Source organism: Marimonas lutisalis (assembly GCF_005434965.1).
In the GTDB taxonomy this organism is placed as follows: domain Bacteria; phylum Pseudomonadota; class Alphaproteobacteria; order Rhodobacterales; family Rhodobacteraceae; genus Marimonas_A; species Marimonas_A lutisalis.
Map to the genome: position 1 here is coordinate 112,589 of NZ_SKCI01000002.1, position 222,126 is coordinate 334,714.

The following is a 222,126-nucleotide window of genomic DNA, read 5'->3' on the forward strand; positions in this document are numbered from 1 at the left end:
CGGACGGCAAGGAATCCGTTTTACAAAAGCGGCGCCGCGGCGGAGCAGTGACACCATGTTCGAACAATCACGATCGCAATCATCCCTGCAATCGGCCTTCATCATGGCCGAACTTGTCTATCATTCGATCGTGCGTTCGATCCGCCGCTCGCACGGCAATGCGCTTATGTCGCTGCTGATCAATCTTTTGCAGGTCGCGATCATGGTTGCGGCGCTTTATGTCATGTTTTCGCTGCTCGGCCTGCGCAGCGCCGCGTTGCGCGGCGATTTCCTGCTCTACGTGATGTCGGGCATCTTCCTCTATATCACGCATGTGAAAACCCTCGGTGCGGTGGTGGGCTCCGAAGGGCCGGCCTCGGCGATGATGAAACACGCGCCGATGAACACGGTCATCGCCATCATCTCGGCCGCGCTGGGCGCGCTCTACATCCAGGTTCTGTCGCTCTTCGTGATCCTCTTCGGCTACCACGTTGCCGTTACCCCGTTCGACGTGGCCGAACCCGTCGCCGCCTTCGGTACCATCCTCGTGGCGTGGTTCACCGGCCTTGCGCTGGGCGTCGTGCTGCTTGCGCTCAAACCCTGGTTTCCCACCGCGGTCCAGATCACCAGCGTCATCTACATGCGGGCCAACATGATCGCCTCGGGCAAGATGTTCCTCGCCAATACTCTGCCGGCCTACATGCTGGCGATGTTCGACTGGAACCCGCTGTTTCATTGCATCGACCAGGCTCGCGGCTACACCTTCATCAATTACAACCCGCGCTACTCGAATATCGAATACCCGATCATCGTCGGCATCGTGCTGCTGATGATCGGTCTGATGGGCGAGTTCTACACGCGCCGCCACGCCTCGGTCAGCTGGAGTGCAAGACGATGATCCGCACGCTGTTTTGTCTTCTTTTTCTGTTGCCGGTTTCGGCGCTGGCCCAAACCTACCCGGCGCTTCATGACGTCACCGGCGTGGCCGCGAACGATGTACTCAACATCCGGGCCGAACCCTCGGGCAGCGCCGGCAAGATCGGCGCGCTGGCCCACAATGCAACTAATGTCGAGGTGATCCGCACCAGCGGCAGCTGGGGCCTTGTCACAGCGGGCGAACGCTCGGGCTGGGTGTCGATGCGCTACCTCGCCCGGCAGCCGGATGGCGATTACGCGCTCACCCGTACCCTTGCCTGTTACGGGACCGAGCCGTTCTGGAACCTCTCCATCACCCAGGGCACGCGGGCGACATTCACCGCGATGGGCGGCGACCCGGTGCAAATCCCGGTCGGCCTCCTGCAACGCTCGGCCAACCGCACCGATCGCTTCGTTCTGCGCGGCGGCGCCATGACCGCGATCATCGCCAGGGCCGCCTGCAGCGATGGCATGTCCGACCGCGAATTCGGCCTGACCATCGACTTGCTCAGTGATGCCCGGGGCACGCTCTATTCGGGCTGCTGTTCGCTCACCGGAAACTGACGGGGCCGGTTTGGTAGGGTGGGTTTTCAACCCACCTGCGCCCAAACCTTATGTCACCACCCGCAGTGTCAGGTTGATCCGCCCGCCGCCCTTCAACAACGCGGATGATCCAAACCGGATGCGGTCCACCCCGTGATGCACCAGCCTTGCCGCCCCGCCGATCACCACAACATCGCCCGAGTGCAGCCAGATCGATTCCGTCTTGCCGCCCCGCTCGATATTGCCCACCCGAAAGAGCCCGTCATCACCCAGGCTGACCGATACCACCGGTTGTGAAAAATCCGCCTCGTCGCGGTCCTGGTGCAGCCCCATCCGCGCGCCCTCGCCATAATAGTTCACCAAGCAGCATTCGGGCGCACGCATCCCCGGCGCGAACTTTTCCCAGATCGCCAGGATTTCCGCCGGGATCGGCGGCCAGTCCACGCCCGAGGGATGCGCGCGCTCGTACCGGTATCCGCGCCGGTCGCTGACCCAGCCGAACCTGCCGGCGCTGGTCATCTTCACGCTCATCTGCTTGCCCCATCGGGTTTCGGGGTGAAACATCGGCGCGGCGCGGGCGATCTCGCGCACCCGCTCGACCAGAACCGCCTGTTCGTCCGGTCCCAGCGCGCCGGGGTATACGCTGACCCCGCGCAGGTCGATCTGTTCGCCCTTCGTCATGCTTAACCCCTCATTTACGCGGCTTCGCGCGCATCAGACGCAAAAAACTCCAAAAATTTGCATTTTGCCATGTCTCCCGGTGCTTGCAGCGTCAAATCCGTCTCCTTATATACGCCCGGAAGCGTCGTGCACGGGCCGTTCCCGTCGCGGCAAACCCAACCCCGGGGGCGGATGCCGTAACGGGTCCGGCTCTCGTAAATCGCCTTGAACAAGAAGGGATCGAAAACATGGCCAAAGTCATTGGGATTGACCTCGGTACAACCAACTCCTGCGTTGCCATCATGGACGGCGCACAGCCCCGCGTCATCGAAAACAGCGAAGGTGCCCGCACCACGCCGTCGATTGTCGCCTTCACCGAAGACGAACGCCTCGTCGGCCAGTCGGCCAAGCGTCAGGCCGTCACCAACCCCGAAAACACCATCTTCGGCGTCAAGCGCCTGATCGGTCGCCGGTTCGACGATGCCGATCTTGCCAAGGACAAGAAGAACATGCCGTTCAACGTAGTTGACGGCGGCAATGGCGACGCCTGGGTCGAAGCCCGCGGCGAGAAATATTCGCCCTCCCAGATTTCCGCCTTCATCCTCGGCAAGATGAAGGAAACCGCCGAATCCTATCTCGGCGAAGAGGTGACGCAGGCCGTCATCACCGTGCCCGCCTATTTCAATGACGCGCAGCGTCAGGCCACCAAGGACGCCGGCAAGATCGCCGGCCTCGAAGTTCTGCGCATCATCAACGAACCGACGGCCGCCGCGCTTGCCTATGGCCTCGACAAGGAAGACACCCATACCATTGCGGTCTATGACCTCGGTGGCGGCACCTTCGACGTGACCATCCTGGAAATCGACGACGGCCTCTTCGAAGTGAAGGCCACCAACGGCGACACCTTCCTAGGTGGTGAAGACTTCGACATGCGGATCGTCAACTACCTCGCCGACGAGTTCAAGAAAGAGCACGGCGTTGACCTGACCAAGGACAAGATGGCGCTGCAACGGCTCAAGGAAGCCGCCGAGAAAGCCAAGATCGAACTGTCCAGCAGCTCGCAGACCGAAATCAACCAGCCCTTCATCTCGATGGGTTCGGACGGCCAGCCGCTGCACATGGTGATGAAGCTGACCCGCGCCAAGCTGGAAAGCCTCGTGGGTGACCTGATCAAGGCCTCGCTGAAGCCCTGCCAGGCCGCTCTGAAAGATGCCGGTCTCTCCAAGGATGACATCGACGAGGTCGTTCTCGTCGGCGGTCAGACCCGGATGCCCAAGGTGTTCGAGGAAGTGACCAAGTTCTTCGGCAAAGAGCCGCACAAGGGCGTGAACCCCGACGAGGTGGTCGCCATGGGCGCGGCCATCCAGGCCGGCGTTCTCCAGGGCGACGTGAAAGACGTGGTCCTCCTGGACGTGACCCCGCTCAGCCTGGGTATCGAAACCCTGGGCGGCGTCTTCACCCGCCTGATCGACCGCAACACCACGATCCCGACGAAGAAAAGCCAGATCTTCTCGACCGCCGAGGACAACCAGAGCGCCGTGACGATCCGCGTCTTCCAGGGTGAACGTGAAATGGCCGCGGACAACAAGATGCTGGGTCAGTTCAACCTCGAAGACATCCCACCCGCACCGCGCGGCATGCCCCAGATCGAAGTGACTTTCGACATCGACGCCAACGGCATCGTGTCGGTCCAGGCCAAGGACAAGGGCACCGGCAAGGAGCAGAAGATCACGATCCAGGCTTCGGGCGGTCTGTCGGACGAAGACATCGACAAGATGGTCAAGGACGCCGAGGATAACGCCGAAGCCGACAAGGCCCGCAAGGAGCTGGTCGAGGCCCGCAACCAGGCCGAAAGCCTGATCCACTCGACCGAGAAATCGATCGAGGATCACGGCGACAAGGTCGATCCCTCGACCGTCGAAGCGATCGAACTGGCGATTGCCGCACTCAAGGACGACCTCGAGAAAGAGGATGCCACCGGCGACAAGATCAAGGCCGGCATCCAGAACGTGACCGAGGCCGCCATGAAACTGGGCGAGGCGATCTACAAGGCCAGCCAGGAAGAGGCCGGTGAAGAGCCCAAGGCCGCCGATGCAGGCCCGGACGAAGATGACATCGTCGATGCCGATTTCGAAGACCTCGACGATGACAAGCGCTCGTAATCGCGCCTGAGGAACCTCTCGGGGCCGGCTTGGTCACTGGCCGGGCCGGCCCCGCACGTTCCTGAAAGGGGGATAACCCAATGTCGAAACGCGACTATTACGAAGTGCTCGGAATCTCCAAGGGGGCGACGCCGGAAGAGATCAAGAAGGCCTACCGCACGAAGGCCAAGGAACTTCACCCCGACCGCAACGCCGACAATCCCGACGCCGAGGCCCAGTTCAAGGAAGCGAACGAAGCCTACGAGGTGTTGAAGGACGCCGACAAGAAAGCTGCCTATGATCGTTACGGCCACGCGGCCTTCGAAGGCGGTATGGGCGGCGGCCCGCGCCCCGGCGGCGGGTTCCACGGTCAGGGCGATTTTGCCAGCGCGTTCTCGGACGTGTTCGATGACCTCTTCGGCGATTTCATGGGCGGCCGCGGCGGTGGCGGTGCGCGCCAGCGCGCCGTGCGCGGCGCCGACCTGCGCTATAACCTGCGCGTTACGCTGGAAGACGCCTATTCGGGCCTGCAGAAAACCATCAATGTGCCTACCTCGGTGCAATGCGAGGCCTGCGATGGCTCGGGTGCCGAAGGCGGATCCGAGCCCACCACCTGCCCGACCTGCTCGGGCATGGGCAAGGTGCGTGCGCAACAGGGTTTCTTCACGGTCGAACGCACCTGCCCCACCTGTTCGGGTCTGGGCCAGATCATCCAGAACCCCTGCAAGGTCTGTCATGGGCAGGGCCGCGTCCACAAGGATCGCGCGCTTTCGGTCAACATCCCCGCCGGGGTGGAAACCGGCACCCGCATCCGTCTTGCCGGCGAAGGCGAGGCCGGCATGCGCGGCGGCCCCTCGGGCGATCTCTTCATCTTCATCGAGGTCGAGCGCCACGACCTGTTCGAGCGCGAAGGCAAGGATCTCTTCTGCCGCGTGCCGGTCAGCATGACCACCGCCGCGCTGGGGGGCGATATCGAGGTGCCCACCATCGACGGTGGCCGCTCGCGCGTGAAAATTCCCGCCGGCTCCCAGTCCGGCCGCCAGATGCGCCTGCGCTCCAAGGGCATGCCCGCGCTGCGCGGCGGCCCGGCCGGTGACATGTTCATCGAACTGGCGGTCGAAACCCCGGTCAACCTGACCGCGCGGCAGAAAGAGCTGCTGAAGGAATTCGAGGAGCTGAGCGAGGAGAACAACCCGCAAAGTTCGTCCTTCTTCTCCTCGGTCAAGAGCTTCTGGGATTCGATGAAAGGGTGATCCGCTGAAAGGCGGCGCCGAGCAGTCGACTCACTGAAAGGGTGCGTGGTTTCACGCACCCTTTCTATTTGGTGAAGAAACACCGTGCGCCCGGGTAACTCTTGCCTTTTCCGGATACTCCGTTTTCCCGGCAGCCGGATGTCAGCCGGGGGGTGCACGCATGTCACCCCCTCGTTTTCGGCAAAAAGAATCCTTAACCGCGCTCGGAATTAACCCTTTCTTCACCACGCCTGCGGCAAGTTTGGCCCATGGCCCAGACCCCCCAGTTTTCCGAGGCGCCCCTGCCTCTCTTCGACGAGGACGAGGTACAGATCATCCCGGTCCTGCCCCCAGGCAAGCGGCCCTCCTACATCGCCGATCACCGCAAGCGTCTGCGCGCCCGGTTCATGTCCGGTGGGGCGCAGGCGGTGCCGGATTACGAGATGCTGGAACTGGTCCTGTTCCGCGCCATCCCGCGTCAGGACGTCAAGCCGCTGACGCACAAGCTCTTGGAAACGTTCGGAGATTTCAACCGCGTGCTGGCCGCCCCGTCCGAGCGCTTGAAGCAGGTCAAGGGCGTGGGCGAAGCCGTGATCTGCGAGTTGAAGGTGGTCGAGGCCGCCGCCCAGCGCCTGGCCCGGTCGCGCGTCATGCAGCGCCATGTCGTGTCGTCCTGGGACGCGCTGCTCGACTATTGCCATACCACCATGGCCCATCGCGAGACCGAGCAGTTCCGCATCCTCTACCTCGATCGCAAGAACGTGCTGATTGCCGACGAAGAGCAGGCCCGCGGCACCGTCGATCACGTCCCGGTCTATCCCCGCGAAGTCGTCAAACGCGCCCTTGAACTCAATGCCAGTGCGTTGATTCTAGTGCATAATCACCCGTCGGGCGATCCCACGCCCAGCCCCGAAGACATCGCCATGACCGGCCAGATCGAAGCGGCGGCGCAGGCGCTGGGCCTCACGCTGCACGATCACCTGATCATCGGCAAATCGACCGAGCTCAGCTTCCGCTCCGAGGGCCTGCTTTAGCGCAGCCAGACCTCGACCCGCCGGTTCACCTGTCGCCCCCAGGCGCTGTCGTCGCAGGCCATCGGCATCGCCTCTCCAAAACCCGCAGTCTCGATCCCGATCCGCTCCAGGTTCGCCGTTTCGGCGGCTGCCACAACCGCATCCCGCACCGTCCGCGCCCGCCGTTCCGAAATCGCCCGGTTGCCCTCCGCCGGGCCTTCTCCGTCGCTGAATCCAACGAACATCAACTGCCGTCCATCATACCGCCCCGCCTCTAGCGACCGCGCCAGTTGTTCCACGTTCGAGCGTGACTGCGCATCCAGCTGGATCGAGCCCGCTTCGAACCGGAACGAGGTCGACAGGCGTTTCATCTCCCACAGCCGCGTGATCATCTGCCGCAATTGTTCCAGTGATATCTCCGCGCCCGCCCCGGCAATCGCATTTGCCAGGCGATCGCCCTGCGCATTGATCGGGATTTCTTCGGGCGCCTGGTCGATGAAGCCGGCCCGCCGGATCACAAGCTGCGCCGGCGCGCTGCGGGTGTATGACAGGAATTCGCGCGCCAGCTTGGGCAGCCTGCGCGCCGGCAGATACAGGAACATCGGCGCCGTCAGCGGATAGTCCTCGGTCTTGATCGTGCGCCGCGTGGCCGCCAGCGAAAAGCCGCAGGCCCCTGTCAGAACCAGCATCTGCGCGTTTCCCATGGCGGAATGGCTGGCAATGCCGATGGCAAACGGATCGCTTGAAACGGCCTGGGCCAGCGCGCGGTCGCTGCCGTGACGCGTGGCCGTGCCGGCCAGGCTCAGTTGCGCCGGGCGCAGAACCCGGTCCGCCACCGCCTGCCCCGTGCCCGACCGGGCGTCGCGCAGATGCAGGCTGATCGGCGCATCGGGCCCACCCAGCGCGCTCCAGTTGTCGATCCGCCCGGCAAAAACCTGCGCCAGATCCGTGATCGAAATGCGATGCACCGGGTTGCCCGGGGCCGTGATCGCCACCAGCGCATCCAGCGCCAGCACCCGGCTACGTCCGCGCGCCTTCAGATCGCCCAGGCCGGCCTCGCGGCCGTGGCGGGCCTCTTCGGGGCGGATCTCGCGCAGGGCCATGGCAATATCGGCCTCGTCGGCCAGAAGGTCGGCAAAACCTTCATCCGTATTTGTCAGGCGAAACCTGAACCGCCCCTTCTCACTGCCAGTGTTGCGGTCGGTCAGAACATAGGCAAAGCTGCCGGGCTCGCCCTCGTCCTCGCGTTTCGCGTCCAGCCCGCTGCGCAGGGCAAAGGCCTCGATCAGCGCGGGAATCAGCAAATCGCCCATCGTCGCCGCGCCGGAAATATCCAGTTCGGCCACATAGTCCGTCAGGCTGGGACAGCCGGGGCCCTCACAGATCACGCCCGAGCCGTCGACGGTCAACTCGCCATAGATGGTTTCGACCCGGTAGAATTCGCCGTCAAACCCCAAAAGAGTCCCGTTCAGCTGAACGGCGCCATCACGCGACTTCAGCGTCACATCCTGCGCCGCAACAGGGGCGCCGGGAACAAAAAGGAAAAGTGCGGCGAAGACCGCCGCACATACCAGGGTTTTCAAGGTGACCTCGGTCGTGGCGAAATCAGTTACGCGCCACTTTCAGGTCATTGACGAGGTTTTTCAACACCAGAAAATCGCCAACGGCATCGCAATCCGGCATTGTCAGTTCCAAGGCCTGCCGGGTCATGTCGGCGCTGGCGCCGGTCTGAAGCGAGGTCGCCTCGATCGGCCGACCACAATTCATCTCCGTCACCTCGATCTCGACGCTCAGCTCGACATCGCCATCTTGCTGCGCGATGCCAGTGGGGAAGGTATACACCTCGGCGACCAGGCTCTTGTCCATCTTCGGATCACCCAGCGAGATGATGAAACCGCCCTTGCCCGTTGCAGCGCTTTCGATTCCGCCAGAAGCGCCCGACCACACGTGGCCATTGTCATCATAATCGGCGCCATATTCAAGCGCGTGCAGCGAGACCGAGCTTTCTCCCTCGGACTGCACGACCGCGCGATCATAGAAGGACAGTGACGACACGGTCGTCGTGGTCGTTGTGCTCTCGCCATTGCCGAAGTTGGCGGTGAATGAAGCCTGTTCTTCCAGGGCCGGCACCACAATTTCCAGCATGCCACTGGCATCGGTGGCCTCGGTGAATTTCATGCCGGCATGTTCCATCGTCACCCGTTCGTTCGGCAGGCACGGCGCCGACAGCGATACCTTGACAAGGGCCGCCGCCATTGTTTCCGCGGTCATCTCGGCCGTGCAACCGGCATTGGCCGTAGATTGCGGTTGGCTCACGGCGGGTGCGGTTTGCGGCTCGACACTGATCACGGGCTCATCGGATACCAAGGCCGTCTGCCGGGGTTGCGATGCGGGGATTGCCGATGTCATGTCCGGCTCCGGCGTGATCGACAGGGCCGGTTCCTTCAGGGTCGGTGTGTCGGCCATCGGCGCATCGGCCAGGGCCGCTGTTTCCGTCGGGGCGGAGACCGGTTCGGACGGCGCGGGAATGTCCGGCGCCAGATCGGTCACGCCCTGTGCCTGCATTGCCGAGGACGTCAGTTCGGCATCCGATACGTCGACCTGCTTCGTGGGAAGCTGCATGCCCGCCTGCACTGCGGCATGGCTGCCAGCCGACTGGCTGTTCTGCATGAAAAAGCCGATCCCGGCGATGGCCGCGACTGTGCCGCCAATGGTGATGAATCGTTTACGGTCCGGCATGACTGCCTCCACTACCCATGTGTTCAAGGGCAGTATCGGCAGTAAAAACGGCGCTCTTATGACGCGAACAAGGAGTCATCTTGACCCCTTCCGGGCGCATTTTTCTTAGGCCATGCGCCCGTGGCAATGCTTGAATTTCTTACCGGACCCGCAGGGGCAGGGCTGATTGCGGCCCGGATCTCCCCAGGTTGACGGGTCGTTCTCGTCAAACCCTTCGGCGGCCGCCTCGGGGTTGGGTGCGGGGGCGGCTTCGGCCTCATCGGCGGCTTGCTGCAGCTCCTGCTGCTGCATCTGCAACTGCGCCATCATCTGCGACTGTTCTTCCTCGGTCAGCGGACGCACCTGGCCCAATTTCTGCGTCACGTCCAGGCGCAGGCTTTCCAGCATGCTTTCGAACAGCTGGAACGCTTCGGACTTGTATTCATTCAGCGGATCGCGCTGCGCATATCCGCGGAAGCCCACAACGCTGCGCAGGTGCTCCAGCGTCAACAGGTGTTCGCGCCATTTTGCGTCGATCGTCTGCAACAGGATCTGCTTTTCGATCATGCGCATGTTCTCGGGGCCAAAGGCAGTGGCCTTCTGCGCCAGGAACTCGTCCGAGGCCTTCTCCAGGCGCTCGGTGATTTCGTCGTCGTCGACACCCTCTTCGGCCACCCACTCGATGACCGGCACGTCGATGCCCAGATGCTCGATCACCGCGGCATACAAACCTTCGCCATCCCATTGGTCGGCATAGCTGCGCGGCGGGATATACTGTTCGACCAGGTCGTCGATAACCTCGTTGCGCATGTCCTTGACGATGTCCGACAGGTCATCGGCCTTCATGATGTCGAGCCGCTGCTTGAAGATCACCTTCCGCTGCTCGTTCATCACGTCGTCGTATTTCAGCAATTGCTTGCGGATGTCGAAGTTGCGTCCCTCGACCTTGGCTTGCGCGCGTTCAAGGCTCTTGTTCACCCAGGGGTGCACGATGGCCTCGCCTTCCTTCATGCCAAGCGTTGACAGCACCTTGTCCAGGCGCTCGCTGCCGAAGATGCGCATCAGGTCGTCTTCGAGGCTCAGGAAGAACGAGCTGCGCCCAGGGTCGCCCTGCCGGCCCGAACGGCCGCGCAGCTGGTTGTCGATGCGGCGGCTTTCATGCCGCTCGGTCGCCAGAACGAACAGGCCGCCGGCATCCTTCACCTTCTGCTCGTCAGCCTCATGCTCGGCCTCAATCCGGGCGCGGATCTCCTCGGGATCGCCCTCGGGATCGGCCTCGATGGCTTCCATGATCTTGAACTCGACATTGCCGCCCAACTTGATGTCGGTGCCGCGGCCGGCCATGTTTGTGGCAATCGTCACCGCGCCCAGCTTGCCGGCATCGGCGACGATCTGCGCTTCTTTCTCGTGCTGGCGTGCGTTCAGAACGTTATGCGGCACGCCCGCTTGGGTCAGCATGTCCGACAGGAACTCGGATTTCTCAATGCTCGTCGTGCCCACCAGGGTCGGCTGGCCCTTTGCGTGGGCCTCCTTGATCGTCTCGACGATGGCCTCGTATTTCTCGCGTCCCGTGCGATAGACGGCGTCGTCGTCATCCACCCGGGCAATCGGCCGGTTGGTCGGCACTTCGACCACACCCAGGCCATAGATTTCGCGGAATTCCTCGGCTTCGGTCGCCGCGGTGCCGGTCATGCCGGCCAGCTTGTCGTAAAGCCGGAAATAGTTCTGGAACGTCACCTGCGCCAGCGTCACGTTCTCAGGCTGGATCTTGCAGCCCTCCTTGGCCTCGATCGCCTGGTGCAGGCCCTCGCTCAGACGGCGACCCGGCATCATCCGGCCTGTGAACTCGTCGATCAGCACCACCTCGCCATCGCGAACGATGTAATCCTTGTCCTTGGTAAACAGCTTGTGCGCGCGCAGGCCCTGGTTGACGTGGTGCACGATGGTCGTGCTTTCCGGGTCGTACAGGCTCTGGTCCTCGGGCAGCAGGTCCCGCGCTTGAAGCTGCTCTTCCAGCCACTCGTTGCCTTCGTCGGTGAAGGTCACGTTGCGGGTTTTCTCGTCGATGGTGAAATGCTCGTCGGTCAGCTCCGGGATCAGCCGGTCGATCGCGACGTAAAGCTCGGAACGGTCCTGGGCCGGCCCCGAGATGATCAGCGGCGTCCGCGCCTCGTCGATCAGGATACTGTCCACCTCGTCGACGATGGCATAGTTGTGCCCGCGCTGGGCCATCTCGGACAGGTCCGATTTCATGTTGTCGCGCAGGTAGTCGAAACCCAGCTCGTTGTTGGTGGCATAGGTCACGTCACAGGTATAGGCCGCGCGTTTCTCGTCTTCCGGTTGCTGCGGATAGATCACCCCGGTGGTCAGGCCCAGGGCACCGTAGACCTTGCTCATCCATTCGGCGTCACGCTTGGCCAGGTAGTCGTTGACCGTGACGATATGCACGCCCTTGCCGGTCAGCGCGTTCAGATAGGCCGGGAAGGTCGCAACCAGCGTCTTGCCTTCACCCGTCTTCATCTCGGAAATGTTGCCCTGGTGAAGGAAGATGCCTCCCATCAGCTGCACATCGAAGGCCCGCAGTCCCAGTGCCCGCTTGGCCGCCTCGCGGCAGTTGGCAAAGGCCTCGGGCAGCAGGTCGTCCAGGCTCTCACCGCCCATCGCCCGTTTTGCCAGTTCCTCGGTCTTTTCCTTCAGGCCCTCGTCGGAAAGCGTTTCGAACTCTTCCTCAAGGGCGTTGATCTTCTCGACCAGCGGACGGGTCGCCTTGATCTTGCGGTCGTTCGGCGTGCCGAAGACCTTTCGGGCGACTGTTCCAAATCCAAGCATTTTCCCGTCCGTGCGGCTGTTGACATCATCGTGCGTGGCAACTGCTTGCTCCTTGTTCCAACGGCCCCTACAACGGGCCGGAACGAGCGGCTTTTGCCTTTGCTTTAAGGCGATGTAAGGGGCGGCTCTGGCAGTGTCAACGTCGCTTCCCTGAGCGACAGCAGCAAAGGACGAACCGATGTCGAAACGACTCAACCTTCTGGCAGCCCCCATTCTTGCGCTGGCCGTGCTCAGCGGCGGCAGCCTCGCGGCCGAAGATGCGCCCACCGCCGATACCGTGGTGGCAACCGTGAACGGAACGGAAATCACCCTCGGCCACATGATCCTGATCCGCCAGAACCTCCCGGCCCAGTATGCGCAGCTGCCCGACGAAGTGCTGTTCAAGGGCATTCTCGATCAGCTGGTGCACCAGACGGTGCTGATGCAATCGCTCGGGGGCGACATGCCGGGCCGCGTGAAAACCGCGCTGGAAAACGAAGAACGCACACTGCTCGCTGCCGAGGCGATCGAGGATGCGCTCGATGCCGGCCTGACCGACGAAGCGGTCAAAAAGGCCTATGAGGAAAAATACGCCCAGGCCGAGCCCGAAAAGGAATACCACGCCGCCCACATCCTGGTTGAGACCGAGGACGAGGCCAAGGCCCTGATCGAAGAACTGGAAGGCGGCGCCGATTTCGCCGCGCTGGCCAAGGAGAAATCGACTGGCCCGTCGGGTCCCAACGGGGGTGATCTCGGCTGGTTCGGCAAAGGCATGATGGTCGCCCCCTTCGAAGAGGCGGTGATAGCGCTCGAAGACGGTGCGATCTCGGCACCCGTACAGACCCAGTTCGGCTGGCACGTAATCAAGCTCAACGAATCCCGGCTGGCCGAGGCGCCCGCGCTCGACGATGTCCGCGCCGAGATCGAGCAGGAACTGCAATCACAGCTGGTCGAGGCGCGCATTGACGCGCTGAAACAGACGGCCACCATTGACCGGTCCGGCGAAAGCGGTATTGATCCGGCTATTCTGAAAGACATCTCGCTTCTGGAGTAGCCCATCTTGGCCAAGATCACCCACCGCTCGCCGCTGGCGCCCGACCATTTTCCCGACCTGCCGGTGATCGACGGCGTGCGCTTTGCCGCGGCCGAGGCGGGCGTGCGCTATTCCGGGCGGCTGGATGTCATGCTGGCCCTGCTGGATCGCGGCAGCACGGTGGCCGGGGTTTTCACCCGGTCGGCCACGCGGTCGGCCAACGTGCTCGATTGCCAAGCCAAGATCGGGTCGGCCTCCGACGCGGGCGCGGCGATCATTGTCAACTCGGGCAATTCCAACGCCTTCACGGGCCGCGCGGGCGACGAATCCGTCGCTGCGGTCTGTGCCGCCGTCGCCGATTCCACCGGCCTGCCCGCCGAGCGTGTGTTCACCAGTTCCACCGGCGTGATCGGCGAACGCCTGCCGCATGACCGCATCACCGGCAAGATCGCACAGCTGGTGGACGATCTCGATGCCGGCGGTATCGAAAAGGCCGCAAAGGCCATCATGACGACCGACACCTTTCCCAAGGGCGCGACGACGACGGTGGATATCAACGGCGGCACGGTGCGCATCGCCGGCATCGCCAAGGGCTCGGGCATGATCGCGCCCGACATGGCAACGATGCTGGTCTACATCTTCACCGATGCGGCCATCGAACAGCCTGTGCTGCAGTCCATGGTCTCGGCCCTGACCGAAACCACCTTCAACTGCATCACCGTCGACAGCGATACCTCCACGTCGGACACGCTCCTGATCGGGGCGACCGGCGCATCTGGTGTCCGCGTGGACGTCAACAACCTCGGCTTCACCGAGGCGCTGCACGATGTCATGCTGGACCTCGCCCACCAGGTCGTGCGCGATGGCGAAGGCGCCACGAAATTCGTCGAGGTGTCCGTCACGGGTGCTTCGTCCGACCAGGATGCGCGCACCCATGCGATGGCAATTGCCAACTCGCCCCTGGTCAAAACCGCCATCGCCGGCGAAGATCCGAACTGGGGTCGCGTGGTGATGGCCATCGGCAAATCCGGCGCCCCGGCCGATCGTGACAGGCTGGCGATCTGGTTCGGCGATATCCTTGTTGCGCGGGACGGCTGGGTAAACCCCGACTACCGCGAGGAAGACGCCGCCGCCTACATGAAGAAGCCCGAGATCACGATCCATGTCGATCTGGGCCTTGGTGGTGGCACGGCGAATGTTTGGACCTGCGACCTGACGCATGGCTACATCGAGATCAACGCGGATTACCGCTCGTGAAGATCGTCCTCGTCTCTGCTGTTGCCCTGATCGACATTGACGGCCGCGTGCTTTTGGCACAACGCCCCGAAGGCAAGTCGATGGCCGGGCTGTGGGAGTTTCCGGGCGGCAAGGTCGAAGAGGGGGAAATCCCCGAGCACGCGCTCATTCGCGAACTGCACGAGGAGCTTGGGATCGACACCTGGGACTCCTGTCTCGCGCCGCTGGCCTTCGCCTCGCACAGCTATGATGACTTCCATCTGCTCATGCCGCTTTTCGCCTGTCGCAAATGGGATGGCATCCCGCAGGCCCGCGAAGGCCAGGTTCTGAAATGGGTGCATCCGCGCGACATGCGCGACTATCCCATGCCGCCCGCCGATATCCCGCTGATTCCCATCCTGCGCGACTGGCTGTGATCTGACATAAAAAAGGGGAACCGCGGTGGCGGTTCCCCTTTGTCTTTCCATTCGGTCTGGATCAGTCCAGCTGGCGTTCGACCTCTTCGCGCTCGAAGATCTCGATCACGTCGTTCGGGCGGATGTCGTCGTAGTTCTCGAACGCCATGCCGCATTCCTGACCGGACTGAACCTCGGGCACTTCGTCCTTGAAGCGCTTTAGGGTCTTCAGCGTGCCTTCGTGGATCACCACGTCGTCGCGCAGCAGGCGCACACCGGCGCTGCGCCGCGCCACGCCCTCGGTCACCAGACAGCCGGCCACCTTGCCGACGCCCGACACCTTGAAGACTTCCTTGATCTGGGCGTAGCCGATGAAGTTCTCGCGGATCTCGGCCGACAGCAGGCCGCTCGCGGCCGCCTTCACGTCATCCACAAGGTCGTAGATCACGCTGTAGTAACGGATTTCCACGCCCTTCTGGTTCGCCGCGGTCCGTGCCGGCGCGTTGGCCCGCACGTTGAAACCAAAGACCGGCGCACCGCTTGCCTCGGCCAGGCCGATATCGCTTTCGGTGATGGCGCCAACGCCCGAATGCAGCACGCGCACGCGCACTTCTTCGTTGCCGATCTTTTCCATCGCCTGAACGATGGCCTCGGCGCTGCCCTGCACGTCGGCTTTCACCACGATGGGCAGCTCGGTGACGTTCTCGTCTTCCTTGGCCTTCGCCATCAGCTGTTCCAGCGTCGTGGCGGCCCCGGCGGCGGCACGTTTTTCCTTCGCCGCGCTCTCGCGGTATTCGGCGATCTCGCGCGCCTGCGCCTCGGTGTCGACCACGTTCAGAACGTCGCCGGCTTCCGGCGTACCGTTCAGGCCCAGAACCTCGACCGGAACCGACGGACCGGCTTCCTTGACGCGTTCGCCCTTGTCGTTGATCAGGGCGCGTACCTTGCCCCACTGTTCGCCGACAACGAAAATGTCACCCTGGTGCAATGTGCCGCGCTGCACCAGGACCGTGGCCACGGGCCCGCGGCCAACGTCCAGCTGCGCCTCGATCACGGCGCCTTCTGCGGCGCGGTTCGGGTTGGCCTTCAGTTCCAGGATCTCGGCCTGAAGTGCAATCGCTTCCAGAAGTTCGTCCAGGCCCTGGCCGGTATGTGCCGAAACTTCCACATCCTGCACTTCGCCCGACATCTGCTCGACGATCACTTCGTGCTGCAGCAGGTCGGTGCGCACCTTGTTCGGGTCCGCGGCGGGCAGATCGCATTTGTTGATCGCCACGATCATCGGCACACCTGCCGCCTTGGCGTGGTTGATGGCTTCGACGGTCTGCGGCATCACCGCGTCGTCGGCGGCGACAACCAGAACCACGATATCCGTCACCTGCGCCCCGCGGGAACGCATGCTGGTGAACGCGGCGTGGCCCGGCGTATCCAGGAAGGTCAGAACCGCACCCTGGTCAGTCGTCACCTGGTAGGCGCCAATATGCTGGGTGATGCCCCCGGCTTCGCCCGATACCACCTTGGCATTGCGGATCGCGTCCAGGATCGAGGTCTTGCCGTGGTCAACGTGGCCCATGACGGTGATCACCGGCGGACGCGGCTGAAGATCTTCTTCATTGTCGTCCTCGGTCTTGATCACGTCCTCCACGTCGGCATCCGACACGCGCACCGCCTTGTGGCCGAACTCTTCCACGATCAGTTCCGCCGTATCGGCGTCGATCGTCTGGTTCTGCGTGACCATCATGCCCATCTGCATCAGCGATTTGACAACATCGGCCACGCGCTCGGCCATGCGGTTCGCCAGCTCGCTGACCACGATGGTTTCCGGGATCTGAACGTCGCGCACGATCTTCTCGCGCTCGACGGAGCCGCCCATCGCCTTCTGACGCGCGCGTTCCTGCTTGCGCTTCATCGCCGCCATCGAGAGCTGCCTGCCACCCTCGCCACCGGACAGCGCCTGATTCAGGGTCAGCTTGCCGGCCCTGCGCGCGCCATCTCCGCCACGGCCCTTGGCGCCACGGCCACGATCGTCGCGTTCGCGTTCTGCCTTGCGTTCGGGTGCCGCCGGCTTTGCCGGTTGCTTGGCCGCACGCTGCGCGGCGGGTTCCTCGGCCGGGGCGGCCGCCGCGGCGGCTGCGCGCTTGGCGGCCTCTTCGGTTTCGCGCTTTTGGCGCTCTTCTTCCTCGGCCTTGGCTTTCAGCGCCTCTTCGCGTTCGCGCTCCTCGCGCTCCTTGCGCTCGGCATCCTCGCGGCGACGCTGGCGTTCTTCCTCGCGGGCCTTCTCTTCTTCGGCGCGCTGCTGGGCCTCTTCTTCCTCGCGGGCTTTCGCAGCCGCAAGCGCCTTCATGCGGCGTTCCATCTCCGCATCGGAAATCCCCGCGGGGCGTTTCGACGGGTCGCCTTTGGCAGGTTTCGATGCCTGACCGGCCGCACCGCCCTTGGCGGCGCCGGGCTTGGGCACCACGACACGCTTGCGCTTGGTTTCGACCACGACATTCTTCGTGCGCCCATGGCTGAAGCTCTGCTTCACGTTGCCCGGACGCGCGCCTTTCAGGCCCAATGTCTTTTTGCCGTCACTATCGCTCATATGGCTCTCTTCATCCTTTCGGGCGGGTCGTTCCGCCTTTGGAAACGCGCAGGCCCTTCAACCTTGCCGCTTCCTCTACAACACGTGGCGCCAAACCTCCAGCGCCTATGGCCGCATGGACAACAGTTTGTCGCCCAAATGCCCGGCCCAGTTCCTCTGTCGTCAGCCAGCCGATGAAGGATCCCCCCATCGGCGTGCTCAGTTTCGATTTTCCCCGTTCCGATCCGTCGCTCGATTGCAGCAGGATCTCGGCCACGTCCTTCGACAGCCAGTCCTTGACCTTTTCGTAACCGGCAACGGCCTCTCCCGATTTGCGCGCCATCGCGATCAGGTCGACGACCCGCCGCACCAACTGCGCCTCGACCTGGTCGACCAGCTCTTCGGACACGGTGACCGCCTGTTTCGCCGCGCGGGCGAACAGGCCTTTCTTCACAGCCTTTTCAAGCGCCGCGCGGTCCGCGCTGACCCAGATGCCGCGCCCGGGCAACTTGCCCATCACGTCGGCGACAATCGCGCTATCGGGCCCGACCACAAACCGCAGAAGCTCGTTTTTCGGGCGCAACTCGCCCGTGGCGATGCATTTGCGCGTCTGGCCGTCTTCACGGCTTTGGGTTCGCTTGCCGCGCCCCATGTTCGGACCCCCGAGGCCTGAGATCAGGCCTCGGCCTCCTCGACGGTCGCGTCCTCAGCCTCTTCCTCAGCCTCCAGATCCGCCGGATCGACCCAGCCCAGCTGGATACGCGCGGTCATGATCATGTTCTGCGCTTCCTCGAGTCCCACGTCGAACTTTTCAAGCAAGCCGTCATCTTTCACGCGCTCGCCGTCCACCGTGGTCCAGCCGCCGGCCAACTCCCAGTCGGCACAGGTGGCGAAATCTTCCAGCGTTTTCACGCCATCTTCCGCCAGTGCCTCAATCATCTGGGGCGTCAGACCCTCGAATTCAACCAAGCTGTCCTCGACGCCCAGCTCACGGGCGTGTTCCAGCGCCGCCTTGGCCTGGGCTTCCAGGTAGTCGCGCGCCCGGGCCTGCAGCTCGTTCGCAGTGTCTTCGTCGACACCGTCGATGACCAGCAGTTCATCCAGCTCGACATAACCCACCTCTTCGAGATTGGTGAATCCTTCGGCGACCAGAAGCTGGGCAAAGAACTCGTCCAGGTCCAGCGTGTCCATGAACAGCTTGGTGCGTTCCTCGAACTCTTTCTGGCGGCGGGCCGATTCCTCTTCCTCGGTCATGATGTCGATATCCAGGCCGGTCAGCTGCGAGGCCAGCCGCACGTTCTGGCCGCGGCGGCCGATCGCCAGGCTCAGCTGATCGTCGGGCACGACCACCTCGATGCGCTCGGCATCCTCGTCCAGAACCACCTTCGATACCTCGGCCGGCTGCAGCGCGTTCACCAGGAAAGTCGGCACATCCTCGTTCCACGGGATGATGTCGATCTTTTCGCCCTGCAACTCGTTCACGACGGCCTGCACACGGCTGCCGCGCATACCCACGCAGGCGCCAACCGGGTCGATGCCCCCATCATAGGACACAACGGCGATCTTGGCGCGGCTGCCCGGATCGCGGGCCACGGCCTTGATCTCGATGATGCCGTCATAGATCTCCGGCACTTCCATCTTGAACAGTTCGGCCATGAATTCCGGCGCCGTGCGGCTCAGGAAAATCTGCGGGCCTCGCGCCTCGCGCCGCACATCCTTGATGTAGCAGCGGATACGATCGTTCGGGCGGTACGATTCGCGGCCGATCTTCTCGTTGCGGCGCAGGATCGCCTCGCCCCGGCCCACATCGACGATGACGTTGCCATATTCCTCGCGCTTGACGACACCGTTGATGATCGTGCCGGCGCGGTCCTTGAATTCCTCGTACTGACGGTCGCGCTCGGCTTCGCGCACCTTCTGCAGGATCACCTGCTTGGCGCTCTGCGCCGCGATCCGGCCCATCTCGACCGGCGGAACCTCTTCCTGGAAGATGTCGCCCACCTGCGGGCCGGCGGCGAAATCCTCAACCGGCTGGCCCTCGCGCAGCCACATCGCGTTGGCGCTGCCCTGCGGCTCGAAATAAGGCTTGGCCTGGTCCACGGTAAATTCCGCCTGGAAGTTTTCCAGCTCTTCGTCATCCACCACCGTGCGCACGCGGGTGAACGTGGCCTTGCCGGTCTTGCGGTCGATCGACACGCGGATGTCCATCTCGCTGCCGTAGCGGCTCTTGGCTGCCCGGGCCAGGCTCTCTTCCATCGCTTCCACCACAAGGCCCGGGTCGATCATCTTCTCCCGCGCCACCGCCTCGGCGGTTTGCAACAGCTCAAGCTGGTTTGCAGAGGTAATTGCCATTTTCAGTCCTCCTCGGAACCGGTGTCGGTTTCAGTGTCGCCCCGCAGGGGCACGTCTTCTTCGATTACGTCGTATTTGCTCTCGTCCATCTGTCCGGCACTCTTGCGCGCCTTCAGCATGGCCTTGATCAGGTCGTCGGTCATCATCAGCTTGGCATCGACCAGCCAGTCGAATTCCAGGCCCACGGTCACGGTCTCTCCGTCCTGCTCGATATTGATCAGAACGTCCGATCCCTCGACCCCGGCCAGAACGCCACGGAACCGCTTGCGTCCATCGATCAGTTCGGCGGTCTCCAGCTTCGCCTCGAAGCCTTCGTAATTCTCGAAATCCTTCAGCCGGGTCAGCGGCCGGTCGATCCCCGGGCTCGACACTTCCAGCGTATAGGCATCGGTGATCGGGTCCTCGACATCCAGAACCGCGCTCACCGCGTTCGAAATATCGGCGCAGTCATCCACCTCGATCGTGCCATCGGGCCGCTCGGCCATGATCTGCAGCGTCTTGGTCTGCCCACCCATCAGCCGCACGCGCACCAGCTCGAACCCCATGTCCTCGACAATGGGGCTGATGATCCCGGCCAGTCGCCGGTCGATCGCGGTTTTGGCGATAAGGTCGCTCATGTTTCTCCAGGCACAAAAAAACGGGCCCGCGGCCCGTTAGCATCTTCCGGTGGGCACCGGGTTTGGACCCCAGCGCGCCGCTGTTGAGGGGCATATACGCCCGCCGGGCCGAGTCTGCAAGGTCTTTCGCGAAACACCGCTCATGCTTCATCTTGCCAGAAATATCCCGGGGGTTTGGGGGCAGCGCCCCCAAGACATGGCGGTCAAGCTGGACGCGGGGGTTTTTCACGCTAAGCTTTGCTCATTCACAACCCAAGTTTTTCGATGACCCAGGATACCCGCGAAGACTACGTGCTTTCCTTCTACCGCGTCCGCCAGGCGCTGGGCGTGCTGGGTCTCGCCTTTCCCTTCATGCTGATCGTCGGCGGGCTTCTCGCTGATGCGCGCATTCACCCCTCGATCTCGGACTACTACCACACCACCCTGCGCGATCTCTACGTCGGCACCCTCTTCGCCATCGGCATCTTTCTGGTCAGTTACAAGGGCCACGCCCGCACGCCGGGCGAGCCTTTGTCGGACAATCTCGCCGCCACGCTCGCCGGCATCGGTGCCTTCGGGCTCGCGCTCTTTCCCAACCACGAAAGCGAGTTCGTGACCTTCTCGCAGCAGGCGCTGGGCGCACAATGGGCCACGGTGATGCATTTCAGCTCGGCAATCCTGTTTCTTGGCGCCATGGCCTATTTCGCGCTGGGCAAATTCGCCCGTACCGAAAATCCGCACCGGCGCAGGATCTATCGCGCCTGCGGCTGGATGATCCTCACTTTCGGCGTGCTGGCGACAATCGCCTCGGTTTTCCGAGCCATCGGGTCCGAACCGGTTCAGCGGATGATCGTCGAATCCGGCATGATCCTCTGGTTCGAAGCCTGTGGCATCTGGGCGTTCGGCGTGTCCTGGCTGGTCAAGGGCAAGGCCGATATCGCGGTCTTGCGGCGCCTGCGGGGCGCGGCGGGCGGTTAACTTTCCGTTCAGGATTGACCGTGCGTTGCGTGATCCGTCGGAATTTCGTTAACGACCGTCCGGTTTTTCCCGGCAGCCGGATGTCAGCCGGGCGGTGCACGCATGTCACCCCCAGGTTTTCGCGATTTCGGCCAAAGGTTAAAGCGGCGTGCTCAGTTGCGGGCGATGGTGTTCATCACCTTGACCAGCTCGGCGCTGATGCCCGGTTCTGACAGCGCGTGCCCGGCCACGGGAATCATCCGCAGGTCGGCCTTTTTCCATTTGCGCGCAAGGGCATAGGCAGTGGCCGGCGGGCAGATCATGTCATATCGCCCCTGCACGATCACACCGGGGACATGGGCGATCTTTTCCACTTGGTCCAACAACTGCCCGTCATAGTCCAGAAAGGCCCCGTTCATGAAATAGTGGTTTTCCAGCCGCGCGAACGCATGCGCATATTCGCCTCCGCTCTCCCCCACCGATCCGTTGGAACGCACTGATGCCAAAGCATTTTCCCACCCCGACCAGGCGCGGGCAAATCGCAGTTCCTCAGACTTGTCGCCGGAAAAGAGCCGCTTGTGATAGGCGGTGATCAGGTCGTTATGTTCGCGCTCGGGGATCATCCCCTTGAAACCGTCCCACACGTCCGGCCAAAACTGTCCCGCGCCCCCGCCATAGAACCACTCCAGCTCGTGGCGCGTCGCCATGAAGACGCCGCGCAAGACCAGCTGCGACACCTGCCCGGGATGCGTCTGCGCATAAATCAGGGCAAGCGTCGCACCCCAGGACCCGCCGAAAACGATCCATTGATCTATCGTTAAGGTCTCGCGGATAAGCTCGATATCGCGGATCAGATGCCAGGTCGTATTCGCGTCGACACTCGCAAAAGGGCGCGACCGGCCACAGCCACGCTGATCGAACAGGATCACGCGGTAGTGTTTCGGGTCGAAATAGCGCCGCATCGCCGGGCTGCACCCGCCGCCCGGCCCACCGTGGAACACCACAACCGGCTGGCCTTCGGGGTTGCCGGATTGCTCCATGTACACCGTATGCCCATCGCCCACGTCCAGCATCCGCCGGTCGAAGGGTTCGATCGGCGGGTAAAGATATTGTGTTGCGTTCTTTTGGGCTCCGAATTTGTCCATGCCGATCCTATATGGTAGGGCGCACACAGTTGAGCACATGGAGAGCAGAATGCAAGCCGCTCAGACCACCGTCGATTCCGCCGAAGTTGCCAAATTCGAAGCCATGGCCGCCGAATGGTGGGACCCGACCGGCAAATTCAAGCCGCTCCACATGATGAATCCCGTGCGACTCGACTATATCACCCGCCAGATTGCAGGCGAATTCGATCGCGATCTTGACGCGCCCCTGCCCTTCAAGGGCCTGCGCCTGCTCGACATTGGCTGCGGCGGCGGCCTGCTCAGCGAACCGATGGCCCGTCTCGGCGCCACGGTCATCGGCGCCGACGCGGCCGAGCGCAATATCCCCGTCGCGCAAATTCATGCCGAGCAGTCCGGTCTCGACATCGATTATCGCCACACCACAGCCGAGGCCCTCGCCCAGGCAGGTGAGCAATTCGATGTGGTGCTGAACATGGAAGTGGTCGAGCACGTCGCAGATCCGCTGGCCTATCTGACCGCGTGCCGGCACCTTCTCAAACCCGGCGGTCTGCACATCTGTTCGACGATCAACCGCAATCCCAAAAGCTTTGCCGTCGCCATCGTGGGCGCGGAATACGTGATGCGCTGGCTGCCCAAGGGTACGCATGAATGGCGCAAGTTCATCACCCCCGATGAGCTTTACGGCCTGCTTGAACAGGCCGGTCTACGCCCGGTCGACAAGAAGGGGTTCGTGTTCAATCCGGTTAGCTGGCGCTGGTCGATCTCCGATCGCGATCTCAGCGTGAACTACGTCACGGCCAGTGTGAAGCCAGCCTAGGTTTCGGTCTCAAGCTTCAGGCGCAGTTCGCGCAGGATCGGCAGGATTGCGCGCACTTTCTCGTCGCCAAGCTCTCCCACCATCTCGTTGATCATCGGCCCGATCGCTGCCAGTGCCGCATCGCGCGCCTGCCTTCCCGCCGGACTGATGCCCACCCATTTCCGTCGCGCATCATCCCAATCGGGCCGGATATGCACATAGCCCGCCCATTCCAGCTTGCCCAAGGTATTGGTCATCGCGCCGCGGGTGACGTGAAAGCTTTTCGCCAGTTGCGCGGGCGTGCGTTCCTCGGCGCTGTGCGCCAGGTGATTCAGAACAGAGAAATGCGAAATTTCCATGCCCTTCGGCAACACCTTCGACAGCCGGTTACGAACCAGCTGATCGGCCGTCAGGATCTCGCTGAACAGGGCGACGGCAAGGGCGTTGCTCGTGGAATCACTCATCAGGGTCCGTCAAAGCTCCTGTCATGGGTCAGAGCGGCAATGCGCTGGCGTGCCGCGGTTACCTCGTCCAGATCAAGATCGACAAAGCTCACGCCGCGGTCGGTTCCGGCATCTACCAGAACCTCGCCCCAGGGTGAGACAGCCATGGAATGCCCGTAGGTACGCCGCTCCTGGCCGTCTTTCACGTAGTGCACACCGGTCTGCGCCGGGGCCAGAACATAGCACCCGGTCTCGATCGCGCGGGCACGCAGAAGCGGCTCCCAATGCGCGGCGCCGGTCACGGCGGAAAACGCCGCCGGCACCGTCAGGATTGCGGCCCCTTTCTGCGCCAATGCGCGGTAAAGATAGGCAAAGCGCACATCATAACACACGCTCATCCCGATCTTCGCAAAACCGGCATCGGCGACAACGGCCTGGCTGCCCGGCCGGTAATGAGCAGATTCGCGGTATGTCTCGGTTTCCGAAACGTCCACGTCGAACATGTGGATTTTGTCGTACTGAGCGGCAATCTCGCCCCGCGGCGAAATCAGGACAGACCGGTTGGCAAAGCGCCCATCGGCCTCTCCGGTCTTGATCCCGAGCGACCCGATCAGCATCCAGAGACCTAGGTCTTTCGCATCGGCTCGAAGGGCGGCAAGCGTCGAATCATCCTCCTGCGCGCGCAGCACGTTGTTCTGATGGTCGCGACTGCCCGAGATGCAGTTCGTGACCTCCGGTGTAAGCACGAAGGTCGCGCCACCCGATTTGGCCTCTTGCAGATAGGCGCGCACGGCATCCAGGTTGTCCGCCGGATCCTCGCCCGAAGTCATCTGGACAAGCGCGGCCCGCATGCCCGTTAGTCCGCCAGAAGCGCGTCGAGCTTGCCCGCGCGTTCGAGATCATAAAGGTCGTCGCAACCACCGACATGCGTTTCGCCGACGAAAATCTGTGGAACGGTATGGCGTCCATGCGCGCGCTGCATCATCTCGGATTTGCGCGACGGATCGGCCCAGATATCGATTTCCGAAAATTCGACGCCCTTTTGGTTCAGGAGCCGTTTAGCCGCGTGGCAGAAGCCGCAAAGCGGCGAGGTATAGATTTCGACAGGTTTCATTCCGGGTTCCTCGACAAGTGCCGTATTTGTCGTGGATTTAGTCCCCCTTTGCAACGCGTGCCAGTACCAGCGCGAAAACGTCGCTTGCTCCTGCGGCTAAACAGGCCTCGGCCGTCGCAGCCATGGTGGCACCCGATGTCATCACGTCATCAACGATCAGCACCGGCCTGCCGACCAATCTTTGCCGGCGTTTCGGATGCACCCGGATGGCACCCTGCAGCGTGGCAAAGCGTGCATCACGCCCCTGCCCTTCAAGCGACTGGGTGCGGATCGTGCGTTGAAGCAGGTCCGGGCAATATGCCAGCCCCAGCTGGGCCGCGGTTTCCTGCGCCAAGAGCGCCGATTGATTGAAGCGGCGTCGCACCATGCGGGTCCAGTGCAATGGAACAGGGGTCACTAGCATGTTGTTGCGCAACATCGGCCGCGCCGCGTTCGCCAGCCAGATGCCACCGGGCTTGGCGATTTCGTGATGGTCCCCATGTTTGAGCGCAAGCACCAGTTTCCGGCCATTGTCCTGGTAACGGAAAACCGCACGGCCCTGGCGCCAAGGTCGTGCGATCGTCAGGCAATCGTCGCAAAATTCCTTCTGATCCGATTGGCCCGGCAATGGTACGCCGCATAAATCGCAGCACAAACCTTCGATAAACGGCGTTTCGCGCCAGCACGGGCCGCACAGGGCGAAATCCTGCGCGACCATGCCGCCACAGCAGATGCATTGTGGCGGGTAAAGCACCTGCAACAGCGTTTGAAACTTCATTCTCGCGCTCCTATGGTCCGCGCATGAACGCTCCGCCGACCCTGACCGATCGCCGCGCCTTGGCCCGCAACCGCCGCCGCGCAGATCCCTTGACCGTCGATTTTCTCCACGAGATCGCGTCGGACGAGGTCAAGGATCGCCTGTCCATGGTTAACAAAACGTTTAACGCGCCAGTCGTTGTTACAGGCCATCCCGCGTTCTGGGCGCCCGCGTTCCCCGACGTGAGTTGTGTGGCAGATGACGACGTGCTTGCGCTTGAACAGGGTGCGCATGATCTGATCGTGCACGCGATGTCCCTGCATTGGGCGAATGATCCGGTTGGTCAGTTGATTCAGTGCCTGCGCGCGTTGCGACCGGATGGGCTGTTCCTGGCGGTTCTTTTCGGCGGGCAGACATTGGCCGAGCTTCGCGCTGCCCTGGCCCAGGCCGAGACCGAGGTGACCGGCGGGCTATCGCCGCGAATCGCACCCATGGTCGAGATCCGCGATCTGGGCGGGCTGTTGCAGCGCGCGGGCTTCACTCTGCCGGTCGCTGACAGCCTGCCGGTGCGAACGAGCTATGAAAATAGCGGCACTCTGATGCGCGAACTGCGAAGAATGGGCGAGGGCAACGCGCTCGATGCGAGGCTTCGGCACCCGACCCGCCGCGCCGTTTTCGCGCGGATGGACGAACTCTATCGCCAGTCCTTTGCAGGTTCGGACGGCCGCATCATGGCGACGTTCGAACTGATTTTCCTGCTGGGTTGGGCGCCAGACCCCAGTCAGCCGAAACCGCTGAGGCCCGGATCGGCGCAGGCAAGGCTTGCCGAGATACTCAATTCCGAAGAAATCCCGCTGAAAGATTGACCTGCGGGACCAAACCTATATCTCACATCGAAATCCATTCACCAGGGGCGACCAATGACCGATCAATCAGTGATGACCTATGTTCCGGAACATGCCGCCAAGGACCACCCGCGTGTTCCAAGAGAGAAGATAGGCGTCCTGATCGCGAATCTGGGCACGCCTGATGGCTATGACTACTGGTCAATGCGGCGCTATTTGAACGAGTTCCTATCGGACCGGCGCGTTATCGATTATGCGCCGTGGAAATGGCAACCCTTGCTGCAGTTGATCATTCTCACCAAGCGGCCCTTCACCAGCGGCGCAGCCTACAAATCGATCTGGAACGAAGACAAGGGCGAAAGCCCCCTGATGACCATCACCAAGGATCAGACCGCCGCCATCACAGACCGCATGAACGACATGTTCGGTGATCGGGTGATGGTCGATTTCTGCATGCGCTACGGCAACCCCTCGACCTTTTCAAAAGTTCACGAAATGGTGGCCAAGGGTTGCACCAAACTGCTGTTCTTTCCATTATACCCGCAATACGCGGGCGCAACGACGGCTACGGCGAACGATCAGTTTTTCCGCGCGCTGATGAAGGAGAAATGGCAACCGGCGGCGCGCACCGTTCCGGCCTATTTCGACAACCCGCAATACATCGAAGCTTTGGCCAAATCCGTTGAAGCTGCTTATGCGAAAGCCGAAAAAACGCCCGACCTTCTGGTCGTTTCGTACCATGGCATGCCCAAGCGCTACCTGATGGAGGGCGACCCCTATCATTGCCAGTGTCAGAAAACCACGCGGCTTCTGAAAGAACGCTTGGGATGGACCGATGACAAGATCGCGACAACCTTCCAGTCGGTCTTCGGTCCCGAGGAGTGGCTGCGCCCCTATACAGTGGAAGAGGTGGCGCGTCTGGCGCAGGAAGACGGTAAGAAGAACATCGCCGTCATCGCGCCGGCGTTTTCCGCCGACTGCATCGAGACGCTTGAAGAAATCAACGAGGAGATCCAGGAAAGCTTTGTGGAAGCCGGCGGTGAAAGCTTTACCTACATCCCTTGTCTGAACGACGAGCCGGCGCATATCGACGTTCTGTCACAGGTGATCGCCGATAACCTGAAAGGATGGATCGGGTAACGACTGGTCGACCGGGCAAAAGAAAAAGGCGGTGGAAACCACCGCCTTTTCCTTTTTGGCTGTTGCTTGGATTAATCCATAGCAACTGCTGCAACGGCTGCCAGAACCAGCAGCGGGATCAGGATGCCGGCCGACGAGCCTGCAGTTTCCTCAACCACAACCGGTGCTTCGATCACGGGATCGGCCATCGAGCCAGCATAGGCGGTCGAAGCGGCAGCGGTCATAGCAGCAGCGAGAACGAGTTTCTTCATGTTATCCTCCAGATAGTTCGCCGGCCGTCCAAAACATATCAGACGACAGGCACCCAAGACTTACCTCGTGCCTATCTCTAAGCAGCAAACCGGGCGAATTGCAAACGCAAGTTACTGCGAACAGCCAATACTTCGGCAAAATGTCGTCAAATAAGCAACACTTGCGTGCCGACGTTGGTCAGCGCGAACAGTTCGGCGATATGTTCGTTGTAAAGCCCAATACAGCCGTTGGACGAACGTCGGCCGATTTTTCGCGTGTCGTGCGTTCCGTGTATCCGATAATAGGTCCAGCTAAGGTAAAGAGCATGGGTTCCGAGTGGATTGTCCGGGCCCGGGCCAACGAAATCCGGCCACTCGGGATTGCGCTCTTTCATGGCGGGTGTCGGGCGCCAGGTCGGGCCAACGATCTTGCGTACCACCGAAGTACGGCCACGCCGCGTCAGGTCTTCGGTCAAGGGAACGCTGGTGGGAAACAGTTTGTAAACCGATTCGTCTTCTGACCAGAAATGCAGTGCACGTGACGTGATATCGACGAGAATGGCACCATTCCTCAGATCGCTGAAATAAGGGCGCCACTCCAGCGAACGGAAACTGGAAATGTTGCGCCGAACCACTTCGTTCAGATCGCGCTCAACCTCGACAGTGCCTGAACCATCAACATTCTGCGCAACAGCAGGTGCGGCAAGCATTGCTGCCGTGCCGGCCAGAAAGCCACGACGGCTCGGGTTGCTCATTGCATTGCGGGTCATGGTGTCCTCGTCGCATTTCTTGAAATAAGTTCGCATAATATTGCGCGAAAGACGCAGTCGCAATTCAAAGAACCGTCAACCGGCCAACTCACGCCGATGTGGGTTTGAATGGCAACGCTGGTCGCGTTATGGCATTGGAAACGAAATTTGGGTGGTTTCCATGGCACGACTCTTCGGTTTCCTTTTTGCGGCGCTTCTGGTTCTGCAATCCTGCACCAGTACCACGACCCCGCAGATGGGGGCAGATGGCAAACCCTTGCCGCGCCTTTACCGGATTCCTGTGGGTTCTACCGCGAAACTTCAATTCCGTGTCCTCGACTCTGTCAATTCGCTTCGACAGGCGGCAGGGGCATCTCCCGTGCAATTGAACGCGCAATTGAACGCAGCAGCGGCAACCCATGCACGGGATATGTCGGTCCAGAACCGTCCCTGGCATTTCGGATCTGACGGTTCATCGCCGCTCGATCGTGTGCGGCGTGTCGGATATACCGGCGGAATGCTGGGCGAAAACATCTCGGAAACCTACGAAACCGAGTTGGAAACCCTTGGCGCCTGGATGGAACAAGAAGACACGCGCCGCGTGATCCTCGACAAGCGCGCAATCAATATGGGTTTTGCCTGGTATCAGGAACGCAGCGGCAAGATCTGGTGGACACTGATCATGGGCTCGTAAGCCCTGCCGTTTAAGGATTAATGGTGATCGGCGTTCCGTCGCGTACCATCGCGTATATTTCCTCGATTTCACGGTTGGTCACCGCGATGCACCCGGCTGTCCAGTCCTGCCCGCCCTTGCGGTATTTCCACGGACGACCGTGAATGAAGATATCGCCGCCAGGGCTCTTGCCCATCGAGCTGGCGCGCGCCTGATCTTCCCGGTTGGGATAATTGATTCCGACCGAAAGGTGAAATTCGCTGTTCGGATTGCGGCGGTCGATCAGGTAGGTGCCTTCGGGTGTCCGGCCGTCCCCTTCGATCTGCTTGTGCCCGCGTGGCGCGAAACCCAACCCGATGTTGTAGGATTTCAGCACTGCGTCGTGGTGCATCAGCTGCATCACGCGCGCATCCTTGTAGACAAGAACCTGCGTTACCTCGGGTCCGTTGTAAGTTTGGAATTTTGAACAGCCTGCAACGATGGCAAGCAAAATCGCGAGAAAACTGAACTTGATAATCCGCATGTCACTGTCCGCTCATCAGTTTCCCGCGTTTTACAGTTTTTCGGGGTGTCGCGTTAGAGGTTTTTTGCCTGTCACGCCGATGTGAGTGTGAGCTTGCCGACGAGTTCAACATGCGACGACCAGCGAAACTGGTCCACAACCTGGACCCAATCGAGCGTGTACCCGGCCCGAACCATATATGCCGCATCACGGGCAAATGTCGTGGGATTGCAGGACACGAAAGCAATGACGCCTACCCCAGATTCGGCAAGGTTTGCCACTTGCGCCTCGGCTCCTGCCCGTGGCGGGTCGATGACGCAGGCATCGAAGCCATTGAACTCGTCGCCTACCAGCGGGTTGCGATAAAGATCACGCGTCTCGGCCGTCACCCGTTTCAGACCGGTTGAATTGCGCCATCCCTTTTCCAATGCCCGTATCATTTCCGCGTCGCCCTCGATGGCGTGAACCCGGGCCGTTCCGGCCAGAGGAAGCGCAAAGGTCCCGCATCCCGAGAAGAGATCGACTATGGCTGATGCTTCGGAAACGATTTCGGATACTGTCGCCTGCAATGCTGCTTCGCCTTCTAACGTCGCCTGAAGAAACGCGCCTGGCGGAGGCGCGACTTCAGCCTTGCCGAAAACCTGCACAGGCGGCCTGCGAAGCGCCATGGTTTCACCATTCCACGCCAGTCGCGCAAGGTCCGCAGCTTCGGCAAGTTGGGCGAGGCCCAGAAGCAGCGGCCCATCCGGTTCGGCACCCCCGAGAACCGCGATGTCGAGACCGTTCCGGGAAAGCGTTGCGGTCACGCTCAACTCACCGCGGCGGCTTGCGCCCAGCTGCGCCAGCTTTTCCGCAACGCCAAGCGCGGGCAGAAGGAGCGGATCAAGCAGCCTACACTCAGGCACCTGCACGATCGTGTCTGAAGCGCGGGCGTGAAACCCGGCCAAAGCACCCTTCTTGGTGCGCCTGGCCGACAGAGCCGCCCGGCGGCGCGAAGCCGCCGGAGACGTCAAAATCGGCCGGAATTCCGTGGATATGCCCCGCGCTGCCAGGGCGGTTTCGACGATGGATTGCTTCCAATTTGCGATGAATGGGTCCGAAGCGTGCTGCAGCTGGCAACCACCGCAGGATTTGTAGTGGCGGCAAGGCGCGCTGACCCTATCGGGTGAGGGCGTGACCAGTTTGATATCGGTCAGCCGGTTTCCTTCTGCACAACCGGTCACGATTTCCCCGGGCAGGGTGCGTGGCGCAAAGAGACCATCCCCGGTCACGCCATCACCCTGGTGTCCTAGGCGGGCAATCGTGAACTGGTGCTGTTGCTCAACCGTCATTCCGCCTGGTCGCCCATCATGTCCAGAAGCGCTTTGCGATCCAGCGAGAAGCCGGACTCGACCCAAGACAATTCAAGCTCCCTGAGCTTCCGGCCAAGCGCCGGACCGGAAAAGCGCGGCATCAGGTCCTTTGCCTTCAGGGGGAAAACCTGACCGGCGGCGCGCTTCGCTTTCTCCAGATCGCCCTGGCTGAAAGGTGTGTTCAGGACGGCCTGGCGCAATAGCGCCACATCCAGCGCAGCATCAAACCCGTTCCGGTAGGCCAACATGGTCAGGGATCGCGTGGTGCCTGTCTCCTCGCGAAAGAAGTCGAGTGCGGCGCTTTCCTTGCGCGACAGGCGCAATCTGTCCGCGAGGTTTTCCCCCCCTAGACAGGCGAGGCGGCGCATGGCGCAAGGTAGAGCTTGGTGTTGCTGCTCAGCATGCACCAGAGGTGCGAGTGCGGTGTCGTCCGCACCGGGAAGAACGGCTGCAAGAACCCCGGATACCCGCATCGCCGCCACGGCCGGGGCCGGATCGGGCGCACGCAGCAGTTTCTTTATTTCGGCGCCCACGCGCTCTCGCGAGAGCTTGGCAAGACCATCCAGATGGGCCGCCACGGCGGCCAGGCCTTCTTTGTCGATCCCCGCCTGCGGATCGCCATACCAGGCATGGAAGCGGAAGAACCGTAGCGTGCGCAAGTAGTCTTCCCTGATCCGCTCGACCGGGTCTTCGATAAATCGCACACGCCGCGCCTTGAGATCATCAAGACCACTCAGCGGATCGATGATCTGTCCGGAAGCGTCGGCATAAAGAGCATTCATCGTGAAGTCGCGCCGCCTTGCGTCGTCAGTCACGTTGTCGGCAAAGGCTATGACGGCCCGCCTGCCATCGGTTTCGACATCGTGGCGAAACGTCGTGATCTCATGTGGGACATGCCCGGCAACCACCGTGACGGTTCCGTGCTCGATACCCGTTGGCACAACCTTGAACCCGGCCTTTTCGCATAGCTGCGTCACGGTTTGAGGCGTCGCGTCGGTGGCAATGTCGATATCGCTCACCTTGGCACCGATCAGAGCGTTTCGCACGCAGCCGCCAACAAACAGCGCCTGGTATCCGGCATCCGAAAGAACGCGGCAGACGGCCTGTGTATCTTCGTTTTCGAACCAGTCACCGGAAATTCGCATCAGGGCCTCATGCGTTCGGCGAGTCCGCGCAGAATGCGCGCCGTCGCACCCCAAACATAGTAGGGACCGAACGGAACGGTGAAATAGTATCTGCGCTGGCCCAACCACCTGCGCGACTGAACCGAGAAGTTGGCGACATCGGTGAGATGGTCAAGCGGAACCGAAAACACTTCATCGACCTCGCCGGGCTCGGGGCGCGGCTGAAAGGCCGAGACAACGCGGCCGACGATGGGCGTCACGGTGAAGCCTGTGACGGTTTCGTGCGTTGGCAACTGCCCCAGGATCTCGACATTGTCAGGGGGCAGGCCAATCTCCTCATGTGCCTCGCGCAGGGCGGCGGCGGTGGTGTCGGCGTCGGTGTCATCCACCTTGCCGCCGGGAAACGCGATTTGCCCCGGGTGGTGTTTCAGGGCCGAGGACCGTTTCGTCAGGATCACGTTGGCGCCGCTTGGTGTGACCAGAAGTGGAACCAGAACACCGGCCGGCCTTAGCTTCCGATCCGGGGGCAGAACCGTATCGGGGTTCAGGTCGAAATCCGATGATCCGCCGCCCGGTTTGGAGAGCGCCGCCACCACCGGCGAAAGTGGGTCAGGAGGCGCCATTGCCGGTATCTTCCGCCTCAAACCCAAGGGTCCTGGGATCCAGATCATAGTGGCTGCCGCAGAATTGGCAGTCGGCCGTCACGCGTCCGTCTTCTGTCGTCATCTTCTCGATATCCTTGGCCGAGTAGATCGACAGGCTTTGGCGGACGCGCTCTTCGGAGCAGGTACAGCCAAATCGCACCGGTTGCCCGTCGAAGACACGCGGCGCTTCTTCGTGGAATAGCCGGACGAGAAGGTCGGTCGGTGTGACGGACGGGCCGATCAGTTCAAGATCCTCGACCGTGTCTAGAAGCATGTTTGCCCGGTTCCAGTCTTCGCCCTCTTCCCCATCGACAAGATCGGACGCGGCAAGAAGACCACTCTCGCCAGAGCCATCCTTGGCCGTGAATTCGGCTGATGCCTTGGGCATTTTCTGAAGCATCACGCCGCCTGCGCGCCAGTGTTCCGTGCCGCCGGGTTGTGACGACTTGCCAAAGCTCAGCGAGAAGCGGGTCGGGAGTTGCTCGGACTGGGCGAAATAGGATTCAGCGCAGGCCGCCAGCGAACCGCCGGCAATAGGCGTAATTCCCTGATAGGGTGTCGTGCCCTTGCCTTGGTCGATCAGGATCGCGAAATAGCCCTCACCGATCTGGTCGAAGGGCGCCCTTTTGGTAAGGCGCGATTCATCATAGCTGGCATACGCGCGGATCTTGGCGATCTCGCCTTCTTCGGTTGGGCTGTAGTAATCGGTCGCAATCATGCGCACCGGACCCTTCGACTGAACCTGGAGCGATAGTTTCCAGCGCAACTTGATCGTCTGTCCGATAAGCGCGGTCAGAAGTGCCATTTCGGCCACCAGAGCTTCGACCGCTGGAGGATAGTCGTGCTGGGCCAGGATGGTTTCGAGCGCACGGTCGAGCCGGGCCACGCGACCGCGAATATCCGAGTTGTCGAGCTGGAAAGGTAAAATGACATCGTCCCAGGCGATTTGTGTTCCGAAAGACATGGGGTTTCCTTGTTCGCCGGTGCTTGGCATACCGCGTGAATATAGGAGCGGCAACGGAAGGTCCAAGGGAAAGCCAATGATCCGCTGGATGGGGGACCCGCCCGAACGGGGCCAGAGGCACGTGTTGCGCCGCGGGGTTTATGCGATTTTGCCACGAGGGCGGGATCTGCTCCTGACCTTCCAGTCGTCGCCGTTTGATGAGCTCCAGTTGCCCGGTGGAGGGGTCGACCCGGGCGAGTCGCCCATTCATGCCCTACATCGTGAAGTGTTCGAGGAAACGGGCTGGAAGATTTCCGGCCCAAAAAGGCTGGGCGCGTTTCGACGGTTCACCTACATGCCGGAATACGACATCTGGGCAGAAAAACTGTGTGAGATCTATGTCGCCCGGCCGGTCTTTCCCCTAGGGCCGCCGACAGAGCCTGATCACGCGCCGGTCTGGATGTCTGCGGGGTTGGCGCGCCGGGAGTTGGGCAACCCGGGCGACCGCCATTTTGTCGCGCACTACTTGCACCTGCCCTGATATTCGAACAGCACGGCGGACACGTCGTCAGGAAAATCGCCCTCGTCCGAGAACTCGGCAAGTTTCCAGATCAGCGCTTCGAGCAGTTCGGTTCCGCGCGATTCTCGGAGTTGCTTCATGATGCCGGCCAGCCCGTCTTCGTTCAAAAGTGCGCCGTCCGGGGCCGGGCATTCGGTGATTCCGTCAGAGAAAATCATCAGCCGATCGCCTGGGTTCAGGCGTGTTTCGAATGTCTGATAACTTGCCCCGGGGATCAGCCCGACAGGAAGGCCGCCAGGGCCATCCTGCTCGATTTTTCCGTTCGCGCGCTGAACCAGAGGATGCGGGTGCCCTGCCTGCGCCATACGCACTTTACCGCTTTCCAGATCGACATCGGCCAGGAGCAGGGTGAAATAGTGTTCGGTCTCCATTTCGTTCAGAACAAGCGTATTCAGATGTTCGATGACTTTCGCCGGGCAGACCGGTCTGTACCCTCCTGCGTCGTCATGTTCGATCGCGACATTCTGTTCCGGGGAGGAGGACGAAAGGTAACCCGCCAGTCGCGCCGTCATGAGAGCCGAACTGATTCCGTGTCCCGAGACATCGATGGAGAACAGGCCGACATGGGTTTCGTTCATGGGAAAGACGCCAACCAGATCGCCGCCGACATGCCCGCTTGAATGCAGCATGAGTGAGACCTGCGCCGACCCGAAATCATGGTAGCGTTCCCGGACAAGCGATTGTTGCAGCTTCTTTGCTTCGATCAGATCGCTGTCGATCGAGTAGTAGAGCGACTGCAGTTCATCCAATGTTGCGCGGATCAACCGGTTCTTGTCGGTCAACTCGCGCTCCATCCGCAAGATGCGTTCGCCGGCATTCAGGCGCGCACGCAATTCGGCTGCATTCACCGGCTTGGTCAGGAAATCGTCTGCACCGTTGTCGAGACCCTGGGCCACCTCGTCTTTCTCGCTTTTCGAGGTTAGGAGTATGAAATAGCCATAGGTTTCACGCGCCATTGCGCGGAAGGCCTTGCAGAACTCAAGGCCGTTCATGCCGGGCATCATCCAGTCGCTGATTACCATGTCCGGCTCGCTTTGCCGGCAGATATCCAGCGCTTCCTGACCTGATCCGGCCTCGAAAACCTCGTACCCCCATCGTTTGAGAGACGCCTGCAGGATACGGCGTTGCAGGCGGCTATCATCAACGATGAGCACACGGGGCGTGTCAGCACCGTCGTCTTGGTTTTGGAGGAGGATTCTTGGTCGTGGCTCCATGGGGCACAGCTGTGATTAGAGGCAAGTATCGTTCTTCACTGAGATGCCTAGCGACGGAGCATTAAGAGCGGATGAACTCTAAAATTCTCTCCAGTTTCACGAATGGCAATGGGAGTGGCAAAGCTCTCTTAATACCTTTTCCATAGGCTGCTTTCCGAAAGACGTGAAAGGCCGAGACATGATCGATTGGAACAAGGTCAGCGAATTGAGAGATGAGATCGGGGACGAGGACTTTGCGGAAGTCGTCGACCTTTTCCTCGAAGAAGTCGACGGTGCCATGGAAAAGCTGCGCAATGGTCTGCCCGAGGAAAAGTTGGAATGCTGTCTGCATTTCCTGAAGGGCAGTGCGCTCAATCTGGGCTTCCGAGCATTTTCCGAGCTTTGTGCCCGGGGAGAGAGCGATGCAGCAGCCGGCGATGTCGCAAAGATCGATCTGGGGCAGGTCGTCGCGACCTACGACGCTTCCAAAGAAGTTTTCCTGAGCGAACTGGCACAGCGCATGGTGGCCTGATCAGATCAGGAACTCGGCCAGAATCTCGTCATTGGTGATGTCGCGATACGTGAAGCCAGCTTCGTCCAATCGGGAAAAGAGCGCATCGAAATTACCGCGCGAGGATGTCTCGATCCCGATCAGGACCGATCCGAAGTTACGCGCGGATTTCTTCAGGTATTCGAACCGGGCGATATCGTCTTCAGGACCGAGGGTATTCAGGAATTCCTTCAACGCGCCAGGGCGCTGCGGCAGCCGCAGGATGAAATATTTCTTCACACCGGAAAACCGCTGGGCGCGCTCTTTGACCTCTGGCAGGCGCTCGAAATCGAAATTGCCGCCCGAGGTGATGCAGACCACCCGCTTGCCCTTGATCTGATCGGCGACATCGACCAGCGCATCGACCGCCAGCGCGCCGGCGGGCTCCAGCACGATGCCCTCGACATTCAGCATTTCCAGCATTGTGACGCAGATTCGGTCTTCGGGTGCGGCGTAAACATCAGAGATATCGATGTTTTTCAAAACCTCGAACGGGTGCGCGCCGATCCGCGCCACCGCCGCGCCATCGACGAAACTGTTCACGCGATCAAGAGTGACCGGCGCGCCAGCCTTCACCGCCGCGGCGAGGCTTGTGCCTCCCGCGGGTTCGACGAAACTGTAATGAACGGCCTCGCCGAAATACTGGACGACACCCGCCGCCAGACCGCCGCCGCCCACGGGCAGGATAACGTGATCGGGGGCGCCGCCCATCTGGTCGGCGATTTCGACAGCAACCGAAGCCTGGCCTTCGATCACGTCCTCATCGTCGAAGGGAGCCAGGAAATGGCCGCCTTCCGCGGCGCAGAAACGCTGTGCCTCGGTCAGCGTGTCGTCGAAATAGTCGCCGACCAGGCGAATCTCGACCGCGTCGCCGCCGAAGATGCGGGTCTTCTGAATCTTCTGCTGTGGCGTCGTCACCGGCATGAAGATCACGCCATGCACGCCGAAGTGCTGGCACATGTAGGCCACGCCCTGCGCGTGATTGCCTGCGCTGGCACATACGAACAGTTTCGACGCTGGCCCATCCTCGAGCACTTTTCGCATCGCGTTGAATGCACCGCGCAACTTATAGGATCGAACCGGCGAGAGATCCTCGCGCTTGAGGTAAAGATCGCAGCCAAACCTTTCGGAAAGGTGAACGTTGCGTTGCAGCGGTGTTTCAGGGAACACCTGACGCATGGCGCGTTCGGCGGCACGGGCGCGGGTATGGAAGTCTTGCACGAAGCTCATTGAGACTGAGTGCCTTAAACGCCCTGCCCCGCGCAAGCCCTGCACCTTGCCCTGCGACACAAAACCTTATATCGCGCGGTCAAACCGAAACGAGGGAAAGCTTATGTCCGCGCCGAAGAAAGTAGTGCTGGCCTATTCCGGTGGCCTTGATACGTCGATCATTCTGAAATGGCTGCAAACCGAATATGGTTGCGAGGTGGTGACCTTTACCGCCGACCTGGGCCAGGGCGAAGAACTTGATCCGGCGCGCAAGAAGGCGGAACTCCTTGGGATAAAACCGGAAAACATCTACATCGAAGATATCCGCGAAGAGTTCGTGCGCGATTTCGTCTTCCCGATGTTCCGGGCGAACGCGCAGTACGAGGGACTCTACCTGCTGGGCACGTCGATCGCGCGGCCGTTGATTTCCAAGCGATTGATCGAGATCGCCGCCGAAACCGGCGCCGATGCCGTGTCGCACGGGGCCACCGGCAAGGGGAATGACCAGGTGCGATTTGAACTGGCGGCCTATGCGTTGAACCCCGATATCAAGGTGATCGCGCCCTGGCGGGAATGGGACCTGACCAGCCGCACGAAGCTCCTCGACTTCGCCGAGCAGCACCAGATTCCGATTGCCAAGGACAAGCGCGGCGAGGCGCCGTTCAGCGTGGATGCGAACCTGCTGCACACCTCGTCCGAGGGCAAGGTTCTGGAGGATCCGGCCGTGGATGCGCCGGACTACGTTTATCAGCGCACGGTGAACCCCGAGGATGCGCCGGACACGCCGGAATACATCGAGATCGGCTTTGAAAAGGGCGATGCGGTGAGCATCAACGGTGAGGCGATGAGCCCCGCCAACCTGTTGACAGCATTGAATGAATACGGCCGCAAGCATGGTGTCGGGCGGCTCGACCTGGTCGAGGGGCGGTTTGTCGGGATGAAGAGCCGCGGGATCTATGAAACGCCGGGCGGGACCATCCTGCTCGAGGCGCATCGGGGTATTGAGAGCATCACGATGGACCGTGGTGCAATGCACCTGAAAGACGAGATCATGCCGCGCTATGCAGAGCTGATCTATAACGGGTTCTGGTACAGCCCCGAACGCGAAATGCTGCAGGCGCTGATCGACAAGAGCCAGGAATACGTGACAGGCACCGTAAGGTTGAAGCTTTACAAGGGCTTGGCCCGGACGGTCGGGCGCTGGTCGGACTATTCGCTTTACAGCGAAGAGCACGTGACCTTCGAGGATGATGCGGGCGCCTATGACCAGAAGGATGCGCAGGGCTTCATCAAGCTGAATGCGCTGCGGCTGCGGCTGCTGGCGATGCGGAAGAACCGGATCGGCGGCAAGTAATCGCCCGTGGTTAATGCCCCCGAATCAGGGGGGTGATTCCTGTGCACCGCCCGGCTGCCATCCGGCTGCCGGGCGTTTTCAATTCGGCCCGGTAAACGGCGCGCGCGGATATTTCCTGCTCAAAGCTTAACCGCGGCCAGTTTTTCATAGGCCGGCATCGCGGCCCGGGCCAGAGCGGCGCGGTCGGGCGGCAGATCGGGTAAAGGGCCTTCGGCCGGGGCGAAGCCGGTGGAGGCATGCACGGCGCCATACCAATGCGGGGCCCAGACGCCATCATCCGGATGGCCGCCGGCGGGCCAGGAAAGCATGGCCGGATCGAAAGGCAGCCCGATCGAATCGCACAGCCTGCGCAACATGGTTTCGGGGGCGCGTCGGATGTCTGCGCTGTCGACCACCACTGGGGCCTGGCCCAGAGCGCGGACGTGATCAAACAGCTCGGCTTGCTGGGTGAAGCCGATATCCGCCAGCGTGGGATTGTCGTATTTCGCGCCGAAGCTGGCCACGACCCTGGCAGGGTGCCGGATAAGGAACACGTTGGTGACCCTGGCCATCCAGTCGCGTGGAATGCCGGGGATCATGTGCTGGGTCATGTGCTTTTGGTAGAAATGCGGCTTTCCGGCTGGAATAGAGCCTAACAAGGCGTCGATCACGCGGGCCGGATCCTGGGGCTGGGCGGCAAGTATGTCGTCGCGCATCGGGTGGTCGAGACCGGTTTGCGCGAGATAGGCGGCATAGAAGGGCTCGTCCACGACGGCGCAATCGGTGCGTGCGCCGAACGCATACATCATGGCGGTAGACAGGTTGCGGGGGCCGGACCACATGGCAATGCGCATGGTTTTTCTCCTCCTGGGCAAGCCGGGCTGAAGCCCGGCCTACGCGCAGTGCGTGTCGATGAGCTGTTTATAGAGGTCGCGAATGCGCTGCGTCACCGGACCCATTTCGCCGGTGCCGATCTGGCGGCCGTCGATTTCGCCAACGGGCGTCTGGGCGCCGAAAGTGCCGGTGAGAAACGCTTCGTCTGCGCCATAGGTGTCGACGAGGGAATAGTTGCGCTCGAATACCGGGAGGCCGTTTTCGCGGCATAGATCGATCACCTTTTGCCGGGTGATACCGTTCATGCAGTAATCGCCGGTGCTGGTCCACACAGCGCCCTTGCGCACGATGAAGAAGTTGCAGGCGTTGGTGGTGTTCACGAAGCCATGTACATCGAGCATCAGCGCTTCGTCGGCACCGGCCTTTTCGGCGGCGATGCAGGCAAGGATGCAGTTGAGCTTGGAATGCGAGTTGAGTTTCGGGTCCTGCGTCATCGGCAAGCCGCGGATATGGGGCACCGTGGCCAGCCGGATCGGGCGCGGGATCGAGGGGCGGGAATGCTCCATGATGATGGTGACGGTGGGGCCTTGCTGGCTGAGCGCGGGGTGCTGGAACGGGCGGGTCTTTACCCCGCGCGTGACCATCAGGCGGGCATGGGCATCGCTATGCATGCCATTGGCCTTTTGCGTCTCTAACAAGGCCGAAATGACCTGATCCCGGGTCATGCCGATATCCAGATCGATGGCCTTGGCGGCCTCGAACAGGCGGTCCATATGCTCATCGAGAAAGGCCCAGGTGCCGTTGTAGAGGCGCAACCCCTCCCACACGCCGTCACCCAGCATGAAGCCGCTGTCATAGACGCTGACCACCGCCTGCACCTTTGGCACGAGTCGCCCGTTTAGCCAGATCAGGATTTCCTCGTTTCGCGCGTCTTCCGCAGCTTGGTGGGTTGTGACGTGATCTTGCATAGGCGCCTCCCTTTGTGGGGAACGCTAACGTGTTTGGGGCCGATGCCAAGGGGTCACGCGAACTCACCAGTGCGTGACATCGGGTTACACGGGATTGGCAGCGGTGCGGGGAAGGCGCAGGCTGACAGCCAGGAGGACGAGCCGATGCTGACGATGAAAGATCTCAAACCCATGGCGCTGAGCGTGCTGATCGTGGTGGCGCTGCTGATGCAATGCAGCCGGGCGATGGCGGGGCCGCGTGAGACACTGGTGGTGGCCGGCGGCTGTTTCTGGTGCGTCGAGGCCGATTTCGAAAAGGTGCCCGGCGTGATCGAGGTGGTGTCGGGGTATACCGGCGGGACGGTGAAGAACCCGACCTACAAGCAGGTGACGCGGGGCGGCACGGGGCATTACGAGGCGGTCGAGATCACCTTTGACACGGGTCGGGTGAGCCGCGAGGCGCTGCTGGAAATGTTCTTCCGGTCGGTCGATCCGACGGATGCCGGCGGGCAGTTCTGTGACCGGGGCAAGAGTTACCGGACGGCAATATTCGTTTCTAACAATGCGGAAAAGGCACTGGCGCAAAAGGTGAAGACCGAAGCGCAGGCTGCGCTGGGGCAGACGATCGTGACGCCGATCCTGGGCGCGGGGCCGTTCTGGGAAGCAGAAGATTATCACCAGGATTACTACAAGGGCACGAAACTGGTGATCACGCGGGCCGGGCCGAAAAAGCAATCGACGGCCTACAAGTTTTATCGCAAGGCCTGTGGGCGCGATGCGCGGGTGCGCCAGTTGTGGGGCAGTGCTGCGCCTTTTGCCGGGTGAAACGTGGGGGCGCTGCCCCCACAACCCCGAGGTATTTCCAGTCAGATGAAGCAGGGGATCAGGCGTGATCCGCGAGGAAGTTCTCCACCTCGGCGCGGGTGGGGATGGCATCGGCGGTGCCGGGGCGGGTGACGTGGATTGCCGAGGCGGCGGCGGCAAGCCGCAGGGCGTCGGGCGGGACGAGGCCCTGTTCGAGCGCGGCCGCGACGTATCCGATGAAGCAATCGCCGGCGCCCGTTGTGTCGACCGGGGTGACGGGAAAGGCGGGGACGGAGATTTGCTGCCCGGTTTCCTGATCGTTCCAGGTGGACCCCTGGGCGCCCCGGGTGATGAGAATGTGCGGCACGGGCAGGTCGGCGAGCTTGGTGCCAAGCGCTTTGGTGAGCTGGTCTGCCTCGACCGCGTTCATCACCAGAAGATCGATATGAGGCAATATCGCCTGCACCGCGCCGGCCGAGAAGGGGGCGGCGGAATAGATGGTGAAAAGGCCTTGTGCGCGGGCCATTTCGGCGGCTTCGACCTGCAGGTTGGTTTCGTTCTGCAGCAGAAGGATATCGCCGCGGCTCGCGGCGGAAATCGCCGATTCAAGGTGTGATAGAGACTGTTCCAGGTTTGCGCCCGAGAAAATCACGATCACGTTTTCGCCGTCGGGCGCGACATTGATGATGGCGTGGGCGGTGGGCGTGGCGACATTGACCACATGGGCGCAATCGACACCGGCGCTGCGCAGTTGATCGACGGTCCAGGCGCCATCGGGGCCGATTGCGCCGATATGCACCACGTTCGAGCCGGCGTGGGCTGCGGCCACTGACTGATTGGCACCCTTGCCGCCGAGGCCGGTGGTATAGGCGGTCGCTGGCAGGGTTTCGCCGGGGCGCGGCAGGTGCGGCACCGAATAGAAATGATCGACGTTGATCGAGCCGAGATTGAAGATGGTCATGGGCGCCCTCCGACAGGGCGGCCCGTCAGCCCACCTTGCAGGCCGCCAGCACCGCCATGTTCAGGATATCGTTCACGGTGGAGTTAGAGGAACAAATCTGGATCGACTTGTCCACGCCGGCGAGAATCGGCCCGATCACGGTGGCGCCGGCCATTTCCTGCATCAGCTTGACCGAGATCGACGCCGAGTGGCGCGCCGGCACCACGAGGATATTGGCGGGGCCGGTAAGGCGCGAGAAGGGATAGGCGGCCTGGGCGGTAGCGTTCAGCGCCACGTCGACCGTCATTTCGCCATCGTACTCGAAATCGACGCCGCGGCGGTCGAGCACCTCGGGGGCGATATGCATTTTCTCGGCCCGTTCCGAGCGGGGATAGCCGAAAGTCGAGAAGCTGGCGAAGGCGACGCGGGGTTCGAGGCCGAGGGAGCGGGCGACATCGGCCGAGCGTTCGGCGATGGTGGCCAGGTCCTCTTCGTCGGGCCATTCATGCACCAGCGTATCGGCGATGAGAACGACACGGCCCTTGTGAAGAACGGCGGTGACGCCGACGGCGCCGTGCTGTGCATCGGCGTCGAAGACGTGGTTGATGAGATCCATCACATGCGCCGATTTGCGGGTGGCACCGGTGACCAGGGCATCGCCGTGGCCATGGCCCAGCATCAGGGCCGAGAACACGTGCCGATCGCGCGCGGCGAGGCGGTGGATGTCGTGCCGGTCGAAGCCCTTGCGCTGAAGCCGCTGGTAGAGGAACTCCTTGTACTCGGCCAGGTGCGCGGTGTTGGCGGCGTTCACCACTTCGAGCTCGTCCACCGCGTCGGCCAGACCCTCGGCGGAGAGTTTCTGTTTCACGTCCGGTTCGCGGCCGACAACGATGGCCTTGCCCATGCCGGACCGCTGGTACTGCACGGCGGCGCGCAGCACGCGGGGATCGTCGCCCTCGGCAAAGATCATGGTGGCCTGTGCGGCGCGGGCGCGGGCGTTGAGGCTGCGCAGGATGCTGGCCGTCGGGTCCATCCGCGATTTCAGCGAAAGCTCGTAGGCCTCCATGTCGATGATCGGGCGACGGGCGGCGCCTGTTTCCATGCCGGCCTGTGCAACGGCGGGCGGGATGGTGTGGATGAGGCGCGGATCGAAAGGCGTGGGAATGATGTAGTCACGCCCGAAGCTGAGCTTCTTGCCATAGGCCATGCCGACCTCATCGGGCACGTCTTCGCGGGCGAGGCGCGCGAGGGCCTCGGCGCAGGCGATCTTCATCTCGTCATTGATGGCGCGGGCGTGGATATCGAGCGCGCCGCGGAAGAGATAGGGAAAGCCCAGAACGTTGTTGACCTGGTTCGGGTAGTCCGAGCGGCCGGTGGCGACGATGGCGTCTTCGCGCACTTCATGCGCTTCTTCCGGGGTGATCTCGGGGTCGGGGTTGGCCATGGCGAAGATGACCGGGTTGTCGTTCATCGAGGCGACCATTTCGGGCGTGACAGCGCCCTTGGCCGAAACACCCAGGAACACGTCGGCCCCGTCCATCGCCTGTTCCAGCGTGCGAAGATAGGTTTTGATCGCGTGGGCCGATTTCCACTGGTTCATGCCATCGGTGCGGCCCTGGTAGATCACGCCCTTGGTATCGCAGACGATGCAGTTTTCGTGCCGTGCGCCCATGCGTTTGAGAAGTTCGATACAGGCGATGCCTGCAGCCCCTGCCCCGTTGAGCACGATCTTGCAGTCTTCGATTTTCTTGCCCGAGATGTGCAGCGCGTTGATCAGGCCTGCGGCGCAGATCACGGCGGTGCCGTGCTGGTCGTCGTGGAACACGGGGATATCGAGCGCTTCTTTCAGGGTCTGCTCGATGATGAAGCATTCGGGCGCCTTGATGTCTTCGAGATTGATGCCGCCGAAGGTGGGCGCCATCAGCTTGACCGCCTGGATGAAGGCCTCGGGATCTTCGGTATCAAGCTCGATATCGATCGAGTTCACGTCAGCGAAGCGTTTGAAGAGCACGGATTTGCCCTCCATCACCGGCTTTGAGCCGAGCGCGCCGAGATTGCCCAGGCCCAGAACCGCGGTGCCGTTCGAGATCACCGCGACGAGATTGCCCTTGTTCGTGTAATCATAGGCCAGTTCGGGATTTGCCGCGATATCCTCGCATGGGACGGCCACGCCGGGGGAATAGGCGAGGGAAAGGTCGCGCTGGGTGGTCATCGGCACGGTGGCCTGAACCTCCCACTTGCCCGGGGTGGGCTCGAGGTGGAATTGCAGCGCGTCTTCGCGGGTGAACTTGGTCTTCGACATGGGGCTACCTTGCGTGGAGTCAGGGCCTCTTACATGGGCGGGGCGCGCCGCTCAACAGAAAGAAGGCCTTTCATGCCGCTTGCCGGGTTTGTAAGGTCGCCCGGAGATGAAAACCGGGGGGCTTTCGTGACATCCGCCAAATCCGCCGTGACGCCGATGATGGCGCAGTACCTGGAGATCAAGGGGCAGTATCCGAATGCCCTGCTGTTCTACCGGATGGGCGATTTCTATGAGCTGTTTTTCGACGATGCCGTCGCCGCGGCCGAGGCGCTGGATATCGCCCTGACCAAGCGCGGCAAGCACCTGGGCGATGACATCCCGATGTGCGGGGTGCCGGTGCATGCGGCCGAGGGGTATCTGCTGACGCTCATCCGCAAGGGGTTCCGCGTGGCCGTCTGCGAGCAGATGGAAAACCCGTCCGAGGCGAAGAAGCGCGGATCGAAGGCGGTGGTGCGGCGCGACGTGGTGCGCCTTGTCACGCCGGGCACACTGACCGAGGAAAGCCTGCTTGAGGCACGGCGGCACAATTTTTTGGCTGCCTATGCCGAGGTGCGTGACGAGGCGGCGTTGGCCTGGGTGGATATTTCGACCGGCGCGTTTCACGTTCTTGCGCTGGCGCCGGTGCGCCTGGGTCCCGAGCTGGCGCGGCTGGCGCCGTCCGAGGTGGTGGTGAGCGAGGCAAAAGAGGCCGATCTGGCAGAATTAGTGACGCAATCGGGGGCATCGGTAACGGCGCTGACCCGGTCTGCGTTCGATTCAACCTCGGCCGAAAAACGGCTGAAGGCGCTGTTCGAGGTGGGGGCGCTGGATGCGTTCGGGCAGTTCGGCCGGGCCGAGATGTCGGCGATGGGCGCCATCGTGGAATGGCTGGAGATCACCCAGAAGGGCAAGTTGCCCATCCTGCGCCCGCCGGTGCGCGAGGCAGAGGCGCGGGTGATGCAGATCGACGCCGCGACGCGGGCGAACCTGGAACTTACCCGGTCGCTTTCGGGAAAGCGGCAGGGATCGCTGCTCGCGGCGATTGACCGGACGGTGACGGCGGGCGGCGCGCGCCTTTTGGAGCGGCGGTTGTCGAGCCCCAGCCGGGTGCTGGACGTGGTGCGCGGGCGGCTGGATGCGTTGCAGTTTGCGCTGGAACAGTCTCGTATATCCGCCGATCTGCGCGAGGCGTTGCGGGGCGTGCCCGACCTGGATCGCGCGATGTCGCGGCTGGGGTTGGAGCGGGGCGGGCCGCGCGACCTGGCCGCCGTGCGCAACGCGCTGGAACAGGCCGAGGCGATCGCGCAGTCGCTGGGCGAGGTGGAGTTGCCCGAGGTGCTGGCCGATGCGGTGGCGGCGTTGCAGGGGCATGGCGAGCTCTTGGACCTGTTGGATCAGGCGCTGGTGGCCGAGCCGCCGCTTTTGGCGCGCGATGGCGGGTTCATCGCCGAAGGTTTTGACGAGGAACTGGACGAATGCCGACGCCTGCGGGATGAAGGGCGCGGGGTGATTGCCGGGATGCAGGCGGATTACCAGCGCGAAACCGGTATTCAGAGCCTGAAGATCAAGCACAACAACGTGCTGGGCTATTTCGTCGAGGTGACGGCGACCCATGCCGAAAAGATGCTGTCTGAGCCGCTGAGCGAGACGTTCAAGCACCGCCAGACCACCGCGAACCAGGTGCGGTTCACAACCGTGCCGCTGAGCGAGATGGAGACGAAGATCCTGAATGCCGGGGGGCGGGCAATCGAGATCGAGAAGCGGCTCTATTCCAGCTTGAGTGGCAGCATTCTGGAGCAATCCGACCGGCTTTTTGCCGCGGCGCGGGCGCTGGCCGAACTGGACCTTGCAACGGCGTTGGCCGACCTGGCAAAGTCCGAGAACTGGTGCCGGCCGCACGTGGATGAAAGCCGCAAGCTGATTATCGAGGGCGGCCGCCATCCGGTGGTGGAACAGGCGCTGAAAGCCAGCGGCGAGCCCTTCATCGCCAACGATTGCGCGCTGGGCGAGGCCGACGATATCTGGCTGCTGACCGGGCCGAACATGGCGGGTAAATCGACGTTCCTGCGGCAGAACGCGCTGATCGCGGCGCTGGCGCAGATGGGCAGTTACGTGCCGGCCGCGCGTGCCGAAATCGGTATGGTGAGCCAGCTGTTTTCCCGCGTGGGTGCCAGTGACGACCTGGCCCGGGGACGGTCGACCTTCATGGTCGAGATGGTCGAAACCGCCGCGATCCTGAATCAGGCGGACGATCATGCGCTGGTGATCCTCGATGAGATCGGACGCGGAACGGCGACCTATGACGGGTTGTCGATTGCCTGGGCCACGCTGGAGCATCTGCATGATGTGAACGGCTGCCGGGCGCTTTTTGCCACGCATTACCACGAGATGACGTCGCTCTCGGCAAAGCTGGAGCGGGTGGAGAACGCCACGGTGGCGGTGAAGGAGTGGGAAGGCGAGGTGATCTTCCTGCACGAGGTGCGCAAGGGGGCGGCGGACCGGTCCTATGGTGTGCAGGTGGCGAAACTTGCCGGGCTGCCCGAGGCGGTGGTTGCGCGGGCCAAGGTGGTTCTGGAAGCGCTGGAAAAGGGCGAGCGCGAAGGCGGTGCGACGCAGAAGGCGCTGATCGATGATCTTCCACTGTTCTCGGCAGCGCCGCCACCCCCGCCGCCGGTGGCCCAGCCGCAGGAAACTGCGATCGAGGCCATGTTAGAGACGATTCACCCCGATGAAATGACCCCGCGCGAGGCGCTGCAGGCGCTTTACGATCTGAAAGAGGCGATGAAGAAATGACGACCGCTCTCTATATGCATGACGATTGTCTGAACCACATCACCCCGCCAGGGCACCCCGAGCAGGTGGCGCGGCTGAAATCTATCACCGCCGCGCTGGCCGGGTTCGACCGGCTGGACCGGCGCGAGGCGCCGCTGGGCACGGACGCGCATATCCTGCGCTGCCACCCGCGGCGGTACCTGGAGGCGATTGAAAACCACGGGCCCGGGCAGCTGGACGCGGATACGCATATGTCGGCGGGAAGCATGCAGGCCGCGCGGCGCGCGGTGGGCGGCGCGGTGGACGCGGTGGATGCGGTTTTGACGGGGCAGGTCAAGAACGCCTTTGTCGCAACGCGCCCGCCGGGCCACCATGCCGAGACGGCAAGGCCGATGGGGTTCTGCCTGTTCGGAAACGTCTCTATCGCGGCCAAACACGCGCTGGAGTTTCACGAACTGCACCGCGTGGCAGTCGTGGATTTCGACGTGCATCACGGCAACGGCACACAGGACCTGCTGTGGGACGAGGCGCGCGCCTTCCTGGCCACGTCGCAGCAGATGCCGCTGTGGCCGGGCACGGGCGATCCGAGCGAACGCGGCGCACATGACAACATCCTGAACGTGCCGTTGGACCCGGGCACGGATGGCGCGATCATGCGGGCGGAATATGAAGAAAAGGTTTTCCCGAGGCTCGATGCCTTCAAGCCCGAACTGATCCTGATCTCGGCGGGGTTCGACGCGCATGCCGACGATCCGCTGGCGAACCTGAACTGGGTGGAAGAGGATTTCGTCTGGCTGACCGAGAAGCTGTGCGCAATGGCCGATCTGCATTGCGGCGGGCGCGTGGTTTCGGTGCTGGAGGGGGGCTATGACCTGAATGCGCTGGGCCGTAGCGTGGCGGCGCATGTGCAGGCGCTGACCGAGGCGTGACACTGGCCTTTACGAAATCTGGCGAAGATCCTGGAACAGGGCTTGTGACATCTCGACCGCGTGCTGGACACGGTCTGCGGACATATCGGGGTGTTCGACCTTTATCAGCGCCTCGAAGGTGATCATGTACGGCAAGAAGGCGTTCTGCTCGCGCTCGGTCAGCTCGAAGGCGGCGGCAAAGGTGGCCAGCGCGCCTTCGTCGACGCCAAAGCGGCGGCGGCCAGAAGGCAGCATGCCGCGCCGCGCTATGTGGGTGAGGGCGCGGGCCATGTCCTTGTAGATGGGCGCGTGGTTCGAGCCGCCGGTGTCGATGCCAGTCAGGCGGTCGCCATCAAGGATCAGGTTGTTGAGGTGGAAATCGCCGTGTGGGATGGCGACGCGCCATTCGGGATCGCCCAGCTTGCGCGACAGCTGATGCATCTTCTGCAGGATGCGCCTTTCGATCTCGATCAGCTCGGGGTGGGTCTGTTTTTCGGCCGCCGCCGCGGCCCAGTTGCGCCATGGGCGGCGGTTGATGCCGCGCCATTCCAGCGTCGGTTCCATGTAGGCGTGCAGCCAGTCTGCGGCGCGGGAGAGGAGCGGCAGGCGGTCGGCTGCTTCGAGTGTCCACAGATGGGTAAGAAGCGGCGTGCCGGGTATGTGCGCGATCACGCTCAGCCCGGTATCACGGTCGAAATGCAGCGGTTCGGCCACCCGGTTTCGGCCTGTGTTCATATGACCCCGGGCGCGGGAAAGTTCGGCCCATTCAGTGACGAAATCGGCGCGGTTGGCATCATCGAGCGGCAGGCGGAAAACCACCTCGGCCCCGGATAGCCGGCCCTGAAACACCGCGCGCTTGCCCGGTACGAGGCGTAGCGCCTGATCGACTTGCGCGTCGAGCCCGGCGCGCGCGATAGCCGCTTCGAGCTGGTTGAGCGCGGCCAGGGCCTGATCGGGGTAAAGGTGCAGGTTGTCCTGGTCGAGGATGTTCATGCACGCAGCATCCGGCGCGCGGGCCAAGCCGTCAACCGAATTGAACCCGGCGACCCGCACGGATATGGTGACGCGGTAGAAAGCCCCGGAGGACCAAGATGAGCGACCGCCCCGTTTCCGAGATGACGTTTGAAGAGGCCATGAAAGAGCTGGAAGACGTCGTGGGCCAGCTGGAGCGCGGCGATGTCGCGCTGGACGATTCGATCAAGCTTTATGAACGTGGTGCGGAGCTGAAGAAGCGCTGCGAGACCAAGCTGAAGGAAGCCGAGGAAAAGGTTGCCGCGATCACGCTGGACGGCGAGGGCAACCCGGCGGGGCTGCAGCCGGTCGAAGGACAGTAAACCCGTGTTCCAGGACCGGTTGGCCGAGGTCGCGGCACGGGTCGAGACCCATTTCCAGGATGTCATGCGCCCGTTCGGTGACGAGCCTGTGGCCAAAGGCATGCGTTATGCCAGTGCGGGGGGTAAACGCCTGCGTGCGTTCCTGGTGATGGAGAGCGCGCGGCTGCATGGAATACCGGACGATCAGGCGATCTGGCCGGCCTGCGCGGTCGAGGCGCTGCATGCCTATTCACTGGTGCATGACGATCTGCCCTGCATGGATGACGACGATCTGCGCCGTGGCCTGCCCACGGTGCACAAGCAGTGGGACGAGGCGACGGCGGTTCTGGTGGGCGATGCGCTGCAGAGCCTGTGTTTCGAACTGCTGGCCCGCGAAGAGTGCAGCCCCGAGGCGGGCGTGCGCGCCGAGATGGTGCTGAGCATGGCGCGGGCCGCGGGCGCGCAGGGCATGGTGCTGGGCCAGGCGCTGGATATTGCCGCCGAGAGCGCGGATGCGCCCCTGACGCTGAATGAAATCACGCGGTTGCAGGCCGGCAAGACCGGGGCCCTAATCACCTGGTCGGCCTGTGCGGGGGCGCGGTTGGCGCAAGCGGATATGGGCGCGCTTGGCGCCTATGGCGACAGAATCGGGCTGGCGTTTCAGATTGCCGACGACCTGCTGGACGTGGAAGGCGACGCGCAGGCCCTGGGCAAGGCGGTGGGCAAGGATGAAGAGGCCGGCAAGGCGACATTTGTTTCGCTTCTGGGTCTGGACGGCGCGAAAAAGCGGGCGGCAGAGCTTGTCGATCAGGCATGCGAGGCCCTATCTGGGTATGGTGAAGCTGCGGAAACCTTGCGGGAGGCCGCCCGCTTCGTTATTGCGCGCGAGAAATAGTCAGTCCCAGGCGGCACCATGGCCGAGAAACCCCAGACCCCATTGCTTGATACCGTGCATGTGCCGGCCGATCTGAAACGGCTGAGCGATGCGCAGTTGAAGCAGGTGGCGGGCGAACTGCGCGCCGAGACGATTTCGGCGGTGAGTGAAACCGGCGGGCACCTGGGTGCCGGGCTGGGCGTGGTGGAATTGACCGTGGCGCTGCATAGCGTTTTCGATGCGCCCAAGGACAAGATCATCTGGGATGTGTCGCACCAGTCCTATCCGCACAAGATCCTGACCGGGCGGCGCGAGCGGATCCGCACGCTGCGGCAGAAGGGGGGCTTGAGCGGGTTCACCAAGCGCAGCGAAAGCCCCTATGACCCGTTCGGGACCGCGCACAGTTCGACCTCGATCAGCGCCGCGCTGGGCTTTGCCGTGGCGCGCGACCTGGGCGGGTCCTGCCCCGAGGGGCTGGGCGATGCGATCGCGGTAATTGGTGATGGTGCGATGAGCGCGGGCATGGCCTTTGAGGCGATGAACAATGCCGGGCACCTGAAAAAGCGCCTGATCGTCATCCTGAACGACAACGACATGAGCATCGCGCCGCCGGTGGGGGCGTTTTCAAGCTATCTTTCGCGTCTCTATGCCGAGGCGCCATTCCAGGAGTTGAAAGCCGCGGCCAAGGGCGCGGTAAGCCTGATGCCGCCGTTCTTCCAGGAAGGGGCGAAGCGCGCCAAGGAGATGCTGAAAGGCATGGCCGTGGGGGGCACTTTGTTCGAGGAACTGGGGTTCTCTTACGTCGGCCCGATCGACGGGCATGACCTGGACCAGCTGCTGCCGGTGCTGCGCACGGTCAAGGCGCGGGCGACGGGGCCGATCCTGATCCACGTGTTGACGAAGAAGGGCAAGGGTTATGCCCCGGCCGAGCGCGCCGATGACAAGGGCCACGCAACCGCCAAGTTCGACGTCGTCACCGGAGAGCAGAAGAAAGCGCCCAGCAATGCGCCGAGCTATACATCGGTGTTCGGCAATACGCTGGTCGAGCTGGCCGCGAAGGATGACAAGATTTGTGCCGTGACGGCGGCGATGCCGGATGGCACGGGCCTGAGCCTGATGGCCGAGCGCTATCCCAGCCGCTGTTTTGACGTGAGCATCGCCGAGCAGCATGGCGTGACCTTCTGTGCCGGTCTGGCCGCGGGTGGAATGAAACCGTTCTGCGCGATGTATTCCACGTTCCTGCAGCGCGGATATGACCAGGTCGTGCATGACGTGGCGATCCAGAACCTACCTGTGCGCTTTGCCATCGATCGCGCGGGCCTGGTGGGCGCGGATGGGGCGACCCATGCCGGCAGTTTCGATATCGCCTACATGGCCAACCTGCCCAACTTGGTGGTGATGGCCGCCGCCGACGAGGCCGAGTTGAAGCACATGGTGGCCACCGCCGCCGCGCATGACAGCGGGCCCATTGCCTTCCGTTACCCGCGGGGCGAAGGCGTGGGTGTGGAAATGCCCGAGGAGGCCGTGCCGCTGGAGATCGGCAAGGGCCGGATGATCCGCGAGGGTAGCCGCGTGGCGATCCTGAGTTTCGGCACGCGCCTCGCCGAGGTTCTGAAAGCCGCCGAGGCGCTGGAGGCCAAGGGGATTTCCCCCACCGTGGCGGATGCGCGGTTCGCCAAGCCGCTGGACCGCGAGTTGATCCTGGGGCTGGCGTCGGGGCACGAGGCGCTGATCACCATCGAAGAGGGCGCCGTGGGCGGCTTTGGCAGCCACGTGGCGCAGCTTCTTTCCGATGCGGGCGTGTTCGATATGGGGCTGAAGTTCCGCTCGATGGTGTTGCCTGATGCGTTCATCGACCAGGGCGCGCCGGCCGAGATGTATGACCGCGCCGGCCTGAACGCCGCCGATATCGAGGCGAAGGTCCTGGACGTGCTGGGCGTGGCGCAGATCGCGGGCAAGCGGGCACAATCGTAAAGTCGCGGAAAGCCTAGACCGCTCGCGTAAATGCCGTCTTAACGGGGCGGACCATTCTGGGTGCGGGCCAACGCTTCGATCTTGGCATCAAGCGATTCGAGCCGCGCGAGGACGTCATCGCGGTAGGCATCGGTATTGGCGACATCTTCTTCGTGGTGCGCATCCTGCATCGAGTTGACGATCAGGCCGACCAGCAGGTTCACCACGGCGAAGGTGGTGATCACGATGAAAGGCACGAAGAAAGCCCATGCCCAGGGATAGACCTCCATCACCGGGCGGACGATGCCCATGGACCAGCTTTCCAGCGTCATGATCTGGAACAGGGTATAGGCCGAGAGGCCCAGCGTGCCGAACCAGTCGGGGAAGCTCTCGGCGAAAAGCTTGGTCGCGATGACGGCGCCGATATAGAAGATCAGCCCCATCAGCAGAAAGACCGACCCCATGCCGGGTACGGCGCGGATGAAGCCCTCGACCACGCGGCGCAGCGACGGCGCGACCGAGATCACGCGCAGCACCCGCAGGATGCGCAGGGCACGCAGCGCGGTAAAACCCTGGCCTGCGGGAACCAGCGAGATACCGACGATCACGAAATCGAAGATGTTCCAGCCACTGCGGAAAAACCGCGGCCCCATCGCGATGAGTTTCAGCGACAGCTCGATCACGAAAATCGCGAGGCAGGCGTAATCGAGCGCCAGGATCAGCGGCCCGGCCGCCGCCATCGCGGTATCCGAAGTTTCCAGCCCGAGAACGACTGCGTTCAGGGCAATCACGGCGGTAATGAAATTGATGAAACGGGGGCTGTCGACCAGGGTCAGAAGCGTCTGGCGCATCGGCGGTTATCCTTCGGCGGCAAGCAGCGCGGGCAGGCCGTCGCGGTAGCTGGGATAAAGGAGGCGCACGCCCAGTTCGTTCTTCATCCGGTCGTTCCGGACACGTTTCGATTCGGCATAGAAACTGCGCGCCATCGGGGTCATCTCGGCCGTGGCGTAGTCTTCCTCGGGGGGCAGGTCCATGCCCAGAAGCTCGGCCGCGTATGAAAGCACATCTTGGGGTGGCGCGGGATCATCATCGCAGACATTGTAGATGGCGCCGGGGTTTGGCTGGTCGATCGAAGCAGCGACCACCCGGGCGATATCATCGACATGGACGCGCGAGAACACCTGGCCGGGTTTGATGATGCGCCGGGCGGTGCCGCGGCGGACCTTGGAAAACGGGCCACGGCCCGGGCCGTAGATTCCGGCAAGGCGGAAGATATGCAGCGGCAGGCCTTGCGCCTGCCATTGCCCTTCGGCGATCACGCGGTGATGGCCGCGTTTGGTGGCGGGTGTCAGGGCAGTCGACTCATCCACCCAGCCGCCCTGGTGATCGCCATAGACGCCAGTGGTGGACAGGTAGCCGACCCATTCGAGATTTGGGGCAAGTTGCGCAATATCAGAGCCGAATTCGGCAATCACCGGGTCGCCGTTTTCATCGGGCGCGGCGGAAAGCAGAAGATGCGTGACCTCGGCCAGAAAGGGGCGTGGATCGGAGCCGGGCCAGAGCACGGGGGTAACGCCCTGCGCGCGGATCCCGTCGAATTTTTCCGGGTTGCGGGTGGTGCCATAAAGGCGCCAGCCGCGCGGGGCAAGCAGGCGGGCCAGCGCGCTGGCCGAGTAGCCGTGGCCGAAGGTGAAAAGCGTTTTCGTCATGGCATGGAAGCTGTGGCCGGAGGGCCGGAATTGCAAGAGGGTGAACACACCGCACCGCAGGGTTAACGGCACAAGCCGGTGGAAAAACGCGGGGGGTGATTTCCGGCTGACATCCGGCTGACATGCGTGCACCGCCGCAGCGCGGCAAATGGTAAGGGAAAATTAGTTACCGCAACGCGCGGGCGGCGCGAATCTGCTTCAACATCGAGGTGGTATAGAGGATGAGCGCCGCCCAGATCATCGGAAAGGCGATCATGCGGGCACGGCCGAAGGGTTCCTCGAAAACGAAGACGCCAATCATCATGATCATCGTCGGTGCGATGTATTGCAGGATGCCAATCGTCGACAGCCGCAGGAGCTTCGCCCCGTTGGCATAAAACAGTAGTGGAACAGCGGTGACGACGCCGCAGCCGAGAAGCAGCCAGGTATTGGCCGCGCCGGTGCCGGTGAAATGCGTGCCGCCCTGCACCGTGAGCCAGACGATGTATGCCAGCGCCGGGGGCGTGAGGATCAGCACCTCGAGCAGGAAACCCTGGTTGGGGCCGATGGGCAGCCACTTCTTGAAGAAGGCATAGAAACCCCAGGTGACGGTAAGCCCCAACGCGGCCCAGGGAACCCTGCCATTATCGAGCGTCAGTACCAGCACCGCCGCCGCGGCCAGCGCGATGGCAGCGACCTGCATGCGTGAGAGACGTTCGCCCAGAAGCGCGGCGCCGAGGAAGACCGAAAAGAGCGGGTTGATGTAATAGCCCAGTGCCGCATCAAGCGCGTGGTTGGTATTGATCGCCCAGACATAGATGCCCCAGTTGACCGAGATCAGCGCCGCGGTGACCACGCCCATGGCCAGCATTTTCGGGCTGCGCAGAGCGATGGCGATGCTGTCGGTGCGGCCCAGCGCGATCAGCAGCGCGCCGGCGATCGGCACCGACCACAGGATGCGATGCGCCACGATCTCGGCCGGGGGCATATGCGCCAGCAGTTTCATGTAAAGCGGCATAAAGCCCCACAGCCCATAGGCGGTGAGGGCAAAGACAAGGCCCTGCGGGGTGTCGCGGTTTTCTGGCGCTTGGGTCATGGCGTGTGCCTTAGCCCGGACGGACGGCGGGTTCCAGTGCCAAGCGACTAGGCCGGACTCGAGTATTGGTGACCGGGAAAGAGCACCTCATTCGGCTCTTTCTTGGCAAAAATAGTCAATTCCAACCGGAATGCCCGCGCACCCGTTGGTCAGGCGCGGACGCGTTCGGATTTCGGATCGTAAAGCGGTTTGAGTGACGCGGTGGCGGGAACGCGGGTGCCCATCACGTCGATCTCGTAGGAGGACGCGAGGACATCGGCGGCACTTTCGCCGGCGCAGGGCACATAGCCCATGCCCACGGCGGCGCCGAGGTGATGGCCATAGGCGCCCGAGGAGAGGTAACCCACGATCTCGCCATCGCGCAGGATCGGCTCGTTGTGATAGAGCAGCGGTTCGGGGTCCTGCAGCAGGAACTGCAGCATGCGGGATTTTGGCCCGCCTTCCTTGCGCGCGGCGACGGCGGATTTGCCGATGAAATCGGGCTTCGAGAGGTCCACGGCAAAGCCGAGGCCTGCGTCGATCACGTTGTCTTCGGGGGTGATATCGTGGCCGAAATGGCGGAACGCCTTTTCGATGCGGCAGCTGTCCATCATGTGCATGCCGCAGAGTTTCAGCCCCATGTCCTGGCCGGCCTGCCAGAGGGATTCAAAGGCATGGGCGGCCATGTCGGCGGAGACGTAAAGCTCCCATCCCAGCTCACCCACGTAAGAGACGCGATGCGCGCGGGCGAGACCCATGCCAAGTTCGATCTCCTGCGCGGTGCCGAAGGGATTCGCCGCATTCGAAAAGTCGCCCGGCGAGACAGCCTGCAAAAGCTGGCGCGCGTTCGGGCCCATCACCGTAAGTACGCCTTCGGCGGCGGTCATATCGGTAATTGTGACCCTATCATTGCCCAAATGGCGCCTGAGGCGGGTTTCGTCATTGAGCCGTGTGGCGGCGGGCGTGACCATGAGGTAAGCGGTCTCGGACAGCCGGGTGACGGTGACATCGGCCTCGATTCCGCCATTCACGTTCAGCATCTGGGTATAGACGATCTTGCCCGAGGCGACGGACATGTTGGCGCCGCAGAGCCGGTTGAGGAAGCGTTCGGCATCCGGGCCTTCGATACGAAGCTTGCCGAAGCTTGACATGTCGTACATGCCGACGTTTTCACGGATCGCCTTGTGTTCGCGGGCGGCGTTGTCGAACCAGTTCTGGCGTTTCCAGCTGTAGTCATAGGCGCGGTCCTGGCCCGCATCGGCGAACCAGTTGGCGCGCTCCCAGCCGGCAAGTTCGCCAAATACGGCGCCCTGCGCCCTCAGATGTTCGTGGAAGGGCGTGCGGCGGATACCGCGGGCGGTGGCCTTTTGCCGGTAAGGGAAATGATCGGCGTAAAGCAGGCCGAGCGTTTCCTTCGAGCGTTCGAAGAGATAGGTCTTGTTGCCCTGGAACGGCTCCATGCGGGCGATATCGACATCGCCGAGGTCGAAGGGTTTTTCGCCCGTGTCCATCCAGTGGGACAGAGCCATACCGGCGCCGCCGGCCGACTGGATGCCGATGGAATTGAACCCGGCGGCGACCCAGACGTTGTCCATCCCGGGCGCGAGGCCGAGGTGATAGGCATCGTCGGGGGTGAAGCTCTCGGGGCCGTTGAAGAAAGTGTGAATGCCCGCCTCGGCCAGCATGGGCATGCGGTTTACCGCGGCCTCGAGGATCGGCTCGAAATGGTCGAAATCCTCGGGCAGCTGGTCGAATTCGAAATCTTCGGGAATCCCGTTCATACCCCAGGGTTTCGAGACGGGTTCGAACGCGCCGAGCATCATCTTGCCGGCGTCTTCCTTGTAATAGGCGCATTCGTCGGGGACGCGGAGCACGGGCAGCTGGGTGAGGCCCGCGATCGGTTCGGAGACGATGTAGAAATGCTCGCACGCGTGCAGCGGCACGTTGATACCGGCCATGCGGCCCACCTGATGACCCCACATACCCGCGCAGTTGACGATCATGTCACAGGTGATGTGACCGCTTGTTCCGTCTTCGCCCTGCCAGTCGACGCCGGTGACGCGAGGGCCGTTTTTGGCAATGTTAGAGACGGATACGCGCTCCTGCACCACGGCGCCGCGCTGGCGCGCGCCCTTGGCAAGGGCCAGCGCGATATTGGCCGGATCGCCCTGGCCGTCCTTGGGCAGGTAGACGCCGGCGGTAACGCCATCGATGTTGAGATGCGGGTAGCGTTGTTTCACCTCATCGGGGGTGATCTCCTCGATCTCGACGCCGAAGGCGCGGGCCATGGCGGCGGAGCGGAAGATCTCTTCCTTCCGTTCCTCGGTAAGCGCCACAGTGATCGAGCCCACGCGCTTGAAGCCGGTGGCGACGCCGGTTTCCGCTTCGAGGCTGCCGTAAAGCTCCTGGCTGTATTTGGCGAGCTTGGTCATGTTGGCGGTGGCGCGCAGCTGGGCGATGAGGCCGGCGGCGTGCCAGGTGGTGCCGGAGGTGAGCTGCTTGCGTTCGAGCAGCACCACGTCGGACCAGCCGAGTTTCGTGAGGTGGTAGGCAACGGAACAACCGACGACGCCGCCGCCGATAATGACGACACGGGCCTGGGTGGGAAGTGTGGGCATGGAGCGGATCCTTTTGGCGTGGGGCCTGTGGCGATATCCGGGGGCGCTGCCCCCGGACCCCCGAGGTATTTCCGGTCAGATGAAGACCGGATCAGGTGATGGTGTGACCGGCGGCACGGAGTTGGCGGGCAAGCTCGGCGATGTGAGCGGGGCCGACCTCGCAGCAGCCGCCGACGATGGTGGCGCCCTGGTCGATCCAGCCCATGGCAAAGGCCGCGTATTCCTTTGGCCCGAGATCTGTGCGCTGTTCGAGCGCATCGACGGTGGGGGCCTCTTTCAGGAAGTCTTCGGATATGCGGGTGAAGCCGTTGGCGTAGGCACCGAAGGGTTTGCCGAATGTCTTGACGATCTCGAGCCCGGCCGCCATCGCCTCGGGCGGGGAGCAGTTGATGAGGACGGCGGCGGGATCAAATTCAGAGACTATTCCAGCCAGATCGGCGATGCTTTCGCCCGAGCGCAGCTGCGTGCCGTCATCGTCCTTGACCGTAACGGAAAGCCAGACCGGTTTGTCGGTGGCGCGGGCACAACCCATCAGCGCGGTGCGGGCCTGGTGCAGCGAGGAAGCGGTTTCGATCAGGAAGAGATCGACATGGGGATCGAGGTGGCGGACGTTGATGGCGAAGGTCTCGGCGGCCTTTTCCTGTTCGATGGCGATGTCGGGCCGGTAGGTGGCGCCGAGGGGCCCGAGCGCGCCGGCGATGCGGCCCGAACCGTGGGCCGTGCGGGCGCGTTGGGCCTGTTCCACCGCGACATCCAGAAGGTGCAGATGTTCGCCCTCCAGTCCAACACGATCAAGCCGGTCGACATAGACGGCATAGGTGTTCGTGGTGGCGATGGTCGCGCCCGCGCGGAAATAGTCGAGATGCACGTCGCCGACGACATCCGGTTTCTCCATCATCACGGAAGTGGACCAGAGCGGCGTGGCGCGATCGCCCGAGCGTTTGACGATTTCCTGGCCGATGGAGCCATCGAGAAGGGTGATGTCGGTCATGCGCGGAGCCTTTCATTTTGCGGATCCCACAGGGGCGCGTCGGGTTGAACGGTCGCCTTGCGGCGCTCGCCGTAGATTTCCACCTCGATCTCGGTGCCGGGTTGGGCGAGATCGGCGCGCAGCATGCCGAGCGCGATGGATTTGCCCACGCGGTAGCCCCAGCCGCCGGAGGTGGTTTCGCCGACGATCTGGCCGTCGTGCCAGAGGGTCGACATGTAGGGTGCGTCGCTTTCGCCGGCATCGACGGTGAGGGTGACGAAGCGTTTTGAAACGCCCTGCTGTTTCTGGGCCAGAAGCGCGGCTTTGCCAGGGAAATCCTGGGGCTTGTCGAGCTTGACGAAGCGGTCGAGGCCTCCCTCAAGCAAGGTGTAATCGGTCGACAGATCGCCCTTCCAGGCGCGATAGCCTTTCTCGATGCGCAAGCTGTTCAGGGCGAACATGCCGAAGGGCTTGGCGCCTGCGTCGAGGAGGGCGTCGTAGATCGCCGGGATGTCTGCGTTCGCCGCGTGGATTTCCCAGCCCAGTTCGCCCGCGAAGCTGACGCGCGCAAGGCCGCAAACGGCGCCGCCTATGCGTGCCTGCTGGACCGAGAGCCAGGGCAGGTCGAGATCGGCTTCGACCCCGATGGCCTTGAGGATGGAGCGCGTCTCGGGACCCGTGACGATGAGCGTCGAGAAGTCCCGCGTACGGTCGGTCAGTGTGACGCTGTCGGGCTTGCCGTTCAGAAGGACATCGCGGTCGTGCCACTGGGCCGCCGCTGCGGTGATCAGCATGTAGTGGTCTTCACCGTGCCACATGACGCTCATCTCGGTCAGAATGCGGCCGCGGTCGTCGGGGAAATAGGCCAGGTTCATGCGGCCCGGGCGCGGCAGAACACCGGCGATCCGGCTTTCGAGCCAGGCGGCGGTTTCGGGGCCCTGAAGGTCGAACCGGGAAAAGCCCGGCAGGTCGAGCACACCGCAGTGGTCCCTGACCGCCTCGCATTCTTCGCGGATACGCGGCTCCCACGCGCCCGCCCGGTTCCAGGTCTGCGTCGCCTCTTCCGAGGTGTCGTCGCCAGGCTTGGCGAACCAGTTGGCGCGTTCCCAGCCGTTATAGGCGCCCATCTGGCCGCCCAGCCCTTTGATCCGGTCATGCACCGGCGAGAGCTTCTGGTCGGCGCCGGCAGGCCAGCGGTGCCAGGGGAAGTGCATGGCGTATTCGTGGCCATAGACCTCCATCCCCTTGGCGATGCAGTAGTCATGATTCGTGTAGTCGGTGAAGCGGCGCGGATCGCAGGACCACATGTCCCATTCGGGGGCGCCTTCGGTGATCCATTCGGCCAGCACCTTGCCCGCGCCGCCGCCCTGGGCGATGCCGAAGGTGAACACGCAGGCCTCGAACGCGTTGGGGACACCGGGCATCGGGCCAAGGAGCGGATTGCCATCGGGCGCATAGGGGATGGGCCCGTTGATAATGCGCGAGATACCGGCAGTGCCCGCGGCGGGCACGCGGGCCATGGCGTCGGCGACGATAGCCTCAATCCGGTCGAGATCGTCGGGATAGAGCTGGAAGCTGAAATCCTGTGGCACGGGATCGGCCGGGTCGGCCCAGTGGGCGCGGCAGTTGGGCTCGTACGGGCCGATATTGATGCCGTTCTTTTCCTGGCGGAGGTAATAGGAAACGTCGACGTCGCGCAGGAGGGGCAGTTTGCGCCCGTTCTCTTTCGACCAGGCTTCAAGCTCGGGGATTTCCTCGGTCAGGAGGTACTGGTGCTCCATCACCATCATCGGCACGGTGCGGCCGCCATAGGGTTTGAACCATTCCCCGACCTGCTGGGCATAGTAACCGGCGGCGTTGACCACGTATTCGCAGCGGATATCGCCCTTTTCAGTGTGCACGATCCATTCGCCGTTTTCGCGGCTGACTCCGGTTGCGGGGGTGAAGCGCAGGATCTTCGCGCCCATATCGCGCGCGCCCTTGGCCAGCGCCTGGGTCAGCTGGGCGGGATCGATATCGCCATCGTTGGGGTCGTAGAGCGCGCCGGCGAGATCGTGGGTTTCGAGGAAGGGGTAACGCGCCTTGGCCTCGTCGGGCGAGAGAATTTCCAGGTCCATGCCCTGGTAGAGGCCCATGCCCTTGGCGCGTTGGAATTCCTGCATCCGTTCCTGTGAATGGGCGAGGCGGATCGAGCCGGTCTGGTGATAGTTCATCGGGTAGTCGACCTCATCACCCAGGCGCGCATAAAGTTCGGTCGAGTAGCGCTGCATGTTCATGATCGACCAGGAGGTGGAGAAGGTGGGCACGTTGCCGGCGGCATGCCAGGTGGAGCCGGCGGTGAGTTCGTTCTTTTCCAGAAGCACGCAATCGGTCCAGCCCGCCTTGGCCAGGTGATAGAGCGAGGAGGTGCCGACGGCGCCGCCGCCGATGATGACGACGCGGGCACTGGTGGGGAAATCTGACATGGTTCGTTACTCCCAGATGAGACGGGCGGCGAGGCCGGTGAAGACAAGGGCGGTGATCTTGTTCAGCGCGCCGGAGAGGCGCGACATGGTGCGGCGCAGGAGGCCGGCTGTGGCGCCATAGGCGCCGTTGATGACAAGACCGGTGAGAGAGAAGATGAGGCCCAGTAGGATGATCTGGTGCCAGATGGGGCCGACGGATGGATCGGTGAACTGTGGCAGCAGGGCGAGGATGAAGAGCGCGACCTTGGGGTTGAGGATGTTGGTCAGGAAACCGCGTTTGAGGGCAGAATAGAGACTAAATGAGCCTTGCGTCGCGCCGATCCCCGGCGGCGCGCGCCAGGTTCTGACGGCAAGGTAGAGAAGATAGGCCGCGCCGCAATAGCGGATCACGTCGAACGCGACAGGGCTGGCCGCGATCAGGGCGGCGAGGCCGAGGGCGGCAAGCATGGTATGCACGATGCCCCCCAACGTGACGCCCGCCGCCGCGGCGATGCCCGCGCGAGGCCCGCCCGACAGGCCCGAGGCGGAAACGAAGAGCACATCGGCCCCGGGCGTGAGGTTGAGCAGAATCCCGGCGCCGGTGAAGGCGGCGATCAGGGCCGGATCCATTGCCAGAAGCGTCTCTAACATGGCCTGTTTCACCATTTGTCCAGCTGCGGAAGGCCGTCACCGATGGCGTAGTAATCGCCCTTGCCCGCGACAAAGATATGCCGCTTCAGCGTGGTGTGCGTGGGGCTGTCGAGGGTGCCCATGGCAACTGAGACATGATCGGAGTCGATGGGACGATAGAAGAGCGAGGAGCCACAGCGCGTGCAGAAGCCGCGTTCGGCGTGATCGGATGAGCGATACCAGGCGAGCGTGTCGTCGGCGTGAAGCGAGAAGTCTTCGTTCATCACCGTCGTCCCGGCCCAGACATGACCCGAGGTGCGGCGGCATTGCGAGCAGTGGCAGGCCGAGGGTTGGCGCAGGGTGTCGGTGGTGATGGTGAAGGCGACCGACCCGCATTCGCAATGTCCGTGAAACATGTCCGGGCTCCTCAGTAAACCGGCGGGGCGATGACCCAGATCGCCACGGCGGGGGTGTCATAGGGGTTGGCCCAGCGGTAGGGCTCGCCCCGGAAGCGGAAACTGTCGCCGGGGTGAAGGGTAAACTGGCGGCTGCCGATGGTCAGGTCGAGACGGCCGGAAATGATGTAGCCAACTTCCTGGGTGGGGCGTTCGGCCGGGGTCTGCATGGCCGAGCGGGGCTGAAAGGTGGAGTGCACCATCTCGAAATCATCGGTGAGATCGGGGGAAAGCAGTTCTTCGATCAGGCCCTCCTCGGACGATCCCATTGGCCGGCGGGCATCGGCGCGCACGACATAGCCCTGTTCCTCGGCCGGGGCGGCGGCATGGGCGAAAAGCATCGACATCGGCACACCGAGGGCAGCAGCGATCTGGCGCAGGTCGGAGATGGACGGCTCGGACAGGTCACGCTCGACCTGGGAGAGCCAGCCGACCGAGCGGCCGAGCGTTTCGGCCAGGTCAGTCAGGGTGTGGCCGCGCGATTTCCGCAATGCGCGCAGATCGGCGCCGAGCGTGGAAGGGTGGGGCGGTACGTGCTGCATCGGCTGGCCCGTGAAAATTCGGTCGTGAATTTCACGGTGCCTGAGTCGCGTGAAAATTCAAAGCATTTTTTCACGAGCGGCCGAAGCGCAGTTGATCGAGCGGGGTGTGGGGGTTTCACACCCCCACACCCCCGTGGGATATTTGCGGCAAGATGAAAGACCGGACCGGACTCAGGCCCGCTCGATCGCTATGGCGGTGCCTTCGCCGCCGCCGATGCAGATGGCGGCGATACCGCGCTTGAGATCATGCTTTTCCATCGCGTTCAGCAGCGTGACCATGATGCGGGCGCCGCTTGCGCCGATCGGGTGGCCGAGCGCGCAGGCGCCACCGTTTATGTTGACGATGTCACGCGGCAGGCCCATTTCGCGCATGAACGCCATGGGCACGACGGCGAAGGCCTCGTTCACTTCCCAGAGATCGACATCGTTCTTGTCCCATCCGAGCCGGTCGAGCAGTTTCTGTGCGGCCGGGATGGGCGCGGTTGGAAACTGCGAAGGCGCCTGCGCATGGCTGGCATGGCCCAGGATACGGGCGCGGATATTAAGGCCCTGCGCCTCGGCATGGTCGTGCGCGGCGAGCACCAGCGCGGCCGCGCCATCGGAGATGGACGAGGAGTTGGCCGCGGTCACCGTGCCATCCTTGCGGAAGGCGGGCTTGAGCATCGGGATCTTTTCGGGCCGCGCCTTGCCGGGTTGTTCGTCGCGGGTGATCACCTCTTCGCCATGGCGGGCGTGGATGGTGACCGCTGTGATCTCGTTATCAAACGCGTTCGTACGTTCCGCTTCGAGCGCGTTTTCCAGCGAGGCGATGGCATACTGGTCCTGGTCCTCGCGGGTGAACTGGAACGCCTCGGCGCAGTCCTCGGCGAAGGTGCCCATGAGGCGACCCTTGTCATAGGCGTCTTCCAGCCCGTCGAGGAACATGTGGTCGATCACCTGGCCGTGGCCGATGCGGGCGCCGCCGCGCATCTTGGGCAGAAGGTAAGGCGCGTTCGACATCGATTCCATGCCACCAGCCAGCATCGTGGCGTTGTGGCCCAGCGCGATCTGGTCATAGGCCATCATCGCCGTGCGCATGCCCGAGCCGCACATCTTGTTCAGCGTGGTGGCCGGCACCTCTTCGCCGAGGCCGCCGGCAAAGGCGGCCTGGCGCGCGGGGGCCTGGCCCTGGCCCGCGGGCAGAACGCAGCCCATCAGGACCTCGTCTACGGTTTTGACGCCGGCGTCGGCCAGCGCGGTGCGAATCGCCGCGCCGCCCAGTGTGGCGGCGGGAACGCCGTCGAAAACGCCTTGGAATCCGCCCATTGGCGTGCGGGATGCGCCCGCGATTACAACCTCTTTCATGTCAGCCTCCGTAACTGGTTGGCCCATGCATACCGAATGGTAAGGAATGAGGTCTAGCCTGCGCGCAACGCAACCGTATTTCTACGCAAGAAAAGGAGGCGAGATGGACCTTCAGAGCAGCGAGACCGCCGACATGCAGATCGTCACGGTGAACGAGGCGCGGATCGACGCGGCGGTGGCGATCCGGTTCAAGGACCGCATGCGGGAGGTAACCGGGACCGGTGCGCCGCATGTGATCCTGGACCTGGCGCAGGTGGATTTCATCGATTCCAGCGGCCTGGGCGCGATCGTGGCGGCGATGAAACAGCTGGGCGCCACGCGGCGGCTGGACCTGGCGGGGCTGAGCGCGAACGTGGACCGGGTGTTTCGCCTGACCCGTATGGACAGCGTCTTCACCATTCACGATGACGTGGCGCAGGCGCAGGCGGTTTATGCCGGTTGACTGCGCAGGGTAGCGCGGCACCGATGCCGAGGGACATGAACATGCCCGAAAGCTTTCGCCTCGAATTTCCCAGCGAAGAGCTGGCGGTTCGCCGGGCACTGGAAAGGTTGCGGCACTGGTTGCTTGCCGCGGGCTGGGACGGGGCTGTGCCAGGCAAGGTCGAGCTGGTGCTGGGCGAGGTTCTGAACAACGTGGTCGAGCATGCCTATGACGGCAAAATGGATGGCCTGATCGTATTGAGCTGTCGGGCCAGGGGCGCCGGGCTGGCCTTTGACGTGAAGGATGCCGGACGCGAGATGCCGGGGCTGGCCCTGCCCAAGCGCAGGCCGGCGAAACTGGATTGTGCGCTGGATGACCTGCCCGAGGGCGGATTTGGCTGGTTTATGGTGCACGAGTTGACCGAGGATCTTGCCTATCACCGCGTGGCAGGCCGGAACGCTCTGACCTTTTCGGTGATTCCGGACGATCAACGCTGACACCGGGACGTGTGTTTACCCTGCCGCGACAATTCCCTGATCCATCTTTGAATCGTCACAAAGGCTTCCTATTGGCGCCCGATTCAGACCGGATAAGGGAAGGGTAGCTGCATATAGCTTCCCTCGGCGCCGGGCGTTAACAGCCCCCACCCAGTGTCCGGCGTCGAGGTTTCCCTTTCCCCTGACATCGAAACCCCCGGCCGGAACGCAACGGCGCAATTGGCATTCCCCGATCTGCCGCCTAGTGTGGCGCGCAGATGCGAAAGGGAGAGCTGAGCATGCGCGATTTCCATTTTCCCGGGCGGTCCCCGGTTCTGGCCCAGAACGGGGTTTGCGCCACGTCGCACCCGCTTGCCGCGAAGGTGGCGGTGGAGATGCTGGAGCGCGGCGGCAACGCAATGGACGCGGCGATTGCCGGGGCGGTTCTGCTGGGCATCTGCGAACCGCAGATGACGGGAATCGGCGGTGATTGCTTTGTCCTGTTCAACTCGGGCGGCGGTGACGAGATTCGCGCATTGAACGGATCCGGCCGGGCGCCGGCGGCGGCCAGCGCCGCGGCCCTGCGCGAAAAGGGTCACAGCACGGTGCCGCTTTATGCGCCCGAGGCGGTGACGATTCCCACGGCGATCGACGCGTTCTGCCGGCTGAGCGCCGATTGGGGCAAGCTGGGGCTGGATGCGATCCTGGAACCGGCGATCCGCTATGCCGAAGATGGCGTGCCGGTGGCACCGCGCGTGGCGTTCGACTGGCCCGAGGCGGCCAAGGCGCTGCAGGGGCACGGCAAGGCGCATTACCTGATCAACGGCGCGGTGCCGACGGTGGGGCAGATGTTTGCCGCACCGGGGCAGGCCGAGGTGTTGCGGCGGATCGCCAAGGATGGGCGCGATGCGTTCTATACCGGCGAGGTGGCCGAGGACATGGTGGCCGCGCTGCAGGAACTGGGTGGCGTGCACACGCTTGAGGATTTCGCGGCGGCCGAGAGTTTCTATTCCGAGCCGGTGAGCGGGAATTACAAGGGCACCGACCTGGTCGAGCATCCGCCGAACGGGCAGGGGGCGACCGCCATCCTGATGCTGAACATCCTGGCGCAGTTCGACCTGGCCGGCATGGACCCCTTTGGCGCCGAGCGCGCGCATATCGAGGCGGAGGCCGCGAAGCTGGCCTATGATGCGCGCAACCGGTTCATCGCCGATCCCGACCACATGGCGCGGCTGGAGCATATGCTGAGCATGGAGACGGCGAAGAAGCTGGCCGCGCTGATCGATCCGAAACGCGCAATGGCGGCGGCCAGGCCGGTGAGCGAGGCGGTGCACAAGGACACGATCTATATCACCGTGGTCGACCGGGACCGCATGGCGGTGAGCCTGATCTACTCGATCTTCCACGGCTTCGGCAGCGGCATCGCGAGCGAGAAATTCGGCGTGCTGCTGCAGAACCGCGGCGCGGGGTTCAGCCTGGAAGAGGGCCACCCGAACGAGATGGCGGGCGGCAAGCGGCCGATGCACACGATCATTCCGGGCATGCTGCGGCGCGCGGGCAAGGTTGTGATGCCGTTTGGCGTGATGGGCGGGGCGTATCAGCCCAACGGGCACGCGCGGGTTGTCACCAACATGATCGACTATGGCATGGAGCCGCAGGACGCGATCGACGCGCCGCGCAGTTTCTCGGACGCGGGCAAGATGAAGGTTGAGAAGGGATATACGGACGCGGTGCGCGCGGAGCTGGCCGAGATGGGCCACGATGTCGAGGTGCCGGACGGGCCGCTGGGCGGCGGGCAGGCGATCGTGATCCGCGAGGATGGGGTGCTGGAAGGGGCCTCGGACCCGCGCAAGGACGGCATAGCATTGGGGTATTGAGCGATGGCAATCACACCGGTCAAGGAGATGGTCGCGAAGGCCAAGGAACAGATCACGCAGCTGTCGACCGAGGAAGCGGCCGAGAAGGCCGCGGCGGGTGAGATCCTGCTGGTTGATATCCGCGACCCGCGCGAACTGTCACGGGACGGGCGTATTCCGGGAGCGTTTCACGCGCCGCGCGGGATGCTGGAATTCTGGATCGACCCGGCCAGCCCCTATCACAAGGAGGCGCTGGCCACCGACAAGACGCTGGTGCTGTTCTGCGCCAGCGCCTGGCGATCGGCGCTGTCGGTGAAGGCGCTGCAGGAGATGGGGGTGGAGAACATCGCCGAGATGGAAGGCGGGTTCGGCGCCTGGAAGAAGGAAGGCCGCGAAATCGAAATGTAGGGTGGGGTTTCACCCCACCAGCGGCCTAGTTCAGTTGGAAATGCAGCGGGTAATGGCCGTCTTCGAACGGGCCGAACAGGTCGGGGATGTCGGGATGGTCGACAGGTTCGCCCGAGTAGTCCGCCACGAGATTCTGTTCGCTCACATAGGCGACATAGTAGCTTTGATCGTTTTCGGCGAGCAGGTGGTAGAAGGGTTGTTCCTTCGCGGGGCGGCTGTCTTCGGGGATGGCGTCGTACCATTCCTCGGTGTTATTGAACTCGGGATCAACGTCAAAGACCACACCGCGAAACGGGTGTTTCTTATGCCGGACAACCTGGCCCAAATGATATTTTGCGCGCGATTTCAGCATCGTGATCAGCCCCTGCCGAATGACAATAATGCCTATGGGCCGCGATGTCCATTTCAGCAGGGCAAAAAGACAGGAAACAGTCTGTGAACCTAGTTTTGACAGTGCTCGAGATTGTCACGCCGGTATTCGCGCTGGCGGCCATCGGGTTCATCTGGGCGCGCATGGGGATCGAGTACCGGGTGCAGTTCGTCACCCGCCTGGCGATGAACCTGGCCACGCCCTGCCTGATCTTTACCGCGCTGATGAAGGCCGAGGTGAGCCAGCAGGCGCTGAGCAGTTTCCTGCTGGCCGCGGTCATGGGGCATGTGGTGATGCTGGCGGTGGCCTGGGCGGGGCTGAAGGCGGCGGGGGCTGATATCCGCACCTACCTGGGGCCGTTCGTGTTCGGCAATACCGGCAACCTGGGCCTGCCGCTGGCGCTTTTTGCCTTTGGCGGTGAGGGGTTGAGCCTGGCGATCGTGTTCTTTGCGGTGTCTGCGATTTTCGTGTTCACGGTGGGCCTGGCCGTGGTGGCGGGCAAGGGCGGCTGGGGCCGTGCGGCGCGCGAGCCGATCGTCTGGTCGGCGGTACTGGGCGGCGTGTTCCTGTGGAACGGGTGGGAAACGCCCGCGGTGGTGACCAATACGCTGGACCTGATCGGGCAGATGGCGATTCCGCTGATCCTGCTGACGCTGGGGGTGGCGCTGGCGCGGCTGGAGGTGCGCAACATGAGCCGCGCGGTGCTTCTGTCCCTGATGAAGCTGGCGCTGGGCCTTGGGCTGGGTTGGGGCGTTGCACTGGTGCTGGGGTTGGAAGGCGTGGCGCTGGCGGTGCTGGTCTTGCAGCTGAGCATGCCGGTGCCGGTGACGACCTACCTTCTGGCCGAGACGTTCGGCGAAGAGGGCGGTGCGGATGCGCAGGCGGTGGCGGGGCTTGTCGTCGTGTCGACGGCGATTTCGGTGCTGGCGATCCCGGTGATCCTTGCAATTCTTCTTTAGCTGCGGCGGCAAAAGCGCTAGAATAGCAAAAAACATAAAAGACCAAGGCGAGAGGCAGGATGAGCAGAACCCTTCGCGCGGTGTTGATATTTCTGTTGCTGGGCAGCTGTGCCGGGCGTGATACGAGCGCGCCCAAATCGCTGGACAATGCCTGCAGCATTCTGAGCCAGAAACCGCATTTCGTGCGCGCCTTTCGCGCGACCGAACGCAAATGGGGCGTGCCGGCGCATGTGCAGATGGCGACGCTTTACCAGGAAAGCAAATTCATCTCGGATGCGCGCACGCCGTTCCGTTATGCGCTGGGCGTGATCCCGATGGGCCGTCAATCCAGCGCCTATGGCTATGCCCAGGCGCTGGACGGCACCTGGGAAGAATACCAGCGCAAGACCGGAAGCCGTGGCGCGCGGCGCAATGACATTCGCGATGCCGCCGATTTCATGGGCTGGTACATGAACCTGTCGAAAGAGCGTAACGGCATCGCATTGTCGGACGCGCGCAACCAGTATCTAGCCTATCACGAAGGGCATACCGGTTACAGCCGGGGAACCTATCGCAACAAGGCGTGGCTGATGCGGATCTCGGGCGAGGTGGCGGCGCGGGCCGATACCTATCGCGCGCAGCTGCGGACATGCCGCAGCTGGCGCTGATCAGCGCTGGAACGACCTGGTATTGGCGTCGATGTCGAACAGGCGATAGGGCAGGTTGCCGCCCTTTTTCAATTCGCCCAGAACCACGGTGGTGGATGAGCCGGAATCGTCGTTGACGATCCACTGGCGCAGCTCGACCGGGTTCGAGGTGAACTTGAGCTGGATATTACCGTATTCGGGATGCTCGGGGTCCTGGGCCGTGACGGTGGTGGCGGTGCCGTCATAGGAGTGACCGACAACCATGTTGGTGCGGCCCAGATCGACATTCTTGGCCAGGATGATCTTCAAGGGCGTCTTGTTCAGCGGATAGGTTTCCGGGCCCTGGTTGGTTTTCGGATCGAAGATGGCCACGGCCCCGGACGACGCCAGGACCAGCGTCTTTTCCGGGGGGTTGTATTCGAACCGGATCTTGCCCGGGCGCGCGATGTAGATCGTGCCGGTGGAAATCGTCCCGTCATCGTTGATCTGGGTGAAGGCACCCTGCGCGGTTTGCAGGCCGTTCAGATATTGCGAGATCGCGTTGAGCGATAGCTTCTCGGCCCAGGCCGGGGCGGCGAGACCCATGGCAAGGGCGGCGGTCAGGGCAAGGCGGGCCAGTTTCATCTACTCGAACCTCATGGTTTTGCGCCGGTCTATCCCGACAGATAAGCAATGTCTGCCGCAAACCCAATTGTTAAGCGATAACATGCCCGGGTTTATGCCGGGGTTGGCCGGGGGTGGGCGGGGTGGATGCCCCGCCCGGCGCCCTTATTGCTCGGGCACGAGGATCTCGCGCTTGCCGACGTGGTTGGCCGAAGACACAACGCCCTCTTCCTCCATCTGCTCGACCAGGCGCGCGGCCTTGTTATAGCCGATCGCCAGCTTGCGCTGGATGTAGGAGGTGGAGCATTTGCGGTCGCGGATAACGATCGCCACCGCCTGGTCATAGAGCGCGTCTTCGCCTTCGGTGTTGCCGCCGAGGCCCAGAACCGCGTCGATATCGCCGGCCTTCTCGTCCTCGGGGCCTTCGACAACGCCGCCGACATACTCGGGCGGGCCATAGGCCTTGAGGTGGTTGACGATTTCCTCGACCTCTTCATCCGAGACGAAGGGGCCGTGGCAGCGGGTGATCTTGGCGCCGCCGGCCATGTAAAGCATGTCGCCCATGCCGAGGAGCTGTTCGGCGCCCATTTCGCCCAGGATGGTGCGGCTGTCGATCTTCGAGGTCACCTGGAAGGAAATCCGGGTGGGGAAGTTGGCCTTGATCGTGCCGGTGATCACGTCGACCGAGGGGCGCTGCGTGGCCATGATGATGTGGATGCCCGACGCCCGGGCCATCTGGGCCAGGCGCTGGATGCAGGCCTCGATCTCTTTACCGGCGACCATCATCAGGTCGGCCATCTCGTCGACGATGACGACGATATAGGGCATTTTCTCGGGCATGATCTCTTCGGTCTCGAAGACGGGTTCGCCGGTGTCATCGTCAAATCCGGTCTGCACCGTGCGCGAGAAGGTTTCGCCCTTGCGCAGGGCGTCGGCCACGCGGGAATTGTAGCCGTCGATGTTGCGCACGCCCATCTTGGACATCTTGCGATAGCGCTCTTCCATCTCGCCCACGACCCATTTCAGGGCCACAACCGCCTTTTTAGGGTCTGTAACGACCGGCGAAAGCAGGTGCGGGATGCCGTCATAGACGGAAAGCTCCAGCATCTTTGGGTCGATCATGATCAGGCGGCATTCCTCGGGTGTCAGTTTGTAGAGGAGCGACAGGATCATGGTGTTGATGGCCACCGATTTGCCCGAGCCGGTGGTGCCGGCGATCAGCAGGTGGGGCATCTTGGCGAGGTTGGCGACGATGGGATCGCCGCCGATATCCTTGCCCAGCGCCAGCGGCAGTTTGTGCGTGCCGTCGCCATATTCGCGGCTGGAGAGGATTTCGCGGAAATTCACCATCTCGCGGTTGTCGTTGGGCAGTTCGATGCCGATGACCGAGCGGCCCGGCACGGTCGAAACCCGGGCCGAAAGCGCCGACATCGAGCGCGCGATATCGTCGGCCAGGCCGATCACGCGGCTGGCCTTGAGGCCCGGGGCCGGTTCCAGCTCGTACATGGTGACGACGGGGCCGGGGCGGACCGAAACGATTTCGCCTTTCACGCCGTAATCATCCAGCACGGTTTCCAGCATGCGCGCGTTTTCCTCCAGTGCCTCGTCCGAGAGGTGATGGCGCTGCACGTTCTCGGGGCTGGCTAGCAGCGAAAGCGGCGGCAGTTCGTATTCAGGGCGGCTGTCGTCGAATTGCAGGGTCGGCTGGGCTTCGGCCCGGGCGCGGGTCGACGGCTGGATCGGTTTGCGTGCGGGTTGCTGCACGACCTTGCGGGGTTGCATGGCCGGGATGGCCTGCGGCTGTGCCGGGGCCGGCTCGGCCTGGAACGGCAGCGCGTTCTCGATCACCTCGTCCTCGGCATATTCGAAGCCGGTGGGTTCGGGCGCGGCCGACAGCGGCGGTTCGGGCGGCAGGGCGCTGGCCGTCAGCGGAGGTTCCGGCGGCAGATCGGTAGCCGCCGGCCCGGTGTTGAGGATCAGCGGATCGGGCCCACGGCCACGGCCCTTGGTCAGCGGGGCATGGGCCTCGGACTGCACGGCGGGGTTCTGACGCACGCGCGATTTGATGACGTCGGCGATCTTGGCCTTGATCCGGTCATCGCCCGGTGCCTCGGGCGCGGCCGAGTAATCGGGCTCGGGCTCGACCAGTTCGGGCTCGGGCATCGGTTCGGGGCGGCGGATTAGGTTGGTGGCGCGGGAAAGAATGCTTTCCTTTTCAATGGCTTGTGCCGTCTCGACCGGCGGCTCTTCGCGATAGATGGCAGGGGCGGCGGGCGCTACGGCATAGGCCGGCTCGGCCGCTTGGGCCTCGTGCATGGCGGCCCATTCGGCGGCCTCGGCCGCCTCTTGCGCGCGGCGTTCGCGGCGGGCCGCGTTCTTTTCCTGAAGGGTCTGGGCGGTGGCCACGGCCCCGCGCGCGGTTTTGCCCATCAGCGACATCAGCGTGGCATAGAGCATGATCAGGCCGATCAGCAGGAAACGCCCGATATAGCGCAGCTCGGGCCGGGTAAAGCCCAGCACGAAGGCGGCCATGGCCGTCATTGCGATACCCAGCAGGATCGACAGCAGCTTCAGCCCGAAGGTGGCTGAAATCGGCAGGATGTTCAGGAGGCTGCCCAGCACGGTCTTGCCAAAGAGCCCGCCCAAGCCAAAGGAATGGGTCCATTCCGGACCGGGCACTAGCGTTGCGGCATAGACCGACAGAAGGGCGATCCAGATCGGGGCGAAGATCAGGCGGCCAACGGCGCGTTCATTGCCGCGATGCAGGGCAAAGCGGACGCCCCAGGCGACAAGCACGATCGCGAGGCCCCAGCTGCCCAGGCCCACGATCATGAACATCGGCGCGGCGACAGAGGCCCCGAGCCGGCCCATCCAGTTCTGCACGGGGGCGTCAGTGGCCGACATCCACCACGGATCGGAGGGCGCATAGGACCAGAACATCGCTGCGGCGGCGCATCCCATCAGGACCAGGGCAATGCCCAGGAGTTCCTTGCCGCGTTTCTCGATCGCGTCGGCCATGTTGCTGTCCAGAAGCGGATCGCGTCCTCGTGCCTGATATGCCATGTCGTCCCTCGTCCTCAGCTGTAGATGCAGTCACGCAGCCGGATCAGCCCGTGCTCCATTTCGTCTTTTGGGGCCACCATCGCGACCCGGACATAACCCTTGCCCGGATTGATGCCGTTGACATCGCGGGCCAGGTAGGCGCCGGGCAGGACCCGCACGCCGGTTTCCTTCCACGCTTTCAGCGCGGTCTCTTCGCCGTCATCCACCGGCAGCCACAGGAAAAAGCCCGCCTGCGGGCCCTGGTAGCCCTGAATGCCGGCCATGACCTGATCGGCGACAGCGTATTTTTCCTGGTAGAGGCGGCGGTTCTCGATCACGTGTTCTTCGTCGTCCCAGACCTTTTCCGACGCGATCTGAAGCGGCAGCGGAATAGGCGCGCCGGCATAGGCGCGCAGCTGCTTCAGGCGGCGGATCGACTCGGGCCCGCCGGCGACAAAGCCCGAGCGCAGGCCGGGCAGGTTGGAGCGTTTCGACAGCGAATGAAACACGACCACACGTTCGGGATGCGCGCCCATCTCGGCGGCGACTTCGAGCGCGCCGGGCGGCGGATCATCGCGGTAGATCTCCGAGTAGCACTCATCGGCGAAGATCTGGAAATCGAAATGTTCGGCCAGGCCGATGAGCTCGCGCAGATAGGCGCGATCGGCGACAGCGCCCTGCGGGTTCGACGGCGAACAGATATAGGCGGCGGCGACGCGGTTCAGCATGTCCGTGGGCAGGCCCGAGAAATCGGGCAGGAAGCCGTTTTCGCGGGTGGCGGCCACCATCACGGGCCGGGCGTTCACCGAAATCGCGCCGATCATGTAGACCTGGTAGAACGGGTTGGGCAGCAGGATCAGCGGCTGCTCGCCGCGCACCTTTTCGGGCACCAGTGCCATACAGACATTATAGAGCCCTTCGCGCGTGCCGTTCAGCGGCATCACCTGCGTATCGGGATCGCTGGCCACACCATAGCGGCGTTCGATCCAGCGCGAAATCGCGCCGCGCAGGCCGGGCGTGCCGTCATTGGGGGGATAGTCGTTGAACCCGGAGGCATTGTCGGCGATCAGGCCCGGCACCCAGGCCGGGAAGGCGTGCTTGGGTTCGCCGATCGTCATATGCACCACGTCGCCCCCCGGCTGGTGATGATCCAGCAGGGCGCGCAGGCGCGGAAATGCATAAGCCGGTAGGTTCGAAAACCGCTCGGGAAACATGATTATACTGCCTCAAGACCGGGGTCATTGGCGCCCCGTTTGAGATCAAACTACCCAAGCCGCGTTGCCCCGTCCAGAAAAACAGGCGCGATTCCGGCAGGTTGTGGCATTTAGGACAACGCCTGTTCGGCGCCCTTGGCAACGCGCAAAAGGGCTTCTTCGCCAAAGGGTTTGCCCATCAGGATCACGCCGCAGGACGGCACGCCGGTGGGCAGGGTGATGGCCGACAACCCCAGCATGTTGCCGATGCGCGTGTTCTGCAGCGCCAGCAGGTTTTCGGCCACGTAATAGTCGTGATCGCTGGCCAGGCGTTCCACATCAGGCGGCAGGATGGGCGAGGACGGGATGATGACCGCATCGTAATGCGCCACGCGCGCGTTCCATTCGGCGCGGCACTGGTCGATGATCTGCCAGGCGCGCACGAAATCGGGGCCCGAATGATCGCGACCGGCACGGAAACGTTCAAGGATTTCGTGGAACATCTTGTCCGGCGCGGTTTCGATCAGCTCGCCCCAGGTGCCCCAGGCCTCGGAGGTGAAGGTGACGGCCGATTGCGCCATGGCGCGGGTCACTTCCGGCGCTTCGAATTTTTCAAGCTTCGCGCCCGCGTTCTGCAGCCGTTCAAGCGCTGAATGATAGGCCGCCATCGGCTGGTCGCGCACATTTTCGAGCGCCTGGGTCTGTAGCACGCCAATGCGCGCCCCCCGGGTGCTGGCACCGCGCAGGTCGGCGGCCTGGCCGCCCTCCATCGCTGCCAGCATCAGCGCGCAATCCTCGACATTGCGCGACAGCGGGCCGATCGTGTCGAACCGCGCGCACAGCGGCACCACGCCGGTAATCGGCAGGCGTTCGGCGGTGGTTTTCAGGCCGGTCAGGTCGTTCCAGGCACTGGGGATGCGGACCGAGCCGCCGGTATCCGAACCGATACCGCAAGGCGCCAGGCCAAAGGCAACCGAGGCCGCCGCCCCCGAGGACGAGCCCCCCGGCACGGCATGCGGGTAGTTCACGTTGGGCGGCGTGGCGGTCACGGGGTTATAGCCCAGCCCGGAAAAAGCCAGCTCCGACATATGTGTCTTGCCCAGGCAGACGGTGCCGGCCAGCGTGGCGTTTTTCAGCACCCAGGCGTCTTCGTCCGGGGTGCGCCCCTCCAGCAGGGCGCAGCCTGCCTCGGTCTTTACGCCGGCCGTGTCAAAAAGGTCCTTCCAGCTGACCGGCACGCCATCCAGAAGGCCGCGGCGATGGCCGGCCCGGGCGCGCTTCGCGGCCGCCTCGGCCTCGGCCAGGGCACGCTCTTCGGTCAGGCGGGCATAGATGCTGTCGCGGTGCTTGTGCGCCTTGATCGCATCCAGATAGGTCTCGGTCAGCGTGACGGGGTCGATTTCGCCCGTGTCGATTCCACGGCCCAGATCGCCCATGCTCATCCACAGCCAGTCTTTCATCGCGCCATCCCTTCATCTTGCCAGAAATACTCCCGCCGGAGGCATCCGACGGACCTGTCACGCGCCACGCTAGCGGCGAAGTGCGGCATGGACAATCCCGCGATCTTCTACATATGTGAAGGCATGACAGAGATGAGCGATATCCTGATCGTCGGCGGCGGCCTGAATGGCCCGGCGCTGGCCCTGGCCCTGGCCCGGCGCGGCATGCGCGTGACCGTTGTTGACGCATTGCCGGAGACGGTTCGCAAGAATGCCGCCTTCGACGGGCGGGCCTATGCGCTGGCGCTGGCCTCGAAGCGCCTGCTTGAGCGGATCGGCATCTGGAGCCGGGTGGCCGGCCACAGCCAGCCGATGCTGGAAATCAAGGCCAGCGACGGGCGAGCGGGCGAAGGCCCGGCACCGTTCTTCCTGCATTTCGACGCGGGCGAACTGGAAGAAGGGCCGATGGGCTTCATGCTCGAAGACCGGTTCCTGCGGCGCGCGTTCCTGGAGGCGATGGATGACGAGCCGCTGATCACCCAGGTCGAGGACCGGGTCGAGGCGCAGGAGGTTGACGCCACCGGCGTTACCCTGCAGCTGGCCAGTGGCAAGGCGTTGCGCGGGCGGCTTCTGGTCGGGTGCGACGGGCGCGACTCGGGCACCGCGTCGCGTGCCGGCATCCGGCGAACGGGCTGGGACTATGGCCAGACCGCGCTGGTCTGCGCCATCGGGCACGAAAAGCCGCATCATGGCATCGCGCATCAGTTCTTCATGCCGCCGGGGCCGCTGGCGATCCTGCCGCTGCCGGGCAATGTCAGTTCGATCGTCTGGTCGGAGACCCATGAAAACGCGGCGGCGATCAACGCGCTTCCGGATGCCGAATACCTTGAGGTGCTGCGCCCGCGCTTTGGCGATTTCCTGGGTGAGATCAGCCTGAAGGGCAAGCGGTTCGCCTATCCGCTGAAACTGACCATCGCCAACCGTTTCGTGGGCGAGAGGCTGGTACTGATCGGGGATGCGGCGCACGGGATGCACCCGATTGCGGGGCAGGGCCTGAATGCCGGGCTGCGCGACGTGGGCGCGCTGGTCGATGTTCTGAGCCACGCCGCACGGCGCGGAGAAGACTTTGCCTCGTCCCTGGTCCTGAACCGATACCAGGAGTGGCGCCGGTTCGACGTGGCAACGCTGGCCGCCGCGACGGACCTGACCAACAAGCTGTTTTCAAATGATAATCCGCTGCTGCGTGCAGTGCGCGACGTAGGCATGGGCGTGGTCGGCGCAATGCCCGGTCTGCGCCGGGGCTTCATGCGCGAGGCGGCCGGGCTGACCGGGGAATTGCCGGAATTGATGCGGGCGTGACGGTGGGTTGAAAACCCACCCTACGGATCGAGCCGGCGGGCCTCGTCGACCAGCATGACCGGGATGCCGTCGCGGATCGGGTAGGCAAGGCCGGCCGATTTCGAGATCAGTTCCTGCCGGTCGGCATCGTATTCCAGCGGGCCCTGGGTGCGAGGGCAGACCAGCGCTTCGAGCATGTGGCGATCGAAGGCGGGTTTGGCGGTGTCATCGTCGGTCATTGCATCAAATCCTCTCCGTCGCCGCCATGCAGCGCGTATTCGATCAGCGTGATCAGGGTTTCGCGCCGGGTGGATAGCGATGGCGCCTCAAGCAGGGCTTGCTTGTCCTCGGGCTCAAACTCCAGAAGCATCGAGAGCGAGTTGATCAGGAGCTCGTCTTCGGCCTCTTTCAACGTGTCCCAATCGGTGTTGAGGCCGCGCGCGGTGAAATAGCGATCGAGCAGCCGCAGGAACCCCGCGCGGTCAAAGCCCGGATCGCGATCGGCGCCGCCGCGATCGCGCTCGAACCCCTCCCAGCTGACACGGGTACGGCGGTAGGGGGTGAAACCATCGACCTCTTCCAGGATGCGGAAGCGCGAGATACCCAGAAGCGTGATCATGTAGCGCCCGTCCTCGGTTTCCGAGAACTGGGTGATCCGTCCGGCGCAGCCGATGGTCATCAGGCCCGGCCCATCGCGGCCCGGTACCTCATTGGGTTGCACCATGCCGATCAGGCGCTCGGGCGTTTTCAGCGCATCGTCGAACATGGCAAGGTAACGCGGCTCGAAGATATGCAGCGGGAGCCGGGAGCGCGGCAGAAGCAGCGCCCCCGTCAGCGGGAAAACCGGGATGACCTCGGGCAGGTCCATTTGGGTGCTCATGCCCGGATGATAGCGCGAGCGGGACGATCAGACAAAGATCATCGAGCTCAGCTTGCGCCGGCCGTTGAGCGCGATGGGATCCTGCGGTTGCAGCGCATCGAAAATAGTGAAGAGCTGCGTCTTTGCGGCGGCATCGTTCCACTCGCGATCGCGGCGGAACAGTTCAAGCAGCTGATCGACGGCTTCCTGCACATCGCCCTTGGCGTGCAGCGCCTGGGCCAGGTCGAAACGGGCCTGGTGGTCGTCTGGGTTGGCCTCGACCGCAGCGCGCAGATCGTCGACCGGGCCGGCATTCGAGGCCTGCCGCGCGAGATCGAGCTGGGCGTGGGCGGCTTCAAGCTCGGGCTTGCCCGAGATTTCGGCAGGCGCACCGTTCAGGATCGCCTCGGCCTGGTCCAGTTCACCCAGGGCGATATGGGCGCGCACCAGCCCGCCATAGGCGCCGGCATGGGTGCCGTCCTCCTGCAGGATGGCGGCAAAGGTCTGGGCGGCATCGGCGGCCGCGCCTTCGGCCAGCATTTCCTCGGCGGCTTCGACGGCTTCGTCCAGCCCGCCCGAAGCGTCGCCGCCCGCGGTTTTGACCAGGCGGTCGATGAAGTTCTGGATTTCCGACGGCGGCACCGCGCCCTGGAAGCCATCCACGGGCTGACCCTGCCAGAAAGCATAGACCGTCGGGATCGACTGCACCCGCATCTGGCCCGCGATCATCTGGTTTTCGTCGACATTGACCTTGGCCATCTTCACCGCGCCACGGGCCTTTTGCACCGCGTCTTCCAGTGCCGGGCCCAAGGTTTTGCACGGGCCACACCAGGGCGCCCAGAAGTCAACGATCACCGGCACCTCTTTCGAGGCTTCGACGACCTTTTCCATGAAATCCGCTTCGCCCACGTCAAAGACGAGCGTTGCGGTGTCCGGGTTGGCTTGGCTGAGATCGATTTCCATATCCGTATCCTCCGATCTTCGGGGTTGACCGTTAGATGATGTATGACGCCGCGCGTTGCAAGGCCCGCGTCAGAGATCGAATGTCGCAAAGACCGGCGCGTGATCGGAGGGTTTTTCCCATCCGCGCGCCGCGCGCAGGATGCGGCTGGCATGCGCGGCGTTGGAAATGTCGGGCGTGGCCCAGATGTGATCGAGCCTGCGGCCCTTGTCGGCGGCGTCCCAATCGCGGGCGCGGTAGGACCACCAGGAATAGAGCTGACCATCCGGGATGTCGGCCCGCGTGACATCGACCCACTTGCCGGCATCCTGCGTTTCGCCCAGGTGTTCGACCTCGATCGGCGTGTGCGAGACGACTTTCAGCAGCTGCTTGTGGCTCCAGACATCGTCTTCGCGCGGGGCGATGTTAAGATCGCCGACAAGGATGGATTTTTCCGGCCGGTCCGAATGGAACCAGTCGCGCATCCCGGTCAGGTAGTCGAGTTTCTGGCCGAATTTCTCGTTCCTGTCGCGGTCGGGAATGTCGCCGCCGGCGGGGACATAGAAATTGTGGATGATGACCCCGTTTTCCAGCCGCCCGGCCACGTGGCGCGCGTGGCCCAGGTCCGCGAAATCCATGTCGCCCACATCCTCGATCGGCAGGCGCGACAGGATGGCAACGCCGTTATAGCCCTTCTGACCGCGCGCAACCATGTAGCCATAGCCCAGTTCGCGGAAGCGTTCAGTGGGGATTTTGTCGACCGGGCTTTTGCATTCCTGCAGGCACAGGATGTCGGGGGCTTCTTCCTCGAGAAGTTTGCACACGATCGGTTCGCGCAGCCGGACCGAATTGATGTTCCATGTGGCAAGGGTAAAGGCCATCGGGCGCGTCTCCTGTCAGTCGCGATTTCCGCGCCAAGCTATCGCGGGAGGACGGAAGAGGCCAGACAAGAGACGGTGGAAAAAGAATGGCCTGAACAGGCGGGAATCGCCTGTCAGGCCATTGCCGAGACCCTCTGGAGATCTGTTTCCCACTCGCGATAGAATGCTGACGTTGTTTCGCGTCACATTCCGGGGTAGACAGGTACTGATTAACTGCTCGGCCAAGATATTTTTCGGATGAACGGCATCGAAAGAAAAACGGATTGTCACGAATTGCGGGTTCTTGCCACGAATGGGCGGGTTTTTCAGCTTAAAGTTGCAGAAATTGACCGAATTGTCTCGGATAAGCGGTTTGTTCTTTCGCTGCTTCTTTTCTGCTGCACCATGGCACTGGTCGACCCCAATGTTTTCGGATTCCAGGTGCAGGTCTTGTGGCGGTTTCCGTTCTGGTGCTTCAACGGCATCTTCGTTGTGGCCGTATGGTACTTGCAGTTCCGGCTCTTCGAACGCGCTCTGCGACACCGGAACATCGCGGTTCCTTCCGCCCTGATGGTTGGCGTTGCGGTCGCGCTACTGCTGCACATGAACTATGCCATCGCATCGATTCTGACCGGTGATCCGGATTTCTGGCGCGGGCGGCTTTATCCCGACGTCCTGCGCTATTTCCTTGTCGGGGTGTTTTTCGAAGCGGCCTCTGCCGCGCTGTTGATGCCGCGGCTTCTGATCACGCTTCGACGTCGCGCGCAGTCGGCCGAAAAGCCGGGCGGCTCCTCCGCCCCGGCGGAGCCTGAGATCAGCCCCGCGCTGACGCGTTCGATCGAGGCGAACGGCCGGCATTTCGATCTTGGGAATGTGCTCTATCTCAAGTCCGCCGAGCATTATGTCGAGATCGTTTTGCATGACGCGACCGAACTGGTTCGGGCAAGCCTGCGCGAGCTGACCGCAATGCTGGATCCCTGCCAGGGTGTTCAACCGCATCGATCGTACTGGGTGAGCCGCGATGCGATCGTCGGTTTGAACAGGTGCGACGGTGCGCAGTTCCTGGTGCTGCGCGATGGAAGCGAGATTCCGGTTTCACGCAGCCGCAGAGGTGAAGTGCGCAACTGGCTGAGCACGCATGTCCAGTAAAAAAAGACCCGGGCAAAGACCCGGGCCAGTCCAACAGGGAGGTGCATGCGATAACCCGCACATGCAACGGGATGAAAAAACCGTATTTACAGATTCAAGATACTACTTTGATCTGTCTCAAATAAGTCGGGTATTCCATACGCACGCTCAACCTGTGGCATTTACGCCACCAGTCGATATCCCCCGGATTCAGTCACCAGGAGCCGCGCGTTGGAAGGATCGGGCTCGATCTTCTGGCGCAGGCGGTAGATGTGGGTTTCAAGAGTGTGGGTCGTAACGCCGGCATTATAGCCCCAGACCTCGTGCAACAGCACGTCGCGCGGAACCACGCCTTCGGTGGAACGATAGAGGAATTTCAGGATGTTGGTTTCCTTCTCTGTCAGGCGAATCTTGCGCTCGTCCTCGGTGATCAGCATCTTCATCGCTGGTTTGAACGTGTACGGGCCAAGCTGGAACACCGCGTCCTCGGATTGTTCATGCTGGCGCAACTGAGCGCGGATGCGGGCGAGAAGCACCGGAAACTTGAAGGGCTTGGTCACGTAGTCGTTTGCGCCGGCATCGAGGCCGAGAATGGTATCGGCGTCGCTGTCATGGCCCGTCAGCATGATGATCGGGGATTTGACACCCTGCTTGCGCATCAGCCGGCAGAGTTCACGCCCGTCCGTATCGGGCAGGCCGACATCGAGAATGACCAGATCGTAAAGGCCTTCCTTGGCCTTGCGCATGGCATCGCTGCCATCTCCGGCTTCGAACACGTCGAAATCTTCGGTCATGACCAGTTGTTCGCTCAGCGCCTCGCGCAGGTCGTCGTCATCGTCGACAAGCAGGATTTTCTTCAGCTGTGCCATCGTTCCGCCCTCCTTGATTGGTAGATCAACAGATGTGACAGGGAAACGCCGCGAACAAGATATGCTGCAATTCTCTCACGCCGTCGTGTAATCGGGCGGGCAAATGTTTCATATTGTGGCATATTCCCCTAGATCAGGGGGTGAAAAGGACCGCGAATGAGTTTTGCACCCGACATCACTGAAACATTGGCCCGCGCCCGCGCCGACCTGCGCATGGGCGTGCCGGTGGTTCTTGCCGGCAAAGGCGGCGCGGTTCTGGTGCTGGCGGCGGAAACGCTTGACGCGCAGCGGCTGGCCGATCTGCGCGCGCTGGGCGGCGCGCCAGTTCTGGCGATCACGGCGCGGCGGGCTGAAACGCTCAAGGCGCGGGCCTATGATGACGATCTGGCGCGGATCTGCCTGCCGCCGGATGCGCGGCTCGATTGGGTGCTGGCCGTGGCCGACCCGGCGGATGATTTGAAAACCCCGATGAAGGGGCCGCTGATGTCGGCGCGCGACGGCGATGCGGCGCTGCACCGGATGGCGATCCGCCTGGTAAAGACGGCGCAGCTCTTGCCGGCGGCGCTGGTGCTGGACCTGCCGGATGCGGGTGGATTTGCCCGCGAGAATAACCTGACCCTGGTGCAGGCTGCGCTGGCCGCGCCGGTACTGGAAGCGGTCAGCGAACTGCATCCGGTAATCGCTGCGCGCCTGCCGATGGAGGCCGCGGGCGCCGGGCGCCTGCACGTCTTCCGCCCCGAGGATGGCGGCGAGGAGCATTACGCGATCGAGATCGGCCGCCCGTCGCGCGAGGCGCCGGTGCTGGCGCGGTTGCACTCGGCCTGTTTCACCGGAGATGTGCTGGGCAGCCTCAAATGCGATTGCGGGCCGCAGCTGCGCGGGGCGCTGCGCCAGATGGGCGAAGAGGGGGCAGGCGTGCTGCTATACCTCAACCAGGAGGGCCGGGGCATCGGGCTGGCGAATAAGATGCGCGCCTATTCGCTGCAGGACCAGGGGTTCGACACGGTCGAGGCCAATCACCGGCTGGGATTCGAGGATGACGAGCGCGATTTCCGGATCGGAGCGCAGATCCTGAAGGCAATGGGATTCTCCGCGGTGCGGCTGCTGACGAACAATCCGCGCAAGATCGACATGATGCAGGCCAACGGGATTGAAGTTGTCGAACGCGTGCCGCTGAAGGTGGGCGAGACCGAGCATAACCGCGGATATCTTGCCACCAAGGCCAGCAAGTCCGGGCACCTGCTGTGAGCGTTGCCGACATGATTCTGACGCCGCGGGGCCTGCGCTTTGCCGGCCGGGTGTTTCCCTGCAGCGTGGGCCGCGGCGGAATCCGCGCGGACAAGCGCGAGGGCGACGGCGCCACGCCGGTGGGCGTGCACCGGATCGTCGGCATGCTTTACCGGCCCGACCGCGTGGCGCCGCCGGTGCCCTGGGCGCGGGCGATCCGTCCGGGCGATCTGTGGTCTGATGCCAGTGGCACGGTCGAGTATAACCAGCTGGTTCGTGCACCATACCGGCACAGCCACGAGATGCTGCGCCGCGCCGATCCGCTTTATGACATCGTCATGCTGACCGACTGGAACTATCCTGTCGCACAGCCCGGCAGGGGATCGGCGATCTTCCTGCATCAATGGCGGCGCAAGGGATATCCCACCGAAGGCTGCATCGCCTTTTCCCGCGCGCACCTGATGTGGATCGCGGCACGCGTCGTGCCGGGCACGCGGGTCATCGTGCCCGCGTCAGATGGTTAGGGATACTGCCGGCGGGCCTTGGCCGTTGCCAACGTCTTGCCGCCCTGTTTCGCGGTTGCCGTCCATTCATAGGTATGACGCCCCGAGGGCGGGCACGGGCTCTTGTACTTGAAAACGCCCGATGGAATCGTACCGGAGCCGGACATCTTCACCTTCACCGTGCCGCCGCCATGGTCATAGCCCGGAACGTCGAGGTCCTTGAGCTTGAATACGATGCGGTCGGTGCCCTCGGGCACGCCTGTCAGGGCGAAGGCAGGGTTGCCGACGATATTCGGGCGCCCGGTGGTGCAAAGAGGGATATCGCCCCAGGAAAAGCTGAGCGACATTTCGGCGGCGGCTGATGTTGCGGTCATGGCAAGTGCGGCAATCAGGAGGGCAACAGGTTTCATCGGAACGTTCCATTCACTCGGAATACGCACCGATGATGCGCCAGATGATCCGAAAAAGAAAGATCAGCCGGGAACACGTTCGCCGAAAATGGCCGATCCCACGCGCACATGGGTGGCGCCAAGCGCGATGGCGCGTTCGAAATCGCTGCTCATGCCCATGGACAGGCCCTTCAAGCCGTTGCGTTTGGCGATCTTGGCCAGAAGGGCGAAATGCAGGCTGGGCTCTTCATCCACGGGCGGGATGCACATCAGGCCATGCACCGGCAGATCCATGTCGAGGCACTCGCGGATAAAACCATCCGCGTCAGTGGGCAGGATGCCGGCCTTTTGCGATTCTTCGCCGGTGTTGACCTGGATAAAGAGATCGGGGCAATGGCCCTCTTCCTGGGCGATGCGAGCGATGGTCTTGGCAAGCTTGGGACGGTCGACCGAATGGATGGCCTCGAACAGGCCAAAGGCCTGGCGCGTCTTGTTGGTTTGCAGCGGGCCGATCAGGTGAACCCGGACATCGGGAAATTCTTCGCGGAAGGTGGGCCATTTACCGGCGGCTTCCTGCACGCGGTTTTCACCGAACAGGCGGTGGCCTTCGCTCAGAACGGCATGGACGCGTTCGTTGGGCTGCACCTTGGAGACGGCGATCAGATGCACCGAGCCGGGCGCGCGACCGGCATCGGCTTCGGCTTTGGCGATACGGGCTTTGATGTCGGACAGTGGCATGTGGTTTTGCCCCTATAGTGATGGTCAGGCCGAATGAACATCATCGCGGGAAAAAAGAAAAGGGCAGGTCAAATGACCTGCCCTTCCCTTTTCGGATGCTCCGAACTTCTGGATTAGAAGTTGAAGCGGATACCGAGGTCGACTGCGGTGTCGTCGTTGGTGGTTTGGGTCACACCAGCTTCGAGCGAAGCACCGCCGCCCAGGTTGTGCGAAACGCCCAGACCGTAGGCTTCGCCACCGGCTGCGCCGTCTTCCGACGTCACGAACGCGTCAACGCGGGTGTTGGCGCCCACTTCGAAGTTGGCTGCCAGGCCCATTTTGCTGACGCCGTCGTTGTCAGCCCAACCCAGGGTCAGGTTTGCCGGGCCGATTTTGCCGCCAACGGTGATGACGGTTTTGTCTTCGGTGTTGACGGTCGAGTCTTGGTAACCCAGAGCTGCGGTCCAGTCGCCGAAGGTGTAGGCAACGTGAGCTGCAATGCGCTCGGCGCCCGAGTTCGAGTACGACAGGTGACCCGAGAAGTCGCCAGCCGAGTACATCACTTCGACGCCGTCAGCACCGGCACCACCCGACGAGTAGGCATCCCAGTTGAAGAAGCCTTTGGCGTTGGTGTTGGTCACCAGGTTGTCGAAGCGGTGGCCCGAGAGGCCGATGCCTGACGACTGGGTGCTCATGTAAACGCCCGGCATGAATTCGATGGCGCCGAAGATGTTGCCAACGCCGACTTCCAGGCCACCGGCGCGTGCGAAGAAGCGTGCACCGTTGAAGCCACCGCCGTAGCCATCACCGTCAACGGTGGTTGCCTGGTGACGCAGACGTGCGCCGAAGGTCAGGCCGTTGTCGGCTTCGGTGGTCATGTCGATTTGCAGGCGAATACGAGTGTAGATGCCTTCAACACGGTTTGCCGCGGTGCCGTCAATGGCATCCAGGGCAGCGGCCGATGCGGCTGCTTGAGCGGCTGCGGCTGCTTGAGCCGTCAGGTCGGCGGCGGTCAGCGTGCCGGCTGCAGTGTTTGCTGCAACGGTTGCGTCGGCTGCGGCCAGAGCGGCTGCGTCTGCGGCTGCTGCGGCTTGTGCTGCTGCGATCTGAGCTGCGGTACCGGTTGCGGCAACTGCGGAGTTCTCGATCGAGATTGCACCAAAACGGCCGTAGCCGCTGAACGACACTTCAGCAGCTGCGACGCTTGCAGTAGCGACGAGTGCGGTCGTTGCGAAGAGAATCTTTTTCATTTTGTTTCCCTCGGTTTTCCAGTCATGCGCCCAAAACGGGGAATCCGTATTGGGTATGGCGCTTGTCTCGCTCCAAACGGGGGGTCAATGCAAGCATGCGGTCGGCGGTGTGGCCATTGGGGGTGAAATTGGTGCAGCTTTGCCACAGTTAATCCCGGCACCTTATAGTGCTGGCGGCTTGACCGGCCAAATCGGCACGGTTTGCGGGGAATCGAAGCCCATAAGAAGACAAAAGCTATAAATCCTTGCTCCTGCCGCAGGGCTTGGGTAGGACGGTAACGAAGAGCAGGATCTGGGCGGTAATATGCAGCACTCAAGCGCTTTCAAATTCCTTTTGGCTGGTCTGGTGGCCTTTTCACTGTCTTCTTGCGGTGGCGGATCCGGGTCGCTGGGCCCGATCGGTTTCGGTGGCGCCCGCGATGCGGTGGACACCGAGGAGGACGAGACGGGGCCGATCCTGGAAGGCCGCGACGGCATGAGCCAGGTTGGCCAGACCTCGATCTGGGACCTGTTCAAGCGCAAGGATACCGGCACCACGGTTAAGGTGAACCGCTATCTCTGGAATGCCTCGCTCGAAGTGCTGAACTTCCTGCCGATCCAGTCGATCGATCCGTTCACCGGCGTGATCGTCACCGGTTATGGCACCCCGCCGGGTGGCGGACGCGCCTATCGCGCGACGGTGCACATCAAGGATCCGGCGCTGGATGCGCGTTCGCTCAACGTGGCGCTGGCCACGCGTGGCGGTCCGGTGGCCGCGGGCACCCAGCGCGCCGTTGAAGACGCGATCCTGGCCCGTGCCCGCCAGCTGCGCATCCAGGACAAAAAATTCTGAACACCCGGCGCCGCCGAAGTTCAGATGCAGGGTGAGACCGTTTCAAGCGGGTCCATCGCTGCCAGGTCCCTGACCCACTGCAATTGCCGCGGCAGGCAGATCGTCTGGAGATCGTAGTTTCGCACCACGTGGCTGCGCGCGGCCTTGCCCAGGCGTTCGCGCAGTTTCGCGTCATCCAGCAATGTGCAGACTTCCTCGACGATCGCGTCGCCATCGAAGAAATCGACCAGCCGGCCGGTTTCGTCATGGGTGATCAGCTCCTGCACCGGGGCGGTGTTGCTGGCCACGATCGCGCCTTCGACGCTCATCGTTTCAAAGAGTGACCAGCTGAGCACGAAGGGATAGGTCAGGTAGACATGCACCCGGCTGGCCTGCAACAGGGCAAAGAAGCGGTCATAGGGGATGCGGCCCAGGAAACGCACGCGCGCCCAGTCGTCATCGGGGATCTGGCTGCGCACCTCGTCGATGAATATCTGTTTCCAGGTCTGGCCCTTGGGCGGGCGTGCGCCATAGCTGACATCGTCGCCCCCGACGATCAGAACATGCGCGTTGGGCCTTTCACGCAGAAGCCGCGGCAGGGCCCGCATGAAGACATGATAGCCGCGATAAGGTTCGAGGTTGCGATTGACGAAGGTGATCACCTCGTCCTCGCGGCCCAGCGCCAGGCCGCTTTGAAATTCCAGCCTGGCCTTGGGATTGGGCACCAGGGCGCGGGTATCGATCCCGTCGAAACAGGTGGTAATGCGATCGCGGAAGCTGGCCGGGAAGCTATCGGCCTGGAAATTCGTCGGGCTAAGACCGGCATTGGCCACGGCGAAATGCAGGTGGTTGTTGAGGTTCTTCATCCGCAGGCGCAGCGTTTCGGTCGGTGGCGTCTTCGGCTGGAACTCGGGGTCGAAGCCGGTGTGCGGGTATTCATCGAGGTGGTAGAGCTCGCAATAAAGGCCCAGGCGGGCCTCGGGCCAGACATCGCGCAGGAACATCGATTCACCCCAGCCCGGGTGCGCGATGATGACATCGGGGGCAAACCCGCTGTCGCGCAGCTCGCACGCGGCATGATAACAGCATTCGCCGCGGGTCAGCTTGGTATCGAAGTCCACCAGCCACGGATGCAGTGCCTGCCCGCCCTTGCGTTCGACCGTGTAGGGCAGGATGCGGACACCGTTCCATGGCGTCTCTTTTTTCACCCGCAGCGTCAGCGCCACGACTTCGTGCCCCTGGGCGGCCAGCGCCGGGGCCAGGTGTTTGAATTGGCCGGGAAAATTCTGGTGAATGAAAAGGATTTTCATCTTTGACCTGCCGTTCTGACCAACACGCCCCGTTATACAAGCCTGACCTTTCATGGCTAGGCCCCGCGGCCGCATGGGACAGGGTTGCGCGCATGGCGTTGCGAAAAAGCTGATATTGGCGTTTCAAACCCTGCCAAAACCCAGTATCACGCACCCCGCAAAGACATGCCAACAAGAGCCCGAAAAAGATGACCCGCTATTCCGCCGCCGAGATCGAAGCCAAATGGCAAGAGGCCTGGGACAAGGCCGACGTGTTCAAGGCCACCCGCGAGGGCGACAAGCCGAAATACTATGTGCTCGAGATGTTTCCCTATCCGTCGGGGCGCATCCACATGGGGCATGTGCGCAACTACACGATGGGCGACGTGATCGCGCGCTACAAGATCGCCACCGGGCATAACGTGCTGCACCCGATGGGATGGGACGCGTTCGGCATGCCGGCGGAGAACGCGGCGATGGCCAGCGGCGGCCACCCCAAGGACTGGACCTATGGCAACATCGCCGACATGCGCGGCCAGATGAAGCCGCTGGGCCTTTCCATTGACTGGAGCCGCGAATTCGCCACCTGCGATCCCGAGTATTACGGCCAGCAGCAGGCGCTGTTCATCGACTTCCTGGACAAGGGCCTGGTCTATCGCAAGAACGCGGTGGTGAACTGGGATCCGGTCGACATGACCGTGCTGGCCAACGAACAGGTGATCGACGGCAAGGGCTGGCGCTCGGGCGCGGATGTGGAGCGGCGCGAGCTGACGCAGTGGTTCTTCAAGATCAGCGATTTCTCTGAAGAGCTGCTGGATGCGCTGGACACGCTGGAGAACTGGCCCGCCAAGGTGCGGCTGATGCAGGAGAACTGGATCGGCAAATCGCGCGGTCTGCAGTTTTCCTTCGACCGCACCGATGGTGGCCAGATCGAGGTGTATACGACGCGGCCCGACACGCTGATGGGGGCTTCGTTCATTGGCATTTCGCCAGACCACCCGTTGGCCAAGGAGCTGGAGGCGAAAGACGCCGACGTGGCAAAGGCCGTGGCCGCGATGCGCAAGGGTGGCACCACCGAGGAAGCCATCGAGAAGGCCGAGAAGCTGGGCTATGACACCGGGCTGAAGGTCAAGCACCCGCTGGATGACAGCTGGGAACTGCCGGTCTGGATCGCCAACTTCATCCTGATGGATTACGGCACCGGCGCGATCTTCGGCTGCCCGGCACATGACCAGCGCGACCTGGATTTCTGCCGCAAGTATGACCTTCCGGTGATCGACACCTTCTTTGCGCTGGACAATGAAACGCCGGTTGAGAACGAGGCCTTCGTGCCGCCGAAGACGGAAAAGGTGAAGTGGGTGAACCATTTTGCCGGTCTGGACGTTGCCACCGGGCAGGAGGCGATCGACGCCACCATCGATTATGCCGAGACACACGGCTGGGGCACCGGCGTAACCAAGTTCCGCCTGCGCGACTGGGGGCTGAGCCGCCAGCGCTACTGGGGCTGCCCGATCCCGGTGGTGCATTGCGAAGCTTGCGGCGTGGTGCCCGAGAAGAAGGAAAACCTGCCGGTTCAACTGCCCGATGACGTGAGTTTCGACCAGCCGGGCAACCCGCTGGACCGCCACCCGACATGGCGCGATTGCGCCTGCCCGTCCTGCGGCAAACCGGCGAAGCGTGAAACCGACACGATGGATACCTTTGTCGATTCGTCGTGGTATTTCGCGCGCTTCACCGCGCCGCGGGCCGAGACGCCGACGGTGATGGAGGATGCCGAGTACTGGATGAACGTGGACCAGTATATCGGCGGGATCGAACATGCGATCCTGCACCTGCTTTATTCGCGCTTCTTTGCCCGGGCGATGCATATCTGCGGCCACCTGCCAGCCAAGTCGAAAGAGCCGTTCGATGCTTTGTTCACGCAAGGCATGGTGACGCACGCGATTTACCAGACCCGCAATACCGACGGGCGGCCGGTCTATCACTATCCCGAAGAGGTCGAGCTGCGCGACGGCAAGGCGTTTCTGAAGGATGGCACCGAGGCCGAGATCATCCCTTCGGCCAAGATGTCGAAATCGAAGAACAACGTGGTCGATCCGCTGAACATCATCTCGAATTTCGGCGCCGATACCGCCCGCTGGTTCGTGCTGTCCGACAGCCCGCCCGAGCGTGACGTGGAATGGACCGCCGCCGGGGCCGAGGCCGCCTTCAAGCACCTGAGCCGGGTGTACCGCATCGCCGCCGAGGCCGCGGAGTCAGACGCGCCCGCGCAGCCGGGCGACGAGGATCTGCTGCGCGAGATGCACAAGTGCATCCACGACGTGACGATGGGTATCGAAAGCTTCGGCTTCAACGCCGCCATCGCGCGGCTTTATGCCTTTACCAACGTGATCCAGAAGGCGCAGGCTGGCGGCGAGGCCAAACGCACGGCCGTCAGGACGCTGGCACAGCTGATGAGCCCGATGACCCCACACCTGAGCGAGGCGATCTGGGAGATGCTGGGCGGCGACGGCATGGTGGTGAACGCGCCGTGGCCCAAGGCCGACCCGTCGATGCTGGTCGACGATACCGTGACGCTGCCCATCCAGATCAACGGCAAGCGCCGCGCTGAGATCAGCGTGCCCAAGGACATGGACAAGGCCGAGGTTGAAAAACTGGCGCTGGCGACCGATGCTGTGAAAAAGGCGCTTGGTGACGGGCAGCCGAAAAAGGTGATCGTCGTTCCGGGGCGGATCGTGAATGTGGTGGTCTGATCGAAGATCGGTTCTTCTTGGCGCGCTGGCGCTGTCGGCCTGCGGGTTCACCCCCGTCTACGGCCCGAACGGCACCGCCGGGCGCTTGCAGAACACGGTCCTGGTAGACGAGCCCGCGAACCGCGACAGCTATTTCCTGGTGCGCCAGCTGGAAAACCGCCTGGGCCGCGCAACGGCGCCGCGATACGGCCTGTCGCTTGCGCTGGATGTCGAGACGGAGCGGATGGCGATTACGACCGCCAGCGTCACCACGCGGTTCAACCTGATCGGGCGCGTGGTCTATGCGCTACGCGATCTGAACGACGGCAAGGTGCTGATCAGCGGCACCGTCGATACCTTTGTGGGATATTCAGCAGGCGGCACCACGGCGGCGACGCGCACGGCGCTGGCAGATGCGCATGAACGGCTGATGACTATCCTGGCCGACCAGACCGTGACCCGGCTGATCGCGGCCTCGGGCGAGTTGCCGGCATGAAACTAAGCCCGCGCGAGGCAGTGGGCTATTTCGCCCGGCCCGAGCCGGACCGTACTGGCCTGCTGATCTATGGATCCGACGCGATGCGCGTGGCGCTGCGCCGGCAGGAGGTGATCGCGGCGCTGATCGGACCCAATGGCGACGATGAAATGCGGCTGGCGCGCATTCCGGCGGCCGATCTGCGCAAGGACCCGGCGATGCTGTTGGATGCGATCAAGGCGCAGGGGTTCTTTCCCGGGCCGCGCGTGGCCTTTGTCGAGGATGCGACGGACGGCATAGCCGTCACGATCGAGGCCGCGCTGGCCGATTGGGCGCCGGGCGATGCGCAGGTGATCGTGACCGCCGGGCAGCTCAACGCGCGCTCGAAGCTGCGCAAGTTGTTCGAGGGGCACAAGAACGCCTATGCCACCGGCATCTACGATGACCCGCCGGGCCGTGCCGAGATCGAGGCGGAACTGGCCAAGGCCGGACTTGCGAGCGTGTCGAGCGACGCGATGACCGACCTGACCGCGCTGGCGCGCGAGCTGGGGCCGGGAGATTTCCGCCAGACGATCGAAAAGCTGTCGCTTTACAAGCTGGAGGATGACAGCGCGGTAAGCTCGGATGACGTGGCTGCCTGCGCACCCAGTTCGACCGAGGCGGCGTTGGATGACGTTCTGAACATCGTGGCCGAGGGCCGGGTGGGCGAGATCGGACCGGTGATGCAGAAGCTGGAAGCGCAGGGCGTTCAGCCGGTGGGGCTGTGCGTGGGTGCGATGCGGCATTTCCGGGCGCTGTATACCGCGGCCAGCGATCCGGGTGGGGCGGTTCAGGGGATTGCCCGCATGCGCCCGCCGATTTTCGGCCCGCGCCGTGACCGGATGTTGCGGCAGGCGCAGGGCTGGGGCGCGCCGCGGCTGGAAACCGCGCTGAGCCTGCTGACCGATACCGACCTGCAATTGCGCAGCGCCGGCCAGCGTGCCCCGGCGATGGCGCTGGTTGAACGGGCGCTGATCCGGCTGGCGATGCTGGGGCAGGCGCGGCGGTGACGCACCGTTCCTATGGCCAGCCCGGCGCAGTTACGTAAATCATGACCCAAACAGGATGGGAGGACACCGCCATGTATGAAGTGATCGGAAGCACGCAAAGCCGCGCGTTCCGCGTGATGTGGATGCTGGAAGAACTGGGGCAGGACTACAAGCACAGCCCCGAGAAGCCGCGCTCGGAGATGGTTTCGGCGCTCAACCCCTCGGGCAAGGTGCCGGTGTTCAAGGATGGCGACGCCGTGCTGACCGATTCGACCGCGATCATCAGCTACCTGGGCGACAAGCACCAGGCGCTGACCTATCCCTGCGGCACGATCGAGCGCGCCAAGCAGGACGCGCTGACCCACCAGGTGCTGGACGAGATCGACTCGGTCCTCTGGGTGGCGGCGCGGCATACGTTCATCCTGCCCGAGGACAAGCGCGTGCCCGAGGTAAAAGACAGCCTGCGCTGGGAGTTCGACCGCAACGTCGCCCGCATCGCCGAGCGGCTGGAAGGGCCCTTCCTGATGGGTGACACGATGACGGTGCCCGACATCATCCTGACCCATTGCCTGAACTGGGCCTACGCGTCGAAATTCACTTACGATCAGGACAACCTTCTGGCCTATGCCAAGGCGATGCGCGGACGCGATGCGTTCAAGCGCGCCGTGGGGAAATGAGGCTCTATTACACGGCGAATTCACCTTATGCCCGGATCACCCGCGTGGCGTTGCGCGAAAGCGGTCTGCGCCCGCGGGTCGAGGAGATCGAGGTTCGCACGCGCGATGCCGAGAGCGACTATTTCCGAATAACGCCGCTGGCCCGGGTGCCGGTGCTTGAGGACGGGGGCGCCATTATCGCCGACACACGCGATATCTGCGCGCATTTCGATACGCTCGAGGGCCGCACGCGCTGGTTCCCGCCCGAGGACGACGACGCGCGGTTGATGCGCCACGTGACCACCGGCTTTCTGGATGGCGTGGCGGTCTGGCTGCGCGAAAACATGCGGCCCGATGGCCAGCGCTCGGACCCGGTGATGCGCTATGAAGAGCATCGCGCCAGCCAGGTGCTGCGCTGGCTGGCGCCGCGCTGGCAGGGTGTGGGGCGGTGGGATTTCACCGCCGTGACGCTGGCCTGCGCCATCGACATCGCCCGCGACAGGGGCATGGCCCAAGGCTGGGCCGACATCGCACCGGACGTGATGGATTGGGCCGGGACGCGGGCGGGATGCCCGTTCATGGCCGAAACCGCACCCGGCCCGGCGTGAAGCAATTGCATTTGCCGCGCTTGCGGTGATAGCCCCATACCAGACAAGCAAGGGGCAGACGCCGATGGGCACCCAGTATTTCGTTGTCGGGTCCGGCTCGATCGGGCGGCGGCATCATGACAACCTGACGGCCCTGGGCGCCGAAAGCCACCTGATGGGCTGGCGCGGGCTGAACCTGGCCACGTTCGAGGCGCTGGTCGGCGGCGCCGGGCAGGCGGGCGTGGTGATCGCCACGGCGACGCAGGTGCGGCTTGAGTTGATCGAGATCTGCGGGCGGCTGGGCGTGCCCTTCTATGTCGAGAAGCCGCTGGCCTTCCGGCTGGATGAGTTGGACCGCATCTATGCCGCGGCGGAACCCGTGGCCGAACGGTCGGTGGTGGGCTTCATGATGCGCTATCACCCGGCGCTGCGGGCGCTGCACGCGGGTCCCGTCGCCGCCTATGGTTTCAACATGGAAATCGGTCACGACGTGCGGCAATGGCGGCAGAACTGGCGCTTTGGCGACAGCTACGCGGCCCGGGCCGAGGGCGGCGGCGTGCTGCTCGATCTCTGTCACGAGCTGGACATGGCGCATTGCCTGTTTCCGCGGGCCGATCTGCAGGCCGTCGACTGCATCGGCCACGCCGATTTTCCCGGCGTCGATTTCGCCACACGCGTGACGCTGGCGGAAGATGGCGGGCCGGTGGGCACGGTTTCGATGGACTACCTGTCGCCCAAAAGCCTGCGCCGCACCAGCCTGCGCGGGCGTGACGAGGTGCTCGACCTCGACCTGCTGGGCCCGCACTGGGTGCGGTCTTCGGGGGGTGAGGACGTGACCCGCGAATGGGCGTTCGAACGCAACGACATGTTTCTTGGCCTCATGCGCGACTTCATGGCGCTGGCCGAGGGGCGCGCGCCTTCGGACAATCCGCTTTTGCCGCGCTTCGACCGGGTTTATGACAGCTGCGCGCTGCTCGCGCGGGCGTGGGAGGCACGCCGGTTTCACGGCGCGCTGACAGGAGGGTTCGAATGATCATTGGCCATATCGGGGTGCGCAAGGGCTCGAAAGGCGTGCCCGGCAAGAACTTCCGCGATCTTCTGGGCAAGCCGCTTATTGACTGGTCGCTGGAACAGCTTCTGGCGCATGATCGTGTCGACACCGTTGTTGTCAGCACCGATGACGAACGGATCTATGAGCATGCCATCGCCAAGGGCTGCCTGGAAATGGGGCTGCGGCCCGATCACCTGGCCACCGATGCGGCGGGCAAATGGGGCGTGTGGCAGCACGCGCTGGAACGCGCCGAGGAACTGGCGGGACCGTGCGAGGCGTTTCTCGACCTCGACGCAACATCGCCCCTGCGCGACATGAGCGATATCGACGGGGCGCTGGATGCGTTCTTCAAGGACCGGCCCGACATGATCATGTCCTGCACCGAGGCGCGCAAGAACCCGTATTTCAACCTGGTTGAGCCGGATGAAACCGGGGCGCTGCATGTCTCGAAACCGCTGCCGGGCGGAGTGGTGGCACGCCAGCAGGCGCCGACCGTCTGGGAACACGCGGCCAGCACCTATGTCGTTGATCCCGATTATCTGCGCCGGGCGCAAAGCCTGTTCGAGGGTCGGGTGCTGCCCTACCTGATGCCGCCCGAGCGTTGTATCGACATCGACAGCGAGCTGGATTTCAAGATCGTCGAATGCCTGATGAAGGAGCGAGTGCAATGACCGATCAACTGAAGGGCCGGACGGTCTTTATCACCGGGTCCGGCGGGGTTCTGGGCTCGACCTATGTGCGCCGCATGCTGGCCGAAGGCGCCCGCGTGGTGGCAAGCGACCTGCCCGGCCACCGCGCCGACGCGTTGATCGAGACGCATGGCGGGAACGAGCATTTCCGCTTCTACGATCTGGACGTCGGCGACGAACCGGCGGTCGAAGAGATCTTCAAGCGGATCCTGGCCGATGGGTGGCAGCCCAACGTGGTGCTGAACAACGCCGCGATCACCGGTGAGCTGCTGATGGGCAAGGGAAAATCCTTCCCGGATTTCGCCGACACCACGGTCGAGGATTTCGAGAAGACCCTGCGCACCAACCTGACCGGTGCCTTCATGGTCGCCCGCCAGATGGACCGCGATATCGTGGGCAAGTATCCCAGCACGCTGATCAACGTGGCGTCGATGTATGCGCTCAACGGCGCGCATCACCCGATCTACGACGGCATGCCGTTCAAGAACTTTTCGGCCTATGGCGTGACGAAGGCGGGCATTCACGGGCTGACGGTGTGGCTGGCCGGCTACTGGGCGAAACGGCAGGCGACGGTGAACACCATCGCGCCGGGGGCGGTGTTCAACAACCACTCGGAAGAATTCCAGCGCCGGGTGGGTGAGCTGATCATGGCCGGCCGGATGTGCCGGCCCGACGAGATCGCCGACGTGATGCTGTTCCTGGCCAGTGAACAGGCGGGCTACATGACCGGGCAGCTTGTCAACGTGGATGGCGGTTTCTCGGCCTGGTGATCCGGCGAAGGCCCTATAGCCAGCGGTCCAGCGCCGTCAGGGTCTTTTCGACCGCGCCCGCGTGATCGGCCAGGAACGCGTCGATCTGCGCGCGCGTGGGCAGATCATCCGATAACATTGCCTGCGGTAGCGCATCGGTCGTGACCTGCCGGGCGACGCCGGCCTCGATCGCCGCGAAGGCAGGGTATTCGATGGTCCATATCTCGGGGCCGACCAACACCGGTTTACCCAGGCTGAGCGGTTCGATGATGTTGTGGCTGCCGCGCGGGTTGAAGCCGCCCCCGGCCACCGCCAGATCGCCCATGGCGAGGTAGAAATACATCTCGCCCAGGCTGTCACCCAGGAGAACGTCGATCTGCGGCGTGCCAGTCAGTTCCAGATCGTCATTCAGGATGTCCGAGCGCCGCGCATAGGCGATGCCTGCCTGCTCCAGCTTCTCTGCCATCGGGCCGAACCGTTCGGGGGCACGCGGCACAAGGATGAAAAACGCCTTTCTAGAGACTGTTTGCAGCATCTCGCCAATCAGATCGACGAACAGATCCTCCTCCCATTCGACGACGGAGGTGAGCGTGATCACCCGTCGGCTGCCGGCCAGTGCGTCGCGCGCCGCCCCCGCGGCCTGAAGCTGTGGCATCGGCAGCGGTTGCTCGAACCGCATTTCGCCGGTGATGGCGATGTTGTCCTGTCCCAGTGCGCGGAACCGTTCGGCCTGCGCCCCGGATTTCACCATCACCCCGGCAAAGCCCGGCACCAGCAGCGCGGGCGACAGGAACCGCGCCCGGTCACGTTCATAGCTTTTCACCGGATATTGCCCGTTGCACAGGAAGAGCGGCACGCCTGCTCGGCGGCAGGCGGTGATCATGCCGGGCCAGAATTCCACCTCCATCACCAGTCCGAAACGTGGGCGGAACGCGCGCAGGAACCGCCGGAAGGCCAGACCGTAGTCGAAGGGAACATAGACCGCCGAGAGCCGGCCCGAGGCGATCTCGGGCGCGAATGTCTTTTCCGCCTCGCGCAGGCCGGCGGGGGTGAAATGGGTGGTGACCACCTGTTCGCCCCGGTCGAGAAAGGCGCGGATCAGCGGCACGGCCGAGCGCAGTTCGCCGATTGAGACGGCGTGAATCCAGACATGCGGCGCGTTGCACGCCGCATGGCGGCCAAAGCGTTGCCCAATGCGCTGACGATAGAGCGGATCGCGCCGGCCCCGGCGCCACAGGTACAGCAGGATCACCGGCATCAGCAAAAGCCACGCCACGCGCCAGAGCACGAGGAAGGCGCGAAGCCGAAGCGGTTTTTTCCAGGGGGAAAGAGCCAAGAGCGATGCCTGTTCAGACGAGCGTGACCAGCTTTTGGCACAAAGCGTCCAGCCGGTCCATATTCGCGTCGATCAGCGCGGCGGCGCGGGGGCTCATCTCGGGCGTTGCAGGATCGCCCAGCGCGGTGGCCAGCATGGCGGCGCTATCCACCTGCCGTGCGGCGCCAGCTGCATGCAGCGCCGCGTAGTCGGGGGCGAAATTGGCGGTGTTCGGCCCGTGCAGGATGGCCACGCCCAGGCGCGCGGCCTCCCACGGGTTGTGGCCCTGCACCGGCCCCATAGACCCGCCGACGAAGGCCACGGGGGCCAGGCGGTAGAAAAGGCCCATTTCGCCCAGCGTGTCGATCAGGTAGACTTGGGTGTCGTCCTCCGGCACCGCGCCGCTGCTGCGGCGGGCCGCGCGCAGGCCGCGGCCCTTCAGTACGGTCATTATTTCACCGGCGCGCTCGGGCAGGCGCGGGGCCAGCAGCAGAAGCGTGTCGGGCGCGTCTTTCAGGCGGGTTTGATGCGCGTCCAGAACCATCGCCTCGTCCTCGGCATGGGTCGAGGCGGCGATCCAGGCCGGCCGGGCGCCGATCTGCGCCTGTAGCGCGGCGCGCGCCTCGGGTTGATCTGCCAAGGGCGGCGCGATGGATTTAAGCGAGCCATCGCTGCGCACCACCGGCGCGCCCAGCGTGGCGAGGTTGGCGGCGGTGTCCTCATCCTGCGCCGAGACCAGGGCAAAGCGCGGCAGCACGTCACGATAGATCGCCCCGGCCTTCTGCCGCCGGGCCAGCGCCGCGGCGTTCATCCGCGCGTTGACCAGTGCCAAGGGGATGCCGGCGGCATCGCTACGATAGACGATCCCCGGCCACAGTTCCTGTTCCGCCCAGATCGAAAGGTCCGGGCGCCAGTGTGCCAGGAACCGCCGGGCCGGTCCCGGGGCATCGAGCGGTGCGAACTGGTGGATGGTGCGGGGCGTCAGGTTCTGCGCCAGCGCGCGGGCCGAACCTACTGTGTTCGAGGTGACGAGAAAGTGCAGATCAGGCTCTAACAAGGCCAAACGCGCGATCAGGCCACGCAGGGCCAGCACTTCGCCCAGCCCGACGGCATGCAGCCAGATCAGCCGTCCCTCGGGGCGCGGGGCCGAGGCATGACCCAGCTTTTCGCGCCAGCGTGCGGCGTCTTCCTTGCCGCGCCTGACCCGGCGTTTCAGATGGAAAGGCAGAAGCGGCAGCAAGGCCCAGGTCAGCGCCAGCCAGCCGCGCAGGGCAAGGCCGGGGGCCTCAGCCATGATCGTGGAATTCCTTTTGCAGGCTGCGCGACCAGAACCCGGGATCGTCCATCACCTCGACAAAACGCTGCGCGGCATTGCCTTCGCCGAATTCGGCATCGCGCGGGTAGCGCTTGCCCCATTCCCCGGCCAGGAAACGGGTAATGGTGGCGCTGTCGGACGCCTCGCAAGAGGTGATCGATGCGCCTTGCGAGCGGTTGTTCTGCCGCGTGCCGATATCCAGCGAGGGGATGCCCAGGAACGGTGCCTCGCGCACGCCGGCGCTGGAATTGCCGACAATGCAGGCGGCGTTTTTCATCGCCTCGGAAAAATGCGCGAACCGCATCGAGGGGATGGCGCGGAACCGGTCCTTGGGCAGGGCGCGGATCACCTTCAGGATATCCTCGGAGCCCGGATCGTTGTTGGGCAGGATCACGACAAAGGGCCGCTTTGACGCTTTCAGCGCGCCGAACAGCGCGGCGGCCTGCGCGCCCATCGTGTCAGCCTCGGAGGTGACGGGGTGGAAGGTGGCGATGCCGAATTCATCGAAGGGGATCGCGTAATGCGCCTTCACCGCGTCGATCGTGGTTCCGGACGCGCGGGAATGGAAATCAAGCTCGGGCGAGCCGATGGCATGGATCGCCTCGGCCGGTTCGCCCAGCGCCATCACCCGCCGCGCGGCGGATTGCGAGCTGACGAAGTGGCAATAGGCCAGCTTCGTGTTGCAGTGGCGGAACAACTCGTCGATCGTGCCCGACACCTCGCCGCCCTCGATATGGGCGCAGCGGATGTAGTTGGTGGCGCAGACCAATGCGCAGGCCAGCGCCTCGACCCGGTCACCATGCACCACCACAAGATCGGGGCGATGTTCGGCCACGAAGTCGGAAAATCCCAGCACCGTCTTGGCCAGCACCATGTCCTGTGGATCGCCGATGCGCTGGTTCAGGAATTCGTGCACTTTCACGCCCGGGGTGCGGTGCACCTCGATCTTGGTCAGGCCATAGCGTTCAAGCATGTGCATGCCGGTGACAAAGAAAGACACGTCATGGCCCGCATCGCGCGCGGCAAGGGCCAGGGGCTCGATCTTGCCGAAATCGGCGCGGGTGCCGGTGACGAATAGAAGGCGTTTTTGCATGTCTCGACCGGGGCTCGGGTTTTTCGATGGTATGGACAGATTGCGCCCGGATGTCTAGGCAGAGGCCATTACGCCCTGCAAAGCGCCCCAGCCCCGAAGGACACCCCGATGACGCAGCCCCGCACCGTGATCTGCATGAAATGGGGCACGCTCTACTCGGCGGCCTATGTGAACGTGCTTTATACCGCCGTGCGCGCGCATATGACGGGCGATTTCCGTTTCGTCTGCCTGACCGATGACGCCGAGGGCCTTTTGCCCCAGATCGACCATTTCCCGATCCCGGAAATGGGCCTCTCGGAGTTCAACTGGAAAAAGGGCGGCTGGCCCAAGCTGTCGGTCTTCAAAGAGGAGCTTTACGACATCACCGGGCGTTGCCTGTTTCTGGACCTCGACAGTGTGATTACCGGGCCGCTCGATGATCTGTTTACCCATCCCGGCGACGTGGTGGTGATCGACACCTCGGCCAACTGGAACGCGCTGGGTGGCGATGCCGCGCCGATGGCGGGCACCGGCGTGTTCACCTTCACCATCGGCCAGTTCCCCGAGATTTTCGACCGCTTCATGGCCGATCACGACGCCAATGTCGCCAAGTACCGGATCGAGCAGATCTACCTGCAGGGCGAATTGCCCGAGGGCACCATGGCCTTCTGGCCGCCCGAATGGGTACTCAGCTTCAAGTATCACCTGCGCCGCCCGGCGCTTTTGGGCCTTGTTCAGCGGCCGAAGCTGCCCTTGCCCGATACCCGCGTGGTGGCCTTTCACGGCGAGCCCCGCCCGATTGATCTGGTGCGTCCGGGCATCTGGGGCATCGGGCCGAACTGGGGGCGGGGCCGGGTGCCTTGGGCGGTCGATTACTGGGTGGCCAACGGCGGCAACCCCGAGAGCGACTGATGGTTTCGGCGCGCGTCAGGGCATGGCCCCGGAAGTACCTGTTCCAGGCGCCCCGGGGATGGCTGCTCAAACTGGCCAGCCGGTCGAATGCGCGGATGCGCAGGCTGCTGGCGGGCAAATCGGTCGTCGTCGTCGGCAACGCGAAAAGCCTTCTGGATCGCGACTTCGGCAGCCAGATCGACGCGGCGGACGTGGTGATACGCCTGAACAAGGGCTTCGTCATCGCGCCGGAGGCGCAGGGCAGCCGGACCGACATGGTGGGCCTCACGCCCGAGCTTTCCGAGGCCGAGGTGGACGAGAAATTCGCGCCGGGGCATCTGCTGATGCTGATCCCCAAGATGCGGCACTACCGGATTTTCGGGCGCCGCAACGTGCGCAATACGCTCTTCTATCCGTTCCGCTGGTGGCTGGCCGATCGCAACCTGATCGGGCGGCGGCCGTCCTCGGGCTTCATGGCGATCAGTTGGCTGATGCGGCTGGGCGTCGCGAAATCGGTCACGCTTTACGGCTTCGATTTCGGCGCGACGGCGACCTATTACAATCCGGATGGCTACAAGACGCCGCACAATTTCGCCCGCGAAGGCGAAATCATCCAGGGGTGGGAGGCCGACGGCCTCCTGACCATCGTTCGCTCAGCGTGATCAGTCGAGATCCGACCATTTGAGCTGCTGGTTGCGCTTCACCGCCACCTTGAGCGTCTTGCCCACCACCTTGTCGAACTCGTATCCCGCGATCTCGCCCGATCCGGGCCGGCGGGGCCAGATATCGGCCTCGCCGACCACGTGGCCCGCGGGCAGGTCGGCATCGGCCACCACGCTGGCGCGGGCAAAGCGATAGACATCTTCCTCGGGGCCAGTGCGCTTCTTGTCGTTGTTGGCGGCGATCCAGATTTCGCGGCTGCGGTCGATCAGAAAGCGCAGCTCGGCCGGGTCCATCGAACAGCTGACATCGGGCCCCTTGCGATAGCGCGTGTCCGTATAGTGACGTTCCAGGATGCAGGCACCCAGCGCCACGCTGGCCAGCGCCATTTCCGGCCCGATCGAGTGGTCGGAGAAGCCGACAACGGCATTGGGAAAGGCGTTCTTCAGTTCGGTCACCCCCTTGAGCGACACGATCTCGGCCGGCGAGGGGTAAAGGTTCGTGCATTCCAGCAGGGCATAATCGATGCCCGCCTCTTCGAGGATGGCGACGCTGGCGCGCATCGTCTCGATCGTCTGCATGCCGGTGGACAGGATCACCGGTTTGCCCTTCTTCGCGATATGGCGAATGAGCGGCAGGTTATCCGCCTCGCCCGAGCCGATCTTGTAGGCGGGCACATCCAGCGTTTCCAGGAAATCGCAGGCGGCGCGGGAAAAGGGCGTGGAAATCCAGATCAGGCCCAGTTCCTCGGAATAGCGCTTGAGCTCGGCCTCGTCCTCGCGGCTCAGCGCGCATTGTTCCATCACCTCCCAGATCGACACGTCGGCATTGGGCGGAAAGATCTGCTTGGCCTCGTCCGTCATTTCGTCTTCGACGATATGCGTCTGGTGCTTGATCATCTCACAGCCCGCGCCCGCGGCCAGCCGCACCATCTCCTTGGCGACCTCCAGGTCACCGCCGTGGTTGATGCCGATCTCGGCAATGACAAGCGGCGGATGGTCGGGGCCGATTTCACGGTTGGCAATCTTCATCTCAGGCCTCCTTGGGCGGGTTGATGTCTTTCCAGCGGTTATGGATCCAGAACCACTGTCCCATATGCGCGCGCACCTGCCGTTCAAGCGAGTCGTTCAGCGCCTGGGTCATTTCCTCGGCGGTGGTGTGGGCGATCGGCTCTTCCAGCACGGCGCGAAAGCTCAGACCGTCGGGCTGACGAATGCCGTAGCAGGGCACCACCGTGGCGTTGTATTTCAGCGCCAGCTCGGCAAAGCTGAGCGCGGTATAGGCGGTGTGGCCGAAGAAGTTCAGCGGCACGCCGTTGTTCAGCCTCTGGTCGATCAGCACCGCCAGCGTGCCGCCCTTTTTCATGAACCGCATCATTTCGGCCATGCCGCGCCTTCCGCGCGAAAACAGAGGCTTACCGACTTTCTGGATGGTCTCGACATAGATTTCGTTGAACTGCGGAATGTTCATCGGGCGATAGATGCCACCCACCTGGAAGCCCTGGTTGATCACGCTGGCGCGCACCACGTCGTAATTGCCGAAATGCCCCGAGACGAGGATCGAGGGTCGCCCCTCGGCCCGGGCCTGTTCCAGCGCGGCAAGGCCGGGGCCTTCCAGCGTGGTTGCCCGTGCGATGGGCACGAAATCATCAGGCGAAAACAGCTCGGCCATGGTGCGGCCGAAATTGTCGGGGACCGCGCGCTGAATGCGGCGGATCTCGCTGTCGGATATTTCCGGCATCACCAGGCGCAGGTTGTCGGCGATCCGGGTGCGCCAGCCGATCAGCGGCGCGGCCACGCGGCTGACCACCCAGCCGGAAAACGGCACCCGCCAGCGATAGGGCAGCAGATGCATGAACCACAGCAAACCGCGGATGGCGGCGAACTGCAGGCGGTCTTTCATGCCGCGGGGTTGTTTTCGGGCGGTGCTCATGGGCGCTACGTGTTTTGTCCTTGGCGGCTGTATCGCGCAAAATCGCCCCCTTTGAAAGCCCTTGCCAAAGAGGCAGTATCCCGTCCGGGAGGAGAAGCGGAATGACGCCTGACAATGAGATGCCGGCACCACCTGCCGATTTCCGCCGCGCGGTCGATGCAGCGTGGTGGCTGCATATGGCCTTTCCCGATGTGGCGGGGTTTTCGGCGTGGAACGGGCGCTGGATGTGGCGCGATCTGCCCGCCGCACCGGGGCCCGTGCTGACCGGGGCCGGGGCCTTGCCCGTGGCCGGGCAATATGCCGACGGGCTGGCCGAGGCGCGCGATGCCTTTCTTGCCCTGTCTGACCGCGCGCACTGGGGCGCGGCCTATGGGAAACCCGGCCTTGCCGCCTATGAGCTGGTCGGGCGCGAGGGGCATTTCCTGAACCCGCGGCTGCGCGGCTTCGTTTTCTGGGCCGGCCAGGGGGCCGAGGCCACCATCGAAATACCCGACCAGGTGCTTTACCTCGTCGTCGCCGGATCGCTGCGCGCGGGGCCAAAAGGCAGGTCGGCGCGCCCGCTGGCCCCCGGTGACGTCGCCTTTCAGGCGGCGGGACAGCCGCACCGGCTGGCCGCGCCCGACGGCCCCGCGCTTCTCTGGGCGCTCTGGCGCGAGGTTCTGCCGGGTTAGCGCGCCGCTCTCCGGATCATGTCGGCGGCCTTTTCGGCGATCATGATCGTTGGTGCGTTGGTGTTGCCGCTGATCAGGGTCGGCATGACCGAGGCATCGACGATCCGCAGCCCCTCGATGCCGCGCAGCTTCAGCTCGGGGTCGACCACGGCCATGTCATCCACCCCCATCCGGCAGGTGCCGACCGGATGATAGATCGTGTCGGCGCGGGCACGGATGTGGCTCTCCCACTCCGTATCGCTCATCCCGTCCCGGGTGCCGAACAGCTCTTTCCAGACATAATCGCGCAGCGGCGGGCTCATCACGATGTCGCGGGTCATGCGCGCGCCCCGGATCAGGGTGTGCAGATCACGCTCATCCGACAGGAAGGCCGGGTCGATCGCCGGTGCCGCCATTGAGTTGGCCGAGGTCAGCGAGACGGTGCCGCGCGAATAGGGCCGCAGCGCGCAGACATGCGCGGAAAAACCATGACCCAGGTGCAGCCTGCGCGCGTGATCGTCGACCACGCCGATCACGAAATGGGTCTGAAGGTCAGGCCGGTCGAGTGCCGGATCGGATTTCAGGAAACTGCCCGCTTCGGCAAAGGGCGTGGCGAACATCGAGTTTCCGTCGCGCCGCCATTTCAGGATGTGGCGCACCAGGTTCCAGGTGGCGTAAAGACCCAGCCCGAAATTGTCGCGATCGCGGGTTTTCCAGGCGAGGATGAAATCCAGGTGATCCTGCAGGTTCTGCCCCACGCCCGGCAATTCATGCACCATGTCGATGCCGTGCGGGCGGATATCCTCGGGCCGGCCCACGCCCGACAGCTGCAACAGCTGCGGCGTGTTGAACGTGCCGCCCGACAGGATCACCTCGCGGTTGGCGCGGATCTCCGTCTCGCCCGCCTTCGTCTTCACCCGCACCGCCACCGCGCGGCGCCCTTCGAACAGGACGCGCTGGGCGTGGCTGCGGGTCATCACGTGCAGGTTGGCGCGGCCCATCGCCGGAAAGAGGTAAGCCGCGGCGGCCGAGCAGCGCTCGCCGTTCTTTTCGGCCGAATGGAACTGCGTGACCTGGTAAAGGCCCGCGCCGGAATTGTCGCCGGTGTTGAAATCATCCGTCTGTCGCACCTGCATCGCCTGGTGCGCCTCGACGAAAGCCCGCGAGATCGGGCGCGGTGCCTTCTGGTCGGACACGTGCAGCGGCCCGTCGCCGCCGTGCATGTCATCCGCGCCGCGTTCATTGTCTTCGGCGCGCAGGAAATAGGGCAGCACGTCGTCCCGGCTCCACCCGGCACATCCCGCCGCCGCCCAGCCATCGTAATCCTGCCGCTGTCCACGGACATAAAGCATCGCATTGATCGCGCTCGACCCGCCCAGCGCCTTGCCGCGCGGCTGATAGCCCTGCCGCCCGTTAAGGCCCGCCTGCGGAACCGTCTTGAACGCCCAGTTGTTCAGCTTTGGCCGCCCCGGCAGCATGGCAAGCACCGCTGCAGGCGCGCGCACAAGGATCGAGTTGCCGCCGTCACCCGCCTCGATCAGGCAGACCGTGGTGCCGGGGTCCTCCGACAGGCGCGCGGCCAACGTGGCCCCGCCCGAACCGCCGCCGACGATGACGTAATCGAACGCCGTGCTCATGTCGGACGTGCGCCTGGCGTGTTGAACCAGCCGCCCAGCGCGGTCTCGTATGCCATTGCCGCCTGGAACGCGATCTCGTCGCGATAGGTGGGGGCGACGATCTGCAGGCCGGTGGGCACCCCGTTCGATGCAAAGCCCGACGGAACCGAGATCACCGGGCAGCGGCTCATCATGTTGAAAGGCGTGGTCATCACCCAGCCCAGTTCTGGGCGCACCTCGACCCCTTCGATTTCGACGGTGTCCTTCGACTGGTCGAAATCGGCCGGCACGGCGGGCAGGGCATTGGTGGGGCAGATCAGGCAGTCATAGTCTTCCAGCAGCGGCCCCAGTTTCCTGTAGGCTTCGCCCGCGACTTCCAGCGTGCGCACGAAATCCCGCGCGGTGGAGGTGAGCGAGCCCTCGGCAAAGGCCCGGCAATAGGTGGTCATGTCGTCCGCGTGCTCGTCCAGCAGTTCGGACATCGACCCGCCGAACAGGTGGGTGAGGTAGGCGAAACAGGCTTCGGGCACTTCGGGGCCCCAGCCGATTTCCACCTCCTCGACCGTCGCGCCCAGATCGCGGAACACCTGCGCCGCGGCCAGCGTGTTGCGCCGCACCTCGCGGTCCACGGTGAAACTGCCCAGGTCCATCGACAGCGCGATCTTCCAGCCCTTGATCGGCGCGTAGTCCCTGGGCAGCGTCAGCTTGGGATAAAGCGTCGAGATATCACGCGGCGATGGCCCGCTCATCACGTTCTGCAGCAGGATCGCATCACCGACCGACCGCGCCAGCGGCCCTGTGTGGCAATAGAAATCCAGGTTGAACGGGATGTCATCGGGGTTGCGGCCATAGGGCGGTTTATAACCAACCAGCCCGCAGCAGGAGGCTGGAATGCGGATCGACCCGCCGATATCCGATCCGGTGGCCAGGCTCGACGTGCCCAGCGCCAGCGATGCCGCCGAGCCGCCCGACGATCCGCCGGGCGTGAAGTCGGGGTTCCAGGGGTTTCGCGTGATGCCCCAGAGCCGCGTCCAGGTGAAGCCCGCGCAGGAGAACTCGGGCGTGGCGGTGCGGGCATGCACGATCGCGCCTTCGCCCAGGATGCGCTCGTTCATGACCGAGGTTTCCCGAGGCACGAAATCGCGCATGATGAGCGAGCCATAGGAGGTGGGTTTGCCCGCGATATGGCTTTCATCCTTGATCGCCACCGGCAACCCGTCGAGGCACCCGGCAGGCGCGCCGCGGGCCCAGCGCGCCTCGGATGCGCGGGCCTGCTCCAGCGCCTCGTCGAAATAGGTGTAGGTAAAGGCGTTGATCGTTTGGGCAGTTTCCTCGGCCCGTGCGATCTGCGCCTGCAGCAGTTCGACCGGGGACAGCGACCTGTCGGCAAAGCGCGCCAGCGCCTCGCTGGCGGTAAGGTAGAGAAGATCGCTCATGTCAGGGGCTTTCTGGTATCCGCGGCCTGGGTTCTGCCGCCGATGTGAAAACGAAAGTGGACGGCCCCGAAGGGCCGCCCATCAGATTGTGCAGATCACTTCTGCAGGTCGGTCCAGATGCGGGTGTAAAGCGCCTGGGTTTCCGGCGCGCAGGTCGGGATGAACACACCCTTGTCCTTCAGCTCGGCCGGGATCTGGATTTCCCGCGCCGTTTTCATGTCCTCGGGCATGAAGGCTTCCGAACCGGTGATGCCGTTGGCATAGCGCGCGAATTCCGAGATCAGAGCGGCGTTTTCCGGATCCATGATGAAGTTCTGGAACGCCTTGGCCTCGTCCATGTTCTGGGCGTCCTTCAGAACGCCGACCGAGTCCATCCAGACGACATAGCCCTCTTTCGGATAGCCGTACTTGATGTTCTCGTTCTGCAGCCGCATGCGGAAGGTCGACCCGTTCCAGTTCACGCCGGCCCACAGGTCCTCCTTGGCGAATTTCTCGATATTGCCGTAATCCATGCCCAGCCAGTGCTGCTTGGCCGCAACCAGCCCGTCGCGCACTTTCTTCAGCAGTTCCTTATCGTCGGTGCAAGGCTTGCCGCCGTAATACATGATCGCGAGGCCCATCACGTCGCCCATTTCCGGCACGACGTTGATCTTGCCTTTCAGCTCGTCCGGCGGGTCCATGAAGATGGCCGATGTGTCGATATCGCCGTCATAGTACTTGGTGTTCACCACCACGCCGGTCGTGCCCCATTGCCACGGCACGGTGTATTTGCGGCCCGGATCCCAATCGACATTCACCCAGACCGGATCGACATTCTTGAAGTTTTCCATCTGGTCGGGGCGGGTTTCGGCCAGAAGGCCTTCGCCGACCCAGATCGGCACGTAAGACGCCGAGGGCACCACGATGTCAAATCCGTGGCCGCCGGCCTTGACCTTAGCCAGCGCCGTGTCGTTGCTGTCATAGTCGGTGATCGTGACCTTGATGCCGGTCTCGGCCTCGAATTTCTCGATCAGCTTGGGGTTGGTATAGTTGCCCCAGTTGTAGATGTTCAGCTCCTGCGCCAGGGCGCCGGTGGCCGTAAAGGCCAGCGCGGTGGCGGCGATTGCAAGTTTCTTCATCGGTACTCTCCTTGTTGAAGATCTGGTTTCGTTATTTGCCCCGGCTCTGGCGGCCGGTTATGCCCGTCAGCCGCGTCGGCTGGTCAGGCGGAAAAACAGCGTGACCAGGATCGCCCCGGCCACCAGGATGACGGTTGAGATGGCGTTGACCTCGGGCGTGACCACGCGCCGCAGCTGGCCCAGCATGTAGGTGGGCAGCGTATCCTGACCCGCCGATTTCACGAATTCGGTGATCACCACGTCATCCAGCGAAATGACAAAGGCCAGCATCAGCCCGGCCACGATCCCCGGCCACATCAGCGGCAGCGTCACCCGCCGGAACGTCATCCAGGGCGAAGCATAGAGATCCTGCGCCGCCGCTTCGAGCGAGGTATCCATCGTCTCCAGCCGGGCGCGGATGGGCAGATAGGCAAAGGGCACGCAGAACGCGGTATGCGCGGCAATGAGGTAGATCATCGAGGTGTGCCCGGTCCACACCTTCACCGCGGCAAAGACGATCAGAAGCGCCACGGCGGTGACGATCTCGGGCACCATCAGCGGCTGGTTGATCAGCGCATAGATCATCGTCTTGCCAGGGAAATGCCGGGTGCGGGTGGTGGCCAGCGCCGCCATGGTCGCGGCAATGGTGGCGATCGTCGCCGCGCTGAAGGCCAGGTAGAGCGAGCGGATCGCGGCATCCTGCACCGCCTCGTTCGCGGCGGCCTGGTAGTACCAGCGCAGGCTGAACCCTTCCCAGATCGCCAGCGAGGTGCCGGCGTTGAAGGAATAGGCCACCAGGATCGTGATCGGTGCGTAAAGCGCGAAGAAGGTGAAAAGCGCCAGCACGGCAAAGCCCGGCAGCGTGCGCACCGAATATCCCTTGGGCTGTTTCACGGGTCTATCTGCCATCGGCCTGCTCCCGCGAGGTGACGCGCACATACCAGATGAGCGCAACCATCACCGCCACCATCAGCATCAGCGACAACGCCGCGCCCAGCGGCCAGTTGCGGCCCTGGCCGAACTGCAGCTCGATCAGGTTGCCGAACATCAGGTTCTTGCCCCCGCCCAGCACGCGCGGCGTGACATAGGCGCCAAGGCAGGGAATGAAGACAAGGATCGACCCGGCGATGATCCCCGGCTTTATCAGCGGCAGGATCACCCGGCGGAACGCCGTCCAGCGGCTGGCGTAAAGATCATGCGCCGCCTCGACCAGCCGGAAATCAAGCTTGTCGACGGCGGCATAAACCGGCAGCACCATCAGCGGCAGGTAGACGTATGTCATGCCGAAGCCGATCGCGAAATCGGTGAACATCATCTGCAATGGCGCGTCGATGATGCCCAGTTTCAGCAGCACCAGGTTGATCACCCCCTCGCTGCGGATCAGCTCCTGAATCGCGATGGTGCGCACAAGAAGGTTGGTCCAGAACGGCACGGTCACCAGGAACAGCCAGAACTCGCGCTTGCCGGGGGGTTGCGTGGCGATGAACCAAGCTGTCGGTACCCCGAAAATCAGTGTCAGCAACGTGGTGATCAGCGACAGCGACAGCGAACGCCAGAAGATCGACAGATGCGCATCCGCCCAGATCAGCGTGTCATCGAAGATGTCGCGCTGCACGATGGTATTTGTCCAGCCCTCAAGCGAGAACTGCCATTTCACGTTGCCATAGTCGCCCGGCGTCAGGAAGGAATAGACCACCATCACCAGAAGCGGCCCGGCCGCCGCAAAGATGATTATGACCAGCGCCGGCAGCGACAAGAGCCAGCGCCGCCGCGTATCCGCCGCGCGCGCTTCACGCTCCAGTTCGCCGGGGGGGTAGGGGGTGGCGCCCATCTCGCTCATTGCGCTCAATCCCTCAGAACCGTGACCGCGCCGGGGGCGATGGTTACCGCTGCCGCGCTGCCTGTTTCCGGGGCGGCCTCGCCGCCTTGTGGCGCGTTCGACAACCGCGCCTTCATGGCCTCGCCCGTGGCCAGCCGTAGGTGCACCACCGTGGCTTCGCCGGAATAGACCACGTTTTCGACCGTGCCGGCGATTTCTCTTTCGCCCGCCTCACCCGCGTGCACCGTGGCGTGTTCGGGGCGGACCAGAACGCTCACCTTGCCATCGCGCACGCCTTCGGGCACGTGCACGTCAAACGTCCCACCGGCGGCCAGCGTGGCCTTGCCGCCCGCCAGCGTCGCATCAAGGAAGTTCGACTCGCCGATGAAATTGGCCACGAACCGTTCGGCCGGGCGTTCATAGATGTCGCGCGGCGGGCCCACCTGCAGGATCTTACCGGCGCTCATCACCGCGATGCGGTCCGACATGGTCAGCGCCTCTTCCTGGTCGTGGGTGACGAAAATGAAGGTGATGCCGGTCTCGCTCTGCAGCCGCTTCAGCTCGATCTGCATGTCCTTGCGCAGCTTCAGGTCCAGCGCCGAAAGCGGCTCGTCCAACAGCAGCACCTCGGGATGCGGGGCCAGCGCGCGCGCCAGCGCCACGCGCTGCTGCTGCCCCCCCGAAATTTCACCGGTGCGCCGGTTCTTCAGCTCTTCCATCCGCACCAGCCGCAGCATCTCGTCCACGGTCTTTTGCACCTCGGCCTTGGGCTTGCCCAGCATCTCCAGCCCGAAGGCGATGTTCTGCGCCACGCTCATATGCGGGAATAGCGCGTAGTTCTGGAAGACCGTGTTCACCGGCCTCTGGTTCGGCGGCAGGCGCGAGATATCCCTCCCGCCCAGCCGGATCGCGCCCATGGTGGGCGGCTCAAACCCGGCAATCAGCCGCAGAAGCGTGGTCTTGCCACAGCCCGACGGGCCCAGAAGCGTGAAAAACTCGTTCTTGCGGATACCGACCGACACGTCGTCCAGCGCCCGCACTTCCTGCTCGCCGCGAAAGATTTTCGAGACATGATCGACCTCGACGGCAATTGCGTCCGTCGTGCTGTCCTGCGTGTTCGTTGTGGCGTCCATCCGTCCCCGTTCGGTGGCTTGCTCGACGCCGTATGCACCCCTGATTTTTCTTTCAGTCTAGGGACAAAGCAAAATTTTTGGCAACCGTTAACTTATGATGCATCGGTTTGGATGCGCCTAACCGGCCTGCATGCCCATAACCCGGGCAGACAAGCAAAACGCTTGCATTTCGCGCGTCCCGCGCGCCTCATGGGGGCGTCTGCAACGGGGGAAAATTATGTCACAGGCCGATTCAATCATCGTAAACGCCGTCGTCCTCACGATGGACGCCGACACCCCCCGGGCCGAGGCCATCGCCATCTCCGGCGATCGCATTCTCGCCGTCGGATCCGCCCGCGATATCGAGGCGCTGCGCGGCCCGCGCACCCGCGTGATCGACGCGCAGGGCAGCACTGTCATGCCCGGCATGGTCGAGGCGCATCTGCACCTGTTCGCGGGTGCCTTCGGCATGCGCCTTCTGCAGCTTGATGGGGTGCAGGGCCTGCCGGCGCTGCGCGACAAGGTGCAGGCCTATGCCGTCGCCAACCCCGACGAGGCGCTGCTGATCTGCAAGGCGACCGACTACAACCTTTTCGGCGACGGCGTTCAAACCACGCGTCAGATGCTGGACGAAGCGCTGGGCGATCGTCCGGTGCTCTATATCGCGGGGGACCATCACACCGCCTGGGCCAACACGATCGCGCTGGACAAGGCGGGGCTTCTGCACGGCTATGAAACCCCGCCGGGAAACGAGGTCGTGATGGCTGCCGACGGCACCGCCGCGGGCGAGTTGCGCGAACATGCCGCCTATGATCCGGTGATGGCGCTGCGCTCCTCCGGCGGGCGCGAGGGGCTGGGCCTCGCGGGGATCGAGCCCGACCACGTCACGCCCGAACAGCGCGAAGAAGATATCGCGGTGCTGAACGAAGGGCTGAAATACTGTGCCTCCTTCGGCTTCACCGCGTTGCACAACATGGACGGCAACCGCTATCAACTCGACCTTCTGCGCGAGATCGAGAACCGCGGCGATCTGATCTGCCGCACCGAGGTGCCGTTCCACCTGACGCCCGAAAAGCCGATTTCGACGTTGGAAGAGGCGAGCATGCTGGCCGAGGAGTTCGACAGTGACCGGCTGACCGCGCGGCGGGTCAAGATGTTCATGGACGGGGTGATCGACAGCTCTACCGCCGTGATGGTCGAAGATTACGCCGACCACCCCGGCTGGCGCGGTGAGCCGCTGCACGATGAAGAGCGGTTCGCGCAGGCCTGCATCGACGCCGACCGGCGCGGGCTGCAGATATCCGTGCATGCCATCGGCGATGGCGCGGTGCGCCGGGTGCTCGACGGCTACGAGGCCGCACAGAAGGCCAATGGCAAGCGTGACAGCCGCCACCGGATCGAACATATCGAGGTGCTGAACCCCGACGATCTGCCCCGCTTCCGCGAACTGGGCGTTGTCGCCTCGATGCAGCCGCCGCACCCGCCGGGCGCGATGGATTTCCCGCTGGAACCGTGGGTCACCCACGTGGGCGAAGCGCGCTGGCCCTGGGCCTTCCCGGTCAGCTACCTGCGTGGACAGGGCGTGCCCATCGCCTTCGCGTCGGACTGGCCGGTCTCGGATGTGAACCCGATGCGCGGGGTCAAGGCCGCGATCACCCGCAAGGCCTGGAAAGAGGGGCAGCCCAGCCACGCTTCGACCCTGCACCAGGCGCTACACGGCTATACCGCCGGGGGTGCCTATGCCAGTTTCGACGAAGGCCGGTTCGGCACGCTGAAACCCGGCATGCTGGCCGATATCGTGGTGATGGACCGCGATCTTGAACAGACGCCGGTTGATGAACTCGATCAGGCGCGCGCCGCGATCACCCTGTGCGGTGGCGCCATCACCTGGGAGGCGTAAGCACGCCTTGGGCTGGATCGAATTCGCCCTGGCCATGGCGGTGTTCCTGGCCTCGCACCGCATTCCCGCCGCGCTGGGGGTGAAAGGCCGGCTTGTCGCCGCGCTGGGCCCGCGCGGCTACACAGCGATGTTCAGCCTCGTCTCGACCGTGCTTCTGCTCTGGGTCATATGGGCCGCCGGGCGGGCGCCACAGGTGCCGCTCTGGGATCAGACTGCAGCCGCACGCTGGGCGGTCAACCTCGTGATGCCCGTGGTCTGCGTGCTGGCCGCCTTCGGGATCGCCGCGCCCAACCCCTTCGCCTTCGAGGGACGCGCCGGCGGGTTCGATCCGGCCCGCCCGGGCATCGCCGGCATCACCCGCCAGCCGCTGCTCTGGGCGCTGCTTCTGTGGTCTCTTGGCCATCTCTGGGCGAATGGCGATCTGGCGCATGTGATCCTCTTCGGCAGTTTCGCTGCCTTTTCGGCCCTTGGCTTGCGTATCGCCGAGACACGCCGCCGCCGCGTGCTGGGCGCAGCGGAATTCGACCGGCTTGCGGCGGGCACGGGGCAAGTGCCTCTCGCCGCACTGCTGTCCGGGCGCTGGCGCCCGTCGGGCCCACCCTCGATGATCCGCCTTGCACTGACCATCCTGGGCTGGGCCGCGCTGTGGCACCTGCATCAGCCGGTCATCGGCGCATGGCCCGCCCCCTAGGCCACGGTTGATCCGCCCCGCGAAATCGGCGATGGACGAGACAACGCAACCGGCGCAACCGGGCGCGGATCGAACAGGGAAAGGCCCCGAACATGACGGTCAAGGGATGGTCCAGCACGCCGAGTCGCACGTCCTATGATGTCGTCATCATCGGCGGCGCGATCATGGGCTCCTCTACCGCGTGGTTCCTGACCGAGAACCCCGATTTCGATGGCACGATCCTCGTGGTCGAGCGTGACCCGACCTATGAAACCTGCTCGTCGGTCCTGTCCGCCTCCAGCATCCGCCAGCAGTTTTCCAACACGCTCAACATCCGCATTTCGCAGTTTGCCGCGGATTTCGTGAAGAACCTGCGCAGCTACATGGGCGGGGACGACCGCGTGCCGGACCTGACGATCCAGAACTACGGCTACATGTACCTGGCCGATAACGAAGCCTTTGCCGATAGTCTGCGCGCCAACCAGAAGGTGCAACTGGCCGCCGGGGCCGAAACCCGGTTGATGACACCCGAAGAGATCGCCGCCGAATACCCGTTCTACGCGCTTGATGACATCCTTCTCGGCAGCATCAACACCCGCGACGAAGGTTACTGGGATGGCGGCACCGTGTTCGACTGGCTGCGCCGATCGGCCCGGGAACGGGGTGCCGAGTATATCGGCAACGAGGTGGTCGCCATCACCCGCAATCCGGCCGGCAACCGGGTCGAGAGCGTGACGCTGAAATCGGGCGAGGTGATCGCCTGCGGGCAGGTGGTGAACGCTTCGGGCCCGCGCGCCGCGCGCACCGCCGCGATGGCGGGCCTTGCCCTGCCGGTCGAGCCGCGCAAGCGATACGTCTGGGTCTTCACCGCCGAAACCCCCCTGCCGCGCGATCTGCCGCTCACCATTGACCCCTCGGGCGTCTATGTCCGGCAGGACGGGCCGCAAAGCTATCTCTGCGGCTGCCAGGGTGATCCCGACCCGGCGGTCGATTACGATGATTTCCATATGGATCACAGCCTTTGGGAGGGGCATGTCTGGCCCGCGCTGGCCACCCGGATCCCGCAGTTCGAGGCCATTCGCGTGGTCACCGAATGGGCCGGGCACTACGCCTACAACACGCTCGATCAGAACGCCGTTCTGGGCCCGCATCCCGAGCTTTCGAATTTCCTCTTCCTCAACGGGTTTTCGGGCCACGGCCTGCAACAATCGCCCGCCATGGGCCGCGGCACCGCCGAATGGCTGACCTATGGCGAATACCGCACGCTCGATCTCAGCCCCTTCGGATACGAGCGCGTCATGCGCGGCGCGCCGATGGTGGAGCAGGCCGTGATCTGAACCGGCACCCCTGACACGAAAGGAAACACCATGAGCCTCTTCGACGAAGACCTGTTCCTGAAGGGACTGGAACAGCGCAAAGCGACGCTGGGCGCGGAGTATGTCGAAAAGAACCTCGCCGGCGCCGACAATTTCACCCGTCCCTTTCAGGAGGCGATGACCGCCTGGTGCTGGGGCTTCGGCTGGGGCGATGACGTGATCGATGCCAAGACGCGCAGCATGATGAACCTCGCCATGATCGGCGCGCTGGGCAAGATGACCGAGTGGGAAACCCACTGCCGCGGGGCCCTCAACAACGGTGTCACCCAAGAGGAAATCCGCGCGATCATCCATGTTGTCGGTATCTATTGCGGGGTGCCGCAGGCGCTCGAATGTTTCCGCGTCGCGCGCAAGGTTCTCGGCGAGGTATAAGCGCCAGCCATCGTCGGGTCGTTCATCCCGGGCCGAACACGCTTGACCTCCGCCCTTTCCAATAGGACCGTGGGGCCGAAGCTGAACCGATCGTCGAAAGGGCCGTGATATGAACCTGCCGGAAAACCGTTTTCTTTCCGCCATCCGGGCGGGTAAGCCGCAGATCGGGCTCTGGGTCGGGCTGACCTCTCCGATTGCCGCCGATGCCGTGGCGGGGGCCGGGTTCGACTGGGTGGTGATCGACATGGAGCATGCCCCCAACGAACTGGGCACGGTCATACCCCAGCTGCAGGTCTTTGCCGGCTACCCTGAAACCACCGCCCTTGTCCGGCCAGACTGGAACGATTCCGTCAAGGTCAAACGCCTGCTCGACGGCGGAGCGCGGGGGCTGGTGTTTCCGATGGTGCAAACGGTGGACGAGGCCCGCGCAGCCGTCGCCGCCTGCCGCTACCCGCCGCGCGGCATCCGCGGCGTCGGCGGCACGACGCGCGGCAACCGCTATGGCCGGATCACCGACTATTTCGAGCGGGTCGAGGATGAAACCGCGATCATCGTTCAGGTTGAAACCCGGGCCGCCCTGGCCCAGGCCGAGGAGATCGCGGCGGTCGATGGTGTCGATGGCGTGTTTTTCGGTCCGGCCGATATCGGTGCCGACCTTGGCCACCTGGGCCAGCCCATGCATGAAGAGGTCTGGAAAACGATTCTTCCCGTCGCCCATCGCCTGGCCGAAAAAGGCGTGCCCACCGGCACCCTGGTGTCCGACCCGGCCTTTGCCCGCCGCCTGATCGACGACGAAGGGTTCAAGTTCGTCGCCTGCGGCGTCGATACCGGCCTTCTGGCCCGCGCCGCCGACAACCTCGCGCGCACGATGAAAGGCGCATGAGCACTGAGCACCCGGTGCTCGGACTGAGCACCCGGTGCTCGGTTCGTATCTGCGGCGGAAGGGATTTGGTGAATCCTAGGTCTACCGAAGTTACTTTCTGATTTCTTCCAGAAGATTCTTTTTATTCATTAATAGACAATAGTTTAGATTTTGTCTTTTCCGATCCTTTCCTAATATTTTCTATGGTTTCCGGACTATTCTTGGTATAAATGTTGGTATATGCGAACAGGTAAGCTTTCCGTTGCCAAGTTAGGGCAAATTACCGAGCCGGGTCGGTATGGAGACGGCGGATGCCTTTATCTCGTTGTGGCTCCGGGTGGAACAAAGCAATGGGTGGCACGCCTTACGATCCATGGCCGTCAGACTGATCTGGGTCTTGGTGGCACCTCGAACGTGACGCTTGCGGAAGCCCGGGAAGAAGCTGCGCGGTTGCGAAAGATAGCCCGAAATGGGGGCGACCCACGAACCGAAAGAAGGCGTGAGAAGCTTTCTTTCGCTCAAGCAGCGCATCGGGTTCATGAGCAACTCAGACCGACATGGAAGAACAAGAAACACGCGGACACATGGTTGGCGACAGTGGAAAATATGCTGTTCCCACTTTCGGAAATCGCCCGTTAGAAACGATCTCAACCGCGGATTGCTTTAATGTCCTCTCACCGATCTGGACCGAGAAACACGAGACTGCCAAACGTCTGAAGCAGCGGCTCGCCACAATCTTCGACTGGGCGAAGGGGGCGGGTCACTATCCATCCGAGAACCCTATTAATGGTCTTAAGAAGGCGTTGCCGACGGTCAACAAGCCAGTAGTACACATGCCGGCTCTTCCGTGGCGGGACCTTCCCGCGTTCATCCATGATCTTCGGCTGCGAGAGGCAGTCTCAGCACGGTTGCTTGAGTTCATGATCCTGACGGCAGCGCGTTCGGGAGAAGCCCGAGGAGCGAAGTGGTCGGAGATAGATGGTGATATTTGGACGGTCCCTGCCGACCGGATGAAGCGTGGTGTTGAACACCGCGTTCCCCTATCATCAGAGGCGGTTGCAGTGTTGGACCGGATTAGGGGCCTCGACGAGGATCTGATTTTACCTTCCCCAGTAACTTCGAAGGGTATACGGCCAATGAGCGACGCTGTGCTAATGACACTGCTACGTCGCATGGGGCATCATAACATTACTGCACATGGCTTCCGTAGTACCTTCAGGGACTGGGCGGCTGATTGCGCCCGTGCAGAACGAGAAGTTGCTGAGGCAGCGCTTTCCCACACTACTGGAAACGCAGTTCAGCGGGCATATGCTCGCTCTGACCTCTTCGAGCGGCGTCGTACGCTGATGGATGCTTGGGGGCGCTTCTGCGTGGGCGGTTCCGGCGATGTTGTGGCGCTGGTTCGTTCATGAAACCGTCTAATGCAATCGATCAGGCGAAGGCTTCGTTCAAGCTTCCTGAGAAAGAGCCATTAGTCGGACCGGAAGAGGTCGCCCTGCGTCACCTCTGGCACGCGCTCGAACTCGTCTCCGGAATGGATGACGTTAGCGCCATGCAGACAATAAATGACGCGCTCAGGAGTGGCCATTTGGTGGCTCGTGCACATTCGAGTGGTGCCTCCATCCCATCTCCGACTTGGCCGAGAGTTCGAACTGGAGGCGGTAATAACGCTCCACGAGGTTGGTTGATGGGCGTCATCCACTTTGACCACGATCTTCCGGGGTTTATGGGAGAACTGCCCGTGGTAAGCCGCAAGCTAGCGGAAAGTTGGCTTTCAATCTACAAATCTACCGCTGGCCCGGGCAGGCCTGTATTGAGCCATGATGCCGCAGAGGCTTATCGAAAACTCTATCCGAACGGCCACAAAGCTGACGGCTTAAGTTGGAAAGAAGTGGCGCGGAGCGTGGGGGAAAGTCTGGGCCACACCGTCAGTATCAAGACCATTAAGCGCGGACTTGAGCCAGAAAAACAGGCCAAAACCCCTGAAAAAATGTACTAAGGTTTTTGGCCTTTTTGCCTGCCTCCCGAGGCAAATATTCCTACGGTAGCCAAGTGATACACCGAAACATCAGGAGTATCACAGCGATGCCGAACGAAACCCTAGAGGTTCACGCCCCGACCAAAGCCCAACCGTGGTGGACCGACATCTACCACATGCGCCCGAAAACGGCCGCACGGTACCTCGGCATTTCACCCAGCACGCTTGCCAAACTACGCATGCGGCAGAATCGGCAAGACGGCCCGGTCTTTTCAAAGATAGCAGGACTGGTTGTGTATCGAAGGGCTGACCTTGATCTCTGGCTGCAAGAGAACTCAGTGAAATCCTCGGAGGACTGATGGCCGCTCACCGCGAACGAGATCACGATTACGGACGAGTGGTGGTCATCCTGAATGAACGTTGGCGTGTGGTAGTCTGCCGCGACGGTATTCAGTGGATACTGCAAAAGCGTGATGGTGAGAGGTCCGGCCAGCCGCGATGGACCGGGAAAAGCTACCACGTGGGCCGGGACAGCCTGATCCGCGTCTGCCGGCGGTTATGTGGCTCCTGTGACCCCACAGGGCTTACGACTCTGGAAAATTTGCCGGCCAAGTGCCCTCTACCCGATAACTCAAAGGCGAAATCATGAAGGCTGGCGTTCTAAGCCAGTATCCGGGCGATGACCTCTTGAAGGAAATTACGCGCCTGCGGGATGAGGGCTTTTCCCTCATCCCCCTTGGCGGTAACGATGGCAAGCGCCCTTTGGTTGCGTTCAAGGACCGGCATCCTCTTCCGAAGAAAACTATACTGGATATGGTGCGGGCGGGTGACGCAACAGGATACGGCATTCGTCTACAGGGAATGCTTGTTCTCGACGTCGATGCGGCCGATATTGCCCTTGTTCAAAGTTTGGAAAAGCGGTTCGGCAAGACATCGGTAAAAAACACGCACGCCAGGAGGAGGCTGTCATCTTTATTACCAACAAGAAGGCAGAACCAGCTGGAACCTGAAACGTGAGCAGCTGCCCGTAGATGTGAAGCACGGACTAAACAGCTACGTCGTGGGCGCCTTTTCAAGGCGGCCCGATGGCAGAACCTATGTTCCAGACGGTAAGCCCCTCACCTTGGCTTCATTGCCCGCCATCAAGCTGGGCGCGGCCGAGCCGCCAACTATAGATGGCCTTGCGGCGTTGCCTCACCACAAAACCCCGAAAAAGATACCGGTTGGTGAGCGCCATTTCTATCTAGTTGATGTGGGCCAACAACTCGTGACCGAAGTGAGATCGGAGCATGAGTTGTTTCTAAAGCTCAAACATGAACGGGATGCAAATTGCGAAGATCCGACGTCGAAACCCGATCATGAACTGGACGGTATTGCAGCTTGGTGGTGGAAAAATCGGCTTGAAAACCGGTTGTATCAAGGGCGCGACAGCGCGTTTCCAATGTCCCGCATAGCTCTGGACCTTCTGCGGGGCGACTCCGACGCCGAACATCTGTACGTGCGGCTTTGCGACAAGCATGGCCACGCTCCCGGAAAGACCTTCGGTTTAGACCACGGGGCGATGAGAGAGGCCAAGCTTACCGACCTCAGCCGAGACCGCTTTCGAAGGGCCCGCGACAAGCTTCTGAGCGTCGGACTTCTGCAGATCGCTGAAAACCACATCGCCGGAAAACGGTATCGGCAATACCGACTGTGTCGTCCTTTGCTCTCACCGGAATGCCCGTGAGCATGTCTGGCCGCAGAAAAGGGGAGGGGTCTATACACTTACATATGTCGACGGAATCCGGTCAACATATGGGAAGGCCGCTCCTCCTCTGTGCAAGATGGGCCAGTTATGTCCGAATAGCCGGCAATAGGCTCCCAGAGTTGGTCAGGCCCACGAAAACCGCCGGCCAGACAGCATAAGATGTTTCGCAAGTGGTATCGCGCCCTAAGGCGGCCAACTGCGCTGGGCCGGAGGCCTCAGAGGCTCTGCGCCCTTTTCTTCCACCCCGGATGGGGACACATCGCAGTACGGCCAGAGCGGAACCCTACCCACGGGGCAGCCCCCTTTTCGGCCACCGGTCATCACGTGGGCCTACATGCGATGGAACGTGCACGACGCGCTTCGCTCGAGACAGCGCGGTAGTACGCGTTAATGGCGTAAGCCGCTTTTTGCTCTTAGCCGCCATTCGCTGCGCGCCAAATGACCGACTGCTGCGCGGACGGAGCTGCCGTTCGGTTTAGTCCAGCAAGAGCTTCAGAATGAATCGGGTATAGGGCTTCCCAATTAAGGTGCGCATCCGTTCTTGCAGCGCCGTTATCGAGCCGAGCATCGCTGCAGCGACATAAGGCCGGCCGTATGCTATCATTAATAGGTACTAGCAAAGGAGCCCGCCATGACCAACAGCCCCCTTCGCGATGATCTCTTCTATCTGACGGAAGCAGGCACCGAGACCGAGGTGATGTACAAGCACGGACACGAGCTGCCGCATTTCGCCATGTTCACTCTGCTGGAAAACCCGAAGGCTGTGGATGACATCACGGCAATGTATCATCGTTATCTCGACGTCATGGCCGAAGCGGGCACCGGCGCCATGATCTGCGGCCTGGAGTATCGGCTCAGCCCGGACTGGGCGGCGCTCTTGGGCCATGACGATCAGGAGCTTGCGGAGATCCAGAAGCGTTGCACCGATCTTTTGCAAGATGTCTCAGCCCCCTATGCTAACAGCATACCCCATATCGTGATCGGTGGATGCATAGGCCCACGCGGGGACGCCTATGGCAAGGGTGGCGCGATCACCGCCGACGAGGCAGAAGCATATCACTCCACCCAACTTGCCGCGCTTAAGGCGACTGGTGCGGATATCGCCTGCGCGCATACCTTCAACAACATCCCCGAAGCAATCGGGATCGTCCGCGCCGCCGAAAGCATAGGTCTGCCGATCGCGATCTATTTCTCATTAGACAGTCGAAGCCGCCTAAACTCGGGCCCAACCTTGCGCGAAGCCGTGGAAACGACAGAGGCCGAGACCGGGGGCGTCGCGGCTTTCTACGGGCTCAACTGCTCTCATCCCGTCGAGTTCGAACCGGCGATCGACGACGGCGCATGGATGTCGCGGATGCGCTCAGTTCGGCCAAATGCATCGAAGATGGAAAAGATCGCCCTTTGCAAACTCGGTCATCTTGAAGACGGTGATCCGGTGGAGCTCGGAGAGCAGATGGGTGATCTGCATCGCCGATTTCCTCAGACGAACGTCCTTGGCGGCTGTTGCGGGACGGACGAACGCCATCTTCGCGAGATCGCTCGAAACGTGCTTTGATCAGCGGTAGGCATAACAGGCCGTCATGACCGACATTCTGCGAACAACAGAACTTCTGCACTCCGTTGGGGAGAAATCCTGTGACGTCTGACTACAAGGAAGCGGTGAAAACCGCAGAAGATTACTACAACAGCGCGGACGCGGACGCCTTCTACGCCGCCATTTGGGGTGGAGATGACATCCATGTCGGCCTCTATGAGAGTGAAGGCGAAGACATTGCCGAAGCGTCCGCGCGAACCGTACGCTACATGGCGTCAAAGCTTGATCTAAAGCCGGGAACACGCGTAATCGATATTGGTGCGGGCTATGGCGGTGCGGCACGCTATCTTGCGCGTGAGACCGGTGCGCATGTCACCTGCCTAAACCTCTCGGAAAAAGAGAATGCGCGCAATCTCAGGCTGACCGCAGAACAGGGCCTTGAAGACACAGTCGAGGTCGTCCACGGTGTATTTGAGGATATCCCCTTTCCGGATAACAGTTTTGACGTGGTCTGGAGTCAGGAAGCCCTCCTTCATTCCGGCGACCGCATGCGCGTGCTGAAAGAAGTCGCGCGCGTGCTTAAGCCCGGCGGAGATTTCATCTTCACCGATCCGATGAAGACCAACGATATCGATGACACACACGCATACCAGCCGATCTATGAGCGAATCCATCTTCCCGACATGGTTTCGATGGGATTCTACCAAGCCACACTGGAAGGCCTCGGTTTCGATACGATCGAGATCGCAGACCTTACCCATCAGCTGCGCAATCACTATGCCCGCGTGCGCGAGGAACTTCAGTCGCGGTGCCACGCGCTGAAGCACCAGATTTCCGCGGATTATGCTGAACGCATGCTCAATGGTCTGAAAGACTGGGTCGAGGGAGCCGACGCCGGGCAACTCCGCTGGGGCGTGCTTCACTTCCGCAAACGCTAGGTATCGCCGATCATTGCAGCGTCATCAAACGTCTGCAGCCTCAAGCAGCGGACGTCGAAGGTCTGTGAGCGACCGTCCGGTTTGCGGACTTTGCTGCCCTACCGTTTGAAGACCTGAACTACTGCTCTGGTGATTCACTGCGTACTCTGAATTCTAGCCGTGGTCGTCAGAACCGAAAGCAACCTGATAGGTGTCAGTTGCAGACTAGACCATTTTGGTGAGGCCTTTCTTGAGCGCCGAGGTCATGCCTTGAGCTTCCATATGGACTCGAAGCCTCAGGTTGTATCCACCCGGAGCGTTGAGCGCCTCAATCAGGGGTTCACAAGCGATTGCCGATAGGTTCGATGCCACCAACTCTCTGAGAAAGGCTTCGCCCTGATCCTTGTCTGACACGCGATCGCCAAGCCAGTCCGCGGCATCGCCGACCATGCGCGCGACAGGTGATAGAACAGCCTGCGCGCTAAGGTAGGCCGCCATTTCATTGGCGTCGCGCACGGGAAAGATGCTGTTCCGGGTACCGAAGATATCCGTGACGATTTTGGGATCCCCGTACATCATGACGGGTGTGCCGCCCTGTGCAATTCCGGGAAAGGGCATCATTATGGCAGTCGCGCGCGCCGGTCGGACCAAGGCGTCTGCCGCTTCAAGTGACGCGCCAGCCATGAACGTGATTACGACTTGTCCTTCTCGAAATGTCAAAGCACCAAGAACATCTGGCGCAACCTCGGCCATCAATCCCAGAAACAGAACGTCGCTTGCATCGACTACACCCTGGTTGTTCGCGATCTGAACGTTCTCATAGGCTTCAGCGAGAGAAGAGGAATGATGAGCACTGCGCTCAGAAACAGTGATTTCGTGCCCATCGTGGACAATGCCTTCCACGACTGCACGGGCGATTGTTCCGCACCCGATCACACCAATTCGCATGCTGCCTCTCCTTGTGATCTATTCTAAAGCAGACCTTTGCACACTTCGCAGCATGCGTCACTCTGGGCTCAAGCCGGTCATTAGCTGCACGTTGCGCTAAGGTCTGATGTGCGGGACGAAGCGGACTCATTCATCATTCCTCTCTAGCCTCGCCAGCAGTGTCCCCCACTGAGGTAAGGCTGGTTCTTCTACGGGCTTGCCTTCGCGTATCTTAAGGCTGCGGCCCAATCCTCGAGATGACTATCGTGATATGGGCCTTGCTCAGACTTGAAGGTGACGACCCCTTTCGCGTCGAGAATATACAAGCGCTCGGGTGCTCCGGCATAATCTTCATTTATCCGATCGTCTGGCCAATCCAGGACCACTTGGCTGTGAAAGCTGTAAGCCGTTCGCCAATCATGGGCCACCTTGGCTCGCTCATTCATATCTGATGGTTGAGCGTACATAACTTCGTCGGCACGGTTTGAGTTTGTGTTCCATCCGTCTGTCGGATGCGCTTCCAACGTGTAAACGAAGACGAACTGAACCGAGTTCTCGAATTCGTCAATCACCTGCTTCATACGTTCGGATTGACGGCGAAATACGGGACAAGTGTAGCTCCCGAAAATCAACGAGACAGGCGCACCACGAAGTTCGGATAGCTTCAGCAAGTCGGATGAAACCTCTCCATCCTCAGTCAAAACGTGTGCTGAGAAGTCGGGAGCGGGTTGGCCTATGTCGGCTTGGCATCTCTCTTCACCCGCTGCCGCCTTGTCGAGGTAGTCACGAAACTCAGCTTTACTTAGACTCATCGCATCTTCGAATTCAGCATCGGACATACTGTCCATCTGATCACGCATACTGAATGCAATCTTGCTCATTGTTCTTCCCCCAACGCCAAACCTACCACACGTGACCACTAAGTCTGTCGCGGACGTTCGCTGCCTTCTTCAGTAACGGCTGAGTTGCGGACAAAACGCTCATTAAGTTCCACAGTATGCAGGACAGCTTTGAGATTTAGGGGCCGATGACCAATTCATCGTGCGCAAGAGAATAAGTTTATCACTGCAGGAACCCGTACGTCATCTCCGTCGGAGAACTCCTCGAAGGCTGCCATTACTGAGCCTTCAATCGCCGCCTCATCAGTTTCCGTCCCGGAATATGCTTTCATTATGCGAGCCGCCGGACCGACCTTGCTGGCTGCGCGCGCAGCACCTGCTACTCCGCCAGGAGGCGTGAGTACGATCTCGACCGGACGCGCTTCGATACTAGAAACGCCCGCCTGATCCATCAGATTGGCCACGCGTTCGCAGTCCTGAAATGCGGTTGGACCGGGTGAATTGGGGTCTCCTTTCGGATGTGCACCGAGCCTTTCTTCTGCCGCTTTCTTGGGAATATCAAACCAAGGGTTTTTCGCCACCGAAGCCCAGCAAACAAAGAACATTCTACCATGATCGCTCATCGCATTGGACAGGTTCTTCAGGGCCGCAACGGTGTCTGAAAAGAAGCTCATTCCCAATCGCGAGACCAGAACATCGAATTGCTGCGGCGGAAAATCATATGTCTGGGCATCAGCCAACAAGAAGGACGCGTTCTGCACGCCAACCGCTTTCGCCCTTTTGGCGGCGCGTGCAAGAAGCGGATCAGAAATATCTACCCCAAGAACTTTGCCAGCCGGAGCGCGTCGGGCGGCTTCAATGCTGCTTGCTCCGGTTCCACAGCCTATGTCGATGACGCGGTCCGCCGAGACAATGTCAGCCGTATCCAGCATTATATCCAACATACCGGCCATCGCGGTATCCAGAGCGCGTTCGTGTTCAATCCACTTCAGTCCAGCGGGTGAAGCCCAATAATCAGCCTGAGCTTTGTTTGCTTCCATGAAATGGCACCCCTTTTGGGGACAACTTAGCAGGCATTCATGCTAAACGCAGCATTGATCAAAATGGGCTCGAAGCTGTCGTTCGCTGCAGCCTGTTCGAGTGACCACTTCGCGAACAGAGCAGACACTCACCTGATCGTATTTCAGTCAAAACACATCTGACCCTCCAACCGTAAAGAAGGCAAAGTCAAGCCATGCCCTTTCCGCACCATGTTTTCCGCCATACTCCGGCGCTTCGTGGCCTCATCATACCGCCGGGCGAGTCTGAAATGCGCTTCGGCCAAGATCGCTTTGCCGAGCTCGATATCCAAGCAGAAGAGGAGGGTTGGCCGCCCGGCTGGCGGATGGAGCACGACGCAAGAGAGGCAAATCGGCATGCCGTTCTGAAAAACCGGTTGGGGCAGGATCTTTGGGTGTTTGCCTACGGTTCCCTCATATGGGATCCGGCCGTACAGATTAAGGAATACAGGTACGGAACCCTACCGGGGTGGTGCCGGAGGTTCTGTATGCGGCTCGAAGGCGGACGCGGTAGCCATGAGCGGCCGGGACTAATGGCTGCGCTCGATGAAGGCGGGCATTGCGACGGTGTTGTCTTCCGCATAGCCGCGGCGCTAGTTGACCAGGAAACTCAATTCATGTGGCGTCGCGAGATGTTTGCTGGGGCCTACCTCCCACTGTTTAAGACGGTGGCAACGCCGCAGGGTCCGGTTGATGCTTTGACCTTCGTGATGGATAGGAACAATCGCCGCTACATGCCGGACCTGCCCGAAGACGAGGCGGCCCAGATGATTGCTGCGGCCGAGGGCGGGCTCGGGCCCAATTTTGCTTACCTCGACTCGCTGGTTCGGCATCTCGACGAACTTGGTATCGCGGATCACGACATGCACCGGCTGCACGCCCGCGCCAGAACCTACCGCTTCAAGTCCAACTGAAACGTGTTCAGTTAGCATTGCTACTAGTGCATAAAGTCGTGCGGTACAGTCCGAATGCACCGGAAAGGGGTCTATACACTTACATATGTTTACGGGATCCCGTAAACATATGGCACTGGCCCCCCGCCAAGGCGACGGCACGGCTTAACTATGTGAGTTGCAGAGAGTGCCGGCCGGGCACGTGTGCGAAGGCCTCGGGGCCCTCTGCCTCCTTTAGGCCTGACCGGGGCCGGGCCGGCGGCCTCAGTAGCTCTGCGGAGGTTTCCTGCCCTTCAGAAACGGCACAGATAACACGACCATCGCAGAACAGGCTGTGATATATTAAGTCAGCAAAGCTGACACATGAGGTCAATTCATGGGAACCGAGAACAGGCAAAGGACTCATCACTTCGGGGCAAGTATCAGCACCCGTTTGGGGAAGCCTGACAGAGAAGCAGGAGCGGTTCGCGCATCTCGTTGCGGAGGGGCTGAACTTCAGCGCTGCCTACCGTGAGGTCTACGACACGTCCGATATGTCCCAGCCATCGGTCTGGCGTGAGGCACATCGGTTAAGTCGCAACGAAAAGGTGGCAATGCGGATCGCCGAACTCGTCGCTGCGAGGCAGGAGGAGGAGCGTCTGCAGGCCCACATAAGGGCTTACAGGGTTACTGCCCATTTAGAGGAGATGATGACGTCAGGAGCGTCTGAGAGCACGCGTCTGCGCGCCGCAGAGCTTCTGGGTAAGACGGTTGGCCTGTTTATCGAGAAAGCCCCGCCGAAGGACGAGGAGCGCTCTCTAGCCGAGCTGGAAGCGGAATTGGCCAAACGAATGGAGAAACTCAAAGTTGCCGGTTCCTTGGGAGGCCGCCCCAATGATTAGGCGCGGAAACGCTTTAGTTTCGCGTTGGCAGCGCATGCAACCGTCTGCGAACCCATTCGTGACGTGCGGTAAGGAGCAAACTTGAGTCTCGTGTTAACAGTCAAACAGACCCATTGCCTTAGCAAACATGGTAGAAAAATGGGTATAAATGCAGAGCAGCTTCTCAAATCAAAAGAAAAAAAGATGTTTTCGGAAGGGATTTGGTGGAGCCTAGGGGAGTCGAACCCCTGACCTCTTGCATGCCATGCAAGCGCTCTCCCAACTGAGCTAAGGCCCCATCCGGGCAGGCCATCGGCCTGTTCGCCGCTATCTAGGCGGATGCGCGTCCGGGATCAAGCGGAAAATCGCACCTGCGGCGCACCGCGTGCGCGCGGCGTTTGCTCAAACGCAAAATGCGCCGCTGCAGGGCAGGGCGCATTCGCATTTTTCCGGTATCGGCCAAAGGCCGGCGGCTTATTCGTCGTCGTCCGAGGCGACGTCGGCGATCTCGTCCAGCGAGACGTTGTCGTCATCGTCGTCGTCCAGAACATCGTCCTCGAGTTCGACATCGACGTCATCGTCGTCGAGAACATCCACATCCAGATCGTCCTCGGTAGCCTTGGCTTTCTTGGTCGCGGCATCTTCGGCATCGGCGGCGATCATGCTGCGCTTGCCGGTCTCCAGTTCGATGACTTCGCCCGTGTAGGGGCTGACGATCGGGTCCTTGTTCAGGTCGTAAAACCGCTTGCCGGTTGTCGGGCAGACGCGCTTGACGCCCCATTCTTCCTTGGGCATGGCAATCCCTCTAGAATCTCTTGTCTTGTCGACGGTCCGCGCCAACTGCCATAACACGCGCAGGGTGTCAAAGCCTTTCACGCGCGCCTGCAACGGCAGGGCCGCTTCGCACCACGGAGAGACACGCAGGTGACACGCCATTTCATCCCCGGTGATCCCCCGGTCGAGGTGATCCTGCGCCGGTCGAACCGGGCGCGGCGGATTTCGCTGCGCGTGTCCTCGCTTGACGGGCGGGTGACGCTGACCTGCCCGCCCGGCGTGGCCGAGGCCGAGGCGCTGGCCTTTGCCCGCGAAAAGGCCGATTGGCTGCGCGGCCACCTAGCCCGCCGCCCCGACGAGGTGCAGATCGCGCCGGGGTGCATGCTGCCGTTCCGGGGGCGCATGATTCGCGTGCAGCCGGGGCAAGGGCGCGGGGTGCAGATCATCGGCGACGCGGCCCATGTGCCCGGCCCGCCCGAACGCGTGGCCGCCCGGTTGCAGGGGTTTCTGAAGGAAGCCGCGCGTGACCGTCTGGCCGAGGCCTCGGATCGGCATGCCGCCGCGCTGGGGCGCAACTACAGCCGCCTCACACTACGCGATACCCGTTCGCGCTGGGGGTCATGTTCGTCGCAGGGGGGGTTGATGTATTCCTGGCGCCTGATCATGGCGCCGGACGATGTGCTGGACTATGTCGCCGCGCACGAGGTGGCGCACCTGGCCGAGATGAACCATTCGTCCCGGTTCTGGTCCCACGTGGAGCGCCTTTACGGCGATCACCGCGCCGCGCGCGGGTGGCTGCGCAAAAGCGGCCCCGAACTGCATCGCTACAGGTTTTGACCGGGTACGGCGTTGGGAGGCGGGCAATGAGTATTTTTGCCAAGAAAGAGCAGCGGGGACTCGCAACAGATTGACGCCGTGCGGGTTTGTGATCACAAATACGGAATGCTGAGCCAACCCCGCCCCGATCCCGTCACATCCGCGCATGACCGTGTCTATCGCGGCCTGCGCACGCGCATCATGCATGGCGAGATGCTGCCCGGACAGGCGCTGACCCTGCGTGGCATCGGCAAGGAATTCGGCGTGTCGATGACACCCGCGCGCGAGGCGCTGCGCCGGCTGGTGGCCGAGGGGGCGCTCTCGATGTCGGCCTCGGGCCGGGTGGCCACGCCCGAGCTGTCCTCGGACCGGATCGAGGAACTGGCCGCGTTGCGCATGCTGATCGAGGTGGAACTGGCCAGCCGTGCACTGCCGCGGGCCCACATGGCGCTGATCGAACGGCTGCAGACCATCAACGCGGGGCTTGGCGACATGATCGCGCGCCAGAATCCGGTGGGGTATATCCGCACCAACCTGGAATTTCATCGTACCCTTTACCTGCGGGCGCAGGCCCCGGCGATGCTGGCGATGACCGAAACGGTCTGGCTGCAGCTGGGCCCGACGATGCGCCAGCTTTACGGCCGTCTGCGCCGCAAGGAACTGCCGCAGTATCACCGGATGATGATTTCGGCCCTGCGCGCCGGGGATGAACCCGGCCTGCGCTTGGCCGTGCGCTCGGACGTGACCCAGGGCCTGAAAATGCTGCTTGGCTGATCATGGTCGAGGAAACCGGCAATATCCTGATCGTTCTGGGCGTGCTGTTTCTGGCCGGGCTGGCCGCGGACGCGATCGGCCACCGCACCCGCCTGCCGCGCGTCACGCTGCTTCTGGGGTGCGGTATCCTCGTGGGACGGGCTGGTTTCGACCTCGTGCCGCAGGCGATGGCGGACTGGTATGAATTCCTGTCGGTGGTCGCGCTGACCATGGTTTCGTTTCTGCTTGGCAACGCGCTCAAGGCCGACCTGCTGCGCCAGTGGGGCGGAGCGATCTTCGCCGTGTCGCTGAGCATCGTCTTTTCCACGATTTTTCTTGTGGCGGCCGGCCTCTGGATGCTGGGCGTGCCGCTGGCCGTCGCGTTGCTGCTGGGCGGAATCGCCACGGCGACCGATCCGGCGGCCACCCGCGATGCCATCCGTCAACAGGGGGTGAACACGCCCTTTTCCACCCGAATCGAAGCAATCGTGGCGATCGACGACGCCTGGGGACTCATCGCCTTTGCGCTGGTCGCGGTCCTGGTCCGTGGGCTGGGGGGCGCGTTTTCACCCGAGCTGCTGTTGGATGCGCTGCGTGAAATCGCGATCGCGGTCATGCTGGGCCTTGCCGTGGGCGGGCCCGCGGCGCTGCTGACCGGCCGGCTCAAACAGGGTGAGCCGATGCAGACCGAGGCGCTGGGCGTGGTCCTCCTGTCGGGCGGGTTGGCGATCTGGTGCGACGTGTCCTACCTGATCACCGGGATGGTTGCCGGGGCGGTGATTGCCAATTTCGCCCGGCACCACGACCGCGCCTTTCACGAGATCGAGCACATCCAGTGGCCCTTCATGATGCTGTTCTTCCTGCTTGCAGGCGCATCGCTGGAACTGGTGGCGCTGTTGCAGATCGGAGTTGTCGGGGTGGCCTATATCGGGCTGCGCATCCTGGCGCGGATGATTGGCGGATGGATCGGCGCGCGGCTGGGACGCGTGCCGCCGGGCGAACGCCTCTGGTACGGTCCGGCGCTTCTGGCGCAGGCCGGGGTCGCCATCGGCATGGCGCTGGTCGCGGCGCAGGAGGTGCCGGAGCACGCCGACCTGATCCTGACGCTGACGATCGGCACGACGGTTCTGTTCGAACTGATCGGGCCGCTGGCCACGGCTCGGGCGGTGCGGCGCACGGCCTAGGCGGCCAGCCCTTTCGACCCCAAGTCGAGATATTTGCGCCGCCGATCCTTGATCAGTTTCTTGGGCGTCTTGCCCTCCAGCTCGGCCAGGAGCGATTTCAATGTTGCCCCCACGGCCGAAATCGCCGCGTCGCGGTTGCGATGCGCGCCGCCCATCGGTTCGGGAATCACCCGGTCCGTCACGCCCAGCTTCTCCAAGTCCTGCGCCGTCAGCCGCAGCGCCTCGGCGGCCTCGCGCATCTTCTCGCTGTCCTTCCACAGGATGCTGGCGCAGCCCTCGGGGCTGATCACCGAGTAGATCGAATGTTCCAGCATCGCCACGCGGTCGGCGGTTGCAAAGGCCACCGCCCCGCCCGAGCCGCCCTCGCCGATGATGATGCTGACCAGCGGCACGCCGATCTGCAGGCATTTTTCGGTCGAGCGCGCAATCGCCTCGGACTGGCCGCGCTCTTCGGCGCCCTTTCCGGGATAGGCGCCGGCGGTGTCGACCAGGGTGAGCACCGGCAGGCCGAACTTGTCGGCCAGCTCCATCAGGCGCACCGCCTTGCGGTAGCCCTCGGGCCGGGCCATGCCGAAATTGTGCAGGATGCGCGACTTGGTGTCGTGGCCCTTCTCGTGTCCGATCACGACCACCGGCTGATCGTTGAACCGTGCCAGCCCGCCCATGACGGCGTGATCGTCGGCAAAGTTCCGGTCGCCGGCCAGCGGCGTGTACTCGGTGAACAGCGCCTCGATGTAGTCGCGGCAATGCGGGCGTTCGGGATGGCGCGCAACCTGGCATTTCCGCCACGGCGTCAGGCTCTTGTAGAGGTCTTGCAGAAGGTCTGCGGCTTTCTTGTCCAGAGCCGCCGCCTCGGCCTCGATATCCATTTCCTCGTTGGCCCGCGCCATGGCGCGAAGCTCCTCCGCCTTGCCTTCGATCTCGGCCAGCGGTTTTTCGAAGTCGAGGTAATTGGTCATCCGGACACTCCCACGCGTAACTTGGCGCTATATGGCTGTGTCGCACTCAACATGCAACTGCGCAAGGGTTGCGGCGCTCGCGCGGTCACGCCCGACAGGCAAAACGCCGCCCCTCGGAACGGCGTTTCGTGTGCCTCGGCCAGCAACCGGTGCCTTGCCGGAAAGGGACAGATCCGGCAGGGCGTGGCAGGCCGGGCTTAGTTCGCGGCGGCAAGGTCCAGCATCTTGGCGAACTGCGCTTCGCTCAGAACCCCGCGCCAGTGGTCGGTGCAGTTGGACCGCATCAGCACAAGTTTTGTTTCCATCTCGCCGACTTTTGCTGCCAGCGCCTTTCGCTCGTCTGCCGGTGCGCCCGCGATGATCGCCGCGCGCAGCGCCGCCCGCGCCGCCAGTGCTTCGGCCTCGATCGCCTTGCGCTTGGCCGGCATCGTGTCGACCCATTCTTTCAGATCGGCGCGCTGCGCCTCGGTCAGCTCCAGCGCGTCGGCGTTTTTCACGATCACCGGGGTGAAGGCGACAATCGGTTTCGACAGTTCTGATTTCGCATCGGCAAGGGCTCCGGTGGCAACACAGGCGGCGATGGCCGCCGAAAGGACGAAGGGTTTCATGCACAGCTCCATATCATTGAACACTCCGGGACATCCCGGTTGACCCGTGCTTAGACTGGGGCGGTCTGCAGCTCCTTGATTTAAATCAACATCTAAAATGCTTCTTTGACTGGAAGGTTTCGCCACCCTGCCGGATCACACCGCCAGCGCCGCGCGCAGCGCCATCTCGGGCGTGGCCAGAACCGGCCGGCCCAGGTCCTCCAGCAGCGCCGCCGCTCCGTCCATCGAGGCCTGCGCCAGAATCACCGCGCCCGGTGGCCCGGCCGCCCGCACCGCCCTTTCGATGGTCCGCCAGAACGCGGCTTCGTCGCCGGCTTCGAACAAAGGCCAGGCCCCCGGTACGAACAGCGCCTCGATCGGGGCCTCGTTTCCGGCGGCCCGCATCTCTTCTGCCAGCAAGGCCCGGCTCGGGCCTTCCGTGCTCTCCAGGCAATAGACCAGCAGCACCGGCCCGCCGCCCTGCGCCGCCACCCGCATCGCCGGTCGGTCGATGCGTATGGCGCCGGCGGCTTCCGCCGCTTCGCCCAGCGTGGAACAGGTGCAGAGCGCCCGGCGACCCTCTACTGCCCGTGCCACCTCCCCGGCGATCGCTGGGGTCACGTCCTCGGCGCGGGCGCGCTCCAGCAGATCCTCGCGCACTTCGTGGTGCAGCGTGGCGCCGGGCGCGATGCGGTCGCGCAGCGCATCGAACCGGGCCACATGCACCGGAGAGGTATGCAACAGGGTCAGTGTCATCCTAACCTGCAGGATATAGGACCGGGAAAAGCGTCGCCACCAGCAAAACCGCCATCGTCCAGTTGAACGCCCGCAACCGTGCCGGGTTGGTCAGAACCCGCCGCATTTGCTGGCCCAGCACCGTCCACGTGCTGACCGTGGGCAGGTTGATCGCTCCGAACACCACCGCCACGAGGCCGATTGCCGCCAGGCTGCGCTCGGGCGCATACAGCGACACGGCCGTCAGCGCCATCGACCAGGCCTTGGGATTCACCCACTGAAACAGCGCCGCCTGCAGGAAACTCAATGGCTTGCCGCCGCCATCGCGCGCCTCGGGCGGCGCGGCATGGGCGATCATCCAGGCCAGCCATAGCAGGTAGGACACGCTGAACACCGTCAGGATCACGTGACCGACGGGCCAGGCGTCGAACACCCGGATCAGGCCCACGCCCACCAGCACCACCATCACGGTAAAGCCGATGCCGATGCCAAGCATGTGCGGGATCGTCCGGCGAAAGCCGAAATTCGCGCCCGAGGCCATCAGCATGAGGTTGTTCGGCCCCGGCGTGATCGACGAGACAAAGGCGAACAGGGCAAGAGCGGCAAGTATATCGGTTTGCATGGCGCAACATTATTCAGTTATCGCCGCCATGAAATTGCGATGTTGACTGATAATCAGATCATGGAGCAATAAGTCACGTAAATGGACGCAATAAACGACAAAATATTGCATGAGCTGTCCCGCGACGGACGCATCAGCAATCTCAACCTGGCCGAACGCGTGGGCCTGTCTCCCTCGGCCTGCCTGCGCCGCGTCGCCGCTCTGGAACAGGCGGGCGCCATCCGCGGCTACCGCGCGGTGCTCGATCCCGCGCAGATGGGCGTGGGCTTCGTCGCCTATATCGCCGTTGGCCTCAACCAGCACACCAAGTCAGCTCAACAGGCGTTCGAACGCGCGATGGACCGCGCCCCGGAAGTGCGCGAATGCCACAATATTACCGGATCGGTGGAATATCTCCTCCGGGTCGAAGTGGCCGATCTTGCGGATTACAAGCGCTTCCACACCGATGTGCTGGGAACCCTGCCGCAGGTGCAATCGCTCACCACCTATGTCGTCATCGGCTCGCCAAAGGATGAGCGCGCCTAGGCGGCTTGTCGCCGACTGCGTGCCGCCCGGTTCCCGCACCGGCAACGCTGGGCTATGACGCCGGCGTAATAACCTGTGACGAGGCTCCATGTCCCTGACCCGCCGCTTTATGATTTTCGCCCCGCTCGCCCTTGCCGCCTGCGGCGCGCGCGAAACCGTCTCCACCATGACCGAGCCCGCGGGCTACAACCCGCCGCTTCATCCGAACGAAACGCCCGAGCTGCGCGCGCTGATCAACAAATGGGCCGACCACTACCAAGTTCCGCGCCGCCTCGTGCACCGCCAGATCATTCGCGAAAGCACCCACCGCCCCTGGGCGCGCAACGGTCCCTACTACGGGCTGATGCAGATCCTGCCCGAGACCGCCCGCACCATGGGGTTCCGGGGCAAGCCTTCGGACCTGCTCGATGCCGATACCAACCTCGAATACGCCGTCAAGTACCTGCGCGGCGCCTATCTCGTGGCCGACGGAGACGAGGACGCAGCGGTGATGTGGTATGCCCGCGGCTACTATTACGAGGCCAAGCGCAAGGGCCTCCTGGTCGAAACCGGTCTGCGCCCGGCCTAGCCGTCCCACATCTTCATCTTGCCGAAAATATCCCGGGGAGTGTGAGGGGCTGGCCCCTCACATCGACGTCTGCCCTGTGTGCTGCGGTTGCACAACGCGCGCCGCGGTAACCTTAAGGCGCGTTCACCGGGCTCGGATTTGCCGGCAGCCGGATGTCAGCCGGGGGGTGCACGCATGTCACCCCCCGAAATTTCACCGCGCGCTGGCGTTAACCTCTGGCGATCAGCTCGGCCTGTTGCACGATCACCTCGGCCTGCTTGATGCTGGCGATATCCACCAGCCGGCCTTTGTAAACGGTGGCACCCGCGCCCGTCGCCTTGGCCTCTTCCATCGCCGCCAGGATCTCGCGGGCCTCAGTCACCGCTTCCTCGGACGGGGTGAACACCTGGTTTGCCAGCGCGATCTGCTTGGGGTGGATCGCCCATTTGCCCACCATGCCCAGCGTGGCCGAACGTTTGGCCTGCGCGATATAGCCCTCGTCGTCGCTGAAATCGCCAAACGGCCCATCCACCGGCAGGATGCCATGCGTCCGGCAGGCGGCCACGATCGCGGCCTGCGCCCAGTGCCAGGGATCTGACCAGTGCTTCTGGCCCTCATGCAGCATGTAATAGTTCTCCTGCGTGCCCCCGATGCCGGTGGTCTGCATGCCCATGGACGCCGCAAAATCCGCCGCTCCCAAGGACATAGCCTGCATCCGCGGACTCGACGCGGCGATGGCCTCGACATGGGCGATGCCCGCGGCGCTCTCGATGATCACCTCGAAACTCACGGGCTTTTCCCGGCCCTTGGCACGCTCGATCGCGGTGACCAGCGCATCAACGGCATAGACATCCTCGGCACAGCCCACCTTGGGGATCATGATCTGATCCAGCCGCGGCCCGGCCTGTTCCATCAGGTCGACCACGTCGCGATACCAATAGGGCGTGTCCAGGCCGTTGATCCGCACGCTCAGCGTCTTGGTGCCCCAATCGACCGTGTTGATCGCCTCGATGACATTGGCGCGCGCGGCGTCCTTGTCCGCAGGCGCAACGGAATCTTCAAGATCGAGGTTGATAACATCGGCGTCCGAAGCCGCCATCTTCTCGAACAGCTTGGTGTTCGAGCCGGGGCCGAACAGCTGACACCGGTTCGGACGGGCAGGGGCAGCGGGCTGAATGCGGAAACTCATGGGGTGCACCTTTCGGGATGTAAGGAAATTGCGTCTCTTCGGGCGGAAGCGATATTAAATTGCGCCCTTGGCCGCAAGTTGATTTTGCGCATGCGGCATTCACGCTGCGCCGCAGAAACAAATATTGCACAATTCTGGTGCATTTCGAAGAATCTTCGACCAAAGCTTGAAAATACGAAAGTAATTTCGAAATTTTTGCGCAGTCCTGCCAAGTTTGCAACCCTCTCCTACGTGTTTTCCCGAACCATCTGGCGAAAGCGACAGGAAAGGCCGAATCCATGATCCAGACCCCATATCTTCTGTTCCTGGGCGATGCGCCCGACCAACTCGCCGCCAAGGTGGCGCAGGGCATCAAGGACTGGCGCCCGGAAAACGCCGTGGGCCAGTTCCGAATGGAAGGCTGCAAAGCCGATCTTGGGCTCGAGGACATGGACCTGGTCGAAGCGCGCGAAGCCGGCGCCAAGACCCTGGTGATCGGCGTGGCCAACCGTGGCGGCGTCATCAGCCCAGAGTGGAAAAAGGTGCTGGTCATGGCGCTCGAGGAGGGTTTTGACCTCGCCTCGGGCCTGCACAACCTTCTGCGCGATGAACCCGACCTCGTGGCCGTGGCCGAGGCCTGCGGGCGGGAACTGCACGATGTGCGTGTGCCGGAAGTGAAATACCCGATCGCCAACGGCAAGAAACGCACCGGCAAGCGCTGCCTTGCCGTGGGCACCGATTGCTCGGTGGGCAAGATGTACACCGCTCTCGCCATGGATGCCGAGATGAAGAAGCGCGGCCTGAAGTCGAGCTTCCGCGCCACCGGCCAGACCGGCATTCTCATCACTGGCGACGGTGTGCCGCTCGATGCTGTGATTGCCGATTTCATGGCCGGCTCCATTGAATGGCTGACGCCGGATAATGACAATGACCACTGGGACATGATCGAGGGCCAGGGCTCGCTTTTCCATGTCAGTTATTCGGGCGTGACCATGGCACTGATCCACGGTGGCCAGCCCGACGCGCTGATCCTGTGTCACGAACCCACCCGCGAAACCATGCGCGGCTTGCCCGAATACACCCTTCCCACGCTTGAGGAGCTGCGCGACATGGCGCTGCCGCTGGCCAAGGTCGCCAATCCGGCCTGCCAGGTCGTCGGTATTTCGATCAACACCCAGCACATGAGCGAGGAGGACGCACTGTCCTATCTGGCCGAGGTTGAGAAGCGCATTGGCCTGCCGGCAGTCGATCCTTTCCGCCAAGGCGCCGGCCGGCTCGTCGAAGCGCTGGACGCGATCTGAACCAAGCGACTGTCCCGCCCTTGCCGGCGGGACACGCAAGGCGCGCTTGTCAGAGCGCGATGAGCGACGGAGGACAAGCCAATGCAGATCACCGTAACACCGGAAACCTTCAAGCTCGCCCAGGTGTTCACCATCTCGCGCGGCTCGCGGACCGAGGCCAAGGTGCTCACGGTGCGCGTGGCCGATGGGTTCATCTCGGGCTGGGGCGAATGCGTGCCCTATGCGCGCTATGATGAAACGCTGGAAAGCGTGACGGCGCAGATCGAAGGGCTGAAAGGTCCGGTCACGCGTGATGCGCTTTACGATCTGTTGCCGGCCGGGGCCGCGCGAAATGCCGTCGACTGTGCGCTTTGGGATCTTCAGGCCAAGAAGGCGGGCAAACGGGTGTGGGAGCTGGCCGGCCTGCCCGAGCCGGGCCCCGAAATCACCGCCTATACCCTGTCGCTGGACGAGCCTGAAAAGATGCGCGCGCAGGCGGCGAAGAACGCCCATCGCCCGCTTCTCAAGATCAAGCTTGGCACACCGGATGACATGCCCCGGCTGGAAGCGGTCCGCGCGGGCGCGCCCGATGCGCAGATCATCGTGGATGCCAACGAAGGCTGGAGCGCGGAAGTTTATGCCGATCTCGCCCCGCATCTCGTCCGTCTTGGTGTGGCGCTGGTCGAACAACCGCTGCCCGCGGGCGAGGACGAGGCTCTAATCGGGATGGAGCGGCCGGTGCCCGTTTGTGCCGATGAATCCTGTCATGATCGGGCCAGTCTGCCGGGCCTGAAAGGTAAATATGACGTGGTCAACATCAAGCTCGACAAGACCGGCGGCCTGACCGAGGCGCTGGCGCTGAAAGAGGCGGCTCTGGCCGAGGGCTACAAGATCATGGTTGGTTGCATGGTGGGATCGTCGCTGGCCATGGCGCCTGCCACGCTGGTTGCGCAAGGTGCGATGGTGACAGACCTTGACGGCCCGCTGCTTCTGGCCGAAGACCGCCAACACGCATTGACATTCGACGAAAAGGGCGTGCATCCGCCCTCTGCCGATCTCTGGGGATAAGGAGCCGACCGATGAGCCGCACAGTTTACGTAAACGGGGAATACCTGCCCGAGGAAGATGCCAAGATCTCGATCTTCGACCGGTCGTTCCTGATGGCCGACGGGGTCTACGAAGTGACCTCCGTGCTCGGTAGAAAGCTGATCGATTTCGACGGCCACCTTGCGCGGCTGGAACGGTCGCTGACCGAGCTGGACATGCAGAAGCCCGAGGCGTTTGACGATCTTCTCGCCATCCACCGCAAGCTGGTCGAACTGAACGATATTGAAGACGGCATGATCTACCTGCAGGTGTCGCGTGGTTCGGCCGGCGACCGCGATTTCGTCTTTCCCGATTCCGACGTGGTGAAACCCACGCTGGTTCTGTTCACGCAGTCGAAACCCGGGCTGGCCGACAGCCCGGCGGCCAGGGCTGGCATCAAGGTGATCTCGATCGACGACATCCGCTGGGGCCGCCGCGACATCAAGACGGTGCAGCTTCTCTATCCGTCGATGGGTAAGATGGCGGCCAAGAAAGCCGGCTGCGACGATGCCTGGATGGTCGAGGACGGCTTCGTGACCGAAGGCACCTCGAACAACGCCTATATCGTCAAGAACGGCAAGATCATCACCCGGCAGCTGTCGAACGATATCCTGCACGGTATCACCCGTGCCGCCGTGCTGCGGTTCGCGCGCGAGGCGCAGATGGAAGTGGAAGAACGCCCCTTCACCATCGAAGAGGCCAAGGCGGCGGACGAAGGCTTTGTTACCTCGGCTTCGACCTTCGTTTTCCCGGTGGTCGAGATCGACGGTGTGAAGCTGGGCGATGGAACCCCCGGCCCGGTCGCCAAGCGCCTGCGCGAGATCTATCTCGAAGAAAGCCTGAAATCGGCGATCTGAGGGCTTGAATACCGCGCCTTTCCGGGCGCTCCCGCCCGCCCACCCCGCGCCCGAAAAGGCGCGGGGCTTCGCGTGGTTTCAGCCGAAGCGCCAGCTTGATGCGGTGACGCCGCCCATCATCATCTCTTCGTGGTAGGTGCGGCTGGCCTTGTCGCCTTCCGCAGCGCCAAGCGCGGCAAAGAGCGGGATCAGGTGATCTTCGCGGGCATGACACTCACGCGCATAGGGCGCCATTTCCCAGCTCAACACCTCTTCGGTGCGCTCCATCGGGGACAGGGCAAGCGTTTCAGTCAGCCAGGCATCGAAAGCCTCGGACGGTTCACGGGCGCCGGGGCCGAAAGCCGACAGGTTGTGATAGCTGAGCCCGGAACCGACGATCAGCACACCCTCATCGCGCAGGGGCGCCAAAGCGCGGCCCAGTTCGAGATGCTCCTCGGGGCTGTAATGGGCGCGCATCGACACCTGGATCAGCGGCATGTCAGCCTGCGGGTAGAGGATCGCCATCGGAACGAAAGTGCCGTGGTCGTAGCCGCGGTCGTCATCCAGACGGGCGGGCAGGCCGGCATCGTCGATCAGCGCCGCCACGCGTTCGGCCAGCGCCGGCGCGCCCGGTGCGGGATAGGTGATTTCATAGGTATGGGCCGGGAAGCCGTAATAGTCATAAACCATCGGCGGTTTCGCCGCGTGCATGACGGTATAGGCGTCGTCCTCTTCCCAATGGCCCGAGATCATCAGCACGGCCTTGGGTTTCTCCGGCAATTCGCCGATCATACGCTTGAACGAGTCTTCCAGCGCGGCGAATTTTTCGCGCATCGCGGGGACCCACGGCCACGGGCCGCCGCCATGCGAGATGAAATAGGTGGGCATACGGGCCATGTCGGGCCTCCTTTGACTGTGTTTGCGTCAAAATAGACCCCGCCCGTGGCAGGGAAAACGCCCGCACGCGAACAGCAGCTGTGCGCGTATGCGATCAGCCCTTATCGTTCAGCACGTTCTCGCGGAACGCGACCTCGAACTCGGCCTGCTTTTCGGGGCTGGCCTCGGTCTGGTTCTGCGTTTTCCAGTCGTCATAGGGCATGCCATAGTAGATTTCGCGTGCCTCTTCCTTCGACATCTCGATGCCGCGCTCGGCGGCCGCTTCCTGGTACCAGCGCGACAGGCAATTGCGGCAGAACCCGGCCAGGTTCATCAGGTCGATGTTCTGCACGTCCTTGCGGTCTTCCATCAGGTGCTGGCGCAGCCGGCGGAAGGCGGCGGCCTCGATCTCGATGCGGGTTTGATCATCCATCGTGGTCTCCTTTCACAAAACGCGTTTGGTATAGGCGTCGTCCAGCTCGCCCACGTCGACCGAGAGCGAGCCGATCTCGGGAAGATGCGAGTCCATCACATCCAGGATGGTGCGCGCAAGGCTCTTCTTGGCGTCGGCATCCCGGCCCTTGAGAAGGATCATGTCGGCATGGGCAAAGCTTTGCGGTTCGGTGCCGAGGCGCCAGTGGGTACAGGGCACCGTGCGGATTTTCAGCGCTTCGGGCCGGGGTACGGCATCATGCGCGGCAAGCGCCTGGAACAGATCTTCGCACAGGCGGTTCAGGTCGTGCTTACCGGCGATGTCCTCGGAATACTGGATGATCACGCTGGGCATTGGGGTCTCCTGGTCAGGTGACGGTATCGGCAAGGGCCGCTTCAAGGATCGGGGCAAGGCGGTTGGCCCAGAGATGCTGATGCGCCTCGTCCTCGATCAGGTCGTTGCGCAGCTCGACCAGCACGTTCAGCCTCCCGTGGTCTATGGCATGTTTGTCGATCGCATCGCCCGGCAGGTGTCCGCCATAGGGCTCGTTTTCGCCAACGCACATGTCGCCCCTGTCACGCAGGCGGCGGATCAGCGGCTCGGCAAGGCGGGTATCCCCGGCATAAAGCACGCCGACATGCCAGGGCCGTGGCGGACGACCGGCCAGTTGCGGCGTGAAGGAATGGATCGACAGGATCACCGTATCGTCGCGCCGCGCGGCAAGCCGGGTCAGGGCTTCGTGATAGGGCCGGTAGCAGCGTTCAAGACGCATTTCGCGCTCGGCCGCGCCGGCATGGCGGTTGCCGGGGATCACGGTCCCATCGTAAAGCCGCATCAGCAGGGTCGGATCGTCCTCGCCGCGGTTCGGGTCGATCACGAGACGCGAGAAGTTCGACAGGATCACCCGCGCATCCAGCATCTCGCCCAGCACCCGGGCCACACCTGCGGCACCGACGTCATAGGCGATGTGGCGTTCCATGTCGCCGCGGGCCAGCCCGAGGCTGCCGCCGTTGACGAAGTCGGGCACCGTGTTGGCCGCGTGGTCACAAGTCACCAGCCAGCGCGACGGACGATCCTTTCCAATGATTTCGTAAGGCTTGTATGTCATCAACCTGTCATTCCCCTGACGCAGGAATTAGGGCAGATAAGCAGGGAAGTGAATTGCGCAAATTGATCGCATGGCGATTGTTAGCGATAACCGCTAGAACGGAACGCGCAAAGGGCAGGAAAACAGGGCAACCAGACATGAGACGTCTCAGAAACGTGAAAATCGTCGCCACGCTTGGACCGGCATCGGACGATTATGACACCATCCGCGCCCTGCACGAGGCCGGGGCGGACGTGTTTCGCCTGAACATGAGCCACGGCAGCCATGACGAGATTCGCGAACGCCACCGCATCATCCGAGAGATCGAGCGTGACCTCGACAGTCCCATCGGCATCCTGGCCGATCTGCAGGGGCCAAAACTACGGGTCGGTACTTTTGCGCGGGGCGAGGAGGAGCTGGAAGAGGATCAGCGCTTCCGTCTTGACCTCGAGGAGACCGAGGGCGATGCCACCCGCGTTTGCCTGCCGCATCCCGAGATTTTCGCGGCGCTTGAGCCGGGTGCGAACCTGCTGGTCAATGATGGCAAGATCCGTCTTCAGGTCGAGAGCTGTGGCGAGGAATTCGCGGATTGCACGGTCATTACCGGCGGCACGATTTCCAACCGCAAGGGTGTGAACGTGCCGGATGTCGTTCTGCCTCTCGCGGCGCTGTCGGAAAAGGACCGCGACGATCTGGAATTCGTCTGCGACCTGGGTATCGACTGGCTCGCACTCAGCTTCGTGCAGCGCCCCGAGGACGTGATGGAAGCGCGCAAGCTCGCGGACGGACGTGCCGCGATCCTGTCGAAGATCGAGAAGCCGGCGGCGGTGAAATGCTTTGATGACATCCTTGCCGTATCCGACGGCGTGATGGTTGCGCGGGGCGACCTGGGTGTTGAACTGCCCGTGCAGAATGTGCCGCCGATCCAGAAAAGGCTGGTGCGCAAGTGCCGCGCCGCGGCAAAGCCGGTGATCGTCGCCACGCAGATGCTGGAATCGATGATCGAAAGCCCGATGCCCACCCGGGCCGAGGTCTCCGACGTCGCCACAGCGATCTACGAAGGCGCCGATGCCGTGATGCTCTCGGCCGAGTCGGCGGCGGGACATTACCCGATCGAAGCGGTGACGACGATGAACAACGTTGCCATCGAGGTGGAAAGCGATCAGATCTATCGCGAGGTGATCGAGGCCTCGCGCAGCGCCGAACGCAAGAGCGTGGCCGATGGTATCGTCGCCGCCGCACGTGAAATCGCCGAGACGACGGATATCAAGGTGATCTGCTGCTTTACGCAATCGGGCACGACGGCGCTGTTAACAGCGCGTGAACGTCCGCGCGTGCCAATCATCGCGATGACCAGCCTTCGCGGCACCGCGCGGCGTCTCGCGCTCAGCTGGGGGACGAACTGCATTATGACGGGCGAATTGCAGCGCTTCAAACAGGCGGTGGTGAATGCGGCGCGCGCCGCGAGGGTCGGGGGCTTCGCCACGACCGAGGATCAGATCGTCGTGACCGCGGGGGTTCCGTTCAACGTGCCCGGAACCACCAATATCCTTCGGGTTGCACCTTGTGACGAAAGTTTGATTTTTGCCTCTGACCCAGAGTAAACTCTTGAAATCGAGCAGTTTTCAACAAGGAAGAATGAAATGGACTACGATCTCGCGTTGACGATCGGTCTCATTCTGGGTGTTTTCTCGATTCCTGCATTTGTTTCGGCTTTGTCGGATCGGCGTGCGCCGCGGGTGGCGGCCATCGCCGTGATCGTGGCGGGTGCTCTTTTGGCCTGGTCAGTGACGCAAAAACCCGGCGGTTACAGGATTGATCAGATCCCCGATGTCGTGGTCCATTTGATCGCGCGTTACGTGAACTGAACAGCCGCGCCGACAACACAACGCTCTTGCCAATTCAGCCCGGCGCGACTATACGGCGCCTCTGTGTCTGCGCGGCCGGCCCGAAGTGGCATGCCGAGTCGCGCGTAAACCGGACCGAAAAAGGAGACGGAAATGCCCAAGATGAAGACCAAGTCGAGCTGCAAGAAGCGGTTCAAGGTCACTGCCAATGGCAAGATCAAGACGGCCCAGGCCGGCAAGCGCCACGGCATGATCAAACGCACCAACAAGTTCATCCGCAATGCACGCGGCACCACCACGCTCAGCGCCCCCGATGAGAAGACCATCAAGGGCATGATGCCGTACGATCGCTAAGGAGGGCTTGAGAGATGTCGAGAGTTAAAGGCGGAACCACCACCCACGCCCGTCACAAGAAGGTCGTCAAGGCGGCCAAAGGTTACTATGGCCGTCGCAAGAACACCTTCAAGGTGGCGCGTCAGGCCGTGGACAAGGCCAACCAGTACGCCACCCGTGACCGCAAGAACCGCAAGCGCAACTTCCGCGCCCTGTGGATCCAGCGGATCAACGCCGCTGTGCGCGCGCATGATGAGTCGCTCACCTACTCGCGCTTCATCAACGGTCTGACCAAGTCGGGCATCGAAGTGGACCGCAAGGTACTGGCCGATCTGGCCGTGCACGAGCCGGATGCCTTCGGCGCGATCGTGGACCAGGCCAAGGCTGCGCTGGCCTAAGCCGGTTTGCCATCAAATTCGAAAGCCCCGGTTCGGTCCGCCCGAGCCGGGGCTTTTCACGTTCAGGAGAGTGCCATGGGCATTGAAACGGTTGCGATCATTGGCGGCGGGCTGATCGGGCAGAGCTGGGCGGCGCTGTTCCTGGCCCATGGACTGCACGTGCGGGTGCAGGATGTCGCCAAGGGGTTCGAGGCTGGCGTGCGCGATGCTGTTGCGCGGGCCTGGCCGGATCTGCAAGCCGTGGGTATGGCCAAGGGGGACGTGCCTTGGGATCACCTTTCGTTTTCAACGCGGATCGACGCGGCTTGCGAAGGTGCCGATTTCATCCAGGAATGCGGACCCGACCGGATCGAGGTGAAACGCCAAATCGTGGCGCAGATCGAGGCCGGGGCAGCCGCCGATGTCGTGATTGCTTCATCCACGTCGTCGTTGCTGGCCAGTGATATCCAGGCCGGGGCCGCGCATCCCGAGCGGATCGTCGTGGCGCACCCCTTCAATCCGCCACACCTCGTGCCCCTGGTCGAACTTGTGCCGGGCCACAAAACCGGGGCGGCGGCCATGGCTGCGGCACGGGCATTTTACGAGAAGATCGGGCGCGAGGTGGTGGAACTCAAACGCGACGTGGTGGGCCATGTGGCCAACCGATTGTCCTCGGCGCTCTTCCGCGAGGCCGTGCATATCGTCGCCGAAGGCATTGCCAGCGCCGAAGACGTCGATCGCGCGGTGATGCATGGCCCGGGCCTCAGATGGGCGTTAATGGGGCCGTACCTGACCTATCACCTGGGCGGCGGTGCCGGCGGCTTTCGCCACTACATGGAGCATCTGGGGCCGACGCAGGCGGCGCGGTGGAAAGAACTGGGCGACCCGGAGCTTGGCCCGGCGACGGTTGCGCGCCTGATTGCGGGTGTGGACGAGATGCTGGAGGGGATGGGCGATGCCGATCCCGCCGCGCGGCGGGATGCGGGGCTGGTGGGGCTTCTGGCGCTCAAACGCGGGCTGGACGGTGACGATCAGCCCTGATCCAGCGGCCGCTGCATCAGCGATAGCGTGGCGCCGAAAAGAAGGATCCCGGCGGCAACCAGAAGGCTGATCCCGATATCGCCTGCCATGTCCCCGATCAGGCCGGCGGCATAGGGCCCTACGGTCTGGGCGATGGCGAAGACCACGGTAAAGAAGCTGATCGCCGCGCCCCAGCCTTCAGCGGGCAGGTTCTGGCGCAGGAAGCTGGTGATGGCGCCCGGCGGCATGAACACGCATAGCCCGAAGATCATGGCCGAGACCACCGCCGCCAGGCTGCCCGGGACCAGCACCGGCAGGGCGGATCCCAGGGCAATCCCCGTCAGGATCATCGCCAGCGGCCTGCCCGAGGCATGGCGCGCGAGGACCGGGCGCCACAGGATGGGCGATACGCAGATACAGCTGCCCAGCACCGCCCATGTGGCCGCAATCACCCAGGGCGTGGCCTGCTGCTCGGTCATCCAGGCCGACAGGAATGTCAGGTAGACGATATAACCCATACCGAAACAGGCATAGCCGCCCAGCTCGCCCAGCATGCGCAGAACGGGCAACCGCGCCGGCGGCGCGCCATCCGCCCGCCGCGGCGCGCGCAGTTGCGTGGCCGACCACAGCCCCAATGGCAGGAAGGCAAGGCTGGCACCTCCGATCAGGACCCATCCCCACGGCCATGCGCCGTAGCCCTGCACCCCCAGCAAGAGCGGCAGCGATACCCCGGCCAGCACGATGCCCAGCCCCCCGCCCGATCCGAAAAGGATGGCGATGGCCAGCGCATTGCGCCGTGCATCGTTCTGGAAGAGCTGCGCGGCCAGCGCGCCTGCCGTGGAAAACGACATCGCGCCGAAGACACCGGCCAGAACACGCCACAGCGTCTGCCACCACAGCGCGGTGACCAGCCCTGTGACCAGAAGCGCCACGGTGGTGGTGACAAGGCCGAAGGCATAAAGATGCGTGGGCCGCACCCGGCGGATCAGGATCATCGTCAGGATCGCGCCCACGACATAGCCCATCGCATTCGCGGTATTGAGCCACCCGGCCTGCGCATAGTTCCAGTCCAGTTCGGATTTCATCGCCGGCAGCAACAGGCCATAGGCAAAGCGGGCAAAGCCATTGGTTACGGTCACGCCGAGAGCCAGCCCCGCCAGCACCAGCCATGGCCGCGCGGGGCTCTCGGTCATCTTCTGCCCTGCCTTGCGACCATGCGTTGCCCCTTCCCCTGATGCCGCCTTGTCTCATGCTGTCTGGCTTGCATCAATCGCTTTCATCTGCAGGGCCACGCGCTTGCATTCGCGGGTCTCACTCGCTAGCACGGGCCAACCGTAAACCGGAGGGTCGGATGGACGATCTGAGAGACAAGTATATCGCGCTGATTGCCGAGGCGGGCGACGAGGCCGCGCTGGAAGATCTGCGCGTGCAGGCCGTGGGCAAGAAGGGCGAGATCAGCCTGAAAATGCGCGAACTGGGCAAGATGAGCCCGGAAGAGCGGCAGGTTATGGGCCCGAAGCTCAACGCGCTGAAGGACGAGATCAACAGCGCGCTGGCCGCCAAGAAAGAGGCGCTGGAAGATGCTGCGCTGGACGAGCGTCTGCGCGCCGAATGGCTGGACGTCACGCTGCCCGCGCGCGATCGCCGCAGCGGAACGATCCACCCGATTTCACAGGTGACCGAAGAGGTGACGGCGATTTTTGCCGACATGGGCTTTGCCGTGGCTGAGGGGCCGCAGATCGAAAGCGACTGGCACAATTTCGACGCGCTGAACATTCCCGGCCACCACCCGGCGCGCGCCGAGATGGACACGTTCTACATGCACCGTGCCGAGGGCGACAATCGCCCGCCGCATGTGCTGCGCACCCACACCTCGCCGGTGCAGATCCGCTCGATGGAATTGGCCGGCGCGCCCATTCGGGTGATCTGCCCGGGCCGCGTCTATCGCGCGGATTATGACCAGACCCACACGCCGATGTTCCACCAGGTCGAGGGGCTGGCGCTCGATACCGATATCTCGATGGCGAACCTCAAGTGGACGCTCGAGGAATTCGTGAAAGCGTTCTTCGAGGTCGACGACGTGGAGCTGCGTTTCCGCGCCTCGCATTTCCCATTCACCGAACCCTCGGCCGAGGTCGATATCCGCTGTTCCTGGGAAGGCGGGCAGTTGAAGGTCGGCGAAGGCGACGACTGGCTGGAAATCCTAGGGAGCGGCATGGTGCACCCCAAGGTGCTCGAGGCCGGTGGGATCGACCCCAACGTGCACCAGGGCTTTGCCTTTGGCATGGGGATCGACCGGATCGCGATGCTGAAATACGGCATTCCCGATCTGCGGGCGTTCTTTGATTCCGACCTGCGCTGGCTGCGGCACTACGGGTTTGCGAGCCTTGATGTTCCTACTCTGCACGGGGGGCTATCCCGATGAAATTCACCCTCTCCTGGCTGAAAGATCACCTCGAGACCGAGGCTAGCGTCGACGAGATCGCCGAGGCGCTGACGGACCTTGGACTCGAGGTCGAGGACATCATCAACCCGCTGGACAAGCTGAAGAATTTCACGCTGGCCAAGGTCAAGTCGGCCAAGCAGCACCCGGATGCCGACCGGCTGCGCGTGTGCATGGTGGAAACCGACGAGGGCGAGAAGCAGATCGTCTGTGGTGCGCCCAATGCGCGTGAAGGTATCACCGTGGTTCTGGCCAAGCCGGGCGATTATGTCCCGGGCATCGACGTGACGCTGAGCGTGGGCAAGATCCGCGGCGTGGAAAGCCATGGCATGATGGCCAGTGAGCGCGAGCTGGAGCTTTCCGACGAGCATGATGGCATCATCGAGCTGCCCTCGGGTGAGGTGGGCCAGAGCTTTGCCGACTGGTTGGCCGAGAACGAGCCGGCCAAGGTGGACCCGGTGATCGAGATCGCGATCACGCCGAACCGGCCCGACGCGCTGGGCGTGCGGGGCATCGCGCGCGACCTGGCGGCGCGGGGCATGGGCACGCTGAAGCCCGCGAAAGACGTGCATATCGAGGGCGAGTTCCCCAGCCCGATCAACGTGACCATCGACGAGGACACGCGCGACGGCTGTTACGTGTTCGCAGGCCGCCTGATCCGCGGCGTGCAGAACGGGCCCAGCCCGCAATGGCTGCAGGACCGGCTGAAGGCGATCGGGTTGCGTCCTATCTCGAAACTGGTGGACGTGACCAACTTCTTCACCTTCGACCAGAACCGCCCGCTGCACGTTTTCGATGCCGGCAAGGTCAAGGGCGACCTGCGCATTCACCGCGCCAAGGGCGGCGAAACACTCGTGGGCCTGGATGAGAAGGAATACACGTTCTCGGAAGGGCAGATCGTGATCTCGGACGATCAAGGCATTGAATCGATTGCCGGAATCATGGGCGGGCTGGAAACAGGCTGCACCATGGAAACGACCGACGTGTTCCTTGAGGCCGCCGTCTGGAACCATATCCAGATCGCCTATACCGGGCGGGCGCTGAAGATCAATTCGGATGCGCGCTATCGCAACGAGCGCGGGATCGACCCGGCGTTCAACATGCCCGCGATCGAGCTGGCCACGCAGATGATCATGGAGCTGTGCGGCGGTGAGCCGTCGAGCGTGGTCGTCGCCGGCGAGGTGCCGGATGTGAGCCGCGCCTACAAGCTTGACCCCGCGCGGGTGATCAGCCTGGTGGGCATGGACATCCCCGAGGCCGAGCAGCGTCAGACCCTGACTAAGTTGGGCTTCCGCCTGGAAGGCAACATGGCGCATGTGCCCAGCTGGCGGCCCGACGTGATGGGCGAGGCCGACCTGGTGGAAGAGGTCGCCCGTATCGCTTCGTTAACGAAGCTTAAGGGAAAACCAATGCGCCGTACGCAGGATGGCGTGCCGAAACCGATCCTGTCGCTGCATCAGCGGCGGGAGCAGGCGGCGCGGCGGACTTGTGCCTCGCTTGGGTACAATGAATGTGTGACCTATTCCTTTATCGACCGCGCCAGCGCCGCGCTGTTTGGCGGGGGCGATGACGCGACGATGCTGGAAAACCCCATTTCCAGCGAAATGAGCCACATGCGGCCCGATCTGCTGCCCGGCCTGATGCAGGCCGCGGCGCGCAACCAGGCGCGCGGGATGAGCGACCTGGCGCTGTTCGAGGTGGGCCCGGCCTTCCATGGTGGGGAACCGGAAGAGCAGCATCTGCAGGTGACCGGCCTGTTGGTCGGCCGCAGCGGACCGAAGGACGTGCATGGCGCATCGCGGCCCGTCGATGCGTTCGACGCCAAGGCCGATGCCGAGGCGATCCTGGCCGCGATCGGCGCGCCCGCGAAGGTGCAGATCCTGCGCGGCGGCCCGGCATGGTGGCACCCGGGGCGGCATGGCAAGATCTGCCTTGGCCCCAAGAAAGTGCTTGGGATCTTTGGGGAAATTCACCCCAAGGTGCTGAAGGCGATGGATGTGAAAGGCCCTGCCGTGGCCTTTACCATCTGGCCAGATGAAGTGCCCGCGCCGCGCAACCAGAGCGCCACGCGCGCCGCGCTGGAGGCCAGCGACCTGCAGGCGGTTGAGCGTGACTTTGCCTTTGTCGTCGATGCCGATGTCGAGGCATTGACGCTGGTCAATGCCGCCGCCGGCGCGGACAAGCAGCTTATCGACAGCGTGCGCGTCTTTGACGAGTTCATTGGCGGCAGCCTGGGTGAGGGCAAGAAATCGCTGGCCATCACCGTGCGGCTGCAGCCGACCGACCAGACGCTGAAGGAAAAGGAAATCGAGGCGGTCGCCGCGAAGATCGTCGAGAAGGTCCAGAAAGCCACGGGCGGCGTGCTGCGCGGATAACCACCGGCGGGGTTTTGCCGGTGGTTAACGGGGGCGACTCGGGGGGGTGACTTGTGTGCACCCCCTTGGCTGACATCCGGCTGCCGGGTGCGGCGAATTTCCCGTGGTGAACGGTGCGGACGCGGTTACCATCCCGTTACGGTAAAGTACGGGTTAACGGTGGAGGAGACCTGCGATGTTCGACAATCGCGACGCGGCGGGCGAGGCGCTGGCCAAGGCGCTGGCCGAGCTGGAGCTGACCGATCCGGTGGTTTTTGCCCTGCCGCGCGGCGGGGTGCCGGTGGCGCTGCCGGTGGCGCGGGCGCTGAAGGCGCCGCTGGATCTTGTGCTGGTGCGCAAGATCGGCACGCCGTGGCAGCCGGAGCTGGCCGCCGGCGCACTGGTCGACGGACCGCCCGAGCATATCGTTTTCAACGAGCACGTGCTGCGGGCGGCCGGGCTGAGCCGCGAGGACCTGGAGGCCACGATCGCCAGCGAGCGCAAGAAGAATGCCGAGCGCCGGGCGATGTGGCTGGAAGGGCGCGATCCGGTCGCGGTGAAGGACCGCAGCGCCATCGTGATCGACGACGGGATCGCCACGGGCGCCACGATGAAGGCGGCGCTGATGGGCCTGCGCGAGCGCGAGCCGAAAGAGATCGTGCTGGCGGTGCCGGTGGCGGCGCGCGACACGCTGCGCGAGATGGAGGCGCTGGCCGACCGGGTGGTCTGCCTGGAGCGGCCCGAGTTCTTTCAGGCCGTGGGGCTGCATTACCGCGATTTCGGGCAGGTCTCGGACGAGGCGGTGACGGAAATGATGCGAGACTAGAGAAGGGAGCGAGGCATGACATTGAAGGTTTACCTGTCGGGCGAGATTCACACCGACTGGCGCGAGCAGATCGTCGAGGGCGCCAAGGGGCTGGACGTGAGCTTTGACAGCCCGGTGACGGATCACGCGGCCAGTGACGATTGCGGCGTGGCGATTCTGGGTTCCGAGGAGAACAAGTACTGGCATGACCACAAGGGCGCGATGGTGAACGCGATCCGCACCCGCAAGGGCATTGCCGACGCCGACGTGGTAGTGGTGCGCTTCGGCGAGAAATACCGCCAGTGGAACGCAGCCTTCGATGCGGGCTATGCCGCCGCGCTGGGCAAGAGCCTGATCGTGCTGCAACTGCCCGAGCATGACCACGCGCTGAAAGAGGTGGACGCCGCCGCGCTGGCCGTGGCGCGCGAGCCGGGGCAGGTGGTGGAAATCCTGCGCTATGTCCTGACCGGTGCGCTGCCGGGGTAAGGGGAAGGTGGGCTGAAAGCCCACCCTACGTCGCTATCACGCCTCGCGCGGGGGGACGTTGATGGCGCGCTGAACCGCCGGGCGCTCCATGAAGCGGTCGAACCAGGCCACGACATTGGGGCGCGCATTCCATTTCACCTCGGGCTTGGCGCCGTAGTGATCGAGCGCGCGCATCCACGGCACGGTGCAGATATCGGCGATGGAATAGTCGTCCATCAGCCAGTCGCGTCCCTGAAGGCGCGCCTCGAGCACGTCGAGCAGGCGCATGGTTTCGTTCAGGTAGCGCTCGACCGGGCGGTCATCGTCGATATCGGCGCCGCCGAAGGCAAAGAAATACCCCAGCTGGCCAAACATCGGGCCGATGCCGCCCATCTGGAACATCACCCACTGGATGGTCTGGTAACGCCTGGCCGGATCGGTCGAGAGAAACTGGCCGGTCTTTTCGGCCAGGTAAATCAGGATCGCGCCGCTTTCGAAAAGTTCCAGCGGCTGGCCGCCGGGGCCGTCGGGGTCGATGATGGCGGGGATCTTGCCATTGGGGTTGAGCGACAGGAACTCGGGGCTTTTGACATCCTCGTCATTGATCGTCACCCGATGCCATTCATAGGGCAGGCCGGTTTCTTCCAGCATGGTCGAGACCTTCACGCCGTTCGGCGTGGGGAAGGAATAGAGCTGAAGAATGTCGGGGTTTTCGGCCGGCCAGCGGGCATTGATCGGGTGATCGGTGATCGAGGTCATCTGTCTCTCCTGTTGGGTCGGGGGAAAAATACCGGGGAATTCCCGTAAAAACAGACCCGAATTCATGGATTTTCGTGATATGTTAACGATGCGATCCGGCGCAACCAGGTAAATCAGCCGGCGCTATCATGAGTGAGGGGCAAAATGCTTAAAGAATTCAAGGATTTCATCGCCAAGGGCAATGTCATGGACATGGCCGTTGGTATCATTATCGGTGCCGCGTTCACCGCGATCGTCAGTTCGCTGGTGGCCGACCTGATCAACCCGATCATCGGGCTGTTCCTGGGTGGGATCGACTTTACCAACATGTATGCCGTGCTGTCGGGCGAGGTCGCCGAGGGCGCGAGCCTGGAAGCCGCGCGCGAAGGCGGGGCGGCGGTGTTCGCCTATGGCTCGTTCATCATGGCGATCATCAACTTCCTGATCATCGCTTTCGTGGTGTTCATGCTGGTGCGCTATGTCAACAAGGTGAAAGAGGCGGCCGAGAAGAAAGAGGAAGCCCCCGCCGAGGAAGCGCCCGCCGGGCCGACCGAGCTGGACCTTCTGACCGAGATCCGCGACGCGCTGGCCAAGAAGTAGGCGCCGGACCGAACCACGTGGAATGCCCCGTCCGACGGCGGGGCATTCTTTTTGCGCATGGCGGTCCTGTGGCACCCTGGCTGCAGTGATGCGTGTTTTCGTGGTAAAATGAAATTTTGATCGAAAAACATGGGAGACCGCGATGAGGGTATTTCTTGCTGCAATCGCCGCCTGTTTTCTGGCCGCGGCGGCATGGGCCGAGGTGCGGATCGTGAACAGCCCCGGCGATGGGTACCTGAACCTGCGGACCGGACCAGGCAGCCAGTATGACATCATCCTGCCCATGCGGCATGGATCGCTGGTCGAGGTTCTGGAGACCAAGGGCAGCTGGAGCCGGGTGCGGCACGAGGCTTCGGGTAATGTCGGCTGGGCCTTTCGCAAATACATGGTGGCCTTTGACGGTGCTGCGTCGGTGCGTTTTGTCTATTCGCCCAATGACGGTTACCTGAACCTGCGCACGGGCCCCGGTTCGGGCTTTGCCATCGTGCGGCGGATGTTCAACGGCGAGGCGGTCGAGATTCTCGAGCGCAAGGGTGGCTGGGTGCGGGTATCGCACCAATCGGGCGCGCAGGGCTGGGCCTTTGAAAAATACCTGAGGAAGTGAGTGGAGTTCGAACGCGCGGGCCCATTTGGGGCAAGATGAAGCACGCGGGCCGGATTTTGGGTTTGACAGAACCGGGAAGCGCGGCTAAGTGAGCCTTCCGTGTGAGATGGCGTGGTAGCTCAGCCGGTTAGAGCACAGCACTCATAATGCTGGGGTCGGCGGTTCAAGTCCGCCCCACGCTACCATCTCGCGCCGCAGAAAGCCGCTCCTCCGGGGGCGGCTTTTGTGTTTTGACAATGGCTTCGGGCGGGATCACTCTTTCGCAGGACACGCGCGGGAGACTCCAAGATGCAGCAGATGAACAGCGAGCCGGCCTGGGACCTGGTCGAGGCGCGGAAGGCCGAATACGTGGGCCTGTCGGACCGGGTGTTCGACATGCCCGAAGTGGCCTATTGCGAGGCGCGCTCCGCCGAGGAGCATCGGCTCATGCTGGAGGCCGAGGGGTTTCGGGTGCAGACCGGGCTGGCCGGAATTCCGACCGCCGTGATGGGCGAGGCCGGCAAAGGCGGGCTGGTGATCGCCATCCTGGGCGAGTATGACGCGCTGCCCGAACTGGGCCAGCAATCGGGCGTGGCGATGCCAGCGCCGGTCAAGGCCGGGGGCGCGGGGCATGGCTGCGGGCACAACCTTCTGGGCTCGGCCGCCCTGGCCGCGGCAGCCGCGGTCAAGGATTTCCTCGCCGAGAGCGGACTGCCGGGCCGGGTGCGGTATTATGGCTGCCCAGCGGAAGAGGGCGGTGCGGCCAAGACCTTCATGGTGCGCGAGGGCCTGTTCGACGATGTCGATGCGGCAATCACCTGGCATCCGGCCAGTTATTCCGGGGTGATGGAGCCCCGCTCGCTGGCCAATACGCGGATCGATTTCACCTTTCACGGCAAGGCAGCGCATGCCGCGGCCTCGCCCGAGCTGGGGCGCTCGGCCCTGGATGCGGTCGAGCTTATGAACGTGGGCGTGAACTATATGCGTGAACACATGCCCGACGATGCGCGGGTGCATTATGCCTATCTCGATGCCGGGGGCGCAGCGCCCAACGTGGTGCAGGCACGCGCCACGGTGCGGCAACTGATCCGCGCGCGGGACCTGAAAGGGCTGCGCGGGCTGGTGGCGCGCGTGCGCAACATCGCAGAGGGCGCGGCGCTGATGACCGAGACACGGGTCGAGGCGAAGGTGGTGAGCGCGGTGTCGAACCTGTTGCCGAATCGGCCGCTGGAAGAGCTGATGCAGCGGCAGTTCGACCGGTTGGGGCCGGTGCAGTTCGACGAGGACGATCGCGCCTTTGCCCGCGAGATCCGCAAGACGCTGACCGACGAGGATATCGAATCGGTATTCGCCCGCACCGGGCGGGCGCCGGAATACGACATGGAGATCTGCGATTTCGTTGCCCCGCTCGACCGCAAGAGCGTGGGCGGAGAGGGCTCGACCGATGTGGGCGATGTGAGCTGGGCGGTGCCGTTGGTGCAGGCCTGGGTGACGACCTGCGCGCTGGGCACGCCGTTTCACACCTGGCAGCTGACGGCGCATGGCAAGACGCCGCTGGCGCACAAGGGGATGATCCACGCGGCCAAGGTGATGGCGGCGACGGCCTGCGATCTCTACCGCGAACCGGCAATCCTGAGCGCGGCAAAGGCCGAGCACCAGGCGCGCCTGGCGCGCGATCCCTATCAATGCCCGATGCCGGATGACGTGCTACCTCCGATTCCGGGCTGATTTGGCCCGGGCGTTACAATGCGTGTCGCATTCGGGCGGCTTGTCGGGATCCGCGCGCGGCACATTTTGACATGACTTCGGCGCGCCGGTTCCTGCGGGCGCCACAGAACTTTGGCACGGGGAGGAACGATATGAGCCGATCCTTTGACGATCACCTTGCCGCGCAGCTGGACGAGCTGCGCGACGCGGGCCTTTACAAGACCGAGAGGGTCATCACCTCGAAACAGGCGGGCACGGTGGCGCTGGCCTCGGGGCGGGAGGTGATCAACCTGTGTGCCAACAACTACCTTGGCCTGTCGGACAACGAAGAGCTGATCGAGACCGGGCGCGCGGCGCTGGCGCGCTATGGCTATGGCATGTCTTCGGTCCGGTTTATCTGCGGCACGCAGGAAGAGCACAAGGAACTGGAAGGCCGGATCGCGCGGTTCCTGGGGATGGAGGATGCGATTCTCTATTCCAGCTGTTTCGATGCCAATACCGGCCTTTTCGAGACGATCCTGGGCGAAGAGGATGCGATCATCTCGGATGCGCTCAACCATGCTTCGATCATCGACGGCATCCGGCTCTGCAAGGCGCGGCGGCTGCGTTATGCCAATTCCGACATGGGCGCGCTGGAAGAGCGCCTGAAAGAGGCGCAGGATTGCCGGTTTCGCCTGATTGCCACCGATGGCGTGTTTTCCATGGATGGTTACGTGGCGAAGCTGACCGAGATCTGCGACCTGGCCGAGAAATACGACGCGATGGTGATGGTCGATGACAGCCACGCGGTGGGCTTCATGGGTGAAACCGGGCGCGGCACGCCCGAGCATTGCGGGGTGATGGGCCGTGTCGATATCCTGACAGGCACGCTGGGCAAGGCGCTGGGCGGGGCCTCGGGCGGGTACACGGCGGCAAGTGCGCGGGTGGTCGACTGGCTGCGGCAACGCTCGCGGCCCTATCTCTTTTCCAACACGCTGGCGCCGGTGATCGCGGCGACCTCGCTCAGGGTGCTGGACATGCTCGAGGCCTCGGGCGAGCGGCGCGAGCGGCTGATGGCGCATGCCGTGCATTTCCGCACGCGGATGGGGCAGGCGGGGTTCGACCTGTTGCCGGGCGAGCATCCGATCATCCCGGTGATGCTGCGCGACCCGAAGCTGGCGCAGGAGATGGCGGCGCGGCTGGATGAGAAAGGCGTTTACGTGGCGCCGTTCAGTTTCCCGGTGGTGCCGAAGGGGCAGGACCGGATCCGCACGCAGATGTCGGCGGCGCATAGCCAAGAGGAACTGGACCGCGCGATCGACGCGTTTGTCGAGGTTGGGCGCGACATGGGGGTGATCTGATGCAGAACGAGATGAAGGCGCTGGTGAAGGCCAAGGCGGAGCCGGGGCTGTGGATGGAACGCGTGCCGGTGCCCGAGCCGGGACAGCAGGACGTGCTGATCAAGGTGAAGAAATCGGCCATCTGCGGCACGGACGTGCATATCTGGAAATGGGATGAATGGTCGGCCAAAACGGTGCCGGTGCCGATGGTGGTGGGCCACGAGTTCTGTGGCGAGATCGTGGATACGGGGCCGGCGGCCACCAAGTACCGGATCGGCCAGAGGGTGAGCGGCGAGGGGCATATCGTGTGCGGCATCTGCCGCAACTGCCGGGCCGGGCGCGGGCACCTGTGCCGCAACACCAAGGGCGTCGGCGTGAACCGGCCCGGGGCCTTTGCCGAATACCTGTGCCTGCCGGAAACGAACGTGGTGCCGATCCCCGATGACATCCCCGACGAGATCGCGGCGATCCTCGATCCGCTGGGCAACGCGGTGCACACGGCCCTGTCGTTCGACCTGGTGGGCGAGGACGTGCTGGTGACGGGCGCGGGGCCCATCGGCATCATGGGTGCGCTGGTGGCCGCAAGGGCGGGCGCGCGCAAGGTGGTGATCACCGATATCGCGCCTTACCGGCTGGACCTGGCGCGGCGCATGGGGGTGCCGACGGTTGTCGATGTGTCGTCGGAAAAGCTGGCCGAGGTTATGGAGCGCATCGGCATGACCGAGGGCTTTGACGTGGGGCTGGAAATGTCGGGCGCGGCCGATGCGATGCGGCAGATGATCCACCGGATGAACAATGGCGGCAAGATCGCGCTGCTGGGCATTGCGCCCACGGAATTCGCCGTGGACTGGAATGAGATCATTTTCAAGATGCTGCACGTCAAGGGCATCTATGGCCGCGAGATGTACGAGACCTGGTACAAGATGATCGCGCTGCTGCAATCGGGGCTGGATGTGTCGGGGTTGATCACGCACCGGATTTCCATTGATGATTTCAGGGACGGGTTTGCCGCCATGCTGTCGGGCGAGGCCGGCAAGGTGGTGATGGACTGGACGTGACACAGCGCGGAGGAATTTTCGGGATGAAACGGATATTGGCAACTGGTGGCTTGGCGCTGCTGATCGCGGCGGGGCCGGGTGCCGCGCAGCAGGGCGGGCAGGGCCACGGTATGGGCCACGGGATGATGCATGGACACGGCGCCGATGGCACCGGTCATGACGAGGTCAACATGCCCGGGCTGCGCGGGCTGGATGCGACGCCCGAGGAAAGCGCCGAGATGGCGGTGATGTTCCGCAATTTTCAGACATTGCGCCGCGAGGTGGAGAACCTGCCCAACGGCATCCGCACCCGCACCTTTTCCACCGATCCGGCGGTGCACGAGGCGCTGGTCAGCCATGTGATCGGCATGATCGACCGGGTCGAGATGGGCCGCGATCCGCAGGTGATGATCCAGTCGCCCACGCTGGACATCTTCTTTGAGCGGCACGAGGCGATCGTGACCGATATCGACATTCAAGGCGATGCGATCGTGGTGACGCAGACCTCGGACGATCCCGAGATGGTGGCGGCGCTGCACACGCATGCCGCCGAGGTGAGCGACATGGCGGCGCGCGGCATGCGGGCGGTGCATGAAATGATGATGAAGCGACAGGGCAACTGAGCCCGCGCCGCGAAGGGCTCAGATGAGGGGCGGTGCGCTTGCCAGCGTGATGGCGATGAAAAAGCAGGTCGAGGCGCCAAGCACAAAACCGTGCCAGATCGCGTTCGAGAATTTCAGATTTTCCCAGACGTGGAAGAGCACACCCAGCGTGTAAAGCAGCCCGCCCGCCGCGATGAGCGCCAGCGCCGCCCCGGGCAGGATCGCGAAAAGCGAGCCAACGAGAAGGACCGACAGCCACCCCATGACGAGGTAGAGCGTAATGCCGTTCTGGTTCGGATTGTGCCAGAACCACAGCTTGCGGGCCATGCCGAAGGCCGCAAGCGCCCAGACGATGGCCAGCACCACGTAAGAGGTGACACTGCCGATCATCACCACCAGCGGCGTGTAGGTGCCCGCGATTTTCAGGTAGATCGCGGCGTGATCCATCCGGCGGAACGTCGTCCGCCAGTCTTCCCACGGGGTGAAGTGATAGATGCCCGAGGCCAGGAAGCCCGCGATCAGCGTCGCGCCGTATACCGAAAGCGCCACGGTCTGCCCGCCGCTGATATGGCCCCAGCTCCAGATGATCAGCCAGACCGTGCCCGTCAGGGCACCGGCGATGCCGAGGATGTGCATCGCGGCGTCGGCCACCCGCTCGGAGCGGGCATAGACGGGATAGGATGGATGCGGTTGCGACATGGCAGAAGCCTAGTCCGGCTTCGGGGCGTCGCACAGCCCTGTTGAAAGCCATGGGCGGGTTTGCGCCGGTTAACTTCGCGTCAGCGAACGAAAAAGCGGCGCCCGAGGGAGGATCGGGCGCCGCAAGGTCCAACCGGCCCCTTGGGCCGGTCGGAGGAGATTACTTGATCACCAGCTGGGGCGAGACCACGTCGAGACCCAGGGCCTTGCCGACGGCGTAATAGGTGAGCTGCCCGGCATGGACATTAAGGCCATTGAGCAGGTGCGGATCGTCGGCGCAGGCCTGTTTCCAGCCCTTGTTCGCCAGCGCCATCATGAAGGGCATGGTGGCGTTGCCCAAAGCGATGGTCGAGGTGCGCGCCACGGCGCCCGGCATGTTGGCCACGCAGTAATGCATGATGCCGTCGACGTCATAGATCGGGTCTTCGTGGGTGGTGGGTTTCGAGGTTTCGAAACAGCCGCCCTGGTCGATGGCCACGTCGACGATGGCCGCGCCGGGTTTCATCGTCGAGAGTTGTTCGCGGGTCACCAGTTTCGGCGCGGCGGCGCCGGGGATGAGAACCGCGCCCACCACCATGTCGGCTGCGGCCACCAGCTCGGCGGTGTTGCCCTTGGAGGCGTAGGAGGTGCGGAACTCGCCCCGGAAGGCATCGTCGAGATAGCGCAGGCGCGAAAGGTTCATGTCGAGCACCGTCACCTCGGCACCCATGCCCGAGGCGATGCGGGCTGCGTGAGTGCCGACGACGCCGCCGCCGATCACCACCACCTTGGCCGGGCCGACACCGGGCACGCCGCCCAGCAGAACGCCGCGTCCGCCATTGGATTTCTGCAGCGTCCAGGCGCCGACCTGCGGCGCCAGTTTGCCCGCGACCTCGGACATCGGCGCCAGGAGCGGCAGGCCGCCGCGATCGTCGGTGACGGTTTCATAGGCGATGGCCGTGCAGCCGCTTTCCAGCAGGTCCTTCGTCTGCTCGGGGTCGGGGGCGAGGTGCAGGTAGGTAAAGAGCAGCTGGCCTTCGCGCAGCATCTTGCGCTCGACTGCCTGGGGTTCCTTCACCTTCACGATCATGTCGCAGATCGCAAAGATTTCATCGGCGGTGTCCAGGATATGCGCGCCCGCTGCGATATAGGCGGCATCGTCGAAACCCGCCCCCAGCCCGGCGCCTTTCTCGATGATGACCTCGTGGCCATGTGCCACGGCCTCGTGCGCGGCGTTGGGCGTCATGCCCACGCGGAATTCCTGCGGCTTGATTTCCTTTGGGCAACCGATCTTCATGGGGGTATCTCCTTCGCTCCCGTTACTTGACAGAATGTCGCAGTTTGGGCGCAAAGTGCTTGGAATCTGCGCCCGTCACGCTGGACAGTTTCGAAGAATCTTCGATATGGTGCCAAAACCTTCGAAGGAGTTTGCGCAAATGGCGCTAGATGCAATTGATCGACGTATCCTGAACGCCCTTCAGCGAAAGGGGCGTATGTCGAACGCCGATCTGAGCGAGGCGGTCAACCTGAGCCCCAGCGCCTGCCACCGCCGGGTGCAGCGGCTGGAGAGCGAAGGGTTCATCCGCGATTACGTCGCCCTGCTGGACGCACGCCGCATCGGCCTTCCAACCACCGTGTTTGTCGAGATCACGCTGCGCGGGCAGACCGACGAGGTGCTCGACGCCTTCGAGAAGGCGGTGGCGCGCATTCCGGACGTGCTGGAATGCCACCTGATGGCGGGCACGGCGGATTACATCCTGAAGGTCGTGGCCGAAAACACCGACGATTTCGCCCGTATCCACCGCCAGCACCTTGCGCGGCTGCCGGGTGTCGCGCAGATGCAATCAAGCTTCGCGCTGCGCACGGTGTTCCGCACGACGGCCCTGCCGGTGTGATTTAACTCAAATGCCGCGCGCATTTCGCGCGGAATTTAAAACGGCTTTAGCAGGTTTTCGACAGGTTCGCGGCGCCCCTCGGAGGATGCGCCGTGAGCTTCAGTTTTTTCGCGCTGGATTTTTTTCGCGCTGGATAATGAATTTGCCGTCGCCACCGGCTCGAACGTGAATTCGGGGCCGGGTGTATCGGATTTCGACTATCCGCCGACCTCTTCGCTCGATCTGGTGATCACCACGAACGATGGGGACACCGACCCGCGCCTGTTCGAGGTGGGTGACGTCTATGACCTGAGCTATGGCGGTACGGGCGGGGCGCATACGATCGAGGATGCGGTGGTGATCCGGTCGGACGCGGCGCCGGGCGGCGGTGGCGTGATCGTGTTCGAAGGCCTGGACGAGACCGGCGAACTCACCCAGGTGATCTGGACACCGGATTTCGATCTAGAGAGCTGGTATTTCGATAATTTCACGAATGGCCAGCCGCCGCAGTTCTACACCAGTGACCAGAACGCGACCTATACGCACGAATTCGTCTGCTTTGCCGCCGACACCCGGATCGCAACCGCGGTGGGCAGTGTCGCGGCGGGCGACATCTGGGAAGGCGACCGGGTGGTGACGCTGGATGCCGGGCCGCAGCCGGTGATGTGGCTGGGCGAACGGCGTGTCGTAGGGTGGGGGCGCAACGCGCCGGTGCTGTTCGCGCCGGGCACCATCGGCAACCATGCGCCGCTGCGGCTGAGCCAGCAGCACCGGGTGCTGATACGGTCGCCGCTGGCCGAGCTGATGTTCGGCGCGTCCGAGGTGCTGGTGCCGGCCAAGGCTCTGGTCAACGGCGTCGACATCCGGTTCGCGCCCTGCAATCGCATCCGCTACGTGCATCTTCTGCTGCCCGAGCATCACCTTGTGCTGGCCGAGGGCGCGGCCTGTGAAACCCTGCTTCTGGGCGACGAGGCCTGCAATTTGCTGAAGATGCCCCGCGGGGCGTATGGGTGTGGCGATATCGCCGTCCGGCCGGTGCTGCGCTACGTCGAGGCGCTGGCCCTGGTTGGCGGGCGTCCCGTGCCCGCGCCCGTGGCCCCCGCGCTGACCGAGCCCTGCATGTGACGCGCCCGGCGGAATTGGCGGTTTCGGCCCGGGGCAAAATCCCGTTAGATAGGCCCCGAAGACGGGGCAAAGGGACGGGACATGGACTGGGATCATATCATCGTGGGCGCAGGCAGCGCGGGCTGCGTGATGGCCAAGCGCCTGGCCGATGCCGGGCGCAAGGTGCTGCTGCTGGAAGCTGGCGGTAGGGACAATTACCACTGGGTGCACATCCCGATCGGTTATCTCTATTGCATCGGCAACCCCCGCACCGACTGGATGTACAAGACCGCTGAAGACCCCGGGCTGAATGGCCGGTCGCTGCTTTATCCGCGGGGCAAGGTGCTGGGCGGGTGTTCCTCGATCAACGGGATGCTGTACCTGCGCGGGCAGGCGGCGGATTACGATGGCTGGCGGCAGATGGGCCTGACCGGCTGGGGCTGGGAGGATGTTCTGCCGCTGTTCAGAAAGTCCGAGGACTATGTCGACGGCGCATCGGACCTGCATGGCGAAGGCGGGGAATGGCGGGTGGAAAACCAGCGCCTGCACTGGGACCTGCTGGACGACTGGATGGCGGCGGCCCGGGAATGGGGCCTGCCCGAGACCCGCGATTTCAACACCGGCGACAACGAGGGCGTGGGGTATTTCCGCGTGAACCAGCGTAAGGGTTGGCGGATGAACACCGCCAAGGCGTTCCTGCGCACCACGTCGGGCCAATCGCTGCGGGTCGAGACGCGGGCGCACACCCGCCGCCTGTTGATCGAAGAGGGCCGTGTTGTGGGCGTGGAATACGAGCAGGGCGGCACGGTCAAGCAGGCGCGCTGCGGCGGCGAGGTGGTGTTGTCGGCCGGCGCGGTGAATTCGCCGCAGATACTGCAGCTTTCGGGCGTGGGGCCCGGCGCGCTGTTGCAAAAGCACGGGATCGACGTGGTGCTGGATCAGCCCGAGGTGGGCGCCAACCTGCAGGACCATCTGCAGTTGCGCTGCGCCTGGCGGCTCAGTGGCGGCAAGACGCTGAATACCCTGGCCAGTACCTGGTGGGGCAAGGCCAAGATCGGGCTGGAATACGCGCTGAAGCGGTCGGGCCCGATGTCGATGTCGCCCAGCCAGCTGGGCGCGTTTTCCCGCAGTTCCGAGAGGGTGGAGACGGCGGACCTGGAATATCACGTGCAACCGCTGTCGCTGGATGCGTTCGGCCAGCCGCTGCATGATTTCCCAGCGATCACCGCCAGCGTCTGCAACCTGCGCCCCGAAAGCCGCGGGGTGATCGAGATCACTTCGCCCGATCCGAAGGCGCCGCCGAAGATCGCACCGAATTACCTGAGCACCGAGGGCGACCGCGCCGTTGCAGTGGCGGCGATACGGCAGAGCCGTGCGATCATGGAGCAGAGCGCGATGGCGAAATACGCCCCCGAAGAGATCAAGCCGGGGCCGGACTTCCAGAGCGATGAAGAGGTGGCGAAGGCGGCGGGCGACGTCGGCACGACGATCTTTCACCCCACCTGCACGGTGCGGATGGGCGCGGACGATGCCGCGCCGCTGGATGCGCAGCTGCGGTTCCGGGGGCTGGGCAACCTGCGGGTGGTCGATGCCAGCGTGATGCCGAAGATCACCAGCGGCAATACCAATTCGCCCACCATCATGATCGCCGAGAAGGCGGCCGAGATGATGCTGGCCGGTCAGTAAACGGCAACGGGCAGGGGCAATGCCCTGCCCGCCGGCCCCGCTGCATTTGTGCGGTGATCAGACGATCGCGTCAGAAAGCGGATCGACCGGGATCGTGCCATAAAGGTCGAACGGATCGTTGGGATCGTCGATGACCGTGTCATAGCCCATGTCTTCCAGGGCGGCGATCGACATCTCGGAGATATAGTTCGAGTTGTTGATATAGCCCGTCATGATCTCGTTGGTGAAAATCGTTTCGTCCCAGTGCCCGCCGGCCGTGCCTGCGCCGCCATCGGTTTCCACCGGCACGCCATTGGCCGAGTCCGGATCAGCATTGGCGATGTCCGCGAACTCGCTGTTGTAAAGCGCGGTGGCGATTTCGCCGGTAAAACGCATGTCACCGGTCGCGACCGAGCCGCTGGTGAGCCCCATGTAGGACCACAAAGTGCCAAAGCCCATCGTATGCACCATTTCATGCAGTACGATATCGTCCCAAAGGCCATAGCCATCGAAGGTTTCGGCGTCGGCGATGTCGAATTCCATGATGCCCGCAAGCGGCAGGTAGGTGCCGTCGCGTGCCAGCGTCGGGCCGGCTTGGCCCAGGATGCCGCCCGATCCGTCGATGTCCGTCAGCGTGGCCGAAATCGTCAGGTCATCGAAATATTGGCCATTGTAGATTTCATCGGGGAGATCGGCCAGGATGATCGAGCTGAGATAGTCTGCCGCGTCGATGAACGCGCTTTGCAGGCCTTCGGTCCAGGTGCCCATGAATTCGACGGTGATGTTGTAAGCGGTCGCGGCATCGCCGCCACTTGTATAGGAGTCGAGCACGGTGCCCGGATCGGTGGTGCCGCCGCCGGAATCGCCGCCCTTGTCGGGTTTTCCGCCGCCTTTGCCACCGCCGCCGCCACCGCCGCCGTCACTGCCGCCGCCACCCTTGCCGCCGCCGGGCGACGAGGGCTTGGCATCGAATCCGCCAAAGTCCAGCTGGATCACGCCATCATTCGCGGGACCATTTCCGAAAAATGCCTCTATGGCGTTCCCCGACAAGCCGCTCGGTGCCGCGTGTATGGCGTGAAACGCCTCGGGAGCAGGTGGAAGGGGAAACGGCTCGAACTGGAATACATCGGACGGGTTTTCTTCCAGCAGGTCTTGCAGAAGATCTTTGAGCCATTCCGATGGCATCTGTTCAGGCGGATCGCTGAGAAGATCGACAAGGGGGTGAACGATTGGTTTTCCGGGCATGTTGACCTCGATCGGCAGGGCAGATCCTGCGGATCCGCGCGTGTCAGTGCGATGCCCCCTTGTGAACATGACTCGTTCACAGGCGTGCCGAAAAGATGATCAAAATGTGGCGATTTGCGGGCGTGGGCCGCAGCCGCCGGTCAGGCGGCCGCGGCGTTCAAATCAGCTACCGTCGCCGATCTTGTCCCAGGTTTTCGTTTCGAAATCGCCCGCGTCATGGCGTTCGCGCAGCTGGAACTTCGCGTCGCCCGTGGCCTTGTTCACCATCCGGCCGCGGCGCACCGGTTCGCGCGCGTCGATCTCCTGCGCCCAGCGCTGCACGTGCTTGTAGCTTTCGACATCCAGGAATTCGGCCGCGCCGTAAAGACGGCCCAGGGCCAGCTGCCCGTACCAGGCCCAGTTGGCGATATCGGCGATGGTATAATCCGCGCCGGTCAGGAAATGGTTGTCAGCGAGCCGCCGGTCGAGCACGTCAAGCTGGCGCTTCACTTCCATCGTGAAGCGGTTGATCGGGTATTCCCATTTTTCGGGCGCGTAGGCGTAGAAATGGCCAAAGCCGCCGCCCAGGTAGGGCGCGCTGCCCATCTGCCAGAACAGCCATGACAGCATTTCCGGCCGATTCGATCCGAGGAAGCGGTCGAATTTCTCGGCCAGGTAAAGAAGGATCGCGCCGGATTCGAAGACGCGCGTGGGCGTTTCCGTAGAATGGTCCATCAGCGCCGGGATTTTCGAGTTCGGGTTGACCGACACGAAGCCCGATGAGAACTGATCGCCTTCGAGAATATGGATAAGCCAGGCGTCATATTCGGCCTCTTCGATGCCGAGCGCCAGAAGCTCTTCGAAGAGCACCGTCACCTTCACGCCATTGGGCGTGGCCAGCGAATAGAGCTGGTGCGGGTGCTTGCCGACGGGCAGGTCCTTTTCATGCGTCGCACCCGAGATGGGGCGGTTGATATTGGTAAAGCGCCCGCCTTCCTGTTGTTCCCATGTCCAGACCTTGGGAGGTGTGTAGCTGTCAGTCATCGCGCGTCTCCTTTGCTTGGATCGCCGCGAGTAAGGCATGAGCGCGCACAAGATGGAAGGCCCGGAATGGAGAGACCGGGATGTGCGCCGCTGCACGGGCCGCGCGGGCCGTGCAACCTATGACGGCGCCGCAGCCATCCAATCGTCGATCAGTGCATCCAGCGCCGGCCAGTCGGTATATTCCTTGTCGCTGTCCAGGTCGGCCTCGGGGTCTTTGCCGGCAACGATCCGGCGCATGATGAACCGGCGGAAAATATCGTATTCCGACGGCTTGTAGGCCCCGGCGATCTGCGCCACCTGCCCCGGTGTCCAGCCGGTCGCCTCCTGGTACTCCTCAAGAATGCGATCCAGCGCCTTCCAGTCCTCGGCGTCATGGCCGGCGGCGGCCAATGAAACGGACAGGAAGAGCGTCGGCTTTCCAGCGAGCCCCGTGGCATTCGCCGATACGAAATCTGTCAAATCGCGCTGGTAATGCCCGGCGTGAATGGACGCGGCCAGGATCACCCGGTCAAAGCGCGCCAGGTCCACGTCGCCGGCATCGGCGAGGCCCAGCATTTCGACAGTGTGGCCCGCGTCATACACCCGGTCTGCGGCATGGCGCGCGATTTTCCGGGTCATCCCTTCGCTGGTGGCATATCCGATCAGTATCTTCATGGCGCCCTCCATCGACATGGCTTTTACCGGAGGCAGGATATGCGGGGGCGCGGCGGGCCTGCAATGACGCCGGTCAAACCGGCGCTCGGTGTCGCGCCCGATCCCCCGGAAATGACAAACCCCCGGGGCTGGGCCGCGGGGGTCGTCTCATTCACGTTCCGAGATGTCGGAGATCAGGCTGCTCAGAGCATGCCTTCGCGCTGGGCTTTCTTACGGGCCAGTTTACGGGCCCGGCGAATTGCCTCGGCTTTCTCGCGCGCTTTTTTCTCGGAGGGCTTCTCGAAATGCTGCCGAAGCTTCATTTCGCGGAAGACACCTTCACGCTGCAACTTCTTCTTCAGGGCACGAAGCGCCTGATCGACGTTGTTATCGCGAACGGTCACCTGCATGTGGTTGTCACCACCTTTCTAGGTTTGAGTTACTGGATTAGCAGGAGCCCGGCGTATAGCAACTTGGTTTTCATTTGTCTAGGGTGGCGGCGAAGGAGTCGGATCATGTCGGATACTGTCGAAAAAATCCTTGATGCCGCGCTGATGCATGTGCCGTTCGACGGCTGGGGCGAGGAGACGTTCCAGGCCGCCGTAGCGGATGCTGGCGTCGAGATGGGCCTGGCGCGGGGCCTCTGCCCGCGCGGGGCGGTGGACCTGGCGATTGCCTATCACAAGCGCGGCGACCGCCAGATGGTGCAGCGGCTGGAACAGGCCGACCTGGGCCAGATGCGCTTTCGCGACCGGATCGCGGCGGCGGTGCGCTACCGGCTGGAGGTGATCGAGGACCGCGAGGTGGTGCGGCGCGGCATGGCCCTGTTCGCGCTGCCGCAACATGCCGCCGACGGTGCGCGGCTGATCTGGGAGACCTGCGACCTGATCTGGCGCACGCTGGGCGACACCAGCGACGACATCAACTGGTACACGAAGCGGATGACGCTGAGCGGGGTCTATTCCTCGACCGTGCTTTACTGGTTGGGGGACGATAGCGACGGGCACGCGGCGACCTGGGCCTTTCTTGACCGGCGGATCGAGGACGTGATGCGCTTTGAGACGTTCAAGGCGAAGGTGCAGGAAAACGAAGCACTGTCGCGGCTGTTGAAGGGGCCGCTGGACATGCTGGGGCGTATCCGCGCGCCGAAATCCGGGGATGACATGCCCGGCCATTGGGGAAACTGAGGGAGCAGAGATGACAGAGATGATGAAAGCCGTTGAAATCTCGAAACCGGGCGGGCCCGAGGTTCTGGTGCCATGCGAGCGCCCCCGGCCCACCGCCGGGCAGGGCGAGGTGGTGATCAAGGTGGCCTGGGCGGGCGTGAACCGGCCCGACGCGCTTCAGCGGGCGGGAAATTACGCGCCGCCCCCCACGGCGAGCGACCTGCCCGGCCTCGAGGCCAGCGGCGAGATTGCCGAGGTCGGCCCCGGCGTGACCGAGTGGAAAGTGGGCGACAAGGTCTGCGCCCTGCTGCCCGGCGGCGGCTATGCCGAATACGTGATGACGCCGGCGGCGCATTGCCTGCCGGTGCCCGAGGGCATGGGGATGAAAGAAGCCGCCTGCCTGCCGGAAACGTATTTCACCGTCTGGACCAACGTCTTCATGCGCGGCGGATTGCAGGCGGGCGAGCGGTTCCTGGTGCATGGCGGCTCCTCCGGCATCGGGACGACGGCCATTCAGTTGGCGAACCACTTTGGCGCGCGGGTCTTTGCCACCGCCGGATCGGATGAGAAATGCAAGGTCTGCACCGACCTGGGGGCCGAGCGGGCGATCAACTACAAATCGGAAGATTTTGTCGAGGTGCTGAAGGCCGAGGGCGGGGCTAACCTGATCCTCGACATGGTGGGGGGCGATTACATTCCGCGCAATGTGAACGCGCTCGCCAATGACGGGCGGCTGGTGCAGATCGCGTTCCTGTCGGGGCCCAAGGTCGAGCTGAATTTCGCGCAGGTGATGGCGCGGCGGCTGACGATCACGGGCAGCACGCTGCGTCCGCAATCGGATCTGGCCAAGGCGCGGATCGCCGAAGAGCTGCGCACCCATGTCTGGCCGTTGCTGGACGCAGGCACGGTGGCGCCGGTGATGGACAGCGAGTTTGACCTGGAAAACGCTGCCGAGGCCCATGCCCGGATCGAAAGTCCGGGGCATGTGGGCAAGATCGTTTTGAAGGTGGGCTAGGCCCATTTCACAGGGAGACAGACCAATGACAAAAACAGTCATCATCGAAGAATTCGGCGGACCCGAGAAAATGCAGATCGTCGACCGTGCGGTGGGCGATCCGGGCTCGGGCGAGATTCGTATCCGGCACGAGTATTCGGGGCTGAACTTCATCGACGTCTATCAGCGCACCGGGCTTTATCCCAATGACCTGCCGCTGGCGCTGGGTATGGAAGGCGCAGGCGTGGTTGAGGCCGTGGGCGAGGGGGTGGCCCACCTGGCTGCCGGTGACCGCGCGGCTTATGCCAGCATGCCGCCGGGATCGTACTGCGAGGCGCGGGTGATGCCGGCCGCGCAGGTGGTGAAGCTGCCAGACGATATCGGCACCGATACCGCCGCCGCGATGATGCTGCAGGGCCTGACGGTGCAATACCTGTTTCACCGCACCACGCCCATTCAGAAGGGCGACACCGTGCTGTTTCACGCAGCCGCGGGCGGCGTGGGCCTGATTGCCTGCCAATGGGCGCGCTCGGAAGGGATCAACCTGATCGGCACGGCAGGAACGGATGAAAAATGCCAGATGGCGCTCGATCACGGGGCCACGCATTGCATCAATTACCGCAGCGAGAATTTCGCCGAAAAGGTGCGCGAATTGACCGATGGAAATGGCGTGGACGTTGTGATGGATTCGGTGGGCGCCGATACGTTCGAAGGCTCGCTCGATTCATTGAAACCATTGGGCATGATGATTTCCTTCGGCAATGCCTCGGGGCCCGTACCGCCGGTGAATATCGGCCTTCTGGGGCAAAAAGGATCGCTGAAAATCACCCGGCCGACACTGTTTACCCATATTGCCGATCATCACACCTGCCAGGCGATGTCCAAGCATCTTTTCGAGAAGGTCGAAAAGGGTGATGTGAAAATCAATATCGGCCAGCGGTTCAAACTGGATGATATCCGCGCCGCACATGAAGCGCTGGAAGCGCGGAAAACAACCGGATCCACGATTATTGAAATCTAGGGTTTTCCGGAGATCGGATTTTGACGCCATTTAGCACCCCCCAATAGGTGCTAAATGGCGTCTACTTCTTACCGGATGCACGTAAAACGGAAATTACCCGCGTATTTTTTACGTTTTTGAAAGAATTTCTTGCAATTGCCGGGCAAAGAAAGAGTGTTCTTCGTCATTGGATATTGGTTCCAAACACTCACGAAACAAAAAAACTGCTCGGGGGAAGAAACTTGGCAGAGAAGAACAAAATTACAATGGCGGATCTGAATGCCATGTCGCTTGGCGAACTCAAATCGCTTGAAAAAAAGGTCGGGAAAGCGATTTCGAAATTCGAAGAGCGCGAAAAGAAAAAAGCACTGGCTGCGCTGGAGCAAAAGGCCAAGGAAATGGGATTTTCCCTGGAAGAACTGACCGGTGCGGAAGCGACGAAAGGTCGTCGCGGCAAAGGCAAACCCCGCGGCAAGGTTGCACCCAAATACGCCAACCCGGCGGACCCGTCGCAGACCTGGACCGGCCGCGGACGCCGCCCCGCCTGGGTGACCGAGGCGCTGCAAGCGGGCAAGAGCCTGGACGACCTCTCCATCTGAGAGCGCACTTGATCAGGGAATTCGACGCGGGGAGGGGATGCCCCGCGTCGTTTTCTTTTCCGACTGCAGTTCTCAAACGCGTGCGGCGCTTCCGAAATTGCCGTTATCACGGCAGTGCGGTGCGCGCCCGATCAGAAAATGAATGCATCGGCCTCAACACTGGGCATGTTGTTCATCATGTCCAGAGCGTCAGCCAGCCCTCGCATATCCAGATCACCGTCAAAGGCACTCTGCACAGCGGAAACAATCTCGCTCGAGGAGAGAATGAAGTCGTCGTTCATATCAATTCCCTCGAGAAGAGCCGTCGTTCCCGCGTCGAAGCCGGCATCGAAATATGAAAAATTCACATCGTCGCTGCTTGCATTGGCCATTGCTGCGGTAGAGGCCCGCAACAGTGCGGCCTCGCCGCCACCCCGGGCGCTAAGTGCCTCCTGCAGGGTCGGGTCGTCAGAGAGCTTGCGGCTCCCTTCGACATCAACTCCGAAGAGTTCCTCATAGGAATCTGCAAACAACAAGCCGGTTTCGCCTTCGAAAATGGCCTGGTGGTTTTTCCAGAAGCCGGGCGTATTTCCCATGCCCGGTTCGGGCACGTCGCAGCCGCAACTTTCGAGATCACCAATTGTCATTTCATAGCTGTGCGTGCCGGCCTCGTCGCTCCAGGTGAAAAAGAGTGACGACCCTTCCAGAAGTGTTTCGGCGGACAGGTCGCTGTCGGAGGAGATGATCATGACCAGCGAATCCGCACTGTTTTCGTAATCGATCCGTCCGGCAAGATCATATCCGTCCGAGACCGGCAGGACCGTTCCGGTCTCGACCCATGATACAGAGATCGCATTGGCGTCGATCCGTCCGGTGCCGGCGGTCCCGTCTTCATCACCAACGAAATGGAAGAAGAGATCGCTGGTCGCGTCGCCCTGAATGTCGACGGCCAGCCCCAGTGTGTCCGCGATCGGATCACTCGGGTCCGTGTCTTCGATGAACAGCAGGACGTCGTTCATACCGTCGACTGTGAAATCGTAACAATACTTGATGTAAATCGTATACCCGTCCACCGAGTAGGTGGTGATAATCGGTTCCATGGCCAGCCCCCCTTGGTCAGCGCATTTCTGTTTGCAATCCTCCGCAAAATAACAGCGGATTGTGCCCCCACTATATCAACCGGACGACACGTTATGTTTCCATTCTTGGAAACAGTCTGTTTCGCTTAAACGCTCGGCCACATGACCACGCGGATACGTTGGCTACTCAAAGCCCCCCGGATGCCCAGCGGAGCAGCAACCACCATCCCGACAGCGCAGTGACAAAGGCAACGGAGCCCAAAAGCAGCGTCGACAAAAGGTTGAGCGCGGAAATCCCCCGCACCCACCAGCGCAGGCGCGGGTGCAGCGGAACGGCAAACCCGTTCAGCGCGGCCAGGATGACGGCGCAGATCAGGACCGCAGCAAGCCGCATGTGATGGCCCTGGGCGAGCCCGACCAGCAGCTTCATACCAAAGGGTAAGGCCAGGTTGATGGCGATCATCGCCGACACCCATCGGGCAAATGCGCGATCAGCGGATCGGGTCAAACAGCGCGTCCTTCATCCGGCAATCCTGCACCACGTCGCGGCCACAGGGCACCGGAGTCAGGTCCTTCGACAGGCAGATGCGGGCCTCCTGGATGCGGCCCTGCTTGCAGGTGATGGTGATCATGTCCGGCTCAAGCCCCGGGTTGGCCTTCAGGAATGCCTCTTCCACGATCTGCGCGGGAAGTTTCACGGGTTTCGCCAGCTTGCGAAAAATCGCCGGGCGGTTGATGCTTTCATATGCGCGGCGCGACAGGGCGTAATAGTCGGGCGCCGACAGCCCCGAACAGACCCCGTGTTTCTTCCATTGATACCACGCAAGGCCGCTGGTCCCCATGATATCGGCCATCTCATTGGTCAGGCCACGGTTCGGCTGGCGTTCGACCGTGAGGCAGAAGGCGGGCCAGCCGCGATGGAATTGCGGCCAGAGCCCGTGCAGCGTCCAGCCGAAATCATGGCGCGCATCGCATTGCGGAGAGTTGCGCGCATCGCCCTCGATCGCGCACCAGCTGGGCGACCAGCTGAGCGACAACACGTAATAGTCGAACACACCCGGGCGTTCGCCATCGGCGCGCGCCAGCGCCGCCCACAGCATCAGAACCACCGCCACCAGATACCGCATTCGCTCTTCCCTTCCGCTATCATCGGCACTATATACGCCGCGAGTTCCCCGACAACTCGATCCTTGGTCCCAGCGGCCAGCCCAATTCAGGGCACAGGGAAGTCATGCCCGGGGAAGATATGCGCTATGGAGGCGACGACATGGGTGAAAAACCGATCATGGCCAAGGCCACCGCGGTCTGGCTGGTGGACAACACGACGATCAGCTTCAAGCAGATCGCCGATTTCTGCGGCATGCACGAACTGGAAGTGCAGGGCATCGCCGATGGCGACGTGGCTGCCGGGGTGAAGGGGTTTGACCCGATCGCCAACAACCAGCTGACGCAGGAGGAAATCGACGCGGCCGAGGCCAACCCGGTGCACAAGCTGAAGCTAAAGTTCAACCCCGCCGCCGTGGGCGAGGAAAAGCGCCGCGGCCCGCGCTATACGCCCCTGTCCAAGCGGCAGGACCGCCCGGCGGCCATCCTGTGGCTGGTCAAGTTCCACCCCGAGCTGAGCGACGGCCAGATCTCCAAGCTGGTCGGCACCACCAAACCGACGATCCAGTCGATCCGCGAACGCACGCACTGGAACATCGCCAACATTCAGCCGATCGACCCGGTCGCGCTGGGCCTGTGCAAACAGTCCGAGCTTGACGGCGCGGTGCAGAAGGCAGCGAAGAAGAAAGCCGCCGAAGGCGCAGTGATGAGCGACGACGAGCGCCGCAAGCTGGTCTCGACCGAGCAGAGCCTTGGAATGGAAGCCGAACCGAAGATCCCCACGGCGATCGAAGGTCTCGAGACCTTCTCGCTGACGGGCGATGACGAGGACGAGAAGAAGGACGAGGACGACATCCTCGATGCCGACAGCTTCTTCAACCTGCCCTCGGGCGATGACGAGGAACAGCCGGACTGATCCCCCGGCCGATACCGAAACGACATGCCCCGCTGGCGCCCTGCCTGCGGGGCTTTTCTTTGCCCGCCGCGCAGGGTGGCTTGACCGCGCGGGCCCCGCGTCCGACACTGCTCCGCATGAGCGATCTGCCCCCCTTGCCCGACACGCCCTATTGGCGCGCCTACCAGGGCCGGTTTGCCGGCTTTCCGACCTGGCCCATGTTCGACAGATTCTGGCCGGTGCTGAAGGAGAGCGGCGGGGCGTGGTATATCCTTGATCTCGACAGTGGCACGCTGCCCGAAGCCCCGGCCAGTGCCGAGGCGTTCGAGGCGCTGATCGCCGAGGCCGAGGCGATGTATACGCCCGTGCGCAATCGCTCGTTCAGCGGGATCGTGTTTGCCGATGACGCGTCGGAACCTGCCTTTGTGAAATTGTTCGATCCCTGGAAGATGGGCGCAAGCTGTGGCAGCTCGGGCGAGCGGATCATGCCGCGCTGGGTGCTGAGCCGGATGAAACCCGACGCGCTGCCGCCCGGCGAAGAGCCGGATAAGCCAAGGCGCGGCCTGCTCTCGCGTTTGACGCGCTAGGTGACGAACCCCGCGGCATGCCGACCGGCCCAGCGGCCCGTGGCCAGGCAGGCGGTCAGAAGGTAGCCGCCCGTCGGCGCCTCCCAGTCCAGCATTTCACCGGCGGCGAACCATCCGGGCCGGTCGCGGATCATCAGCCCCTGGTCCAGCGCGTCGAACCGCAGGCCCCCCGCGGTCGAGATCGCCTCGTCCAGCGGGCGCGGGCCCCGGTGTGGTACCGGCAAAGCCTTGAGAAGCGGCGCCAGGTCGTCGGGCAGGGGGCGGGCGAATTCCATCACCAGCGCCTGTTTGACGGGGTCGAGGTTCAGCCGCTTGCGCAGGGTGTTCGGCAGGCTTTCCTTGGGCCGCCGCCGGGCCAGTCGGGTGCGGATCTGCTCCTTGCTCAGGTCCGGCAGAAGATCGAGCGTCAGCGCTGCGCCGTCGCGCATCGCCGCCGAGACGGCATAGATGCCACCGCCCTCGATCCCGCGCGCCGAGATCACGAACTCGCCGCGCGCCGTGCTGGCGCCGGCTGTCAGGATCACGTTCTTCACCGGCTGGCCGAAATGCCGGGTCATGTGTTCCGACCAGTCGATGACAAAGCCCATGTTGGCGGGTTTGAACGGAGCTATCTGATCGGCGGGAAACGCCCCGCTCCATCGTCCATCCGAGCCCAACCTGGCCCAGCTTGCCCCGCCGCAGGCCAGAACGGTGACATCGGTGGTCAGGTCCCGCGCGCCATCCGGCGTGTCGAACCGCGCCTCGCCCAGCCAGCGCCATCGGGTGTTCAGCGTCACCCCCAGCCCATCGAGCCGCGCCAGCCACGCACGCAAGAGCGGCGAGGCCTTCATCGCTTTCGGAAAAACCCGGCCCGACGAGCCGGTGAAGAGCTCCTGGCCCAGCCCTTCGGCCCAGGCGCGCACCTCGTTCGGGCCGAACTCTTCCAGCATAGGGCGCAGGTTCTCCGCCGCCGCGCCATAGGCCGAAAGAAAGGTCTCGAACGGTTCGTCCTTGGTCAGGTTCAGTCCGGATTTCCCGGCCATCAGGAATTTGCGCGCGGGGCTGGGTTTGGCCTCGGCCACGGTCACGCGCAATCCGGCGCGCGCCATTTCTTCCGCCGCCATCAGGCCCGCGGGGCCCGCACCGATGACCAGCGCCGTGCTCACGCCTCGTCTGTCTGCGGGTTGCGCATCTCGATCACCCGGCGCGGATAGGGGATTTCGATGTCGTGCTCTTTCAGCGCGTTCCAGACCGCGAACAGCACCCGCGGCGTGAACTTGTTGCGGCCGTCGTCGATGCCGTTCACCCAGAACTCGATCGCGAAATCGATGCCCGAGTCGCCAAAGCCGCGCAGCTCGCAATCTGGGTCCAGTTCGCCGTTTTCGCCGCCGGTCAGCACGAAATCGAGCTTGCTCACGGCCTCTTCGATGATCGCGGGCACGGTGTTGATATCGGTGTCGTAACTTACCGAAAACGGCGCCTCGTAGCGATTGGCGCTGCCCGCGTCGGAATAGTTCACCACGCGGGTGGTGATGAAATGTTCGTTCGGCACCACGATCCAGCGGCCATCATAGGTTTCCAGAATGGTCGCGCGGGCCATCATCTTGACGATGGTGCCGGCCTCGCCGCCGTCCAGTTCGACATAGTCGCCCACCGTGGCCTGCCCCTCCAGCAGAAGGATCACGCCCGAGATGAAGTTCGACGCAATCTGCTGCAGGCCAAAGCCGATACCCACGCCGATCGCGCCGCCCAGCACGGCCAGCGACGTAAGCGAGATGCCCATGATGTTCATCAACAGCAGGAAGGCTGCGCCGAAGATCGCCACCTCGGCCGCCTTCTGCGCCAGCGTGCGGGTGGCCGGGCGCATTTCTTCCTGGCTTTCGATGAAGGCGGTGGATTGATCGTTCGACCAGCGGCCCAGCCAGAAAAGGAGCGAGCCTGCGATCAACCCACGCACCAGCGCCATGACCGAGAAGCTGATATTGCCCAGCTGGATCACCGTTTCGCTCAGTTTCGCGGTGACAAGGTCCAGAAGGCCCACGGCATAAAGCGCCATCACCGGGATGAGCACGTAGCGGCCCAGCAGTTTCAGGAACGGGTCGCTGATGATCTCGCGCACCAGGATGCGGGCGGCAAGGAGCAGGAAGACCCGCTTGCCGAAGGCGATCACCGCGCCCGAACCGAAAAGTGAGAGCGTGACGGATTCGCCGATGCCGGTAAAGACATAGGCCAGAAGCGGCAGGATCAGCGGCAGGAAGAGCAGCACGAAACGCCGTGCCTTGGCGATGATGTTGGTCTGTTCCTCAGGTGGGCTCAGCAGTTGCGAGATCACCGGTTTCAGGCGACGCGCGACCAGAAGCGCCAGCAGGTAGGCCGCGATCAGCAGGCCGAACTGCGACCAGGCCGCGGGCGACATCAGCCAGCCCTTGGCAATCTCCCAGCCCTGCAGCGCATAGTCCATCGCCTGCTGAACGATTTCCGGTTGGCCTTCCATATCCGTCTCCCACTCGGTAACCCGGGCCCATGCATTGCCGATTGACCGCCCCAACGCAAGAGAGCCGATGAGCGAGAGCGATCCGATCTGCCCGCTTTGCGGCCGGTCCATCCCTGCGGACGTGCCGCAAAGCCGTCACCACCTGGTGCCGCGCCTGCGCGGCGGCAAGGGGGGCGAAACCGTGCTTCTGCACCAGATCTGCCACAACGAGATTCACGCCAGTCTGAGCGAGACGGAACTGGCGCGCGACTACAGCACCATCGCGGCCCTGCGCGCGCATCCGCGTCTTGAGAAATTCATCCGCTGGGTGGCGAAACGCCCGCCGGCCTTCAAATCGAAAACGCCGGGCCGACGGCGGCAGCGCTAGGCCGTGCCCTCGGCGATCAGCCACTGGTTCAGCCGCCACATCGCCCAGGCCAGCGGGATCGCCGCCAGACCGCCGATGACATAGGCCAGCGGTTCATCCCCGAAGCTTTCGAAGGCCTGGGTATAGGCGTGGATCGCCGCAAAGGTCATCGCCGTGTTGAAAAGGCCGCGATGCGCGCGATGGGCCGCCCAGGCGATGATCGCGGCCAGCGCGATCGCCCAGAGAACGGTATAGACGTTTTCCGAGATCACGATCGCGGTTGCGCGGAACGCCTCGCGCGCATCGCGGAACTGTGACCAGCGGTCCTGCCCGCTGAACTCGGCGATCTGGGGTCCCCAGATCGTTTCGCCAATGGCATCGCCCCAGAGCGAGCCGACCAGCGCGCAGAGATTGGCGATGATGAACCCGAGGATCGCCAGGATGCGGGCGTGGCGCGCGATGCGTTCGGGCACCTGCGCGGCCAGCACCATGCAGACCACGATCAGCAGCGCCATCTGCAGGATCGAAAGCGTGGGTTCGGGCGAATAGAACACATAGGCCGCGTGGAAATAGGCCGTGCCGGTATCGAGCATCTGGGCAAAGGGCGCAATCGCCAGCGCCGTGACCAGCCGCACATCCACCAGCCAGCCCAGCCCGGCCAGCCCTGCGGCGGCGTAAAGATAGAACACCGACTTGACCAGCCCCGCCTGATCATTCTGCGCCAGCCAGAAACCCAGCCCGAAGATGTGAAAGGCAAATCCCATCAACAGGATTGATCCGGTCACGAAATGCGACGCCCCGCGCCAGCGCAGAAAGGCCATGGCGAAAACCCCCACGAGGATCAGCCCGCCCAGCGTCATCACCGGGCCGGCGGCGTTCTCGTATTTGTCCAGAAGCTCCACCGCGGCACCGCCGATCAGCATCCCCGCTCCGATCAGGGCGGCGGCATTGCCGAACATGCGGAAGGTCTCGCCGCCTTTCGCCAGGATGCCCAGCCCGAGGATCAGCAGCACCGTGCCCAGCATCGCCACCGACAGCGCATCGGCCAGCCAGAAGATGAAGCCCAGCGTCGCCGCCAGGATGCCGAACGTCAGGATCGCGTTGATTGCCAGCGCGACCATCGTGTCACGCGCCCGCGCCTCGATCTCGCGGGCCTGATCGGGGGTGATCACCCCGTCGGCGACAAGCGTCTCGGTATCGGCAACGGCATGCATGAGCGATCCTCCTGAACTGATAGAGTAGCAAGGTTTGCGGGTTTGCCTATCGCAATCACCACTTCATCAATCCACTGCATGCGCGAAGAACAGCGACAGAAGAAAAAGAAGAATGGCCGTCAATATCACGACACCAGCGGCCCGCTCGTTTGATAGCGGGCGGTCGCGGTTGAAAAGGCTTGGCCGAGATTGCCGCAGGACAAGCCAGAAAACCACGGCCCCCTGAACGCCGAACGGCAAGGACACCGTGGCCTCATATGGCAGATCAGCCAGCGCGTCGGACAGGGTGTAGGGGTAGCGATTGTCCGGGCCTTCTGACAACGAGATCAGGATCGAGCCAAGACCGAATGTGATGGAGGCAAGCAAACTCATCGCCGCCCCCGCGAGAACCGCGTGGACCCAACCCGTCCAGCCCCGTCGCAGACTGATCCGTGCGATTGGAGCGCCGATCAACGTGGCGACTATGGAAAAGGGAAGTACAACGAACAGGAAGAACGGGCCATTTACGCCGAACGGGACACCCTCGATCAAGAGGCGCGACGAAATCCATCCAAGCACCATTGCGGCCGGCGCCACAATCGCTGCGGCGCGGAGCAAAAGCGGTCTTCCGATTTCCCGTTCATCCGTCATGCCGGGTGAGGCTCCGCGATATGTCGGGCGCGATCAATTGGTGCACAGCGCCTTGATCTGCGCGGCGATCTCGGGGCGCGCGGCCAGCGTGTCGGCGGCGATCTCGCGGGCGGTGTCCAGCAGGGTGTCGGGTTCGGCGATGCGGTCGATCAGGCCCATCTGCAGGGCCTCTTCGGCCAGGATCTTCTGCCCGCCCATCAGGATCAGCTTGGTGCGCGCCGGGCCGATCAGCGCCGCCATGCGCCCCGGATCGGACGGCTGCGGCAGGAAGCCCAGCTTCATCACCGGGTAGAAGAATTTTGCCCCCGGCACCGCCAGCCGCAGATCGCAGGCCAGCGCCATGCCCATCGCGCCGCCCGCCAGCGTGCCGTTGAGCGCGGCGATCGACAACCCCGGCAGCGCCGCGATCGCGCCCGAAAGACGCTCCCACAGCGGGCTGGTGGCGAGGCCGGCCTTGGCCGCCTCAAGATCGGCACCGGCGGAAAACACCTTGCCGCGGCCGGTCAGGATCAGCACGCGCGCCTCCTGCGCGGCTTCGGCGATCTCGGCCAGTTCCTCCAGCATCTCCGCGGTCAGCGAATTGGCCTTGTCGGGGCGGTTGATGGTGGCGATCCACAGGCCGTCGTCTTTTTCCAGCTCGATCATGCCACGCCGATCCTCTTGCGAATGGCCTCGTCGCGCAGCGAAATCTCCTCGCCCAGGAAGTCGTCGGCATCATTGCCGCACATCCACAGCAGGCATTGCGCGGGCCATTCGGGCGGGATGTGATCCTCCCATTCGAGCGCGCTTACCGGGTTGACGCCGCTGGCCTTGATCTCGCGCTGCATCTGCGTGGCCACGGTGCCGGGCGACAGTCCCATGATGCGCAGGCCCTTCTGCGCGGCCTCCATGTGGGCGCACATGGTCAGCATCGCCGCCCCGGCCTTCGAGGTGCAGTAATGGCTCCAGCCTTCCAGCGGGTGATGCGCCGCGCCGGAACTGATGGTGATGATCGTGCCGCCGCCGGCCTTCTCCATCACCGGCATCGCTGCGCGCATCCCGTAATAGACGCCCTTGAGGTTGATATCGATCACCTGGCCCCAGTCCTCGGGGTCCGAGGCATCGAGATGCGAAATCGGCTCGATCACCCCGGCATTGCCGATCAGGATGTCCAGCCCGCCGAACGCCTCCACCGCCAGGTCGACCGCAGCCTGCACGTCCGCGTAGCGGCTGACATCGCAGGCCACGGCCCGCGCCTGCGCGCCGATCTCATCGGCGATGCGGGTAATCTCGCCCTTGCCGCGCGCGGCCAGCACCACGTTGGCGCCCTTTTCGGCGAAAAGCCGCGCGGCGGCTTCGCCTATTCCGCGGCTCGCGCCGGTTATCAGCGCGGTCTTACCTGTCAAGTCATCCATTCGCGTCTCTCCCTCGTTGCCTGCCCTGTGGTAAACCCGTGCCCGGACGTGGTCCAGCCCGATGAAGGGTTGATTCTCTCGGGGCAAGGGCTGAGACTGAGCCACGAATTTCGAACGAAAGGACACTCGCATGTCGAAATGGATGAATTTGAGCGGGACGACCGCGCTAGTGACTTTGATGACCAGCTCCGCTGCCTTTGCCGATGTCACGGCACAACAGGTCTGGGGCGACTGGAAAAGCTATTTCGAAACCTTCGGCTATTCCGTCACCGGGTCCGAGGCGACTTCGGGCGATACGCTGACCGTCACGGACATGACGCTGGGCATGGACCTGCCCGAAGGCGCCGGCGCGATTTCGATCGTCCTGCCCGAGATGAGCTTTACCAACCAGGGCGATGGCACCGTGGCCGTGGGCGTGCCGGAAACCATGCCCGTGGTGGTCGACGTGGCGCCCACCGGCGAAGAGCCGGTCAAGGTTACCGTGGATTACAACAACACCGGCTTCTCGATGATCGTGTCGGGTACCGCCGAAGAGATGACCTATACTTATTCGGCGGCGGAAATGGCGGCGATCCTGAAAGAGCTGATCGTCGAGGGCGAAGCGATCCCGATCAACGCGGCCGAGTTCACCTTTGCCAATGTCAGCGGCAGCTCGGTGATGAAAATGGGCAACCTGCGCAACCTGGAACAGGTGATGAATGCAGGTCCCATCAGCTATAACGTGGATGTCGCCAATCCTGACGACTCGAACGAATTCATGCGCATCAAGGGCGGCATGGACAAGATCGCCTTCCAGGGCACCGCGGCCTATCCGATGGGCGGCGGGTTCGATCCCAACAACATGCATGCCATGTTGCAGGCCGGGTTCGCGTTTGATGGTGGCTTCGAATACCAGGGCGGCAAGATGAATTTCCACTTCATCGACGGCCAGGAAGAGATGATGACCAACACCTCGACCGAGTCGGGCGCCTTCGATATCGGCATGTCGACCGACGGGCTGAAATACGATGTGATGTCGCGCGGCGCGACGATGGACCTGCAGGGCGGCGACATTCCCTTCCCGGTCAACCTGAAATTCGGCGAGGCCGGGTTCAAGCTGCACATGCCGGTGACGAAATCCGACGAAAGCCAGGAGTTCGCCTTGGGCATCACGCTGGGCAATTTCACCATGTCCGACATGATCTGGGGCATGTTCGATCCTGCCGGCCAGCTGCCGCGCGATCCGGCCACCATCGCGGTGGATCTTGCCGGCACCGGCAAGCTGGGCTTCGACCTGCTCGACCCCGAGCAGATGGAAGCCGTCGAAAGTGGCGAAATGGGCATGCCGGGCGAGGTTGAATCGCTGACCATCAAGGATATCGAGGTCACCGCCGCGGGCGCCTCTCTGACGGGTACGGGCGCGTTTGAATTCGACATGCAGTCGATGATGATGTCGGGCGGCATGCAGGGGTCGGACGGGACGCTCGACCTGCGCCTTGCAGGCGCCAACGGCCTGATGGACAAGCTGGTCGCCATGGGTCTCGTGCCCGAGGATCAGGTGATGGGCGCGCGCATGATGCTGTCGATGTTCGCGGTGCCCGGCGATGGCGATGATGTCCTGACCTCCAAGATCGAGGTCAAGAAGGATGGCCAGATTCTGGCCAACGGCCAGCGCCTGCAATAAGCGCAGCGCCGAATCCATGACAAGGCCGCCGGGCAACCGGCGGCCCTTTCCTTTTGGCGGGCCTGTCCCTAGGGTCGCGGCAGTCTTGAACCCGTTATGAAAGGTATTTGTCCATGACCCGCCTGCTTGCCAGCACCGCGCTTTGCGCCAGCCTCGCAACCCCCGCCCTGGCCGATCTTACGGTGCAAGAGGCCTGGGGCATCTGGAAGGCCCAGTTCCGCGCCTACGGTGTGACCCTGGACGCCAGCGAAACGCCCGAGGGAGAAGCGCTGCAGATCGGGGAAATGCGGCTGTCCTTTGCGTTACCCGAAGGGATTGGCGAGGTTTACACCACATTTCCCGGCCCGCGTTTTGCGCCCGGCGATGGCGGCACGGTCACCGTCACTTTCCCCGAAGTGATGGACATTACCCTGGGTGGCGAGGTTCAGGACGAAGGCGCGGCGCAGGTAACGTTGCAGATGCGCGGCACGTCCCAGCCCGGTGTGATGGATGGCACTGCGCAGGAGGCCACGACGACATGGGCAGGGACGGGCATGACTGGCGCGCTGACCGGCCTGAGCGTCGAGGGTGAGGAAGTGCCGGACGTGACGGCCACGGTTACCCTGCTGCCCTACGAGTTGCGCAACACCACGCGGCTGAACGGGGCCACGGTGGAGATGACGCAGAGCGCCAGGTATGACGGCTATGATGTCGCCTATGGCGTGGTGCTGCCCGAAGCTGCGGGCGGAACGATGGATATGAATGGCGCCGCCACCGGCATGCGGGTCGAGTCGCGCTCGGTGCTGCCGTCGTCGGGGCTTGACCTGATGGACCTGCACACCCAGTTGCGGGGCGGGTTGTCACTGGCCAGTCGTGTCACCGCCGAAAGCACGCGGTCGGCGCAGAAGGTGATCGCCGGCGGCGAGGTGATCATGGATCAGGCCACAAGCGCCGAAGCCTATGACATCTCCATGCAACTCGATCGTGCCGGGCTGGATTATTCCGGCACGGCAGGCGCGTTCCAGGCCGATGTGCAGGACCCCACCATTCCGATCCCCCTGCGCTTTGGTGGCGAAGCGGTCGATTTCCGCGTCAAACTTCCGCTCTTGAAATCCGAACTGGCGCAGGACGTGATCATGCGCATGGGTCTCAAGGGGCTGAGCGTCCAGGAAGACCTGTGGGCGATGTTCGACCCCGAGGCCAGGCTGCCGCGTGATTCGGCCGATATTGTGATCGACATGTCGGGCCGCACGACGCTGATGATGGATCTCGTCGATTTCCCCTCGATGATCGCGGGCGACATCCCCGACCTGCCCGCCACGGCCGAACGCGCCACGCTGAACGAGCTGGTGATCGCCGCCCTTGGCGCGCGGCTGACGGGTGCGGGCGATTTCACGCTGGATATGGATGATCTCGAGAGCTTTGACGGACTGCCCCGCCCCGAGGGCAGCGCCAGCTTTACCGCGACGGGTGTGAACGCGCTGATCGACACGCTGGTCGAGATGGGGCTGATGAGCGACGACGACGTCACCGGCTTTCGCATGATGGCGGCGATGTTCACAAGGCCGGGCGAGGGCAATGATACCCTGTTGTCCGAGATCGTGATCAACGCCGAAGGCCAGGTTCTGATCAACGGCCAGCGCATCAAATGACCGGCGTGCGGGGCCTTGGCCTTGCACGGGGCGGGTGTGCGGTCTACCTGAATGATGATCACGCAGGAGACCGCGCATGAGCCAATCGCTTGAACACCTGACGCAGGCCCTTCTGGACGCCGCGCAAAAGGCGGGCGCCGACGCCGCCGATGCCATGGCCGTCGATGGCCGTTCGATTTCCATCGATGTGCGGGCGGGCCAGCTGGAACAGGCCGAACGCGCCGAGGGCACCGATCTGGGCCTGCGCGTCTTCGTCGGCCAGCGGCAGGCGATGGTCTCATCTTCGGATATCCGTCCCGAAACCATGATGGCGATGGCCGAACGCGCCGTCGCCATGGCCCGCGAGGCGCCCGAGGATCCCTATATCGGCCTCGCCGATCCCGATCAGCTGGTGCGCGACTGGGACGTTGCCGCGCTGGAACTGGCTGACCCCGCGCCCGAGCCCGACCCCGCCGAGCTGGAAGACCAGGCCCGCGCCGCCGAGGCCGCCGCGCTGGCCGTCAAGGGCGTCAGCCAGGTGCAGTCCGCCTCGACCGGCTATTCGTCGCGCCGGGTGCACCTGGCCGCCACCAACGGCTTTTCCGGCGGCTATGCGCGCACCGACCGCTCGCTTTATGCCGTGGCCATCGCCGGCGAAGGCAGCGCGATGGAGCGCGACCACGACGGTGACAGCCGTATTTTCCAGGCCGACCTGCGCGGCGCGCAGGAGATCGGCCAGACCGCGGGCGAACGCGCGGTTGCCATGCTGGGCGCGAAAAAACCGCCCACCGGCGCCTATCCGGTTCTGTTCGACGAGCGCATTTCCTCGTCCCTCGTCGGCCACCTCCTGGGCGCTGTGAACGGCGCGGCCATCGCGCGTGGCGCCTCGTTCCTGCGCGAGGACCTGGGCAACCGCATCCTGCCCGAGGGCCTGTCGATCATCGAAGACCCGCACCGCCCGCGCGCCACCGGCTCGCGCCCCTTCGATGCCGAGGGTCTACCCACGCGCAAACGCGCGGTGGTGGAGAACGGCGTTCTGATGGGCTGGACGCTGGACCTGGCCAATGCGCGCAAGCTGGGCATGGAAAGCACCGCAAATGCCGCGCGCGGCATCGGCAGCGCGCCGTCGCCCAGCACCTGGAACGTGGCGCTGACACAAAGCGACAAGAGCCGCGCCGACCTGCTGGCCGAGATGGGCACCGGGCTTCTGGTGACCTCGCTGATCGGGTCGACGATCAACCCCAACACCGGCGATTATTCGCGCGGCGCGTCGGGCTTCTGGGTCGAAAACGGGCAGATCACCTATCCGGTGAATGAATGCACCATCGCCGGGAACCTGCGCGAGATGTTCGCGGGCATGCAAACCGCCAATGACGCGCGCCCCTGGCTGTCGCGCGTGGTGCCGTCGATCCTGATCGAGGGGCTGACGCTTGCCGGATCCTGATCTCGAGATCCTGATCGGCGCCGCGCAGGAGGCCGGGCGCATCGCCACCGGGTTCTTCGGCACCCGCTTTGCGTCCGAGGACAAGCCCGGCGGCGCTGGCCCGGTGACCGAGGCCGACCTGGCCGTCAACGTCATGCTGGAACAGACCCTGCGCGCCGAGCGCCCGGGATACGGCTTCCTGTCCGAGGAAAGCGAAGACAGCGATGCGCGCCTTTCGCGCGAGCGCGTGTTTATCTTGGATCCGCTCGATGGCACCCGCAGTTTCATCAACGGTGAAAAGACCTGGGCGCATGCGCTGGCCGTGGTCGAGAATGGCAGACCGGTTGTCGGCGTTGTTTACCTGCCGCTGCTCGACCTGCTTTATGCCGCCACGGCGGGGGGCGGGGCGACGCTGAACGGCGCTCCGATCCGCGCGTCGGGGCGGAAAGATGTGCAGGGATGCACCGTTCTGGCTGCGCGCCCGGCTTTGGAGCCCAGGCGCTGGAAGGGCGGTGCGGTGCCGGATGTGAAACGGGTCTACCGCCCGTCGCTGGCCTATCGTCTCGCCCTGGTGGCGGAGGGGCGCTATGACGCGATGATCACCCTGCGCGACAGCTGGGAATGGGATATCGCCGCCGGGGCGCTGATCATGGAAGAGGCCGGCGCCGTGGTGACCGATAGGCACGGCGCGCCGCTTCTCTTCAACAACCCGCACCCGCAGGTGGCGGGGGTCGTTGCCGGGTCCCCGGGGGTGCAGGCCGGGTTGCAGGCGGGCTTGGCGTGACGCCGAAAAGGGCGAGGGCGGGCTGAAGCCCGCCCTACGATATCCGCAGATGTAGGCCGGGCTTCAGCCCGGCCTCCCCTTTACGCGGTCTCGGCGATCTTCTTCTTCCACTCGGCCGGGCCCGAGCGGTGGATCGAGTTGCCCTCGGTATCCACGGCCACCGTCACCGGCATGTCCTCGACCTTCAGCTCATAGATCGCTTCCATGCCCAGGTCCTGGAACGCCACCGGCTCGGCCTTCTTGATCGCTTTCGACACCAGGTAGGCCGCGCCACCCACGGCGATCAGGTAGGCCGCCTTGTGCTTGGCGATCGCCTCCAGCGCCACCGGCCCGCGCTCGGCCTTGCCGACCATCAGTTTCAGGCCGGTATCGGCCAGGATACGGTCGGTGAACTTGTCCATCCGGGTCGATGTGGTGGGGCCTGCCGGGCCAATCGCCTCGTCGCCCACGGCATCCACCGGACCCACGTAATAGATCGCGCGGTTCTTCAGGTCGACGGGCAGGTCCTCGCCCCGGTCCAGCATGTCGATCATCCGCTTATGCGCGGCATCGCGGCCGGTGTAGAGCGTGCCCGACAGAAGCAGCGTTTCGCCCGGCGTGAGCGAAGCAACGACATCGTCGGTCAGGTTGTCGAGGTCGAGCTTGCGCGCCTGTGCGCCCGCCGCATCGAGCAGGATGTCGGGATAGCTGTCCATCGACGGCGGGGTAAACTCCGCCGGGCCCGAGCCATCGAGCGTGAAATGCACGTGCCGCGTGGCCGCGCAGTTCGGGATCAGCCCGACCGGCAGCGAGGCCGCATGCGTGGGCCAGCTTTTCACCTTCACGTCCAGCACGGTGGTGACACCGCCCAGGCCCTGCGCGCCGATGCCCAGAGCATTGACGCGCTCGTAGATCTCGATGCGCAGCTCCTCTGTGCGGTTCGAGGGGCCGCGCTTCAGCAGTTCCTGCATGTCGATGGGCTCGCTCAGCGATTGCTTGGCCAGCGCCATCACCTTGTCGGCATTGCCGCCCACGCCGATGCCCAGGATACCCGGCGGGCACCAGCCCGCGCCCAGCGTTTCCACCGTGTCGACCACCCAGTCGGCGACGTTTCCGCTGGGGTTCAGCGTGGTGAATTTCGACTTGTTCTCGGAGCCACCGCCCTTGGCCGCGACCTCGACCTCGACCTTGTCGCCCTCGACCATTTCGACGGTCAGCATGCAGGGCGTGTTGTCGCCCGAGTTCTTCCGCTCGCCGAACGGATCGACCACCACGCTGGCGCGCAGCGGGTTGGTGTCGCGCTGGTAGCCGCGGCGCGTGCCTTCGTCGGCGATGTCCTGCAGCGAGCGTTTGAGTTTCAGCGGCGCCTCGACGCCTACCTTGATGTGGATGTTGGCGGCGCCCGTGTCCTGGCAGATCGGGCGGCGGCCCACGGCGCACATGCGGCTGTTGACCAGGATCTGCGCCATCGCGGCTTTGGCGCCGGGGTTTTCCTCGCGCTCCCAGGCCGCGCTCATCGCCTCGACGAAATCGGCGGGGTGATAGTAAGAGATGTATTGCAGCGCCTCGGCGATGCTTTCGATCAGGTGGTCTTCGGTGATCTGGGCCATTCTGGGCAGCTCCTCTATCTCGCTCCGAGAGTCGGGGGGCGTTTTAGCAGCCTTTGGCGCCAAGGTAATCCGAAAAATTGTGTGCGATTGTATGCAAAAGGGGCGGGGGGTATACCCCGCCCCAGCGCTTGGGATCAGTCTTTCTTGTGGCCGGCCATGCCGCCCGATACTTCCTCGGTCGATTCCGCGGCCAGCTCCTCGGGCAGGATCAGGTTCAGCACGATCGCGATCAGTGCGGCGGGCAGGATGCCCGAGGCACCAAGGATACGCAGCGAATCCGGCAGGTGCTGCAACGCGTTGGGCGCGCCCGGGGCCACGTTCATCACCTCGAGCTGCAGGCCAAGGCCCACCGACAGGGCCACGGCGAAGATCACCATGTTGCGCCGGTTCCAGTCGACATCCGACAACATCGAGATACCGGCGGCCACGACCATGCCGAACATCACGATCACGCCGCCGCCTAGCACCTCGATCGGGATGGTGCGGATCAGCCCGCCCACCTTGGGCACCAGCCCGCAGAGGATCAGGAAGATCGCGCCGAAGGTGACGACGTGGCGGCTCATCACGCCGGTCATGGCGATCAGGCCCACGTTCTGGCTGAACGAGGTGTTGGGCAGGCCGCCGAAAACACCGGCCACTGCAGTGCCCAGACCATCGGCAAAGGTTGCGCCCTGGATTTCCTCGTCGGTCGCCTCGCGGCCCGCGCCGCCCTTGGTGATGCCGCTGACATCGCCCACGGTTTCCACCGCCGAGACAAAGGCCATCAGGCAGAAGCCGATGACGGCGGCGGCCGAGAATTCAAAGCCGTATTTGAACGGCTGGGGCAGGGCAAAGGCCGCCGCGTTCGACCAGCTGCCCGAGATCTTGGCTACCGGTAGCAGGCCCACCGCCATGGCATAGAAATACCCCACGATGATCCCCACCAGCACCGCCGAGACCGACAGCATGCCGCGGGCAAAGAACTTGAGCCCCAGCGTGACGAAGATGACCACCAGCGCGGCCGACCAGCTCAGCAGGCTGCCATAGCTTTCCGCGCCGCTGGCCTTGGCCGGCACGCCGCCCGCGGCGTATTCGATCCCCACCTTGACCAGCGCAAGGCCGATCATCAGCACAACAAGCCCGGTCACCAGCGGCGGCAGGGCAAAGCGGATCCTGCCGATCACCGTGCCCAGAAGCGCATGGAAGAGACCCCCCAGAAGCACCCCGCCAAAAAGCGCCGGCAGCGCCTCGACGCCCTTGCCGGCGACCAGCGGGATCATGATCGGGATGAAGGCGAAGGACGTGCCCTGCACCACCGGCAGCCGCGCGCCCACTGGGCCCATGCCGATGGTCTGAAACAGCGTGGCGATGCCGGCAAACAGCATCGACATCTGGATCATGTAGAGCAGTTCAGGAAAATCCGGGCTGTTCGAACCAAAGCCGAACCCCGCCGCGCCCGCGACGATGATCGCCGGCGTGACGTTCGACACGAACATCGCCAGCACGTGCTGAATACCCAGCGGCACCGCCTTGGCCAGCGCCGGGGTATAGTTTGGATCGCGCAGCTGTTCTCGCGTTCCGATCGAGGTTGCAGTCATCACTTGTCTCCTGTTGTCCGTCCGTGAGTGGCCGCTCTTTGTGGCGGTTTGCTAAATTTCTACCACATAATGTGGTTCCAGTGCGTATTCTTCCAGATTTGGGGTTTCGCTGATCCGGTCGATCACCGCGAACAGCCCCGGATCATGCAGCGGGGTCAGCACCCCGTGCCAGGTGCCGCGGTGGAAATTGATCGCCTGATGGCCGCCCGCCAGAAAGGCGCAGGGCGCGCCCGGCTTGCCGCCCGCGTCGGGCGCCACGATCACCAGCCAGTCCTGCCCGTGCATCGGCACGAAGGCCTGGCTGCCCTCGGGGTGACGCTCAAGCAGGTCCAGCACATAGGGCAGGCTGCGCGGCTCGGCCTTGAAGATCGAAATGCCCGCCCGCCCCCCGGGTCCGAAATCCAGCTGCGCCCGGTCGTGCCAGCGTCCGCAGAGCCCGCGATTGATGAGCTTGTCGGGCGCGCCCTCGGCTTCCAGCACATCTCCGAACGGCGCGAAGGCCTGCGCCGTCAGCGGCTGGGCCTTGATCCGCGTCATCCGCCGATCTCCAGCGGCACGTGGCGGTTCACATCCTTGTAAAGCAGGTAGCGGAAATCCTCGTCCCCCTCGGCGATACAGGCCTGCGGGCAGAAGGCGCGCAGCCACATGAAATCGCCCGGGCCCACTTCCACCCAGTCGCGGTTCAGAAGATAGCTGGCCCGCCCCTGCAGCACGTAAAGCCCGTGTTCCATCACATGCGTTTCGGCAAAGGGGATGCGCCCGCCGGATTTGAAGGTGACGATGTTGACATGCATGTCGTGGCGCAGGTCATCAGGCGCGACAAACCGGGTCGTGCCCCACTTGTCGGTGTTGGGCATCCAGTTCACCGGCTCGTCCGCTTCGTTGGTCACGAATGCCTCGGGCCGGGCGATCCCCGGCGCGCCGTGCCAGCGTTTGCGAATCCAGTGCACCTGCAGCGCGCTGTCGCCCGCATTGTGCAGGGTCCAGACCGCGCCGGCGGGGATATAGGCATAGCCGCCCGCCCCCATCTGGTGCGCCTTGCCGTCGATGGTCAGCGTGGCGCGGCCCGCGGCCACGAACAGCACCGCCTGCGCTTCCGCGTCGGGCTCGGGCGCGTCACTGCCGCCGCCGGGGGCGATCTCAACGGCATATTGCGCAAAGGTTTCGGCAAAGCCGGTCATCGGCCGCGCGATGATCCAGGCCCGCGTGTTCGTCCAGCCGGGCAGAAAGCTCGTCACGATGTCGCGCATGGTGATCGCCGGGATCATGGCATAGGCCTCGGTGAAAATCGCCTTGCCTTCGGGGCTCACGTTCTGTTCCGGCAGGCCGCCGGGGGGAAAGGCATAACTCACAGCATGTCCTCCAGTCGCAGTCGCGCAATCCGCTCGACCTGTTTGCAGGCCTCATCGAATTCCACCTCGGTCGGGTTCGAAATACGGCGCTCGAACGCGGCCATGATGCCGGCCTTGTCATGGTCGCGCACGGCGATGATGAAGGGAAAGCCGTGTTTCTCGACATAGGTGGTGTTCAACGCGGTAAACCGCGCCCGCTCTTCATCGGTCAGCGCATCCAGCCCGGCGCTGGCCTGTTCGGCCGTGCTTTCCGCCGTCAGGCGTTTGGCTTGGGCCAGTTTGCCCGCCAGGTCCGGGTGCGCCCGCAGCACGCCCAACCGCTCTTCGTGGCTGGCCGAGCGGAACATCCGCGCCAGCGCATTGTGCAGCCCGGCAGGCCGGTCATGCGCCGGGCCCAGCTCCAATTCCCACGCCCGTTCCGCGATCCACGGCGAATGCTCGAACACACCGCCGAATTTCTGCACGAAATCCTCGCGGCTCATCTGGCTGGGGCGGGGGTGGCGGTGATGCGGATGCACCCGTGCCCAATGCTCGGCGATGTCGATGCGCCGGGGCGTCCAGACGCCGTCAAAGCGCTGGATGTATTCCAGGAAGCGCGCCAGCCCGGCGATCTTGCCGGGGCGCCCGATCAGCCGGCAGTGCAGGCCGATGCTCATCATCGCGGGGCGGCCTTCCTTGCCTTCGCGGTAAAGCGTGTCGAAGGCATCGCGCAGGTAGGAATAGAACTGCTCGCCCGTGATGTATCCCGGCGCCGTGGCGAAACGCATGTCATTGGCTTCCAGCGTGTAGGGAATGATCAGCTGGTCGCGCTCGCCCACTTCCAGCCAATAGGGCAGGTCGTCGTCATAGGTATCGCTGACGTAATCGAACCCGCCTTCCTCGGCCACCAGGCGCACTGTGTTTTCGCTGCAGCGGCCCGTGTACCAGCCGCGCGGGCGTTCGCCCACAACCTCGGTATGCAGGCGCACGGCCTCGTCGATCGCGGCGCGCTCGTCCTTTTCGGACATGTCCTTGTGCTCGACCCATTTCAGGCCGTGACTTGCGATCTCCCAGCCGGCGTCCTTCATCGCCTCGACCTGCTCGGGGCTGCGGGCAAGCGCGCTGGCCACGCCATAGATCGTCACTGGAATGCCGGCACCGGTGAACAACCTGTGCAGCCGCCAGAATCCGGCGCGTGCGCCGTATTCATAGAGCGACTCCATGTTCCAGTGCCGCTGGCCCGGCCATTGCGCGGCGCCCGCGATATCGCTCAGGAACGCCTCTGAGGCCGCATCGCCATGCAGCACGCAGTTTTCGCCGCCCTCTTCATAGTTCAGCACGAACTGAACCGCGATGCGGGCGTCGTTGGGCCATTTCGGATCGGGCGCGTCCGGCCCGTACCCGATCATGTTGCGGGGATATCGATTCATTTTCGGACCTGTCATGACTGCCCCTGTTGTAGGCGAGCGCTGGGTTTCAGGTTATCAAAAAATTCCAAAAGCACTTATCAATTATTCGGATATCTCGGAAAGTGCTGCTTTGCTGCGCACGTTGCATTAACCTTAACGCGCGTTCTCCCGCGCCGATTTCCCCGGCAGCCGGATGTCAGCCGGCCGGTGCACGCATGTCATCCCCCAGATTTTCACCGCGCGCTGGCATTAACCCCCTCTCGACAGGGCGCGCTGGCGGGGGTAGAAAACGCCGGCTATGGCCAAGGAAAAAAGCAATCCCAACTACAAGGTGATCGCGGAGAACCGCCGCGCGCGCTTCGATTACGCGATCGAGGAAGATCTTGAGTGCGGCATCATCCTCGAAGGCTCCGAAGTGAAGTCCCTGCGCGAAGGAAATGCAAATATTGCAGAGTCTTACGCCCATGTGGACAACGGAGAGCTGTGGCTGGTAAACGCCTATATCGCGCCTTACGAACAGGCCAAGACCTTCGGCCACGAAGAGCGCCGCAAGCGCAAGCTGCTGGTGTCGAAAAAGGAACTGGCGCGGCTCTGGAACGCCACCCAGCGCAAGGGCATGACACTGGTGCCCCTGGTTTTGTATTTCAACCACAAGGGTTTGGCCAAGCTTAAGATCGGCATCGCCAAAGGCAAAAAGGCCCACGACAAGCGCGAGACCCAGGCCAAGCGCGACTGGGGCCGGCAGAAACAGCGTTTGCTGCGCCACGGGGAATAGCCCTGCGAAACTCCCATTAGGGAAAATCCGGCTGGTTTGATAGGCTTCCTTCACAACTGGGGCGTGGGGGTCAGCCCTTGGTAACCTTTTTGGAGTAGACCCTTGGAGGACAGTAACTATGGAACTTTTGATCAGTCTGATCTCGGGTGCGGTTGGCGGCAACGTGGCCGGTGGCCTGCTCAAGAACCTCAACCAGGGGGCTATCATCAACTCGCTGGCCGGGATCGTCGGCGGCGGTCTGGGCGGGCAGCTTCTGGGCATGCTGGGCGCCGGTGACATGGCCGGCATGGCCGGCGAGGCTGCCGGGCTCGATATCGGGGCGATCATCGGACAGGTTGCCGGCGGTGGTGTCGGTGGCGGTGTCGTTCTGGCCATCGTCGGCATGATCCGCAACGCGATGGCGAAGTAAGCCTTTTGCCGGGCGCCCGCGATGGGCGCCCGGCCTTGTCAGTTTCGCCCCCTCGCGCTAGTCATGAGTGCGAGCTGAAGGGGGTGACCATGGCGCAAGACGATCCCAAAACCCTAGTGTCCACGGAATGGCTGGCCGCGCATCTGAAAGACCCGGATCTGCGCGTGCTGGACGGGACTTATTTCATGCCTGGCGTGCCGCGCGATGCCCGCGCGGAATACGAGGCGGGGCACATCCCCGGGGCACGGTTCTTCGATATTGATGACGTGGCCGACGCGCGTTCGGACCTGCCGCACATGGCGCCGCCGGTCGAGAAATTCATGAGCCGCCTGCGCGCGATGGGCGTGGGCGACGGGCACCAGGTGGTCGTCTACGACACCCATGGCCTGCAGACGGCCGCGCGGGTTTGGTGGCTTTTCCGGCTGATGGGGCAGGACAACGTGGCCGTGCTGGACGGCGGATATCCCAAGTGGCTGGCCGAAGGGCGCGAGGTCGAGGACCTGCCGCCCATGATCCGCGATCGCCACATGACCGTGCGCAGGCAGAACCAACTGGTGAAGGACGTCACCCAGGTGTCCGCGGCCTCGAAACTGGGCGATTACGAGATCATCGACGCCCGCTCGGCCGGCCGGTTTGCCGGCACCGAGGAGGAACCCCGCGCGGGCCTGCGGGGCGGGCATATTCCCGGCTCGAAAAGCGTTCCCTACGCCGAACTTACGAACGCGGATGGCACGATGAAATCGCCCGACGAGTGCCGCGCGGTGTTCGAAGCCGCGGGCGTGGACCTGTCGAAACCCGCCATCACCACCTGCGGGTCCGGCGTGACCGCCTGCATCCTGGCATTGGCACTTGAACGGATGGGCAAGTCAGATTGGTCGGTCTATGACGGATCGTGGAGCGAGTGGGGCGCCTTCCCCACCTTGCCCGTTGAAACCGGAGACAGCTGATGTTCAACGCGCTTTCCAAGCAACCCGTCGACAAGATCATGCAGCTGATGCACATGTTCCGCGAGGACCCGCGCGAGAACAAGATCGACCTGGGCGTCGGCGTCTACAAGAACGCCGAAGGCGTGACGCCCGTGATGCGCGCCGTGAAAGCCGCCGAGCGGCAGTTGTGGGAAGAGCAGGAGACCAAGGCCTATGTCGGCCTCGCGGGCGACCCTGTTTTTGCCGACGCGATGGTCGATCTGGTTCTGGGCGACGCGGTCAGGCGCCAGCAGGTAGCCGTCGTGGCCACGCCCGGTGGCACGGGCGCCGTGCGTCAGGCGTTTGAAATGATCCTGATGGCCAGCCCGCAGGCGCGGGTCTGGGTCAGCGATCCGACATGGCCCAATCATGTCAGCATCCTGAAATACCTCGGGATCGAGATCGTGACCTATCGGTATTTCGATGCTGAGACGCGGGCGGTGGATTTCGCCGGTATGATGGAAGACCTGGACGGGCTTCGCGCGGGCGATGTGGTGTTGTTGCATGGCTGCTGCCACAACCCGACAGGCGCCAACCTGACTTTGCCGGAGTGGCAGCAGGTGATCGACCGGATGAACGCCGTTGGCGCGACACCGATGATCGACATTGCCTACCAGGGTTTTGGCGACGGGCTGGATGCGGATGCGGCGGCCACGCGCTTGGTGGCCTCGTCCTGCCCCGAAACGCTGATCGCCGCCAGCTGTTCGAAAAATTTCGGTGTCTACCGCGAGCGTACGGGCCTTTTGATGGCGGTCAGCCAAAACGAGGCCGGCAAGGCGCTGGCGCAGGAGAACCTGACCTCGCTCAACCGGCTGAACTATTCCTTCCCGCCCGACCATGGCGCGCGGGTGGTGACGATGATCCTGACCGATGACAAGCTGCGTGCCGACTGGGCGGCCGAGTTGGAAGAGACCCGGCTGGGCATGCTGCGCCTGCGCGAGTCGCTGGCGGGTGAGTTGCAGCGGCTGTCGGGCAGTGACCGTTTCGGGTTTCTGGCCCAGCATCGCGGCATGTTCAGCCTGCTGGGCACCACGCCCGAACTGGTCGAGCGCCTGCGCGCCGAGCACGGCATTTACATGATCGGGGATTCGCGCATGAACATTGCCGGTCTCAACGATGAAACCGTGCCGATACTGGCCAAGGCGATCATCGACGTCGGAATCTGAGGGCAAGGCGGGCCGAAGCCCGCCCTACGCGACTTTTGGGTCAGTTCATCAGGCCTGCGTGGCGCATCGCGTCGTCGATCTGCGCCTTGGTCGAATCCGACACACCGGTGAGCGGCAGGCGAACCTCTTCGTTGCACAAGCCAAGCTGCGACATCGCGTATTTCGCACCCGCCAGGCCCGGCTCGACAAAGATGGCGACATGCAGCGGCATCAGCCGGTCCTGATATTCGAGCGCCTTGGCATAGTCGCCGGCCAGCGTGGCCTCCTGGAACTCGGCACACAGCTTCGGCGCCACGTTAGCGGTGACCGAGATGCAGCCAACCCCGCCGTGGGCGTTGAATCCAAGCGCGGTGGCGTCTTCGCCCGACAGCTGGATGAAATCGGTGCCGCAGCTGATCCGCTGTTTCGGAACGCGGGCCAGATCGCCGGTGGCGTCCTTGACGCCGACGATGCGCGGCAGTTTGGCCAGTTCGCCCATGGTTTCCGGTGTCATGTCGACGACGGAACGCCCGGGGATGTTGTAGATGATGATCGGCAGGTTGCAGCAATCATGCACGGCCGTGAAATGGGCGATCATGCCCCGCTGCGTGGGCTTGTTGTAATAGGGCGTGACAACCAGGATCGCGTCGGCGCCGACGCTTTCGGCATGCTGGGCCAGCCGGATCGATTCCAGCGTGTTGTTCGATCCTGCGCCGGCGATCACCGGCACGCGGCCTGCTGCGGCCTTGACCACCTCTTCGACGACCTGCTCATGCTCGCGGTGGGTCAGTGTCGGGCTTTCGCCGGTGGTGCCGACGGGCACGAATCCATGGCTGCCTTCGCCGATATGCCACTCGACCAGCTTCTTGAGCGTCTCGATATCCAGCTCGCCGTTCTTGAACGGCGTGACCAGGGCAGGAATGGACCCTTTGAACATGGCGACGCTCCTTCTTTTCAATGTGGGACAGACGGCCCCGGTTCGATCTGGCGCCAGACCCTAGCGAGAGTTCGCCTTTCTGCCAAGTTTGTGAATTGAAGGCATGGGCGGGCGCGTTATGCTGGGCGTGTCTATCCGGATTCATTCGAGGAAATGCAAGAGATGTTGCGGCTTGCCGCGTCGATTTTGTGCCTTCTGGCCTTTGCGGCAACGTCCATGGCCGAGCCGCCGCGCGCACCACGGCCACTGGCCAGCGCGCTGCATGCGCTGCAGCGCGGGGACTGGGAACGGGCATCAGAGCTTGCCCTGCGTGACGGTCCCGTGGCGGTGTCACTGGTCGAGTGGTACCGGCTGCGCACCGGGCAGGGTACGGCGCAGGAGGTTATGCAGTTTCTTGAAACGCACGCGCATTGGCCGGGGCTCGATCTGCTGCGCAAGCGCAGTGAACAGGCGTTGGACGGTGAGCCGGACGAAACCATCCTGGCGTTCTTCGAGGATCAGCGCCCACAAACCGGGCTGGGCGTTCTGCTGCACGCAAGGGCGCTCGAGGCTTCGGGCGCTGTGGGCGATGCCCAGGCCGAGCTGGTCCTGGCCTGGCGCACGTTCGATTTGCGCAAGGAGGATCACGCGGTTTTCCTGGGACGCTACGCGGAGTTGCTGGCACCCCATCACGAGGCACGGCTGGACATGGCGTTGTGGCGTGGTCTGTCGAGCGACGTCGCGCTCATGTTGCCATTGGTCAGCGAAGGTCACAGGGCCCTTGCCGCCGCCCGGCAAGGGTTGCGCGCGGGCGCGGGAGATGTGGATGCGCTGATCGAGGCGGTGCCGGAGACGCTGCAAGGCGATGCGGGGTTGGCCTATGAGCGGTTCCTGTGGCGGCTCGGCAAGGGACGAACCGACGAGGCGATCGAATTGCTGATCGAGCGCAGCGCGGCGGGTACGCTGGGCGAGCCTGCCCGCTGGGCAGGATGGCGACGCAGTCTTGCGCGTGGGCAGATGCGGAAAGGCGAGTCGGAACGTGCCTACCAGATCGCGATCAACCACGGTTTGGTCGAGGGGTCGTCCTATTCGGACCTGGAATGGCTGGCCGGCTACATCGCCTTGCGCAAGCTGGACGATCCAGAGATTGCCCTGCGTCATTTCCAGACGTTCAAGTCCGCGGTCGATACGCCCATTTCGCTGGGCCGCGCGGGGTATTGGCTGGGCCGCGCCCACGAGGCGCTGGGCAATGCCGAGGCGGCGAAAGCGGCTTACGCTGAAGGGGCCGAGCATCAGACGAGTTTCTATGGCCTTCTGGCGGCCGAAAAGGCCGGGATTGGGCCGGATGTGGCGCTGAAGGGGGCTGAGTACTTCCCCGCGTGGCAAGAGGCGGAATTCGCGAAAAGCGACCTGGTGAAGGTGATCGAGCTGGCGCTGGAGATGGAGGCGCTTTCGCTTGCCGAGCAGTTCACGCTGCAGCTGGCCGAGGGGCTGGACCGCAAGGGCATCGGGCAGCTGGCCAACATGGTCGAGGATCTTGAGGCGCCGCATCTGGGTGTGATGCTGGGCAAGTTCGGCGCCCGCCGAGGTATCGTCTTGCCCGGTCCCTATTACGCGCTGCATCCGCTGCGCGACCTGAACCTGCCGGTGCCGGCCGAACTTGCACTGGCGATTGCCCGCCGCGAAAGCGAGTTCGACCCACGGGTGACAAGCGGCGCTGGCGCGAAGGGGTTGATGCAGCTGATGCCCGGCACCGCGCGGGACGTGGCCCGCGATCTGGGGCTCGATCACGACCCGGAGCGGGTGATCGATGACTGGCGCTACAATGCCACGCTGGGCAGCGCTTACCTGGCCGGGTTGGCGACCCGCTTCGATGGCAACGTCGTGATGGTGGCTGCAGGCTACAATGCGGGTCCGGGGCGGCCGATCCGCTGGATGGAAGAACGCGGCGATCCACGAACTGGCGCAATGGACGTGATCGACTGGATCGAACATATCCCGTTTCGCGAAACACGGAACTACGTGATGCGCGTCGCCGAATCCCTTCCGGTCTACCGCGCACGGCTTGGGCGCGATCCGTTGCCCGTACCGTTCAGCAAGGAGCTGGTCGGATCAAGCGTTCTGCCGCTCGCGCCAGAGAGTGAATAGACCTGCGGCCACAATGATGCCCGCGCCGACAGCAACCGGCAGTTCGATCACTTCATTGAAGATCAGGACGCCGACACCTGAAGCAAAGACAAGTTGAAGGTAGGCGAAGGGCTGCACGGCGCTGGCCTCGGCGACCTCGTATGCCCTGATCAGAAGGAAGTGACCGAACGCACCTGTCATGCAGAGCATGGCCATCCAGCCCCAGTCAGCACCGGTCATCGGCTGCCACGTGTAAAGGCCAACGGGTGTCAGGGCGATCGCGCCGGTCACGCCCGTCCAGAAGAACGAGGTGGCGGCCGTATCACGCCGCGCGACATAGCGTGTCAGAAGGCCATAGAGCGCGAACATGAGAGCCGACACAAAAGGGATGAGTGCGTAAGGCGAGAAAACCGCGAAACCCGGGCGCAGGATGACAATGACGCCGAGGAACCCGACGCCGATAGCGGTCCAGCGCCGCCAGCCGACGCTTTCGCCCAAGACGGGCCCGGAGAGCGCCGCGACAAGCAGAGGATAGCAGGCAAAGACCGCATGCGATTCCACAAGGCCCAGCAAGGTAAACCCCCAGATTGCGAGACAGATCTCGGCGGCAAGCAGGAGGCCCCGGAAGATCTGTATTGTAGGCTGCTTGGTGGCCGCGGCGCGGCTGAGCCCGCCGGCCTTGCGTGCGGCAACCGTCATCACGAAGGCGGCGAAGAACCAGTAGCGGATCGTGACGACCATCAGTGTGTTGTATTCGCCGGCGAGGTGGCGCGAGATGCCGTCCTGCATGGCGAATACCAAGCTGGTGGCGACCATCAGTAGAATACCGAGGCGCGTGTTCTGTTCGCTCATTCCGGCATCCTTGCAACGGTCATGTGGCGCTTGCGGCCGAACCCGGGGCGACGTTCCACGGCAAAGCCCGCGTCTTCAAGTGCGCGGCGGACGTGCCCGGCAGCGGTATATGTGGCTGCGCTTCCGCCCGGCGCGGTGTGGGCGCCGACGGCGGCCATCAATTCCGGGCCCCACATCTGCGGGTTCTTCGCCGGAGAAAACCCGTCAAGAAACCAGGCGTCGGCCGTGCCGTGCCAGTTTGGCAGGGTTTCACGGGCATCGCCGGGCACCATCTCGAACTGCAGGTCAGGCAGCGCGAAGTCGGTGGCATTGTCCGCCATCTGGTCGAGGATCTCGGCGCTCAGGTCGGCGATTTCCGGAAAGGCCGTGTGGGCCGCACGCATGTCCGCAGGCGTCATCGGGAAGGCCTCGAAAGTGGTAAAGCGCAGCTGGCCGCGTTGCCCGGTCTCGCGCCAGAGTTTCAAAGTGGCGATCAGGTTCAGCCCGGTGCCAAAGCCCAGTTCCGCGATATGGAAACCGTCGGCAAACCGCTCCGGAAGATCGTTGCCACCCAGAAAGACATGGGCGGTTTCGGCCAGCCCGTCTTCGAGGCTGTAATAGGGATCATCGAAACGGGTCGATACCGGCACACCGCCATCGCGCCATTCGAGTTCGGCCTGCTGGCCCATTGCGTTGCGATCCCTTAGAAGCCGTTTGAACGGCGCGACAATGCAGAGGGAGCAAGGCTTTGGCAATAACGGATGTGACGATCCGCGGCGCCGGTGTTTTCGGTCTGTCGATCGCGTGGGAGTGCCTGACCCGTGGCGCCAGGGTGCGTGTCGTAGATCCCAACGGGGTGTGCAGTGGCGCCTCGGGCGGGATTGTCGGTGCGTTGGCGCCTCATGTGCCTGAGAACTGGAACGAAAAGAAGGCGTTCCAATTCGACAGCCTTGTGCGGGCCGAGGCGTTCTGGGCCGAAATCGCCGAGGCGGGCGGCAAGCCGCCTGGCTTTGCGCGCCTGGGCCGGCTTCAGCCGATTGCCGATCAACACGCGTTGGACCTGGCCCGGAGCCGAGAGAAGACCGCGCGCGAGCTGTGGCAAGGCAAGGCGCAGTGGAAAGTTGTCAGGGACACGGATGTCGGTGAGTGGGCCCCTGTCAGCCAGACGGGCTGGTTGATTCATGACACGCTCTCGGCGCGCATGCATCCCCGGCAGGCTGGTGCGGCGCTGGCCGCCGCGATTGTCGCGCGTGGCGGCGAGATCGTCGGCGATGCCGCCGATCAGGGTGCGGTGATCTGGGCCGCGGGAGTCTGGGATCTGGACCGGATCAGCGCCGCGTTGGGGCACATGGTTGGCAACGGCGTCAAGGGGCAGGGCGCGGTACTGGCACTGGATGCGCGTAACCTGCCGCAGATCTATGCGAACGCGGTGCACGTCGTGCCGCATGAAAACGGAACGGTCGCCATCGGCTCGACCAGCGAACGCGATTTCGACGCCCCGAACACGACCGATGCGCAGCTGGACGACGTGATCGACCGCGCGCGAGAGGCCGTGCCGGCTTTGCGGGATGCCGAGGTGATCGAGCGTTGGGCAGGGGTGCGACCGCGGGCGAAAAGCCGCGCACCGATGCTGGGTATACATCCGCTGAACCGCGATCACTTCATCGCAAATGGTGGCTTCAAAATCGGGTTCGGCATGGCGCCGGGCATCGCCCGGGCAATGGCCGAACTGGTGCTTGAGGGACGCGATACCATACCCGAGAGCTTTCGGCCCGAGGCCTCGCTCTAGGCGATCAGGCAGTTGCTTCGGCTTGCATGCATTGCCGACCATCGGGCCCGCGCACCCACAAGCGATGGCCTTTTCGGCACAGAGTGGCGGTTTCGAAATGCATCAGCGGTGACGTGGCCCTGAACGAAAACGCGGTGAGCGGTCCGAGTTCCTCGGTGGCCATCAGCATGAGAAGCTGCGCCAGCAGCGGGCCGTGCACAATGAGACCGGCATAGCCTTCGACATCGCGGGCATAATCCAGATCATAGTGGATGCGGTGGCCGTTGAAGGTGAGCGCGGAGTAGCGGAAGAGCCGTGTAGTATCGAAGCTTTCCGTTTGGCGGCTTTCTTCGTCGGTAGGCGCGAGGGGCGGTTTCGGCTGCGGCTGATCCGGCGAGGGATCTTCGCGATAGACCAGATCCTGCCATTCGGTGATGCAGAGGTTGTCGCCCTGATGGATGTCGTGGCGTAGCGTGACAAAGGCCAGCGGACCTGTGCGCCCGTCCTTTCGGGTGGCGCTTTCCACCGTGCTGCTCTTTTCGGCGGGCCGACCGGCGATCAGCGGTGCCCGGAAGGCAAGCCGCCCACCCGCCCACATGCGTCGCGGCAGACCCATGTCGGGTATCAGCCCGACACCCGTGCGCGGATGGCCATCGCGGCCCAGTTCCTCGGGGGGACGGGGTTCCCAGAAATAGAGTTGATGGAAGAAGGGGGGCAGCGCGTCTCCGGCCTCGAAAAGGGACTGGTTATTCAAGATCGCCTGCATGGCGTTGGCGCGGGCCGGGTCGATCCGATCACTTTGACGGAATGTGCTGGCGCTGTCATTGTCCATGCCGCGACGATATGTTTTGCGACTGCGGGAGGCAACGGCGGATGAGCCTGAAAATTTCATCGTTGGACCATCTGGTTCTGACGGTTGCGGATATCCCCGCGACGATCGAATTTTACCGCGATGCCCTCGGAATGACCGCCGAAATGTTCCGCCCCGCCGATGGCAGCGAACGCTGGGCGCTGAACTTCGGCACACAGAAGATAAACCTGCATCAGGCGGGGCGGGAATTCGATCCCAAGGCGCATCAGCCAACACCGGGATCGGGCGATTTGTGTTTTCTGAGTGAGCAGCCTGTGGACGATTGGATCACACAGCTCGAGACCCTCGGTCACGACATCGAGGAAGGCCCGGTGAAGCGCACGGGTGCGACAGGGCCAATCCTGTCCATCTACCTGCGCGACCCGGACGGGAACCTGATCGAGATATCCAACGTCATGGGCTTCTGATCGGACCATGCCGAAAACCAACATATGCGGAGGTTCGTTGCCCTGCGTTGACAGGATTCCCCGCATCGGTCAGAAAACGGGAAAAGGCAAAAGGCAGTTCTCATGAAAATCGCGATGATCGGAACCGGGTATGTCGGTTTGGTGTCCGGGGTCTGTTTTTCGGATTTTGGCCATGACGTGGTCTGCGTCGACAAGGATCCGGCGAAGATTGAAAAGCTGGAACGCGGGGAGGTGCCGATTTACGAACCGGGTCTTCAGCCGCTGATGAAGAAGAACGTCGAGGCTGGCCGTTTATCGTTCACGGGTGATCTGGTCGATACCGTCAGGGACGCCGAGGCGGTTTTTATCGCCGTGGGCACGCCGACGCGGCGGGGCGATGGCCACGCGGATCTGACCTATGTGATGGCGGCAGCCGAAGAGATCGCGCAGGCGGCCGACGGATACACGGTGATCGTCACGAAATCCACCGTTCCGGTGGGCACGAACCGGCAGGTGAAACAGGTCGTGCGCAAGGCCAATCCCGAGCTTGAGTTCGACGTGGCCTCGAACCCCGAGTTCCTGCGCGAAGGGGCCGCGATCGACGACTTCATGAAGCCTGACCGCGTGGTCGTGGGCGTTCAGAGCGGGCGCGCGGCAGAAGTGATGGCCGAAATCTATCGCCCGCTCTATCTGCGCGATTTTCCCATCATTACCACCGATCTGGAAAGCGCCGAGCTAATCAAGTATGCGGCCAACGCATTCCTCGCGACGAAGATTACCTTCATCAACGAAATCGCGGCGCTTTGTGAACGCGTCGGTGCGGACATCAAGACGGTGTCGAATGGCATGGGACTCGATGGGCGGATCGGGAACAAGTTCCTGCATGCCGGACCCGGATATGGCGGCAGCTGTTTTCCAAAGGACACGCGCGCGCTGGCCCGGATGGGGCAGGATTTTTCGGTTCCGATGGAGATCGTCGAAACGGTGATTTCCGTGAACGAAGAGGTCAAGCGCCGGATGATCGACAAGGTTCTCGACCTGTGCGACGGGTCGTTCATCGGCAAGACGATCGGCATTCTGGGTGTGACCTTCAAACCCAATACCGACGACATGCGCGAGGCGCCGAGCCTGACGATCGTGCCGGCCCTGATCGGAGGTGGCGCCAAGGTTCGGGTGTGCGATCCGCAGGGGCGCCATGAAGGCGAGCACCTTTTGCCGGGCGTGCAATGGGTTGCCGATGCCTACAAGGCAGCGCAGAACGCGGACATGGTCGTGATCCTGACCGAATGGAATGAATTCCGGGCACTTGATCTGAAGCGTCTGGCCAAGAAAATGCGCACGCCAAAGCTGGCGGATCTGCGCAACATCTATTCGCCGAAAGCGGCCAAGCATGCCGGGTTCGAGGCCTATGCTTCTGTTGGCCGAACCGATTTTGTCGCTGAAGACGGGGCCAACGAGGCGGCGGAAGCCTAGCTTATCTGCTGGTCGGAGAAACGGCTTTCATCGAAACGCTCAACCCAGCGGGCGATAACGGTACGGGCTGCGGTTGTATCGCCCAACTCAATGGCTTGCCGCAAATCCCTGAGGGCATTCGCCATCTCGATTTCACTCAGAAAGCTTTCCTGAGCTCGCATGATCTTGTGGTGTGGCGTGGTCAGCATGTCGGGCGAGATCAGAAGCTCTTCATGCAGTTTCTCACCCGGGCGCAGCCCGATCTCGACGATTTCGATGTCGCCGTTCGGGTTCTTCTCGTCCATCACGGTAAGACCTGCGCCCTCGATCATCTGACGGGCCAGTTTGCGGATCGGGACCGGATCACCCATGTCGAGCACGAAGACATCGCCGCCCCGCGCAAAGGACCCGGCGAGAAGAACGAGCCGGGCGGCTTCGGAGATGGTCATGAAGTACCGTGTCACTTCCCCATGGGTCAGGGTGACGGGACCACCACGTGCGATCTGCTCTTCGAAAAGCGGGATGACAGAACCCGACGAACCCAGAACATTGCCGAACCGCACCATCGAGAAACGCGTGGATTCGGCACGGGTGGAAAGGTCCTGGACGACGAGTTCGGCCAGGCGCTTGGAGGCCCCCATGACGTTCGTCGGGCGAACAGCCTTGTCCGATGAGACCAGAATGAAACGCTCGACCTGTGCGGCACGGGCAGCATCGGCCAGTACCTTGGTGCCGAACACATTGTTTTCCAAACCCGTGATTTCGTTGTTTTCCACGAGAGTTAGGTGCTTGTAGGCCGCGGCGTGCAGGATCACATCAACCGTGTAGGCTGCAAGCACGCGATCAATCAGCGCACGATCGCAGACAGAGCCCAGCACCGGCACGATTTCGATCGCGTCCGTGAGTTCCCGCAGTTCCTTGACGATATTGTAGAGCGCCAGCTCGGAATGATCGACGAGCACCAGTCGCGCTGGCTTGCAGGCGATCAATTGCCGGCAAAGCTCGGATCCGATCGAGCCGCCGGCTCCGGAAATCAGGACGGTGCGTTTCGAATAGCTCTCGGAAACGGTAGGCAGTTCCCGCTCAAGCCGGTTGCGCCCGAGCAGATCGTCCATGGAGACGGGCGTCATGCGTGTGCCGATATCGCCTTCGCTGATCATCGCGGCGAACGAGGGAAGCGAATGCACCTCACATCCCAGCAGACGAAGCCGGTGCGCGATGCGTGCCTGCGAGGTCTGCGATTCAGACGGCATGGCGAGAACGACCCGGTCAATCCGTTCCCTCGCAATGATTTCGCGAAGCTTTGCGGGCGAGAAAACAGGCAACCCCGCGACATAAAGGCTTTGCAGGGTGGGATTGTCGTCGATGAAGGCCACGGGTTCGACAGCGTCATCCGTGCGAAGCGCTGCCGCCAATTGCTGGCCCGTCTGGCCTGCCCCGTAAACAAGGATGCGCAGCCGTTCGGAACCACTGCGGTAGATCTGGATCAGAATCTGACGCATGATCATCCTGGTCGAGACCCCCATGATCACGAGAACCATGGTCAGGATGACAAAGGTCTGGTTGGTGACCGGCGCCCCGGCGAAGGTATTTAGAAGCAGACCCGCGCCACCGATGATCGCGGAAAAAACCGCAGTTCGCATGATGCCCTGGAATTCATAGGCGTTGAGCTTGATCCGGGTGAGGCCAAGAAAATGAGACGCCAGCATAGCAGTGCCGATAAGTGCGGCGGTAATCGGGGCGATCGCTACAATCAGTTGTCCGGTCAAGCTGATCGAAGCGTTCAAAAGTATCGAAAGGAAAAGCGCCACCGGGACCATAGCCGCATCGATAAATAGAAAAACGAGGCGCTTCTGGGCTCGCGTCAAAGATGTTACGAAATCATAGATGAACATTCACAATTCCCCGACGGCAAGCTTCACGCCCTGTTGTCAGTAACGATTTAAAACGGCAGTAGCCCAAGACACACTCATCGACAACATCGGTTTCGAAGTGCGAATACCGATTTTCGCCCATAACTCTATTGGTTTGCATGCGAAATAGGCAAGAACTGGAATTCAGCCCGCGCGAAAATCCGCCCGTGAGACAACATATAGTTGAGCTGCGGGCATGCACGACTTCCTCTTCAAGTTCACAAGAAGGCTGGGCGGCCGGACGGACCGGCCTAGCGGCCCTTCCAGATCGGATCGCGCTTCTCCGCAAAAGCGCGCGCGCCTTCCATCTGGTCTTCGGAAGCATAGAGCACGTCAACAGTGCGCAGTTGCCGCTTGGTGATCCGGTTCATCGTGTCCTGAAATTTCGAGTCCTCGGCATCGCGCACGATTTCCTTGATAGCGGCATAGACCAGCGGTGGACCGGAGGCCAGAAGGCGGGCCATTTCCCAGGCCCTGTCGAGTAGTTGATCTGCGGGATGAATCTGATTCACGATACCCCAGCGGTGCGCTTCTTCTGCGTCGAACCATCTACCCGTCAGCAAGAGTTCCATCGCTATATGGTAAGGGATCCGTTTGGGTAGTTTGACGCTGGCGGCATCGGCAACCGTACCTGAACGGATTTCAGGCAAGGCAAAGCTCGCATGTTCGGCGGCCAGGATGATGTCGGCGGACAAGGCCCATTCCAGCCCGCCACCACAACAAATGCCGTTGACCGCTGCGATCACCGGTTTGTTGATGTCGCGCAGTTCCTGTAGGCCACCGAAACCGCCAACGCCGTAATCGCCGTCAACTGCGTCGCCCCCGGCGGCGCCTTTCAGATCCCAGCCTGGACAGAAGAACTTTTCGCCGGCACCGGTGATAATTGCGACCCGCAGATCGGGATCGTCGCGGAACGCCGCAAAAGTCTCGCCCATGATGCGCGACGTGGCCAGATCGATCGCATTTGCTTTTGGTCGGTCAAGCGTGACCTGCAGAATTGCCCCGTCGCGGTGTGTCTTGATCGGGTTAGTCATGTTCGTGCCTTTCGGATCAGCGCGTCGGCGGCGACGGCCTGGGTTGGCGTGCAGATGAGCGGGTTCACCTCAACTTCCTCAAGCGTGGCGGCATTGGCAAGGGTATAGGCGGAGATTGCATCAATCGCATCAAGGATCGCGATGATGTCGGCGCCGGGTCTGCCGCGAAAACCGGCCAGCAACGTGTAGACCTTGAGGCGTTCAAGCGCCGCTTGCACCTTTTCACGCGGTGCGGGCAGCAAAATCGAAACGCTGTCTCCGATAAGCTCGGTCCAGATGCCACCCGCCGCCAGCGTCAGGACAAACCCGTGTGCAGGATCGCGTGTGACACCGACCAGGAGTTCAGCCACGCCGTCCGGCACCATTTCCTCGATCAGGAATGTTTCAGCCGGCATGGCTTGTGCGGCGGTTTCGATGTCACTTGCCGCCAGTCCCAGCCGTACGGCGCCTGCCTCGGATTTGTGGGCCAACCCCAGTCCTTTCAGGGCAAGGGGGGCGGTCAAACCGGTTGCAACGGTTGCCGCCTGTTGCGCGCTGGTGGCCGTAGCGTGCCGCGGAACAGGCAGGCCCTGCAGGGAAAGTTCTACCTTGGCCGCGGCTTCGGTCACCAGCTCGGCATCGCGCGCCTGGCCGGGCAAGAGAAGCGGCAGGTGTTCAGGCGGCGTGATCCCTGCGGCGGCTTCGGCGGCGCAAATCGCCTCGCGCAGCCCCTGCAGTGGCACCACGCCGCCGGCCATCAGGCGCAGTGCAACGTCTTCCGGCATCAGTTCGGGCAGGGTGCTGACAACAGCGACCCGCGTGTCGGTTTCGCGCCGGGTATTCAGCGCGGCCTGTGTCGCGCATTCCCAATCGGACGCGTCGGTGTGGGGATAGTCGACGATCAGCATCGTCAGGTCGATATCCGGGTCCGTGATGGCCGAGAATGCCCGTGTCATCGCTGGCGTATCTCGCCAGATATAAGTGTGATAGTCGAGCGGGTTCGCCAGGGCGACCTTCGGGCCAAGGGCGGCACGCAGGTTGGTTCGCTGGCTCGGGTTGAGCGGCGGAAACGTAACTGCCCGGTCATGCCCGGTATCGGCAGCAAGGCTCGCTTCGCCCCCGGAACAGCTGACCGAAGAAAGCCGCGCCGATCGCAACGGGCCGGCCACATGGAAAAGCTTTAGCGTTTCCAGGAAGGTGGGTAGATCGTGCACCCGCGGGATGCCCAACCGGTCAAGTAGGGCCTGGGCCCCCGCATCGCCCCCGGCCAGCGATGCCGTATGCGAAATCGTTGCCGCCCGGGCCTGATCCGAAAGCCCGACCTTGAGAGCCAGCAATGGCACGCCCTTGTCATGGGCTTTGCGGGCCAGCGACTCCCATGCACGCAGATCGGAAAACCCCTCGACATGAAGGCCAATCGCCGTCACGCGTGGATCGTCCAGAAGAGCGCCTGCGATCTCGGCCTGGGTCGTTTGCGCCATGTTTCCGCAGGTGACCATATAGGCAATGGGAACGGCGCGGCGCTGCATCGTCAGGTTGATCGCGATGTTCGAGCTTTGGGTCAGGATCGCAACGCCGCGATCGACGCGTTTGCAACCATGTTGATCCGGCCAGAGCAGGGCGCCGTCCAGCGCGTTGATGAAGCCATAGCAGTTCGGCCCGAGGATCGGCATTCGTCCCGCCGCGTCGATGAGGCGGGTTTGCAATGTGTCTCCGCTGGCGTCTTCAGCCTGCGCCTCGGAAAACCCGGATGCAAAACATACGGCTCCGCCCGCGCCCATGCCAGAGAGGGCGTTGACCGCATCGATGGTGGCGTCACGGTTGATCCCGACAAAGGCGGCATCCGGTGCGCTCGGCAAGTTTTCGAGACGTTCGACTGCCTGCAATCCGGCGATATTGCCGCCCCTTGGGTGTACAGGCCATATCGCGCCTTCGAATCCCATGCGTTGCGACTGAAGGATGACCTGATGACACCAGGCGCCACCGCCAATCACGGCGATTGAACGCGGGCGCAACAGGCGCGAAAGATCGCGTTTCATCCGCCCAGAGGCCGCAGAAGCTCGCGGCTGATGATGTGGCGTTGAATCTCGCTGGTGCCTTCCCAGATACGTTCGACCCGGGCATCGCGCCAGATCCGTTCCAGCGGCAGCTCGTCCATCAGGCCCATGCCACCATGGATCTGGATGGCTTCGTCTGCGATCATCGCCAGAACCTCGGTCGCCTTCAGCTTGGCCATCGACATGTCGGCCTCGGTCACCGTGTCCTGCTCGAATTTCCAGCCGGCCTCCCAAGTCAGCAGGTTCGCCGCCTTCAATTCGGTCGCCATGTCGGCGAGTTTGAAGCTGACCCCTTGGAACTTGCCTATCTGCTGTCCGAATTGCCGCCGTTCGGCCGCGTATTCGACGGCATGGTTCAGTGCCCGATCGGCCCGGCCAAGGCAGGTGGCGGCGACCTGAAGGCGAGTTGCGCCCAGCCATTCGTTGGCCACCTGGAAGCCCTTGTGGACTTCGCCCAGAACGGCGGACTTGGGCAGGCGGCACTCATCGAATTCGAGCACCGAGTTGGTATAGCCACGGTGCGAGACATTGCGATAGCCATCGCGCACGGTGAAACCCGGCGTGCCCTTGTCGACGAAGAAGGCGGTGATCAGCTTTTTCTTGCCGCGTGGCGTGTCTTCCTCTCCGGTAGCCATGAAGACGATGGCAAACCCGGCAATATCGGCGTGGCTGATGAAGTGCTTGGTCCCGTTCAGGATGAAATCATCGCCGTCCTGGCGGGCCGTTGCCGTCATGCCGCGCAGGTCCGATCCGGCGCCCGGTTCCGTCATCGCAAGGCAATCCCAGGTCTCACCCTTCATGCAGGGGACAAGGTATTTTTCCTTCTGCTCGTCCGTGCCTGCCAAAAGGATGTTCGAGGGGCGCGCGACACATGTCCAGTGCAGGGCATAGTTGGCACGCCCGAGTTCCTTTTCGTAAAGCAGCCAGCTGAGCGTATCGAGCCCGGCGCCGCCCACCTCTTCTGGCATGTTTGCGGCGTAAAGGCCCGCCTCCATCGCCTTGGCCTGCAGCTCGCGGACCATCTCCATCGGCAGATGGCCGGTGCGCTCGATTTCGTCTTCGTGCGGATAGAGCTCGTTCTCGACGAAACTGCGCGTGGTTTCGACGATCATCTTCTGTTCTTCGGTCAGCGCGAAATGCATCCGTCAACTCGCATAGTTGGAGCCTTCCTCGTCGAGGATGGCCTTGAGTTCGTTCAGATGCCGTTCGTCCTGCTCGGGATAGGTTTCCAGTTCCCGCGCGGTCTTCTCTGCGATCTCGTCGGACAGGATGCGCAGTGGCTGACCGGTTTGCAGGGCGCGGATATAGGTCTCGGCCGCGCGCTCGAAATAGTAGAGCCTGTTGAAGGTTTCGGCGACGGTCTGACCGATGATCATGATGCCGTGATTGCCCATGATCATGACTTTCTTCTTGGGGTCCTGCAGCAACCCGGCACAGCGTTCGCCCTCCTCCTCGAAGGCCAGGCCGCCATACCCGTCGTCGATGACATAGCGATTGAAGAAGGTGGCGCAGTTCTGGTCGATCGGCGGCAGGTTGCTGTCTGCCAGGCTGGCCAGAACCGTTGCGTGGATCGAATGCACGTGCATCGCACAACGCGCGTGCGGGCAATGACGGTGAATCGCGCCGTGCAGCCCCCAGGCCGTCGGATCGGGTGCATCGAGGCCTTCGAGCGTTTTGGGATCGTTGGCGTCCACCTCGATCAGATCGCTGGCCCGTATGCGGGCGAAGTGCATCTGGTTGGGGTTCATCAAAAACCGCGTGCCATCATCGTTGATGGCCAGGCTGAAATGGTTCGCGACACCTTCGTGCATGTCGAGCCGCGCGGTCCAGCGAAAGGCGGCGGCGAGATCGACGCGTTCCTGCCAATGATCGATATTCGGACGCAGATTGGTGACGGACATGGAAATCTCCCTGGTTCGTTTCGGCAGGCGAGCATGTTGCGCGCCGGGCTTCTGTTCTGTTTGCGACGTCATGTCAAAGGACGGGAAGGAACCCAGACATAACCGTCCGGGTCCAGTATGTATGTCTCACGAAGACCGTGTGGCTTGTCGGTCGGTTTCTGCAGAACCGTGCTGCCTGCGGACTCGGCACGAGAGATGGCGATATCCGGATCTGTGTCGTACAGGCGCAGTTCGATGCCTGCACCGCGTGGCGGGTTTTCTGGTAGCAGGGCCAGAAGCGGGTTGTCAGCGTAAGTGCCATCGGAATGGAGCTGAAACACCTGCGTGCCATAAGTCACGATCGCAAAATCATCCGACAGTCGGTGAATGCCCATATCGAAGACATCCCGGAGGAATGCCGCGGTCCGCCGGACGTCGCGCACGACAAGGTTCAGGCCGATACCGCGAAGCGCAGCGCCGAAAACTTCGGCATCAATAGTTTCGTAGTCCATCTTTCTTCCTCTGCGGGGTCTCGGGCGCAGCTTGATCCCCGGTTCCGGGCGTGTCAACGTCGCCGAAATTGAAGTGGCGATGTCGCCTGTCAAACCCATCGGAAAGTGCATGATGATATCCGATCCGGAATTCACGATGCCGCCGGCGCGACCGGAGGAGATGTTCGAAGACCCCAGGGCGGCGGTTGTACGGCTCATTGAAATCTACAACGAAGCGATCACGTTTCTGAAAGACCAGTTTTCGGCGGCAATTGCAGGGGGCGTGCCTGGGAAAAAAGTGCGGGCGTGCTATCCGCGGATCCGTGTTGTGACCACCAGTTATGCCAAGATCGACAGCCGGCTGAGTTTTGGTCATGTGGCGGAACCGGGCGTTCACGAAGCCACGATCACGCGTCCGGATCTTTTCGCGCATTACCTGGAACAGCAGATCGGCCTGTTGATCGACAACCATGGCGTTCCGGTCGAGATCGGGGTTTCCGAAACGCCGATCCCGGTGCATTTCGCGGTCGCGGCCGATCCTGATCTGACGGTGCCGCATCAGGGGGCTGCCGGGTTCACCTTGCGGGATGTGTTTGATGTTCCCGACCTCGGCACGACCAACGATGATATAGTGAACGGCACCTATGACGCGGCAGCTGCGGGCGTAGGGGCGTTGGCGCCGTTCACGGCGCAGCGCGTTGACTATTCTTTGGCGCGGCTGTCCCACTATACGGCGACGGACCCCGAGCATTTCCAGAACCATGTTCTGTTCACCAACTACCAGTTCTATGTGAGCGAGTTTGAAGCATATGCCCGACGGGCCTTGGCGGACCCCAACTCGGGCTACGAAAGTTTCGTTGCGCCGGGGAATGCCGAGTTGAGAGAGCCGGACGGGCTTCTGCCTGGCCAGCTGAAGATGCCGCAGATGCCAGCCTATCACCTGAAACGCGCCAACGGTACAGGCATCACGCTGGTCAATATCGGGGTCGGACCGTCGAACGCGAAAACGGCAACCGATCACATCGCAGTGCTTCGGCCGCATGCCTGGATCATGCTGGGCCATTGCGCAGGACTGCGCAACAGCCAGAGTTTGGGCGATTTCGTTTTGGCGCATGCCTATCTGAGAGAAGATCGCGTTCTTGACGACGATCTGCCGGTCTGGGTGCCGGTGCCGGCCCTGGCCGAGATCCAGATCGCGCTGGAACAGGCTGTTGCAGCAGAAACCGAGCTTGAGGGCTATGATCTGAAGCGGGTGATGCGCACGGGCACTGTGGCCAGTTTGGACAACAGGAACTGGGAGTTGCGCGAGAGCAAGGGCCCGGTGCAGAGGCTGTCGCAGTCGCGGGCGATCGCGCTGGACATGGAAAGCGCCACGATTGCCGCTAACGGGTTTCGCTTTCGGGTGCCGTACGGGACTCTTTTATGTGTGTCCGACAAGCCGCTGCATGGCGAATTGAAACTGCCGGGCATGGCCAGTGATTTCTACAAAACACAGGTGGAACGCCATTTGCTGATCGGGATTCGTGCGATGGAGAACCTGCGCGGGATGCCTTTGGAACGCCTTCACAGTCGGAAATTGCGCAGTTTCAACGAGACAGCCTTCCTCTGACGCATCGAAATCCACACAAAATGCATGTTTTTCGCTTGTAAACACCCACTATTCGTTGTGTTCATATCCCATATCCCGTTATATGAGGCCAATGAGGCCCAAGAGTTCGGGCAGATGTAAGGAGACCTAAAATGGCAAAACCGATGACCAAAACGCAGCTTGTTGCAGCACTGGCCGACGAAATGGGCAGCGACAAGAAATCCGCCGCAGGTGCGCTGGATGCAATCGTGAACATCATTACCCGCGAAGTTTCGGCCGGCGGCGCCGTGACCCTTCCGGGCGTTGGCAAGATCTACTGCCGCGAGCGCCCCGAGCGCATGGTGCGCAACCCCGCCACCGGCGAGCAGATCAAGAAAGAGGCCGACAAGGTGGTCAAGATGACCATCGCCAAGGCACTCAAGGACAGCGTGAACGGCTAAGTCCAAGAACCAGTTTTCCCGGCAAGAGGCCATCCGAAAAGGGTGGCCTCTTTGCTTTTCTGCGACCGGTCAGTTTTCAACGAAGCGCTGGAATTCGATGACGTATCCGTTCGGGTCTTCGCAGAAGAAACTGTAGATCCCGAACTGAGGCAATTCCCGCGGTGGTCCGCGCAATGCCGCGCCCTCTTCGATGAGATATGCGTACCATTTATCGACATCATCGGTGAGAAGAGTGATCATTCCGCCCGCGGGTTGCACGATGCGGTCCTCGAAAGCGATGCAGACGCCGATCATGGCGCCAGCAGTCGTTTCGAAAATGCGCGCGGTGCCTGCATCGCGAACAAGCATAAATCCCAGTGTGTCGGCATAAAAGGCGCAGGTCGACTCGAGGTCATCGCAATACACCCAGGTGATCTGGCCTGTGAGATCAGTCATGTTGCGCACGCCCTTGTTGTTCCGTTTGGACCATAGTTAACTGCGCAACAACCCGGCCCTGCAAATCAAAATCGAGGCAAGCCAATGAACCTGCGCGCAATCCTGATGGGGCTGGCCTTTGCCTTGATGTGGTCTTCGGCCTTCACGTCTGCGCGCGTGATCGTCTCTTATGCGCCACCGCTGGCATCGTTGTCGCTCAGGTTTTTCGTCTCGGGTCTGATCGGCGTTGGCCTTGCGCTGATGTTGCGGCAAAGCTTCCGGCTGAGCCGCGCGCAATGGCGTGCGACGATCATATTCGGGATATGCCAGAATGCGCTTTACCTCGGGCTCAACTTTGTCGCGATGCAATGGGTCGAGGCGGGGCTGGCTTCGATCATTGCGTCGACCATGCCGCTCATGGTGGCATTGGCGGGGTTTCTCTTGTTTGGTGACCGTTTGAAGCCCTTGGCCTTTCTCGGTCTGGTGATGGGCGTGGGTGGCGTGATGCTGATCATGGGAACGAGGATCGGCGTCGGAGCGGACGCAACTGGTGTGGCGCTTTGCGTGATGGGAGCCATCGCGCTGACAGTCGCAACTCTGTCAGTGCGCGGCGCGTCGTCGGGCGGGAACGTGATGATGATCGTGGGGCTTCAGATGTTCGTCGGATCGGCCCTGCTGGCGGTGGCGTCGGCGGTGACGGAAACGATAAGCGTTACATGGTCCTGGCAACTGATCGTGGCGTTTGTCTACACCACGTTGGTGCCCGGGCTGGCCGCCACTTGGGTGTGGTTCACGCTGGTCAACCAGATCGGGGCCGTGAAGGCCGCGACATTCCACTTCCTCAACCCCTTCTTTGGCGTCGCGGTTGCGGCGATACTGCTCGGAGAAAAGCTGGGCGCGCTGGATGTGCTGGGCGTTACGGTTATCGCGGCGGGGATCCTGGCGGTGCAGCTTTCGAAACAAAATCCCACGCGGACGTGAGAGCCCGTGGGCCAAACGTGTGATGACGCGGACGGACGGCTGCGCCTAAGTCTTCGGTCATGGAATTGCTGTTTGGATATGCGGCTGGTCTGCTGACCCTGATCAACCCCTGCGTCTTGCCGGTGCTGCCGATCGTGCTTGCCACTGCATTACAAGTCAGCCGGTGGGGGCCCGTCGCGCTGGCCGCCGGCATGAGCCTTTCATTCGTAACGCTGGGACTCGGGGTTACGGCCTTTGGCCGCGCGATCGGTTTGGATGAGTTTATGGTCGCCCAAGCCGGCTCGGCCTTGATGATCGGCTTCGGCCTGATCCTTCTTGTCCCGCGTCTTGGCATGGCTTTCACGGCCGCGACGGCGGGTGTTTCCGCTGGTGCTGACGCGCAGATAGATGGGCTCGACCGGCAACACCTGGGTGGGCAGTTTCTTGGTGGCGCGTTGCTGGGGGCGGTCTGGAGCCCGTGCATCGGGCCGACGCTGGGCGGGGCGATTTCACTGGCCAGCCAGGGCGAGAACCTGATTTGGGCCGGGGCAATCATGGTGGCCTTTGCCCTGGGCGTGTCCAGTGTGCTTCTTCTTCTGGCATACGGTGCGCGAAGCGCGTTGCAGAAGCGCCAGGCCCTGATGCGGGCGATCGCCGAAAAGTCGCGGCCTGTGTTGGGCATCGCCTTTGTCGCTGTTGGGTTGATGATCCTGTTCCAGCTGCATCACGTGATCGAAGCCTGGGCGCTTGATGTGCTGCCCGCTTGGCTGATTGATCTTTCTGTTTCCCTATGAATGGAGGTTTTGCGATGAAAAGACGTGAATTCATGGCCGTCGGTGCTGCGGCATTGATCGTGCCGGGTGCCTTGCGGGCCAAGCCGCTGACCTATGTGCCCGGGCTTGTCGACGAGAGGCTGGCAGCGGGCGAAATCCTGTTCCTGGATTTCAAGGCCAGCTGGTGCGGCACCTGTAAGGCGCAAGAAAGGGTCCTGAACCGGCTGAAGGCTGCCAACCCGGACTACGAGAAGAACATCACCTTCATCAATATCGACTGGGATGAACATGGCCGCGGAGAGCTGGTGAAACGCATGAACATCCCGCGCCGGTCAACTCTGGTCGTGCTGAGAGGAGATCAAGAGCTTGGCCGCATCGTGGCCGGCACCGGCGAGGCTGAGATCAAAGAGTTGATGGATACCGCCTTGTCCGCGGCGATGGCCTAGAGCAGCATCAGTAGAAGCGCGCTGAGCGTGATGAAGGCTGCCGAGGTGGCGAGGATCTGGGCGATGGAGGCCATGCCTTCGTGGCCCAGTTCCTGTGCGAAGAGCGCGTAGATCGAGAACATCGGGATTGCGGCCGAAATGACCACCGCCTTGGCCAGATCGGGCGAAAGCGGGGCAAGGCCCATCATCGGTACGGCAAGAAGCGCCAGCGCAACCATAGCCGGATGCAGCAGGAGCTTGCCCAGGACGATCTGGACCGATGTGCCCCAGTTGCCCCTGAGCGGGACACCGACAAGACTGCCGCCGATGACGAACAGCGCCAGGGCCGAGGCCGAGGCAGCGAGCATGCTGAAGATACGGGTGGCTGGTTCGGGCATAGCCAGACCGCTGAGGGAGAAGGCCAGCCCCGCCAGGAGCGATAGAACCATCGGCCGCTTCAGAACGCCCCAAAGGATATTGCGCAGCTTGCGCAGAATATGGGCCTGCTCGGCCTTCGAGGCCTCCATGATGGCAAGGCAGATCGGAATGATGATGAAATTTTCGACCAGCATGTTCAGTGCCAAAATCTGTCCGGCCAGCGATGGGAATGTCAGCAGCATCACGGGATACCCGACGAACCCCGAATTGGGGCAGGTCGTGCCCATGATCGCCACCGCACGGCGGGTCGGGGCGGTGCCGGTGAGGGTGAAGGCAAGAAAGGCAATTGCAATCGTGGCCAGCGCCCCGGCCAGGAAAACGGCCATGTAGGTAAGGTTGAAAACCTGCGAAACGTCGCGCGTGGCGACCGCGTTGAAGAGCAGGGCAGGTAGAGCGATGTTCATGACGTAGCCGCCGAATACCGGCATATGGTCCGGCCGGAAAACGCCGCGCTGCACGCAGACATAGCCGAGCGCGATGACAACGTAGATCGGAAAGGTAATCGACAGGATCGCGAGCATTCAGCCGATGCGTCCGCGGTTTTCCCCGATCTGGCCACGATGCAGCAGCAGGTGATCGAGGATCACACAGGCCATCATCGCCTCGCCCACGGGGACCGCGCGGATGCCGACGCAGGGATCATGCCGGCCCTTGGTGACAACCTCGGTCGGGGTGCCGTCGAGCTTGATGGACTGACGCGGCGTGAGGATCGAGGAGGTAGGTTTCACCGCGAAGCGAACGACGATGTCCTGCCCCGACGAGATGCCGCCCAGGATACCGCCGGCGTGGTTCGAGCTGAACACGGGCTGGCCGTCATTGCCCATGAAAATCTCATCGGCATTGTCGGTGCCCTTGAGGCGCGCGGCGGCCATGCCTTCGCCGATCTCGACGCCCTTGACGGCGTTGATCGACATCATCGCCGCGGCCAGGTCGGTGTCGAGCTTGCCATAAACAGGTGCACCAAGGCCCGCCGGTGCGTTGCGCGCGACGACCTCGATTTCACCGCCGACCGAGTTGCGGTCCTTGCGAATGGCGCTCAGGTAGTCTTCCCACTGGGCCGCGATGTCGGGGCCTTGGGGGATCCAGAACGGGTTCTGGTCGATCGCGTCCCAGTCAAAGTTTTCGCGGTCGATCTCTTTCTCGCCCATGCGCGTCATGTAGCCTTTGATTTCAAGGCCGGGCACAAGCGCCTTGATGGCTTCGCGGGCGACACCGCCTGCGGCCACGCGGGCCGCCGTTTCGCGAGCCGAGGACCGCCCGCCGCCGCGATAGTCGCGAATACCGTATTTCAGGTGATAAGTGATATCGGCATGGCCCGGGCGGAAGGTCTGGGCGATTTCACCGTAATCCTTGGAACGCTGGTCGGTGTTCTCGATCATCAGCTGGATCGGCGTACCAGTGGTCACGCCTTCGAACACGCCCGAGAGGATTTTCACCTGGTCAGGTTCCTGCCGCTGGGTGGTGTTCTTGTTCTGGCCGGGCCGGCGTTTGTCGAGCCACTGCTGAATCATCGATTCGTCCAGGGGCACGCCTGGCGGGCAGCCGTCGACGGTGGCGCCAAGGGCGGGGCCGTGGCTTTCGCCCCAGGTGGTGACGCAGAAGAGATGACCGAATGTATTCAGGCTCATGTGCGGGCTCCTTTGACGCTGGCATAGCGGCATGGGCAAGCGGTGCCAAGTGCCGAGACGACAGGAGCGAGGGACCAGCCCTTTCGTTCGCCAAGGTGTTTTCGAAGAGAGGAAGGCGCATGGGTGGCTTGCCAAGCGCCGTTGAGCGGCCTAGGTGTTGTTGTACCTCGGGGTGCCTGGACGGCGGTTCAGGCTGAGATGCTGCGCGAATGGCGAACCCGTTGAACCTGAACCGGTTAAGACCGGCGGAGGGAAGGTCTGGGTTTCTCCCAACACTTGCTCCGCCCGTCGCAAGAAGGGAGATGACATGAAACATCTTTTGTTTGCTGCGGGAACGTTGCTTGCCACCCAGGCGGTGGCAGAAACACCCGTTCTGACAGTTTATACCTATGACAGTTTCGTTTCCGACTGGGGCCCGGGGCCCGCGGTGGAAGAGGCGTTCGAAAAGACCTGTGGATGCGACCTGCAATTCGTGGCCGCCGGCGATGGGGCCGCGCTGTTGTCGCGCCTGCGGCTGGAAGGCGCGCGCACCAAGGCGGACGTGGTGCTGGGGCTGGATACCAACCTGAGCGCCGCGGCCCGGGAAACCGGTCTCTTTGCGCCGCATGGCAAGAGCCCGGTCGTGGACGTGCCAAACCCGTTCGGCGAGGCGGGCGCTTGGCCGGACGAAACCTTCCTGCCCTATGACTGGGGCTACTTCGCCTTTGTCTACGACAAGACGAAACTGTCGGAGGTGCCGGGCAGCCTGGAAGAGCTGGCCGCATCCGACGTGAGCATCGTGATCCAGGATCCGCGTTCATCAACGCCGGGGCTGGGCCTTTTGTTGTGGATCAAGGCGGTGCATGGCGACAAGGCCGAACAGGTGTGGGCCGACCTGGCCGACAATATCGTGACGGTGACGCCCGGCTGGTCCGAGGCTTATGGACTGTTCCTGGAGGGCGAGGCGGACATGGTGCTGAGCTATACAACCTCGCCGGCCTATCACCGGATCGCGGAAGAGGATGACAGCAAGGCCGCTGCGATGTTTCCGGCGCATTACATGCAGATCGAGGTGGCCGGCAAAGTGGCGGCGAGCGATCAGCCGGAACTGGCCGATGCGTTCCTCGACTTCATGTTGAGCGATGCGTTCCAGCAGGTCATTCCCACGACGAACTGGATGTATCCGGCGGTGATGCCCGAGGGCGGATTGCCTGCCGGATTCGATGCACCGCTGGGCACCGATCATGCATTGCTGTTCGCGCCGGACGAGGTGGCGGCGACGCGCGAGACTGCGCTGGGCGAATGGCTGCGCGCGCTGTCCCGCTGAAACCGGTCAACGCCTTTGCGTGGATCGCGGTGGCATTTGTTGCCGCCGCGATTTTCGTGCCGTTGGCGGCTGTGTTCGTGCGCGCCGACACTATGGTCAAAGTCTTAACGTCGGATTGGAGCGCCTTACGGTTCACCATCTGGCAGGCGATCCTGTCGGCGGTGTTCAGCGTCGGGCTGGCGATTCCGGTGGCCCGGGCGCTGGCGCGTCGGGCGTTTCCGGGGCGGGGGATTTTGATCACTCTTCTGGGCGCGCCGTTCATCCTGCCGGTGATCGTGGCGGTGCTGGGCCTGTTGGCGGTGTTCGGACGGGGCGGACTCGTCAATCAGGTGCTAGGATGGGCGGGAATTGAACCCGTGTCGATTTATGGCCTGCATGGCGTGGTGCTGGCGCATGTGTTCTTTAACCTGCCGCTGGCAACGCGGATCATCCTGCAGGGTTGGCAGGCGATTCCGGGCGAGCGGTTCCGCCTGGCCGCCAATCTCGGCATGTCGCCGGGGCAGGTGGCGAGGGTGCTGGAATGGCCGATGCTGCGGGCGGTGGTGCCGGGGGCGTTGATGGTGGTGTTCGCGATCTGCCTGAGCAGTTTCGCCGTGGCGCTGACGCTGGGTGGCGGGCCGCGTGCGACGACGGTGGAATTGGCGATCTACCAGGCGTTTACCTTCGATTTTGACCTGGGGCGCGCAGCCTTGTTGGCGGTGGTGCAACTGGTGATCGCGGGGGTTGCAGCGGCGTTGGCGCTATGGGCCGCGGTGCCCACAGGTTTTGGCGCTGGGATGGACCGGATCGTGCGGCGCTGGGAGGCGGAAAGCGCGGTGCTGCGCGCGGGCGACGCTGTCTGGATCGGCTTGGCGGCGCTGTTTCTTCTGGTGCCCCTGGCGATGATTTTCCTGAATGGCTTGAAGGGTCTGGCTCAGGTGCCCGGCATGGTCTGGACGGCGACCGGCACGTCGGTGGTGATCGCGCTGATTACCACGGTGCTGGTTCTGGTGCTGGCGTTGTCGCTTGCCACGGCCCGGCGCGGTTGGGCCGAGATTGTCGCGCTGAGTGGCATCGCGGTGTCGCCGCTGGTGATCGGAACGGGGCTTTTCATCATGGTCAATCCGTGGATCAACCCGGCGCATCTGGCATTGCCGGTGACGGCGCTGGTCAACACGTTGATGGCGCTGCCTTTTGCGATGCGGGTGATCGCGCCAGAAGTGGCGCGGATCGAGGCCGACTATGGGCGGCTGGCCGATGCGCTGGGCCTGCGGGGATGGGCGCGGATGCGGTGGCTGGTCCTGCCGCGTTTGCGCAATTCGCTGGGGTTTTCGGCAGGTCTTACCGCGGCGTTGTCGATGGGTGACCTGGGGGTCGTCGCGCTGTTTGCCGATCCGGATTTCGCCACGCTGCCATTGCAGATGTATCGCCTGATGGGCGCCTACCGGATGGAGGCAGCGGCGGGGGCGGGGCTGATCCTGCTGGTTTTCAGCCTTGCGCTGTTCTACCTCTTCGACCGGGGAGGACGTGGCGATGTTGACGCTTGAAGGCGTGGTGATCCGGCTGGATGGTTTTGAATTGCAGGCGGATTTCCAGGTTGAAGAGGGCAAGCGCGTGGCCGTGATCGGACCGTCGGGCGCGGGGAAATCGACGCTGCTGAACGCCATTGCCGGGTTCGTGGAACCGGTGGCGGGGCGGGTGCTGTGGCGGGGGGCGGAGATGACCGGCAGCGCGCCGGGCAAGCGGCCGATTTCGCTTTTGTTTCAGGACAACAACCTGTTTCCGCATCTGACGGTCGCGCAGAACGTAGGGCTTGGCATCCATCCGGGATTGAAGCTGACCGCCGAGGAGCAGGCACGGGTGGAGCGGGCGCTGGCCCGGGTCGGGCTGGAAGGCATGGGCACGCGCAAGCCCGGCCGCCTGTCGGGAGGACAGCAGAGCCGCGCGGCATTGGCGCGGGTTCTTGTGCAGCGCAACCCATTGATTTTGCTGGATGAACCTTTCTCGGCTCTGGGGCCTGCGCTGAAGGTGGAGATGCTGGAACTGGTGCAGGACCTGGCCGGGGAACTGGGCGCGACGGTGCTGATGGTGAGCCACGATCCGAGCGATATGGAACGCTTTGCGGATGCGGCGATATTGGTGGCGGATGGAGTGGCCGCGGCCCCCGTGGCGGTGGCGGAGCTGATGGAAAACCCGCCGCCAGCGCTGCGCGATTACCTGGGAAATTAACCGGATTTTCATGGAGATTACCGGGATTGAAAGCCAGAAAAACGGGGGGTGATTCCCGGCTGACATCCAGCTGACATGCGTGCACCGCCGCAGCGCGGCAATTTTCCTTGCCACAGGTATGAACGCGGCGTGCGGTGGTTAACCTATTCCGCGGGTTCGAGGGTGATGCGCCGGGATCCGAGGCGCGGATGCAGACGCCCCGCGATCATCCAGGCCGAGGCCATCGCCACACCGGCGGCGGTGAAGATACCGGCAAGTGGCGCGACCATCAGCACCGCCCAGGCGATGCCGGGAGTCAGGATGCCCGAGACGTCACGGAAGCTGGAATAGATCGCCGACATCTCGGTCCGTTCCGAGGGTTTGACCGCCATCAGGAACGGAAGGCCTGCGGAGATGTCGAGCAGGATGAGAAAGAGCGATGCGCCAAAGAGCGCGGCGACAGCGGCCACGGGCAGGGGCGCCAGCAGGCTGGCCAGCAGAAAGAGTGAAGCCCCAAAGAAAAACCCCGTGCGCACCGCATGGCGGACCGAGCGTGCCTGCATCCAGCGCAGCATCAGCGGTGACAGGAAGAGCGCGGCATTGGTGACCGAGAGAAGCGCGCCGCCCAAGCTTTGCCCGAGATCGTTTTCCAGCGCGAAGATCGGCAGGTAGACGACATAGGCCCACCAGCCGCAGGAGCGGATCACGGCAAAGAGCCACCCGGCCACCAGCCTCGGCTGGGCGAAGAAGCGGCCAAGGAAGGCCAGCGGGTTGGGCGGCGGCCGCTTGGCCCTGGTGATGAGCCGCCCGTTGCCCAGGCGCATGTAGAGGAAGGCACCGAGCATGAAGCAGGCGGACAGCCCCGACAAGAGGAAAGGCGCGGGCCGCCAGAGCGCCACGAGGGCGACACCGGTCAGGGGGCCGGCCGTCCAGCCCAGCGCGGAATAGAACATGCGCAGGGTTTCGCAGCGGCCCAGTTCGATCCGCGCGATATAGTCGAGCACATAGGCGTTGAAACAGACGAAGGTGATGACGGTGGCCATGGAATAGAGCAGCACAGCCGCTGGCATGGCCCACCACGCGCCCGAAGCCGCGAGCACCGCGCCGAGGATGTAGAGCAGCGTGCCGGTGATGTAGATCCAGCGGCGGGGGATGAAACGGCCGATGAAGGGCACCAGGAGCCCGGTAAGCAGCGACACGATGCCGATGCCGAAATAGAGAGCGGAGACGGTGCGCGCATCGCCCAAAGCATCGTAGAGCGCGACGGGAAAGACCGAGATGAGCAGGCCGCGGGTGACGGCCTCGAACCCGTTGATGAGGGCAAAACCCCGGACCGAGGGGGCCGGCGCGTGGCGGAGCCATTCGGGGATGCGGCGCTCGAACATGCGCGAAATCCGTTATTGGTACGGGTCGAGCATGAAGCAGGCGTTGGAGAAATCTGTTCCGGCTGCGACAGGCGGGTCTGGATGCGACCGGAAACTGCGGACTATCCCAGCGGTCCGCCGATGCCGCTGTTTTGCTGCACGAAGCGCAGGTGCTTGCGGCCATGCGCATCGATTTCGGTTTCGACCTGGAGCACGGAGCCGGGCGTGCAGAAGAACAGCTCGTGTGCGAGGGGGTTCACGAGGTGGTTTTCGATGCGGTTGCCGATGCCGCGGCCGCCATCGAAAACGTCCTGCGTGCACATGTGTTCCAATTCGCCCAGGGCGTCCGGGGTAAAGCGCAGCTCGATTTCCTGTTCGGTGGCGACGACATCGAGCACGCGTTCAAGAATGGCCGTGAAGATCACGTGCTGGCTGGTGCGGTCGATGAAATCGAACACCACGACGTTGTGGCCGATCCGGTTCATCAGTTCGGGGCGCTTGAGATCAAAGCGGAAGAAGTCCTGAACCGCCTTGTTGATCTTCTCCTCGACCACCCGGTGCGGATCGGAAGGCATGACGTTCATGCCCATGTTGGTTTCACGCTTGTTGCCGAACATGCCGATATTCGAGGTGAAGATGATCAGCGCCTCGGAGAAGAAGGCGGTGACGCCGCGGGAATCGGTGATGCGGCCTTCGTCCAGGATCTGCAGGAAGGTATCGAGGATCCGGGGGTGGGCCTTTTCGATCTCGTCGAAGAGGAAAACCGAGAAGGGGCGTTTGTGGATCGCGTTGATCAGCTCGCCGCCGCGATCGTGGCCGGGATGGCCCGGTGGGGCACCGATGAGACGGGTGATCGAATCCTCTTCCATGAATTCGGACATGTCGAAGCGGTGGCAGGCGGATTCATCGCCGAAGAGCAGTTCGGTGACGGATTTGGCCAGTTCGGTTTTGCCCACGCCGGTGGGCCCAGCAAAGAGCAGGGCGCCGCGCGGCCGGGTCTGGCGGTGGCCGGTCTGGGCACCGGAGAGGCCGGTGACCGAGCGCATGAGAATGTCGAGCGTCTTGTCGATGGCGCTGTCCTGGCCCTTGACGCGCTTGGCCAGGATTTCGCGCGCGTTGCGCATGCGCGAGCGCAGCACCGGCGATTTCCAGGGGTTGCGACGTGTCCCGGTGCGATACATGCCGATGGCATCGGTGATCTTTTCCAGCGGCAGGGATTCGGCCCGGGCCACGCCGGCGATGGCGCGCATGGCGACAAGCGTGTGGCGGTCGCATTGCAGGGCAAATTTCTGCAGCAGGCTTTCGGTTTCGGTATGTGGGCGCCCGGGTGTTGCCGGAAACTGGGGCAGGAGCGTGCGGGCAAAGGCAAAGCGGTCTTCGAGCGTGGGCATTTCCGCCACGATTTCGCGCAGATCGTCATTGCCGCCGACGAACCAGTCGGGAAGGTCGGCCGCGCGGTCGGCGATCCAGATCACCGGGTTGCGAAGCGGGGCTTTGCCCACTTCGGCCGGGCGGGGCGCGACGGGCATGCGCGCGGTTTTGTGCACGGTCACGAAGAGATCGGTCAGGCCCGGGGCGTTGTCGCGCCCGAGGTGCGAGGCATAGTCGATCATAAGGGCCGTGGGAATGACGCGCAGGGCGGCAACCCGGCGGTAGAGCGCGGCGATGTCATAGGGAATTGCGGCCGCTTCGCCCAGCGTGATGCCGTGCCGGGTAAAGATCTTTTCCAGACGCGGATCGCATTCGTGGTGAAGGTGTACGCCATCGACCGGATCGTGGATGAGTAGTGCAAGAAATCCCTTGGCCCGCAGCAGGCGCCAGATGGTCTGTTCGAAGG

At 63.1% G+C, this 222,126-nt stretch carries 224 protein-coding genes, 2 tRNA genes and 1 riboswitch (1 of these 227 running past the window's edge); of the genes, 113 read left to right on the forward strand and 113 right to left on the reverse strand.

Features of this window, described 5'->3' with window-relative positions; genetic code table 11:
- Positions 1-55 precede the first annotated feature (55 nt).
- Positions 56-877, forward strand: a complete 822-nt coding sequence (locus tag E0501_RS08635) for an ABC transporter permease (protein ID WP_137700987.1) — start codon at positions 56-58, stop codon at positions 875-877.
- On the forward strand, positions 874-1,458 hold the full coding sequence (locus tag E0501_RS08640; protein WP_137700988.1) for a COG3650 family protein: 585 nt from the start codon (positions 874-876) through the stop codon (positions 1,456-1,458). The genes E0501_RS08635 and E0501_RS08640 overlap by 4 nt, the downstream gene beginning before the upstream one ends.
- A gap of 48 nt (positions 1,459-1,506) precedes the next feature.
- Here the strand turns inward: E0501_RS08640 and E0501_RS08645 are convergent, their stop codons facing one another.
- The gene (locus tag E0501_RS08645) at positions 1,507-2,118 is read right to left on the reverse strand and encodes an alpha-ketoglutarate-dependent dioxygenase AlkB family protein (RefSeq protein ID WP_137700989.1); all 612 of its coding nucleotides are present in this window, start codon (positions 2,116-2,118) and stop codon (positions 1,507-1,509) included.
- A gap of 227 nt (positions 2,119-2,345) precedes the next feature.
- Here E0501_RS08645 and dnaK point away from each other — a divergent pair, with 227 nt between their 5' ends.
- The 3 genes from dnaK (at position 2,346) to radC (ending at position 6,504) form a co-directional block, all read left to right on the forward strand.
- The gene (dnaK, locus tag E0501_RS08650) at positions 2,346-4,259 is read left to right on the forward strand and encodes a molecular chaperone DnaK (RefSeq protein ID WP_137700990.1); all 1,914 of its coding nucleotides are present in this window, start codon (positions 2,346-2,348) and stop codon (positions 4,257-4,259) included.
- 80 nt (positions 4,260-4,339) lie between these two features.
- The gene (gene dnaJ, locus E0501_RS08655) at positions 4,340-5,491 is read left to right on the forward strand and encodes a molecular chaperone DnaJ (RefSeq protein ID WP_137700991.1); all 1,152 of its coding nucleotides are present in this window, start codon (positions 4,340-4,342) and stop codon (positions 5,489-5,491) included.
- Positions 5,492-5,739: 248 nt separating this feature from the next.
- Positions 5,740-6,504, forward strand: coding sequence for a RadC family protein (gene radC / locus E0501_RS08660; RefSeq protein ID WP_137700992.1), 765 nt, complete (start codon positions 5,740-5,742; stop codon positions 6,502-6,504).
- On the opposite strand, the gene E0501_RS08665 is transcribed toward radC, so the two are convergent.
- The 3 genes from E0501_RS08665 to secA all read right to left on the reverse strand — a co-directional run bounded on the left by E0501_RS08665 (position 6,501) and on the right by secA (position 12,030).
- Positions 6,501-8,066: a phosphate ABC transporter substrate-binding/OmpA family protein gene (locus tag E0501_RS08665; protein ID WP_193555887.1), complete on the reverse strand. Its 1,566-nt coding sequence runs from the start codon at positions 8,064-8,066 to the stop codon at positions 6,501-6,503. The two genes, radC and E0501_RS08665, sit on opposite strands and share 4 nt — an antisense overlap.
- Before the next feature lie 22 nt (positions 8,067-8,088).
- Complete coding sequence (locus E0501_RS08670) at positions 8,089-9,222, reverse strand: hypothetical protein (protein ID WP_137700993.1); 1,134 nt, start codon at positions 9,220-9,222, stop codon at positions 8,089-8,091.
- A gap of 105 nt (positions 9,223-9,327) precedes the next feature.
- On the reverse strand, positions 9,328-12,030 hold the full coding sequence (secA, locus tag E0501_RS08675; protein ID WP_137700994.1) for a preprotein translocase subunit SecA: 2,703 nt from the start codon (positions 12,028-12,030) through the stop codon (positions 9,328-9,330).
- Positions 12,031-12,208: 178 nt separating this feature from the next.
- On the opposite strand from secA, the gene E0501_RS08680 reads away from it, so the two are divergent.
- Genes E0501_RS08680 through E0501_RS08690 form a run of 3 tightly spaced genes read left to right on the forward strand, consistent with a single transcriptional unit; the run spans position 12,209 to position 14,694 of the window.
- Complete coding sequence (locus E0501_RS08680) at positions 12,209-13,063, forward strand: peptidylprolyl isomerase (protein ID WP_137700995.1); 855 nt, start codon at positions 12,209-12,211, stop codon at positions 13,061-13,063.
- 6 nt (positions 13,064-13,069) lie between these two features.
- On the forward strand, positions 13,070-14,299 hold the full coding sequence (gene argJ / locus E0501_RS08685; RefSeq protein WP_137700996.1) for a bifunctional glutamate N-acetyltransferase/amino-acid acetyltransferase ArgJ: 1,230 nt from the start codon (positions 13,070-13,072) through the stop codon (positions 14,297-14,299).
- A complete protein-coding gene (locus tag E0501_RS08690) occupies positions 14,296-14,694 on the forward strand; it encodes a (deoxy)nucleoside triphosphate pyrophosphohydrolase (RefSeq protein ID WP_137700997.1) in 399 nt (132 codons plus the stop codon). Before argJ ends, E0501_RS08690 begins: the two co-directional genes overlap by 4 nt.
- A 61-nt stretch (positions 14,695-14,755) precedes the next feature.
- Here E0501_RS08690 and infB read toward each other — a convergent pair whose 3' ends face one another.
- The 4 genes from infB to rimP are packed head-to-tail and all read right to left on the reverse strand — an operon-like array spanning position 14,756 to position 20,205.
- Positions 14,756-17,257 carry a translation initiation factor IF-2 gene (infB, locus tag E0501_RS08695; protein ID WP_137700998.1) on the reverse strand — a complete coding sequence of 834 codons (2,502 nt, stop codon included), beginning with the start codon at positions 17,255-17,257 and terminating at the stop codon, positions 14,756-14,758.
- A gap of 10 nt (positions 17,258-17,267) precedes the next feature.
- Complete coding sequence (locus E0501_RS08700) at positions 17,268-17,888, reverse strand: RNA-binding protein (RefSeq protein ID WP_137700999.1); 621 nt, start codon at positions 17,886-17,888, stop codon at positions 17,268-17,270.
- A gap of 23 nt (positions 17,889-17,911) precedes the next feature.
- Positions 17,912-19,588 carry a transcription termination factor NusA gene (gene nusA / locus E0501_RS08705; protein ID WP_137701000.1) on the reverse strand — a complete coding sequence of 559 codons (1,677 nt, stop codon included), beginning with the start codon at positions 19,586-19,588 and terminating at the stop codon, positions 17,912-17,914.
- Positions 19,589-19,590: 2 nt separating this feature from the next.
- Positions 19,591-20,205, reverse strand: a complete 615-nt coding sequence (rimP, locus tag E0501_RS08710; protein ID WP_137701001.1) for a ribosome maturation factor RimP — start codon at positions 20,203-20,205, stop codon at positions 19,591-19,593.
- Between the two features lie 264 nt (positions 20,206-20,469).
- On the opposite strand from rimP, the gene E0501_RS08715 reads away from it, so the two are divergent.
- A complete protein-coding gene (locus E0501_RS08715; protein WP_137701002.1) occupies positions 20,470-21,162 on the forward strand; it encodes a hypothetical protein in 693 nt (230 codons plus the stop codon).
- A gap of 152 nt (positions 21,163-21,314) precedes the next feature.
- Here the strand turns inward: E0501_RS08715 and pip are convergent, their stop codons facing one another.
- Positions 21,315-22,286: a prolyl aminopeptidase gene (pip, locus tag E0501_RS08720; RefSeq protein ID WP_137701003.1), complete on the reverse strand. Its 972-nt coding sequence runs from the start codon at positions 22,284-22,286 to the stop codon at positions 21,315-21,317.
- 49 nt (positions 22,287-22,335) lie between these two features.
- Here pip and ubiG point away from each other — a divergent pair, with 49 nt between their 5' ends.
- Entirely contained in the window at positions 22,336-23,082 is a 747-nt protein-coding gene (gene ubiG / locus E0501_RS08725) for a bifunctional 2-polyprenyl-6-hydroxyphenol methylase/3-demethylubiquinol 3-O-methyltransferase UbiG (protein WP_137701004.1), read from the forward strand.
- Here the strand turns inward: ubiG and E0501_RS08730 are convergent.
- The 4 genes from E0501_RS08730 to E0501_RS08745 are packed head-to-tail and all read right to left on the reverse strand — an operon-like array spanning position 23,079 to position 25,375.
- Complete coding sequence (locus E0501_RS08730) at positions 23,079-23,525, reverse strand: MarR family winged helix-turn-helix transcriptional regulator (RefSeq protein WP_137701005.1); 447 nt, start codon at positions 23,523-23,525, stop codon at positions 23,079-23,081. The two genes, ubiG and E0501_RS08730, sit on opposite strands and share 4 nt — an antisense overlap.
- Positions 23,525-24,355, reverse strand: a complete 831-nt coding sequence (locus tag E0501_RS08735) for a carbon-nitrogen hydrolase family protein (RefSeq protein ID WP_137701006.1) — start codon at positions 24,353-24,355, stop codon at positions 23,525-23,527. Before E0501_RS08735 ends, E0501_RS08730 begins: the two co-directional genes overlap by 1 nt.
- Before the next feature lie 5 nt (positions 24,356-24,360).
- Entirely contained in the window at positions 24,361-24,618 is a 258-nt protein-coding gene (grxC, locus tag E0501_RS08740; protein ID WP_137701007.1) for a glutaredoxin 3, read from the reverse strand.
- 37 nt (positions 24,619-24,655) lie between these two features.
- Complete coding sequence (locus E0501_RS08745) at positions 24,656-25,375, reverse strand: ComF family protein (RefSeq protein ID WP_137701008.1); 720 nt, start codon at positions 25,373-25,375, stop codon at positions 24,656-24,658.
- A 23-nt stretch (positions 25,376-25,398) separates the two neighbouring features.
- On the opposite strand from E0501_RS08745, the gene E0501_RS08750 reads away from it, so the two are divergent.
- Both E0501_RS08750 and hemH read left to right on the forward strand, forming a co-directional pair.
- On the forward strand, positions 25,399-26,220 hold the full coding sequence (locus tag E0501_RS08750; protein WP_137701009.1) for a methyltransferase domain-containing protein: 822 nt from the start codon (positions 25,399-25,401) through the stop codon (positions 26,218-26,220).
- 54 nt (positions 26,221-26,274) lie between these two features.
- Positions 26,275-27,339, forward strand: a complete 1,065-nt coding sequence (gene hemH, locus E0501_RS08755; RefSeq protein WP_137701010.1) for a ferrochelatase — start codon at positions 26,275-26,277, stop codon at positions 27,337-27,339.
- A gap of 71 nt (positions 27,340-27,410) precedes the next feature.
- On the opposite strand, the gene E0501_RS08760 is transcribed toward hemH, so the two are convergent.
- Entirely contained in the window at positions 27,411-27,590 is a 180-nt protein-coding gene (locus E0501_RS08760) for a hypothetical protein (RefSeq protein WP_137701011.1), read from the reverse strand.
- A 146-nt stretch (positions 27,591-27,736) separates the two neighbouring features.
- Positions 27,737-28,339 carry a L,D-transpeptidase gene (locus E0501_RS08765; protein ID WP_137701012.1) on the reverse strand — a complete coding sequence of 201 codons (603 nt, stop codon included), beginning with the start codon at positions 28,337-28,339 and terminating at the stop codon, positions 27,737-27,739.
- A 160-nt stretch (positions 28,340-28,499) separates the two neighbouring features.
- On the opposite strand from E0501_RS08765, the gene dalA reads away from it, so the two are divergent.
- A complete protein-coding gene (gene dalA, locus E0501_RS08770; RefSeq protein WP_137701785.1) occupies positions 28,500-29,012 on the forward strand; it encodes a divisome-associated lipoprotein DalA in 513 nt (170 codons plus the stop codon).
- Positions 29,013-29,022: 10 nt separating this feature from the next.
- Here the strand turns inward: dalA and E0501_RS08775 are convergent, their stop codons facing one another.
- The 5 genes from E0501_RS08775 to hslO form a co-directional block, all read right to left on the reverse strand.
- Positions 29,023-29,514, reverse strand: a complete 492-nt coding sequence (locus E0501_RS08775; protein ID WP_137701013.1) for a L,D-transpeptidase family protein — start codon at positions 29,512-29,514, stop codon at positions 29,023-29,025.
- Between the two features lie 71 nt (positions 29,515-29,585).
- Positions 29,586-30,299: a class I SAM-dependent RNA methyltransferase gene (locus E0501_RS21740; RefSeq protein ID WP_328591471.1), complete on the reverse strand. Its 714-nt coding sequence runs from the start codon at positions 30,297-30,299 to the stop codon at positions 29,586-29,588.
- Positions 30,300-30,820: 521 nt separating this feature from the next.
- Positions 30,821-31,990, reverse strand: coding sequence for a CCA tRNA nucleotidyltransferase (locus tag E0501_RS08785; protein ID WP_137701786.1), 1,170 nt, complete (start codon positions 31,988-31,990; stop codon positions 30,821-30,823).
- Positions 31,990-32,592 (reverse strand): CoA pyrophosphatase, encoded by a 603-nt coding sequence (locus E0501_RS08790; protein WP_137701015.1) that lies wholly within the window; start codon positions 32,590-32,592, stop codon positions 31,990-31,992. Before E0501_RS08790 ends, E0501_RS08785 begins: the two co-directional genes overlap by 1 nt.
- Positions 32,579-33,577 (reverse strand): Hsp33 family molecular chaperone HslO, encoded by a 999-nt coding sequence (gene hslO, locus E0501_RS08795; RefSeq protein WP_137701016.1) that lies wholly within the window; start codon positions 33,575-33,577, stop codon positions 32,579-32,581. The genes E0501_RS08790 and hslO overlap by 14 nt, the downstream gene beginning before the upstream one ends.
- A gap of 76 nt (positions 33,578-33,653) precedes the next feature.
- On the opposite strand from hslO, the gene E0501_RS08800 reads away from it, so the two are divergent.
- Positions 33,654-34,097: an NUDIX domain-containing protein gene (locus E0501_RS08800; protein ID WP_137701017.1), complete on the forward strand. Its 444-nt coding sequence runs from the start codon at positions 33,654-33,656 to the stop codon at positions 34,095-34,097.
- Here the strand turns inward: E0501_RS08800 and E0501_RS08805 are convergent.
- Entirely contained in the window at positions 34,079-35,350 is a 1,272-nt protein-coding gene (locus E0501_RS08805) for a PP2C family protein-serine/threonine phosphatase (RefSeq protein WP_137701018.1), read from the reverse strand. The two genes, E0501_RS08800 and E0501_RS08805, sit on opposite strands and share 19 nt — an antisense overlap.
- Positions 35,351-35,528: 178 nt before the next feature.
- On the opposite strand from E0501_RS08805, the gene E0501_RS08810 reads away from it, so the two are divergent.
- A complete protein-coding gene (locus E0501_RS08810) occupies positions 35,529-35,861 on the forward strand; it encodes an Hpt domain-containing protein (protein ID WP_137701019.1) in 333 nt (110 codons plus the stop codon).
- On the opposite strand, the gene ilvA is transcribed toward E0501_RS08810, so the two are convergent.
- Positions 35,862-37,100, reverse strand: coding sequence for a threonine ammonia-lyase IlvA (ilvA, locus tag E0501_RS08815; RefSeq protein WP_137701787.1), 1,239 nt, complete (start codon positions 37,098-37,100; stop codon positions 35,862-35,864). It lies immediately after the preceding gene.
- A 112-nt stretch (positions 37,101-37,212) separates the two neighbouring features.
- Between ilvA and E0501_RS08820 the strand changes: the two genes are divergently transcribed.
- On the forward strand, positions 37,213-38,442 hold the full coding sequence (locus E0501_RS08820) for an argininosuccinate synthase (protein ID WP_137701020.1): 1,230 nt from the start codon (positions 37,213-37,215) through the stop codon (positions 38,440-38,442).
- A gap of 119 nt (positions 38,443-38,561) precedes the next feature.
- Here the strand turns inward: E0501_RS08820 and E0501_RS08825 are convergent, their stop codons facing one another.
- Together E0501_RS08825 and E0501_RS08830 are read right to left on the reverse strand one after the other, a co-directional pair.
- Positions 38,562-39,275, reverse strand: a complete 714-nt coding sequence (locus tag E0501_RS08825; protein WP_137701021.1) for a sulfotransferase-like domain-containing protein — start codon at positions 39,273-39,275, stop codon at positions 38,562-38,564.
- 39 nt (positions 39,276-39,314) lie between these two features.
- The gene (locus E0501_RS08830; protein ID WP_137701022.1) at positions 39,315-40,223 is read right to left on the reverse strand and encodes a D-amino acid aminotransferase; all 909 of its coding nucleotides are present in this window, start codon (positions 40,221-40,223) and stop codon (positions 39,315-39,317) included.
- Positions 40,224-40,367: 144 nt separating this feature from the next.
- Between E0501_RS08830 and msrA the strand changes: the two genes are divergently transcribed.
- Positions 40,368-41,027 carry a peptide-methionine (S)-S-oxide reductase MsrA gene (gene msrA, locus E0501_RS08835; protein WP_137701788.1) on the forward strand — a complete coding sequence of 220 codons (660 nt, stop codon included), beginning with the start codon at positions 40,368-40,370 and terminating at the stop codon, positions 41,025-41,027.
- A gap of 58 nt (positions 41,028-41,085) precedes the next feature.
- Here the strand turns inward: msrA and E0501_RS08840 are convergent, their stop codons facing one another.
- The gene (locus E0501_RS08840; protein WP_137701023.1) at positions 41,086-41,967 is read right to left on the reverse strand and encodes a ribokinase; all 882 of its coding nucleotides are present in this window, start codon (positions 41,965-41,967) and stop codon (positions 41,086-41,088) included.
- Positions 41,968-41,992: 25 nt separating this feature from the next.
- A complete protein-coding gene (locus E0501_RS08845) occupies positions 41,993-44,248 on the reverse strand; it encodes an NADP-dependent malic enzyme (RefSeq protein WP_137701024.1) in 2,256 nt (751 codons plus the stop codon).
- 156 nt (positions 44,249-44,404) lie between these two features.
- Here E0501_RS08845 and mutS point away from each other — a divergent pair, with 156 nt between their 5' ends.
- Both mutS and E0501_RS08855 read left to right on the forward strand, forming a co-directional pair.
- Positions 44,405-47,020, forward strand: coding sequence for a DNA mismatch repair protein MutS (mutS, locus tag E0501_RS08850; protein ID WP_137701789.1), 2,616 nt, complete (start codon positions 44,405-44,407; stop codon positions 47,018-47,020).
- Positions 47,017-47,928, forward strand: a complete 912-nt coding sequence (locus E0501_RS08855; RefSeq protein ID WP_137701025.1) for a histone deacetylase family protein — start codon at positions 47,017-47,019, stop codon at positions 47,926-47,928. The genes mutS and E0501_RS08855 overlap by 4 nt, the downstream gene beginning before the upstream one ends.
- Before the next feature lie 9 nt (positions 47,929-47,937).
- Here the strand turns inward: E0501_RS08855 and E0501_RS08860 are convergent, their stop codons facing one another.
- A complete protein-coding gene (locus E0501_RS08860; RefSeq protein ID WP_137701026.1) occupies positions 47,938-48,900 on the reverse strand; it encodes a phosphotransferase in 963 nt (320 codons plus the stop codon).
- Between the two features lie 98 nt (positions 48,901-48,998).
- Between E0501_RS08860 and E0501_RS08865 the strand changes: the two genes are divergently transcribed.
- The 3 genes from E0501_RS08865 to dxs are packed head-to-tail and all read left to right on the forward strand — an operon-like array spanning position 48,999 to position 52,068.
- Complete coding sequence (locus E0501_RS08865; protein ID WP_137701027.1) at positions 48,999-49,241, forward strand: exodeoxyribonuclease VII small subunit; 243 nt, start codon at positions 48,999-49,001, stop codon at positions 49,239-49,241.
- A 4-nt stretch (positions 49,242-49,245) separates the two neighbouring features.
- Positions 49,246-50,115 (forward strand): polyprenyl synthetase family protein, encoded by an 870-nt coding sequence (locus E0501_RS08870; RefSeq protein WP_137701028.1) that lies wholly within the window; start codon positions 49,246-49,248, stop codon positions 50,113-50,115.
- A gap of 18 nt (positions 50,116-50,133) precedes the next feature.
- Positions 50,134-52,068 (forward strand): 1-deoxy-D-xylulose-5-phosphate synthase, encoded by a 1,935-nt coding sequence (gene dxs / locus E0501_RS08875; protein WP_137701029.1) that lies wholly within the window; start codon positions 50,134-50,136, stop codon positions 52,066-52,068.
- Positions 52,069-52,106: 38 nt separating this feature from the next.
- Here dxs and E0501_RS08880 read toward each other — a convergent pair whose 3' ends face one another.
- The 10 genes from E0501_RS08880 to E0501_RS08925 all read right to left on the reverse strand — a co-directional run bounded on the left by E0501_RS08880 (position 52,107) and on the right by E0501_RS08925 (position 63,813).
- Complete coding sequence (locus E0501_RS08880; RefSeq protein WP_137701030.1) at positions 52,107-52,898, reverse strand: ion transporter; 792 nt, start codon at positions 52,896-52,898, stop codon at positions 52,107-52,109.
- Positions 52,899-52,904: 6 nt separating this feature from the next.
- A complete protein-coding gene (locus tag E0501_RS08885; protein ID WP_137701031.1) occupies positions 52,905-53,756 on the reverse strand; it encodes an SDR family oxidoreductase in 852 nt (283 codons plus the stop codon).
- Between the two features lie 166 nt (positions 53,757-53,922).
- On the reverse strand, positions 53,923-54,831 hold the full coding sequence (gene rarD / locus E0501_RS08890; protein ID WP_137701032.1) for an EamA family transporter RarD: 909 nt from the start codon (positions 54,829-54,831) through the stop codon (positions 53,923-53,925).
- Positions 54,832-54,980: 149 nt separating this feature from the next.
- Complete coding sequence (locus tag E0501_RS08895) at positions 54,981-57,428, reverse strand: GcvT family protein (RefSeq protein WP_137701033.1); 2,448 nt, start codon at positions 57,426-57,428, stop codon at positions 54,981-54,983.
- 91 nt (positions 57,429-57,519) lie between these two features.
- The gene (locus tag E0501_RS08900; protein ID WP_137701034.1) at positions 57,520-58,419 is read right to left on the reverse strand and encodes a homocysteine S-methyltransferase family protein; all 900 of its coding nucleotides are present in this window, start codon (positions 58,417-58,419) and stop codon (positions 57,520-57,522) included.
- On the reverse strand, positions 58,416-60,863 hold the full coding sequence (locus tag E0501_RS08905) for a GcvT family protein (protein WP_137701035.1): 2,448 nt from the start codon (positions 60,861-60,863) through the stop codon (positions 58,416-58,418). Before E0501_RS08905 ends, E0501_RS08900 begins: the two co-directional genes overlap by 4 nt.
- A gap of 6 nt (positions 60,864-60,869) precedes the next feature.
- Positions 60,870-61,508 (reverse strand): LysE family translocator, encoded by a 639-nt coding sequence (locus E0501_RS08910; RefSeq protein WP_235857797.1) that lies wholly within the window; start codon positions 61,506-61,508, stop codon positions 60,870-60,872.
- Positions 61,502-61,888 carry a GFA family protein gene (locus E0501_RS08915; RefSeq protein WP_137701036.1) on the reverse strand — a complete coding sequence of 129 codons (387 nt, stop codon included), beginning with the start codon at positions 61,886-61,888 and terminating at the stop codon, positions 61,502-61,504. Before E0501_RS08915 ends, E0501_RS08910 begins: the two co-directional genes overlap by 7 nt.
- 11 nt (positions 61,889-61,899) lie before the next feature.
- Entirely contained in the window at positions 61,900-62,469 is a 570-nt protein-coding gene (locus E0501_RS08920) for a helix-turn-helix domain-containing protein (protein ID WP_137701037.1), read from the reverse strand.
- A gap of 171 nt (positions 62,470-62,640) precedes the next feature.
- The gene (locus E0501_RS08925) at positions 62,641-63,813 is read right to left on the reverse strand and encodes a thiolase family protein (protein WP_137701038.1); all 1,173 of its coding nucleotides are present in this window, start codon (positions 63,811-63,813) and stop codon (positions 62,641-62,643) included.
- 103 nt (positions 63,814-63,916) lie between these two features.
- Between E0501_RS08925 and E0501_RS08930 the strand changes: the two genes are divergently transcribed.
- The 4 genes from E0501_RS08930 to E0501_RS08945 all read left to right on the forward strand — a co-directional run bounded on the left by E0501_RS08930 (position 63,917) and on the right by E0501_RS08945 (position 66,974).
- The gene (locus E0501_RS08930; protein ID WP_137701039.1) at positions 63,917-64,255 is read left to right on the forward strand and encodes an STAS domain-containing protein; all 339 of its coding nucleotides are present in this window, start codon (positions 63,917-63,919) and stop codon (positions 64,253-64,255) included.
- Positions 64,256-64,296: 41 nt separating this feature from the next.
- Positions 64,297-64,731: an ATP-binding protein gene (locus E0501_RS08935; RefSeq protein ID WP_161594585.1), complete on the forward strand. Its 435-nt coding sequence runs from the start codon at positions 64,297-64,299 to the stop codon at positions 64,729-64,731.
- 278 nt (positions 64,732-65,009) lie between these two features.
- On the forward strand, positions 65,010-66,587 hold the full coding sequence (gene ggt / locus E0501_RS08940; RefSeq protein ID WP_137701041.1) for a gamma-glutamyltransferase: 1,578 nt from the start codon (positions 65,010-65,012) through the stop codon (positions 66,585-66,587).
- A gap of 3 nt (positions 66,588-66,590) precedes the next feature.
- Positions 66,591-66,974 (forward strand): rhodanese-like domain-containing protein, encoded by a 384-nt coding sequence (locus tag E0501_RS08945; protein ID WP_137701042.1) that lies wholly within the window; start codon positions 66,591-66,593, stop codon positions 66,972-66,974.
- 25 nt (positions 66,975-66,999) lie between these two features.
- On the opposite strand, the gene hspQ is transcribed toward E0501_RS08945, so the two are convergent.
- Complete coding sequence (gene hspQ, locus E0501_RS08950; protein WP_137701043.1) at positions 67,000-67,326, reverse strand: heat shock protein HspQ; 327 nt, start codon at positions 67,324-67,326, stop codon at positions 67,000-67,002.
- An 83-nt stretch (positions 67,327-67,409) separates the two neighbouring features.
- Between hspQ and E0501_RS08955 the strand changes: the two genes are divergently transcribed.
- A complete protein-coding gene (locus E0501_RS08955) occupies positions 67,410-68,303 on the forward strand; it encodes an AEC family transporter (RefSeq protein ID WP_137701044.1) in 894 nt (297 codons plus the stop codon).
- 59 nt (positions 68,304-68,362) lie between these two features.
- Entirely contained in the window at positions 68,363-68,950 is a 588-nt protein-coding gene (locus tag E0501_RS08960) for a transglycosylase SLT domain-containing protein (protein WP_137701045.1), read from the forward strand.
- Here E0501_RS08960 and E0501_RS08965 read toward each other — a convergent pair whose 3' ends face one another.
- The 4 genes from E0501_RS08965 to E0501_RS08980 all read right to left on the reverse strand — a co-directional run bounded on the left by E0501_RS08965 (position 68,951) and on the right by E0501_RS08980 (position 75,227).
- Positions 68,951-69,553: a LolA family protein gene (locus tag E0501_RS08965; protein WP_137701046.1), complete on the reverse strand. Its 603-nt coding sequence runs from the start codon at positions 69,551-69,553 to the stop codon at positions 68,951-68,953.
- A gap of 144 nt (positions 69,554-69,697) precedes the next feature.
- Positions 69,698-72,595: a DNA translocase FtsK gene (locus tag E0501_RS08970; protein WP_137701047.1), complete on the reverse strand. Its 2,898-nt coding sequence runs from the start codon at positions 72,593-72,595 to the stop codon at positions 69,698-69,700.
- A gap of 14 nt (positions 72,596-72,609) precedes the next feature.
- Positions 72,610-73,788 carry an aminotransferase class I/II-fold pyridoxal phosphate-dependent enzyme gene (locus E0501_RS08975; RefSeq protein WP_137701048.1) on the reverse strand — a complete coding sequence of 393 codons (1,179 nt, stop codon included), beginning with the start codon at positions 73,786-73,788 and terminating at the stop codon, positions 72,610-72,612.
- Between the two features lie 110 nt (positions 73,789-73,898).
- Complete coding sequence (locus E0501_RS08980) at positions 73,899-75,227, reverse strand: amidase (protein WP_137701049.1); 1,329 nt, start codon at positions 75,225-75,227, stop codon at positions 73,899-73,901.
- A gap of 123 nt (positions 75,228-75,350) precedes the next feature.
- Between E0501_RS08980 and E0501_RS08985 the strand changes: the two genes are divergently transcribed.
- A complete protein-coding gene (locus tag E0501_RS08985; RefSeq protein ID WP_137701050.1) occupies positions 75,351-76,565 on the forward strand; it encodes a UbiH/UbiF/VisC/COQ6 family ubiquinone biosynthesis hydroxylase in 1,215 nt (404 codons plus the stop codon).
- A gap of 20 nt (positions 76,566-76,585) precedes the next feature.
- On the opposite strand, the gene E0501_RS08990 is transcribed toward E0501_RS08985, so the two are convergent.
- From E0501_RS08990 to E0501_RS09005, 4 genes are all read right to left on the reverse strand, one after another.
- Positions 76,586-76,783 carry a Trm112 family protein gene (locus E0501_RS08990; protein ID WP_137701051.1) on the reverse strand — a complete coding sequence of 66 codons (198 nt, stop codon included), beginning with the start codon at positions 76,781-76,783 and terminating at the stop codon, positions 76,586-76,588.
- On the reverse strand, positions 76,780-77,424 hold the full coding sequence (locus E0501_RS08995) for an LON peptidase substrate-binding domain-containing protein (protein ID WP_137701052.1): 645 nt from the start codon (positions 77,422-77,424) through the stop codon (positions 76,780-76,782). Before E0501_RS08995 ends, E0501_RS08990 begins: the two co-directional genes overlap by 4 nt.
- Positions 77,425-77,451: 27 nt before the next feature.
- Positions 77,452-78,366, reverse strand: a complete 915-nt coding sequence (trxA, locus tag E0501_RS09000; protein WP_137701053.1) for a thioredoxin — start codon at positions 78,364-78,366, stop codon at positions 77,452-77,454.
- A gap of 69 nt (positions 78,367-78,435) precedes the next feature.
- A complete protein-coding gene (locus tag E0501_RS09005) occupies positions 78,436-79,224 on the reverse strand; it encodes an exodeoxyribonuclease III (protein ID WP_137701054.1) in 789 nt (262 codons plus the stop codon).
- Positions 79,225-79,608: 384 nt separating this feature from the next.
- Between E0501_RS09005 and E0501_RS09010 the strand changes: the two genes are divergently transcribed.
- Entirely contained in the window at positions 79,609-80,352 is a 744-nt protein-coding gene (locus E0501_RS09010) for a LytTR family DNA-binding domain-containing protein (protein WP_161594586.1), read from the forward strand.
- Positions 80,353-80,513: 161 nt separating this feature from the next.
- On the opposite strand, the gene E0501_RS09015 is transcribed toward E0501_RS09010, so the two are convergent.
- Positions 80,514-81,200 (reverse strand): response regulator transcription factor, encoded by a 687-nt coding sequence (locus E0501_RS09015; protein ID WP_137701056.1) that lies wholly within the window; start codon positions 81,198-81,200, stop codon positions 80,514-80,516.
- A gap of 156 nt (positions 81,201-81,356) precedes the next feature.
- On the opposite strand from E0501_RS09015, the gene ribA reads away from it, so the two are divergent.
- A complete protein-coding gene (ribA, locus tag E0501_RS09020; RefSeq protein ID WP_137701057.1) occupies positions 81,357-82,448 on the forward strand; it encodes a GTP cyclohydrolase II in 1,092 nt (363 codons plus the stop codon).
- Between the two features lie 11 nt (positions 82,449-82,459).
- Positions 82,460-82,951: a L,D-transpeptidase family protein gene (locus E0501_RS09025; RefSeq protein WP_137701791.1), complete on the forward strand. Its 492-nt coding sequence runs from the start codon at positions 82,460-82,462 to the stop codon at positions 82,949-82,951.
- Here E0501_RS09025 and E0501_RS09030 read toward each other — a convergent pair.
- The 3 genes from E0501_RS09030 to E0501_RS21525 all read right to left on the reverse strand — a co-directional run bounded on the left by E0501_RS09030 (position 82,948) and on the right by E0501_RS21525 (position 85,286).
- Positions 82,948-83,304, reverse strand: coding sequence for a YbhB/YbcL family Raf kinase inhibitor-like protein (locus tag E0501_RS09030; RefSeq protein WP_161594587.1), 357 nt, complete (start codon positions 83,302-83,304; stop codon positions 82,948-82,950). The two genes, E0501_RS09025 and E0501_RS09030, sit on opposite strands and share 4 nt — an antisense overlap.
- 99 nt (positions 83,305-83,403) lie before the next feature.
- On the reverse strand, positions 83,404-84,057 hold the full coding sequence (locus E0501_RS09035; RefSeq protein WP_137701059.1) for a YggS family pyridoxal phosphate-dependent enzyme: 654 nt from the start codon (positions 84,055-84,057) through the stop codon (positions 83,404-83,406).
- A gap of 113 nt (positions 84,058-84,170) precedes the next feature.
- Entirely contained in the window at positions 84,171-85,286 is a 1,116-nt protein-coding gene (locus tag E0501_RS21525) for a porin (RefSeq protein ID WP_235857798.1), read from the reverse strand.
- Between the two features lie 304 nt (positions 85,287-85,590).
- Between E0501_RS21525 and E0501_RS09045 the strand changes: the two genes are divergently transcribed.
- Positions 85,591-86,118, forward strand: a complete 528-nt coding sequence (locus E0501_RS09045) for a DUF3576 domain-containing protein (RefSeq protein ID WP_137701060.1) — start codon at positions 85,591-85,593, stop codon at positions 86,116-86,118.
- A 20-nt stretch (positions 86,119-86,138) separates the two neighbouring features.
- Here the strand turns inward: E0501_RS09045 and E0501_RS09050 are convergent, their stop codons facing one another.
- Positions 86,139-87,407 (reverse strand): glycosyltransferase, encoded by a 1,269-nt coding sequence (locus E0501_RS09050; protein WP_137701061.1) that lies wholly within the window; start codon positions 87,405-87,407, stop codon positions 86,139-86,141.
- Positions 87,408-87,595: 188 nt separating this feature from the next.
- Between E0501_RS09050 and leuS the strand changes: the two genes are divergently transcribed.
- From leuS to E0501_RS09090, 8 genes are all read left to right on the forward strand, one after another.
- Positions 87,596-90,139: a leucine--tRNA ligase gene (gene leuS / locus E0501_RS09055; protein WP_137701062.1), complete on the forward strand. Its 2,544-nt coding sequence runs from the start codon at positions 87,596-87,598 to the stop codon at positions 90,137-90,139.
- The gene (lptE, locus tag E0501_RS09060) at positions 90,126-90,614 is read left to right on the forward strand and encodes an LPS assembly lipoprotein LptE (RefSeq protein ID WP_137701063.1); all 489 of its coding nucleotides are present in this window, start codon (positions 90,126-90,128) and stop codon (positions 90,612-90,614) included. The genes leuS and lptE overlap by 14 nt, the downstream gene beginning before the upstream one ends.
- Positions 90,611-91,642 carry a DNA polymerase III subunit delta gene (gene holA / locus E0501_RS09065; protein WP_137701064.1) on the forward strand — a complete coding sequence of 344 codons (1,032 nt, stop codon included), beginning with the start codon at positions 90,611-90,613 and terminating at the stop codon, positions 91,640-91,642. The genes lptE and holA overlap by 4 nt, the downstream gene beginning before the upstream one ends.
- Before the next feature lie 71 nt (positions 91,643-91,713).
- A complete protein-coding gene (locus E0501_RS09070; RefSeq protein ID WP_137701792.1) occupies positions 91,714-92,298 on the forward strand; it encodes a glutathione S-transferase family protein in 585 nt (194 codons plus the stop codon).
- Positions 92,295-92,885, forward strand: coding sequence for a glutathione S-transferase family protein (locus tag E0501_RS09075; RefSeq protein WP_137701065.1), 591 nt, complete (start codon positions 92,295-92,297; stop codon positions 92,883-92,885). The genes E0501_RS09070 and E0501_RS09075 overlap by 4 nt, the downstream gene beginning before the upstream one ends.
- A gap of 64 nt (positions 92,886-92,949) precedes the next feature.
- Positions 92,950-93,897, forward strand: coding sequence for a Gfo/Idh/MocA family protein (locus tag E0501_RS09080; protein ID WP_137701066.1), 948 nt, complete (start codon positions 92,950-92,952; stop codon positions 93,895-93,897).
- The gene (locus tag E0501_RS09085) at positions 93,894-94,586 is read left to right on the forward strand and encodes an acylneuraminate cytidylyltransferase family protein (RefSeq protein WP_137701067.1); all 693 of its coding nucleotides are present in this window, start codon (positions 93,894-93,896) and stop codon (positions 94,584-94,586) included. Before E0501_RS09080 ends, E0501_RS09085 begins: the two co-directional genes overlap by 4 nt.
- Complete coding sequence (locus E0501_RS09090; protein ID WP_161594588.1) at positions 94,583-95,374, forward strand: SDR family NAD(P)-dependent oxidoreductase; 792 nt, start codon at positions 94,583-94,585, stop codon at positions 95,372-95,374. The genes E0501_RS09085 and E0501_RS09090 overlap by 4 nt, the downstream gene beginning before the upstream one ends.
- Before the next feature lie 13 nt (positions 95,375-95,387).
- Here the strand turns inward: E0501_RS09090 and E0501_RS09095 are convergent, their stop codons facing one another.
- Genes E0501_RS09095 through neuC form a run of 3 tightly spaced genes read right to left on the reverse strand, consistent with a single transcriptional unit; the run spans position 95,388 to position 99,076 of the window.
- The gene (locus tag E0501_RS09095; RefSeq protein ID WP_235857799.1) at positions 95,388-96,689 is read right to left on the reverse strand and encodes a 3-deoxy-D-manno-octulosonic acid transferase; all 1,302 of its coding nucleotides are present in this window, start codon (positions 96,687-96,689) and stop codon (positions 95,388-95,390) included.
- A gap of 13 nt (positions 96,690-96,702) precedes the next feature.
- On the reverse strand, positions 96,703-97,962 hold the full coding sequence (locus E0501_RS09100; protein WP_137701069.1) for a 3-deoxy-D-manno-octulosonic acid transferase: 1,260 nt from the start codon (positions 97,960-97,962) through the stop codon (positions 96,703-96,705).
- The gene (gene neuC / locus E0501_RS09105; RefSeq protein WP_137701070.1) at positions 97,955-99,076 is read right to left on the reverse strand and encodes a UDP-N-acetylglucosamine 2-epimerase; all 1,122 of its coding nucleotides are present in this window, start codon (positions 99,074-99,076) and stop codon (positions 97,955-97,957) included. The genes E0501_RS09100 and neuC overlap by 8 nt, the downstream gene beginning before the upstream one ends.
- 108 nt (positions 99,077-99,184) lie before the next feature.
- Here neuC and E0501_RS09110 point away from each other — a divergent pair, with 108 nt between their 5' ends.
- Together E0501_RS09110 and E0501_RS09115 are read left to right on the forward strand one after the other, a co-directional pair.
- Entirely contained in the window at positions 99,185-99,967 is a 783-nt protein-coding gene (locus tag E0501_RS09110) for a glycosyltransferase family protein (RefSeq protein WP_137701071.1), read from the forward strand.
- Entirely contained in the window at positions 99,967-100,608 is a 642-nt protein-coding gene (locus E0501_RS09115) for a glycosyltransferase family 29 protein (RefSeq protein ID WP_137701072.1), read from the forward strand. The genes E0501_RS09110 and E0501_RS09115 overlap by 1 nt, the downstream gene beginning before the upstream one ends.
- Here E0501_RS09115 and E0501_RS09120 read toward each other — a convergent pair whose 3' ends face one another.
- Complete coding sequence (locus E0501_RS09120) at positions 100,609-101,637, reverse strand: N-acetylneuraminate synthase family protein (RefSeq protein WP_137701073.1); 1,029 nt, start codon at positions 101,635-101,637, stop codon at positions 100,609-100,611.
- A gap of 1 nt (position 101,638) precedes the next feature.
- A complete protein-coding gene (locus E0501_RS09125; RefSeq protein ID WP_235857800.1) occupies positions 101,639-102,508 on the reverse strand; it encodes a lysophospholipid acyltransferase family protein in 870 nt (289 codons plus the stop codon).
- A 131-nt stretch (positions 102,509-102,639) separates the two neighbouring features.
- On the opposite strand from E0501_RS09125, the gene E0501_RS09130 reads away from it, so the two are divergent.
- On the forward strand, positions 102,640-103,209 hold the full coding sequence (locus tag E0501_RS09130) for a cupin domain-containing protein (protein WP_137701075.1): 570 nt from the start codon (positions 102,640-102,642) through the stop codon (positions 103,207-103,209).
- Here E0501_RS09130 and E0501_RS09135 read toward each other — a convergent pair.
- The 6 genes from E0501_RS09135 to E0501_RS09160 all read right to left on the reverse strand — a co-directional run bounded on the left by E0501_RS09135 (position 103,206) and on the right by E0501_RS09160 (position 110,289).
- Positions 103,206-104,825, reverse strand: coding sequence for a GMC family oxidoreductase (locus E0501_RS09135; protein ID WP_137701076.1), 1,620 nt, complete (start codon positions 104,823-104,825; stop codon positions 103,206-103,208). The two genes, E0501_RS09130 and E0501_RS09135, sit on opposite strands and share 4 nt — an antisense overlap.
- A complete protein-coding gene (locus tag E0501_RS09140) occupies positions 104,822-106,240 on the reverse strand; it encodes an amidase (protein ID WP_137701077.1) in 1,419 nt (472 codons plus the stop codon). The genes E0501_RS09135 and E0501_RS09140 overlap by 4 nt, the downstream gene beginning before the upstream one ends.
- 95 nt (positions 106,241-106,335) lie before the next feature.
- Positions 106,336-107,358 (reverse strand): ABC transporter substrate-binding protein, encoded by a 1,023-nt coding sequence (locus E0501_RS09145; protein ID WP_137701078.1) that lies wholly within the window; start codon positions 107,356-107,358, stop codon positions 106,336-106,338.
- A gap of 66 nt (positions 107,359-107,424) precedes the next feature.
- Positions 107,425-108,246 (reverse strand): ABC transporter permease, encoded by an 822-nt coding sequence (locus E0501_RS09150; RefSeq protein WP_137701079.1) that lies wholly within the window; start codon positions 108,244-108,246, stop codon positions 107,425-107,427.
- A complete protein-coding gene (locus tag E0501_RS09155; RefSeq protein WP_205123475.1) occupies positions 108,236-109,177 on the reverse strand; it encodes an ABC transporter permease in 942 nt (313 codons plus the stop codon). The genes E0501_RS09150 and E0501_RS09155 overlap by 11 nt, the downstream gene beginning before the upstream one ends.
- A gap of 5 nt (positions 109,178-109,182) precedes the next feature.
- The gene (locus E0501_RS09160; RefSeq protein ID WP_137701080.1) at positions 109,183-110,289 is read right to left on the reverse strand and encodes an ABC transporter ATP-binding protein; all 1,107 of its coding nucleotides are present in this window, start codon (positions 110,287-110,289) and stop codon (positions 109,183-109,185) included.
- Between the two features lie 217 nt (positions 110,290-110,506).
- Between E0501_RS09160 and E0501_RS09165 the strand changes: the two genes are divergently transcribed.
- The 13 genes from E0501_RS09165 (at position 110,507) to E0501_RS09220 (ending at position 121,645) form a co-directional block, all read left to right on the forward strand.
- Positions 110,507-112,168, forward strand: a complete 1,662-nt coding sequence (locus E0501_RS09165; protein WP_137701081.1) for an amidohydrolase — start codon at positions 110,507-110,509, stop codon at positions 112,166-112,168.
- 7 nt (positions 112,169-112,175) lie between these two features.
- Positions 112,176-112,859: an NnrU family protein gene (locus E0501_RS09170; protein ID WP_137701082.1), complete on the forward strand. Its 684-nt coding sequence runs from the start codon at positions 112,176-112,178 to the stop codon at positions 112,857-112,859.
- A 92-nt stretch (positions 112,860-112,951) separates the two neighbouring features.
- Entirely contained in the window at positions 112,952-114,175 is a 1,224-nt protein-coding gene (locus tag E0501_RS09175; protein WP_137701083.1) for an NAD(P)/FAD-dependent oxidoreductase, read from the forward strand.
- A gap of 30 nt (positions 114,176-114,205) precedes the next feature.
- On the forward strand, positions 114,206-114,586 hold the full coding sequence (locus tag E0501_RS09180; protein ID WP_137701084.1) for a carboxymuconolactone decarboxylase family protein: 381 nt from the start codon (positions 114,206-114,208) through the stop codon (positions 114,584-114,586).
- Between the two features lie 109 nt (positions 114,587-114,695).
- Complete coding sequence (locus tag E0501_RS09185) at positions 114,696-115,469, forward strand: HpcH/HpaI aldolase family protein (protein ID WP_137701085.1); 774 nt, start codon at positions 114,696-114,698, stop codon at positions 115,467-115,469.
- Positions 115,470-115,688: 219 nt separating this feature from the next.
- A complete protein-coding gene (locus E0501_RS21810; RefSeq protein ID WP_205123476.1) occupies positions 115,689-116,087 on the forward strand; it encodes an Arm DNA-binding domain-containing protein in 399 nt (132 codons plus the stop codon).
- Positions 116,006-116,860 (forward strand): tyrosine-type recombinase/integrase, encoded by an 855-nt coding sequence (locus tag E0501_RS09190; protein WP_205123477.1) that lies wholly within the window; start codon positions 116,006-116,008, stop codon positions 116,858-116,860. The genes E0501_RS21810 and E0501_RS09190 overlap by 82 nt, the downstream gene beginning before the upstream one ends.
- Positions 116,857-117,447, forward strand: a complete 591-nt coding sequence (locus tag E0501_RS21360) for a hypothetical protein (protein ID WP_205123478.1) — start codon at positions 116,857-116,859, stop codon at positions 117,445-117,447. The genes E0501_RS09190 and E0501_RS21360 overlap by 4 nt, the downstream gene beginning before the upstream one ends.
- Before the next feature lie 86 nt (positions 117,448-117,533).
- Positions 117,534-117,785 carry a helix-turn-helix domain-containing protein gene (locus E0501_RS09200; protein ID WP_137701087.1) on the forward strand — a complete coding sequence of 84 codons (252 nt, stop codon included), beginning with the start codon at positions 117,534-117,536 and terminating at the stop codon, positions 117,783-117,785.
- Between the two features lie 286 nt (positions 117,786-118,071).
- The gene (locus E0501_RS09205) at positions 118,072-118,443 is read left to right on the forward strand and encodes a bifunctional DNA primase/polymerase (protein ID WP_137701088.1); all 372 of its coding nucleotides are present in this window, start codon (positions 118,072-118,074) and stop codon (positions 118,441-118,443) included.
- A gap of 115 nt (positions 118,444-118,558) precedes the next feature.
- Entirely contained in the window at positions 118,559-119,152 is a 594-nt protein-coding gene (locus E0501_RS09210) for a hypothetical protein (protein WP_137701089.1), read from the forward strand.
- A gap of 652 nt (positions 119,153-119,804) precedes the next feature.
- A complete protein-coding gene (locus E0501_RS09215) occupies positions 119,805-120,728 on the forward strand; it encodes a homocysteine S-methyltransferase family protein (RefSeq protein WP_137701090.1) in 924 nt (307 codons plus the stop codon).
- A gap of 80 nt (positions 120,729-120,808) precedes the next feature.
- Positions 120,809-121,645, forward strand: coding sequence for a methyltransferase domain-containing protein (locus E0501_RS09220; RefSeq protein WP_205123479.1), 837 nt, complete (start codon positions 120,809-120,811; stop codon positions 121,643-121,645).
- A 204-nt stretch (positions 121,646-121,849) separates the two neighbouring features.
- On the opposite strand, the gene E0501_RS09225 is transcribed toward E0501_RS09220, so the two are convergent.
- The 3 genes from E0501_RS09225 to E0501_RS09235 form a co-directional block, all read right to left on the reverse strand.
- Positions 121,850-122,572, reverse strand: coding sequence for an NAD(P)-binding domain-containing protein (locus tag E0501_RS09225; RefSeq protein ID WP_137701092.1), 723 nt, complete (start codon positions 122,570-122,572; stop codon positions 121,850-121,852).
- A 188-nt stretch (positions 122,573-122,760) separates the two neighbouring features.
- A complete protein-coding gene (locus E0501_RS09230) occupies positions 122,761-123,432 on the reverse strand; it encodes a deiodinase-like protein (RefSeq protein WP_137701093.1) in 672 nt (223 codons plus the stop codon).
- A gap of 155 nt (positions 123,433-123,587) precedes the next feature.
- Positions 123,588-124,430: a class I SAM-dependent methyltransferase gene (locus tag E0501_RS09235; protein WP_137701094.1), complete on the reverse strand. Its 843-nt coding sequence runs from the start codon at positions 124,428-124,430 to the stop codon at positions 123,588-123,590.
- 194 nt (positions 124,431-124,624) lie between these two features.
- Here E0501_RS09235 and E0501_RS09240 point away from each other — a divergent pair, with 194 nt between their 5' ends.
- Positions 124,625-125,362, forward strand: a complete 738-nt coding sequence (locus tag E0501_RS09240) for a gamma-glutamylcyclotransferase (protein ID WP_137701095.1) — start codon at positions 124,625-124,627, stop codon at positions 125,360-125,362.
- Between the two features lie 422 nt (positions 125,363-125,784).
- Complete coding sequence (locus tag E0501_RS09245; protein ID WP_268888888.1) at positions 125,785-126,222, forward strand: terminase small subunit; 438 nt, start codon at positions 125,785-125,787, stop codon at positions 126,220-126,222.
- Positions 126,223-126,423: 201 nt separating this feature from the next.
- Here E0501_RS09245 and E0501_RS09250 read toward each other — a convergent pair.
- Positions 126,424-126,499 (reverse strand) — tRNA-Ala (locus tag E0501_RS09250).
- A gap of 176 nt (positions 126,500-126,675) precedes the next feature.
- The gene (locus E0501_RS09255) at positions 126,676-126,996 is read right to left on the reverse strand and encodes a TIGR02300 family protein (RefSeq protein WP_137701097.1); all 321 of its coding nucleotides are present in this window, start codon (positions 126,994-126,996) and stop codon (positions 126,676-126,678) included.
- Positions 126,997-127,125: 129 nt separating this feature from the next.
- Between E0501_RS09255 and E0501_RS09260 the strand changes: the two genes are divergently transcribed.
- The 3 genes from E0501_RS09260 (at position 127,126) to E0501_RS09270 (ending at position 129,728) form a co-directional block, all read left to right on the forward strand.
- Positions 127,126-127,812 (forward strand): M48 family metallopeptidase, encoded by a 687-nt coding sequence (locus tag E0501_RS09260; protein ID WP_137701098.1) that lies wholly within the window; start codon positions 127,126-127,128, stop codon positions 127,810-127,812.
- A 105-nt stretch (positions 127,813-127,917) separates the two neighbouring features.
- A complete protein-coding gene (locus E0501_RS09265; RefSeq protein ID WP_137701099.1) occupies positions 127,918-128,565 on the forward strand; it encodes a GntR family transcriptional regulator in 648 nt (215 codons plus the stop codon).
- 2 nt (positions 128,566-128,567) lie between these two features.
- The gene (locus E0501_RS09270; RefSeq protein ID WP_137701100.1) at positions 128,568-129,728 is read left to right on the forward strand and encodes a cation:proton antiporter; all 1,161 of its coding nucleotides are present in this window, start codon (positions 128,568-128,570) and stop codon (positions 129,726-129,728) included.
- Here the strand turns inward: E0501_RS09270 and E0501_RS09275 are convergent.
- The 4 genes from E0501_RS09275 to E0501_RS09290 form a co-directional block, all read right to left on the reverse strand.
- Complete coding sequence (locus tag E0501_RS09275; protein ID WP_137701101.1) at positions 129,725-130,687, reverse strand: acetyl-CoA carboxylase carboxyltransferase subunit alpha; 963 nt, start codon at positions 130,685-130,687, stop codon at positions 129,725-129,727. The two genes, E0501_RS09270 and E0501_RS09275, sit on opposite strands and share 4 nt — an antisense overlap.
- A gap of 197 nt (positions 130,688-130,884) precedes the next feature.
- On the reverse strand, positions 130,885-131,295 hold the full coding sequence (locus E0501_RS09280; protein ID WP_137701102.1) for a Spy/CpxP family protein refolding chaperone: 411 nt from the start codon (positions 131,293-131,295) through the stop codon (positions 130,885-130,887).
- A gap of 135 nt (positions 131,296-131,430) precedes the next feature.
- Positions 131,431-132,030: a hypothetical protein gene (locus E0501_RS09285; RefSeq protein WP_137701103.1), complete on the reverse strand. Its 600-nt coding sequence runs from the start codon at positions 132,028-132,030 to the stop codon at positions 131,431-131,433.
- Position 132,031: 1 nt separating this feature from the next.
- Entirely contained in the window at positions 132,032-132,631 is a 600-nt protein-coding gene (locus E0501_RS09290) for a LysE family translocator (protein ID WP_137701104.1), read from the reverse strand.
- An 81-nt stretch (positions 132,632-132,712) separates the two neighbouring features.
- Between E0501_RS09290 and E0501_RS09295 the strand changes: the two genes are divergently transcribed.
- Entirely contained in the window at positions 132,713-133,156 is a 444-nt protein-coding gene (locus E0501_RS09295) for an Lrp/AsnC family transcriptional regulator (protein ID WP_137701105.1), read from the forward strand.
- Between the two features lie 88 nt (positions 133,157-133,244).
- Entirely contained in the window at positions 133,245-133,724 is a 480-nt protein-coding gene (locus E0501_RS09300) for a lytic transglycosylase domain-containing protein (protein WP_137701106.1), read from the forward strand.
- 208 nt (positions 133,725-133,932) lie between these two features.
- Here E0501_RS09300 and E0501_RS09305 read toward each other — a convergent pair whose 3' ends face one another.
- Positions 133,933-134,892 (reverse strand): L-malyl-CoA/beta-methylmalyl-CoA lyase, encoded by a 960-nt coding sequence (locus tag E0501_RS09305; protein ID WP_137701107.1) that lies wholly within the window; start codon positions 134,890-134,892, stop codon positions 133,933-133,935.
- A gap of 278 nt (positions 134,893-135,170) precedes the next feature.
- On the opposite strand from E0501_RS09305, the gene dgcN reads away from it, so the two are divergent.
- The 3 genes from dgcN to E0501_RS09320 all read left to right on the forward strand — a co-directional run bounded on the left by dgcN (position 135,171) and on the right by E0501_RS09320 (position 138,094).
- A complete protein-coding gene (gene dgcN, locus E0501_RS09310; RefSeq protein ID WP_137701108.1) occupies positions 135,171-136,172 on the forward strand; it encodes an N-acetyltransferase DgcN in 1,002 nt (333 codons plus the stop codon).
- 81 nt (positions 136,173-136,253) lie between these two features.
- Positions 136,254-137,219 (forward strand): N-acetyl-D-Glu racemase DgcA, encoded by a 966-nt coding sequence (gene dgcA / locus E0501_RS09315; RefSeq protein WP_137701109.1) that lies wholly within the window; start codon positions 136,254-136,256, stop codon positions 137,217-137,219.
- Positions 137,220-137,230: 11 nt separating this feature from the next.
- A complete protein-coding gene (locus E0501_RS09320) occupies positions 137,231-138,094 on the forward strand; it encodes a D-amino-acid transaminase (protein ID WP_137701110.1) in 864 nt (287 codons plus the stop codon).
- A 78-nt stretch (positions 138,095-138,172) separates the two neighbouring features.
- On the opposite strand, the gene E0501_RS09325 is transcribed toward E0501_RS09320, so the two are convergent.
- The 4 genes from E0501_RS09325 to E0501_RS09340 form a co-directional block, all read right to left on the reverse strand.
- Entirely contained in the window at positions 138,173-138,970 is a 798-nt protein-coding gene (locus tag E0501_RS09325; protein WP_137701111.1) for a DODA-type extradiol aromatic ring-opening family dioxygenase, read from the reverse strand.
- A 94-nt stretch (positions 138,971-139,064) separates the two neighbouring features.
- Positions 139,065-139,382 (reverse strand): DUF1244 domain-containing protein, encoded by a 318-nt coding sequence (locus tag E0501_RS09330; RefSeq protein WP_137701112.1) that lies wholly within the window; start codon positions 139,380-139,382, stop codon positions 139,065-139,067.
- A 12-nt stretch (positions 139,383-139,394) separates the two neighbouring features.
- Entirely contained in the window at positions 139,395-139,736 is a 342-nt protein-coding gene (locus E0501_RS09335) for a 5-carboxymethyl-2-hydroxymuconate Delta-isomerase (protein WP_137701113.1), read from the reverse strand.
- 13 nt (positions 139,737-139,749) lie between these two features.
- A complete protein-coding gene (locus E0501_RS09340) occupies positions 139,750-140,490 on the reverse strand; it encodes an N-formylglutamate amidohydrolase (RefSeq protein WP_137701114.1) in 741 nt (246 codons plus the stop codon).
- Positions 140,491-140,627: 137 nt separating this feature from the next.
- On the opposite strand from E0501_RS09340, the gene pyk reads away from it, so the two are divergent.
- The 5 genes from pyk (at position 140,628) to E0501_RS09365 (ending at position 144,067) form a co-directional block, all read left to right on the forward strand.
- The gene (gene pyk, locus E0501_RS09345; protein WP_137701115.1) at positions 140,628-142,073 is read left to right on the forward strand and encodes a pyruvate kinase; all 1,446 of its coding nucleotides are present in this window, start codon (positions 140,628-140,630) and stop codon (positions 142,071-142,073) included.
- 39 nt (positions 142,074-142,112) lie between these two features.
- Entirely contained in the window at positions 142,113-142,337 is a 225-nt protein-coding gene (locus tag E0501_RS09350) for a hypothetical protein (RefSeq protein ID WP_137701116.1), read from the forward strand.
- Positions 142,338-142,469: 132 nt separating this feature from the next.
- The gene (gene rpmI / locus E0501_RS09355) at positions 142,470-142,670 is read left to right on the forward strand and encodes a 50S ribosomal protein L35 (protein ID WP_137701117.1); all 201 of its coding nucleotides are present in this window, start codon (positions 142,470-142,472) and stop codon (positions 142,668-142,670) included.
- A 14-nt stretch (positions 142,671-142,684) separates the two neighbouring features.
- On the forward strand, positions 142,685-143,047 hold the full coding sequence (gene rplT, locus E0501_RS09360) for a 50S ribosomal protein L20 (RefSeq protein ID WP_137701118.1): 363 nt from the start codon (positions 142,685-142,687) through the stop codon (positions 143,045-143,047).
- A gap of 75 nt (positions 143,048-143,122) precedes the next feature.
- Positions 143,123-144,067, forward strand: a complete 945-nt coding sequence (locus E0501_RS09365; RefSeq protein ID WP_193555888.1) for a 3-hydroxyacyl-CoA dehydrogenase NAD-binding domain-containing protein — start codon at positions 143,123-143,125, stop codon at positions 144,065-144,067.
- Here the strand turns inward: E0501_RS09365 and E0501_RS09370 are convergent.
- A complete protein-coding gene (locus E0501_RS09370; protein WP_137701119.1) occupies positions 144,058-145,239 on the reverse strand; it encodes a YbfB/YjiJ family MFS transporter in 1,182 nt (393 codons plus the stop codon). The two genes, E0501_RS09365 and E0501_RS09370, sit on opposite strands and share 10 nt — an antisense overlap.
- A 158-nt stretch (positions 145,240-145,397) precedes the next feature.
- On the opposite strand from E0501_RS09370, the gene pheS reads away from it, so the two are divergent.
- The 4 genes from pheS (at position 145,398) to E0501_RS09390 (ending at position 150,134) form a co-directional block, all read left to right on the forward strand.
- On the forward strand, positions 145,398-146,471 hold the full coding sequence (gene pheS, locus E0501_RS09375; protein ID WP_137701120.1) for a phenylalanine--tRNA ligase subunit alpha: 1,074 nt from the start codon (positions 145,398-145,400) through the stop codon (positions 146,469-146,471).
- On the forward strand, positions 146,468-148,864 hold the full coding sequence (gene pheT / locus E0501_RS09380) for a phenylalanine--tRNA ligase subunit beta (RefSeq protein ID WP_137701121.1): 2,397 nt from the start codon (positions 146,468-146,470) through the stop codon (positions 148,862-148,864). Before pheS ends, pheT begins: the two co-directional genes overlap by 4 nt.
- Positions 148,865-149,039: 175 nt before the next feature.
- Positions 149,040-149,669: a phosphoribosyltransferase gene (locus tag E0501_RS09385; protein WP_137701122.1), complete on the forward strand. Its 630-nt coding sequence runs from the start codon at positions 149,040-149,042 to the stop codon at positions 149,667-149,669.
- 15 nt (positions 149,670-149,684) lie between these two features.
- The gene (locus tag E0501_RS09390; RefSeq protein WP_137701123.1) at positions 149,685-150,134 is read left to right on the forward strand and encodes a YtoQ family protein; all 450 of its coding nucleotides are present in this window, start codon (positions 149,685-149,687) and stop codon (positions 150,132-150,134) included.
- A 36-nt stretch (positions 150,135-150,170) separates the two neighbouring features.
- Here the strand turns inward: E0501_RS09390 and E0501_RS09395 are convergent, their stop codons facing one another.
- Positions 150,171-150,872, reverse strand: a complete 702-nt coding sequence (locus E0501_RS09395; protein ID WP_137701124.1) for a glutathione S-transferase family protein — start codon at positions 150,870-150,872, stop codon at positions 150,171-150,173.
- Between the two features lie 144 nt (positions 150,873-151,016).
- Between E0501_RS09395 and mscL the strand changes: the two genes are divergently transcribed.
- From mscL to E0501_RS09430, 7 genes are all read left to right on the forward strand, one after another.
- Positions 151,017-151,451: a large conductance mechanosensitive channel protein MscL gene (gene mscL / locus E0501_RS09400; protein ID WP_137701125.1), complete on the forward strand. Its 435-nt coding sequence runs from the start codon at positions 151,017-151,019 to the stop codon at positions 151,449-151,451.
- Positions 151,452-151,593: 142 nt separating this feature from the next.
- Entirely contained in the window at positions 151,594-152,055 is a 462-nt protein-coding gene (locus tag E0501_RS09405; protein WP_137701126.1) for an SH3 domain-containing protein, read from the forward strand.
- A gap of 108 nt (positions 152,056-152,163) precedes the next feature.
- Positions 152,164-152,240: transfer RNA gene (locus tag E0501_RS09410), tRNA-Met, on the forward strand.
- Between the two features lie 103 nt (positions 152,241-152,343).
- Positions 152,344-153,762 carry a M20 family metallopeptidase gene (locus tag E0501_RS09415; protein WP_235857801.1) on the forward strand — a complete coding sequence of 473 codons (1,419 nt, stop codon included), beginning with the start codon at positions 152,344-152,346 and terminating at the stop codon, positions 153,760-153,762.
- 131 nt (positions 153,763-153,893) lie between these two features.
- Positions 153,894-155,081, forward strand: coding sequence for a glycine C-acetyltransferase (locus E0501_RS09420; RefSeq protein WP_137701127.1), 1,188 nt, complete (start codon positions 153,894-153,896; stop codon positions 155,079-155,081).
- Between the two features lie 11 nt (positions 155,082-155,092).
- On the forward strand, positions 155,093-156,118 hold the full coding sequence (gene tdh, locus E0501_RS09425; protein ID WP_205123499.1) for an L-threonine 3-dehydrogenase: 1,026 nt from the start codon (positions 155,093-155,095) through the stop codon (positions 156,116-156,118).
- Between the two features lie 23 nt (positions 156,119-156,141).
- The gene (locus E0501_RS09430) at positions 156,142-156,720 is read left to right on the forward strand and encodes a hypothetical protein (RefSeq protein ID WP_235857802.1); all 579 of its coding nucleotides are present in this window, start codon (positions 156,142-156,144) and stop codon (positions 156,718-156,720) included.
- An 18-nt stretch (positions 156,721-156,738) separates the two neighbouring features.
- Here the strand turns inward: E0501_RS09430 and trhA are convergent, their stop codons facing one another.
- Positions 156,739-157,398 (reverse strand): PAQR family membrane homeostasis protein TrhA, encoded by a 660-nt coding sequence (gene trhA / locus E0501_RS09435; protein WP_137701129.1) that lies wholly within the window; start codon positions 157,396-157,398, stop codon positions 156,739-156,741.
- A gap of 160 nt (positions 157,399-157,558) precedes the next feature.
- Positions 157,559-158,674 carry an alanine dehydrogenase gene (gene ald / locus E0501_RS09440; RefSeq protein ID WP_137701130.1) on the reverse strand — a complete coding sequence of 372 codons (1,116 nt, stop codon included), beginning with the start codon at positions 158,672-158,674 and terminating at the stop codon, positions 157,559-157,561.
- Between the two features lie 139 nt (positions 158,675-158,813).
- Here ald and E0501_RS09445 point away from each other — a divergent pair, with 139 nt between their 5' ends.
- The 3 genes from E0501_RS09445 (at position 158,814) to E0501_RS09455 (ending at position 162,041) form a co-directional block, all read left to right on the forward strand.
- The gene (locus E0501_RS09445) at positions 158,814-159,272 is read left to right on the forward strand and encodes an Lrp/AsnC family transcriptional regulator (protein WP_137701131.1); all 459 of its coding nucleotides are present in this window, start codon (positions 158,814-158,816) and stop codon (positions 159,270-159,272) included.
- 165 nt (positions 159,273-159,437) lie between these two features.
- Positions 159,438-160,376, forward strand: coding sequence for a Hint domain-containing protein (locus E0501_RS09450; RefSeq protein ID WP_161594589.1), 939 nt, complete (start codon positions 159,438-159,440; stop codon positions 160,374-160,376).
- Between the two features lie 81 nt (positions 160,377-160,457).
- Positions 160,458-162,041, forward strand: a complete 1,584-nt coding sequence (locus E0501_RS09455; protein ID WP_137701133.1) for a GMC family oxidoreductase — start codon at positions 160,458-160,460, stop codon at positions 162,039-162,041.
- Positions 162,042-162,098: 57 nt separating this feature from the next.
- Here E0501_RS09455 and E0501_RS09460 read toward each other — a convergent pair whose 3' ends face one another.
- From E0501_RS09460 to rpsU, 4 genes are all read right to left on the reverse strand, one after another.
- Positions 162,099-163,265, reverse strand: coding sequence for a leishmanolysin-related zinc metalloendopeptidase (locus E0501_RS09460; RefSeq protein WP_137701134.1), 1,167 nt, complete (start codon positions 163,263-163,265; stop codon positions 162,099-162,101).
- 162 nt (positions 163,266-163,427) lie between these two features.
- Positions 163,428-164,288, reverse strand: a complete 861-nt coding sequence (gene yghU, locus E0501_RS09465; RefSeq protein WP_137701135.1) for a glutathione-dependent disulfide-bond oxidoreductase — start codon at positions 164,286-164,288, stop codon at positions 163,428-163,430.
- A gap of 117 nt (positions 164,289-164,405) precedes the next feature.
- The gene (locus E0501_RS09470; RefSeq protein ID WP_137701136.1) at positions 164,406-164,942 is read right to left on the reverse strand and encodes a flavodoxin domain-containing protein; all 537 of its coding nucleotides are present in this window, start codon (positions 164,940-164,942) and stop codon (positions 164,406-164,408) included.
- Positions 164,943-165,124: 182 nt separating this feature from the next.
- Positions 165,125-165,331: a 30S ribosomal protein S21 gene (rpsU, locus tag E0501_RS09475; protein ID WP_137701137.1), complete on the reverse strand. Its 207-nt coding sequence runs from the start codon at positions 165,329-165,331 to the stop codon at positions 165,125-165,127.
- 105 nt (positions 165,332-165,436) lie between these two features.
- On the opposite strand from rpsU, the gene E0501_RS09480 reads away from it, so the two are divergent.
- From E0501_RS09480 to E0501_RS09495, 4 genes are all read left to right on the forward strand, one after another.
- Positions 165,437-166,108 (forward strand): COQ9 family protein, encoded by a 672-nt coding sequence (locus E0501_RS09480; protein ID WP_137701138.1) that lies wholly within the window; start codon positions 165,437-165,439, stop codon positions 166,106-166,108.
- 10 nt (positions 166,109-166,118) lie between these two features.
- Positions 166,119-167,102, forward strand: coding sequence for an NAD(P)H-quinone oxidoreductase (locus tag E0501_RS09485; RefSeq protein WP_137701139.1), 984 nt, complete (start codon positions 166,119-166,121; stop codon positions 167,100-167,102).
- Positions 167,103-167,127: 25 nt separating this feature from the next.
- A complete protein-coding gene (locus E0501_RS09490; protein WP_137701140.1) occupies positions 167,128-168,102 on the forward strand; it encodes a quinone oxidoreductase family protein in 975 nt (324 codons plus the stop codon).
- A 245-nt stretch (positions 168,103-168,347) separates the two neighbouring features.
- Positions 168,348-168,680 carry an H-NS histone family protein gene (locus E0501_RS09495; protein ID WP_193555897.1) on the forward strand — a complete coding sequence of 111 codons (333 nt, stop codon included), beginning with the start codon at positions 168,348-168,350 and terminating at the stop codon, positions 168,678-168,680.
- Positions 168,681-168,811: 131 nt separating this feature from the next.
- Here E0501_RS09495 and E0501_RS09500 read toward each other — a convergent pair whose 3' ends face one another.
- The 3 genes from E0501_RS09500 to E0501_RS09510 all read right to left on the reverse strand — a co-directional run bounded on the left by E0501_RS09500 (position 168,812) and on the right by E0501_RS09510 (position 170,865).
- The gene (locus tag E0501_RS09500) at positions 168,812-169,759 is read right to left on the reverse strand and encodes a hypothetical protein (protein ID WP_137701141.1); all 948 of its coding nucleotides are present in this window, start codon (positions 169,757-169,759) and stop codon (positions 168,812-168,814) included.
- Positions 169,760-169,925: 166 nt separating this feature from the next.
- Complete coding sequence (locus E0501_RS09505; protein ID WP_137701142.1) at positions 169,926-170,210, reverse strand: hypothetical protein; 285 nt, start codon at positions 170,208-170,210, stop codon at positions 169,926-169,928.
- A 19-nt stretch (positions 170,211-170,229) separates the two neighbouring features.
- Positions 170,230-170,865 carry a ribonuclease T2 family protein gene (locus E0501_RS09510; RefSeq protein WP_137701143.1) on the reverse strand — a complete coding sequence of 212 codons (636 nt, stop codon included), beginning with the start codon at positions 170,863-170,865 and terminating at the stop codon, positions 170,230-170,232.
- A 119-nt stretch (positions 170,866-170,984) separates the two neighbouring features.
- Between E0501_RS09510 and E0501_RS09515 the strand changes: the two genes are divergently transcribed.
- Both E0501_RS09515 and E0501_RS09520 read left to right on the forward strand, forming a co-directional pair.
- Entirely contained in the window at positions 170,985-171,758 is a 774-nt protein-coding gene (locus tag E0501_RS09515) for a DUF1013 domain-containing protein (protein WP_235857803.1), read from the forward strand.
- A 116-nt stretch (positions 171,759-171,874) separates the two neighbouring features.
- Positions 171,875-172,324 carry a hypothetical protein gene (locus E0501_RS09520; RefSeq protein ID WP_137701144.1) on the forward strand — a complete coding sequence of 150 codons (450 nt, stop codon included), beginning with the start codon at positions 171,875-171,877 and terminating at the stop codon, positions 172,322-172,324.
- On the opposite strand, the gene E0501_RS09525 is transcribed toward E0501_RS09520, so the two are convergent.
- Complete coding sequence (locus tag E0501_RS09525; RefSeq protein ID WP_137701145.1) at positions 172,321-173,469, reverse strand: TIGR03862 family flavoprotein; 1,149 nt, start codon at positions 173,467-173,469, stop codon at positions 172,321-172,323. The genes E0501_RS09520 and E0501_RS09525 overlap by 4 nt on opposite strands.
- On the reverse strand, positions 173,466-174,797 hold the full coding sequence (locus E0501_RS09530; protein WP_137701146.1) for a mechanosensitive ion channel family protein: 1,332 nt from the start codon (positions 174,795-174,797) through the stop codon (positions 173,466-173,468). The genes E0501_RS09525 and E0501_RS09530 overlap by 4 nt, the downstream gene beginning before the upstream one ends.
- A gap of 67 nt (positions 174,798-174,864) precedes the next feature.
- On the opposite strand from E0501_RS09530, the gene E0501_RS09535 reads away from it, so the two are divergent.
- Entirely contained in the window at positions 174,865-175,164 is a 300-nt protein-coding gene (locus E0501_RS09535; protein WP_137701147.1) for an HNH endonuclease family protein, read from the forward strand.
- Here E0501_RS09535 and E0501_RS09540 read toward each other — a convergent pair.
- The 4 genes from E0501_RS09540 to E0501_RS09555 form a co-directional block, all read right to left on the reverse strand.
- Entirely contained in the window at positions 175,161-176,357 is a 1,197-nt protein-coding gene (locus E0501_RS09540) for a hypothetical protein (protein WP_137701148.1), read from the reverse strand. The genes E0501_RS09535 and E0501_RS09540 overlap by 4 nt on opposite strands.
- A gap of 66 nt (positions 176,358-176,423) precedes the next feature.
- A complete protein-coding gene (locus tag E0501_RS09545; RefSeq protein ID WP_137701149.1) occupies positions 176,424-176,987 on the reverse strand; it encodes a hypothetical protein in 564 nt (187 codons plus the stop codon).
- A 33-nt stretch (positions 176,988-177,020) separates the two neighbouring features.
- Complete coding sequence (locus tag E0501_RS09550) at positions 177,021-177,632, reverse strand: enoyl-CoA hydratase/isomerase family protein (RefSeq protein ID WP_137701150.1); 612 nt, start codon at positions 177,630-177,632, stop codon at positions 177,021-177,023.
- Positions 177,629-178,381 carry an SDR family oxidoreductase gene (locus tag E0501_RS09555; protein ID WP_137701151.1) on the reverse strand — a complete coding sequence of 251 codons (753 nt, stop codon included), beginning with the start codon at positions 178,379-178,381 and terminating at the stop codon, positions 177,629-177,631. Before E0501_RS09555 ends, E0501_RS09550 begins: the two co-directional genes overlap by 4 nt.
- 178 nt (positions 178,382-178,559) lie before the next feature.
- Here E0501_RS09555 and E0501_RS09560 point away from each other — a divergent pair, with 178 nt between their 5' ends.
- The 4 genes from E0501_RS09560 (at position 178,560) to E0501_RS09575 (ending at position 183,861) form a co-directional block, all read left to right on the forward strand.
- Positions 178,560-180,044: a DUF2125 domain-containing protein gene (locus tag E0501_RS09560; protein WP_161594590.1), complete on the forward strand. Its 1,485-nt coding sequence runs from the start codon at positions 178,560-178,562 to the stop codon at positions 180,042-180,044.
- Between the two features lie 113 nt (positions 180,045-180,157).
- Positions 180,158-181,675 carry a DUF2125 domain-containing protein gene (locus E0501_RS09565; protein WP_137701153.1) on the forward strand — a complete coding sequence of 506 codons (1,518 nt, stop codon included), beginning with the start codon at positions 180,158-180,160 and terminating at the stop codon, positions 181,673-181,675.
- Positions 181,676-181,751: 76 nt separating this feature from the next.
- Positions 181,752-183,098, forward strand: coding sequence for a TldD/PmbA family protein (locus tag E0501_RS09570; protein ID WP_137701154.1), 1,347 nt, complete (start codon positions 181,752-181,754; stop codon positions 183,096-183,098).
- Positions 183,085-183,861, forward strand: a complete 777-nt coding sequence (locus E0501_RS09575) for a 3'(2'),5'-bisphosphate nucleotidase CysQ (protein WP_137701155.1) — start codon at positions 183,085-183,087, stop codon at positions 183,859-183,861. The genes E0501_RS09570 and E0501_RS09575 overlap by 14 nt, the downstream gene beginning before the upstream one ends.
- A gap of 80 nt (positions 183,862-183,941) precedes the next feature.
- On the opposite strand, the gene E0501_RS09580 is transcribed toward E0501_RS09575, so the two are convergent.
- The 5 genes from E0501_RS09580 to puuE all read right to left on the reverse strand — a co-directional run bounded on the left by E0501_RS09580 (position 183,942) and on the right by puuE (position 189,788).
- Complete coding sequence (locus E0501_RS09580; RefSeq protein WP_137701156.1) at positions 183,942-185,450, reverse strand: fumarate hydratase; 1,509 nt, start codon at positions 185,448-185,450, stop codon at positions 183,942-183,944.
- A gap of 134 nt (positions 185,451-185,584) precedes the next feature.
- Complete coding sequence (locus tag E0501_RS09585) at positions 185,585-187,027, reverse strand: uracil-xanthine permease family protein (protein WP_137701157.1); 1,443 nt, start codon at positions 187,025-187,027, stop codon at positions 185,585-185,587.
- A gap of 51 nt (positions 187,028-187,078) precedes the next feature.
- The gene (locus E0501_RS09590; protein ID WP_137701158.1) at positions 187,079-187,564 is read right to left on the reverse strand and encodes an ureidoglycolate lyase; all 486 of its coding nucleotides are present in this window, start codon (positions 187,562-187,564) and stop codon (positions 187,079-187,081) included.
- Positions 187,561-188,379: a bifunctional allantoicase/(S)-ureidoglycine aminohydrolase gene (locus E0501_RS09595; RefSeq protein ID WP_137701159.1), complete on the reverse strand. Its 819-nt coding sequence runs from the start codon at positions 188,377-188,379 to the stop codon at positions 187,561-187,563. Before E0501_RS09595 ends, E0501_RS09590 begins: the two co-directional genes overlap by 4 nt.
- Positions 188,376-189,788, reverse strand: a complete 1,413-nt coding sequence (puuE, locus tag E0501_RS09600; protein WP_137701160.1) for an allantoinase PuuE — start codon at positions 189,786-189,788, stop codon at positions 188,376-188,378. Before puuE ends, E0501_RS09595 begins: the two co-directional genes overlap by 4 nt.
- A 277-nt stretch (positions 189,789-190,065) precedes the next feature.
- Between puuE and smpB the strand changes: the two genes are divergently transcribed.
- The 4 genes from smpB (at position 190,066) to E0501_RS09620 (ending at position 193,082) form a co-directional block, all read left to right on the forward strand.
- A complete protein-coding gene (gene smpB, locus E0501_RS09605) occupies positions 190,066-190,542 on the forward strand; it encodes an SsrA-binding protein SmpB (protein WP_137701161.1) in 477 nt (158 codons plus the stop codon).
- A gap of 118 nt (positions 190,543-190,660) precedes the next feature.
- Positions 190,661-190,951, forward strand: coding sequence for a hypothetical protein (locus tag E0501_RS09610; RefSeq protein WP_137701162.1), 291 nt, complete (start codon positions 190,661-190,663; stop codon positions 190,949-190,951).
- Positions 190,952-191,040: 89 nt separating this feature from the next.
- Positions 191,041-191,898, forward strand: coding sequence for a 3-mercaptopyruvate sulfurtransferase (gene sseA / locus E0501_RS09615; protein WP_137701163.1), 858 nt, complete (start codon positions 191,041-191,043; stop codon positions 191,896-191,898).
- Positions 191,898-193,082, forward strand: coding sequence for an amino acid aminotransferase (locus E0501_RS09620; protein WP_137701164.1), 1,185 nt, complete (start codon positions 191,898-191,900; stop codon positions 193,080-193,082). Before sseA ends, E0501_RS09620 begins: the two co-directional genes overlap by 1 nt.
- Positions 193,083-193,122: 40 nt before the next feature.
- Here the strand turns inward: E0501_RS09620 and dapA are convergent, their stop codons facing one another.
- Positions 193,123-193,998 (reverse strand): 4-hydroxy-tetrahydrodipicolinate synthase, encoded by an 876-nt coding sequence (dapA, locus tag E0501_RS09625; RefSeq protein WP_137701165.1) that lies wholly within the window; start codon positions 193,996-193,998, stop codon positions 193,123-193,125.
- A gap of 153 nt (positions 193,999-194,151) precedes the next feature.
- Between dapA and E0501_RS09630 the strand changes: the two genes are divergently transcribed.
- A complete protein-coding gene (locus E0501_RS09630; protein WP_137701166.1) occupies positions 194,152-196,125 on the forward strand; it encodes a lytic transglycosylase domain-containing protein in 1,974 nt (657 codons plus the stop codon).
- On the opposite strand, the gene E0501_RS09635 is transcribed toward E0501_RS09630, so the two are convergent.
- Together E0501_RS09635 and mnmD are read right to left on the reverse strand one after the other, a co-directional pair.
- Positions 196,090-196,956 carry a DMT family transporter gene (locus E0501_RS09635; RefSeq protein WP_137701167.1) on the reverse strand — a complete coding sequence of 289 codons (867 nt, stop codon included), beginning with the start codon at positions 196,954-196,956 and terminating at the stop codon, positions 196,090-196,092. The genes E0501_RS09630 and E0501_RS09635 overlap by 36 nt on opposite strands.
- Positions 196,953-197,624, reverse strand: a complete 672-nt coding sequence (gene mnmD, locus E0501_RS09640) for a tRNA (5-methylaminomethyl-2-thiouridine)(34)-methyltransferase MnmD (protein ID WP_137701168.1) — start codon at positions 197,622-197,624, stop codon at positions 196,953-196,955. Before mnmD ends, E0501_RS09635 begins: the two co-directional genes overlap by 4 nt.
- A 65-nt stretch (positions 197,625-197,689) precedes the next feature.
- On the opposite strand from mnmD, the gene E0501_RS09645 reads away from it, so the two are divergent.
- Positions 197,690-198,724 (forward strand): NAD(P)/FAD-dependent oxidoreductase, encoded by a 1,035-nt coding sequence (locus E0501_RS09645; RefSeq protein ID WP_137701799.1) that lies wholly within the window; start codon positions 197,690-197,692, stop codon positions 198,722-198,724.
- A gap of 4 nt (positions 198,725-198,728) precedes the next feature.
- Here the strand turns inward: E0501_RS09645 and E0501_RS09650 are convergent, their stop codons facing one another.
- The gene (locus tag E0501_RS09650; RefSeq protein WP_137701169.1) at positions 198,729-199,535 is read right to left on the reverse strand and encodes an acyl dehydratase; all 807 of its coding nucleotides are present in this window, start codon (positions 199,533-199,535) and stop codon (positions 198,729-198,731) included.
- Positions 199,536-199,576: 41 nt separating this feature from the next.
- Between E0501_RS09650 and E0501_RS09655 the strand changes: the two genes are divergently transcribed.
- Positions 199,577-199,981, forward strand: coding sequence for a VOC family protein (locus tag E0501_RS09655; protein WP_137701170.1), 405 nt, complete (start codon positions 199,577-199,579; stop codon positions 199,979-199,981).
- 102 nt (positions 199,982-200,083) lie between these two features.
- A complete protein-coding gene (locus tag E0501_RS09660) occupies positions 200,084-201,433 on the forward strand; it encodes a UDP-glucose dehydrogenase family protein (RefSeq protein WP_137701171.1) in 1,350 nt (449 codons plus the stop codon).
- Here E0501_RS09660 and E0501_RS09665 read toward each other — a convergent pair.
- From E0501_RS09665 to E0501_RS09690, 6 genes are all read right to left on the reverse strand, one after another.
- The gene (locus tag E0501_RS09665; protein WP_137701172.1) at positions 201,430-203,307 is read right to left on the reverse strand and encodes a polysaccharide biosynthesis protein; all 1,878 of its coding nucleotides are present in this window, start codon (positions 203,305-203,307) and stop codon (positions 201,430-201,432) included. The genes E0501_RS09660 and E0501_RS09665 overlap by 4 nt on opposite strands.
- A gap of 269 nt (positions 203,308-203,576) precedes the next feature.
- The gene (locus E0501_RS09670; protein WP_137701173.1) at positions 203,577-204,359 is read right to left on the reverse strand and encodes a carnitinyl-CoA dehydratase; all 783 of its coding nucleotides are present in this window, start codon (positions 204,357-204,359) and stop codon (positions 203,577-203,579) included.
- Positions 204,356-206,377: an acetate--CoA ligase family protein gene (locus tag E0501_RS09675; RefSeq protein ID WP_137701174.1), complete on the reverse strand. Its 2,022-nt coding sequence runs from the start codon at positions 206,375-206,377 to the stop codon at positions 204,356-204,358. The genes E0501_RS09670 and E0501_RS09675 overlap by 4 nt, the downstream gene beginning before the upstream one ends.
- Positions 206,374-207,537, reverse strand: coding sequence for an acyl-CoA dehydrogenase family protein (locus E0501_RS09680; protein WP_137701175.1), 1,164 nt, complete (start codon positions 207,535-207,537; stop codon positions 206,374-206,376). Before E0501_RS09680 ends, E0501_RS09675 begins: the two co-directional genes overlap by 4 nt.
- A 3-nt stretch (positions 207,538-207,540) precedes the next feature.
- A complete protein-coding gene (locus E0501_RS09685) occupies positions 207,541-208,296 on the reverse strand; it encodes a class II aldolase and adducin N-terminal domain-containing protein (RefSeq protein ID WP_137701176.1) in 756 nt (251 codons plus the stop codon).
- 68 nt (positions 208,297-208,364) lie between these two features.
- Complete coding sequence (locus E0501_RS09690; protein ID WP_137701177.1) at positions 208,365-208,787, reverse strand: VOC family protein; 423 nt, start codon at positions 208,785-208,787, stop codon at positions 208,365-208,367.
- 112 nt (positions 208,788-208,899) lie between these two features.
- Between E0501_RS09690 and E0501_RS09695 the strand changes: the two genes are divergently transcribed.
- Together E0501_RS09695 and E0501_RS09700 are read left to right on the forward strand one after the other, a co-directional pair.
- On the forward strand, positions 208,900-210,375 hold the full coding sequence (locus tag E0501_RS09695; RefSeq protein ID WP_137701178.1) for an AMP nucleosidase: 1,476 nt from the start codon (positions 208,900-208,902) through the stop codon (positions 210,373-210,375).
- Between the two features lie 131 nt (positions 210,376-210,506).
- Positions 210,507-210,794: an HU family DNA-binding protein gene (locus E0501_RS09700; RefSeq protein WP_137701179.1), complete on the forward strand. Its 288-nt coding sequence runs from the start codon at positions 210,507-210,509 to the stop codon at positions 210,792-210,794.
- A gap of 69 nt (positions 210,795-210,863) precedes the next feature.
- On the opposite strand, the gene E0501_RS09705 is transcribed toward E0501_RS09700, so the two are convergent.
- Positions 210,864-211,229 carry a VOC family protein gene (locus tag E0501_RS09705; RefSeq protein ID WP_137701180.1) on the reverse strand — a complete coding sequence of 122 codons (366 nt, stop codon included), beginning with the start codon at positions 211,227-211,229 and terminating at the stop codon, positions 210,864-210,866.
- A gap of 84 nt (positions 211,230-211,313) precedes the next feature.
- Between E0501_RS09705 and E0501_RS09710 the strand changes: the two genes are divergently transcribed.
- From E0501_RS09710 to E0501_RS09720, 3 genes are read left to right on the forward strand one after another with little or no spacing between them, the layout of a single operon-like run.
- Entirely contained in the window at positions 211,314-212,189 is an 876-nt protein-coding gene (locus tag E0501_RS09710; RefSeq protein ID WP_137701181.1) for a DMT family transporter, read from the forward strand.
- Between the two features lie 59 nt (positions 212,190-212,248).
- On the forward strand, positions 212,249-212,962 hold the full coding sequence (locus tag E0501_RS09715) for a cytochrome c biogenesis CcdA family protein (protein WP_137701182.1): 714 nt from the start codon (positions 212,249-212,251) through the stop codon (positions 212,960-212,962).
- Between the two features lie 14 nt (positions 212,963-212,976).
- The gene (locus E0501_RS09720; protein WP_137701183.1) at positions 212,977-213,387 is read left to right on the forward strand and encodes a thioredoxin family protein; all 411 of its coding nucleotides are present in this window, start codon (positions 212,977-212,979) and stop codon (positions 213,385-213,387) included.
- Here the strand turns inward: E0501_RS09720 and E0501_RS09725 are convergent.
- The gene (locus E0501_RS09725; RefSeq protein WP_137701184.1) at positions 213,384-214,325 is read right to left on the reverse strand and encodes an AEC family transporter; all 942 of its coding nucleotides are present in this window, start codon (positions 214,323-214,325) and stop codon (positions 213,384-213,386) included. The two genes, E0501_RS09720 and E0501_RS09725, sit on opposite strands and share 4 nt — an antisense overlap.
- On the reverse strand, positions 214,326-215,432 hold the full coding sequence (gene aroC / locus E0501_RS09730) for a chorismate synthase (protein ID WP_137701185.1): 1,107 nt from the start codon (positions 215,430-215,432) through the stop codon (positions 214,326-214,328). It lies immediately after the preceding gene.
- 158 nt (positions 215,433-215,590) lie between these two features.
- Positions 215,591-215,703: riboswitch (TPP riboswitch) on the forward strand.
- Between the two features lie 36 nt (positions 215,704-215,739).
- Here aroC and thiB point away from each other — a divergent pair.
- Genes thiB through thiQ form a run of 3 tightly spaced genes read left to right on the forward strand, consistent with a single transcriptional unit; the run spans position 215,740 to position 218,946 of the window.
- Positions 215,740-216,738 (forward strand): thiamine ABC transporter substrate binding subunit, encoded by a 999-nt coding sequence (thiB, locus tag E0501_RS09735; RefSeq protein WP_137701186.1) that lies wholly within the window; start codon positions 215,740-215,742, stop codon positions 216,736-216,738.
- A complete protein-coding gene (locus tag E0501_RS09740; RefSeq protein WP_193555889.1) occupies positions 216,714-218,264 on the forward strand; it encodes a thiamine/thiamine pyrophosphate ABC transporter permease ThiP in 1,551 nt (516 codons plus the stop codon). Before thiB ends, E0501_RS09740 begins: the two co-directional genes overlap by 25 nt.
- Positions 218,251-218,946, forward strand: a complete 696-nt coding sequence (gene thiQ, locus E0501_RS09745; protein WP_137701187.1) for a thiamine ABC transporter ATP-binding protein — start codon at positions 218,251-218,253, stop codon at positions 218,944-218,946. The genes E0501_RS09740 and thiQ overlap by 14 nt, the downstream gene beginning before the upstream one ends.
- A gap of 143 nt (positions 218,947-219,089) precedes the next feature.
- On the opposite strand, the gene E0501_RS09750 is transcribed toward thiQ, so the two are convergent.
- A complete protein-coding gene (locus tag E0501_RS09750; protein ID WP_137701188.1) occupies positions 219,090-220,310 on the reverse strand; it encodes an MFS transporter in 1,221 nt (406 codons plus the stop codon).
- A gap of 101 nt (positions 220,311-220,411) precedes the next feature.
- Positions 220,412-222,126 carry the 3' portion of an AAA family ATPase gene (locus E0501_RS09755; protein WP_137701189.1) on the reverse strand. The gene runs 178 nt beyond the window's last position, so only the last 1,715 of its 1,893 coding nucleotides appear in the window; the start codon falls outside the window, past its right edge; the stop codon is at positions 220,412-220,414.

Excerpts from the sequence above, each read along its gene's own strand:
- E0501_RS08635 (WP_137700987.1), top strand. The coding sequence starts at position 56 with ATGTTCGAACAATCACGATCGCAATCATCCCTGCAATCGGCCTTCATC.
- E0501_RS08640 (WP_137700988.1), top strand. The coding sequence starts at position 874 with ATGATCCGCACGCTGTTTTGTCTTCTTTTTCTGTTGCCGGTTTCGGCG.
- E0501_RS08645 (WP_137700989.1), bottom strand. The coding sequence starts at position 2,118 with ATGACGAAGGGCGAACAGATCGACCTGCGCGGGGTCAGCGTATACCCC.
- dnaK (WP_137700990.1), top strand. The coding sequence starts at position 2,346 with ATGGCCAAAGTCATTGGGATTGACCTCGGTACAACCAACTCCTGCGTT.
- dnaJ (WP_137700991.1), top strand. The coding sequence starts at position 4,340 with ATGTCGAAACGCGACTATTACGAAGTGCTCGGAATCTCCAAGGGGGCG.
- radC (WP_137700992.1), top strand. The coding sequence starts at position 5,740 with ATGGCCCAGACCCCCCAGTTTTCCGAGGCGCCCCTGCCTCTCTTCGAC.
- E0501_RS08670 (WP_137700993.1), bottom strand. The coding sequence starts at position 9,222 with ATGCCGGACCGTAAACGATTCATCACCATTGGCGGCACAGTCGCGGCC.
- secA (WP_137700994.1), bottom strand. The coding sequence starts at position 12,030 with ATGCTTGGATTTGGAACAGTCGCCCGAAAGGTCTTCGGCACGCCGAAC.
- E0501_RS08680 (WP_137700995.1), top strand. The coding sequence starts at position 12,209 with ATGTCGAAACGACTCAACCTTCTGGCAGCCCCCATTCTTGCGCTGGCC.
- infB (WP_137700998.1), bottom strand. The coding sequence starts at position 17,257 with ATGAGCGATAGTGACGGCAAAAAGACATTGGGCCTGAAAGGCGCGCGT.
- E0501_RS08700 (WP_137700999.1), bottom strand. The coding sequence starts at position 17,888 with ATGGGGCGCGGCAAGCGAACCCAAAGCCGTGAAGACGGCCAGACGCGC.
- nusA (WP_137701000.1), bottom strand. The coding sequence starts at position 19,588 with ATGGCAATTACCTCTGCAAACCAGCTTGAGCTGTTGCAAACCGCCGAG.
- rimP (WP_137701001.1), bottom strand. The coding sequence starts at position 20,205 with ATGAGCGACCTTATCGCCAAAACCGCGATCGACCGGCGACTGGCCGGG.
- E0501_RS08715 (WP_137701002.1), top strand. The coding sequence starts at position 20,470 with ATGACCCAGGATACCCGCGAAGACTACGTGCTTTCCTTCTACCGCGTC.
- pip (WP_137701003.1), bottom strand. The coding sequence starts at position 22,286 with ATGGACAAATTCGGAGCCCAAAAGAACGCAACACAATATCTTTACCCG.
- ubiG (WP_137701004.1), top strand. The coding sequence starts at position 22,336 with ATGCAAGCCGCTCAGACCACCGTCGATTCCGCCGAAGTTGCCAAATTC.
- E0501_RS08730 (WP_137701005.1), bottom strand. The coding sequence starts at position 23,525 with ATGAGTGATTCCACGAGCAACGCCCTTGCCGTCGCCCTGTTCAGCGAG.
- E0501_RS08735 (WP_137701006.1), bottom strand. The coding sequence starts at position 24,355 with ATGCGGGCCGCGCTTGTCCAGATGACTTCGGGCGAGGATCCGGCGGAC.
- grxC (WP_137701007.1), bottom strand. The coding sequence starts at position 24,618 with ATGAAACCTGTCGAAATCTATACCTCGCCGCTTTGCGGCTTCTGCCAC.
- E0501_RS08745 (WP_137701008.1), bottom strand. The coding sequence starts at position 25,375 with ATGAAGTTTCAAACGCTGTTGCAGGTGCTTTACCCGCCACAATGCATC.
- E0501_RS08750 (WP_137701009.1), top strand. The coding sequence starts at position 25,399 with ATGAACGCTCCGCCGACCCTGACCGATCGCCGCGCCTTGGCCCGCAAC.
- hemH (WP_137701010.1), top strand. The coding sequence starts at position 26,275 with ATGACCGATCAATCAGTGATGACCTATGTTCCGGAACATGCCGCCAAG.
- E0501_RS08760 (WP_137701011.1), bottom strand. The coding sequence starts at position 27,590 with ATGAAGAAACTCGTTCTCGCTGCTGCTATGACCGCTGCCGCTTCGACC.
- E0501_RS08765 (WP_137701012.1), bottom strand. The coding sequence starts at position 28,339 with ATGACCCGCAATGCAATGAGCAACCCGAGCCGTCGTGGCTTTCTGGCC.
- dalA (WP_137701785.1), top strand. The coding sequence starts at position 28,500 with ATGGCACGACTCTTCGGTTTCCTTTTTGCGGCGCTTCTGGTTCTGCAA.
- E0501_RS08775 (WP_137701013.1), bottom strand. The coding sequence starts at position 29,514 with ATGCGGATTATCAAGTTCAGTTTTCTCGCGATTTTGCTTGCCATCGTT.
- E0501_RS08785 (WP_137701786.1), bottom strand. The coding sequence starts at position 31,990 with ATGCGAATTTCCGGTGACTGGTTCGAAAACGAAGATACACAGGCCGTC.
- E0501_RS08790 (WP_137701015.1), bottom strand. The coding sequence starts at position 32,592 with ATGGCGCCTCCTGACCCACTTTCGCCGGTGGTGGCGGCGCTCTCCAAA.
- hslO (WP_137701016.1), bottom strand. The coding sequence starts at position 33,577 with ATGTCTTTCGGAACACAAATCGCCTGGGACGATGTCATTTTACCTTTC.
- E0501_RS08800 (WP_137701017.1), top strand. The coding sequence starts at position 33,654 with ATGATCCGCTGGATGGGGGACCCGCCCGAACGGGGCCAGAGGCACGTG.
- E0501_RS08805 (WP_137701018.1), bottom strand. The coding sequence starts at position 35,350 with ATGGAGCCACGACCAAGAATCCTCCTCCAAAACCAAGACGACGGTGCT.
- E0501_RS08810 (WP_137701019.1), top strand. The coding sequence starts at position 35,529 with ATGATCGATTGGAACAAGGTCAGCGAATTGAGAGATGAGATCGGGGAC.
- E0501_RS08820 (WP_137701020.1), top strand. The coding sequence starts at position 37,213 with ATGTCCGCGCCGAAGAAAGTAGTGCTGGCCTATTCCGGTGGCCTTGAT.
- E0501_RS08825 (WP_137701021.1), bottom strand. The coding sequence starts at position 39,275 with ATGCGCATTGCCATGTGGTCCGGCCCCCGCAACCTGTCTACCGCCATG.
- E0501_RS08830 (WP_137701022.1), bottom strand. The coding sequence starts at position 40,223 with ATGCAAGATCACGTCACAACCCACCAAGCTGCGGAAGACGCGCGAAAC.
- msrA (WP_137701788.1), top strand. The coding sequence starts at position 40,368 with ATGCTGACGATGAAAGATCTCAAACCCATGGCGCTGAGCGTGCTGATC.
- E0501_RS08840 (WP_137701023.1), bottom strand. The coding sequence starts at position 41,967 with ATGACCATCTTCAATCTCGGCTCGATCAACGTCGATCATTTCTATTCG.
- E0501_RS08845 (WP_137701024.1), bottom strand. The coding sequence starts at position 44,248 with ATGTCGAAGACCAAGTTCACCCGCGAAGACGCGCTGCAATTCCACCTC.
- mutS (WP_137701789.1), top strand. The coding sequence starts at position 44,405 with ATGATGGCGCAGTACCTGGAGATCAAGGGGCAGTATCCGAATGCCCTG.
- E0501_RS08855 (WP_137701025.1), top strand. The coding sequence starts at position 47,017 with ATGACGACCGCTCTCTATATGCATGACGATTGTCTGAACCACATCACC.
- E0501_RS08860 (WP_137701026.1), bottom strand. The coding sequence starts at position 48,900 with ATGAACATCCTCGACCAGGACAACCTGCACCTTTACCCCGATCAGGCC.
- E0501_RS08865 (WP_137701027.1), top strand. The coding sequence starts at position 48,999 with ATGAGCGACCGCCCCGTTTCCGAGATGACGTTTGAAGAGGCCATGAAA.
- dxs (WP_137701029.1), top strand. The coding sequence starts at position 50,134 with ATGGCCGAGAAACCCCAGACCCCATTGCTTGATACCGTGCATGTGCCG.
- E0501_RS08880 (WP_137701030.1), bottom strand. The coding sequence starts at position 52,898 with ATGCGCCAGACGCTTCTGACCCTGGTCGACAGCCCCCGTTTCATCAAT.
- E0501_RS08885 (WP_137701031.1), bottom strand. The coding sequence starts at position 53,756 with ATGACGAAAACGCTTTTCACCTTCGGCCACGGCTACTCGGCCAGCGCG.
- rarD (WP_137701032.1), bottom strand. The coding sequence starts at position 54,831 with ATGACCCAAGCGCCAGAAAACCGCGACACCCCGCAGGGCCTTGTCTTT.
- E0501_RS08895 (WP_137701033.1), bottom strand. The coding sequence starts at position 57,428 with ATGCCCACACTTCCCACCCAGGCCCGTGTCGTCATTATCGGCGGCGGC.
- E0501_RS08900 (WP_137701034.1), bottom strand. The coding sequence starts at position 58,419 with ATGACCGACATCACCCTTCTCGATGGCTCCATCGGCCAGGAAATCGTC.
- E0501_RS08905 (WP_137701035.1), bottom strand. The coding sequence starts at position 60,863 with ATGTCAGATTTCCCCACCAGTGCCCGCGTCGTCATCATCGGCGGCGGC.
- E0501_RS08910 (WP_235857797.1), bottom strand. The coding sequence starts at position 61,508 with ATGGTGAAACAGGCCATGTTAGAGACGCTTCTGGCAATGGATCCGGCC.
- E0501_RS08915 (WP_137701036.1), bottom strand. The coding sequence starts at position 61,888 with ATGTTTCACGGACATTGCGAATGCGGGTCGGTCGCCTTCACCATCACC.
- E0501_RS08920 (WP_137701037.1), bottom strand. The coding sequence starts at position 62,469 with ATGCAGCACGTACCGCCCCACCCTTCCACGCTCGGCGCCGATCTGCGC.
- E0501_RS08925 (WP_137701038.1), bottom strand. The coding sequence starts at position 63,813 with ATGAAAGAGGTTGTAATCGCGGGCGCATCCCGCACGCCAATGGGCGGA.
- E0501_RS08930 (WP_137701039.1), top strand. The coding sequence starts at position 63,917 with ATGGACCTTCAGAGCAGCGAGACCGCCGACATGCAGATCGTCACGGTG.
- E0501_RS08935 (WP_161594585.1), top strand. The coding sequence starts at position 64,297 with ATGCCCGAAAGCTTTCGCCTCGAATTTCCCAGCGAAGAGCTGGCGGTT.
- ggt (WP_137701041.1), top strand. The coding sequence starts at position 65,010 with ATGCGCGATTTCCATTTTCCCGGGCGGTCCCCGGTTCTGGCCCAGAAC.
- E0501_RS08945 (WP_137701042.1), top strand. The coding sequence starts at position 66,591 with ATGGCAATCACACCGGTCAAGGAGATGGTCGCGAAGGCCAAGGAACAG.
- hspQ (WP_137701043.1), bottom strand. The coding sequence starts at position 67,326 with ATGCTGAAATCGCGCGCAAAATATCATTTGGGCCAGGTTGTCCGGCAT.
- E0501_RS08960 (WP_137701045.1), top strand. The coding sequence starts at position 68,363 with ATGAGCAGAACCCTTCGCGCGGTGTTGATATTTCTGTTGCTGGGCAGC.
- E0501_RS08965 (WP_137701046.1), bottom strand. The coding sequence starts at position 69,553 with ATGAAACTGGCCCGCCTTGCCCTGACCGCCGCCCTTGCCATGGGTCTC.
- E0501_RS08970 (WP_137701047.1), bottom strand. The coding sequence starts at position 72,595 with ATGGCATATCAGGCACGAGGACGCGATCCGCTTCTGGACAGCAACATG.
- E0501_RS08975 (WP_137701048.1), bottom strand. The coding sequence starts at position 73,788 with ATGTTTCCCGAGCGGTTTTCGAACCTACCGGCTTATGCATTTCCGCGC.
- E0501_RS08980 (WP_137701049.1), bottom strand. The coding sequence starts at position 75,227 with ATGAAAGACTGGCTGTGGATGAGCATGGGCGATCTGGGCCGTGGAATC.
- E0501_RS08985 (WP_137701050.1), top strand. The coding sequence starts at position 75,351 with ATGACAGAGATGAGCGATATCCTGATCGTCGGCGGCGGCCTGAATGGC.
- E0501_RS08990 (WP_137701051.1), bottom strand. The coding sequence starts at position 76,783 with ATGACCGACGATGACACCGCCAAACCCGCCTTCGATCGCCACATGCTC.
- E0501_RS08995 (WP_137701052.1), bottom strand. The coding sequence starts at position 77,424 with ATGAGCACCCAAATGGACCTGCCCGAGGTCATCCCGGTTTTCCCGCTG.
- trxA (WP_137701053.1), bottom strand. The coding sequence starts at position 78,366 with ATGGAAATCGATCTCAGCCAAGCCAACCCGGACACCGCAACGCTCGTC.
- E0501_RS09005 (WP_137701054.1), bottom strand. The coding sequence starts at position 79,224 with ATGGCCTTTACCCTTGCCACATGGAACATCAATTCGGTCCGGCTGCGC.
- E0501_RS09010 (WP_161594586.1), top strand. The coding sequence starts at position 79,609 with ATGGCACTGGTCGACCCCAATGTTTTCGGATTCCAGGTGCAGGTCTTG.
- E0501_RS09015 (WP_137701056.1), bottom strand. The coding sequence starts at position 81,200 with ATGGCACAGCTGAAGAAAATCCTGCTTGTCGACGATGACGACGACCTG.
- ribA (WP_137701057.1), top strand. The coding sequence starts at position 81,357 with ATGAGTTTTGCACCCGACATCACTGAAACATTGGCCCGCGCCCGCGCC.
- E0501_RS09025 (WP_137701791.1), top strand. The coding sequence starts at position 82,460 with ATGATTCTGACGCCGCGGGGCCTGCGCTTTGCCGGCCGGGTGTTTCCC.
- E0501_RS09030 (WP_161594587.1), bottom strand. The coding sequence starts at position 83,304 with ATGACCGCAACATCAGCCGCCGCCGAAATGTCGCTCAGCTTTTCCTGG.
- E0501_RS09035 (WP_137701059.1), bottom strand. The coding sequence starts at position 84,057 with ATGCCACTGTCCGACATCAAAGCCCGTATCGCCAAAGCCGAAGCCGAT.
- E0501_RS21525 (WP_235857798.1), bottom strand. The coding sequence starts at position 85,286 with ATGAAAAAGATTCTCTTCGCAACGACCGCACTCGTCGCTACTGCAAGC.
- E0501_RS09045 (WP_137701060.1), top strand. The coding sequence starts at position 85,591 with ATGCAGCACTCAAGCGCTTTCAAATTCCTTTTGGCTGGTCTGGTGGCC.
- E0501_RS09050 (WP_137701061.1), bottom strand. The coding sequence starts at position 87,407 with ATGAAAATCCTTTTCATTCACCAGAATTTTCCCGGCCAATTCAAACAC.
- leuS (WP_137701062.1), top strand. The coding sequence starts at position 87,596 with ATGACCCGCTATTCCGCCGCCGAGATCGAAGCCAAATGGCAAGAGGCC.
- lptE (WP_137701063.1), top strand. The coding sequence starts at position 90,126 with ATGTGGTGGTCTGATCGAAGATCGGTTCTTCTTGGCGCGCTGGCGCTG.
- holA (WP_137701064.1), top strand. The coding sequence starts at position 90,611 with ATGAAACTAAGCCCGCGCGAGGCAGTGGGCTATTTCGCCCGGCCCGAG.
- E0501_RS09070 (WP_137701792.1), top strand. The coding sequence starts at position 91,714 with ATGTATGAAGTGATCGGAAGCACGCAAAGCCGCGCGTTCCGCGTGATG.
- E0501_RS09075 (WP_137701065.1), top strand. The coding sequence starts at position 92,295 with ATGAGGCTCTATTACACGGCGAATTCACCTTATGCCCGGATCACCCGC.
- E0501_RS09080 (WP_137701066.1), top strand. The coding sequence starts at position 92,950 with ATGGGCACCCAGTATTTCGTTGTCGGGTCCGGCTCGATCGGGCGGCGG.
- E0501_RS09085 (WP_137701067.1), top strand. The coding sequence starts at position 93,894 with ATGATCATTGGCCATATCGGGGTGCGCAAGGGCTCGAAAGGCGTGCCC.
- E0501_RS09090 (WP_161594588.1), top strand. The coding sequence starts at position 94,583 with ATGACCGATCAACTGAAGGGCCGGACGGTCTTTATCACCGGGTCCGGC.
- E0501_RS09100 (WP_137701069.1), bottom strand. The coding sequence starts at position 97,962 with ATGGCTGAGGCCCCCGGCCTTGCCCTGCGCGGCTGGCTGGCGCTGACC.
- neuC (WP_137701070.1), bottom strand. The coding sequence starts at position 99,076 with ATGCAAAAACGCCTTCTATTCGTCACCGGCACCCGCGCCGATTTCGGC.
- E0501_RS09110 (WP_137701071.1), top strand. The coding sequence starts at position 99,185 with ATGACGCAGCCCCGCACCGTGATCTGCATGAAATGGGGCACGCTCTAC.
- E0501_RS09115 (WP_137701072.1), top strand. The coding sequence starts at position 99,967 with ATGGTTTCGGCGCGCGTCAGGGCATGGCCCCGGAAGTACCTGTTCCAG.
- E0501_RS09120 (WP_137701073.1), bottom strand. The coding sequence starts at position 101,637 with ATGAAGATTGCCAACCGTGAAATCGGCCCCGACCATCCGCCGCTTGTC.
- E0501_RS09125 (WP_235857800.1), bottom strand. The coding sequence starts at position 102,508 with ATGAAAGACCGCCTGCAGTTCGCCGCCATCCGCGGTTTGCTGTGGTTC.
- E0501_RS09130 (WP_137701075.1), top strand. The coding sequence starts at position 102,640 with ATGACGCCTGACAATGAGATGCCGGCACCACCTGCCGATTTCCGCCGC.
- E0501_RS09135 (WP_137701076.1), bottom strand. The coding sequence starts at position 104,825 with ATGAGCACGGCGTTCGATTACGTCATCGTCGGCGGCGGTTCGGGCGGG.
- E0501_RS09140 (WP_137701077.1), bottom strand. The coding sequence starts at position 106,240 with ATGAGCGATCTTCTCTACCTTACCGCCAGCGAGGCGCTGGCGCGCTTT.
- E0501_RS09145 (WP_137701078.1), bottom strand. The coding sequence starts at position 107,358 with ATGAAGAAACTTGCAATCGCCGCCACCGCGCTGGCCTTTACGGCCACC.
- E0501_RS09150 (WP_137701079.1), bottom strand. The coding sequence starts at position 108,246 with ATGGCAGATAGACCCGTGAAACAGCCCAAGGGATATTCGGTGCGCACG.
- E0501_RS09155 (WP_205123475.1), bottom strand. The coding sequence starts at position 109,177 with ATGAGCGAGATGGGCGCCACCCCCTACCCCCCCGGCGAACTGGAGCGT.
- E0501_RS09160 (WP_137701080.1), bottom strand. The coding sequence starts at position 110,289 with ATGGACGCCACAACGAACACGCAGGACAGCACGACGGACGCAATTGCC.
- E0501_RS09165 (WP_137701081.1), top strand. The coding sequence starts at position 110,507 with ATGTCACAGGCCGATTCAATCATCGTAAACGCCGTCGTCCTCACGATG.
- E0501_RS09175 (WP_137701083.1), top strand. The coding sequence starts at position 112,952 with ATGACGGTCAAGGGATGGTCCAGCACGCCGAGTCGCACGTCCTATGAT.
- E0501_RS09180 (WP_137701084.1), top strand. The coding sequence starts at position 114,206 with ATGAGCCTCTTCGACGAAGACCTGTTCCTGAAGGGACTGGAACAGCGC.
- E0501_RS09185 (WP_137701085.1), top strand. The coding sequence starts at position 114,696 with ATGAACCTGCCGGAAAACCGTTTTCTTTCCGCCATCCGGGCGGGTAAG.
- E0501_RS21810 (WP_205123476.1), top strand. The coding sequence starts at position 115,689 with ATGCGAACAGGTAAGCTTTCCGTTGCCAAGTTAGGGCAAATTACCGAG.
- E0501_RS09190 (WP_205123477.1), top strand. The coding sequence starts at position 116,006 with ATGGAAGAACAAGAAACACGCGGACACATGGTTGGCGACAGTGGAAAA.
- E0501_RS21360 (WP_205123478.1), top strand. The coding sequence starts at position 116,857 with ATGAAACCGTCTAATGCAATCGATCAGGCGAAGGCTTCGTTCAAGCTT.
- E0501_RS09200 (WP_137701087.1), top strand. The coding sequence starts at position 117,534 with ATGCCGAACGAAACCCTAGAGGTTCACGCCCCGACCAAAGCCCAACCG.
- E0501_RS09205 (WP_137701088.1), top strand. The coding sequence starts at position 118,072 with ATGAAGGCTGGCGTTCTAAGCCAGTATCCGGGCGATGACCTCTTGAAG.
- E0501_RS09215 (WP_137701090.1), top strand. The coding sequence starts at position 119,805 with ATGACCAACAGCCCCCTTCGCGATGATCTCTTCTATCTGACGGAAGCA.
- E0501_RS09225 (WP_137701092.1), bottom strand. The coding sequence starts at position 122,572 with ATGCGAATTGGTGTGATCGGGTGCGGAACAATCGCCCGTGCAGTCGTG.
- E0501_RS09230 (WP_137701093.1), bottom strand. The coding sequence starts at position 123,432 with ATGAGCAAGATTGCATTCAGTATGCGTGATCAGATGGACAGTATGTCC.
- E0501_RS09235 (WP_137701094.1), bottom strand. The coding sequence starts at position 124,430 with ATGGAAGCAAACAAAGCTCAGGCTGATTATTGGGCTTCACCCGCTGGA.
- E0501_RS09240 (WP_137701095.1), top strand. The coding sequence starts at position 124,625 with ATGCCCTTTCCGCACCATGTTTTCCGCCATACTCCGGCGCTTCGTGGC.
- E0501_RS09255 (WP_137701097.1), bottom strand. The coding sequence starts at position 126,996 with ATGCCCAAGGAAGAATGGGGCGTCAAGCGCGTCTGCCCGACAACCGGC.
- E0501_RS09265 (WP_137701099.1), top strand. The coding sequence starts at position 127,918 with ATGCTGAGCCAACCCCGCCCCGATCCCGTCACATCCGCGCATGACCGT.
- E0501_RS09270 (WP_137701100.1), top strand. The coding sequence starts at position 128,568 with ATGGTCGAGGAAACCGGCAATATCCTGATCGTTCTGGGCGTGCTGTTT.
- E0501_RS09275 (WP_137701101.1), bottom strand. The coding sequence starts at position 130,687 with ATGACCAATTACCTCGACTTCGAAAAACCGCTGGCCGAGATCGAAGGC.
- E0501_RS09280 (WP_137701102.1), bottom strand. The coding sequence starts at position 131,295 with ATGAAACCCTTCGTCCTTTCGGCGGCCATCGCCGCCTGTGTTGCCACC.
- E0501_RS09285 (WP_137701103.1), bottom strand. The coding sequence starts at position 132,030 with ATGACACTGACCCTGTTGCATACCTCTCCGGTGCATGTGGCCCGGTTC.
- E0501_RS09290 (WP_137701104.1), bottom strand. The coding sequence starts at position 132,631 with ATGCAAACCGATATACTTGCCGCTCTTGCCCTGTTCGCCTTTGTCTCG.
- E0501_RS09295 (WP_137701105.1), top strand. The coding sequence starts at position 132,713 with ATGGACGCAATAAACGACAAAATATTGCATGAGCTGTCCCGCGACGGA.
- E0501_RS09300 (WP_137701106.1), top strand. The coding sequence starts at position 133,245 with ATGTCCCTGACCCGCCGCTTTATGATTTTCGCCCCGCTCGCCCTTGCC.
- E0501_RS09305 (WP_137701107.1), bottom strand. The coding sequence starts at position 134,892 with ATGAGTTTCCGCATTCAGCCCGCTGCCCCTGCCCGTCCGAACCGGTGT.
- dgcN (WP_137701108.1), top strand. The coding sequence starts at position 135,171 with ATGATCCAGACCCCATATCTTCTGTTCCTGGGCGATGCGCCCGACCAA.
- dgcA (WP_137701109.1), top strand. The coding sequence starts at position 136,254 with ATGCAGATCACCGTAACACCGGAAACCTTCAAGCTCGCCCAGGTGTTC.
- E0501_RS09320 (WP_137701110.1), top strand. The coding sequence starts at position 137,231 with ATGAGCCGCACAGTTTACGTAAACGGGGAATACCTGCCCGAGGAAGAT.
- E0501_RS09325 (WP_137701111.1), bottom strand. The coding sequence starts at position 138,970 with ATGGCCCGTATGCCCACCTATTTCATCTCGCATGGCGGCGGCCCGTGG.
- E0501_RS09330 (WP_137701112.1), bottom strand. The coding sequence starts at position 139,382 with ATGGATGATCAAACCCGCATCGAGATCGAGGCCGCCGCCTTCCGCCGG.
- E0501_RS09335 (WP_137701113.1), bottom strand. The coding sequence starts at position 139,736 with ATGCCCAGCGTGATCATCCAGTATTCCGAGGACATCGCCGGTAAGCAC.
- E0501_RS09340 (WP_137701114.1), bottom strand. The coding sequence starts at position 140,490 with ATGACATACAAGCCTTACGAAATCATTGGAAAGGATCGTCCGTCGCGC.
- pyk (WP_137701115.1), top strand. The coding sequence starts at position 140,628 with ATGAGACGTCTCAGAAACGTGAAAATCGTCGCCACGCTTGGACCGGCA.
- E0501_RS09350 (WP_137701116.1), top strand. The coding sequence starts at position 142,113 with ATGGACTACGATCTCGCGTTGACGATCGGTCTCATTCTGGGTGTTTTC.
- rpmI (WP_137701117.1), top strand. The coding sequence starts at position 142,470 with ATGCCCAAGATGAAGACCAAGTCGAGCTGCAAGAAGCGGTTCAAGGTC.
- rplT (WP_137701118.1), top strand. The coding sequence starts at position 142,685 with ATGTCGAGAGTTAAAGGCGGAACCACCACCCACGCCCGTCACAAGAAG.
- E0501_RS09365 (WP_193555888.1), top strand. The coding sequence starts at position 143,123 with ATGGGCATTGAAACGGTTGCGATCATTGGCGGCGGGCTGATCGGGCAG.
- E0501_RS09370 (WP_137701119.1), bottom strand. The coding sequence starts at position 145,239 with ATGACCGAGAGCCCCGCGCGGCCATGGCTGGTGCTGGCGGGGCTGGCT.
- pheS (WP_137701120.1), top strand. The coding sequence starts at position 145,398 with ATGGACGATCTGAGAGACAAGTATATCGCGCTGATTGCCGAGGCGGGC.
- pheT (WP_137701121.1), top strand. The coding sequence starts at position 146,468 with ATGAAATTCACCCTCTCCTGGCTGAAAGATCACCTCGAGACCGAGGCT.
- E0501_RS09385 (WP_137701122.1), top strand. The coding sequence starts at position 149,040 with ATGTTCGACAATCGCGACGCGGCGGGCGAGGCGCTGGCCAAGGCGCTG.
- E0501_RS09390 (WP_137701123.1), top strand. The coding sequence starts at position 149,685 with ATGACATTGAAGGTTTACCTGTCGGGCGAGATTCACACCGACTGGCGC.
- E0501_RS09395 (WP_137701124.1), bottom strand. The coding sequence starts at position 150,872 with ATGACCTCGATCACCGATCACCCGATCAATGCCCGCTGGCCGGCCGAA.
- mscL (WP_137701125.1), top strand. The coding sequence starts at position 151,017 with ATGCTTAAAGAATTCAAGGATTTCATCGCCAAGGGCAATGTCATGGAC.
- E0501_RS09405 (WP_137701126.1), top strand. The coding sequence starts at position 151,594 with ATGAGGGTATTTCTTGCTGCAATCGCCGCCTGTTTTCTGGCCGCGGCG.
- E0501_RS09415 (WP_235857801.1), top strand. The coding sequence starts at position 152,344 with ATGCAGCAGATGAACAGCGAGCCGGCCTGGGACCTGGTCGAGGCGCGG.
- E0501_RS09420 (WP_137701127.1), top strand. The coding sequence starts at position 153,894 with ATGAGCCGATCCTTTGACGATCACCTTGCCGCGCAGCTGGACGAGCTG.
- tdh (WP_205123499.1), top strand. The coding sequence starts at position 155,093 with ATGAAGGCGCTGGTGAAGGCCAAGGCGGAGCCGGGGCTGTGGATGGAA.
- E0501_RS09430 (WP_235857802.1), top strand. The coding sequence starts at position 156,142 with ATGAAACGGATATTGGCAACTGGTGGCTTGGCGCTGCTGATCGCGGCG.
- trhA (WP_137701129.1), bottom strand. The coding sequence starts at position 157,398 with ATGTCGCAACCGCATCCATCCTATCCCGTCTATGCCCGCTCCGAGCGG.
- ald (WP_137701130.1), bottom strand. The coding sequence starts at position 158,674 with ATGAAGATCGGTTGCCCAAAGGAAATCAAGCCGCAGGAATTCCGCGTG.
- E0501_RS09445 (WP_137701131.1), top strand. The coding sequence starts at position 158,814 with ATGGCGCTAGATGCAATTGATCGACGTATCCTGAACGCCCTTCAGCGA.
- E0501_RS09455 (WP_137701133.1), top strand. The coding sequence starts at position 160,458 with ATGGACTGGGATCATATCATCGTGGGCGCAGGCAGCGCGGGCTGCGTG.
- E0501_RS09460 (WP_137701134.1), bottom strand. The coding sequence starts at position 163,265 with ATGCCCGGAAAACCAATCGTTCACCCCCTTGTCGATCTTCTCAGCGAT.
- yghU (WP_137701135.1), bottom strand. The coding sequence starts at position 164,288 with ATGACTGACAGCTACACACCTCCCAAGGTCTGGACATGGGAACAACAG.
- E0501_RS09470 (WP_137701136.1), bottom strand. The coding sequence starts at position 164,942 with ATGAAGATACTGATCGGATATGCCACCAGCGAAGGGATGACCCGGAAA.
- rpsU (WP_137701137.1), bottom strand. The coding sequence starts at position 165,331 with ATGCAGGTGACCGTTCGCGATAACAACGTCGATCAGGCGCTTCGTGCC.
- E0501_RS09480 (WP_137701138.1), top strand. The coding sequence starts at position 165,437 with ATGTCGGATACTGTCGAAAAAATCCTTGATGCCGCGCTGATGCATGTG.
- E0501_RS09485 (WP_137701139.1), top strand. The coding sequence starts at position 166,119 with ATGACAGAGATGATGAAAGCCGTTGAAATCTCGAAACCGGGCGGGCCC.
- E0501_RS09490 (WP_137701140.1), top strand. The coding sequence starts at position 167,128 with ATGACAAAAACAGTCATCATCGAAGAATTCGGCGGACCCGAGAAAATG.
- E0501_RS09495 (WP_193555897.1), top strand. The coding sequence starts at position 168,348 with ATGGCGGATCTGAATGCCATGTCGCTTGGCGAACTCAAATCGCTTGAA.
- E0501_RS09500 (WP_137701141.1), bottom strand. The coding sequence starts at position 169,759 with ATGGAACCGATTATCACCACCTACTCGGTGGACGGGTATACGATTTAC.
- E0501_RS09510 (WP_137701143.1), bottom strand. The coding sequence starts at position 170,865 with ATGCGGTATCTGGTGGCGGTGGTTCTGATGCTGTGGGCGGCGCTGGCG.
- E0501_RS09515 (WP_235857803.1), top strand. The coding sequence starts at position 170,985 with ATGCGCTATGGAGGCGACGACATGGGTGAAAAACCGATCATGGCCAAG.
- E0501_RS09520 (WP_137701144.1), top strand. The coding sequence starts at position 171,875 with ATGAGCGATCTGCCCCCCTTGCCCGACACGCCCTATTGGCGCGCCTAC.
- E0501_RS09530 (WP_137701146.1), bottom strand. The coding sequence starts at position 174,797 with ATGGAAGGCCAACCGGAAATCGTTCAGCAGGCGATGGACTATGCGCTG.
- E0501_RS09535 (WP_137701147.1), top strand. The coding sequence starts at position 174,865 with ATGAGCGAGAGCGATCCGATCTGCCCGCTTTGCGGCCGGTCCATCCCT.
- E0501_RS09540 (WP_137701148.1), bottom strand. The coding sequence starts at position 176,357 with ATGCATGCCGTTGCCGATACCGAGACGCTTGTCGCCGACGGGGTGATC.
- E0501_RS09545 (WP_137701149.1), bottom strand. The coding sequence starts at position 176,987 with ATGACGGATGAACGGGAAATCGGAAGACCGCTTTTGCTCCGCGCCGCA.
- E0501_RS09550 (WP_137701150.1), bottom strand. The coding sequence starts at position 177,632 with ATGATCGAGCTGGAAAAAGACGACGGCCTGTGGATCGCCACCATCAAC.
- E0501_RS09555 (WP_137701151.1), bottom strand. The coding sequence starts at position 178,381 with ATGGATGACTTGACAGGTAAGACCGCGCTGATAACCGGCGCGAGCCGC.
- E0501_RS09560 (WP_161594590.1), top strand. The coding sequence starts at position 178,560 with ATGACCAGCTCCGCTGCCTTTGCCGATGTCACGGCACAACAGGTCTGG.
- E0501_RS09565 (WP_137701153.1), top strand. The coding sequence starts at position 180,158 with ATGACCCGCCTGCTTGCCAGCACCGCGCTTTGCGCCAGCCTCGCAACC.
- E0501_RS09570 (WP_137701154.1), top strand. The coding sequence starts at position 181,752 with ATGAGCCAATCGCTTGAACACCTGACGCAGGCCCTTCTGGACGCCGCG.
- E0501_RS09580 (WP_137701156.1), bottom strand. The coding sequence starts at position 185,450 with ATGGCCCAGATCACCGAAGACCACCTGATCGAAAGCATCGCCGAGGCG.
- E0501_RS09585 (WP_137701157.1), bottom strand. The coding sequence starts at position 187,027 with ATGACTGCAACCTCGATCGGAACGCGAGAACAGCTGCGCGATCCAAAC.
- E0501_RS09590 (WP_137701158.1), bottom strand. The coding sequence starts at position 187,564 with ATGACGCGGATCAAGGCCCAGCCGCTGACGGCGCAGGCCTTCGCGCCG.
- puuE (WP_137701160.1), bottom strand. The coding sequence starts at position 189,788 with ATGAATCGATATCCCCGCAACATGATCGGGTACGGGCCGGACGCGCCC.
- smpB (WP_137701161.1), top strand. The coding sequence starts at position 190,066 with ATGGCCAAGGAAAAAAGCAATCCCAACTACAAGGTGATCGCGGAGAAC.
- E0501_RS09610 (WP_137701162.1), top strand. The coding sequence starts at position 190,661 with ATGGAACTTTTGATCAGTCTGATCTCGGGTGCGGTTGGCGGCAACGTG.
- sseA (WP_137701163.1), top strand. The coding sequence starts at position 191,041 with ATGGCGCAAGACGATCCCAAAACCCTAGTGTCCACGGAATGGCTGGCC.
- E0501_RS09620 (WP_137701164.1), top strand. The coding sequence starts at position 191,898 with ATGTTCAACGCGCTTTCCAAGCAACCCGTCGACAAGATCATGCAGCTG.
- dapA (WP_137701165.1), bottom strand. The coding sequence starts at position 193,998 with ATGTTCAAAGGGTCCATTCCTGCCCTGGTCACGCCGTTCAAGAACGGC.
- E0501_RS09630 (WP_137701166.1), top strand. The coding sequence starts at position 194,152 with ATGCAAGAGATGTTGCGGCTTGCCGCGTCGATTTTGTGCCTTCTGGCC.
- E0501_RS09635 (WP_137701167.1), bottom strand. The coding sequence starts at position 196,956 with ATGAGCGAACAGAACACGCGCCTCGGTATTCTACTGATGGTCGCCACC.
- mnmD (WP_137701168.1), bottom strand. The coding sequence starts at position 197,624 with ATGGGCCAGCAGGCCGAACTCGAATGGCGCGATGGCGGTGTGCCGGTA.
- E0501_RS09650 (WP_137701169.1), bottom strand. The coding sequence starts at position 199,535 with ATGGACAATGACAGCGCCAGCACATTCCGTCAAAGTGATCGGATCGAC.
- E0501_RS09655 (WP_137701170.1), top strand. The coding sequence starts at position 199,577 with ATGAGCCTGAAAATTTCATCGTTGGACCATCTGGTTCTGACGGTTGCG.
- E0501_RS09660 (WP_137701171.1), top strand. The coding sequence starts at position 200,084 with ATGAAAATCGCGATGATCGGAACCGGGTATGTCGGTTTGGTGTCCGGG.
- E0501_RS09665 (WP_137701172.1), bottom strand. The coding sequence starts at position 203,307 with ATGTTCATCTATGATTTCGTAACATCTTTGACGCGAGCCCAGAAGCGC.
- E0501_RS09670 (WP_137701173.1), bottom strand. The coding sequence starts at position 204,359 with ATGACTAACCCGATCAAGACACACCGCGACGGGGCAATTCTGCAGGTC.
- E0501_RS09675 (WP_137701174.1), bottom strand. The coding sequence starts at position 206,377 with ATGAAACGCGATCTTTCGCGCCTGTTGCGCCCGCGTTCAATCGCCGTG.
- E0501_RS09680 (WP_137701175.1), bottom strand. The coding sequence starts at position 207,537 with ATGCATTTCGCGCTGACCGAAGAACAGAAGATGATCGTCGAAACCACG.
- E0501_RS09685 (WP_137701176.1), bottom strand. The coding sequence starts at position 208,296 with ATGTCCGTCACCAATCTGCGTCCGAATATCGATCATTGGCAGGAACGC.
- E0501_RS09690 (WP_137701177.1), bottom strand. The coding sequence starts at position 208,787 with ATGGACTACGAAACTATTGATGCCGAAGTTTTCGGCGCTGCGCTTCGC.
- E0501_RS09695 (WP_137701178.1), top strand. The coding sequence starts at position 208,900 with ATGATATCCGATCCGGAATTCACGATGCCGCCGGCGCGACCGGAGGAG.
- E0501_RS09700 (WP_137701179.1), top strand. The coding sequence starts at position 210,507 with ATGGCAAAACCGATGACCAAAACGCAGCTTGTTGCAGCACTGGCCGAC.
- E0501_RS09705 (WP_137701180.1), bottom strand. The coding sequence starts at position 211,229 with ATGACTGATCTCACAGGCCAGATCACCTGGGTGTATTGCGATGACCTC.
- E0501_RS09710 (WP_137701181.1), top strand. The coding sequence starts at position 211,314 with ATGAACCTGCGCGCAATCCTGATGGGGCTGGCCTTTGCCTTGATGTGG.
- E0501_RS09715 (WP_137701182.1), top strand. The coding sequence starts at position 212,249 with ATGGAATTGCTGTTTGGATATGCGGCTGGTCTGCTGACCCTGATCAAC.
- E0501_RS09720 (WP_137701183.1), top strand. The coding sequence starts at position 212,977 with ATGAAAAGACGTGAATTCATGGCCGTCGGTGCTGCGGCATTGATCGTG.
- E0501_RS09725 (WP_137701184.1), bottom strand. The coding sequence starts at position 214,325 with ATGCTCGCGATCCTGTCGATTACCTTTCCGATCTACGTTGTCATCGCG.
- aroC (WP_137701185.1), bottom strand. The coding sequence starts at position 215,432 with ATGAGCCTGAATACATTCGGTCATCTCTTCTGCGTCACCACCTGGGGC.
- thiB (WP_137701186.1), top strand. The coding sequence starts at position 215,740 with ATGAAACATCTTTTGTTTGCTGCGGGAACGTTGCTTGCCACCCAGGCG.
- E0501_RS09740 (WP_193555889.1), top strand. The coding sequence starts at position 216,714 with ATGGCTGCGCGCGCTGTCCCGCTGAAACCGGTCAACGCCTTTGCGTGG.
- thiQ (WP_137701187.1), top strand. The coding sequence starts at position 218,251 with ATGTTGACGCTTGAAGGCGTGGTGATCCGGCTGGATGGTTTTGAATTG.
- E0501_RS09750 (WP_137701188.1), bottom strand. The coding sequence starts at position 220,310 with ATGTTCGAGCGCCGCATCCCCGAATGGCTCCGCCACGCGCCGGCCCCC.